Annotated in this window: 228 protein-coding genes, 5 tRNA genes and 1 pseudogene (2 of these 234 cut by a window edge); 120 read left to right on the plus strand and 114 right to left on the minus strand. The window is 65.2% G+C overall.

The genetic code is table 11. From position 1 onward, the window contains the following. The 7 genes from C0V78_RS15220 to C0V78_RS14865 form a co-directional block, all read right to left on the minus strand. Positions 1-2,328: the 5' portion of an autotransporter outer membrane beta-barrel domain-containing protein gene (locus tag C0V78_RS15220; protein WP_158241465.1), read on the minus strand. Its footprint begins 327 nt before the window's first position; only the first 2,328 of its 2,655 coding nucleotides appear in the window; its start codon is at positions 2,326-2,328; the stop codon falls past the left edge of the window. After that, complete coding sequence (locus C0V78_RS15225) at positions 2,325-2,456, minus strand: hypothetical protein (protein ID WP_256385666.1); 132 nt, start codon at positions 2,454-2,456, stop codon at positions 2,325-2,327. The genes C0V78_RS15220 and C0V78_RS15225 overlap by 4 nt, the downstream gene beginning before the upstream one ends. 6 nt (positions 2,457-2,462) lie before the next feature. Then, a complete protein-coding gene (locus C0V78_RS14735; protein WP_216822157.1) occupies positions 2,463-2,741 on the minus strand; it encodes a hypothetical protein in 279 nt (92 codons plus the stop codon). Between the two features lie 285 nt (positions 2,742-3,026). Continuing rightward, entirely contained in the window at positions 3,027-3,410 is a 384-nt protein-coding gene (locus tag C0V78_RS14740) for a hypothetical protein (protein WP_144039836.1), read from the minus strand. A gap of 6 nt (positions 3,411-3,416) precedes the next feature. Then, positions 3,417-3,602 carry a hypothetical protein gene (locus C0V78_RS04990; RefSeq protein ID WP_101796709.1) on the minus strand — a complete coding sequence of 62 codons (186 nt, stop codon included), beginning with the start codon at positions 3,600-3,602 and terminating at the stop codon, positions 3,417-3,419. Between the two features lie 36 nt (positions 3,603-3,638). Continuing rightward, positions 3,639-4,145, minus strand: coding sequence for a hypothetical protein (locus C0V78_RS14860; RefSeq protein ID WP_158241466.1), 507 nt, complete (start codon positions 4,143-4,145; stop codon positions 3,639-3,641). A gap of 255 nt (positions 4,146-4,400) precedes the next feature. Continuing rightward, entirely contained in the window at positions 4,401-4,562 is a 162-nt protein-coding gene (locus tag C0V78_RS14865; RefSeq protein WP_158241467.1) for a hypothetical protein, read from the minus strand. On the opposite strand from C0V78_RS14865, the gene C0V78_RS15230 reads away from it, so the two are divergent. Then, positions 4,549-5,733 (plus strand): hypothetical protein, encoded by a 1,185-nt coding sequence (locus C0V78_RS15230; RefSeq protein ID WP_158241468.1) that lies wholly within the window; start codon positions 4,549-4,551, stop codon positions 5,731-5,733. The two genes, C0V78_RS14865 and C0V78_RS15230, sit on opposite strands and share 14 nt — an antisense overlap. A 295-nt stretch (positions 5,734-6,028) precedes the next feature. On the opposite strand, the gene C0V78_RS05020 is transcribed toward C0V78_RS15230, so the two are convergent. Continuing rightward, the gene (locus C0V78_RS05020) at positions 6,029-6,400 is read right to left on the minus strand and encodes a hypothetical protein (RefSeq protein WP_144039837.1); all 372 of its coding nucleotides are present in this window, start codon (positions 6,398-6,400) and stop codon (positions 6,029-6,031) included. A 62-nt stretch (positions 6,401-6,462) separates the two neighbouring features. Here C0V78_RS05020 and C0V78_RS05025 point away from each other — a divergent pair. From C0V78_RS05025 to C0V78_RS05040, 4 genes and pseudogenes are all read left to right on the plus strand, one after another. Beyond that, positions 6,463-7,184 (plus strand): annotated as a pseudogene (locus tag C0V78_RS05025) (transposase); the annotation flags it as partial. Positions 7,185-7,681: 497 nt separating this feature from the next. After that, a complete protein-coding gene (locus tag C0V78_RS05030) occupies positions 7,682-8,158 on the plus strand; it encodes a YbjN domain-containing protein (protein WP_101796714.1) in 477 nt (158 codons plus the stop codon). A 210-nt stretch (positions 8,159-8,368) separates the two neighbouring features. Then, a complete protein-coding gene (locus C0V78_RS05035; protein ID WP_173843338.1) occupies positions 8,369-9,112 on the plus strand; it encodes a hypothetical protein in 744 nt (247 codons plus the stop codon). A gap of 4 nt (positions 9,113-9,116) precedes the next feature. Beyond that, positions 9,117-9,494: a hypothetical protein gene (locus C0V78_RS05040; RefSeq protein WP_101796716.1), complete on the plus strand. Its 378-nt coding sequence runs from the start codon at positions 9,117-9,119 to the stop codon at positions 9,492-9,494. 275 nt (positions 9,495-9,769) lie between these two features. Here C0V78_RS05040 and C0V78_RS05045 read toward each other — a convergent pair. Further along, positions 9,770-9,859, minus strand: a tRNA-Ser gene (locus tag C0V78_RS05045). 163 nt (positions 9,860-10,022) lie between these two features. Here C0V78_RS05045 and hspQ point away from each other — a divergent pair. Continuing rightward, entirely contained in the window at positions 10,023-10,403 is a 381-nt protein-coding gene (gene hspQ, locus C0V78_RS05050) for a heat shock protein HspQ (protein ID WP_101798206.1), read from the plus strand. 423 nt (positions 10,404-10,826) lie between these two features. Here hspQ and C0V78_RS05055 read toward each other — a convergent pair whose 3' ends face one another. Beyond that, a complete protein-coding gene (locus C0V78_RS05055) occupies positions 10,827-11,696 on the minus strand; it encodes an ABC transporter permease (protein WP_101796717.1) in 870 nt (289 codons plus the stop codon). Positions 11,697-11,775: 79 nt separating this feature from the next. Here C0V78_RS05055 and C0V78_RS05060 point away from each other — a divergent pair, with 79 nt between their 5' ends. From C0V78_RS05060 to C0V78_RS05080, 5 genes are all read left to right on the plus strand, one after another. Further along, on the plus strand, positions 11,776-12,456 hold the full coding sequence (locus tag C0V78_RS05060) for a GcrA family cell cycle regulator (protein WP_101796718.1): 681 nt from the start codon (positions 11,776-11,778) through the stop codon (positions 12,454-12,456). 89 nt (positions 12,457-12,545) lie between these two features. Next, complete coding sequence (locus C0V78_RS05065; protein ID WP_101796719.1) at positions 12,546-14,480, plus strand: TadE/TadG family type IV pilus assembly protein; 1,935 nt, start codon at positions 12,546-12,548, stop codon at positions 14,478-14,480. Further along, complete coding sequence (locus C0V78_RS05070) at positions 14,477-15,055, plus strand: TadE/TadG family type IV pilus assembly protein (protein ID WP_254049826.1); 579 nt, start codon at positions 14,477-14,479, stop codon at positions 15,053-15,055. The genes C0V78_RS05065 and C0V78_RS05070 overlap by 4 nt, the downstream gene beginning before the upstream one ends. 47 nt (positions 15,056-15,102) lie before the next feature. Then, positions 15,103-15,681 (plus strand): TadE/TadG family type IV pilus assembly protein, encoded by a 579-nt coding sequence (locus C0V78_RS05075; RefSeq protein WP_158241469.1) that lies wholly within the window; start codon positions 15,103-15,105, stop codon positions 15,679-15,681. 57 nt (positions 15,682-15,738) lie between these two features. After that, positions 15,739-16,878: a diguanylate cyclase gene (locus tag C0V78_RS05080; protein ID WP_101796721.1), complete on the plus strand. Its 1,140-nt coding sequence runs from the start codon at positions 15,739-15,741 to the stop codon at positions 16,876-16,878. A gap of 62 nt (positions 16,879-16,940) precedes the next feature. Here C0V78_RS05080 and pnp read toward each other — a convergent pair whose 3' ends face one another. The 5 genes from pnp to C0V78_RS05105 all read right to left on the minus strand — a co-directional run bounded on the left by pnp (position 16,941) and on the right by C0V78_RS05105 (position 21,910). Continuing rightward, positions 16,941-19,238 carry a polyribonucleotide nucleotidyltransferase gene (gene pnp, locus C0V78_RS05085; protein WP_101796722.1) on the minus strand — a complete coding sequence of 766 codons (2,298 nt, stop codon included), beginning with the start codon at positions 19,236-19,238 and terminating at the stop codon, positions 16,941-16,943. Between the two features lie 228 nt (positions 19,239-19,466). Beyond that, entirely contained in the window at positions 19,467-19,736 is a 270-nt protein-coding gene (gene rpsO / locus C0V78_RS05090; RefSeq protein WP_101796723.1) for a 30S ribosomal protein S15, read from the minus strand. A gap of 5 nt (positions 19,737-19,741) precedes the next feature. Then, positions 19,742-20,641, minus strand: a complete 900-nt coding sequence (gene truB, locus C0V78_RS05095) for a tRNA pseudouridine(55) synthase TruB (RefSeq protein WP_101796724.1) — start codon at positions 20,639-20,641, stop codon at positions 19,742-19,744. Between the two features lies 1 nt (position 20,642). Beyond that, complete coding sequence (locus tag C0V78_RS05100) at positions 20,643-21,335, minus strand: site-2 protease family protein (protein ID WP_101796725.1); 693 nt, start codon at positions 21,333-21,335, stop codon at positions 20,643-20,645. Continuing rightward, a complete protein-coding gene (locus C0V78_RS05105; RefSeq protein WP_101798208.1) occupies positions 21,332-21,910 on the minus strand; it encodes a thymidine kinase in 579 nt (192 codons plus the stop codon). Before C0V78_RS05105 ends, C0V78_RS05100 begins: the two co-directional genes overlap by 4 nt. A gap of 186 nt (positions 21,911-22,096) precedes the next feature. Between C0V78_RS05105 and C0V78_RS05110 the strand changes: the two genes are divergently transcribed. After that, positions 22,097-22,666 (plus strand): YceI family protein, encoded by a 570-nt coding sequence (locus C0V78_RS05110; protein ID WP_158241470.1) that lies wholly within the window; start codon positions 22,097-22,099, stop codon positions 22,664-22,666. Here the strand turns inward: C0V78_RS05110 and C0V78_RS05115 are convergent. The 7 genes from C0V78_RS05115 to rimP all read right to left on the minus strand — a co-directional run bounded on the left by C0V78_RS05115 (position 22,663) and on the right by rimP (position 29,889). Continuing rightward, positions 22,663-23,397 carry an alpha/beta fold hydrolase gene (locus C0V78_RS05115; RefSeq protein ID WP_101796727.1) on the minus strand — a complete coding sequence of 245 codons (735 nt, stop codon included), beginning with the start codon at positions 23,395-23,397 and terminating at the stop codon, positions 22,663-22,665. The genes C0V78_RS05110 and C0V78_RS05115 overlap by 4 nt on opposite strands. After that, positions 23,390-23,785 carry a 30S ribosome-binding factor RbfA gene (gene rbfA / locus C0V78_RS05120; protein ID WP_101796728.1) on the minus strand — a complete coding sequence of 132 codons (396 nt, stop codon included), beginning with the start codon at positions 23,783-23,785 and terminating at the stop codon, positions 23,390-23,392. Before rbfA ends, C0V78_RS05115 begins: the two co-directional genes overlap by 8 nt. Next, positions 23,785-24,324 (minus strand): DUF1697 domain-containing protein, encoded by a 540-nt coding sequence (locus tag C0V78_RS05125; protein WP_101796729.1) that lies wholly within the window; start codon positions 24,322-24,324, stop codon positions 23,785-23,787. Before C0V78_RS05125 ends, rbfA begins: the two co-directional genes overlap by 1 nt. 128 nt (positions 24,325-24,452) lie before the next feature. Next, positions 24,453-26,993 carry a translation initiation factor IF-2 gene (infB, locus tag C0V78_RS05130; protein WP_101796730.1) on the minus strand — a complete coding sequence of 847 codons (2,541 nt, stop codon included), beginning with the start codon at positions 26,991-26,993 and terminating at the stop codon, positions 24,453-24,455. Positions 26,994-27,002: 9 nt separating this feature from the next. Then, positions 27,003-27,725, minus strand: a complete 723-nt coding sequence (locus C0V78_RS05135; protein ID WP_101796731.1) for a DUF448 domain-containing protein — start codon at positions 27,723-27,725, stop codon at positions 27,003-27,005. Then, positions 27,706-29,325 (minus strand): transcription termination factor NusA, encoded by a 1,620-nt coding sequence (nusA, locus tag C0V78_RS05140; protein WP_101796732.1) that lies wholly within the window; start codon positions 29,323-29,325, stop codon positions 27,706-27,708. Before nusA ends, C0V78_RS05135 begins: the two co-directional genes overlap by 20 nt. 3 nt (positions 29,326-29,328) lie before the next feature. Continuing rightward, positions 29,329-29,889, minus strand: coding sequence for a ribosome maturation protein RimP (gene rimP, locus C0V78_RS05145; protein WP_101796733.1), 561 nt, complete (start codon positions 29,887-29,889; stop codon positions 29,329-29,331). A 250-nt stretch (positions 29,890-30,139) separates the two neighbouring features. Here rimP and C0V78_RS05150 point away from each other — a divergent pair, with 250 nt between their 5' ends. Further along, the gene (locus tag C0V78_RS05150) at positions 30,140-31,246 is read left to right on the plus strand and encodes a polysaccharide deacetylase family protein (protein ID WP_144039838.1); all 1,107 of its coding nucleotides are present in this window, start codon (positions 30,140-30,142) and stop codon (positions 31,244-31,246) included. A 39-nt stretch (positions 31,247-31,285) separates the two neighbouring features. On the opposite strand, the gene C0V78_RS05155 is transcribed toward C0V78_RS05150, so the two are convergent. Both C0V78_RS05155 and pspF read right to left on the minus strand, forming a co-directional pair. Next, positions 31,286-31,594, minus strand: a complete 309-nt coding sequence (locus C0V78_RS05155) for a hypothetical protein (RefSeq protein WP_101796735.1) — start codon at positions 31,592-31,594, stop codon at positions 31,286-31,288. Between the two features lie 55 nt (positions 31,595-31,649). Beyond that, a complete protein-coding gene (gene pspF / locus C0V78_RS05160; RefSeq protein WP_101796736.1) occupies positions 31,650-32,702 on the minus strand; it encodes a phage shock protein operon transcriptional activator in 1,053 nt (350 codons plus the stop codon). 164 nt (positions 32,703-32,866) lie between these two features. On the opposite strand from pspF, the gene C0V78_RS14875 reads away from it, so the two are divergent. The 22 genes from C0V78_RS14875 to C0V78_RS05260 all read left to right on the plus strand — a co-directional run bounded on the left by C0V78_RS14875 (position 32,867) and on the right by C0V78_RS05260 (position 46,995). Then, positions 32,867-33,034 (plus strand): hypothetical protein, encoded by a 168-nt coding sequence (locus tag C0V78_RS14875; protein ID WP_158241471.1) that lies wholly within the window; start codon positions 32,867-32,869, stop codon positions 33,032-33,034. Further along, positions 33,031-33,912, plus strand: coding sequence for a phage shock protein PspA (gene pspA / locus C0V78_RS05165; RefSeq protein ID WP_173843340.1), 882 nt, complete (start codon positions 33,031-33,033; stop codon positions 33,910-33,912). The genes C0V78_RS14875 and pspA overlap by 4 nt, the downstream gene beginning before the upstream one ends. A 1-nt stretch (position 33,913) precedes the next feature. After that, positions 33,914-34,228, plus strand: coding sequence for an envelope stress response membrane protein PspB (gene pspB, locus C0V78_RS05170; RefSeq protein ID WP_101796737.1), 315 nt, complete (start codon positions 33,914-33,916; stop codon positions 34,226-34,228). Then, positions 34,225-34,602, plus strand: a complete 378-nt coding sequence (gene pspC, locus C0V78_RS05175) for an envelope stress response membrane protein PspC (protein WP_101796738.1) — start codon at positions 34,225-34,227, stop codon at positions 34,600-34,602. Before pspB ends, pspC begins: the two co-directional genes overlap by 4 nt. A 25-nt stretch (positions 34,603-34,627) precedes the next feature. Next, positions 34,628-34,909 carry a hypothetical protein gene (locus C0V78_RS05180; protein ID WP_101796739.1) on the plus strand — a complete coding sequence of 94 codons (282 nt, stop codon included), beginning with the start codon at positions 34,628-34,630 and terminating at the stop codon, positions 34,907-34,909. After that, a complete protein-coding gene (locus C0V78_RS05185; protein WP_101796740.1) occupies positions 34,906-35,205 on the plus strand; it encodes a hypothetical protein in 300 nt (99 codons plus the stop codon). The genes C0V78_RS05180 and C0V78_RS05185 overlap by 4 nt, the downstream gene beginning before the upstream one ends. Further along, positions 35,202-35,534: a hypothetical protein gene (locus C0V78_RS05190; protein ID WP_101796741.1), complete on the plus strand. Its 333-nt coding sequence runs from the start codon at positions 35,202-35,204 to the stop codon at positions 35,532-35,534. Before C0V78_RS05185 ends, C0V78_RS05190 begins: the two co-directional genes overlap by 4 nt. A gap of 32 nt (positions 35,535-35,566) precedes the next feature. Next, on the plus strand, positions 35,567-35,842 hold the full coding sequence (locus C0V78_RS05195; protein WP_101796742.1) for a hypothetical protein: 276 nt from the start codon (positions 35,567-35,569) through the stop codon (positions 35,840-35,842). 29 nt (positions 35,843-35,871) lie between these two features. Beyond that, positions 35,872-36,105, plus strand: coding sequence for a hypothetical protein (locus tag C0V78_RS05200; RefSeq protein ID WP_173843410.1), 234 nt, complete (start codon positions 35,872-35,874; stop codon positions 36,103-36,105). Next, positions 36,102-36,278, plus strand: coding sequence for a hypothetical protein (locus tag C0V78_RS15010; protein ID WP_173843342.1), 177 nt, complete (start codon positions 36,102-36,104; stop codon positions 36,276-36,278). Before C0V78_RS05200 ends, C0V78_RS15010 begins: the two co-directional genes overlap by 4 nt. A gap of 69 nt (positions 36,279-36,347) precedes the next feature. After that, positions 36,348-36,758 (plus strand): SufE family protein, encoded by a 411-nt coding sequence (locus C0V78_RS05205; protein WP_101796744.1) that lies wholly within the window; start codon positions 36,348-36,350, stop codon positions 36,756-36,758. Continuing rightward, positions 36,755-37,114, plus strand: coding sequence for a YbaN family protein (locus C0V78_RS05210; protein WP_101796745.1), 360 nt, complete (start codon positions 36,755-36,757; stop codon positions 37,112-37,114). Before C0V78_RS05205 ends, C0V78_RS05210 begins: the two co-directional genes overlap by 4 nt. Before the next feature lie 137 nt (positions 37,115-37,251). Then, on the plus strand, positions 37,252-37,626 hold the full coding sequence (locus C0V78_RS05215) for a hypothetical protein (protein ID WP_101796746.1): 375 nt from the start codon (positions 37,252-37,254) through the stop codon (positions 37,624-37,626). Between the two features lie 85 nt (positions 37,627-37,711). Beyond that, entirely contained in the window at positions 37,712-39,142 is a 1,431-nt protein-coding gene (gene leuC / locus C0V78_RS05220; RefSeq protein WP_101796747.1) for a 3-isopropylmalate dehydratase large subunit, read from the plus strand. 231 nt (positions 39,143-39,373) lie between these two features. Then, on the plus strand, positions 39,374-39,571 hold the full coding sequence (locus tag C0V78_RS05225) for a hypothetical protein (protein WP_254049827.1): 198 nt from the start codon (positions 39,374-39,376) through the stop codon (positions 39,569-39,571). Then, entirely contained in the window at positions 39,571-40,173 is a 603-nt protein-coding gene (leuD, locus tag C0V78_RS05230; RefSeq protein WP_101796748.1) for a 3-isopropylmalate dehydratase small subunit, read from the plus strand. Before C0V78_RS05225 ends, leuD begins: the two co-directional genes overlap by 1 nt. A gap of 81 nt (positions 40,174-40,254) precedes the next feature. Beyond that, on the plus strand, positions 40,255-40,578 hold the full coding sequence (locus C0V78_RS05235; protein WP_101796749.1) for a DUF1476 domain-containing protein: 324 nt from the start codon (positions 40,255-40,257) through the stop codon (positions 40,576-40,578). A 12-nt stretch (positions 40,579-40,590) separates the two neighbouring features. Then, positions 40,591-40,824, plus strand: a complete 234-nt coding sequence (locus tag C0V78_RS05240; RefSeq protein WP_101796750.1) for a BolA family protein — start codon at positions 40,591-40,593, stop codon at positions 40,822-40,824. Positions 40,825-40,862: 38 nt separating this feature from the next. Beyond that, positions 40,863-41,192, plus strand: coding sequence for a Grx4 family monothiol glutaredoxin (gene grxD / locus C0V78_RS05245; RefSeq protein WP_101796751.1), 330 nt, complete (start codon positions 40,863-40,865; stop codon positions 41,190-41,192). A gap of 336 nt (positions 41,193-41,528) precedes the next feature. Further along, positions 41,529-42,299: an NUDIX domain-containing protein gene (locus C0V78_RS05250; RefSeq protein ID WP_101796752.1), complete on the plus strand. Its 771-nt coding sequence runs from the start codon at positions 41,529-41,531 to the stop codon at positions 42,297-42,299. 32 nt (positions 42,300-42,331) lie between these two features. Then, positions 42,332-43,759 carry a D-alanyl-D-alanine carboxypeptidase/D-alanyl-D-alanine-endopeptidase gene (gene dacB, locus C0V78_RS05255; RefSeq protein ID WP_254049828.1) on the plus strand — a complete coding sequence of 476 codons (1,428 nt, stop codon included), beginning with the start codon at positions 42,332-42,334 and terminating at the stop codon, positions 43,757-43,759. Between the two features lie 176 nt (positions 43,760-43,935). Continuing rightward, positions 43,936-46,995, plus strand: a complete 3,060-nt coding sequence (locus C0V78_RS05260) for a TonB-dependent receptor domain-containing protein (protein WP_101796754.1) — start codon at positions 43,936-43,938, stop codon at positions 46,993-46,995. Positions 46,996-47,076: 81 nt separating this feature from the next. Here the strand turns inward: C0V78_RS05260 and C0V78_RS05265 are convergent. Further along, positions 47,077-47,153 (minus strand) — tRNA-Arg (locus C0V78_RS05265). Between the two features lie 58 nt (positions 47,154-47,211). On the opposite strand from C0V78_RS05265, the gene C0V78_RS05270 reads away from it, so the two are divergent. Further along, on the plus strand, positions 47,212-47,934 hold the full coding sequence (locus C0V78_RS05270) for a queuosine precursor transporter (RefSeq protein ID WP_101796755.1): 723 nt from the start codon (positions 47,212-47,214) through the stop codon (positions 47,932-47,934). Positions 47,935-47,977: 43 nt separating this feature from the next. Here the strand turns inward: C0V78_RS05270 and C0V78_RS05275 are convergent, their stop codons facing one another. Both C0V78_RS05275 and C0V78_RS14880 read right to left on the minus strand, forming a co-directional pair. Then, positions 47,978-48,187, minus strand: a complete 210-nt coding sequence (locus C0V78_RS05275) for a PspC domain-containing protein (protein ID WP_101796756.1) — start codon at positions 48,185-48,187, stop codon at positions 47,978-47,980. Beyond that, positions 48,184-48,333 carry a hypothetical protein gene (locus C0V78_RS14880; protein WP_158241472.1) on the minus strand — a complete coding sequence of 50 codons (150 nt, stop codon included), beginning with the start codon at positions 48,331-48,333 and terminating at the stop codon, positions 48,184-48,186. The genes C0V78_RS05275 and C0V78_RS14880 overlap by 4 nt, the downstream gene beginning before the upstream one ends. 223 nt (positions 48,334-48,556) lie before the next feature. Here C0V78_RS14880 and recF point away from each other — a divergent pair, with 223 nt between their 5' ends. Further along, complete coding sequence (gene recF, locus C0V78_RS05280; protein ID WP_101796757.1) at positions 48,557-49,639, plus strand: DNA replication/repair protein RecF; 1,083 nt, start codon at positions 48,557-48,559, stop codon at positions 49,637-49,639. Positions 49,640-49,643: 4 nt separating this feature from the next. On the opposite strand, the gene C0V78_RS05285 is transcribed toward recF, so the two are convergent. After that, entirely contained in the window at positions 49,644-50,240 is a 597-nt protein-coding gene (locus C0V78_RS05285; RefSeq protein ID WP_254049829.1) for an arylesterase, read from the minus strand. 129 nt (positions 50,241-50,369) lie between these two features. Here C0V78_RS05285 and C0V78_RS05290 point away from each other — a divergent pair, with 129 nt between their 5' ends. Both C0V78_RS05290 and C0V78_RS05295 read left to right on the plus strand, forming a co-directional pair. Continuing rightward, positions 50,370-51,050: an ABC transporter ATP-binding protein gene (locus tag C0V78_RS05290; RefSeq protein ID WP_101796759.1), complete on the plus strand. Its 681-nt coding sequence runs from the start codon at positions 50,370-50,372 to the stop codon at positions 51,048-51,050. Continuing rightward, entirely contained in the window at positions 51,047-53,569 is a 2,523-nt protein-coding gene (locus C0V78_RS05295; RefSeq protein WP_101796760.1) for an ABC transporter permease, read from the plus strand. Before C0V78_RS05290 ends, C0V78_RS05295 begins: the two co-directional genes overlap by 4 nt. Positions 53,570-53,629: 60 nt before the next feature. Here the strand turns inward: C0V78_RS05295 and C0V78_RS05300 are convergent, their stop codons facing one another. Next, complete coding sequence (locus C0V78_RS05300) at positions 53,630-54,094, minus strand: DUF805 domain-containing protein (RefSeq protein WP_101796761.1); 465 nt, start codon at positions 54,092-54,094, stop codon at positions 53,630-53,632. A gap of 127 nt (positions 54,095-54,221) precedes the next feature. After that, positions 54,222-56,858, minus strand: a complete 2,637-nt coding sequence (locus C0V78_RS05305; RefSeq protein WP_101796762.1) for a TonB-dependent receptor — start codon at positions 56,856-56,858, stop codon at positions 54,222-54,224. Between the two features lie 255 nt (positions 56,859-57,113). On the opposite strand from C0V78_RS05305, the gene typA reads away from it, so the two are divergent. Continuing rightward, entirely contained in the window at positions 57,114-58,940 is a 1,827-nt protein-coding gene (typA, locus tag C0V78_RS05310; protein ID WP_101796763.1) for a translational GTPase TypA, read from the plus strand. Between the two features lie 10 nt (positions 58,941-58,950). Here the strand turns inward: typA and C0V78_RS05315 are convergent, their stop codons facing one another. Beyond that, positions 58,951-60,906, minus strand: a complete 1,956-nt coding sequence (locus tag C0V78_RS05315) for a hypothetical protein (RefSeq protein WP_101796764.1) — start codon at positions 60,904-60,906, stop codon at positions 58,951-58,953. 147 nt (positions 60,907-61,053) lie between these two features. On the opposite strand from C0V78_RS05315, the gene C0V78_RS05320 reads away from it, so the two are divergent. Then, positions 61,054-61,338 carry an antibiotic biosynthesis monooxygenase gene (locus C0V78_RS05320; RefSeq protein WP_101798211.1) on the plus strand — a complete coding sequence of 95 codons (285 nt, stop codon included), beginning with the start codon at positions 61,054-61,056 and terminating at the stop codon, positions 61,336-61,338. Positions 61,339-61,384: 46 nt separating this feature from the next. Next, the gene (locus C0V78_RS05325; protein WP_101796765.1) at positions 61,385-62,554 is read left to right on the plus strand and encodes a glycosyltransferase family 1 protein; all 1,170 of its coding nucleotides are present in this window, start codon (positions 61,385-61,387) and stop codon (positions 62,552-62,554) included. Here the strand turns inward: C0V78_RS05325 and C0V78_RS05330 are convergent. The 3 genes from C0V78_RS05330 to C0V78_RS05340 all read right to left on the minus strand — a co-directional run bounded on the left by C0V78_RS05330 (position 62,542) and on the right by C0V78_RS05340 (position 64,784). Beyond that, positions 62,542-62,994 (minus strand): hypothetical protein, encoded by a 453-nt coding sequence (locus C0V78_RS05330; protein WP_101796766.1) that lies wholly within the window; start codon positions 62,992-62,994, stop codon positions 62,542-62,544. The two genes, C0V78_RS05325 and C0V78_RS05330, sit on opposite strands and share 13 nt — an antisense overlap. A 142-nt stretch (positions 62,995-63,136) precedes the next feature. Next, positions 63,137-64,066 carry a phosphorylcholine transferase LicD gene (locus C0V78_RS05335; RefSeq protein WP_101796767.1) on the minus strand — a complete coding sequence of 310 codons (930 nt, stop codon included), beginning with the start codon at positions 64,064-64,066 and terminating at the stop codon, positions 63,137-63,139. 7 nt (positions 64,067-64,073) lie between these two features. Next, a complete protein-coding gene (locus tag C0V78_RS05340) occupies positions 64,074-64,784 on the minus strand; it encodes a class I SAM-dependent methyltransferase (RefSeq protein ID WP_144039839.1) in 711 nt (236 codons plus the stop codon). Positions 64,785-64,840: 56 nt separating this feature from the next. Here C0V78_RS05340 and C0V78_RS05345 point away from each other — a divergent pair, with 56 nt between their 5' ends. The 3 genes from C0V78_RS05345 (at position 64,841) to C0V78_RS05355 (ending at position 67,116) form a co-directional block, all read left to right on the plus strand. Further along, entirely contained in the window at positions 64,841-66,160 is a 1,320-nt protein-coding gene (locus C0V78_RS05345; protein WP_101796769.1) for a replication-associated recombination protein A, read from the plus strand. Next, positions 66,121-67,017, plus strand: a complete 897-nt coding sequence (locus tag C0V78_RS05350) for a hypothetical protein (protein WP_101796770.1) — start codon at positions 66,121-66,123, stop codon at positions 67,015-67,017. The genes C0V78_RS05345 and C0V78_RS05350 overlap by 40 nt, the downstream gene beginning before the upstream one ends. A gap of 24 nt (positions 67,018-67,041) precedes the next feature. After that, a tRNA-Thr gene (locus C0V78_RS05355) sits at positions 67,042-67,116 on the plus strand. On the opposite strand, the gene C0V78_RS05360 is transcribed toward C0V78_RS05355, so the two are convergent. Then, on the minus strand, positions 67,104-67,982 hold the full coding sequence (locus C0V78_RS05360; RefSeq protein WP_101796771.1) for a fumarylacetoacetate hydrolase family protein: 879 nt from the start codon (positions 67,980-67,982) through the stop codon (positions 67,104-67,106). The two genes, C0V78_RS05355 and C0V78_RS05360, sit on opposite strands and share 13 nt — an antisense overlap. Positions 67,983-68,158: 176 nt before the next feature. Here C0V78_RS05360 and C0V78_RS05365 point away from each other — a divergent pair, with 176 nt between their 5' ends. The 3 genes from C0V78_RS05365 to C0V78_RS05375 are packed head-to-tail and all read left to right on the plus strand — an operon-like array spanning position 68,159 to position 71,798. Then, positions 68,159-69,856, plus strand: coding sequence for a DUF885 domain-containing protein (locus C0V78_RS05365; protein WP_101796772.1), 1,698 nt, complete (start codon positions 68,159-68,161; stop codon positions 69,854-69,856). 47 nt (positions 69,857-69,903) lie between these two features. After that, positions 69,904-70,701 carry a tryptophan 2,3-dioxygenase gene (locus C0V78_RS05370; RefSeq protein WP_101796773.1) on the plus strand — a complete coding sequence of 266 codons (798 nt, stop codon included), beginning with the start codon at positions 69,904-69,906 and terminating at the stop codon, positions 70,699-70,701. Continuing rightward, on the plus strand, positions 70,698-71,798 hold the full coding sequence (locus C0V78_RS05375; protein ID WP_173843344.1) for a class V aminotransferase: 1,101 nt from the start codon (positions 70,698-70,700) through the stop codon (positions 71,796-71,798). The genes C0V78_RS05370 and C0V78_RS05375 overlap by 4 nt, the downstream gene beginning before the upstream one ends. On the opposite strand, the gene queF is transcribed toward C0V78_RS05375, so the two are convergent. Further along, on the minus strand, positions 71,799-72,260 hold the full coding sequence (queF, locus tag C0V78_RS05380) for a preQ(1) synthase (protein WP_101796774.1): 462 nt from the start codon (positions 72,258-72,260) through the stop codon (positions 71,799-71,801). A 100-nt stretch (positions 72,261-72,360) separates the two neighbouring features. Between queF and C0V78_RS05385 the strand changes: the two genes are divergently transcribed. The 10 genes from C0V78_RS05385 to C0V78_RS05430 all read left to right on the plus strand — a co-directional run bounded on the left by C0V78_RS05385 (position 72,361) and on the right by C0V78_RS05430 (position 82,056). Further along, positions 72,361-73,596, plus strand: a complete 1,236-nt coding sequence (locus C0V78_RS05385; protein ID WP_101796775.1) for a hypothetical protein — start codon at positions 72,361-72,363, stop codon at positions 73,594-73,596. A gap of 120 nt (positions 73,597-73,716) precedes the next feature. Then, positions 73,717-74,568, plus strand: a complete 852-nt coding sequence (locus C0V78_RS05390; RefSeq protein WP_101796776.1) for a sulfurtransferase — start codon at positions 73,717-73,719, stop codon at positions 74,566-74,568. A 1-nt stretch (position 74,569) separates the two neighbouring features. Then, a complete protein-coding gene (gene metC, locus C0V78_RS05395; protein ID WP_101796777.1) occupies positions 74,570-75,793 on the plus strand; it encodes a cystathionine beta-lyase in 1,224 nt (407 codons plus the stop codon). Beyond that, a complete protein-coding gene (locus C0V78_RS05400; protein WP_144039840.1) occupies positions 75,790-76,728 on the plus strand; it encodes a mechanosensitive ion channel family protein in 939 nt (312 codons plus the stop codon). The genes metC and C0V78_RS05400 overlap by 4 nt, the downstream gene beginning before the upstream one ends. A gap of 57 nt (positions 76,729-76,785) precedes the next feature. Then, positions 76,786-77,556: a uroporphyrinogen-III C-methyltransferase gene (cobA, locus tag C0V78_RS05405; protein ID WP_101796779.1), complete on the plus strand. Its 771-nt coding sequence runs from the start codon at positions 76,786-76,788 to the stop codon at positions 77,554-77,556. After that, a complete protein-coding gene (locus tag C0V78_RS05410) occupies positions 77,553-77,849 on the plus strand; it encodes a DUF2849 domain-containing protein (protein ID WP_101796780.1) in 297 nt (98 codons plus the stop codon). Before cobA ends, C0V78_RS05410 begins: the two co-directional genes overlap by 4 nt. Then, positions 77,849-79,477 carry a nitrite/sulfite reductase gene (locus C0V78_RS05415; RefSeq protein WP_101796781.1) on the plus strand — a complete coding sequence of 543 codons (1,629 nt, stop codon included), beginning with the start codon at positions 77,849-77,851 and terminating at the stop codon, positions 79,475-79,477. The genes C0V78_RS05410 and C0V78_RS05415 overlap by 1 nt, the downstream gene beginning before the upstream one ends. Then, positions 79,470-79,898: a DUF934 domain-containing protein gene (locus C0V78_RS05420; RefSeq protein ID WP_101796782.1), complete on the plus strand. Its 429-nt coding sequence runs from the start codon at positions 79,470-79,472 to the stop codon at positions 79,896-79,898. The genes C0V78_RS05415 and C0V78_RS05420 overlap by 8 nt, the downstream gene beginning before the upstream one ends. Next, a complete protein-coding gene (locus tag C0V78_RS05425; RefSeq protein WP_101796783.1) occupies positions 79,891-80,697 on the plus strand; it encodes a phosphoadenylyl-sulfate reductase in 807 nt (268 codons plus the stop codon). The genes C0V78_RS05420 and C0V78_RS05425 overlap by 8 nt, the downstream gene beginning before the upstream one ends. Positions 80,698-80,784: 87 nt before the next feature. Beyond that, entirely contained in the window at positions 80,785-82,056 is a 1,272-nt protein-coding gene (locus C0V78_RS05430) for an O-acetylhomoserine aminocarboxypropyltransferase/cysteine synthase family protein (protein ID WP_101796784.1), read from the plus strand. Between the two features lie 42 nt (positions 82,057-82,098). On the opposite strand, the gene C0V78_RS05435 is transcribed toward C0V78_RS05430, so the two are convergent. The 30 genes from C0V78_RS05435 to C0V78_RS05580 form a co-directional block, all read right to left on the minus strand. Then, positions 82,099-83,379, minus strand: a complete 1,281-nt coding sequence (locus C0V78_RS05435; protein WP_101796785.1) for an amidohydrolase family protein — start codon at positions 83,377-83,379, stop codon at positions 82,099-82,101. Positions 83,380-83,490: 111 nt separating this feature from the next. Next, positions 83,491-84,399 (minus strand): NAD(P)-dependent oxidoreductase, encoded by a 909-nt coding sequence (locus tag C0V78_RS05440; protein ID WP_254049830.1) that lies wholly within the window; start codon positions 84,397-84,399, stop codon positions 83,491-83,493. Beyond that, positions 84,396-85,526, minus strand: coding sequence for a glutamate 5-kinase (gene proB, locus C0V78_RS05445; protein ID WP_101796787.1), 1,131 nt, complete (start codon positions 85,524-85,526; stop codon positions 84,396-84,398). Before proB ends, C0V78_RS05440 begins: the two co-directional genes overlap by 4 nt. Positions 85,527-85,564: 38 nt before the next feature. After that, positions 85,565-86,620 (minus strand): GTPase ObgE, encoded by a 1,056-nt coding sequence (obgE, locus tag C0V78_RS05450; protein WP_101796788.1) that lies wholly within the window; start codon positions 86,618-86,620, stop codon positions 85,565-85,567. A gap of 179 nt (positions 86,621-86,799) precedes the next feature. Next, a tRNA-Ala gene (locus C0V78_RS05455) sits at positions 86,800-86,875 on the minus strand. A 110-nt stretch (positions 86,876-86,985) separates the two neighbouring features. Continuing rightward, the gene (locus C0V78_RS05460; RefSeq protein WP_144039841.1) at positions 86,986-87,705 is read right to left on the minus strand and encodes a hypothetical protein; all 720 of its coding nucleotides are present in this window, start codon (positions 87,703-87,705) and stop codon (positions 86,986-86,988) included. A 133-nt stretch (positions 87,706-87,838) separates the two neighbouring features. After that, positions 87,839-88,585 (minus strand): Bax inhibitor-1/YccA family protein, encoded by a 747-nt coding sequence (locus tag C0V78_RS05465; RefSeq protein ID WP_101796790.1) that lies wholly within the window; start codon positions 88,583-88,585, stop codon positions 87,839-87,841. Between the two features lie 106 nt (positions 88,586-88,691). Then, complete coding sequence (gene proC, locus C0V78_RS05470; protein WP_101796791.1) at positions 88,692-89,486, minus strand: pyrroline-5-carboxylate reductase; 795 nt, start codon at positions 89,484-89,486, stop codon at positions 88,692-88,694. Between the two features lie 45 nt (positions 89,487-89,531). Beyond that, positions 89,532-90,017 carry a YbjN domain-containing protein gene (locus tag C0V78_RS05475; protein WP_101796792.1) on the minus strand — a complete coding sequence of 162 codons (486 nt, stop codon included), beginning with the start codon at positions 90,015-90,017 and terminating at the stop codon, positions 89,532-89,534. Between the two features lie 139 nt (positions 90,018-90,156). After that, positions 90,157-91,821: an SPOR domain-containing protein gene (locus C0V78_RS05480; protein ID WP_158241473.1), complete on the minus strand. Its 1,665-nt coding sequence runs from the start codon at positions 91,819-91,821 to the stop codon at positions 90,157-90,159. 115 nt (positions 91,822-91,936) lie between these two features. Beyond that, on the minus strand, positions 91,937-93,526 hold the full coding sequence (gene ftsZ / locus C0V78_RS05485; RefSeq protein ID WP_101798213.1) for a cell division protein FtsZ: 1,590 nt from the start codon (positions 93,524-93,526) through the stop codon (positions 91,937-91,939). Positions 93,527-93,649: 123 nt separating this feature from the next. Further along, the gene (ftsA, locus tag C0V78_RS05490; protein WP_101796794.1) at positions 93,650-94,930 is read right to left on the minus strand and encodes a cell division protein FtsA; all 1,281 of its coding nucleotides are present in this window, start codon (positions 94,928-94,930) and stop codon (positions 93,650-93,652) included. Then, positions 94,930-96,000 (minus strand): cell division protein FtsQ/DivIB, encoded by a 1,071-nt coding sequence (locus tag C0V78_RS05495; protein ID WP_101796795.1) that lies wholly within the window; start codon positions 95,998-96,000, stop codon positions 94,930-94,932. The genes ftsA and C0V78_RS05495 overlap by 1 nt, the downstream gene beginning before the upstream one ends. Beyond that, entirely contained in the window at positions 95,997-96,947 is a 951-nt protein-coding gene (locus C0V78_RS05500) for a D-alanine--D-alanine ligase (protein ID WP_101796796.1), read from the minus strand. Before C0V78_RS05500 ends, C0V78_RS05495 begins: the two co-directional genes overlap by 4 nt. Beyond that, positions 96,944-97,870, minus strand: coding sequence for a UDP-N-acetylmuramate dehydrogenase (murB, locus tag C0V78_RS05505; protein WP_101796797.1), 927 nt, complete (start codon positions 97,868-97,870; stop codon positions 96,944-96,946). Before murB ends, C0V78_RS05500 begins: the two co-directional genes overlap by 4 nt. After that, a complete protein-coding gene (gene murC / locus C0V78_RS05510) occupies positions 97,867-99,276 on the minus strand; it encodes a UDP-N-acetylmuramate--L-alanine ligase (RefSeq protein WP_101796798.1) in 1,410 nt (469 codons plus the stop codon). The genes murB and murC overlap by 4 nt, the downstream gene beginning before the upstream one ends. Next, positions 99,273-100,457, minus strand: a complete 1,185-nt coding sequence (gene murG, locus C0V78_RS05515; RefSeq protein WP_101796799.1) for an undecaprenyldiphospho-muramoylpentapeptide beta-N-acetylglucosaminyltransferase — start codon at positions 100,455-100,457, stop codon at positions 99,273-99,275. Before murG ends, murC begins: the two co-directional genes overlap by 4 nt. Beyond that, a complete protein-coding gene (locus C0V78_RS05520; protein WP_101796800.1) occupies positions 100,454-101,671 on the minus strand; it encodes a putative peptidoglycan glycosyltransferase FtsW in 1,218 nt (405 codons plus the stop codon). Before C0V78_RS05520 ends, murG begins: the two co-directional genes overlap by 4 nt. Continuing rightward, positions 101,671-103,008, minus strand: coding sequence for a UDP-N-acetylmuramoyl-L-alanine--D-glutamate ligase (gene murD, locus C0V78_RS05525; protein ID WP_101796801.1), 1,338 nt, complete (start codon positions 103,006-103,008; stop codon positions 101,671-101,673). Before murD ends, C0V78_RS05520 begins: the two co-directional genes overlap by 1 nt. Continuing rightward, the gene (gene mraY, locus C0V78_RS05530) at positions 103,005-104,072 is read right to left on the minus strand and encodes a phospho-N-acetylmuramoyl-pentapeptide-transferase (protein WP_101796802.1); all 1,068 of its coding nucleotides are present in this window, start codon (positions 104,070-104,072) and stop codon (positions 103,005-103,007) included. Before mraY ends, murD begins: the two co-directional genes overlap by 4 nt. A gap of 12 nt (positions 104,073-104,084) precedes the next feature. After that, positions 104,085-105,539: a UDP-N-acetylmuramoyl-tripeptide--D-alanyl-D-alanine ligase gene (gene murF, locus C0V78_RS05535; RefSeq protein ID WP_101796803.1), complete on the minus strand. Its 1,455-nt coding sequence runs from the start codon at positions 105,537-105,539 to the stop codon at positions 104,085-104,087. Next, on the minus strand, positions 105,536-106,987 hold the full coding sequence (locus C0V78_RS05540) for a UDP-N-acetylmuramoyl-L-alanyl-D-glutamate--2,6-diaminopimelate ligase (RefSeq protein ID WP_101796804.1): 1,452 nt from the start codon (positions 106,985-106,987) through the stop codon (positions 105,536-105,538). Before C0V78_RS05540 ends, murF begins: the two co-directional genes overlap by 4 nt. Next, a complete protein-coding gene (locus tag C0V78_RS05545) occupies positions 106,984-108,714 on the minus strand; it encodes a penicillin-binding protein 2 (RefSeq protein WP_101796805.1) in 1,731 nt (576 codons plus the stop codon). Before C0V78_RS05545 ends, C0V78_RS05540 begins: the two co-directional genes overlap by 4 nt. Then, on the minus strand, positions 108,711-109,232 hold the full coding sequence (locus C0V78_RS05550) for a hypothetical protein (protein ID WP_101796806.1): 522 nt from the start codon (positions 109,230-109,232) through the stop codon (positions 108,711-108,713). Before C0V78_RS05550 ends, C0V78_RS05545 begins: the two co-directional genes overlap by 4 nt. Then, positions 109,229-110,182 (minus strand): 16S rRNA (cytosine(1402)-N(4))-methyltransferase RsmH, encoded by a 954-nt coding sequence (rsmH, locus tag C0V78_RS05555; protein ID WP_101796807.1) that lies wholly within the window; start codon positions 110,180-110,182, stop codon positions 109,229-109,231. The genes C0V78_RS05550 and rsmH overlap by 4 nt, the downstream gene beginning before the upstream one ends. After that, positions 110,179-110,679 carry a division/cell wall cluster transcriptional repressor MraZ gene (locus C0V78_RS05560; RefSeq protein ID WP_216822160.1) on the minus strand — a complete coding sequence of 167 codons (501 nt, stop codon included), beginning with the start codon at positions 110,677-110,679 and terminating at the stop codon, positions 110,179-110,181. The genes rsmH and C0V78_RS05560 overlap by 4 nt, the downstream gene beginning before the upstream one ends. Before the next feature lie 332 nt (positions 110,680-111,011). Continuing rightward, on the minus strand, positions 111,012-111,710 hold the full coding sequence (locus tag C0V78_RS05565; RefSeq protein WP_101796808.1) for a DUF4350 domain-containing protein: 699 nt from the start codon (positions 111,708-111,710) through the stop codon (positions 111,012-111,014). 14 nt (positions 111,711-111,724) lie between these two features. Then, a complete protein-coding gene (locus C0V78_RS05570) occupies positions 111,725-111,994 on the minus strand; it encodes a hypothetical protein (protein ID WP_254049831.1) in 270 nt (89 codons plus the stop codon). 79 nt (positions 111,995-112,073) lie between these two features. After that, complete coding sequence (locus C0V78_RS05575) at positions 112,074-113,078, minus strand: cysteine synthase A (RefSeq protein ID WP_101796809.1); 1,005 nt, start codon at positions 113,076-113,078, stop codon at positions 112,074-112,076. Between the two features lie 41 nt (positions 113,079-113,119). Continuing rightward, positions 113,120-113,437 carry a 2Fe-2S iron-sulfur cluster-binding protein gene (locus C0V78_RS05580; RefSeq protein WP_101796810.1) on the minus strand — a complete coding sequence of 106 codons (318 nt, stop codon included), beginning with the start codon at positions 113,435-113,437 and terminating at the stop codon, positions 113,120-113,122. 95 nt (positions 113,438-113,532) lie between these two features. On the opposite strand from C0V78_RS05580, the gene C0V78_RS05585 reads away from it, so the two are divergent. From C0V78_RS05585 to C0V78_RS05595, 3 genes are all read left to right on the plus strand, one after another. Continuing rightward, positions 113,533-114,150: a DNA-3-methyladenine glycosylase gene (locus C0V78_RS05585; RefSeq protein ID WP_101796811.1), complete on the plus strand. Its 618-nt coding sequence runs from the start codon at positions 113,533-113,535 to the stop codon at positions 114,148-114,150. Positions 114,151-114,231: 81 nt separating this feature from the next. Further along, entirely contained in the window at positions 114,232-115,044 is an 813-nt protein-coding gene (locus C0V78_RS05590; protein ID WP_101796812.1) for an SDR family oxidoreductase, read from the plus strand. Between the two features lie 102 nt (positions 115,045-115,146). Next, a complete protein-coding gene (locus C0V78_RS05595) occupies positions 115,147-116,430 on the plus strand; it encodes a DUF1214 domain-containing protein (protein WP_144039842.1) in 1,284 nt (427 codons plus the stop codon). Positions 116,431-116,436: 6 nt separating this feature from the next. Here C0V78_RS05595 and C0V78_RS05600 read toward each other — a convergent pair whose 3' ends face one another. Together C0V78_RS05600 and C0V78_RS05605 are read right to left on the minus strand one after the other, a co-directional pair. Then, a complete protein-coding gene (locus C0V78_RS05600) occupies positions 116,437-117,552 on the minus strand; it encodes a hypothetical protein (RefSeq protein ID WP_101796814.1) in 1,116 nt (371 codons plus the stop codon). Continuing rightward, the gene (locus C0V78_RS05605) at positions 117,549-117,839 is read right to left on the minus strand and encodes a 4a-hydroxytetrahydrobiopterin dehydratase (RefSeq protein ID WP_101796815.1); all 291 of its coding nucleotides are present in this window, start codon (positions 117,837-117,839) and stop codon (positions 117,549-117,551) included. The genes C0V78_RS05600 and C0V78_RS05605 overlap by 4 nt, the downstream gene beginning before the upstream one ends. 49 nt (positions 117,840-117,888) lie before the next feature. On the opposite strand from C0V78_RS05605, the gene ccmA reads away from it, so the two are divergent. Together ccmA and C0V78_RS05615 are read left to right on the plus strand one after the other, a co-directional pair. Continuing rightward, positions 117,889-118,467: a heme ABC exporter ATP-binding protein CcmA gene (gene ccmA, locus C0V78_RS05610; RefSeq protein WP_101796816.1), complete on the plus strand. Its 579-nt coding sequence runs from the start codon at positions 117,889-117,891 to the stop codon at positions 118,465-118,467. Continuing rightward, the gene (locus tag C0V78_RS05615; protein WP_101796817.1) at positions 118,464-119,123 is read left to right on the plus strand and encodes a heme exporter protein CcmB; all 660 of its coding nucleotides are present in this window, start codon (positions 118,464-118,466) and stop codon (positions 119,121-119,123) included. Before ccmA ends, C0V78_RS05615 begins: the two co-directional genes overlap by 4 nt. Here the strand turns inward: C0V78_RS05615 and map are convergent. Further along, complete coding sequence (map, locus tag C0V78_RS05620) at positions 119,120-119,944, minus strand: type I methionyl aminopeptidase (RefSeq protein WP_101796818.1); 825 nt, start codon at positions 119,942-119,944, stop codon at positions 119,120-119,122. The genes C0V78_RS05615 and map overlap by 4 nt on opposite strands. A gap of 103 nt (positions 119,945-120,047) precedes the next feature. Between map and C0V78_RS05625 the strand changes: the two genes are divergently transcribed. The 10 genes from C0V78_RS05625 to C0V78_RS05670 all read left to right on the plus strand — a co-directional run bounded on the left by C0V78_RS05625 (position 120,048) and on the right by C0V78_RS05670 (position 127,916). Continuing rightward, a complete protein-coding gene (locus C0V78_RS05625) occupies positions 120,048-121,439 on the plus strand; it encodes a M17 family metallopeptidase (RefSeq protein WP_101796819.1) in 1,392 nt (463 codons plus the stop codon). Beyond that, complete coding sequence (locus C0V78_RS05630; protein WP_101796820.1) at positions 121,436-123,046, plus strand: MBL fold metallo-hydrolase; 1,611 nt, start codon at positions 121,436-121,438, stop codon at positions 123,044-123,046. The genes C0V78_RS05625 and C0V78_RS05630 overlap by 4 nt, the downstream gene beginning before the upstream one ends. A gap of 81 nt (positions 123,047-123,127) precedes the next feature. After that, the gene (locus tag C0V78_RS05635) at positions 123,128-123,475 is read left to right on the plus strand and encodes an SH3 domain-containing protein (protein WP_371514420.1); all 348 of its coding nucleotides are present in this window, start codon (positions 123,128-123,130) and stop codon (positions 123,473-123,475) included. After that, a complete protein-coding gene (argC, locus tag C0V78_RS05640) occupies positions 123,472-124,395 on the plus strand; it encodes an N-acetyl-gamma-glutamyl-phosphate reductase (protein WP_101796821.1) in 924 nt (307 codons plus the stop codon). Before C0V78_RS05635 ends, argC begins: the two co-directional genes overlap by 4 nt. Before the next feature lie 2 nt (positions 124,396-124,397). Then, on the plus strand, positions 124,398-124,886 hold the full coding sequence (locus C0V78_RS05645; protein WP_101796822.1) for a GreA/GreB family elongation factor: 489 nt from the start codon (positions 124,398-124,400) through the stop codon (positions 124,884-124,886). A 2-nt stretch (positions 124,887-124,888) separates the two neighbouring features. After that, complete coding sequence (locus tag C0V78_RS05650; protein ID WP_101796823.1) at positions 124,889-125,068, plus strand: DUF4169 family protein; 180 nt, start codon at positions 124,889-124,891, stop codon at positions 125,066-125,068. Between the two features lie 62 nt (positions 125,069-125,130). Next, positions 125,131-125,625 (plus strand): hypothetical protein, encoded by a 495-nt coding sequence (locus C0V78_RS05655; protein WP_101796824.1) that lies wholly within the window; start codon positions 125,131-125,133, stop codon positions 125,623-125,625. A 50-nt stretch (positions 125,626-125,675) separates the two neighbouring features. Next, the gene (rlmN, locus tag C0V78_RS05660) at positions 125,676-126,935 is read left to right on the plus strand and encodes a 23S rRNA (adenine(2503)-C(2))-methyltransferase RlmN (RefSeq protein WP_101796825.1); all 1,260 of its coding nucleotides are present in this window, start codon (positions 125,676-125,678) and stop codon (positions 126,933-126,935) included. 99 nt (positions 126,936-127,034) lie between these two features. After that, entirely contained in the window at positions 127,035-127,388 is a 354-nt protein-coding gene (locus C0V78_RS05665) for a glycine zipper 2TM domain-containing protein (protein WP_371514421.1), read from the plus strand. Between the two features lie 132 nt (positions 127,389-127,520). Then, the gene (locus tag C0V78_RS05670; protein WP_101796826.1) at positions 127,521-127,916 is read left to right on the plus strand and encodes a glycine zipper 2TM domain-containing protein; all 396 of its coding nucleotides are present in this window, start codon (positions 127,521-127,523) and stop codon (positions 127,914-127,916) included. A gap of 16 nt (positions 127,917-127,932) precedes the next feature. On the opposite strand, the gene C0V78_RS05675 is transcribed toward C0V78_RS05670, so the two are convergent. Then, the gene (locus tag C0V78_RS05675) at positions 127,933-128,775 is read right to left on the minus strand and encodes a PhzF family phenazine biosynthesis protein (RefSeq protein ID WP_101796827.1); all 843 of its coding nucleotides are present in this window, start codon (positions 128,773-128,775) and stop codon (positions 127,933-127,935) included. A 67-nt stretch (positions 128,776-128,842) separates the two neighbouring features. Between C0V78_RS05675 and C0V78_RS05680 the strand changes: the two genes are divergently transcribed. The 7 genes from C0V78_RS05680 to C0V78_RS05710 all read left to right on the plus strand — a co-directional run bounded on the left by C0V78_RS05680 (position 128,843) and on the right by C0V78_RS05710 (position 136,363). Then, on the plus strand, positions 128,843-129,607 hold the full coding sequence (locus C0V78_RS05680; RefSeq protein WP_101796828.1) for an SDR family oxidoreductase: 765 nt from the start codon (positions 128,843-128,845) through the stop codon (positions 129,605-129,607). Between the two features lie 9 nt (positions 129,608-129,616). After that, positions 129,617-130,198 (plus strand): TMEM165/GDT1 family protein, encoded by a 582-nt coding sequence (locus C0V78_RS05685; protein ID WP_101796829.1) that lies wholly within the window; start codon positions 129,617-129,619, stop codon positions 130,196-130,198. A 47-nt stretch (positions 130,199-130,245) separates the two neighbouring features. After that, on the plus strand, positions 130,246-131,517 hold the full coding sequence (locus C0V78_RS05690) for a cyclopropane-fatty-acyl-phospholipid synthase family protein (RefSeq protein WP_101796830.1): 1,272 nt from the start codon (positions 130,246-130,248) through the stop codon (positions 131,515-131,517). A gap of 118 nt (positions 131,518-131,635) precedes the next feature. Further along, positions 131,636-132,058: a hypothetical protein gene (locus tag C0V78_RS05695; RefSeq protein ID WP_101796831.1), complete on the plus strand. Its 423-nt coding sequence runs from the start codon at positions 131,636-131,638 to the stop codon at positions 132,056-132,058. 104 nt (positions 132,059-132,162) lie between these two features. Continuing rightward, positions 132,163-133,743: a hypothetical protein gene (locus tag C0V78_RS05700; protein WP_101796832.1), complete on the plus strand. Its 1,581-nt coding sequence runs from the start codon at positions 132,163-132,165 to the stop codon at positions 133,741-133,743. Between the two features lie 112 nt (positions 133,744-133,855). Continuing rightward, on the plus strand, positions 133,856-135,070 hold the full coding sequence (locus tag C0V78_RS05705) for an argininosuccinate synthase (protein ID WP_101796833.1): 1,215 nt from the start codon (positions 133,856-133,858) through the stop codon (positions 135,068-135,070). Between the two features lie 801 nt (positions 135,071-135,871). Next, positions 135,872-136,363 carry a DUF3617 domain-containing protein gene (locus C0V78_RS05710; protein ID WP_101796834.1) on the plus strand — a complete coding sequence of 164 codons (492 nt, stop codon included), beginning with the start codon at positions 135,872-135,874 and terminating at the stop codon, positions 136,361-136,363. Positions 136,364-136,408: 45 nt separating this feature from the next. Here the strand turns inward: C0V78_RS05710 and C0V78_RS05715 are convergent, their stop codons facing one another. Then, positions 136,409-136,840 carry a CHRD domain-containing protein gene (locus tag C0V78_RS05715; RefSeq protein ID WP_158241474.1) on the minus strand — a complete coding sequence of 144 codons (432 nt, stop codon included), beginning with the start codon at positions 136,838-136,840 and terminating at the stop codon, positions 136,409-136,411. Positions 136,841-137,049: 209 nt separating this feature from the next. On the opposite strand from C0V78_RS05715, the gene C0V78_RS05720 reads away from it, so the two are divergent. Further along, a complete protein-coding gene (locus tag C0V78_RS05720) occupies positions 137,050-137,523 on the plus strand; it encodes a hypothetical protein (RefSeq protein WP_101796836.1) in 474 nt (157 codons plus the stop codon). 9 nt (positions 137,524-137,532) lie between these two features. Here C0V78_RS05720 and C0V78_RS14885 read toward each other — a convergent pair whose 3' ends face one another. From C0V78_RS14885 to C0V78_RS05750, 6 genes are all read right to left on the minus strand, one after another. Further along, positions 137,533-137,883 (minus strand): CHRD domain-containing protein, encoded by a 351-nt coding sequence (locus C0V78_RS14885; protein ID WP_158241475.1) that lies wholly within the window; start codon positions 137,881-137,883, stop codon positions 137,533-137,535. 293 nt (positions 137,884-138,176) lie between these two features. Then, positions 138,177-141,608: a glycosyl hydrolase gene (locus tag C0V78_RS05730; RefSeq protein WP_101796838.1), complete on the minus strand. Its 3,432-nt coding sequence runs from the start codon at positions 141,606-141,608 to the stop codon at positions 138,177-138,179. Positions 141,609-141,632: 24 nt separating this feature from the next. After that, positions 141,633-142,697, minus strand: coding sequence for an alpha/beta hydrolase (locus C0V78_RS05735; protein WP_101796839.1), 1,065 nt, complete (start codon positions 142,695-142,697; stop codon positions 141,633-141,635). 17 nt (positions 142,698-142,714) lie between these two features. After that, positions 142,715-144,007 (minus strand): L-rhamnose catabolism isomerase, encoded by a 1,293-nt coding sequence (gene rhaI / locus C0V78_RS05740; protein ID WP_101796840.1) that lies wholly within the window; start codon positions 144,005-144,007, stop codon positions 142,715-142,717. Between the two features lie 4 nt (positions 144,008-144,011). Further along, the gene (locus C0V78_RS05745; RefSeq protein ID WP_101796841.1) at positions 144,012-144,944 is read right to left on the minus strand and encodes an alpha/beta hydrolase; all 933 of its coding nucleotides are present in this window, start codon (positions 144,942-144,944) and stop codon (positions 144,012-144,014) included. Positions 144,945-144,967: 23 nt separating this feature from the next. Further along, positions 144,968-147,079, minus strand: coding sequence for a bifunctional rhamnulose-1-phosphate aldolase/short-chain dehydrogenase (locus tag C0V78_RS05750; protein WP_101796842.1), 2,112 nt, complete (start codon positions 147,077-147,079; stop codon positions 144,968-144,970). Between the two features lie 141 nt (positions 147,080-147,220). Between C0V78_RS05750 and C0V78_RS05755 the strand changes: the two genes are divergently transcribed. The 11 genes from C0V78_RS05755 to C0V78_RS05805 all read left to right on the plus strand — a co-directional run bounded on the left by C0V78_RS05755 (position 147,221) and on the right by C0V78_RS05805 (position 159,596). After that, the gene (locus C0V78_RS05755; protein WP_254049832.1) at positions 147,221-148,564 is read left to right on the plus strand and encodes an FGGY-family carbohydrate kinase; all 1,344 of its coding nucleotides are present in this window, start codon (positions 147,221-147,223) and stop codon (positions 148,562-148,564) included. Positions 148,565-148,568: 4 nt separating this feature from the next. Continuing rightward, on the plus strand, positions 148,569-149,831 hold the full coding sequence (locus C0V78_RS05760) for an MFS transporter (RefSeq protein ID WP_101796844.1): 1,263 nt from the start codon (positions 148,569-148,571) through the stop codon (positions 149,829-149,831). A 4-nt stretch (positions 149,832-149,835) separates the two neighbouring features. Continuing rightward, positions 149,836-150,609 (plus strand): DeoR/GlpR family DNA-binding transcription regulator, encoded by a 774-nt coding sequence (locus C0V78_RS05765; protein ID WP_101796845.1) that lies wholly within the window; start codon positions 149,836-149,838, stop codon positions 150,607-150,609. Positions 150,610-150,752: 143 nt separating this feature from the next. Beyond that, positions 150,753-151,673, plus strand: coding sequence for a ThuA domain-containing protein (locus C0V78_RS05770; protein WP_158241476.1), 921 nt, complete (start codon positions 150,753-150,755; stop codon positions 151,671-151,673). Further along, on the plus strand, positions 151,670-152,803 hold the full coding sequence (locus C0V78_RS05775) for a Gfo/Idh/MocA family protein (RefSeq protein WP_216822161.1): 1,134 nt from the start codon (positions 151,670-151,672) through the stop codon (positions 152,801-152,803). The genes C0V78_RS05770 and C0V78_RS05775 overlap by 4 nt, the downstream gene beginning before the upstream one ends. Before the next feature lie 15 nt (positions 152,804-152,818). Next, on the plus strand, positions 152,819-153,865 hold the full coding sequence (locus C0V78_RS05780; RefSeq protein WP_101796847.1) for a sugar phosphate isomerase/epimerase: 1,047 nt from the start codon (positions 152,819-152,821) through the stop codon (positions 153,863-153,865). Positions 153,866-153,891: 26 nt separating this feature from the next. After that, positions 153,892-155,190, plus strand: coding sequence for a sugar MFS transporter (locus C0V78_RS05785; RefSeq protein ID WP_101796848.1), 1,299 nt, complete (start codon positions 153,892-153,894; stop codon positions 155,188-155,190). Further along, on the plus strand, positions 155,187-156,044 hold the full coding sequence (locus C0V78_RS05790) for a sugar phosphate isomerase/epimerase (protein WP_101796849.1): 858 nt from the start codon (positions 155,187-155,189) through the stop codon (positions 156,042-156,044). Before C0V78_RS05785 ends, C0V78_RS05790 begins: the two co-directional genes overlap by 4 nt. An 88-nt stretch (positions 156,045-156,132) precedes the next feature. Next, positions 156,133-156,765, plus strand: coding sequence for a gluconate 2-dehydrogenase subunit 3 family protein (locus C0V78_RS05795; protein WP_158241477.1), 633 nt, complete (start codon positions 156,133-156,135; stop codon positions 156,763-156,765). Positions 156,766-156,780: 15 nt separating this feature from the next. Then, positions 156,781-158,475, plus strand: coding sequence for a GMC oxidoreductase (locus C0V78_RS05800; protein WP_101796851.1), 1,695 nt, complete (start codon positions 156,781-156,783; stop codon positions 158,473-158,475). Further along, positions 158,475-159,596, plus strand: a complete 1,122-nt coding sequence (locus C0V78_RS05805) for a ThuA domain-containing protein (protein WP_101796852.1) — start codon at positions 158,475-158,477, stop codon at positions 159,594-159,596. Before C0V78_RS05800 ends, C0V78_RS05805 begins: the two co-directional genes overlap by 1 nt. A gap of 114 nt (positions 159,597-159,710) precedes the next feature. Here the strand turns inward: C0V78_RS05805 and C0V78_RS05810 are convergent, their stop codons facing one another. The 6 genes from C0V78_RS05810 to C0V78_RS05835 all read right to left on the minus strand — a co-directional run bounded on the left by C0V78_RS05810 (position 159,711) and on the right by C0V78_RS05835 (position 165,998). Then, the gene (locus C0V78_RS05810) at positions 159,711-159,941 is read right to left on the minus strand and encodes a biotin/lipoyl-containing protein (protein WP_101796853.1); all 231 of its coding nucleotides are present in this window, start codon (positions 159,939-159,941) and stop codon (positions 159,711-159,713) included. Positions 159,942-159,960: 19 nt separating this feature from the next. After that, positions 159,961-161,988: a thiamine pyrophosphate-dependent enzyme gene (locus tag C0V78_RS05815; RefSeq protein WP_158241478.1), complete on the minus strand. Its 2,028-nt coding sequence runs from the start codon at positions 161,986-161,988 to the stop codon at positions 159,961-159,963. A gap of 153 nt (positions 161,989-162,141) precedes the next feature. After that, positions 162,142-162,387: a MoaD/ThiS family protein gene (locus C0V78_RS05820; protein ID WP_101796855.1), complete on the minus strand. Its 246-nt coding sequence runs from the start codon at positions 162,385-162,387 to the stop codon at positions 162,142-162,144. A 7-nt stretch (positions 162,388-162,394) separates the two neighbouring features. Beyond that, entirely contained in the window at positions 162,395-164,647 is a 2,253-nt protein-coding gene (locus C0V78_RS05825; RefSeq protein WP_101796856.1) for a xanthine dehydrogenase family protein molybdopterin-binding subunit, read from the minus strand. Beyond that, complete coding sequence (locus tag C0V78_RS05830) at positions 164,644-165,132, minus strand: (2Fe-2S)-binding protein (protein ID WP_101796857.1); 489 nt, start codon at positions 165,130-165,132, stop codon at positions 164,644-164,646. The genes C0V78_RS05825 and C0V78_RS05830 overlap by 4 nt, the downstream gene beginning before the upstream one ends. Then, complete coding sequence (locus tag C0V78_RS05835; protein WP_216822162.1) at positions 165,129-165,998, minus strand: xanthine dehydrogenase family protein subunit M; 870 nt, start codon at positions 165,996-165,998, stop codon at positions 165,129-165,131. Before C0V78_RS05835 ends, C0V78_RS05830 begins: the two co-directional genes overlap by 4 nt. 130 nt (positions 165,999-166,128) lie before the next feature. Between C0V78_RS05835 and C0V78_RS05840 the strand changes: the two genes are divergently transcribed. Both C0V78_RS05840 and C0V78_RS05845 read left to right on the plus strand, forming a co-directional pair. Further along, on the plus strand, positions 166,129-166,455 hold the full coding sequence (locus C0V78_RS05840) for a hypothetical protein (protein WP_101796858.1): 327 nt from the start codon (positions 166,129-166,131) through the stop codon (positions 166,453-166,455). A gap of 4 nt (positions 166,456-166,459) precedes the next feature. Then, the gene (locus C0V78_RS05845; protein WP_101796859.1) at positions 166,460-167,785 is read left to right on the plus strand and encodes an SRPBCC family protein; all 1,326 of its coding nucleotides are present in this window, start codon (positions 166,460-166,462) and stop codon (positions 167,783-167,785) included. Here the strand turns inward: C0V78_RS05845 and C0V78_RS05850 are convergent. The 8 genes from C0V78_RS05850 to C0V78_RS05885 all read right to left on the minus strand — a co-directional run bounded on the left by C0V78_RS05850 (position 167,782) and on the right by C0V78_RS05885 (position 175,640). Continuing rightward, on the minus strand, positions 167,782-168,813 hold the full coding sequence (locus C0V78_RS05850; RefSeq protein WP_101796860.1) for a zinc-binding dehydrogenase: 1,032 nt from the start codon (positions 168,811-168,813) through the stop codon (positions 167,782-167,784). The genes C0V78_RS05845 and C0V78_RS05850 overlap by 4 nt on opposite strands. Next, positions 168,810-169,817: an LLM class flavin-dependent oxidoreductase gene (locus C0V78_RS05855; protein ID WP_101796861.1), complete on the minus strand. Its 1,008-nt coding sequence runs from the start codon at positions 169,815-169,817 to the stop codon at positions 168,810-168,812. The genes C0V78_RS05850 and C0V78_RS05855 overlap by 4 nt, the downstream gene beginning before the upstream one ends. A 6-nt stretch (positions 169,818-169,823) precedes the next feature. Beyond that, the gene (locus C0V78_RS05860) at positions 169,824-170,318 is read right to left on the minus strand and encodes a nuclear transport factor 2 family protein (protein WP_101796862.1); all 495 of its coding nucleotides are present in this window, start codon (positions 170,316-170,318) and stop codon (positions 169,824-169,826) included. 3 nt (positions 170,319-170,321) lie between these two features. After that, on the minus strand, positions 170,322-171,125 hold the full coding sequence (locus C0V78_RS05865; protein ID WP_173843346.1) for an SDR family oxidoreductase: 804 nt from the start codon (positions 171,123-171,125) through the stop codon (positions 170,322-170,324). A 118-nt stretch (positions 171,126-171,243) separates the two neighbouring features. Then, positions 171,244-171,708 carry a dUTP diphosphatase gene (dut, locus tag C0V78_RS05870; RefSeq protein ID WP_101796864.1) on the minus strand — a complete coding sequence of 155 codons (465 nt, stop codon included), beginning with the start codon at positions 171,706-171,708 and terminating at the stop codon, positions 171,244-171,246. Beyond that, complete coding sequence (locus C0V78_RS05875) at positions 171,701-173,335, minus strand: phosphopantothenate--cysteine ligase family flavoprotein (RefSeq protein ID WP_101796865.1); 1,635 nt, start codon at positions 173,333-173,335, stop codon at positions 171,701-171,703. The genes dut and C0V78_RS05875 overlap by 8 nt, the downstream gene beginning before the upstream one ends. After that, the gene (locus C0V78_RS05880; RefSeq protein WP_101796866.1) at positions 173,332-174,477 is read right to left on the minus strand and encodes a hypothetical protein; all 1,146 of its coding nucleotides are present in this window, start codon (positions 174,475-174,477) and stop codon (positions 173,332-173,334) included. Before C0V78_RS05880 ends, C0V78_RS05875 begins: the two co-directional genes overlap by 4 nt. After that, a complete protein-coding gene (locus tag C0V78_RS05885) occupies positions 174,474-175,640 on the minus strand; it encodes a hypothetical protein (RefSeq protein ID WP_144039844.1) in 1,167 nt (388 codons plus the stop codon). The genes C0V78_RS05880 and C0V78_RS05885 overlap by 4 nt, the downstream gene beginning before the upstream one ends. A 188-nt stretch (positions 175,641-175,828) precedes the next feature. Here C0V78_RS05885 and C0V78_RS05890 point away from each other — a divergent pair, with 188 nt between their 5' ends. Next, complete coding sequence (locus C0V78_RS05890) at positions 175,829-177,427, plus strand: NAD(P)/FAD-dependent oxidoreductase (protein ID WP_101798220.1); 1,599 nt, start codon at positions 175,829-175,831, stop codon at positions 177,425-177,427. 7 nt (positions 177,428-177,434) lie between these two features. Here C0V78_RS05890 and C0V78_RS05895 read toward each other — a convergent pair whose 3' ends face one another. From C0V78_RS05895 to C0V78_RS05910, 4 genes are read right to left on the minus strand one after another with little or no spacing between them, the layout of a single operon-like run. Further along, positions 177,435-177,902 (minus strand): YbaK/EbsC family protein, encoded by a 468-nt coding sequence (locus C0V78_RS05895; protein WP_101796868.1) that lies wholly within the window; start codon positions 177,900-177,902, stop codon positions 177,435-177,437. Beyond that, on the minus strand, positions 177,899-178,177 hold the full coding sequence (locus C0V78_RS05900; RefSeq protein ID WP_101796869.1) for a hypothetical protein: 279 nt from the start codon (positions 178,175-178,177) through the stop codon (positions 177,899-177,901). The genes C0V78_RS05895 and C0V78_RS05900 overlap by 4 nt, the downstream gene beginning before the upstream one ends. A 4-nt stretch (positions 178,178-178,181) precedes the next feature. After that, on the minus strand, positions 178,182-179,729 hold the full coding sequence (gene ubiB, locus C0V78_RS05905; RefSeq protein WP_101796870.1) for a 2-polyprenylphenol 6-hydroxylase: 1,548 nt from the start codon (positions 179,727-179,729) through the stop codon (positions 178,182-178,184). Between the two features lie 2 nt (positions 179,730-179,731). Further along, a complete protein-coding gene (locus C0V78_RS05910) occupies positions 179,732-180,463 on the minus strand; it encodes a class I SAM-dependent methyltransferase (RefSeq protein WP_101796871.1) in 732 nt (243 codons plus the stop codon). Positions 180,464-180,584: 121 nt separating this feature from the next. Between C0V78_RS05910 and mutM the strand changes: the two genes are divergently transcribed. The 11 genes from mutM (at position 180,585) to C0V78_RS05965 (ending at position 191,408) form a co-directional block, all read left to right on the plus strand. Then, positions 180,585-181,400, plus strand: coding sequence for a bifunctional DNA-formamidopyrimidine glycosylase/DNA-(apurinic or apyrimidinic site) lyase (mutM, locus tag C0V78_RS05915; protein WP_101796872.1), 816 nt, complete (start codon positions 180,585-180,587; stop codon positions 181,398-181,400). Between the two features lie 136 nt (positions 181,401-181,536). Continuing rightward, positions 181,537-181,797 (plus strand): 30S ribosomal protein S20, encoded by a 261-nt coding sequence (gene rpsT / locus C0V78_RS05920; protein ID WP_101796873.1) that lies wholly within the window; start codon positions 181,537-181,539, stop codon positions 181,795-181,797. Between the two features lie 518 nt (positions 181,798-182,315). Then, positions 182,316-183,785: a chromosomal replication initiator protein DnaA gene (dnaA, locus tag C0V78_RS05925; RefSeq protein ID WP_101796874.1), complete on the plus strand. Its 1,470-nt coding sequence runs from the start codon at positions 182,316-182,318 to the stop codon at positions 183,783-183,785. Positions 183,786-183,853: 68 nt separating this feature from the next. Beyond that, entirely contained in the window at positions 183,854-184,846 is a 993-nt protein-coding gene (locus tag C0V78_RS05930; protein ID WP_101796875.1) for a cell wall metabolism sensor histidine kinase WalK, read from the plus strand. Positions 184,847-184,940: 94 nt separating this feature from the next. After that, on the plus strand, positions 184,941-185,975 hold the full coding sequence (locus C0V78_RS05935) for a substrate-binding domain-containing protein (protein WP_101796876.1): 1,035 nt from the start codon (positions 184,941-184,943) through the stop codon (positions 185,973-185,975). 6 nt (positions 185,976-185,981) lie between these two features. Continuing rightward, the gene (gene pstC, locus C0V78_RS05940) at positions 185,982-187,361 is read left to right on the plus strand and encodes a phosphate ABC transporter permease subunit PstC (RefSeq protein WP_101796877.1); all 1,380 of its coding nucleotides are present in this window, start codon (positions 185,982-185,984) and stop codon (positions 187,359-187,361) included. Continuing rightward, the gene (gene pstA / locus C0V78_RS05945) at positions 187,354-188,247 is read left to right on the plus strand and encodes a phosphate ABC transporter permease PstA (protein WP_101796878.1); all 894 of its coding nucleotides are present in this window, start codon (positions 187,354-187,356) and stop codon (positions 188,245-188,247) included. Before pstC ends, pstA begins: the two co-directional genes overlap by 8 nt. 5 nt (positions 188,248-188,252) lie before the next feature. Beyond that, positions 188,253-189,017 (plus strand): phosphate ABC transporter ATP-binding protein PstB, encoded by a 765-nt coding sequence (gene pstB / locus C0V78_RS05950; protein WP_101796879.1) that lies wholly within the window; start codon positions 188,253-188,255, stop codon positions 189,015-189,017. Between the two features lie 11 nt (positions 189,018-189,028). After that, positions 189,029-189,724 (plus strand): phosphate signaling complex protein PhoU, encoded by a 696-nt coding sequence (gene phoU / locus C0V78_RS05955; RefSeq protein ID WP_101796880.1) that lies wholly within the window; start codon positions 189,029-189,031, stop codon positions 189,722-189,724. Next, positions 189,724-190,407, plus strand: coding sequence for a phosphate regulon transcriptional regulator PhoB (gene phoB / locus C0V78_RS05960; protein WP_371514422.1), 684 nt, complete (start codon positions 189,724-189,726; stop codon positions 190,405-190,407). The genes phoU and phoB overlap by 1 nt, the downstream gene beginning before the upstream one ends. A 299-nt stretch (positions 190,408-190,706) precedes the next feature. Then, entirely contained in the window at positions 190,707-191,408 is a 702-nt protein-coding gene (locus C0V78_RS05965; RefSeq protein ID WP_158241479.1) for an outer membrane protein, read from the plus strand. 151 nt (positions 191,409-191,559) lie between these two features. Here the strand turns inward: C0V78_RS05965 and C0V78_RS14890 are convergent. The 6 genes from C0V78_RS14890 to rpsU all read right to left on the minus strand — a co-directional run bounded on the left by C0V78_RS14890 (position 191,560) and on the right by rpsU (position 195,896). Next, a tRNA-Sec gene (locus tag C0V78_RS14890) sits at positions 191,560-191,655 on the minus strand. 59 nt (positions 191,656-191,714) lie between these two features. Then, complete coding sequence (gatB, locus tag C0V78_RS05970; protein WP_101796883.1) at positions 191,715-193,211, minus strand: Asp-tRNA(Asn)/Glu-tRNA(Gln) amidotransferase subunit GatB; 1,497 nt, start codon at positions 193,209-193,211, stop codon at positions 191,715-191,717. A gap of 1 nt (position 193,212) precedes the next feature. After that, entirely contained in the window at positions 193,213-194,697 is a 1,485-nt protein-coding gene (gene gatA / locus C0V78_RS05975; RefSeq protein WP_101796884.1) for an Asp-tRNA(Asn)/Glu-tRNA(Gln) amidotransferase subunit GatA, read from the minus strand. Next, positions 194,697-194,999: an Asp-tRNA(Asn)/Glu-tRNA(Gln) amidotransferase subunit GatC gene (gene gatC / locus C0V78_RS05980; protein ID WP_101796885.1), complete on the minus strand. Its 303-nt coding sequence runs from the start codon at positions 194,997-194,999 to the stop codon at positions 194,697-194,699. Before gatC ends, gatA begins: the two co-directional genes overlap by 1 nt. A 26-nt stretch (positions 195,000-195,025) precedes the next feature. After that, positions 195,026-195,598 (minus strand): FKBP-type peptidyl-prolyl cis-trans isomerase, encoded by a 573-nt coding sequence (locus tag C0V78_RS05985; RefSeq protein WP_101796886.1) that lies wholly within the window; start codon positions 195,596-195,598, stop codon positions 195,026-195,028. A gap of 91 nt (positions 195,599-195,689) precedes the next feature. Then, the gene (gene rpsU / locus C0V78_RS05990) at positions 195,690-195,896 is read right to left on the minus strand and encodes a 30S ribosomal protein S21 (RefSeq protein WP_101798221.1); all 207 of its coding nucleotides are present in this window, start codon (positions 195,894-195,896) and stop codon (positions 195,690-195,692) included. Positions 195,897-196,084: 188 nt separating this feature from the next. On the opposite strand from rpsU, the gene C0V78_RS05995 reads away from it, so the two are divergent. Genes C0V78_RS05995 through C0V78_RS06025 form a run of 7 tightly spaced genes read left to right on the plus strand, consistent with a single transcriptional unit; the run spans position 196,085 to position 201,431 of the window. Next, positions 196,085-197,599: a sodium:solute symporter gene (locus C0V78_RS05995; RefSeq protein WP_101796887.1), complete on the plus strand. Its 1,515-nt coding sequence runs from the start codon at positions 196,085-196,087 to the stop codon at positions 197,597-197,599. A 10-nt stretch (positions 197,600-197,609) separates the two neighbouring features. Then, positions 197,610-198,017, plus strand: a complete 408-nt coding sequence (locus C0V78_RS06000; protein ID WP_101796888.1) for a CrcB family protein — start codon at positions 197,610-197,612, stop codon at positions 198,015-198,017. Then, the gene (locus C0V78_RS06005; protein WP_101796889.1) at positions 198,014-199,261 is read left to right on the plus strand and encodes an RluA family pseudouridine synthase; all 1,248 of its coding nucleotides are present in this window, start codon (positions 198,014-198,016) and stop codon (positions 199,259-199,261) included. The genes C0V78_RS06000 and C0V78_RS06005 overlap by 4 nt, the downstream gene beginning before the upstream one ends. After that, positions 199,261-199,863: an FMN-binding negative transcriptional regulator gene (locus tag C0V78_RS06010; protein WP_101796890.1), complete on the plus strand. Its 603-nt coding sequence runs from the start codon at positions 199,261-199,263 to the stop codon at positions 199,861-199,863. Before C0V78_RS06005 ends, C0V78_RS06010 begins: the two co-directional genes overlap by 1 nt. Beyond that, the gene (locus C0V78_RS06015) at positions 199,860-200,516 is read left to right on the plus strand and encodes an HAD hydrolase-like protein (RefSeq protein ID WP_101796891.1); all 657 of its coding nucleotides are present in this window, start codon (positions 199,860-199,862) and stop codon (positions 200,514-200,516) included. Before C0V78_RS06010 ends, C0V78_RS06015 begins: the two co-directional genes overlap by 4 nt. Then, positions 200,513-200,731, plus strand: a complete 219-nt coding sequence (locus C0V78_RS06020; protein WP_101796892.1) for a hypothetical protein — start codon at positions 200,513-200,515, stop codon at positions 200,729-200,731. The genes C0V78_RS06015 and C0V78_RS06020 overlap by 4 nt, the downstream gene beginning before the upstream one ends. 4 nt (positions 200,732-200,735) lie before the next feature. Then, positions 200,736-201,431: an ATP12 family chaperone protein gene (locus C0V78_RS06025; RefSeq protein WP_101796893.1), complete on the plus strand. Its 696-nt coding sequence runs from the start codon at positions 200,736-200,738 to the stop codon at positions 201,429-201,431. 19 nt (positions 201,432-201,450) lie between these two features. Here C0V78_RS06025 and C0V78_RS06030 read toward each other — a convergent pair whose 3' ends face one another. Genes C0V78_RS06030 through C0V78_RS06045 form a run of 4 tightly spaced genes read right to left on the minus strand, consistent with a single transcriptional unit; the run spans position 201,451 to position 205,014 of the window. Further along, a complete protein-coding gene (locus C0V78_RS06030) occupies positions 201,451-202,062 on the minus strand; it encodes an ABC-type transport auxiliary lipoprotein family protein (RefSeq protein WP_254049833.1) in 612 nt (203 codons plus the stop codon). 11 nt (positions 202,063-202,073) lie between these two features. Then, a complete protein-coding gene (locus C0V78_RS06035) occupies positions 202,074-203,012 on the minus strand; it encodes an MlaD family protein (RefSeq protein WP_101796895.1) in 939 nt (312 codons plus the stop codon). Between the two features lie 8 nt (positions 203,013-203,020). Next, positions 203,021-203,899: an ABC transporter ATP-binding protein gene (locus C0V78_RS06040; RefSeq protein WP_101796896.1), complete on the minus strand. Its 879-nt coding sequence runs from the start codon at positions 203,897-203,899 to the stop codon at positions 203,021-203,023. Beyond that, entirely contained in the window at positions 203,896-205,014 is a 1,119-nt protein-coding gene (locus C0V78_RS06045) for an MlaE family lipid ABC transporter permease subunit (protein WP_371514423.1), read from the minus strand. The genes C0V78_RS06040 and C0V78_RS06045 overlap by 4 nt, the downstream gene beginning before the upstream one ends. A 173-nt stretch (positions 205,015-205,187) precedes the next feature. On the opposite strand from C0V78_RS06045, the gene C0V78_RS06050 reads away from it, so the two are divergent. Genes C0V78_RS06050 through C0V78_RS06060 form a run of 3 tightly spaced genes read left to right on the plus strand, consistent with a single transcriptional unit; the run spans position 205,188 to position 210,172 of the window. After that, a complete protein-coding gene (locus C0V78_RS06050) occupies positions 205,188-208,004 on the plus strand; it encodes a valine--tRNA ligase (RefSeq protein WP_101798222.1) in 2,817 nt (938 codons plus the stop codon). Continuing rightward, positions 208,005-208,739 carry a 7-carboxy-7-deazaguanine synthase QueE gene (locus C0V78_RS06055; RefSeq protein ID WP_101796898.1) on the plus strand — a complete coding sequence of 245 codons (735 nt, stop codon included), beginning with the start codon at positions 208,005-208,007 and terminating at the stop codon, positions 208,737-208,739. Beyond that, positions 208,736-210,172: an MATE family efflux transporter gene (locus tag C0V78_RS06060; RefSeq protein ID WP_101796899.1), complete on the plus strand. Its 1,437-nt coding sequence runs from the start codon at positions 208,736-208,738 to the stop codon at positions 210,170-210,172. The genes C0V78_RS06055 and C0V78_RS06060 overlap by 4 nt, the downstream gene beginning before the upstream one ends. A gap of 26 nt (positions 210,173-210,198) precedes the next feature. On the opposite strand, the gene C0V78_RS06065 is transcribed toward C0V78_RS06060, so the two are convergent. The 5 genes from C0V78_RS06065 to C0V78_RS06085 all read right to left on the minus strand — a co-directional run bounded on the left by C0V78_RS06065 (position 210,199) and on the right by C0V78_RS06085 (position 216,241). Beyond that, complete coding sequence (locus tag C0V78_RS06065) at positions 210,199-211,890, minus strand: ATP-binding protein (protein WP_101798223.1); 1,692 nt, start codon at positions 211,888-211,890, stop codon at positions 210,199-210,201. A 66-nt stretch (positions 211,891-211,956) separates the two neighbouring features. Then, the gene (locus tag C0V78_RS06070) at positions 211,957-212,709 is read right to left on the minus strand and encodes a TIGR02186 family protein (protein WP_101796900.1); all 753 of its coding nucleotides are present in this window, start codon (positions 212,707-212,709) and stop codon (positions 211,957-211,959) included. Beyond that, positions 212,706-213,620 carry a sulfite exporter TauE/SafE family protein gene (locus C0V78_RS06075; protein ID WP_101796901.1) on the minus strand — a complete coding sequence of 305 codons (915 nt, stop codon included), beginning with the start codon at positions 213,618-213,620 and terminating at the stop codon, positions 212,706-212,708. Before C0V78_RS06075 ends, C0V78_RS06070 begins: the two co-directional genes overlap by 4 nt. 51 nt (positions 213,621-213,671) lie before the next feature. After that, entirely contained in the window at positions 213,672-214,817 is a 1,146-nt protein-coding gene (locus tag C0V78_RS06080; RefSeq protein WP_101796902.1) for a hypothetical protein, read from the minus strand. Continuing rightward, positions 214,814-216,241, minus strand: coding sequence for a glycosyl transferase family protein (locus tag C0V78_RS06085; RefSeq protein WP_254049834.1), 1,428 nt, complete (start codon positions 216,239-216,241; stop codon positions 214,814-214,816). The genes C0V78_RS06080 and C0V78_RS06085 overlap by 4 nt, the downstream gene beginning before the upstream one ends. 91 nt (positions 216,242-216,332) lie before the next feature. Between C0V78_RS06085 and nhaA the strand changes: the two genes are divergently transcribed. Then, entirely contained in the window at positions 216,333-217,529 is a 1,197-nt protein-coding gene (gene nhaA, locus C0V78_RS06090) for a Na+/H+ antiporter NhaA (RefSeq protein ID WP_101796904.1), read from the plus strand. Here the strand turns inward: nhaA and C0V78_RS06095 are convergent. The 3 genes from C0V78_RS06095 to C0V78_RS06105 form a co-directional block, all read right to left on the minus strand. Next, complete coding sequence (locus C0V78_RS06095) at positions 217,502-218,008, minus strand: hypothetical protein (RefSeq protein ID WP_101796905.1); 507 nt, start codon at positions 218,006-218,008, stop codon at positions 217,502-217,504. The genes nhaA and C0V78_RS06095 overlap by 28 nt on opposite strands. Positions 218,009-218,115: 107 nt before the next feature. Then, positions 218,116-218,535, minus strand: a complete 420-nt coding sequence (locus tag C0V78_RS06100) for a VOC family protein (RefSeq protein WP_101798224.1) — start codon at positions 218,533-218,535, stop codon at positions 218,116-218,118. A gap of 75 nt (positions 218,536-218,610) precedes the next feature. Then, positions 218,611-219,387: a TorF family putative porin gene (locus C0V78_RS06105; RefSeq protein WP_101796906.1), complete on the minus strand. Its 777-nt coding sequence runs from the start codon at positions 219,385-219,387 to the stop codon at positions 218,611-218,613. A gap of 268 nt (positions 219,388-219,655) precedes the next feature. Here C0V78_RS06105 and C0V78_RS06110 point away from each other — a divergent pair, with 268 nt between their 5' ends. The 3 genes from C0V78_RS06110 (at position 219,656) to C0V78_RS06120 (ending at position 222,921) form a co-directional block, all read left to right on the plus strand. Then, complete coding sequence (locus C0V78_RS06110) at positions 219,656-220,456, plus strand: metallophosphoesterase family protein (RefSeq protein ID WP_101796907.1); 801 nt, start codon at positions 219,656-219,658, stop codon at positions 220,454-220,456. Between the two features lie 22 nt (positions 220,457-220,478). Next, entirely contained in the window at positions 220,479-221,789 is a 1,311-nt protein-coding gene (locus C0V78_RS06115) for a UDP-glucose/GDP-mannose dehydrogenase family protein (RefSeq protein ID WP_101796908.1), read from the plus strand. Between the two features lie 169 nt (positions 221,790-221,958). Continuing rightward, positions 221,959-222,921 carry an AraC family transcriptional regulator gene (locus C0V78_RS06120; RefSeq protein ID WP_158241480.1) on the plus strand — a complete coding sequence of 321 codons (963 nt, stop codon included), beginning with the start codon at positions 221,959-221,961 and terminating at the stop codon, positions 222,919-222,921. A 236-nt stretch (positions 222,922-223,157) separates the two neighbouring features. Here the strand turns inward: C0V78_RS06120 and C0V78_RS06125 are convergent, their stop codons facing one another. After that, positions 223,158-223,301, minus strand: partial view of an amidohydrolase family protein gene (locus C0V78_RS06125; protein ID WP_101796910.1) — the final stretch only. It continues 1,035 nt past the right edge of the window; the window shows 144 of its 1,179 coding nt (coding positions 1,036-1,179); its start codon lies off the right edge, out of view — the gene reads right to left on this strand; the stop codon is at positions 223,158-223,160.

Below are 223,301 nucleotides of genomic sequence, written 5' to 3' on the forward strand. Positions count from 1 at the left end.
ATAGCTAAACTGAGCATCGAGTATACCAGCTTGCTGCGCCCCTTCACTGTAAGCTCGGCGGCTCGCGTTCGAGATGTTAAGGCCCACATAAGGCGTAACAAATGCCGACTGACCAAGCTTGAAGCCCCAGCCAGCATTGACCATCACCCCGAAGGTTTCAAAGCCCCCCTGCGCAGATACAGTCGTTGCACTTCCCAAGATATTGGACCGCGTAAATGTTGCATTTTCGCGCTTGTAGGCTGCAGCAATGCGTGCCTGCAGACCGGTGCCATTCGGCTGTGCTGAGTATCCAACAAAGCCGCCGAACATCGGACGCCGACTTGTCACATCAATCCCAGTGACGTCGTCAGGTCCTGCGCCAAACTCCACAAATGCGCCAATGCGTAATTTGCTTCCGAACCGCTTGGCAACCATCATTGCAACGGCTGTGTTGCTATCATCCCCAACACCAGCAGCCGATTGTCCCAAAGACTGATAACGGACGCTGGACGAGAAGCAGATGCCGCCGTCCGCAAACTGGTTGCAATCATAATTCCTGATCTGGGAACGAAGCACAAAGGCATTGCTGTCCAGAATTGTTTGCTGCGGAACAGCCATATCGACACCGTAATTGAGGATGCGAGCATCCCAGGCTGTCGAAGCAACGTTCTGGTTGTAATCCAACGCAGCTACCACGCCATTCGTGACGTTGAAAACTGTGCGCTCATTCGTGATGTTCGCCGCGGCAACGCCGTTGATCACATTCGCATAACGTCGGGTTGAGAAATCCTGACTGTATTGGGTATCGATGCCAAATGTCATGCTCGTTGCGCTCGCGCTGCTCAGGACATTCAGCTGGCCATATGAAGTCGCACCATTGAGCACGACGGCATAGTTCCTCGCCAGATCGCCGACGTAAGTAAGCGCCGGCGTAGATCCGCCCTGAGCATTTACGAGCCGGTCGATGCTGCCACCGCTATTGCGGATGCCAGAACTGTTGAGGCCAACCCCTCCTCGGATCGTGCCAAGGTTCACCAATTCGGTGATTGTACCACCGGTCTGGAGCTGAATGCCGGCCCCAGCATTGTTGGTTGGGCCACCGGCATTGCCGCCAATGATCTGTCCCTCGTTGAAGACAGTGTTTCCACTGCCAGAGAGCAGAACGCCGGCACCGCCATCAGCCGCTGAGCCGCCAAGTGCACCCAGCCCGCCAGCGCCGCCTAGTCCGCCAACGCCGCCGACGCCGCCAGCTCCGCCCAGACCGTTGCTGCCACCATCGCCACCGTTGCCGCCGTCGCCAGCATAGGCAGCCACGAGGTTAAACGGAGCGAAGAATGCAAATCGCGCGATGCCGGGTGATCCGTCCGTCGCGGTCGAGCCAGAACCGTCGGCTGTTGCCGTTCCGCCATCACCGCCCGAACCATCCGGAAGGCCGCCGTTTCCGCCATCGCCACCAGTTGCAGAACTGCTATTGCCGCTGGAACTTGCATTACCACCGTCGCCGCCAGCGCCGCCGGACGTGGTTCCATCGCCCCCAGCACCGCCATTGCCGCCTGTTGTAACGGAATTGGTGCCAGTTGATGTAGCATTTCCGCCTAAACCACCAGCACCTCCGAAGGTTCCTCCGGTTCCGCCGGCACCACCCACACCTCCAAGAGCCGTCCCGGCGATATTCGCATTGGTAGCCGTACCACCAGCGCCCCCCAAACCACCTGATCCGTTGGTCGAGTCTCCGCCGTCGCCACCACTACCACCAATGGCGATGCCTGCGGAGCCATCTTGAATTGTTGCGTTGCCGCCGCTGCCGCCATTGCCTGCGGAGCCAGTGACGGAATTACCACCATCGCCACCATAGCCACCAACGGCGTAGTCATTAAAGCCAATAATGACGTTCGCGCTGCCCCCGCTGCCGCCATTACCAGCGTTTCCGCTTAGCCCTGTGTTAGCGAAACCACCTGCACCACCTGAACCACCTGCACCACCAAATGCGGAGGCATAATTACCTGATGCGGCACCACCATTCCCGCCGTCGCCGCCGTTGCCGCCGTTGCCATATGCCGCATCGCCGCCAACTCCACCTGAACCACCAGCGCCAGCATTCGCGGAGCCGCGGAAGGAATAAGCATCCCCACCAGCGCCGCCGTTACCGCCATTCCCGGCGTCACCAAAGCCCGCAGCGTCAGCGCCAGCCCCTCCAAAGCCACCAGCACCACCAACGGCTCCATAGCTTCCTGAGGCGGAGTATCCATCACCGCCATCGCCGCCATTACCAGCATTGCCGTCGTTGCCATTCGTGCCAGAAACCGCAGAACCCGCCCCCGAGCCGCCTGCGCCGCCAAGGCCATTCAAGCCACCGGCACCACCGTTCCCACCGTCAGGAGTACCGGCATCACCATCGGCACCGAAGCCGCCGTCGCCGCCATTGCCGCCATTGCCGCCATCGCCGCCGCCACCATCAACACCAGTGAAGCCCGCACCAGGTGCTATGCCTCCGTAACCGCCGCTACCGCCAGCACCGCCATTGCCGGCATCACCGCCGTCGGCACCGTCTGCTCCGGGAGACAAACCAGGTGCCCCAGCTGCGCCGTCTGCACCATTGCCGCCGCTACCGCCAAAGCCGCCGGCACCGCCATTGCCTGAGATGAACCCACCGGCACCGCCGTTACCGCCGCGCCCGCCAGCACTGCCATCGAGGGTAAACTGATCCCCATCAGCACCACTGCCGCCGTTACCGCCAGCTCCGCCATTCCCCGTGGAACCACCGGCACCGCCATCGCCGCCATTGCCTCCGGCTTGACCGGCTACGGTGGCCGAAAAACCATCCCCACCGTTGCCGCCGTTACCACCAGCGCCGATCGTGCCATTAGCACCAGAAATGCTGCCGGACCCACCTAGGCCGCCAACGCCGCCGTCTCCAGCGTCACCACCGTCCTGACCGTCAGGGTTCAGCGCAGTGCCATCGGCACCATCGGCACCATTGCCGCCGGCCCCGCCATTACCGCCATCACCGCCGGCTCCTACGATACCATCAGCACCTGCGGCTGCATTTATGCTCCCGCCAAGTCCTCCAAGACCTGCAGCACCACCGTTGCCTCCGTTGCCACCGGCCTGACCATCGCCGCCGGCCTCGCCCGGCAACACGCCATTATCCCCATCAGCGCCATCGGCACCAAGCCCACCAACACCCCCATTGCCGCCATTGCCGCCAGCGCCATCTCCGCCTGCGGCACCATCACCGGCTCTGACGCTACCGCCCAAGCCGCCAAGACCACCGACACCGCCGTTGCCGCCGTTGCCACCAGCCTGACCGTCAGTGCCAGCTTCGCCAGGCAAGATTCCATCGGCACCAGCAGCACCATCAGCGCCATTGCCACCCGCACCCGCGTTGCCGCCATTACCACCGCGACCATCGCCGCCATCAGATCCGTCACCGGCGTTTATGCTGCCACCAAGACCGCCGCGGCCACCGACACCGCCGTTGCCGCCGTTGCCGCCGTTCTGACCGTCACCACCAGCTTCGCCAGGTAAAATTCCATCGGAACCAGCAGCACCATCGGCGCCATTCCCGCCGACGCCAGCATCGCCACCATTACCACCGCGGCCATCGCCACCTGCGGCACCATTCACTCCGGTGCCAAGTGCAAGACCGCCAGCGCCGCCTACACCGCCGTTGCCGCCATTGCCGCCGTCCTGACCATCACCGCCAGCTTCGCCAGGCAAGCTTCCATCGGCGCCAGCAGCACCATCCGCGCCGTTACCGCCGTTACCAGCATTGCCGCCGAAGCCGCCGCTTGCCGCTCCAAAAGAAACACCACCAGCACCGCCGTTGCCGCCGTTACCACCCGCTTCACCAGGTGTCGTCGGTGAGAAACCGTCCCCACCGTTACCGCCGTTACCACCGTCGCCGTCAAAACCGTCGGAGCCAGCAGGTGCAAATCCGGCACCGGCTCCCCCACGACCAGCCAAACCACCAGCACCACCAGCGCCCCCGTCGCCGCCATCCGGATTAACGGCGTCGCCGTCAGCACCGTCACCGCCATTGCCGCCAGCGCCGCCGAAGCCACCGTCACCGCCAGCCCCGTCGGCTCCCGATGCACCAATGCCAAAGGCAATGCCACCATAACCGCCATTGCCGCCATTGCCGCCATTGCCGCCGGCACCGCCATCAGAGCCGCTATAACCAGCATAGCCGCTGAGGCCATTTACACCGGCAGCACCGTTACCACCTATCCCGCCGAAACCGCCAGCGCCAGCATCGCCGGTACCGCCAGCGCTACCACCGTTGCCACCAGAACCACCATTGCCACCATCTGCGCCCGGTATTGGAGACGAGAAACCATCACCACCATTGCCGCCAGCACCACCGTTGCCGTCAAGGCCACTAGCGCCTGCAGTACCAAATGCGCCGCCAGCTACACCTCCTAGACCACCGCGGCCATTAGAACCGCCGTTACCGCCGTCACCGCCATCAGGATTAAGCACGGTACCGGCAGCGCCGTCAGCACCAGCACCGCCATCGCCGCCATTACCGCCTGCGCCGCCATCGCCATCGATGCCGTCCGCACCTGCTTGACCCAAGGCACCACCGGCAGCGCCGCCAAGGCCGGCTACACCACCGCGACCACCAAGACCGCCAAACCCACCATTGCCGCCATCTTGGCCAGGCAAAACTCCATCGGCGCCAGCGGCACCATCGCCACCAGTGCCGCCGATACCTCCAGCACCGCCATTACCGCCGTCGCCATCGACACCATTGGATCCCGATCCCAGAGCAACACCGCCAGCACCACCGGCGCCGCCGTTGCCGCCCGCGCCGCCAGCGCCACCACTGACACCGTCTTCACCGGGAAACGATCCGCTGTACCCATTAGCCCCGTAGGCGCCGGTACCGCCATTACCGCCAAAGCCGCCGTTACCAGCATTACCGGTGCCGAAGGCAATACCACCGGCGCCGCCAGCACCACCATTGCCGCCAGCATCGCCCGCAATGACACCTGCCGCGCCATTGCCACCATTACCGCCATTACCGGCATTGCCATCGGCACCAAGTCTACCGTCAACGCCGGCAATGCCATTCGTGCCTGCTACGCCCGCGACACCCGCAATACCAGCTGCGCCGCCATTGCCGCCTATGATTGTGCCAGCGTTTCTGAGACTAATGCTGTTACCAGAAATACCGGCACCACCGACACCAGCAGAGCCACCAGCACCGCCATTGGCACCAGCGCCACCGATTCCGCCAAACCCGCCGTTGCCCCCCAAACCACCGTTGCCGCCATTGCCGCCAGCGCCGCCATTCCCGCCGCTGGTGTAGCCATAACCATAGCTGTAGCTCGTGCCATCAGCACCACTGCCGCCGTCACCACCCGATCCCCCGAGCCCACCAGCGCCGCCGTTACCGCCATCCCCGCCGGCTCCACCAGCGCCGCCATTACCACCGTTGCCAGCCGCACCGCCATCACCGCCGCGGACCGTTACTCCAGCACCGACCGCTACCTGAGCATTGCTCGCCGTAACTGCCACCTGACCGGCACCGGCGTTTTGGCCAGCAGCCCCTTCGGCACCATTACCGCCGCTAACGCCATTTCGACCGTTGGCGCCATCAAGACCATCGGCACCATCTGCTCCGTCAGCACCGTTGAAGCCACCGATCGAGCCACCATCTCCAGAAACCCCGGCCTGACCATCCTGACCAGCAACGCCATCTTGGCCATCTTCGCCGGCTTGACCAGCGCCACCATTGCCGCCGTTTAGCCCTGCTGCTCCAGCCTGGCCCTGCGCGTTGCCAGACACCGTGCAGGGCGAGGACGTGCATGAAAAAACTTGGGCCGAGGCGTCACCAGGTGCGGCAAGTGTGCCCGCCAGCAAGGCCGCCGCCAGAGCCGCAGCAGAGGTCGTATTCAAATGGGACTGAGAAGATGGGGCAGATTTCGGAGCCAATACCTTGATTCCACCTGCGTTGTTTGCCACTTTCATAACAGCCCTCATGCAAAATTTTTGCAGGAATAGGGAGACTCTCGAAGCGGCGCAAATAAATTCGATATCGAAATTAGTTTCGCTGACGCAAACGGTAGATTCCAGCTTGTTCGCCCAAAAACGTTGAGATGCGGAAACGTCCCGATAGGGTCAGCAGCCACTTGACCAGCAGGATCATTGCCCAGGTGCCAAGCACGTCGCCCGGAAATATCTCGAGGGCAAAGTTCTCAGCTCTGTGATACGGACCGACCATCGCCACAGCAGCATTGTAGAGCAAGGCATTGCCGGCTGCGCAGCCAAGCGAGAGCCAGAGCAGTTGCATGGCACTCAAGCCCGCGAGCCTTGGGCTAAGCCTCATCGCTCGTGCCGCCAGGTAAATCCCGACAGGGGCTCCAAGCGCAATGGCCGTGGACACAACAATCCGCGCCTCCATGCCGAGCCCCATGATCTGCCCCCTTCTGGGTGGTCCATCGACAATCATAGTCTGGACCACGAAGGAGGAATGGAATGGCGAGGAAGCACAAGCCCGAGGAGATCATTGGCAAGCTGCGTGAGGCGGAGATCGTGCTGGCGCAGGGCGGGACGGTTGCCGATGCGTGCCGCCGGATCGGCGTTACGGAGCAGAGCTACTACCGCTGGCGCAAGGAGTATGGCGGCCTGAAGATGGACCAGGCCCGGCGGATGAAGGATCTGGAGAAAGAGAACCAGCGGTTGCGCCGTGCGGTATCCGACCTGACGCTGGACAAGCTGATCCTGCAGGAGGCGGCAAAGGGAAACTTCTGAGCCCCGCGCGCCGACGGCGCTGTATCGATCATATCAGGGGAATGATGCTGGTGTCCGAGCGGCGGGTGTGCCGCGTGCTCGGGCAACACCGATCGACACAGCGCAAGATACCGCGTGGGGCAGATGACGAAGCCGCCCTGACCGAGGACATCATCGCGCTCGCCAGACAATACGGTCGCTACGGCTATCGCCGGGTGACGGCTTTGCTGCGCGAGGCAGGTTGGCATGTGAGCTTCAAGCGGGTCGAGCGGATCTGGAAGCTCGAGGGGCTCAAGGTGCCACAGAAGCAACCGAAGCGTGGAAGGCTCTGGCTGAACGACGGATCGTGTATCCGTCTGCGACCGGAGTATCCGGGTCACGTGTGGTCCTACGACTTTGTCGAGGGACGCACGCACGATGGTCGCAAGTTCCGCATCCTGGCGATCATCGACGAGGCCAGCAGGGAAAGCCGCCCTACAGAAGAGACGTTCACGATGTTTCTTCGTGCCCTATACGACAACCCTAACTGCGAACCGCCCAAGACTGATGATAGTAAGCTAGGTGTCGCTTATCATGAAATTTGGGACAATTTGTCGCGATATGCTTTCGATAAGCTCGGATGGCATGACGTGACCGTAGATGTGCTTGGGCTCTCAATTGACGGCGAAGACACAAAATTGGCAAAAATGCTTGATATTGGAATGATTGATAACAGGCCTTTTGCCCTACAGCTGACCCGTGACGGGTTTATGTATTGCTACGATTGACGGTCCACTCAAAGGACAGTTGAGGTGACCGGGCTCTATGATCAGGGCCCAGCACCCAAAATGAAGAAGGCGGTCTTTTTTAAAAGAGGCACGCTCGAGGTAGGACACATTATCGAGCAAAAGCGACCGAATTTGTCGCAGAAAGGTCTAAAGAGGGCTACTATTCAGTGCTAAGCTCGAGAAAGGCAAGCCCCTATATGAGCGCAATAATACCAGAATCCGAGGTCTCGTTGGCCACCCTCAGCTCTCTTCTTGAAGACGCCGCCATCGATCACTCCGTCGAAGATGGAGGCTGCATTTACGTCACTGCTTCGCCTTTCAATTTTTGGATATCTATCGACGAAGATCGGAAGTTTTTGCGCTTCTATTCCTATTGGCCGGTGGCAATCGATACTCCGGAGGATAGGCTTCTCCGGTTCGTGAACGAGTGTAATGACAGCATCATCCTACTTCAATTCAGCGTGACGGAAGACCGGCAGCGATTTTACGGTTTCTACATGATGTATTATCGGGATGGTGTAATCCGTTCGCAGCTTCTGCGAATAGCAAGGCTCTTCTCAGAGCTTTTTCATCGAGCTGTGGAGCATGAGGATACCGAAGATCTGCTTGGCGTTGAAACCCTAGACCTTCCCCTATCCAAGGCAGAGCCGTCAGAAGGCCGCGCAATACACTGATGCACGGCGCTCTAACGCGGTCGATTTCGGTTGCCTATCCCCAGTTGTGCTGGAAAAGCTGCTGATCCAGTACGCCGCGCCCGCGATCTCGCTCAAGGAGATGATTATCGCGGCCGACCTACCATGGGCGGAGCAGGCGGCGATGGTGTTTGGCGCTGGGTGATCTGACGCAAGTGACACCCAGCCGCAGGGGTTGGTCTTTATGGCCAAATGCGGCAAACCGCATCAATGATTTCCCTAATCCCCCCGGAAGAAGACCAGCTTGCAATAGATAACTCACCGCTGTTGCGGGCCGCGCTTCTGACCCTCGAATACATGGATACCAGTGGCCCCATTGAACTGACGCCATCTAAGGCTCTAAAGCGCTATTTTGTGGAATGGGCAGCCGAGGCGTTTGCTTGGCCAAAGTACACTGCCGCGGACCTCTATTCCATGAACAAGGTTCTCAACGAGGCCGATTTCCCGCCCTTGGTCGTACTGCACGATCTCCTCGTAGGGCTGAAACTGGCACGCCATTACAAAGGCGCCATGCAGATATCGAAGTGGGGAACCAAGGTCAGGCACCGGCCCGGTGTTGTTCTGGCCGTTCTGGCTGAGCGCTTGCTGCACAACTACGACCACAGCCAGCATACCCGCTTCGGGGACACCGTGTTCGGCAACTGGGATATCTTCTTTAACGTGATCAACGTTGAAGCCCATGGTGGGTGCAGCGACGATCATCTGTGCCAGGTTCTTTATGGCAGCAGCAAAGACCGCGCCGGCATTGCCCATTCCCGGACAAAATCCGCATTCTATATCCACGTCCTACGCCCCTTGGTGTGGCTGGGACTGCTGCAGGAGCATACCGTCGGCGATGGGCTCGAGCGAGAGCGGATCTATACCAAGACGCCGCTGTGGGCTGTGGCGCTCAAGCTTGAGACGGATCGGCACTTGCCGGAATTGGTGGTGAATTGAGCCGATGGCGGGTGACAACTCAACTGATCCAGAGCTGCCTGACGCTGCCGTCGAACATATCAGCCAGATGCTGACGCTCGCCAAGAACAAACATCAAGAAGCGATGGCCATGCTCGGCACACCTGATCCGAGCGCAGTTCCTCGACTGCGGGAGGTGCTTCGGTTGCTTGAGGAGGTCGAGTTGTTGGCCGACGACGCCTCGACCTACATCGAGAGCGACGTAATGAAGGCGGCCCTCAAGGACCTGCACTTTCAGCAGGCCAGCGTTCAGATGGCGATTGCCCAGCTTGAGCAGTTGAAGGTGCGGTCACCCTGGGCAACGCCTTGGCCTTGGATCACCCTGATTGTGCTGGCTTTGCTGATTGTGCAAACCATAACCTGACGGGAGGCCGTACCGCCGTTTTCAGTAATCTCGCCCACCGCAATCCGAAACAAAAGGTACGGTTGCGGTACGGATCAAAAACCTCGCAAATCCGCCATTTTCTGAGACCGTACCTTTTTCAGCGAGGTCCAGGTGAAAAGAGACAAAAGCCCGTCAGAGACCGATTTTGGCGTTTTCAGCAGTCTCTGAGGTACGGTCGAAATCCGCAAAACGGCACAGAAACGTAGGATTCTTGGCCTCGTAGAGAGGCATGATATTGTTTCGCAAGGGGATAATGGCGGAGAGGGTGGGATTCGAACCCACGTTACGGTTGCCCGTAAACCGCATTTCGAGTGCGGCGCATTCGACCACTCTGCCACCTCTCCGCGAGATCGCCTGCGGGCGGCCGCTTGGCCTCCCGGTCGAAGAGTGGCGCGGTTAGCCGAAGGCGTGGCGCTTGCCAAGCCCTTCATTTGCCGAAATTGGGGATGAGGGGGCCGCCGTGCTTGTTTCGCAGGCGCACAACAATATATTGGATGCATGAACCGCATCGAACGCGCCCATTTCTACTCCCCGCAAGCTGGCCGCCTTGTCGACGCTCCCCGCCATTCCCGGGCGCGTTTCGCCATCGGCGATGTCGTGCGGCACAAGCTTTACGATTTTCGCGGCGTGGTGTTCGATATCGATCCGGTCTTCGCAAACAGTGAGGAATGGTACGAATCGATCCCGCAGGAAGTGCGCCCGACGCGGGAACAGCCGTTCTATCACCTGCTCGCCGAAAACGGCGATTCGAGCTACATCGCCTATGTCAGCCAGCAGAACCTTGTGGCTGACAGCGAAGGCGGGCCGGTGGAGCACCCATCGGTTGCCGAACTGTTCGAGGATTTTGCCGAAGGCCGTTACCGCCTGCGCGCGCGGCTGACGCACTGAAACTCAAGGAGGGGCAATGACGGCGCGCATCACGATCCTTGCAACCGCCCTCGCCCTGCTTCCCGAAACGGCTCAGGCATCTTCGTGCAAGCCGGCATCGACGCTCGACGGCACGTTCAAGGCCAACGACCAGGGGACCTATCAGGTCCGCCAGGTGGGGTCGGCGGTCTGGTGGATCGGCAAGAGCGCGGACAACGGCACCAGTTGGACCAACATCTTCCGCGGGACGCGCAAGGGCAGCGTGATTACCGGTTCATGGGCGGACATCGCCAGCCAGGGCGGCTCTGGCACGCTGACGCTGCGGGTTACCCCGACAATCAGCTCCAGCGCATTGATGCCGCCGGATCGGGTTTTGGCGGCACGATCTGGCTTCGGCCCGGATGCAGTTTCTCCAAGGCCGTGCCGATCGACTAGCGCAGCCCCTCAGCTCTTCAGCTTCCACCCGCGCCGCAGCAGCGTGAAGGTGATGCCACCCAGTACCAGGTTGAGGAAGCCCAGCGCGATGGCGCCGTGCAGCACCGCCTCGTTGGTGCTGCCGATATCGCTCTGGCCCAGGAAGCCGAAGCGGAAGCCGGAGATCACGTAGAAGATCGGGTTCGCCCGGCTGATCGCCTGGAAGGCCGGCGCGAGGTTATCGATCACGTAGAACGTGCCCGAAAGCATCGTCAGCGGCATGATGATGAAATTGGTGATCGCCGCGTTGTGATCGAACTTTTCCGCCCACATCGAGGTAAGCAGGCCGACGAAGGACAGCAGCATCGAGCCCATCAGGCCGAACCAGACGATCGCCCAGGGATGCGGCGCGGCCATGTGCACGCCCGGATAGAGCCACATTGCCCCGGCCAGCGCGAGGCCGACCAGCACCGCGCGCGTCACCGCCGCGCCGATCAGCGCGAGCATCAGTTCCACTTCCGAGAGCGGCGGCATCAGGTAATCGACGATCGTTCCCTGCATCTTGCCCGACAGGAAGTTGAAGCTGGAATTGGCGAAGGCATTGTTCATCATGCCCATCACGATCAGGCCCGGCGCAACGAAGGTGGCGAAGGAAACGCCCAGCACTTCGCGCCCTTCCCGCCCCAGCGCCACGGTGAAAATCACCAGTTGCAGCAGGGTGGTGATCGCCGGTGCCCAGATCGTCTGGGTCTGCACCTTGATAAACCGGCGCACTTCCTTGATATAGAGCGTCCAAAGCCCCAACTTGTTGACGCGATGGATGACGGGTTCGCCCTGGGCAGGGAACTGCCTGTGCCGGCTGACGGTGCCATCGGGATGACTTGTGGGTTGATCGGCCATGCCTGGGCGACTATCGGCTGGCCAGCATTTAGGCAAGGGACCGGAATTCCGGCCATCCCGGCCATGAACAGGATTTGCGATGAGCTGGACCGACGAACGCATCGAAAAGCTGACCAAGATGTGGGAAGGCGGCGCAACTGCCAGCCAGATCGCCGATGAACTCGGCGGCGTTTCCCGCAACGCGGTGATCGGCAAGGCCCATCGCCTGGGGCTGAAGGCGCGCCCCTCTCCGGTCAAGGCCGCCGAGGGCGAGGAAGCCGCACCCAAGGCTGCCGCCCCCAAGCAACCCAAGCCCCCCGCCGAACCGAAGGCGGCAAAGCCTGCCGCCGAGCCGGCACCGCGCCCTGCCCCGGCTGCCGCTCCTGCACCGCGCGCTGCGGCCCCGGCACAGCCGGTTCCGGGCGCTGCCCCCGCTGCGAACCAGCCGCGCATCGTTTCGGTCGGCCCCGGCGGCTTCCTGCGCCAGGGCCCGGGCGACCAGCAGGCCCCGATCCCGCCGGCACCGCCGCGCCGCCTGGTGCCTGCCAAGCCCAGCGCGGAAGTGGCGGACAAGACCAGCCTGCTCGATCTCAACGATCGCATCTGCCGCTGGCCGATGGGCCATCCGGGTGAGCCGGACTTCCACTTCTGCGGCGAAAAGGTGAACCCGGGCTTCCCCTATTGCGTGGAACACTGCGGCCGGGCCTATCAGGCACAGCTGCCGCGCGGCCATCGCCGCCCGCCGCCGCCGCTGCCCTTCGGCGGTCCGCGCGTCCGCTGATCTAGGTATTACCGCCTAACACTGCCCTTACCCGACGCTTAAGCGCCGGGCTCTAAAAGTTGCGCGTCGGGTAACCGTTCTGCGCAACCATGAAGACCCTTTCCGCCCTCCAGCGCCTGATGCGCCGCCTGACTGCTTCACGGCGGGGCAACGTGCTCGCCATCGTGGCACTGGGCCTGCCGGCCCTGCTTGTGCTGATCGGCGGCGGGATCGACATGAGCCGCGCCTATATGGCCCGGACCAGCCTGCAGAATGCCTGCGATGCCGGCGTGCTTGCCGGTCGCCGGGCGATGAGCAAGTCCGGCACCTGGAGCACGGCCGAACAGGCGAAGGCGCAGACGATGTTCGCCTTCAACTTCCAGAGCAGCACGGTGCAGGCCAGCAACACGTCCTTCACCATGGCCGCCAATGCTGCCGGCGAAGTGACCGGTTCGGCCAGCACCCGCGTTCCAACCACGCTGATGCGGATGTTCGGCTGGAACGAATACAGCCTCAACCTCACCTGCGGCGCGGAACTGCAGCTGGCGAGCGCCGATGTGATGTTCGTCATCGATACCACCGGATCGATGGCCTGCGAGCCCAGCGGCAGCAACTGCACCTCCGGTTCCACTTCCAAGCTTCAGGGCCTGCGCGATGCCGTGCGCGACTTCTACAAGGTGGTTGCCGCCGCGGTGATCGACAAGAACACCACCCGCATCCGCTTCGGCTTCGTGCCCTATGCGATGACGGTGAACACAAAGGACCTGGTCTCTGCCGGCGACATACCGACCAGCTATTTCGCCGACAGCCACACCTACCAGACCAAGCTCGCCTACTTCGGCACGCCGAGCTATGCGGGGACGGACAGCGCGCCGGAAGAGTCCATCGAGACCTATCCCTACGCCATTACCTCGGGCGATTGCGACTATTACGCGAACAACGACTATCCGAGCTGGGGCAACAACCCGGTGACCAGCGGCACCGCGCCTTCCACGACCATGACAACAACTTACAGCTATTCGTCGTGGACGCGCACTTCGGGCAGCAGCTGGTGGGCAACCGGCACCTGCAAGCGCAAGAAATCCGTCGTCACCACCACCTGGTCGGTCAGCGGCTACCGCTTCTCCAACTATGTCTACCGGCAGGCCAGCGTTCCGACCGCATCCTACAAGGGACTGGGGCCAGTCAGCTATGTCACCTCCATCAGCTCCAGCGCGACCGTGCCGACGCAGGGCACCTACGACATGGTAACGCTCGCGGCGATGGCCGGGACCAGCGGCCTCAGCCGCAGCAGCGACACCTGGGACGGCTGCATCGAGGAACGCGCCACGGTGCAGGACCTGTCGATGAACCCGGTTCCCGCCGGCGCGACAGACCTCGACATCACCTCGGCCCCGTCGAGCGAGTCAAGCCGCTGGAAGCCTTACTGGTCCGCCATGGAGATCTGGCGGGGCAATTCGTCTGCCACGCTCACCACCACGGCCAACTATTCCGGCATGACCGAATACTGCCCCTCGCCGATGAAGAAGTTCACCGAGGTGGACACCAGCAGCCCCGGCACCGTGCCCTCATGGCTCGACACCTATCTCAACAACCTGGTCGCCTGGGGCGGCACCTATCATGATATCGGCATGATCTGGGGCGGCCGGCTGGCCAATCCCGACGGCATCCTTGCCAGCAACGTCAACGAGGGCAACCGCGAGCCCAGCCGCCACATCATCTTCCTGACCGACGGCATCATGGAACCTGCCCGCACGGCCTATTCGGCCTACGGGGTCGAGGCATACGATGCCCGCGTGGCGCCGATGGGAACCGCCCCCGCCGACCTGACGACCTATCACAACGCCCGCTTCCTAGCCGCCTGCAACGCCACCAAGGCCAAGGGCTATACCATCTGGGTCATCGGCTTCGGCGTCTCGCTGACGGACGAAATGCGGGCCTGCTCCAGCGGCGGCCGCGCCTATGCCTCGAACGATACCACCACGCTGAAGAACACCTTCAAGTTCATCGCGGGCGAAGTGGCAGACCTGAGGATCAACCAGTGACCCGCCGCCTGCTGCATGACCGGCAAGGTGCGGCTGCCGTGGAGTTCGCCCTGATCGCGCCTGCCCTGCTGATGCTGGTGCTCGGCACGTTCGAGCTGGGCCTGGCGCAATACCTGCGCGCCGTGCTGGAAGGCGCGATGCAGCAGGCAGGGCGCAATTCCACCCTTCAGAAATCCGCCAGCTCGCAGACCGGGATCGACGATTACGTGCGCACCCAGGTGCGCGCCGTGATGCCGGGGGCCAATGTCACCTTCAGCCGCAGGAATTACTCCACCTTCAGCGACGTGCTGACGCCCGAGGACTTCACCGACCTGAACGCCAACGGCCGTTACGATTCCGGCGAGTGCTTCATCGACGAGAACGACAACCGCACCTGGGACAGCGACGTTGCCAAGTCCGGCCAGGGCGGCGCGAACGACGTGGTGCTCTATACGGCAACAGTCAGCTACAGCTCTACACTGCCGATGTCGGCGCTGGGCCTTTCACCCGTGCGCGAACTGACCGCATCGACCACGCTGCGCAACCAGCCCTATTCCTCGCAGGCAAGCCGCTCGGCGGTGCAGATATGCGGCTGAGCAAGGCCTGGCGGCAGCTCTTCCGGTCCCGTCGCGGTGTCGCCGCCGTGGAATTCGCGGTCGCCATGCCGTTGCTGCTGCTGCTCGGCATGGGGGGGATCGAGCTGGCCAACTATGCCATCGTCAACATGCGGGTGAACCAGATCGCCATTACCGTGGCCGATAACGCCAGCCGCGCTAAGATGACCTCGGTTTCAGGGGCCGCACAGTTTCGCGAATACGACGTATCCGAAACTTTTCGCGCCGCCGACCTTGCCTATCCTGGCATGGACATCTTCGCCAATGGCCGCGTCGTGCTCTCCAGCCTGGAGACCAATGCCAGCGGCGGCCAGTGGATCCACTGGCAGCGCTGCCGCGGGATCAAGGCCGTCGGCTCGCGCTATGGCGCTGAAGGCACCGGCGCCGCCGGCACCGCCTTCGCCGGCATGGGGCCCGCGGGCAGCCTCATCACGGCGGAGAACGGATCGGCGATCATGTTTGCCGAGGTCTACTACGATTACGCGCCGCTGCTGCTCCCCGGCGGACGGGTGACGATCTATCGCAGCGCCGCGATGTACGTGCGCGATGATCGCGACCTCACCCAGATCTACAACCCTCTGCCCACCGTGGCGGTGCTGTCATGCTGAAAATCGGAACCGGTGCGGGCTTAAAATCCCGCCCCGCCGACCGTTAACGGACCCAATATGGAAAACGATCCAATCCTGAACCGGGTTCGCAACTGGTTTGGCCTGGGAGGGCCGCTCCACGCGGAAGAAACAGCCACGCCGCACGAAGCGGCAGCCTTGCCGGCCGATGGCGCGCACCTGATCGCCAGCCGCGCGCTGCTGGACCAGATCGGCACGTTCCTGTTGCAGCACCGCGTGCCGATCGATGCGGAATCGCTGGGCTTTGCCCACGATCTGATCACCGGCACAGACCCGCGCCTTGCCGGGCTGGTCAACCGCCGGCTGCGCGATCGCGAACCCATCGACGCGGAATGGATCGCCGAAGTGCGCGGCATGACGCGTGGTGACGATGCCCGATCGCTGGCGCGGCTGCGCGAACGGCTGGAGAAATCGGTCGGCGATTTCTCGCGGACCACGAGCGAAGCGCGCAGCGCGACGAGCGATTACCAGAGCGCCCTGCAAAGCCACGTCGATGGCCTTCAGGTCTCCACCGGCGCGGGCGAAGTGCTGAACGAGCTCGCCACGGTGGCCAAGGCCATGCTGGAAAGCACCCGCGTGATCGAGGAACGCATGGCCCGGTCCGAGCGCGAAACGCGGCAATTGCAGCGCCGGCTGGACGAGGCGCGGCGCAACGCCGACCTTGATCACCTGACCGGCCTGCCCAACCGGCGCGCCTTCGAGGCATTGCTCGAGCGCGAATTTTCCGAGGCCCGCCGCCTGCACGATGCGTTGTGCGTCGCCTTTTGCGACATCGACAAGTTCAAGGCGATCAACGACCTGCACGGCCACGACGCGGGGGACCGGGTGCTGAAACTCGTTGCCCGGACGCTGGCGGAAATATCCGACGACCGCTGCCACGTCGCCCGCCATGGCGGCGAGGAATTCGTCGTGCTGTTCCGTGGAAAGTCTGCCCGCGAAGCCTTTGCAACGCTTGATGAAACCCGCGAAAGCCTTGCCTCGCGTCGGCTGGTCAACAGGGCGACCGACACGCCGTTCGGGCAGGTCAGCTTTTCTGCCGGACTGGCCGACGTCTTCGCCTTTCCCGATCCCCGCGCCGCGCTAAAGGGCGCGGACGAGGCGCTGTATGCGGCCAAGGAACAGGGGCGCAACCGGATCATCATTGCCGATCCGGCCGGCCTGACGGACCGCGCCGCCTGAAAAGAAAAGGGGCCGCCGAAGCAGCCCCTTCCCTGTTTGCATTCACGCGGGAGCGTGAAGGATCAATCGTCGTCCTTGAGGAACGCCGGCATGTGATCCGGGTTGCCACCTTCGTCGCGGTCGCGGCGCGGGCCACGATCGTCACGATCGCGACGCGGACCACGGTCACGGCCACCACGATCACCGCGGGGGCCACGACGATCGCCGCGGTCACCACGGTCGCCGCGCGGTTCGCGCGGTTCGCGGGGCGGACGGGTGTCTTCCAGTTCCTCGCCGGTTTCCTGGTCAACCACGCGCATCGACAGGCGGACCTTGCCGCGGTTGTCGATCTCGAGGACCTTGACCTTCACTTCCTGGCCTTCCGACACGACGTCGGTCGGCTTTTCGACGCGCTCGTTCCGCATTTCGGAAACGTGGACGAGACCGTCCTTGCCGCCCATGAAGTTCACGAAGGCACCGAAGTCGACGATGTTGACGACCTTGCCGTTGTAGACCTTGCCCACTTCCGGTTCTTCGACGATGCCGAGGATCCAGTTCTTGGCGGCTTCGATCTGGCTGAGGTCCGACGAGGAGATCTTGATCAGGCCTTCATCGTCGATGTCCACCTTCGCGCCGGTTTCGGCGACGATCTCGCGGATCACCTTGCCGCCGGTGCCGATGACTTCGCGGATCTTCGACTTGTCGATCTGCAGCGTCTCGATGCGCGGGGCATGGGCCGAAAGTTCGGTACGGGCCGAACCCAGGGCCTTGGTCATCTCGCCCAGGATGTGCGCACGGCCACCCTTGGCCTGCGCCAGGGCTGCCTCGAAGATCTCGCGGGTGATGCCGGCAACCTTGATGTCCATCTGCATCGTGGTGATGCCTTCGGAAGTGCCGGCCACCTTGAAGTCCATGTCGCCCAGGTGATCTTCGTCACCCAGGATGTCGGACAGCACGGTGAACTCTTCGCCTTCAAGGATCAGGCCCATGGCGATGCCCGAGACCGGACGGGTCAGCGGCACGCCGGCGTCCATCATCGAAAGCGCGCCGCCGCAGACGGTGGCCATCGAAGAGGAACCGTTGGACTCGGTGATGTCCGAGACAACGCGGATCGTGTAGGGGAAGTCTTCCTTGCTCGGCAGAACTGCCTGCAGCGCGCGCCATGCGAGCTTGCCGTGGCCGGTGTCGCGGCGCGAAGGCGCGCCGAAACGGCCAACTTCACCAACCGAATAGGGCGGGAAGTTATAGTGCAGCATGAAGTTCGAGTAGGAGAGACCCTCCAGCCCGTCGATCATCTGCTCGGCATCCTTGGTGCCCAGCGTGGTGGTGCAGATCGCCTGCGTTTCACCGCGGGTGAACAGCGCCGAACCGTGCGTGCGCGGCAGGAAGCCGACCATCGCTTCGATCGGGCGGACCTGATCGACCTTGCGGCCATCGATGCGGGTGCCATCCTTGAGGATGGCGCCACGAACGACATCGGCCTCGACCTTCTTGAGGGTCTTGATCGCGACCATCTGGGTCTGCGCGTCCTGATCGGCGAAGGCAGCCTTGGCCTTGTCGCGGGCGGCGTTGAGCGCGTCCGAGCGGGCCGACTTGCTGGTCAGCTTGTAGGCAGCGGCGATATCGGCACCGACAAGGTCCTTGAGCTGCTTCTTGATCGCCGAGTTATCGCTGATCGCGATATCCCAGGGTTCCTTCGCAGCCTTCTCGGCCAGGTCGATGATCAGGTCGCAGACCTTCTTGCATTCGTCATGCGCGAAGATCACGGCGCCGAGCATGACTTCTTCCGAAAGCTCCTTGGCTTCGGATTCAACCATCATCACGGCATTGCCGGTAGCGGCGACGACGAGATCGAGCTCGCCTTCCTTGATCGCCACGTCCTGCTTCGGGTTCAGCGTGTATTCGCCATCCTTGTAACCGACGCGGCAGGCGCCGATCGGACCCATGAAGGGCACGCCCGAGATCGTCAGCGCGGCCGAGGCGGCGATCATGGCGAGAATGTCGGGCTCGCACTCGCCGTCGAACGACAGCACCTGCGCGATCACGTTGATCTCGTTGTAGAAGCCTTCGGGGAACAGCGGGCGGACCGGACGGTCGATCAGGCGGGAAACCAGCGTTTCCTTTTCCGTCGCGCCGCGTTCACGCTTGAAGAAGCCACCGGGGATACGGCCGGCAGCGAAGAACTTTTCCTGATAGTGGACGGTCAGCGGGAAGAAGTCCTGACCTTCCTTGACGCTCTTGGCGGCAGTGACCGCGCAAAGCACAACAGTTTCGCCATAGGTGGCGAGGACCGCGCCGTCAGCCTGACGGGCAATGCGGCCGGTTTCCAGGGTGAGGGTCTTTCCGCCCCACTCCATTGATACGGTTTTGACGTCGAACATGTGTTTTCCTTGTGAACCCGCGCGGCCCTATTGCGGCGCGGGGCCTCTTGCCGGGGATGCCGTCCCGGTCCGGTGTGGAGCGCTCATGGCCCCTTGGGAGAGGCTTTCGCACCGGATTGTGCGAGAGCCACCTTTTTCTGATCGTATCGCGGAAAGCGAAAACCGGTTCCCACTTTTCGCGCGGTACGCAGAAAGCAAAAGCGGCCCGCTAGGGGCCGCTCCGCTTGATTACTTGCGAAGACCAAGCTTCTGGATCAGCGCGTTGTACCGATCCACGTCCTTCTTCTTCAGGTAGGCCAGCAGGGTGCGGCGCTTGTTGACCATGGTCAGCAGGCCACGACGCGAGTGGTTGTCCTTGTGGTGGTCCTTGAAGTGACCCTGCAGCGTGTTGATGCGGCTGGTCAGGATCGCGACCTGGACTTCCGGCGAGCCGGTGTCATTGGCGGCGCGCGCGTTGTCCTTGATGATTTCCTGCTTCTTTTCGGCGGTAACCGACATGTCATTCACTCCGCGACATCGGGAAGGTTGAAACCCCGGACCACCGTGGCGGATCCACCGGCAAGTTCCACCAGCGCCACGGGAACAGTCCCGCTTCGCGCCCAGTGCAGCCCGTCGGTTTGGGGCAGTCCGGTCAGAACCCGGCCCTGGCGGACCATGCTTGCCTGTTCCGGACCGAGGTCAAGAGCCGGGATGTCGACCAGCCCTGCCTCCAGCGGCAAGAGTACGTTCTCAAGAGGCGCGCCCTTACCGACTTCGTTCAATTTGTCCAGCGAAATCGCCTGTTCACCGGTGAACGGCCCCGCCCGCAGGCGGCGCAGCATGGTGACATGGCCTACCGTGCCGAGCGCCCGGGCAATGTCGCGGGCAAGGCTGCGCATGTAGGTGCCCTTGGAAACGTGAGCGACAAGGGTGATCCCTGCATCCTCCGCGCCTTCGATTTCCAGCGAGTGGATCGTCACCCTGCGGCACTTCAGCTCGAATTGCTCGCCCTTGCGGGCAAGGTCATAGGCGCGCTCGCCATCGACCATCAGCGCCGAATAGGCCGGCGGCATCTGGTCGACCGGCCCGGTGAAGCGCGGCAGCACCGCCGCCACTTGCGCCGGCGTGGGCCGCACATCGCTGGTGGCGATCACCTTGCCTTCAAGGTCGAGCGTGTCGGTCTCCGCGCCGAAAGCGATGGTGAAGGCATAGGTCTTGCTGGCATCGAGCATTCGCCCGCACAGCTTGGTTGCCTCGCCCAGCGCGATCGGCAGGACGCCCGTTGCCAGCGGATCGAGCGTGCCGCCGTGCCCCACCTTCACCTTGCCGAAGCCGGCCTCGCGCAGGTTGCGCTTCACCGCGCCCACGGCCTGCGTCGAGCCGAGTTCGAGCGGCTTGTCGAGAATGATCCAGCCGTGGGGCATGTCAGGCTCCGGCAATGCCCTTCACGACTGCACCGTAAAGGTCCATCATCGCCTTGAAGGGCTTGTCGATGATCGCCCCGACCGGATCGAAGCCGGGAATAAGGTAAGGCAGCACCACGATCACCAGAAGCACCAGCAGCAGGCCATAGCCGCGGATGCTGCCATAGGCCTGCGCCAGCGGACGCGGCAGCAGGCCCTCGACGATATGTGAACCGTCGAAAGGCGGCACCGGGATCAGGTTGAACAGCCCGATGAAGACGTTGATCATCAGCACGTAGCTGAGCATCGTTACCAGGAAGCGCACTCCCTCGCCCGGTTCCTCCACCGAGCCATAGGCCGCGACCAGCAGGCCCAGCAGAACGGCGCCGACCAGCGCCTGGATGAAATTGGACGCCGGCCCCGCCGCTGCCGAAAGCATCATGCCAAGGCGCGGGTTGCGCATCCGCTGCGGCACCACGGGCACCGGCTTTGCCCAGCCGAACACCGGCAGCCCCATCAGCGCCAGCGCGCCCGGCAGCACCACTGTGCCGACCGGATCGACATGGCGGATGGGGTTAAGGCTCAGCCGCCCGCGCTCCTGCGCTGTCGGATCGCCCAGCCACTTGGCGGCAAGGCCGTGGGCGACCTCGTGGAACACGATGGCGAAAACCATCGGCACGATCAGCGCCGCAGCCTTGAGCAGGGTATCGTTCATCGGCCAAGCGCCTCGCTGAAATGCTTGCGGCACAGCGCCACATAGCGATCGTTCCCGCCGATCTCGGTCTGCGCCCCGGCCTTCACCGCCGCGCCGCTTTCATCGACGCGCAGGTTCATCGTCGATTTGCGGCCGCAGTGGCACACCGCCTTCAGTTCGATAAGGGCATCGGCAATGCCCAGCAGGGCGGCGGAACCGGGGAACAACTCGCCCTGGAAATCGGTGCGCAGGCCATAGCAGAGCACGGGCACCCCGCCCTCATCGGCGATGCGCGCCAGTTGCCAGACCTGTTCCCCGGAAAGGAACTGCGCCTCGTCCACCAGCACGCAGGCCAGCGGCTCTACCCGGTGCGCGGCCATGATCCGGTCCCACAGGTCCGTTTCGGCATGGAAGCGATGGGCATCGGCATGCAGGCCGATGCGGCTTTCGATTGCCTTCTCGCCCCCGCGATTGTCCAGCGCGGCGGTCCACAGCATGGTCTGCATGCCGCGTTCGTTATAGTTGAAGTTCGCCTGCAGCAGGTTGGTGCTCTTCCCCGCATTCATGCTGGCATAGTAGAAATACAGCTTGGCCATGCGCGGCATAGATAGGTTGTCCCGCGGCAAAGGCGAGTCCGTTCCTTGGCGCGCCTGTGGACGCACACGCTTTACAATGGTTTGCAGGCTATCAGGGCTGCCCCTTAACCTTATCGAAAGGATGTCTGGTCAACCTGTGGTAACGAAATGCTCCCCCGTCCGGGGATGCCTTGCCGGGTTTTGATCATGCGCCTCCTGCTTGCCCTCGTTCCGCTTCTCGCCACGGCGGCGACCGCCGCTTCGACACCGGCCTATCGCTACCAGATCGACAGCCGCAGCAGCCTGATCGACGCGAAGGTGACCGTGCTGGGCATTGCCAGGAAATCGGCGCAGTTCCCGAAGATGAGCGGCGGTATCGTGCTCTCTCCCGGCCAGCTTGGCGCAATCCGCATGGACGTGGCAGTGGATGCACGCGCCATGGCAACGCGCGACCCCAAGGTGGGCGATCAGCTGAAGGGCCCGGATTTCCTCGATGTTGCCCGCCATCCGATGGTCAGCTTTTCCGGCCAGCGGATGACCATGACCGGCCCGCAGACCGCCCAGATCGCCGGCCAGCTCACTGCGCGTGGCACCAGCCGGCCGACGGTGATGAAGGTTACCTTCGCCACGCCGCCGGCACAGATCACCGGACGCGAGCCGGTGCAGATCACGGCGCAGACGACGATCGACCGCCGCCAGTTCGGCATGAACGGTTATGGCGGGCTGGTGGGCAAGGACGTGACGATCACGATCAAGGCCCGGATGGTGCCGAACTAGGCCGCCTCGCCCAGCGCCTCGCACAGCAGCACCTCCGCCAGGGCATGGGGCCGGGTGTTCATCACCTGATGGCCGGCATCGATCCGCGGGGTGGACCGCGCATGGACCGCACGGGCAAAATATTCCTGCCAGGCCAGCGGCAGGATGGCATCCTCTAGACACAGCACATAGCTGACCGGCAGCTCGGCCAGATGATCGTAGCGCCAGTCCGAATGCGAATAGCAGACCGGCGGCCACTGATCCTCGCCCAGCCTGTCGAGAAAGGCATCGGCTTCGAGCGGGGCCATGTCGTTGCAGAACATCGCGCGGTAACGCTCGCGCACCGGCAGGGTGGAATCGTGGAACGGGTGCCGCTCCTTGTGCACGCGCTCGCCCGTCATCTGCACCACGGTGAGCCCCGGATCGGGGGCGGTGCAGGTAACGAAGATCAGCTGGCGGAAAAGCGCGAGCCGCAGTTCCGCCATGGCGGGCATATGCGCCCCGGCCTGCGAATGGCCAACCAGCACCACGTCGCCAAGGCCGGCGGCCTCGATATCTCCGACGAGTTCGGCGGTTATCTCCTCGAAGGTGATGGCAGAGGTATCACGGCCGCGCTTTGCCCCGCAGCCCGGGGCATCGAGCGCCAGCAGGCGGTGCGTGCCCTCGCCCGCCTGTGCCTGCAGCGCGGCAATCGTTTCGTCCCAGACCCAGCCGCCCTGCCCGCCGCCGTGCAGGAAGACGAAGTCAGTCATGATCCAGATCGCGCAGCACCTTGGGGTCGTTCAGCAGCGCGTCGATGCGGCTTGCCTCGTCAAAGGTCTCGTCCGCCAGGAACTTGATCTTGGCCGCGTATTTCAGCTTGAGCTTGCCGGCCACCGCCTTCTGGAAGAACGCGGTGTTGGTGCGCAGCGCCTTGAGCACCACCTCCTCGTCCGAGCCGAGCAGGGGCTTCACATAGACGTGGGCATGGCGCAGGTCCGGCGACATGCGCACTTCGGTGACCGAGATCGAATGGGCCGAGATCACATCGTCGTGCACTTCCTGCCGCATCAGCAGCTCGGAAATGACGTGGCGCACCTGTTCGCCCACCTTGAGCAGGCGGACGGAGCGCGTTTCGGGGGTGCTTTGCTGGCGGGCCATCAGCTGTCCATCTTCTCGAGTATGCGGCGCAGCGAGCGCAGGTTGCGCGCCGTGCCGGGGCATCCCAGGCGTCGGGCGATGAAATCGCCGGTCAGCCGGGAATTGCCCGCGCCTTCGACGTAGTCAATGTAGAGCGCCCGGTGGCCCAAGGCCATCCTTTCCGGCCCGCGCCCGTTGTATTCGGCAACCAGCAGGTCGAACGCGCTCTCCTTCGGCTGACAGGCAAGGAACTGGGTGTGAACCAGTTTTTCCTCGCCATCGGCGGCAAAGGGGTTGTCCGCAATAGCCGCCGCCAGTTCATCCCGGCTGCGCACGGCGACAAAGCTCTCGATATCGAAGCGGTCCTTCATGATGAAGGCGAACATGTCCTCCAGCCCCTCGGTCGGCCGCTCATCGAAATCGAACAGCACGTTGCCGCTGGCCACCACGGTCTCGACGTTCTCGATATCCTCGCGCTCCAGCGCATGGCGCAGGTCCGCCATTTTCAGGCGGTTGCCGCCGACGTTGATCGAACCGAAAAGGGCGACGAAGCGGGTCATCAGTTACGCGCCAGCAGCAAGAGGAACAGCGGGACCATCATCAGGAAGCCGAACAGGCCAGCCAGCAAGCACCCGGCAAAGATCCTTGGACCTCTGCCGGGTTCATAAGCCATGCTAAGGCGGCCCTATCAGCCAACCGTGCGTTCGCGTTCCTCGACCTCGAAGGTTTCGAGGATATCGCCCGCCTTGATGTCGTTCGTGCCTTCCAGCACCACGCCGCATTCCAGACCGGCGCGGACTTCCGCGACGTCGTCCTTGAAACGGCGCAGCGAGGCGATGGTCGTCTTGGTGATGATGACATCGTCGCGGGTGACGCGGGCGAAGATGCCCTTCTTGATGTAACCATCGGTGACGAGCAGGCCGGCGGCCTTGTCGCGCTTGCCGGCGGGGAAGATCTCCTTGATCTCGGCGCGGCCGACCACGGTTTCGATCCGCTCCGGACCCCAGATGCCGGCCATTTCCTTGGCGACGTCCTCGGTCAGGTGATAGATCACGTCGAAGTACTTCATCCGCGTCTTGTTGCGCTCGATCATCTCGCGCGCCTTGGCGTTCGGACGGACGTTGAAGCCGATGATCGGAGCATTGGCCGCCGATGCAAGGCTGACATCGCTTTCGGTGATCGCGCCGACGCCCGAGGCGAGGACCTTGACCTTGATCTCGTCGTTCGAGAGGCGGTTGAGCGCCTGCACGATCGCTTCGGTCGAACCCTGGACGTCGGACTTCACCACCACCGGATAGTCGATGACGTTCGCCTTGGCAGCAAGCGCCGAGAACATGTTCTCGAGGCTGGCCGGTGCCGAGGTGGTGCGCTTGGCGGTTGCCTGTTCGGTACGGAAGGCGGCAACCTCGCGGGCGCGGGCCTCGCTTTCAACCACGGTGAGCGTATCGCCCGCCATCGGCACGCCGCCGATGCCCAGCACTTCCACCGGAAGCGCCGGCGGAGCAGCCTTCAGCTGGCGGCCCTTGTCATCGAGCATGGCGCGAACACGGCCCGAATGGGTGCCGACAACCAGGATATCGCCGACCTTCAGCGTACCGCGCGTGATCAGCACGGTGGCCAGCGGGCCCTTGCCCTTGTCGAGCTTGGCTTCGATCACCGTGGCTTCGGCGGCACGATCCGGGTTGGCGCGCAGTTCGAGCAGTTCGGCCTGGAGCAGGATCTTGTCGATCAGCTCGTCAAGGCCGGCGCCGGTCTTGGCCGAAACTTCCACGTCCTGGACTTCGCCCGACATGGCCTCGACGATGATTTCATGCTCGAGCAGGCGCTCGCGGATCTTCTGCGGGTTGAACTCCGGCTTGTCGCTCTTGGTGATCGCCACGATCATCGGCACGCCGGCCGCCTTGGTGTGGTTGATCGCCTCGATCGTCTGCGGCATCAGCCCGTCATCGCCGGCGACCACCAGAATGACGATGTCGGTGACGTTCGCACCGCGCATGCGCATTTCGGTGAAGGCCTCGTGGCCCGGCGTATCAAGGAAGGTGATCAGTTCGCCACCCTTGGTCTTGATCTGGTAGGCGCCGATGTGCTGCGTGATGCCGCCGGCTTCGCCCTTCACCACGTCGGTCCCGCGCAGCGCGTCGAGCAGGCTGGTCTTGCCGTGGTCGACATGGCCCATGATCGTCACGACCGGCGGGCGCGGCTTCAGCGTTTCGGGGGCATCGACGTCGGTCGTCGTGTCGATATCGACGTCGCTTTCCGACACGCGCTGGATGTTGTGGCCGAATTCCTCGACCAGCAGTTCGGCGGTGTCCTGGTCGATCGTCTGGTTGACGGTGACCATCATGCCCATCTTGAACAGGGCCTTCACCAGGTCCGCGCCCTTTTCGGCCATGCGGTTGGCGAGTTCCTGGACGGTGATCGCGTCAGGCACGACAACATCGCGCACCTGCTTCTCGCGCGGCTGGCTCTGGCCGGCGAAGTGGGCGCGGCGTTCCTTTTCGCGCGCACGCTTGAGCGCGGCGAGCGAACGGGCGCGTGCACCCTCGTCCTCGTTGAGCGCGCGGGTTACGGTCAGCTTGCCCGACTGGCGGCGGTTGTCCGCCGTCTTGTCGCGCGGGTGGGCGATCTTCTTGGCCGGCTCGGGGCGCTTGGGCGCGGGCGAGGCAACGGGCGTGAAGCGGCGCGGCGCGGGAGCGGCAGCGGCGGTCGGCGCGGCCGGACGGGCAGGCTCTTCCGGCTTGGCGGCGGGCTGCTCGGCAACCGGTGCCGGCTCGGGCGCAGCCGGAGCCGGCGGAGGCGGCGGAGGAGCAGCGGCAGCAGCCGCTTCGGCCTTGCGGTTATCCTCGGCGCGGCGACGCTCTTCCTCAAGCGCGCGCTGGCGCTCTTCGGCTTCGCGGCGGGTCTGCTCTTCCAGCAGGGCAAGGCGCGCTTCCTCGGCCTCGCGCTGCAGGCGGGCAACGCGTTCCTGCGGCGTTTCGCTGGGCAGCGCGGAAGGCTTGGGCGCAGGCTTGGGCGCCTCGGCAACCGGCGGCGGGGGCGGCGGAGGCGGCGGAGGCGCGGCAACGGGTGCCTCGCCCGGCTTGCCGATCACCTTGCGGCGCTTCACCTCGACCACGACCTTGTTGGTGCGACCGTGGCTGAAGGTCTGCTTGACCTCGCCCGCCTGGACCGAAGTCTTGAGCCCCAGCGGCTTGCGGCCAAGGGTCGGTTTGTTTTCGCTGTCGCTCATCGGTCCAAACTATCCTTCAAAATCAATATTCGTCGCATCGGACGAGGCGTTCGTCCGGTCGCTCAATTCGTCTGCCGCAGGTTCGCTGCGGCCCAGGAAACGGAGCAGGCGCTCAAGCAGGGCGGTAAATCGCTGTGCCGCCTTTGCATCTTCAAGCGCCAGATGGACGACGTTGTCGCGGCCCAATGCCACAGACAGCGCCATCCGGTCCAGTGGCAAGCGCGTTCCCGCCATGCCCGAACCTTCAGCTTCCATGCCCACGCGCCAGGCCTGGTCCAGCTTGCGCGCACCATCGTCGCTGGCATCGGCCGCGTGGCCAAGCCAGACCACGCCCCCGGAACGGGCGTGCTCGGCGATCCTGTCTGACCCGAGCAGCAGCTTTCCGGAACGCATTTCGAGACCAAGCCGGTCAGTGACTGCACGCGTCAGCGCCGCTTCGATGCGTTGCGGCAGGTCGGCCGGAATGGTCAGCGCGGCACCCTTGAACGCGCGCGCCAAGGCCCCCTTGAGGTGGCCCTTGCCCATCGCCTTTTCAAGCTCTGCGCGCGAAACGCCGATCCATGCACCGCGGCCGGGGGCCTTGGCGTGGACATCGGGCAGCACATCCCCGTCGGGCGAGATCGCCAGGCGCAGGAATCCGTCCCGAGAGCCGTGCTCCCCGGTCAGGATGCAGCGCCGCTCAGGCGCTCCAGAGGCGTCGGAACCTAGCGGTTCATTGTGAGGAATCCGCATCGGCGGCCTCCTCTTGGGCCGGTTCGTCTTCGAACCAGTGCGCGCGCGCGGCCATGATGATTTCGTTGCCCTGCTCTTCGCTCAGGCCATATTCGCCAAGGACACCGCCCTTGTCCTCGTCGCGCGCGGCACGGCGCGGGGCCGAACCGTCGCGGCGGCGCTGTTCGGTGCGCTTCTTGGCGATGAGTTCATCGGTGGCGAGATCGGCAAGGTCGTCAAGCGTCTTGATGCCGGCCTTGCCGAGCGTGACGAGCATCGCCTCGGTCAGGTGCGGCAGCTCGGCCAGAGCGTCTTCGACGCCCAGCGAGCGGCGCTGTTCGCGGGCAGCTTCCTCGCGGCGGTCGAGCGCTTCCTGCGCGCGGCTCTGCAGTTCTTCTGCCAGTTCCTCGTCGAAGCCCTCGATCGCGGCCAGTTCGGCCAGCTCGATATAGGCAACTTCTTCCAGCTCGCTGAAGCCTTCGGCAACCAGCAGCTGCGACAGGGTTTCGTCGACGTCGAGCTCTTCCTCGAACATCTTCGAACGCTCGGCGAATTCCTTCTGGCGCTTCTCGCTCGATTCCGCCTCGGTCATGATGTCGATCTGCGAGCCGGTGAGCTGGCTGGCGAGACGCACGTTCTGGCCGCGGCGGCCGATGGCGAGCGAAAGCTGGTCATCGGGCACAACCACCTCGATGCGGCTTTCCTCTTCGTCGATGACGACGCGGCTGACCGTGGCCGGCTGCAGCGCGTTGACCACGAAGGTCGCGGTGTCTTCGCTCCAGGGGATGATGTCGATCTTTTCGCCCTGCAGTTCCTGCACGACCGCCTGGACGCGGCTGCCCTTCATGCCGACGCAGGCGCCGACCGGGTCGATCGAGCTGTCGCGGCTGATGACGCCGATCTTGGCGCGCGAACCAGGATCGCGGGCGGCGGCCATGATGGTGATCACGCCGTCGTAGATTTCGGGCACTTCCTGCGCGAACAGCTTCTTCATGAATTCGGGGTGCGCGCGCGAAAGGAAGATCTGCGGGCCGCGGTTGTTGCGCTCCACCTTGGAGATGTAGGCGCGCACGCGCTCGCCCACGCGGGCGACTTCGCGCGGGATCTGCTGGTCGCGGCGGATCACGCCCTCGGCGCGGCCGAGGTTGACGATGACATGGCCGAATTCGACCGACTTGATCGTGCCTACGACGATTTCACCGGCGCGGTCCTTGAATTCCTCGTACTGGCGCTCGCGCTCGGCATCGCGGACCTTCTGGAAGATCACCTGCTTGGCCGACTGTGCGTCGATGCGGCCCAGATCGACCGGCGGCAGCGGATCGACAATGAAGTCGCCCAGCTTGGCATTGGCATCGAGCTTCTGCGCCTGCTTCAGGTCGACCTGCTTGAAGTAGTCCTCGACCTCCTCGACCACTTCCACGACGCGCCACAGGCGCAGGTCGCCGGTGCGCGGGTCAAGCTTGGCGCGAATGTCGTTTTCCGCGCCGTAACGGTTGCGGGCAGACTTCTGGATCGCTTCTTCCATCGCCTCGATGACGATCGACTTGTCGATCATCTTCTCGGTCGCCACGGCGTTGGCGATGGCGAGCAGTTCGGCGCGGTTCGCGGAAATCGCACTCATCGGTCAGTCTTCCTGTTCTTCAAGAATCTCGTCGGCACCGCTGGTGTCGATCGGGCGGGTGGCGGCAATCAGCCGGTCGGTCAAGACCAGCTTCGCGGAATGAACGTTGGCAAGCGGGAACGAGACCGGGCCGGACTTCCTGTCCTCCAGCGTCACGACATCGCCTTCGATGCCCTGGATATCGCCCTGCACCGACTTGCGGTTGCCATCGACCGGCTCGACCAGCTGGACGCGGGCTTCGTGGCCGGTCCACGCGGACCAGTCCTTCGCGCGCGTCAGCGGACGGTCGATGCCCGGCGAGCTGACTTCGAGGCGGTAAGCATCGGCGATCAGCACGTCGCCGGCTTCCTCAAGGTCGTCCAGGCGATCGGAAATGCGGTGAGAAAGCGCGGCGCACTGTTCGATCACCAGCTGCCCGGTGGCCGGATCCTCGGCCATCACCTGCAGGGTAAAGTCCTCATCCCCGATCTCGCCACCCTTGAAGTATTTCACGCGCACGAGATCGAATCCCAGGGCTTTCACCTCGGGCTCGATCACTTCGGTAAGGCGCGCGATATCCGCCATGGGTCACTCCAAAAGGGCCGGCAATGCAGCAAAGCGGTTTCGTGCCGGCCCCTTGCGGCGCCAGCCCCTCCGTTGCTTCACAATGTCGGGATGAAGCACAGATAGGCGCATCGGGCACGAATTGCAACCGCCATTTGCGGCGGGCGGATTCCCCGTCGCAGGCACTGCAACAAAGGGAAACTTAACCGTTTCCACGCTAGGCGCCGGAATAAGCCAGCGCGGCTTGGGCACAAGGGAATACGGCAGCAGCATGAAGCGCGCCCTGATCAGGACGGCTTACCGGATCGGCAAGTTGGCCGGGCTGTTTGCGCTTGCCCGCCGCATCACCCGCCGACGCCTGCGCATCCTGTGCTATCACGGCTTCACCCTGGATGACGAGGCGGCCTTCCGCCCTTCGCTGTTCATTTCCGGCGAGACCTTCGCCCGGCGCATGCGCACCATCGCGCGCAAGGGCTATCCGGTGATCTCGCTCGACGAGGCGAGCCGCCTGCTCGAGCAGGACGCGATCGACCGCGCGCCGGTTGTCATCACCATCGATGACGGTTTCCATTCCACCCACGCCGTCGCCCGCCCGGTGCTGGAAAAGCACGGCTTCCCCGCGACGCTTTACCTGACCAGCTATTACTTCCAGCAAGGCCGGCCCATCTTCCAGCTTGCCATCGCCTATATCTGCTGGAAGAGCCCGCTGACCGAGGCCGACCTTTCCGGCCTTGGCCTGGATGAAGGCGATGCGCTGGGCAGGGTTCTGCTCGATGGCGAAATGCGGGGCGAACTTGCCAAGCAGCTGTTCGTCGCCGCCTGCGCCACTTTCGACAGCCCGGGCCGCATCGCCTTCGCCCGCCGTCTCGCCGAGCGGCTGCAGGTCGATTACGAGGCGATCATCGCCAGCCGCAAGCTGAGCCTGGTGTCGCCCGAGGAACTGCGCGAGCTGGCGGATTCGGGAATGGCGATCGAACTGCACACCCATCGCCACCTGTTGCCGGAAGAGCTCGATGCGGGCCTGCGCGAAATCGCCGACAACCGCGCGGTTATCGAGCCGGTAACCAGCAAGCCTGCGCAGCATTTCTGCTATCCCAGCGGCATCTGGTCTGCCGCGCGGTTTCCCGCGCTGCGGATGTCCGGCGTGAAGACCGCGACCACCTGCGAGCCCGGCCTTGCCCGCCACGGCGCAGACATGCTGGCCCTGCCCCGCGTGCTGGACGATTCGCGGGTCAGCCAGATCGAGTTCGAGGCCGAACTTTCGGGGGTCTCCGATCTCTACCGCGATCTTGTCGGCGCCAGCAAGCGCAAGGCGGCATCGCTCAGCGTCTATGGCAACTGGGTGGCGGAAACGGCGCTGCCGGTGCTGGCCGCCTGAAGCCCGCGCCCGCGCGACAGGCGGGCGCTTCACGTTCGATCAGTCGGAAGCCTTCTTCGCCGCATCGGTGACCGCGGCCCAATTGTCCGTATTGGCCTGCTTCACCTCGCCGATTTCGATGCCGGCATAGTCGCGCGCCACGCCGGAAACGGCAGAGACGGCCTTGTCGGTGAGCGATTCCTTGTCAGACCCGCGATGGACCACCACCGCTTCCGCCGTGCCGCTGGCCCAGGGGTTCTTCGGCTGGTCGTTTTCGGGCTTGTCATTGCCGAAGAAGATGAAGCCGGCAGCGGCCACACCGACAACCAGAACCTTGTGACGGACAATCCATTGCGCAACGCGGTACATCGGCACTTCCCCTTTTGCGGAAGTGCATAAGTAGAAACACGGGGTTACAAGGTCGTTAACCGGCAGCCTTATCCATAAGGCCGTGCTTTTTCATGCAGTGGCGAAGCTGGTCGTAGGTCAGGCCAAGCGCCTTGGCGGTCTGTCGCTGGTTATAGCGATGGCGGGCAAGGTGATGCTCAAGGATGGCGCGTTCATGCGCATCGACCGCGGCGCGCAGGTCGCTCACCTGGTCATGCGCGGATGCTGCGGGAAGCGTGGGCGCATGCCCCACAGCCACAGGCGCGGCAGTGGCAGATGAAGGCGCCGGGCCGCGATGCGCCGCCACCTGCGGCTTCCACGGGCTGTCGAACGGATCGAACACGACGTGGCCGACGGGCCGCGAACCGTCATCCCAGCGATAGACCGCGCGCTCCACCACATTGCGCAATTCGCGCACGTTGCCCGGCCAGAGGTGGTCCTGAAGCGCCTCCATCACCACCGGCTCAAAGCCGGGCCAGGATTCCCAGCCAAGCTCGGCCGCCATGCGCCGCCCGAAATAGTCGCACAGCACCCTGACATCGCCTTCGCGGGCGCGCAGGGGTGGCAAGGTGATCACCTCGAACGAAAGCCGGTCCAGCAGGTCGGCGCGAAAGCGGCCTTCGTCGGCAAGGCGCGGCAGGTCTTCATTGGTGGCGGCAACGATGCGGACATCGACCTGGATCGGCCGCGACGATCCGATCCGCGTCACCTGGCCATATTCGATGGCACGCAGCAGGCGCTCCTGCGCGCCCATTGACAGCGTGGCCAGCTCGTCAAGGAACAGCGTGCCCTTGTCCGCCTCTTCAAAGCGCCCGGCCCGTGCGCGGGTGGCCCCGGTGAAGGCGCCCTGTTCATGGCCGAACAGTTCCGCCTCGATCAGCGTTTCAGGCAGTGCCGCGCAGTTGAGCGTGACCATCGGTTCGGCCCATCGGCGCGAGAGCTGGTGCAGGCGTTCGGCGATCAGTTCCTTGCCCGTGCCGCGCTCGCCAATCACAAGCACCGGCCGGCTGAGCGCAGCGGCGCGACTGGCGCGTTCCACGGCATCGAGGAAGGCGCCTGACTGGCCGACGAACTGGGTTCCGCGCTCCATGCCCAATTGTTAGCATAAATTCCCAAGTTGCCGCAATGCGCGCAGCAAGTCGTTCGTCGAACACCCGCGAAACCCTGGGAAATCAGCCGCTGCGACAATTTGGCACGCTGCTTGCGAAACGATGAACAAGCCCGGCAACGGGTATCGTTCGAAAGGTAACCACCATGTTCCAGCGTCAGTCAGAGCCGGCCCGCAAGCGCCCCTCCCCGCTCGACCGCGCGGTTGTTCTGTCCATCGTCGCGATGACTTCGATGAACGTAGTCGTGCTCGCCCAGCAGCTTTCAGTCCCCCAGCTTGCCGCGAGCACCCTTGGCGGACTTGGTCTTGCATGACCGGGTTCGACCCCCTCGGGCCGGAATCCCCGGAGCCCCCCGCTGATGGCTTGCAGTCCCGCCGTCATGCCGGGGTTCCGGCCCACTTCTCATCGCCGCGCGGCGAAGGCCGTTCCACCCGCTTCGATGCCGAGGTAGAACGCCTTCGCCAGTCGCCCACGCCGACCCAGTCCTATTCAACCGGAGCCACTTTCATGGGCATTTTCAGCCGCACCCGTGACATCATCGCCGCCAACTTTTCCGACCTGCTCGACAAGGCGGACGATCCCGAAAAGATGATCCGCATGATCATCTTCGAGATGGAGGAAACCCTTGTCGAAGTGCGCGCCAGCGCCGCGCGCACCATTGCCGACCAGAAGGAAATGCACCGCCACACCGTGAAGCTGGACAAGCTTCAGGCCGACTGGGCGGAAAAGGCGCAGCTTGCGCTCAGCAAGGATCGCGAAGACCTCGCCCGCGCCGCGCTGGTCGAAAAGAAGAAGGCCGCCGACATGGCCGACCAGCTCAAGGAAGAGATCAAGGTCCTCGACGATGCGCTGCGCGCCTACGAGGTCGATATCGAGAAGCTGCAGACCCGCCTGCGCGAGGCCCGCACCCGCCAGAGCGCGATCGCCGCGCGCCTCGAAAGCGCCGAGAACCGCGTCAAGCTGCGCACCCTGCTGGCAAGCGAGCGCGTGGACGAGGCAATGGCCCGCTTCGACCAGCTTGAACGCCGCGTCGACTATGCCGAAGGCCGCGCCGATGCGCTGAGCCTGGCCGATGGCCGCGCAACCCCCAGCCTCGCCGACGAGATCAACGCGCTGGCCGGGCAGGACAAGGTCGATGAAGAACTCGAAGCGATGAAGGCCGCGCTCGCCGCCCAGAACAAGGACGCCTGACATGGAATTCCTCGAAGCACTGGTGCCGATCACCGCCGTCCTCGGCATCTTCGTCGGCCTGCCCTGGCTGATCCTGCACTACATCACCAAGTGGAAGACGGCGGCCACGCTGACCAGCGGCGATGAGGCCCTGCTCGAGGAGCTTTACCAGGTCGCCAAGCGGCTCGACGCGCGGATGGACACGGTCGAGCGACTGGTCGCCGCCGACAACCCCGATTTCCACCCGGCCCGCGTCACCCATGACCGCGAGACCGACAACCAGCAACTGCGCGAGCTTGAAGGACTGCTCGGCAAGACGGAAAGGATGCCCAAGTGAACAGCCCGCGCACACGCTTTTACCGCGACAAGATCAACGGCAAGATCTTCGGCGTCTGCTCCGGCATCGCCGACTATACCGGGGTCGATGTCCTGTGGGTCCGCATCGGCATGGTGCTGTTCACCCTGTCGACCGGCTTCGGCATCCCGCTTTACGTGATCCTGGCGCTGATCGCCGACAAGAAGCCCGGCTACCTCTATTCGGAAGACCGCGCAGAGCAGAAGTTCTGGCAGGGCGTGCGCCAGTCGCCCGGCCGCACGGCCCGCGAAGTGCGCGCCCAGTTCCGCGATATCGACCGCCGCCTGGCCGACATCGAAAGCTACTACGTTTCGTCCAACCCGCGCCTTTCCGCCGAAATCGAAAAGCTGCGCTGAGCCTTGGCCAACAGGGGAAAATCCCATGGGTGAACTTGCTCTTCTCATTCCGCTGGCCCCCTTCCTGCTGGTGGGCTTCATCTTCTGGACCCGCCACCAGCAGAAAATGGCGCAGTCGCAAGCCGTTCAGTCGCAGGTTGACGAGCGCCAGGCCGCCTACACCCGCGAACTGGAAGACCGCATCCGCGTTCTTGAGCGCATCGTCACCGACAAGGGATTTGACGTTGCCAGCCAGATCGAGGCCCTGCGCGATGCCCGCCAGATCGAAGCCCGGCTCGACGCCAGGGAAAAGGAGCTTGGCCGATGAACTGGGGCAGCCCCGAATTCGTCATCCTGATCGTTGCGATTTCTACCGCCGGCTGGGTGATCAACAACTGGATCCGCGCCCGCCACGGTTATCCGCTCGAAGACGAATGGGGCGGCAAGACAGCCCCGGCCGATGCCAAGGCCAGCAAGGCGCTGATCGAGGAAAACCGCGAGCTGCGCGCCCAGCTCGGCAAGGTGAACGAGCGGTTGCAGGTGCTGGAGCGCATCGCCACCGACCCCAGCCTTGGCGTCGCCGCCCAGATCGAGGCCCTGCGCGACAAGGAGGCGGTGCGATGAGCCCGGAACAGGTTCTCCAGCTTCTCGGCATGGTCATTCCCGGAGCGGCAATCATTGTCGCCATGATCGCCGGCAGCGTGATCTATTCGACCCGCATGAAGATCAAGCACGGCTACCCGCTCAGCGGGGCCTGGGGCCAGGCGGTCTATCCCAAGACCTCAACCGAGGATGGCGAACGGATCAGGCTGCTGAGCCAGGAGAACGCGCAGCTTCGCGCCGAGCTGGGTTCGCTGAAGGACCGGCTCGCCACGGTCGAACGCATCGTCACCGACAGCGGCTATTCGCTGACGCACCAGATCGAGGCGCTGCGCGACCAGTCCAGGAATTGAACATCAAGACAAAGGGATAGGGGAAGAATACGATGAGTGGCAGCCAGATGATGGTGGTGTTGATCGTGCTGATCGTCAGCGTCGCCGGAATTCTCAAGGCGCGGTATCGGGCGCGGCACGGGATCGTGGAAGATCACTGGGGCAACCAGCAACTGGCCCAGCGGCCCGAGGATGCGGGCACCAACCCGGAAATGATGAAAGAGCTGGAGACGCTGCGCGAACGGGTGAAGGTGCTGGAACGCATCGCCACCGACGAACGCCAGACCCGCTCGATCGCCGCCGAGATCGAAGCCCTTCGCGACAAGTGATGAACCCCGGGGGACCAGGGAGAAGCATGATGATCGACACCAACCTGCTCACCGCAACCGCTTCCGTATCGGGGCTGGCCATCGTCTCGCTCGCCGCCCTGCGCGGGTGGAACGGATGGCTCCAGCTCAAGGAACGCGAGCTAGAGCAAAACCGCCCGGATATCGAGGGCGGCGCCTCATCGGGCATGGCCAGGATCGAGATGGCCGACCTGAAGGAACGCATCCGCAAGCTGGAAGCCATCGCGGCGGGAGTGGACCTGTGAGGGAAAAGGCAAGCGGCGCCGCCCGCGCCGGGATCGGCCTCGGCAGCGCGATTGCGGTGGCCATTTCGTGGAGCCTGAACAAGTCGGTGCTCTGGGCAGTGATCCACGGCGTACTCTCGTGGCTCTACGTGCTCTACTACATGTTCACCCGCCCGGGCGGCTTCTTCGGCTGAGGCGGTGCGAGGGCGCAATCGAGCACAGACCCGATTGATCCCGCGCCCGTCACCGCCTAACGCCGATCCATGCGCAGCCTTGATGACATCCTCGAGGAGTACGAATTCCTCGACAGCGACGAACGCTATCGCCTGCTGATCGAACTGGGGCGCGAGCTTGATCCCATGCCCGATGCCCTGAAGACCGATGCCACTCTGGTGCGCGGCTGCTCGGCGAGCGTCTGGGTCTATCCCACCGAAGGCGCGCAGGGGCGGCTGCACTTCCTGGCAGACAGCAACGCGGCAATCACCAAGGGCATCATCGCGCTGGTGCTCTCCGCGGTGCAGGACAAGCCGGCCGGCGAAGTGGCGACAATGGACATTGCCACCGCGCTTGCCCCGTTCGACCTGAAGAACCAGCTTTCATCGAACCGCACCCAGGGCGTGCCCAACATGATCGCCCTGATCCGCGAGACAGCCGCCCGGCTGGCCGCCGCGTGAAGAAGCTGGCCCATCCCTTCTGGCTGGCCGGGGGGATCCTGTCCTTCGCCATGGGCACCATCGGCATTGCCCTGCCGATCCTGCCCACCGTGCCGTTCTATCTACTTGCCGCCTTCTGCTTTGCCCGTTCCAACCAGCGATGGGAGCAATGGCTTCTTGACCACCAGGTATGGGGGCCGCCGATCCGGCGCTGGCGCGAACGACGCGCCATTTCCCTCGCCGCCAAGGCCTCGGCCGTGGGCGCAATGTCGGTCGGCGCGGTCGTCACCTGGGTGCTGCTGGGCTGGCCCTGGGCCGGAATTTCGCTGGCCGTGCTGGTGATTGCGGGCACGTGGATCTGCACCCGGCCCAGCTGAGCCGGGCTGCGACCAGTTGCGACACTTTCTCCCGGCTCTGCGACAGCCGGTTCACTTCCGTTCATGTAAAGCGGCGTAAACCTGAACTCACCGGAACGATCCCCCGTCCGGAATTGAGAAACCAGGAGTACAGGGTCATGCCCAAGTTCACCAAGATCGCCGCCCCCGCCCTGATCGCCGCCATGGCGCTCGGCGTCGCGGTGCCGGCACAGGCGCAGTACAACCAGGGCCGCGACTATGGCCACGGCTATGGCTACGGATACGGCAACAATATCGAGCGGGAAATCGCCCAGCTTGAGCGCGCCGTGAACCGCAGCGACAACCGCGACCGGATTTCCGAGCGCGAAGCTGCCAGCCTGCGCCGCGAAGTTGCCCAGCTGCGCTATACCTACCGGTCCTATGCCCGCAACGGGCTGACCAACCGCGAAGCCCGCATCCTGCAGAACCGGATCCAGAACATCCGCCACCACCTGCAGTACGAGCGTAACGACCGCGATTATCGCCGTCGCTGATGCGAATGGGAAAAGGGCAGCTTTCAAGGAAGCTGCCCTTTCCTGCTTGTCATAAGCGCGCGGTGTTTCTAGGCGCACTGGCATCATGACAGCCAAGCCCCGCACGCTTTACGAGAAGATCTGGGACGCCCACGTCGTCGAACGCCAGGACGACGGCACCTGCCTGATCTATATCGACCGCCACCTCGTCCACGAAGTCACCAGCCCGCAGGCCTTCGAAGCCCTGCGCGTATCGGGCCGCAAGGTACGCCGCCCGGACCTGACGCTGGCCGTGCCGGACCACAACCTGCCCACCACCCCGCGCAAGGACGCAGCCGGCAACCGCCTGCCGATCGCCGATCAGGAAAGCGCCCAGCAGCTGGCCGCGCTTGAGCGCAACGCACCCGATTTCGGCATCCGCTACATCGGCGCGACCGATCTTGAGCAGGGCATCGTCCACGTCGTCGGCCCGGAACAGGGCTTCTCGCTCCCCGGCGCGACGATTGTCTGCGGTGACAGCCACACCAGCTGCCACGGCGGCCTTGGCGCACTGGCTTTCGGCATCGGCACCAGCGAGGTGGAGCACGTGCTCGCCACGCAGACGCTGCTGCTCAAGCAGTCGAAGACCATGGAAGTGCGCGTCGAAGGCCAGCTTGGCCCCGGCGTCACGCCCAAGGACCTGGTGCTGCACATCATCGGCGTGATCGGCACCGCGGGCGGCACCGGCCATGTCATCGAATTCCGCGGCCCGGTGTTCGAACAGATGAGCATCGAAGGCCGCCTGACGGTGTGCAACATGTCGATCGAAGGCGGCGCGCGCGCCGGCCTTGTCGCCCCCGATGACAAGACCTTCGCCTACCTGAAGGGCCGCCCCCTCGCGCCGACCGGCGATGACTGGGACAAGGCGGTGGCCTGGTGGAAGAGCCTTGCCACCGATCCCGGCGCCAGCTTCGACAAGTCGGTGGTGATCAACTCCGCCGATGTGCAGCCCACCGTGACCTGGGGCACCAGCCCGGAAGACACCGTTGCCATCGGCGGCGTGGTCCCCGCGCCGGAAAGCTTTGCCGATCCGTCCAAGCAGGATGCTGCGCGCAAGAGCCTGGAATACATGGGCCTCCAGCCCGGCCAGCGCATGGACGAGGTGGAAGTGCAGAACGTGTTCATCGGTTCGTGCACCAACAGCCGTATCGAAGACCTGCGCGCCGCCGCCGCCGTGGTGAAGGGCCGCAAGAAGGCAGACAACGTGCGCTGGGCGATCGTCGTTCCCGGTTCGGGCCTGGTCAAGCAGCAGGCCGAGGCCGAAGGGCTAGACAAGGTGTTCACCGAAGCCGGCCTCGAATGGCGCGAGCCGGGCTGTTCGGCCTGCCTTGCCATGAACCCCGACAAGGTTCCTGCGGGCGAACGCTGCGCCTCTACCTCCAACCGCAACTTCGTCGGCCGACAGGGTCCGGGTGCCCGCACCCACCTCGTCAGCCCGGCGATGGCAGCGGCAGCGGCGGTAACCGGCAAGCTGACCGACGTACGCCAGCTCGGCTGATCGACAGGTGCTGTCCTACAGGGCAGCATTCTGTCATCCATGGGCAATGAACGAACGGACGGACGGTTTTTTATCTTCCCCGCGACCAATTGCCCGGATTGCGGGTGCAAAGCCGCAGAAATCAGGGGTTCCAGATAGCGAACACGAGGTTTACACCGTGTCAACCTTGTAAACCTCAACTCCGGCCTCTCGGCTCTTGCCAGCCAGCCGTGCCAGCGACATAGAACGGATATGACGGATATGACCGACACACCCGAAAAGCCCGCCAAGGGCAGCGCCAAGATCTCCACCGGGGCAGCGGCCATCGCCGGTGCCGCCATCGGTTCGGCCGCGCTTGCCGCTGCGCTGCTCTATGCCAATTCGCGCCGCAAGACGAAGAAGCCAACCGAAGACCCGATCCGTCCCGAAGACGCGCCGGAGACCGACTGATGGAACCGATCAACCACGTTGAGGGCAAGGCCTATCCCTTCGGGCGCAAGAACGTCGATACCGACGTCGTCATTCCCGCGCACTGGCTGAAGACCATCACCCGCGACGGGCTGGGCAAGGGCTGTTTCGAAACGGTCAAGGCCGAACCCGGCAACGTGTTCGAGGATCCGGCCTACAAGGGCGCGCCGATCCTGATCGCGGGCGACAATTTCGGCTGCGGTTCCAGCCGCGAACACGCCGCCTGGGCCCTCTTGGACATGGGCATCACCGCAGTGATCGCCCCCAGCTTTTCCGACATCTTTTCGGGCAATGCCTTCAAGAACGGTATCCTGACCGTGGTCCTGCCGCAGGAGCAGGTGGACCGCCTGCTGGAAGTGGCGAAGACCGATCCCATCGCCATCGATCTTGAAAGCCAGACGGTGACCACGCCGTTCCAGGATCGCTTCACCTTCGAAATCGACCCGTTCCGCAAGCATTGCCTGCTCAACGGCCTCGATGAAGTGGGCCTCACCCTTACCCGGCAGGATGCCATCGCCGGTTACGAGGCGAAGGCGCGCGAAAGCCTGCCCTTCCTCGCGCGGGGCATCGCGGCAGCGGCCTGACGCGCGGGGGTATTGAATGCAATCGCCATGCGGCCTATCGGCCAAAGGCAAGTCGTCTTAAGCTAAGGACTCCAGTTCACCATGACCGATTTCAATGATCGCGAACGCGCCGAGGAAGCCCATTTCGCGCATGACGAGGAAATGAGCTTCCGCATCGTCGCCCGTCGCAACCGGCTGCTCGGCAACTGGGCGGCAGAGCGCATGGGCCTTTCCGCGGCAGAGACCGAAAGCTACGCCAAGGCAGTCGTCCAGGCCGATTTCGAGGAAGCCGGCGATGAAGACGTCATCCGCAAGCTGCTGGGCGACATGACCGCCGCCGGACTCGACGTGTCCGAGGCCGAAGTGCGCGAAGCTCTTGAAGCCAAGGCTGTCGAAGCCCGCCGCGCCCTGATGGGCGAGGCCTGAGGGAACGCCGCCATGGGCATGGCCGCCGCCGATATCGAAGCGATGATCAAGGCGGCCCTGCCCGATGCGGTGGTCGAAATTACCGACCTTGCCGGTGACAACGATCACTACGCCGCGCGGGTTACCAGCGCGGCATTCGTGGGCAAGACCCGCGTGGCCCAGCACAAGCTGGTTTACGATGCGCTGGGCGGCCGCATGGGCGGCGTGCTCCACGCCTTGCAACTGACCACTGCCGTTCCCAGTTAGGGTCCAGCAGAAAATCCAGCCAAAGGTTCGCCGACCGCATGTCCGATTCCCAGTCCCGCATCGCCGAAATCGTCCAGTCCAACGACGTTGTCCTGTTCATGAAGGGCACGCCGCTGTTCCCGCAGTGCGGCTTTTCCAGCCGCGCCGTGGCGATCCTCGAACACCTTGGCGTCCCTTACGAGAGCGTCGACGTGCTGCAGGACATGGAAATCCGCCAGGGCATCAAGCAGTTTTCCGACTGGCCGACGATCCCCCAGCTCTACCTGAAGGGCGAGTTCCTGGGCGGCAGCGACATCATGATGGAAATGTACGAAGCCGGCGAACTGCAGCAGGCCATGGCCGACGCGGGCCTTTCGCCCAACGCCTGAACCGGGCCGCTTCGCGCTTCACCCGATTGCGCCGCACAGACCGCACAAAAAGGAAGCCCGCGAGGTGGGACTCGCGGGCTATCTTCGGGGACGGGATGCTCGGGGAGGCAAGGGGCCGCGGAGACCGGGGGGTTAGGTGCGGCCCCCGCCTCTTACGAGACTGCTTTGGGGTATCCAACCTAATGCAGACACCGTGCCAAATCCCGATTTCCCTCTGATTTCCGCCATTCCTGATTTTCCCGGACCCCGTCAGACATTGCCGATTGTAAATTTTCCCGACAAATCCGCCGCCCTCCAACCCTTGCCAGCAAGGCCGGATGCGGCAAGGGTTGCAGCATGACCTCCGGCCCCGCCTTCCCCACCGCCATCCCGGCGGCCACTGTCATCGTCTTCCGCCACGGCGCCAATGGCGCCCCGGCAGAGCTGCTGATGCTCGAACGGTCCGGGGAGATGCGCTTTGCCGGCGGGGCGGCCGTGTTTCCCGGCGGGCGTGTCGATGAGGCCGACCGCGAACTCGCTGCAACGCTCGACCATGGGCTGGACCTGCACGATGCGGCAGCGCGCGTCGCAGGCATCCGCGAGACGCTGGAGGAATCGGGCCTTGCCCTCGGCATCAAAGGCCGCATCGGCGCGTCGGAAGCAGCCGATGCGCGGCGCATGCTGCATGATGTGGGCAGCCTCGCCCCCGTGCTGGAGCGGTTCGGCTGGCAGCCGGACCTTGCCGCCCTGCATCCCTGGGCACGCTGGTGCCCCAATTGGGAGCGCGCCTTCGACACCCGCTTCTACCTTGCCGATCTGGGCACCGGTGCAGTCGAAGTGGCGGCGGACGATACCGAACACACCCACCTGTTCTGGGCGAGCGCCGCCGAAGCGCTGGCCATGGCGGCGCGCGGCGAGATCAGCGTGATCTTCCCCACTCGCCGCAACCTTGAGCGGCTGGCCCTGTGCGACACCTTCGATGCGGCGCGCAGCTATGCCGCCCGCTTCCCGATCCGCACGATCTCACCCGCCCGGCGCGAGATCGAAGGCCAGATGCACCTCACGATCCCGGATGACCTTGGCTATCCCGTAACCAGCGAGGCCATGACCACCGTACAGCGGGGCTAGCCAGCGGCGTGGGCCGCGATATGCTCAGGGCCATGCAGCGCATCCTCCTGACCCTCGCCATCGCGGCAATCCCACTCCCCGCCCTTGCCCAGCCCGGCCCGCAAGCGATGGTCGAGCAGGTGCTGGCCGAAGCCGGCCCCGGCACGCGCTGGGGCATGGTGGTGGTGGACGAGCAGGGACGCGAAGTGGTGGCGATCGCGCCAGAGGGCCGCTTCATCCCGGCATCGAACACCAAGCTGTTCACCACGGCGGCGGCGTTCTGGAAGCTGCCCGCGCTCGACCAGCCCGACCAGCCTGGCGGCGCAAGCGTGTGGCTCGTCCCGGGCAAGGGCAAGGTGCCGTCGGTCGAACTCGTCGGGCGCGGCGATGCGCGCCTCTCCTCGGCGGACGACTGCAAGGCCGCCTGCCTGTCGCAGCTGGCAGACGCCATCGCCGCGAAGACCCGCAAGGTGCACGACATCACCGGCGACGACACCCGCCTCGTCGACCAGCGCTGGAGCCCGGGGATGAGCTGGAACAACATCCCGACCCGTTCGGGAACCGCCACTTCGGCCCTGACGCTCGACGATAACGAGGCGAAGGTCGTCGTGACCCCCGGCGCGGAGGGTGCCCCGCCGACCGTCGCCCTGCCCGCCTACCTCACGCCGGACATCCGCGCCCGCACCGTTGCGTCCGGGCCGTCCGCGCTTTCGGTCGACCGCCTGCCCGGCAGTCGGCGAGTGCAGGTCTGGGGCACCATCGCCGCCGGCGCGCCCAGGGTGGTGACGCTCGGCATCGACGATCCGGCGGACTATGCCGCCTGGAAGCTGGGCGAAATGCTCAAGGCTCGCGGTGTGAAAGTAACGGGAACGACCCGCGCCCGCCACCGCATCGATCCGCAGGCAATGGCCATCGAAGACCGGCCGCCGCCGCTGGCAACGGTGCTGCCGCCGCCGCTCTTCGAAGACCTCACCCGCATCAACAAGGAAAGCCAGAACCTGCATACCGAACTGTTGCTGCGTCGCGTCGGCATGGCAGTCAGCGGGTTGCCGCAGGACGCCTCGGTCGAAGGCGGGCAGAAGGTAGTCAGCGCCATGCTGAAGGAAGCGGGCCTCAAGCCGCACCAGTTCACCTTCGCCGATGGCTCGGGCATGTCCACCTACAACCGTGTGGCACCGCGCGGCGTGGTCGGCTTCCTGCGCTGGACCCAGTCGCAGCCTTGGGGCGCGCAGTTCCGCCAGACCTTGCCGATCGGCGGCACCGATGGAACCCTGGTCGCCCGCTTCAAGGCAACGCTGCTGGAGGGCCGCATCTTCGCCAAGACCGGCACGCTCAACGCCACCAACGCCCTTGCCGGGTTCCTCACGACGAAAAGCGGGAAGACCTATACCTTCGCTGCCTATGCCAACGACGTTCCCGAAGGCGTGATGGCCACCCGCACCATGGACAAGGCGCTGATCCTGCTGGCGGAGACACAATAGCCGCATTTACGGGTCGTTTAACGAGGTCGGGGAATTGTTGCGGATTGGCCACGCTTCGCGGCAGCATGAAGCCGGGACGCTGAATTCAAGCCGAAATCCTTGCCTGCGCAAGCTTTCCGTTCTTTATTGCCGCCATGCCCGTCGGGAAGGGCTTTTGATTCCTACAGGGGGACTACATGCGCAAGAATCCGCTCGCCGTGGCGCTCGTCACTGGCACTGCCCTTTTCACCATCGCCGGCCTGCCAACCGCAGCCCTTGCCCAGTCGGGAAGCTCTGCCGAGTCCGCCGATGAAGGGGAAAGCAAGGCGATCATCGTAACCGGATCGCGCATCAAGCAGGACCCGGCGAAAAGCGCGCTGCCGCTGGAAATCGTCACGCCGGACGATCTCAGCCGCGAAAGCATCAGCAGCCCGGAACAGTTCATTTCCTACCTTGCCGCCAACGGCAACGGAGCGGACAACCTTGCTTCGAACTCCGACGTCGTCACCGGCGCCGCACGCGGCACCAATGGCCTTTCATCGGCCAATCTGCGCGGACAGGGCGCATCATCGACGCTCGTCCTGCTCAATGGTCGCCGCGTTGCCGCGCACGGTCTTTCGGGTTCGGCGGTTGACGTAAACCAGATCCCCTTCGCCGCTATCGAGCGTATCGAAGTGCTGAAGGACGGCGCCTCGGCCATCTACGGCACCGATGCCATCGGCGGCGTGATCAACTACATCACCAAGAAGAACTTCACCGGTGTGAGCGCCTCCGGTTTTGTCGACATCACCGAAGCCGGCGATGCCCCGATCTATCGTCTTTCGGGCACGGTCGGATATGGCAAGCTCGACGAGCAGGGCTTCAACATCATGGGGGCCGTCAGCAAGAGCTGGAACGGCGCGCTGTTCGGCAAGGACCGCGACTTCGTGAATGGCAACCAGCCCACTCGCGGCCTGTCGATCGACACGCGCGGCGCTCCGATTGCCACCGTGTTCCCGATCAACCCGACTGCGGCGGGGATCGGCATCACCCAGGGCGGAACCTTGTTTGGTTCGGCCAGCCAGTGCACCACTGGCACGGCACCAAACTGCACCGTCTTCAACCCCGCCTTCTTGGGTAATGCCCCGGGCTTCGTCATCCCCGGCACCACGACGGCGGCCACGGGCGGCGTGAACATCCTTGACCTGCCCGGCGCTGCCGGTTGCGGTTCGATGGACGGTGGCATGCCCTACGATCAGGTGCTGTGGAACACGCCGGGAGCCGCGCTGGCCTGCGCGTGGGACACGGGTCGCGCCGCTACGCTGCAGCAGCCCATCGACACGCTGACCTGGTATGGCCGTGCGACTGCACGCCTTGGCGAACATGAACTCTATGCCGAGGTAACGGGATCGAAGGCCCATTCGAGCAAGATCTTCTCAAACAACCAGTACAGTTCCAACAACACTTCGATGCCGATTGCCTATCCGCTCAATTCGTTGACGGCATCGACCTACAATTCCGTCTACAACCAGCTCGTCGCCGTGCTTCCCGGCATTGCCGTCAATTACGGCAAGCCGATCATGTTCCGCTGGCGCTGCGACGCTTGCGGACCGCGCCAGTACGAAACCGACACCAAGACCTTCCGCGCCGCCATGGGCATCGAAGGCCCGATTGCGGACAAGTGGGAATACCGTGTCGGCGGCTCCTATGCGACCAGCCAGGCGACTTCGGTCCTCGGCTCAGGCTATCATTACCGCGGCGTCTTCGCGAGCAATGCGGCTGCTGTCGCATCGGGCACGGGTGCGACACTCGCCGGCCAGGTCGATACACGCGCACCGACCGCGCCGGGCGCATCGGCCCCCGGCATTGTCGGCCTGTTCAACAGCGGCATCCTGAATCCCTTCTCGATCATCCAGACCCCGCAGGCCATGGCCGCTCTCGACGCAGTCTCGGCAAAGGGCACCAAGCTGTATGGCGGCAAGTACGAAATCTGGCAGGCCGACGCCTCGGTGTCGGGCGACCTGTTCGAACTGCCGGGCGGCACGGTCAAGATCGCCGTGGGTGTCGACTACCGTCGCGAAAGCTACAAGTTCGATGGCTCTGCCGCCGGTGCGCTGAGCTCGCCGGACATCTTCAACGTGGCCTTCGACAACGTGAACCAGCTCAGCAAGGTCACGCGTGAGGTCAAGGCGGCCTATGCCGAAGTGCTGGTGCCCGTCATCGACACGTTCGAACTGACCGGCGCGATCCGCATCGACGATTACAGTGGCTTCGGATCGACGGTGAACCCCAAGTTCACTGCCAAGTTCCAGCCGTTCGACTGGATCATGGCCCGCGCCTCCTATGGCACCGGCTTCCGCGTGCCGACCTTCAACCAGATCTTCAACGGCGTTACCCGCTCGCCCAACCCGGGCAGCTCGCTGACCGATCCCACCACCTGCCCCGCAGGCGGTACGGTCAACGTGACACCGGGCTGTGCCGCGATCACGCCGGAATCGGACAGCGGCGGCAACCTGAACCTCGGGCCGGAAACGTCCGAGCAGTACAGCGCCGGCATCGTGCTTCGCCCGACTTCGCGGATCACGCTTTCGGCAGACTACTGGAACATCGCCGTGGACAACGTGATCGGTTCGATCACCATTCCGCAGCTGTTTGCCAACATCGCCTCGTTCCCGGAACGCATCACCCGCACCAACGGCGTGATCACCCTGATTGACCTGCGCACCGGCAACTTCGGTTCGCGCCGGACCAGCGGCATCGACTTTATGGCCCGTGCCAGCGTCGATGCCCTGCAGGGCACCTTCTCGGCCGGCTTCGATGGAACGCTGCTGCTGACCAAGAAGGAAAAGCTGCTGCCGAACCTGGCCTACACCAACCTGCGCGGGGTGTTCTCGCTGTCGGGCGACCTGGGCCTGAAGTGGAAGCACAATGCCTATATCGGCTACAGCAAGGACGATTTCACGGTCACCTTCTCGCAGATCTACCGCGGCGGTTACCAGAATTTCGGCCTGCCGAACTCGCTCACCGGCCCGAACCTCAGCGCCAACCGGCCTGACTACAACGCGCGGGTGAAGCCGTACCACATCTACAACATGTCGATGTCGCAGATGATTGCGGAACGCTTCAAGATCACCCTTGGCGTGAAGAACATCTTCAACACCGATCCGCCGTTCGCCATCACCTATGACAGCAACACCGGATCGGGCAGCTCGTGGGAGCCGCGCGTTGCCGATCCGCGCGGACGTTCGTTCACGCTGCAGGCAGAAGTGAAGTTCTAATCCGGGGGAAGGATCGGACAGGACAAGGGCCGTCGGGGGAAACCCCGGCGGCCTTTTGCCATGGGATCGATGGTGAACGTTTGGCGCGCCCGGCAGGAGTCGAACCTGCGGCCTCGAGATTAGAAGTCACGTGCTCTATCCAGCTGAGCTACGGGCGCGCGCCGGCTTCCCATAGTCGGGGTTTGACGCGCAGGCAAACCCCGCTAGGCATGCAACATGAGTGAAACCCTCTCCCGCATCGACGGCAACGCCGGCGCGCGCCGCCATTTCCGGTATTTCGACTATGTCATGGCGGCCTTCGTCGCGATCCTGCTGCTGTCGAACCTGATCGGGGCAAGCAAGCTTGCGACCCTGGGAGGATACACGTTCGGCGCAGGGATCCTGTTTTTCCCGCTGTCCTACGTGATCGGCGATGTGCTGACGGAAGTCTATGGCTATGCCAATGCCCGCCGCTGCGTGTGGATGGGCTTTGGCGCGCTGCTGTTCATGGCCTTCATGAGCTATGTCGTCGTCGCCATGCCTGCCGCCGACGGGTGGGACGGACAGGCGGCTTATGAAAGCGTGTTCGGCAGCACCTGGCGCATCGTCGCGGCATCGGTGCTTGCGTTCTGGGCGGGGGAATTCGTCAACAGCTTCGTCCTCGCGCGGATGAAGGTGTGGACCGGCGGCAAGCACCTGTGGAGCCGCACCATCGGATCGACCTTTTTCGGGCAGGCGGTGGACAGCCTGATCTTCTACCCCGTGGCCTTCCTCGGCATCTGGAGCACCGATCGGGTCCTGACCGTGATGGTGACCAACTGGCTGCTGAAGGTGTTGTGGGAAGCGCTGCTGACGCCGGTGACCTATGCGGTAGTCGGCTGGTTCAAGGCGCGCGAGGGCGTGGACGTGTTCGACGAAGGCACCGACTTCTCGCCCTTCGCCAAGGCCGATGCGGTCTAGGCCCCGCTGGGTCTGACCAGACGGGGCCTCACCGCGATCCACCTCAATCGGCGATGAGGCCGATGGCGAGGTAGATCAGGATCAGCGATCCAAAGCCGAGCAGCGTACCGACGACCCAGCCCACCCGGATCAGGGTGACATCCCAGCCGAAATAGTCGGCCATGCCGGCAGAGACGCCCATCAGCTTTCCGCGCGACTTGTTGAGGCGAAAACCGGCGGGACTGCCATTGCGGTTGCGGTCAAGCGAAGTCATGCGAGGGCTCCTACATAGGCGGTGGCAAGGTTCACGTCGCTGCTCGTGGAAGGCAAGCTGACGGTGTTGGTGAACAGCACGAGCGAGAGCATCAGGGCGGTGCCGGCGGCGGCGAAGCGGCTGGTGAGAGAGTTGAACAGGGGCATTTCAGGTTCCTTTGCGAATGTTGGGGTGGGGTTTCCACCGATGCCAGACACTTTGCAGGAGCCGTGCCAAATCGCGAAAACCGCAGAATTGCGCCATTTACGTTTGGTGTTACAATTGGTCACGGATGTGAATTGCCGATGAATGGCAATTTTTCCCACTATTCAGGAACCGTGATTTTCGTGGCGCGCACCTGTTACGAGCGATAGGGCTGCGGCAGCCGCCATGACGCTCGACCGCCTGCTCCTCAACGCCTTTCGCAACCATGCCGAAACCCGGATCGAGGGCACGCGCCATTTCAACCTGCTGGTGGGCGAAAACGGTGCCGGCAAGACCAACGTCCTGGAGGCGATATCGCTCCTCGCCCCGGGCCGCGGGCTGCGACGGGCTGCCCTGCCTGACATGGCCGGGAAAGATTGTGGCGGGGGTTTTGCCATCAGCGCCGATCTTGCGGCAAAGGCAGGCCCGGTGCGGATCGGCACGGGCACCAGTGCGGATCGCCCGACCCGCCGCCTGGTGCAGGTGGAAGGGGCGGATGCCACGGCCAATTCGCTTTCCGAATGGCTCTCCATCGGCTGGCTGACTCCTGCGATGGACCGCCTGTTCGCCGAAGGCCCCTCAGCCCGCCGCCGCTTCCTTGACCGTCTGGTGCTGGCGCTCGAACCCGGTCATGCCCGCAACGCTGCACGGCTCGACAATGCCCTGCGCGAGCGCAACCGGCTGCTGTCTGCCGAGGCGGAGCCCGACCCGGCATGGTTTGCCGCGCTGGAGAGCCAGATCGCCGCCAGCGGTGCGCTCGTCGCCCAGGCCAGGGCGCGGCTGGTCGACCGGCTGGGCAAGGCACTCGCGGCCCTGCCCGATGCGCCCTTTGCCCGGCCTGCCCTCTCTTACCAACCCGGAGGCCCGCTCGAAGAACAGGCCCTTGCTGCCGCCCTGTCGGAAGGCCGCCGTCGCGACCGCGCCGCGCAGCGCACGCTGACCGGGCCGCACCGCGACGAACTGGGCGTCACGATGACGGGCAAGGACCAGCCCGCCGCCGATTGTTCGACCGGAGAGCAGAAGGCGATGCTGATTGCCATCACCCTTGCCCATGCCGGCCTGCTCGATCCCGACAGGCCCGGCGTGCTGCTGCTCGATGAAGTTGCCGCCCACCTCGATCCGCTGCGGCGCGAAGCGCTGTTCGATCGCCTGCGCGCCGGTTCGGCACAGGTCTGGCTGACCGGGACCGAGATTGCACCTTTCGCGGCCATTGCCAGCGAAGCAGCCGTTTGGCGGGTTGCCGGCGGCGCTGTCGAGCGGACGGGCTGATCCGCTACTTCACCGCTTCGCCAACGGTGCCCGCGGTGCGCTTGACGATCTCCTCCACGCCCTTGGCATTGGGGTGGATATTGTCTGCCTGCACCAGCTCCGGTTTGCCAACCAGGCCATCGAGGAAGAAGGGCACCAGCGTGGCGCCGTGCTTCTTTGCCAGTTCGGGATAGATCGGTTCGAACTGCTTGCGGAAATCCGCCCCCAGGTTCGGCGGGGCGAGCATGCCCATAAGCACCACCTTCACCCCCCGCTTCGTCGCTTCGGCCAGCATGGCGTCGATGTTCTTGCGCGTTTCCGCCGGAGAAATGCCGCGCAGGATATCATTCCCGCCGAATTCGACGATCACCAGGTCGGGCTTGGGATTCTGGGCATCGAGCACGAAGGCAAAGCGCTGCGCCCCGGCGGCCGAGGTATCGCCGGACACCCCCGCATTCGTGACCCTTGCGTTGATGCCCTTCGCCCGCAATGCCGCCTCGAGCCGTGTCGGATAGGCTTCGTTGGCGGTCAGGCCATAGCCGGCGAACAGGCTGTCTCCCACGGCAAGGATGCGGCGCTCCGGCCCCATGATCGGCGGCAGGTCTGCCTCTGCCGCAGACATGCGCGTCGGCTCTGGCGCGGGGGCATCGCCTTTGCAGGCGGACAAGAGGATAACAGCTGCGATGCTTGTGACAAACCTGTACATTTTCCCTCCTTGCGGGCCTGCCCATAGCTATGCCATCGCAGCGCCGTGACAAGTCCCCCCCTTGCCGTTTCCGCGCGCGCCCTCACCCTCACCCTCGGATCGGTGGAGATCCTGAAGGGCATCGATCTTGCCGTTCCCCAGGGTGAAACGCTTGCCCTGCTTGGACCATCGGGTTCGGGCAAAAGCTCGCTGATGTCGGTTCTCTCGGGCCTTGAGCGCGCCGGCGGTGGCCAGCTTACCGTCGCCGGACAGGATTTCACCGCGCTTGACGAAGACGGTCTGGCACTCGCCCGGCGGGGACGGATCGGGGTTGTCCTGCAGGCCTTCCACCTTTTGCCGACCATGACCGCGCAGGAAAACGTCGCGACGCCGCTCGAACTGATGAGGGCCAGCGATGCCTGGCAGCGCGCGGCAGAGGAACTGGCGGCGGTCGGCCTCGGCCACCGGCTTGACCATTATCCCGCGCAACTTTCCGGCGGCGAGCAGCAGCGCGTGGCAATTGCCCGCGCCATCGCGCCGCGACCGACTCTGATTTTCGCTGACGAACCGACCGGCAACCTCGATGCCGCGACCGGTGCTTCGATCATCGAACTGCTTTTCAGTCGCCGCGCCGAAACTGGGGCCACGCTGATCATCATCTCTCACGACGAGCACTTGGCCGAGCGCTGTGAACGCGTGGTCACCATCGGCGACGGGCGCATCGTCAACGATACCGGCAAGCGGTGAGCGCAGCCCTTCCCCTCGCGACCGCCTGGCGGATCGCCCGGCGTGACCTTTCCGCCCGGTTCAAGGGACTGCGGCTGCTGCTGGTCTGCCTGTTCCTGGGGGTCGGCGCGCTGGCGGCAATCGGTACGCTGACCAAGGCAATCGAGCGCGAATTGCAAACCCGCGGCCAGCTTATCCTGGGCGGCGATCTGCAGGTCGCCGTGTGGCAACGCGTGCCGGGCGATGCGGAAATGGCCGCCCTGCGCCAGCTTGGCCGGGTCTCGTCCGGCACGCGCCTGCAAGCCATGGTCAGCGCGGGCGACGCTGTTGCGCCGGTCGAACTGAAAGCCATCGACGCCAACTGGCCGCTCTATGGCCGGCTCACCCTGAAGGACGGTCGCAAGGTCGGCCAGCCGGATGCCGGCACGGCATGGATCGGCGAAGGCGTTGCTGCGCGCCTTGGCGTGGACAAGGGCGGCACGATCGCCATCGGCCCGCTGCGCCTGACGGTTGCAGGGATCATCGCGGACGAGCCGGACCGGCTTGGCGAGGGCATGGGCTTTGCCCCGCCTGTCATCGTGCGCGAGGATGTGCCCTATGCCGCCGGGCTGATCCAGCCGGGCGCCATGTATCGCAGCAAGGTGCGCGTGGCCTTTGACCAACCGCGCGAGACCGAACCGGTGGTAGAGAGCCTGCGCCGCCAGTTCCCCTCCGCCGGGTTCGACCTGCGCACCCGAGACCGCGCTTCGCCGGGGACCGAGCGCTTCATTGACCGGCTGGGCGAATTCCTCGTCCTCGTCGGCCTCGCGGCGCTCACCATCGCCGGCATCGGCATCGGCGGCGGCGTCGGCTCGTGGCTCGACAGCAAGCGTGGCTCGATTGCGGCGCTCAAGGTTCTGGGTGCCACAAGCAGCGACATCGCGCGGATCACCCTGATGCAAGTCATGGCCGTTGCCCTGCTAGGCACGCTGGCAGGGCTGGCGGCTGGCGTGATGGTCACGCCGCTGCTCACCAATGCGTTGCGGGGACTGCTGCCGGTGCCGGAGGGCTTCCCGATCGAGCCGCTCGCCCTGCTGCGTGCCGCGCTGTACGGGTTGCTGGTGGCGCTGGTGTTCACCGCCGTTCCGCTCGCCCGGGCACGCGCATTTCCAGCCATGGCCCTGCTGCGCGCGCGCGTATCGCCGCTGGGCCGCGAGTGGCGACGTGCGGCATGGCCCGTGGGCATCGGGCTGGCCCTGATCGTTGCGACTGCCATGCTGAGCGCCGCTCAGCCCATGGTGACTGCCCTGTTCCTTGCCGGTTCGGCGGCACTGCTCGGCCTGCTTGGCCTGCTGGGCTGGGCAGTCCGCCGCCTGGTCGCCCGGCTGCCGCGTCCGGCAAACCCCTTGCTGCGGACAGCCCTTGCCAACCTCCACCGGCCCGGTGCGCAAACCGGCGCGCTGGTGACCGCGCTGGGCTTCGGTCTTTCCGCCTTCGTCCTGCTGGCGGCGATATCGTCCAGCCTTGATGCGAACATTTCTGCCCGCGTACCGCAGCAGGCACCGGACTATTTCGTGCTCGACGTACCGAAGGACCGGCTCGGCCAGTTTACGCAGACCGTCCACCAGTTTGCACCGCAGGCCGAAGTGCGCACCGTGCCGGCGCTGCGCGGTGCCGTGCTTGCCTATGGCCAGCCGGGCAACATGGTCCGCATCGCCGATCTCAAGCAGCTTCCCGAAGGCGCAGGGCCACTGCGCGGCGAACGGGGGCTGACCTATTCGGATACCGTGCCCGAGGGCAACACGCTGGTCAGCGGCGAATGGTGGCCCAAGGACTATGCCGGGCCGCCGCTCGTATCCATCGATGCCGAGATTGCCGAGGCGGCAGGCCTGAAAGTGGGAGACAAGCTGGCGGTCAGCGTGCTGGGCGTCGAACGCGAAGTGACCATCGCCAGCCTGCGGCGGATCGACTGGGCGACGATGGGCTTCAACTATTTCCTCGTCTTCTCGCCCAATGCCCTGCGCGATGCCCCGCACAATTTCGCCGCCACGGTTGACGTTCCGCAAGCATCCCCGCCGGCAGAGCTTCTGCGCCAGCTTGCCCGCGCCTTCCCGTCCAGTTCGGTGATCGAAACCGGCCCGATGCTGCGTCAGGCGCGCGACCTGCTTTCGCAGATGAGCCTGGCGATCCTTGCGGCTGCATCGGTGGCAGTTCTGGCGGGCATTGCCGTGCTGCTGGGCGCAATCGCGGCAGCACGCGCCGCCCGGACCTATGACAGCGTGATCCTGCGCGTCCTGGGTGCAAGCCGCCGGCAATTGCTGCTGGTCCAGCTTGGGGAATACGGGCTGCTGGCGGCCCTGCTTGGCGTGGTTGCCCTGGTCCTTGGCACGGGGGTGAGCTGGCTGGTGATCGTCCAGATGTTCGAGTTCGAGTGGCTGCCGGACTGGCTGGAAGTGCTCGGCGTGCTGGGAGCCGGCCTGCTCCTCGTCCTGGCCTTTGCCCTGGCGGCATCGATGCCGGTGCTGCGCACCCGGCCTTCGCAGGCGCTACGCGAGCTGTGATTCGAAAACCCCTCCCCCCGGCAGCGGGGAGAGGGGTTTCCTGTCATTCGGGAATGAGCGTTATTCGAAAACCGAAGCGCTGCTCGGATCGAGCGGATCGGGGCCGTATTTGTTCGGGCCCTTGGTTCCCGGAAGGCACATGACGACCAGGAAGGCGAGCTGGGCAAGGGTGCCGATCAGCGGGATCAGGCCAAGCAGGACCACCCCGAGATAGATCCAGCCGGTATAGTTCTGGTCATGCAGGCGACGCACAGTCACTGCGATCGAGGGGATGATCGAGCCGAGGCCCCAGACCACGATGATGGCAATGCCGATCCAGCTGAGCGTACCCATTTCAGCGAAGGGATCGGCACCCGTCTGTTCGGCAGTGGCGAGGTTTTCCATGCTGGGCATGCCGCCGAAGATCAGCGCAAGGCAGACCACGCTGACGATGACGCTGAGCAGCGTGAACATCCAGTATTCCATGCGGCGCGAACGGCCCGAGAAGTCGGCGTAGCGCTTGTAAGGCAGAAGCATCCATTCCATCGCAAATACCCCCTATCCAGCGGCTCCAGGCCACGATGGCAGGAAGCCACCACAAAAACAGACGCTTGGCAAACGAAAAGGGGGGCCGTGAAGCCCCCCTTCCCTTGTCCTGTATCGTATTGGCGCGTCAGAAACGGAAGCGCACCGATCCGCCCCAGGTGCGCGGCTCGCTCGGGTAGCCCGAGATCGAACCCGACTGCGCGGGCGAATCGAAGATCTGCAGGATCGAGCGGTTGTCGGTGAGGTTGCGGCCCCACAGCGACAGTTCCAGCCCGTTCTGCATGGCATAGGTGATCGAGGCGTTCACCTGGTTCACGTCCTGCTTGAAGTCGCGGCCGATCTGCAGCGCGGTCGAGACATCGGTGATGACCCCGGCCGAGTTCTTCACGACAAAGCCGGGCAGGCCTTCAACCAGCTTGAACAGCGCCTCATAGTGATAGTCGCCGCGCAGGATCAGGCGATCCCCGTTGCCCAGTTCCTTGTTCCATTCCGCGCCGATCGTCATCGACAGCGGGGAAACGCCGCCGGGACGGGTGCCGGTAAGGTCACCGAAGGCCGAAAGGGCAAAGCTGTCATACTTGGCGTCGAGGTAGGTCATCGCCAGGTTGACGGTGAACTCCGGAGTCGGCTTCACCATGCCTTCGAATTCGATACCGAAGGCCGACTGCTTGCCCGCATTGGCGAGGAAGAAGCCCGTGCCGGTGAAGATGTTCGACTGGAAGCCCGCGATCGACTGCTTGAACACGGCGACGTTGGCCGAGGCGACGCCCCAGTTGCCCTTGAGGCCGAATTCATAGACCGTCGAGCTTTCCGGACCGGCAAAGCGGCTGCCCGAAGACAGGTTGACGACGGCAGCGCCCGCCGTCTTCAGCGCAGCGAGATCAGCCGGGCTCGGGCGGCTGTCGCGCGAGAGGTTGATCGAGCTGGCCTTATAGCCGGTGGCATAGCTGATGTAGGCGTTGAGGTTGTCGTTCAGTTCATAGGCCAGACGTGCCGTCCAGTTCCAGTCGCCGTCCGAATACTTGCCGGTTTCCACGGCGTTCGGCACGTTCATGAAGGGCGGCAGGAACTGCAGCGGCTTCAGGCCATTGAGCGGGTTGAACGCTGCATTGTTCTTCAACGCTTCGGCCTGAGCGGCTGCCGTTACCGGGTTCACGCCCTGCGCAACCAGCCCGCCAAGGATCAGCTGCCGGCGGAATTCCGCATAGACCGGCGAATCGAAGTTCACCGACGAGAAGGCATCGCTGGAAACGACGTTGGTGCTGAAGGTCTTGCTGTCATGCGTGTAGTTCGCACCGCCGGTCAGCGTCAGGCGGTCTGCCAGCTTGAATTCCACCTGCCCGAAGATCGAGTAGCTCTCGTTCTTCATCTTGTAGGCTTCGTTCAGGCCCGTGCCCTGCGCGAAGAAGCGGTTCTGGTACTTCGTGGCCAGTGCCGGGTTGGAAAATGCCACGGCTTCCGATCCGCCGAAGGTGTTTTCCATCAGCGTAACGTTCAGCGCATTGCTGCTCGCGCCGCGAATGAGCTGATCGGCATAGGGCCGTGCCTGGGCGCCCCAGAAGATATCGTTCTTCTGGTCCACCTTCTCGTTGAAGTAGAAACCGCCCAGCATGAGGTTCACCGGGCCGTCCCAATCGGTGTTGAGGCGCAGTTCCTGCGTGAAGGTATCAAGCTTCAGGTCCTGCCAGTTGCGACCGATCAGGTCGGCGCTGGAGAAGTCCGAATCCTGGTTGGTCAGCGAACCGGTACGGCGATAGGCCGTGATCGAGGTGAGCTTGAGGAAGCCCATCGAGTAATCGATCTGGCCCGAAAGGCCCCAGTTCTCGATCTTGTTGGTCGAATCGACGTTGTTGTAGGTGACATCGGCGAAGGGATTGGCCGGATCGCTCAGCTTGCCGCCAAGGCCCAGGATGACCGACGATGCGGCCGAGCGGCGCAGGTTGATGACGGCGCAGCAGGTTTCGTCGATCTTGCCGTAATCACCGATCAGGCGGACGGAGAAATCGTTCGACGGTTCGAACAGCACCTGGCCGCGAACGAACCAGCGGTTGCGCTCGTTGATGTCGGCGCCAGTGGCCCCGTCCTTCACGTAACCGTCGCGGCGGTTGTAGCCGCCGGCCAGGCTGGCGGCGATCGTCTCGCTGATCGGGCCCGTCACCACGCCCTTGACGACGAGCGCGTTGAAGTTGCCGTAGCTGGCTTCAACGTTGCCGCCCAGTTCGAAGCGGGGCTTGCGCGTGGTCATCGAAATGACGCCGGCCGATGCGTTCTTGCCGAACAGGGTCGACTGCGGGCCGCGGAGAACTTCGACGCGCTGGATATCCGGAAGGTCGGCAATCATCGAGGCCGAACGCGAGCGATAGACGCCATCGACGAACAGACCGACCGAAGGTTCGATGCCGGCGTTGTTGGCGCCGTTGCCGAAGCCGCGGATGTAGAAGTTGGTATTGGCCGAGCTCTGCAGCTGGTTGACGCGCAGCGAGGGCACGACGCTGGACAGGTCGCGGATGTCGCGGATCTGGGCGCGTTCGATGGTTTCGGCCGTGGTCACCGAAACGGCGACGGGAACGTCTTGCAGGGTCTGCTCGCGCTTGGTGGCGGTAACGACGATCTCGTTGCCATAACCGGCAGTTTCCTCGGCAGGCGGCGCGGCCTGCGCTTCTTCCTCTGCGACCTGTACCTCGGCGGCGTAAGCCAGCGAGGGCAGCGCCATCGAAGCCGCTGCAACGGTGCCGAGCAGCACGAAGCGAGTCGTGATTTTCATGCAGGATCGTCCTCTCTTATTGGAGCTGACGCTACGGCAAAGCCGCCGAGACGCCCCTTCCCCGGTTATTCTAAACGAAAGCTTAGGATTTCCGGCCTTGCCGCGCAATCACCCATCACACTGGTCGCAAACGAAACCGAACCCTGTTGCAGCAATGGCACAGGCGCGCGCCTTGCCCTGAAGCCTGCCATAGTCTAGGGGGCCGGCCATGTTGCGGCGCAGCAAGCGCCCTGTTCCAGTCCCCGAAAGTCTCTCATGTCCGCAAACCAGCGCAATATCGCGATCATCGCCCACGTCGACCACGGCAAGACCACGCTTGTCGACCAGCTGTTCCGCCAGTCCGGCACCTTCCGCGACAACCAGCGCGTCGAAGAGCGCGCGATGGATTCGAACGACCTCGAAAAGGAGCGCGGCATCACCATCCTGGCGAAGCCGACTTCGATCGAATGGAACGGCATCCGCATCAACATCGTCGACACCCCCGGCCACGCCGACTTCGGCGGCGAAGTGGAGCGCATCCTCAGCATGGTCGACGGCGTGATCCTGCTGGTCGACAGTTCGGAAGGCGCCATGCCGCAGACCAAGTTCGTCACCGGCAAGGCGCTCGCGCTGGGCCTTCGCCCGATCGTCGTGGTCAACAAGGTCGACCGCCCTGACGAGCGCATCCAGGAAGTGCTGGACGAAGTGTTCGACCTGTTCGTCAGCCTCGATGCCACCGACGAACAGCTCGATTTTCCCGTGCTCTACGCTTCGGGCCGCAACGGCTATGCCAGCGAAGACCCCTCGCGCCGCGAAGGCACGCTTGAGCCGATGTTCCAGAAGATCGTCGATCACGTGCCGCCGCCGAACCTCGATCCGGATGCGCCGTTCAGCTTCCTCGTGACGCTGCTCGATCGCGACAACTTCCTCGGCCGCGTGCTGACCGGCCGCGTCCAGTCGGGCACGGTCAAGGTCAATCAGCCGATCCACGCGCTTGATGCCGATGGCAAGGTGATCGAAACCGGCCGCGCTTCCAAGCTGATGGCCTTCCGCGGGCTCGACCGCGTTCCGGTGGACGAAGCCAAGGCCGGTGACATCATCAGCCTTGCCGGCCTGACCGTGGCAACCGTGTCGAACACCATCGCCGACACCTCGGTCAGCGTGCCGATCAAGGCCCAGCCGATCGATCCGCCGACCCTGTCGATGCGCTTTGCCGTGAACGACAGCCCGATGGCGGGCCGCGAAGGCGACAAGGTGACCAGCCGCATGATCCGCGACCGCCTGATGCGCGAGGCGGAATCGAACGTCGCCATCAAGGTCACCGAGAGCGCCGACAAGGACAGCTTCGAAGTGGCGGGCCGCGGCGAACTTCAGCTGGGCGTGCTGATCGAAACGATGCGCCGCGAGGGCTTTGAACTCGGCATCAGCCGCCCGCGCGTGCTGTTCGGCGAAGACGAGGCGGGCAACCGCACCGAGCCTTACGAAACCGTCGTGATCGACGTGGACGATGAATTCTCGGGCACGGTCATTGACAAGATGAACCTGCGCAAGGCGGAAATGACCGACATGCGCCCCTCGGGCGGCGGCAAGACCCGCATCACCTTCTCTGCCCCGTCGCGCGGCCTGATCGGCTATCACGGCGAGTTCCTTTCGGACACCCGCGGCACCGGCATCATGAACCGCCTGTTCGAGAAGTACGGCCCCCACAAGGGCCCGATCGAAGGCCGTAAGAACGGCGTGCTGATCTCCAACGGCACCGGCGAGGCCGTGGCCTATGCGCTTGGCCCGCTTGAAGAACGCGGCATCCTGTTCGTCGGCGTCGGCACTCCGCTGTACGAAGGCATGATCATCGGCGAAAACGCCAAGCCGGAAGACCTTGAGGTCAACCCGATGAAGTCCAAGCAGCTGACGAACTTCCGCTCGTCAGGCAAGGACGATGCGATCCGCCTGACCCCGCCGAAGATCATGACGCTGGAACAGGCCATCGCCTACATCGATGACGATGAAATGGTGGAAGTGACGCCCAAGTCCGTCCGCCTGCGCAAGGCGATCCTCGATCCGCACGAGCGCAAGAAGGCCAGCCGCAAGAAGGAAGCGGCCTGAGCCTTAACCCTTAGAAGTCCGCCGCAAGATTCAGCATCATGCGGCGGTACTCTTCGGGCTGGAGGGTGTTGCTGTTCACCACCTTCCAGCCGGTGCGGTTGAAAACGTTCTGTACCTGCAAACGCACCGAGGCGGGAATGTCTCCCACCTTGAAGCGATGGCGCAGGCCCAGATCCAGCGCGGCATGGGCTGGCAGCATCGCCTGCTTTCCACCCAGCGCCTTGACCGGCGCCGATCCCATTGCACGCTTGCCAGTGGCCGTTACCGTGGCGGTTGGCGTCAACCCGCCCAGGATGTCGGTCCGGTATTGCAGGTCAAGCTTGGCGTAATAGTCCGGAATCCCGGCAGGGCGATGCCCGACCAGTCCGGCAGCCACGGCCGGGCCACTGACGCGCGGTTTCATCGCCACGGCCCCGGCCAGCACCGTCAGGCGGTCGAAACGGCCGGTCAGCGACATTTCCACGCCGCGATACCGCGCCTCGCCCTGTTCGGTGAAGCGCCCGGATGAATCGAAGGTGAAATAGGGCCGCTTGATCTGGAAGGCAGAAAGGACCAACTGGTTGCGTCCCATGAAATAGACCCTCAGCCCGCCTTCGTACTGGGTCGAGCGGGTCGTCGGCAGCTGCTCGTTGCGGTTGAGCGCGTTTTCCGGCGCAGCGCCACTGTCTTCAAGGCCCTTCTCGGTGCCGATGAAGGCCTGCACGCCCCGGGCAAGGTGAACCGCGACCGTGGCATTGTAGAGCCATGCATCATCGGCGCTCGAGGTTATCGAGCCGCTGCGGGCATCGCGGAAGGTGGCGCGATAGCGCGCCCGCTGCAGGCCAAGGTTGAGGTGCCCCAGCTTGGGCATCTTCGCCTGATAGCCCAGCAGCCAGGCTTGCTGGCGCACGCGCCCCTGGTTCACCGGACCATAAGTGAAGGTGGGTTCGGGTTCCGGATCCGTGCCGTAAAGGTCCATGAGGCCGAAATCGCGGAAGTCCGATCCGCCGGATTCAGTGTAGCGGCTGCGACCGCGGAAGCCGCCGATCAGGCGATGCTCCAGCTGCGGGTTGCCGCCAAGCTTCCAGGCGAGCTGCGCCTCGCCGCTCCACGAATAGAGGTCAAGCCGGGGGTCCGAAACCAGACGGTGGCGAACCGTGCTGGAAGCATCGGAAAATACGAAGAATTCCGAATAGTTGCGATAGCGCTCGATTGCCGATCGGAACAGGCCCGCACGCAGTGCCAGCCGCCCCGTCAGCGGCGCGCGGACAGTAATGCCGGCGTTGGTCTGCCAGCTGCGACCTTGCGCCCAGTCCTGCCCCAGATAGTTCCCCTGCCTGGGCTGGGGCGGAATGATGGCATCGCTGGTCAGGAAGAAGGGCTTTGAATGGATCTTGTAGAGCAGCGTACCGGCATAGAACGGGCTGATCTCGATGCCACCGCCGGGCCGTATCACCGGCTTGAACCCGAATGCGGCACTGGGTGTTACCGCGCCGTCACCGGTGACCGTGCGGGCATGACCGATACCGAAATAGGTGCTGAGATGGTCCTTGACGATGGGCACCGTAAGATCGGCTTCCATCAGGTAGCCGGTATATTGCAGCCTGGTCAGGGCAACGCTGCCGACAAAATCGTTCCCTGCGGTGCGCAGCTCGCTGTCGACAATGCCGGTGGGGGCCGGAAACGGATAGTCGTTCGCGGCAATGCCCACGCGAATGCCGTAGGAGGCGCGCACACGCCCCGAAAGCGATGCGACCGGATCGAAGTAAATCCCGTCCAGGCGGGCATTGCCGGCTTTCAGCGGCGAAAGACCGCGAGTGTCGTTCTCGTTGTAGATGCCGGTCGATTCCGTGCCGACCTGCGTGCCAAAGGCATCGCCGCTGCTGGCAACCGCATTTTCGCTCGCCCGTTGCGCCTGTGCGGCATCCGGCGCGGCCGCAAGGCCGAGCGTTGCGCCAAGCACGATGGCGATCTTGCCAGTAGACATCCGTTTCTCCCTGCACCGATCCCTAACCGTGCTTAGCATTGGCGTGCAACCGCAATATCGGCGGGGCTTAGCGCCTCGGCGATGGCGCAGGGCTTGCCTCTGCACCCTCCGGCGGCAAAGCTGGCGGAAATTGCAGAGGACACCCCGATGATCACCGAAATCGCCACCATCACCGTCGCCGCCGGCAGCGAGGAAGCCTTCGAAGTGGCCATGCGCAATGGCGGCATCGCGCACCTCCAGGCCTGCCCCGGCGTTGGCGCCGTCCGCTTCGGCAGGGGAGTAGAGGACCCGTCGAAATTCGCTTTCGTCGTCGAGTGGGAATCGCTCGAAGCCCATGGTGCCGTCCGCGATCTGGAGAGCTTCCGCGCTTTCCGCGCCGCAATGGGAACCATGACGGTGGGCGGCGCGATGGAACATTTCACTCTGTCCTGACCCCGCCCCCTCGCCACAGGGCACGCAAGCGGCTAAGGCGCCGGCCATGGCAGAGCCCGACGCCCCGCTTGCTGACCTGCGCATCGCCCTGTTCAGCGGCAATTACAATTACGTGCGCGATGGCGCGAACCAAGCGCTGAACCGCCTTGTAGGCTACCTGCTGCGGCAGGGCGCGCAGGTGCGCGTCTATTCGCCTGTGGTGGCTGAACCCGCCTTCCCCCCGACGGGAGACCTTGTCGGCGTGCCCTCGCTGGCCTTTCCCGGCCGCGGGGAATATCGCGTGCCGCTGTTCCTTTCACCGCGCGTCCGCGCCGACCTGAAAGCCTTTGCACCCAACGTGGTGCACATCGCCTCGCCCGATTTCGTCGCCCACCGCGCCGTAACCTGGGCCCGCGCGCGGCGGTTGCCGGTGCTCGCATCGGTCCACACGCGGTTCGAAACCTATTTCCGCTATTACAACATGGCCTGGCTGGAACCGGCCGTCGAAGCCCTGCTGCGCCGGCTCTACCGCCGTTGCGACGCGCTGGTGGCACCGTCGGAATCGATGGCACAGGTGCTGCGCGACCAGCGGATGAATTACGACATTTCGATCTGGTCGCGCGGGGTGGACCGCGAACTGTTCAACCCCGGCCTGCGCTCAATGGAGTGGCGGCGAAGCCTGGGCATCGGCGATCAGGAACTGGTCGTGGGCTTCCACAGCCGGCTGGTGATGGAAAAGGGGCTCGACGTGTTCTCCGACACGATCGACGAACTGAAACGTCGCGGCATTGTTCACCGCACGCTGATTGTCGGTGATGGCCCGGCGCGCGACTGGCTGGAGGCCCGCCTTCCCCATGCCGTCTTCGCCGGCTTCATGGCCGGGACGGACCTTGGCAAGGCGGTGGCGTCGATGGACGTGCTGTTCTTCCCTTCCACGACCGAAACCTTCGGCAATGTCACGCTGGAAGCCATGGCCTGCAACCTGCCCGTGGTCGCCGCCGCGGCAACCGGCAGCGAAAGCCTGGTAGCGGACAATCGCTCGGGCCGGCTGATCCCGCCGGGGGCAATCACCCAGTTTGCCGATGCGCTGGCCGCCTATCTTGCCGATGCGGAGCTGCGCGCGGCGCATGGCGCTGCTGGCGAACGACGCGCCCATGACTTTTCATGGGACCGGATCAACCAGGCCGTAGCGGATACCTACGTCCGGCTGATCCGGCAGAAGGCTCAGCGCAGGTAGCCCTTCGCCAGTGCGCGGCGGGAATACCAGATGAAGAAGATCACCCCTGCCCAGATCAGCACCGTCATCAGCAGCATCGGCGGCGCGGTCATCTCTGCCGGCATTCCGCCTGCGGAAAGCTGCCAGGCCTGACTGACGGCAAGGCCGAGCAGCGATACCCAGAACGCCGTGACCGCATGGCGGGAGCGCAGCAGCAACAGCACTGACCCGGCAAAGGATCCCCAGACGCCGAGCGCCCAGAAGATCGTCAACCACGAAGGCATTGCTTCCATATAAGCGAGGGTTTCGGGCGATAGACCCATGGCCGCAAAGTAGGCCGCAGGATCAAGCTTGCTCATGGTGTAATCGTAAGCACCGAAGCTGTTCCACAGCAGGCTCAGCCCCGAGATTGCCCAGTAGTGCCAGGTTACCGGCTGGCGGGCGGCGACAGTTGCGTTCATGGCATGTCTCCCCACAGGGTCGTTTCCCCCCCCAGGGTGAAGGCTATGCCTGTGTAATGGCAAAAGCAATCGGAAGAGCGGCTCGCAGCCGGGCGATGCCGCGCACCGCGGGTGCCGGCGATGGCTTACACGGCGGAGTGGTCTAGGCCGTCAGCCCAAGCACGCCGAAAAGCGGCGCCCGTTTCACCATGAAAGCACCACAGGCCAAGGTGAGGAGTGAAAGCGCCTTGCTGCCGAAGTCCACCTTGGTGATGTGGATCGGCTGGCGTTTGTCTTCAGGCGGGAGCCTCGTGTAATCGCCGAAAAGCCGCCGCAGGTAGCGATCGCACTGCGCCGGAACCGGCATTTCCCCATCGCCGAAACGACAAGGCACGGTGGGGAGAAGCAAGTCGCGTTCAACCCGGGTGCGATCGGCGAAACGGATGCCATACATCTCGAAACTGACGAAAACGTCCGACTTGCGGGCAAAGGGAAGGCGATTGAGCCACTCGCGCAGGCGGATCAGCGCGCCGACGGGGACGACCGGGCGCAGACGGAAGGCAGCCCAGCGAAGCAGCTTGAGCCGTCGCGCCTTTGCCGCGTCGACCATCCTGAGGCTGAACGACATGACGAAGACATTGACCACGACCAGCGCCAACCGCTGCAAGCGTTGCAGGAAGCGCGATCGCGGCAGGGCATCGAAGGGAAAGATATCGACGAAGATGCCCCGGTGAAAACCCGCGTCATTCCAGGGATTTTCCTCGATCACCGTATCGTTCATGCGCAGCTTGGCGAAGGCCAGCGGATATCCGGGTTCGGAACGCCAGCATTGCAGGAACAGGTCCGGCAGGGGATCTTTGCGCAACGATTCGATCAGCACTTCGTATTCTTCGCGCAGCAGGCCGATATCGATATCGTCATCCCACGGGATGATCCCGCCGCCCCGCCAGGCACCAAGCGCCGATCCGGCCGCAAGGAAGGGACTGAGGCCCAGTTCGCGGCCGCGGTCCATCAGCGCGCGCGCGATCTGCATCTCGGCCTGTTGCAGACGCAACAGGTCGGTGCTGGGTTTCCCCTCTGCGAACCAGGTCATTCTGCCATCATTTTTTTGCGATTACCCGTGCGACGCAGGCATCATCCTGCTTATATTTTGCCATCCCCCGCCCTTCGGCCTGCCAGACTGTTTCCAGGCCGGCCCGTGCCAGACGTTCGGAGAACGTTTCCGGGGCGATATAGCGCCGATAGTGGGGCGAAGTAAACTTCTGTAATTTCTCGTCTTCGGTCGTGCGAAACTCTGCTGCCAGCATGCCGCCATGACGGGCGAGCACTTCTGCAATCCGGGCGAAGGTCTGCAACTCCGCCTCTTCGTCGATGGCGTGGAAGAAGAACCGCGAATAGATGAAAACCGGCCCGCCAAGCGCCTCGGCGAGCTCACCAAGGCCATCGCCATGCGATTCGCCAACCCGGCATTGCGGCATCGCAGTGGCAGCGAGCGACGCCTTGGCAAAGCGGCTCTGACAGGCGGAAATGGCGGCGCTGGACCGGTCGAGACAGCCGACATGAAAGCCAAGCTGGGCAAAGAACAGCGAATCGCGACCATTGCCGCAGCCCAGGTCGATCAGCGACCGATGTGCCGGGAGCGCACCCGTGACCAGCTCGTTCGCCACGAAAACGGCGAACTGCGAGGGCAACTCCGGAACCTGCTCATTAGCGTAGTATGCGTTCCAGTATTGCTCAGGATTTTTACTTACGACCATTGCCCGGCCTTCGGCATGATATGCGCCAGAGTCAACCGCTTGGGCAAATTTCACCGGCCGGGTCGTGCAGGTGCGGTGCAATCGGGCGGAAACTGGATTAGACCGGCCCGATGTCCGATCTTTTCGCCGCCGATCCGCATTACGCAGCCCCGGATGAGCCGGCCGGAGATGCCCCGCTGGCCGATCAGTTGCGGCCCCGCGTCCTGCCGGACGTCATCGGGCAGGAGCACCTGACCGGCCCTGAAGGCGCGATCGGGCGGATGGTGGCCGCAGGGCGGCTTTCCTCGATGATCCTGTGGGGGCCGCCGGGCACGGGAAAAACCTCTATCGCCCGTCTGCTGGCCGAGGCGGTCGGCATGCGATACGCCCCGATCAGCGCCGTGTTTTCGGGCGTGGCCGATCTCAAGAAGGCCTTTGCCGAAGCCGAAACCGCCGCCCGAGCGGGGATGCGCACGCTGCTGTTCGTCGACGAGATCCACCGCTTCAATCGCGCGCAGCAGGACGGGTTCCTGCCTTTCGTGGAAAAAGGCACGGTCACGCTTGTCGGCGCGACGACCGAGAACCCCAGCTTTGCGCTAAACGCCGCTCTGCTTTCCCGCGCGCAGGTGCTGATCCTGCACAGGCTTGACGCACGCGCGCTCGACACGCTGCTGGACCGCGCAGAGGAGCTGGAAGGCCCCCTGCCCCTGACGCCAGAGGCGCGCGAGGCGCTGGTCGCCAGTGCCGATGGCGATGGACGTTTCCTGCTCAACCAGGCTGAAACGCTCTATTCCGCGAAAATCCCAGAGCCGCTCGATCCGGCGGGCCTCGGCAAGTTCCTGCAGCGCCGCGTGGCGGTTTACCACAAGGACCGCGACGGCCACTACAACCTGATCTCGGCGCTGCATAAAAGCCTGCGCGGATCAGACCCGCAGGCGGCGCTCTATTACCTCGCTCGGATGCTGACGGCAGGCGAGGAACCGCTCTACGTGCTGCGGCGGCTGGTTCGCTTTGCATCGGAAGACATCGGCCTCGCCGATCCGCAGGCGCTGGTGCAGTGCCTTGCGGCCAAGGACGCCTACGAATTCCTGGGATCGCCCGAAGGCGAACTGGCCGTGGTCCAGGCCTGCCTTTACCTTGCCACCGCGCCCAAATCGAACGCGGCCTATGCGGCGCAGAAGGCGGCATGGAAATCTGCCCGCGAAACCGGCAGCCTTGCGCCACCGGCCAATATCCTGAACGCCCCGACCAAGCTGATGAAGGACATCGGCTATGGCAAGGATTACGCTTACGACCACGACGCGGAAGACGGCTTTTCCGGGGCGAACTACTGGCCCGAGGGCATGAACCCGCAGGCCTATTACCAGCCGGTCGAGCGCGGCTTCGAGCGCGAGGTGCTCAAGCGCCTGGAATGGTGGGACCGCAAGCGCCGGGAGCGCGGCGGGGCGTGAGGTTCCGCAACTTTGCCGCCATCGACTGGTCGGGCGCCGTGGGCGAGCGCCATCGCGGCATTTCCGTTGCCCTGTGCGGCGAAGGCGATGAAGCGCCCCGGCTGGTCCGCCCGGGGGAACGCTGGTCGCGGCAGGAAGTCGCCGACTGGCTGCTGCACGAGATGCCCAAGGACACGCTGGCAGGGCTCGACCTTGGCATATCGCTGCCCTTTGCCGACCGCTCCGGCTTTTTCCCGGAATGGGACCAGAGCCCGCCCGATGCGCGCAGCCTCTGGGCGCGGGTGGAGGAGCTTTGCGCGAACGACCCGCACCTGTCCGTAACCAGCTTCGTCGATCATCCCCAGGCAGCCCATCACTTCCGCCGCCATGGCGGGCGCGAAGGTCGGCATTTCGGCGGCGGGCGCGGGCGCTTTCGGGTGACGGAGCGGGCGCAGGAAGCCATGGGCTGCCGGCCCTACTCGAACTTCAACCTCGTCGGAGCGGCGCAGGTCGGCAAGTCCAGCCTGTCCGGCATGCGGATGCTGCATCGCATCAGCCCGCGCCTGCCGGTCTGGCCGGTCGATCCCCTGCCGGCCAGCGGTTCGGTGGTCGTGGAGATCTACACGACGATTGCCGCCCTTCACGCCGGGCGCGCGCCGGGCCGTTCGAAGATGCGCAGCTACGAAGAGCTCAACGCCGCGCTTGCCGCATTCGGCAGCAGGCCGGTCAGGGCCAGCGGCACGGTGGACGATCACACGAGCGACGCGATCCTCACCGCCGCCTGGCTGCGCCGCGCCGCCTTCCAACCGCATTTGTGGAACCCGCCCGCCCTGCAAGGCGTGGCGCAAACCGAGGGCTGGACCTTTGGTGCTGTCTAGGGCTATGGGCGCAAACGCTCGCGGGCCGGCTTAGCACAGTGGTAGTGCAGCGGTTTTGTAAACCGAAGGTCGGGGGTTCAAATCCCTCAGCCGGCACCAGCAGCAGCAGCGCCCCAAGGAGCCGAACGCGCTTCTGGCGAGACGGACACGCGAGTAACCAGCGTTTCGATGCCGGGAATTTCCAGCCGCATCACGTCTCCCGCAGCCACGGGAGCGACATCCGCCGCGCCGGAGAGGATGACATCACCGGGGTAGAGCGTCATGGCGGTTGAGGCGAAGGCGATCAGTCCCGCAGGGCTTCCTGTCAGGTCGGCAAAGCTTCGCTCTCCGCGAAGCTCATCGTTCACCCAGAAGCGATAACCCAGCGCCGAAGGATCGGCGACCTCGTCCGCCGTCACAAGGCAGGGGCCGAGAACGCCGTAGGTGTCGAAGCTCTTGCAGAAAGCCCAGTCCTCGCGCTCGGGCTTGAGCGTCATGTCGAGCGCGCAGCAATAACCCGCGACATGGGCCAGCGCCGTTTCGATCGGCACGTTGGAGCATACGCGCCCGATGACGATGGCCAGTTCCGGTTCATGCACGGTGGCCCGGTCCGGCCAGCGCAAGGCAACGCCATCCCCCTCACCCGCCAGCGCGGTTACGGCCTTGCCCATGAACCCCATCATGCCCAGCGGCGCGCCGTGGTGCTTCCAGTTGCCCGCCCCGCAAACGAACTTGGCGGGATTGGCGACCGGCGAGAGCAGGCGCACCGCCCGGCGCGACAGGACGGGTGCACCGGCGGCAAGCTCCGCGATCCGCGCGCGGATGGCAGGCAGGTTGGCGATCAGCTGGTCGCCAAAGGGCAGTGGCCAGCGCAGGTCCGGCAGCACATCGGTTGCGGCCGTCACATCGCGCACTGCATCGCCTTCAAGCAGGCCAAGCCGCGGCTGGTCTGGTGTTTCGGGCAGCACGAATCGGCAGATGCGCATGGGATACCCTCTTCTCGATATCCCCATCTTGCCGGCAACGCCGGGGGAGACAAGCGGCCCGGGCTTCCGGCCATGCCATGCGGAGCGGCGGGCAGGAAATGTCGTTCGTCGAGACAACGCTTGCGCTGGGCGGGCTGGCGTTTCAGTTTCACGGGAAACCACTGGGGGATTCCCGAATGCGCCTGTTCCGTCCGCTTGCCGTGCTGCTGATCGGCACTGCCCTTGCCTCGTGCAAGGCCCCGGCCCCAACCGAATCGTGGGGCAGCTATACCCAGATGACCATCGATGGCTGGCTGGCGATCGACCCGGCCTTCGCCGTTTACCAGGGTGCCCACCAATTCGACGGAAAACTGCCGGACTGGAGCGAGGAAGGCCTGAAGAAGCGCATCGCTTTCCTCGAAGGCGTGATCGACGGGGCCGAAGCCTATGACGAGTTGCAGGGCAAGGAACGGTTTGAGCGCGACTACATGATCAAGGTGGCGCAAGGGCAGCTGTTCTTCCTCAAGGACCTCGACCAGCCGCACACCAATCCGCAGTTCTATGTCGGCGGCGGGCTTGATCCGAACGTCTATCTGGCCCGCGAATATGCCGACAAGCCGACGCGGATGAAGGCGCTGATCGCCTTCTTCGACAATGTCCCCGCTGCCGCGCAGAACATCCGCAAGAACCTGAAGACGCCCTTGCCGGCAACTTTCATCAAATATGGTGTCGCCGGGTTCGGCGGCTTTGCCGATGCCTATGTCACCGATGCGCGCGCCGCCTTTGCCGACGTGCAGGATGCCGAGCTGCAGAAGCGGCTGATGGAAAGCTCGGCCAAGGCATCGCAAGCCATGGCGGAACTGCGCGACTGGCTGAAATCGGAAGAACCCAAGGCCACGCAGGATTTCGCCATGGGGGCCGACAAGTTCTCGCGGATGCTGGCGGCTACCGAAGCGGTGGACCTGCCGCTGGACGAGCTGGAGAAGATTGGCCGCGCCGACCTGAAGCGCAACCAGGATGCGCTTAAGGCCGAATGCGCAAAATTCGCACCCGGGGCCACCGTCCCCGAATGCATGGCCAAGATGAACGCCAACAAGGGTGCCGGCGGACCCGTTGCCACGGCGACGCGGCAGATCCCGACGCTCACCGCTTTCGTCAAGGAGAAGGACCTCGTCTCCATCCCCGGCACCGAACAGGCGCTGGTTCGCGAAAGCCCGCCCTATAACCGGCAGAACAGCGCCTATATCGATCCCCCGGGGCCATTCGAGAAGGGCATCCCGTCGATCTACTACATCTCTCCGCCGGACCCTTCATGGCCGATGGAAAAGCAGCAGGCCTACATTCCCGGCGAACGTGACCTGCTGTTCACTTCGGTGCACGAAGTGATGCCCGGCCACTTCCTGAACTTCCTGCACGCAAACCGCAGCCCCTTCATGTTCGGCCGGCTGTTCGTGGGCTATGCCTTCGCCGAAGGCTGGGCCCATTATGCCGAGGAAATGATGTGGGAAGCGGGCCTGGCGAATGGCGATCCGGAAACGCACATCGGGCAGATCTCCAATGCCCTGCTGCGCGATTGCCGCTATCTTTCGGCCATCGGCCTGCATGCGCGCGGCATGACGCTGGAGCAGTCCAAGGCCTTGTTCATCAACGAGTGCTTCCAGGATGAAGGCACGGCCGAACAGCAGGCCGCGCGCGGAACGCGCGATCCGGCCTACCTGAACTACACCCTGGGCAAGCTGATGATCCGCAAGCTGCGCGAAGACTGGACGGCCAGCCGCGGCGGGCGGGAAGCGTGGAAGGCGTTCCACGACGAGTTCCTGTCCTATGGCGGCCCGCCGGTGCCGCTGGTGCGCCAAATGATGATGAAGGAGGACAGCGCCAAAGCAGTGTTCTGACCGGCAAACTGCTTGCAATTGAAACCGGTTGCAAGCAGTCTCGGGCCATGACCTCGCCCGATGCCATGACCTATGCGCGCTACCTTGCGCTCGATACCCTGCTTGAGTGCCAGCATCCCCGGTCACACGAGGATGATGAGATGCTGTTCATCATCATCCACCAGACCAAGGAGCTGTGGCTCAAGCAGATGATCCGCGAATTGCGGCTGGCCATGCGGCAAGTGGCAGCCGATGCGCTGGTTCCTGCTTACAAGGCGCTGGCGCGGGTCAGCCGCATACAGGCCGTGATGACGCTGAGCTGGGACGTCCTCGCGACCATGACGCCCAGTGACTACACGCGTTTTCGCCATGTCCTGGGGCCAAGCTCGGGCTTCCAGTCAGACCAGTTCCGCACGGTGGAATTCCTGCTGGGCCTGAAGGACGCGCGATTCCTCGATTACCAGGCTGATCGCCCGGCGGCGCGCAGTTCAATGGAGGAGGCGCTGCGCGCGCCCGGCCTGTGGGACCTGGCGATTGCCGCAGCGGCCCGCGCCGGCTTTGCGATTCCGCCGCACCTGCTGGAGCGCGACTGGTCGCAGGCCTATGTTCCCGATCCTGCGGTGGAAGCGGCCTTCCTTGAGGTCTATCGCCAGCCCGAACAGCACTGGGAGCTTTACCAGCTGGCCGAAAAGCTGGTCGATCTTGACGATGCCATGGCCACCTGGCGGCACAAGCACGTGCTGACGGTGGAGCGGGTCATCGGCGGCAAGCGCGGCACCGGCGGCACTGCGGGCGCTGCCTATCTCCTCTCCACGCTCGCCAAGCGGGCTTTTCCGGAATTGTGGTCGCTCAGGACGCAATTGTGAGCTGGAAGCACCTGTTCAGCCGCGCGCTGGCGGCCGATCCGCAGCGGCTCCACTTCGCCGCGCACAGCCATCACCTCTGGCCGGATGCGAGCTGGCTCGGCCATCTGGAAGCATGGGAAGATGCCGCCGGGCTGGCGGATCGCAAGTGGGAAAAGGTATTCGGCGAGGTAATTCCCGAAGCCCAGGGCCACATCGCGCGCGAGCTTGGCCTGCCCGATCCGGCAACCTTGGCCTTTGCACCCAACACGCATGACCTGCTGGTCCGCATCGTCTCAGCCCTGCCGATGGAGCGCCCCCGCGTTCTGGCGAGTGATGGCGAATTCCACTCGTTCCGTCGTCAGTCCCTGCGCTGGGCGGAAGCCGGGCGGATCGCGCTGGAAACGGTCCCGCTGCATGCCCTGGCCGAGCGCGCCGCGAGGGGCGAATTCGACCTGCTGTTCGCCAGCCAGGTGCAGTTCAACAGCGGAGAGCCGCTCACCTCGGTTGAAGCACTCGCCGCCCTCGCCCGGCCCGAAGGGCCATGGGTGGTGATCGATGGCTACCACGGCTTCATGGCAAAGCCGACGGACCTTTCCGCCTGTTCGGACCGCCTGTTTTACCTTGGCGGTGGCTACAAGTACGCGATGGCCGGCGAAGGGGCATGTTTCCTTCACGCCCCTCCGGGCTTTGGCCCTCGGCCCGAAGTCACCGGCTGGTTCGCCGCCTTCGACAGCCTTGCAGCGCGGCAGGGCGGCATCGGCTATGCACCGGACGGACGGCGCTTCCTGGGCAGCACGTTCGATCCGTCGGGGCTCTACCGCTTCAACGCGGTGCAGCGGATGCTGCTGGCAGAAGGGCTCGATACAGCGCGGATTTCCGCCCACTGCGGCGCGCTGATGGACCAGTTCCGCGCGTCGGGCGCACTGCCGGACATGGCCCTGATCGATCCGCCCGCCCCCCGCTTCCTTGCCTACAAGGGTAAAGGTGCTGCCCACTGGCAGCAGCACCTTGCGAGCAAGGGCATCGTGATCGACCGGCGCGACGAAGTGCTGCGGATCGGCTTCGGGCTTTACCAGGATGCGGAAGATGTAGAGCGGCTGGCCCGCGCCTGCCGCTGATCAGCCGCGACCGCGATAGCCGGGAACGCCCTGATCCGGCACCCACAAGCCTTCCGGGGGTGCCCCGCTCTGCCAGAAGACGTCGATCGGGATGCCGCCGCGCGGATACCAGTAGCCGCCGATTCGCAGCCAGCGCGGCTTCATCTCGTCGAACAGGCGCTGACCGATGCCCACGGTGACATCCTCGTGGAAGCCGGCATGGTTACGGAACGAACCGAGGAACAGCTTCAGGCTTTTCGATTCGACGATCGTTTCGCCCGGGGCATAGTCGATCACCAGATGGGCGAAATCGGGCTGGCCGGTGACAGGGCAAAGCGAGGTGAATTCGGGCGCCGCGAAACGCGCAAGGTAAAGGCTGCCGGGACGCGGATTGGGAACATAATCCAGCACGGCCTCTTCGGGAGAGGCGGGCAGCGCGCTTGTCTGGCCAAGGTGCAACGGGGCAAGGGGTGTGTCGTTCATGCCGCTCGAATGCCGCCATCTGCGCGATTGCACAAGTGAACGGTTTGCCAGAGGCAGTTCACCCGCTATTCAGCGCGCCCGCGCATGGGCGAAAGACACGATGACCGAGCGATCCGACAGGCTGCGACTGAAGCAAGGTGCCGCGATGGTGGCAGTGGCGCTTGCCGCCTGCCTGCCTGCGGCGGTTGCGCTCGCCCAGCCCGTTACCGATTTCCGCCTCCAGCCGCGCGAAACCGCCACTCCGCGCCCGCAGGGGCCGGTCGATGCCGACGCGCCGGTGGTTCGCACCCCGCCGCGCGAAACGCCCAGTGCCAGCCCGGCACCGCCGCCAGCAAGCGCCACGCCAAGTGCAACCACCAGCGCGCCGCCGCGCCCTGCAGCGAGTGCCAGCGCGCCCCAGCAGCCTCAGGCCCAGCCAAAGGCTGCCCCGTCCGCTTCCGCGCCCGCCTTGCCCCCCGCACCTGCCGCCGCCACGCCGGCCGAGGCTGCGCCCGTTGCGGTTCCCAGCGTGCTGCCCGAATCGCAGGGCCCTGTGGTACTCGAAACCTTCGAGCCAGCGCCGGGCCTCGCGCGGGGGACTGAATTTGCCTGGTGGTGGCTTGCCGCTCCTGCCGCTTTGCTTGTGCTCCTTGCAGGCTGGCTGATCTCCCGCCGCCGCAAGCCGGCTGACGAGGAGCAGGAACAGCCTGAGGATGAGGCGCAGGCCCCGCCTGCCCTCGTCGCAACCCCGCCCTTGTCACGCCAGCCTGCGGCCGTTGCGCCCAAGCCCGCGCCGTCTTCGCCTGCCCCTGCCCCGGCACCGAGCCCTGCCGTTCCAGTTGCCGCGCCCGTGGCAAAGGCATCTGGCGGCAGTCTTTTCATCGATATCGATGTCGGCAGGATGAGCGCCACGCTGATCAATGCCACGCTCACCTGGCAGCTTACGGTCGAGAATCACGGTACGGAGACTTTGGGGCCGGTGATGGTCGCTGGCGACATGATCGCCGCTCACGCCTCGCTGCCGGTCGAACAGCAGCTTGCCACCGATGGCCAGCCGCTCGAACTGCTGGGCGAAATCAACCTTATCGAACCCGGCGATCAGGTAACGCTGAAGGGCGAGTTCCGCGTGCCACTGGCGGCCATCAACCCGATCCGCGCGGGATCGGCGCTGCTGTTCATCCCGCTCATCCGGTTCCGCGTGGAAGCGGCGGGTTCGAGCCGGCTTGCCACCTTCGTCGTCGGCGAAACGCCCCCCGTCGCGGCGGCGGCACTGCTGCCGTTCCGCCTCGATCTCGGTCCCCGCGTGTGGCCTAACATCAGCCACCGCCAGGTCGATCGCGAAGCCGTCGCGGCCTGAGGCGTTGCTGCGATGCAACATCTGCTGATTCGCTGATTTGTCCGCCATTCTCCCCCTCGACGACCGTCGCGCTCCGGGCTAACCCTCAGGTTTGACGCGACGCGGAGGAGGCGTCTGCAGATGGACAGTCTTGTGACGACCGAGTGGCTTGCCAACGAAATGGGGGCGAGCGACCTGAGGATCGTCGATGCAACCAAGCACCTGCCCGAAGCGGGGCGAGATGCGCGGGCCGAATACCTGGCCGAACATATTCCCGGCGCGGTCTTCATGGACCTTGGCGATCTGGTCGATAGCAACGCGCCGATCGAAAACACCCTGCCCCCGGCGGCCAAGTTCGCCAGCCGGATGCAGGCACTGGGGCTGGGCGATGGCAGCCGCATCGTGATTTACGATGACAGCGCGGTGAAGACCTCTGCCCGGGCCTGGTTCATGCTGCGCCTTTTCGGCGCGCAGAACATCGCCCTGCTCGATGGCGGCATCGCCAAGTGGAAGGCAGAAGGCCGGCCGCTTGCCTCGGGCGAGGAAAAGCTGCGCCAGCGCCATTACACCACCTGGTGCGACGATGCCCAGCTGCGCAGCAAGGCGCAGGTGCTCGACAATATCTCCACCAAGGCCGAACAACTGGTCGATGCGCGCGGCAAGCCCCGCTTCACCGGCGCCGAACCGGAAGCGCGACCGGGTCTGGCGAGCGGCCACATCCCCTGCTCGCTCAACGTTCCTTTTGGCACCTTGTTCAACCCCGACGGGACCTGGAAGGACAAGGCCGGGATTACCGAAGCCTTCACCAGCGCCGGGGTCGACCTGTCGCGACCGGTGATCACCAGTTGCGGCAGCGGGGTAACGGCCTGCTGCCTCGCCTTCGGCCTGCACCTTATCGGCAAGGACGACGTGGCACTGTACGACGGGTCGTGGACCGAATGGGGCGCTGACCCGCAAACGCCCAAATCCAGCGGAGAGGCATCGGTTTCCTGACATGGCGGACGACAGCAAGAGCGGAAACTGCACCCGCCTCGCCCATGCCGGGCGCCGACCGGAATGGACCGGGATCGAAGGTCATCCCTCTGCCGTAGTCAATCCGCCGATCTGGCGCGGTTCGACCCATCTCTACCCCGATACCAAGGCTCTGAAGGCGGCAACCTCGTGCAACGAAGATGGCCGGTTCTTCTACGGCCGCCGCGGATCGCCCACCCAATGGGCCCTCGCCGATGCGCTGACCGGGCTGGAGCCGGGCGCGGCCGGAACCATGCTCTACCCCTCGGGCGTGGCGGCTCTGGCCGGTGCCCTGCTTGCCGTATTGCGGCCGGGCGACGTTCTGCTGATGACCGATCATGCCTATGAGCCGACGCGGGCGCTCGCGTCGTCGCTGCTCAAGGACATGGGCGTGGAAACCCGCTGGTTCGATCCGCTCGATCCCGCCGCGCTGGAAGCCGCCTGCTGCGAACGGACCCGCGCCCTGCTGCTGGAATCGCCCGGCAGCCTGTCCATGGAAATGCAGGACATTCCCGCCGCCTGCGCCTTTGCCCGGTCGCGCGGGATCGTCACGATCATGGACAACACCTGGGCCAGTCCGCTTGGCTTTGCCGCCCATTCGCATGGTGTCGACATTTCGGTCATGAGCCTGACCAAGCACGTCGGCGGCCATTCCGACCTGATGATGGGCAGCGCCAGCGCGGGCAAGGAATGGTATCCGAAGCTTCGCCGCATGGCCCAGCTGACGGGACAGGTCGTCTCGCCTGACGATGCGGCGCTGGCCCTGCGCGGCCTGAGGACCATGGCGCTCCGGCTCGAACGAACCGCGGCGACAGCGCTGGAGCTTGCCCGCTGGCTGGAAAACCGCAGCGAGGTTGCGCGGGTCTTCTGCCCGATGCTGCCTGGGTCGCCCGGCCACGACATCTGGCAGCGCGACTTTTCCGGCAGCTGCGGCCTGATCGGCTTTGCTTTCCGCGGCGGCACGGCAGAAGCACGCAGCGCCTTCATCGATGCGCTCTCGCTTTTCGGCATCGGCTATTCCTGGGGCGGTTTCGAAAGCCTGGTCACACCGGCCGATCCCGGCGCAATCCGCACCGCCTCGCCTTGGCCGCCTGCCGGCATGGATGCGGCAGACCGCTTCGCCGTGCGCCTGGCCATCGGGCTTGAGGACGCGGCTGACCTGATTGCCGACCTGTCGCGCGGTTTCGCGGCGTGGAGCGCGGCATGAACCTGCGCCAGCAGATCACCGAGATTGTCCGCCAGCTCGACATGATCGGCTTCGATGTCGGCGATTACCGCGTCTCGGTCTATCGCGCGCTGCTGATGCTGGCCGTTACCTTCGCGGTCATCGTTGCGGGGCGGCTTTCGGCCATGGTGGTGCGCCGGTTCTTCCGCCGCCTCCACCGGCTCGATGCGGCGCAGCAGCTTCTGGGCGAAAAGATCGTCACGATCATCGTGTGGATTGCACTCGCGATGATCGGCGTCGATTTCCTGGGCATCAGCCTTACCGCGCTCACCGTGTTCTCCGGCGCGCTTGGCCTTGCTGTGGGCTTTGGCCTGCAAAAGACGTTCGGCAACCTGATTTCCGGCATCATCCTGCTGATGGACCGCTCGATCAAACCGGGTGACGTGATCGCGGTTGGCACCGGGGCGGACAAGACGGTGGGACAGGTCAACCGCATCGGCATCCGCGCCGTTTCGGTCATCACGCGCGACAAGATCGAATACCTGATCCCGAACGAACTGCTGATGACCAGCCAGGTCGAAAACTGGTCGTTTTCCTCGCGCGATGTGCGGGTGAAGGTGCCGGTCGGCGTTGCCTATGGCAGCGATCTTTCGCTCGTCGAAAAGATCCTGCTCGAAGCCGCGCGCAACCTGCCGCGGGTTCTCGATGTGCGCCCGCCGCAGGTGTGGCTCCATGCCTTCGGGACCAATGCCATCGAGTTCGAGGTCCAGATGTGGATCGACGACCCCGAAGAAGGCCTTGGCAACCTGCGCTCTGACCTGCTGAAGGCGGTCTACCTGGAATTCGCCGCGCACGGCATCGAAGTGCCTTATGCCCAGCACGATGTGCACATCCGCCACTGGCCCAAGGAACTGGAAAAAAAGAAGTCCCGTGTCCAGCCGGGCTCCACGGGCGAAGCCGGCGAAAGTTCAACTTAGCCGCATCAAAGGCATTCTCGCTGGCAATCGCCGGCTGACCGGACCAAGGCGGCTGGCATGATTCACCCTGTCCCTCCTGTCGGCACGGTTTTCCTTGTCGGCGCCGGCCCCGGCGATCCCGACCTGCTGACCCTGCGCGCCGCGCGGCTGATCATGCAGGCAGGGCTGATCGTCCATGACGGACTGGTCGATCCCGCAATCCTGGCGCTCGCCCGTCCCACGGCGCAGCTGGTCTCGGTCGCCAAGAGCCGCTCGCGCCACACCATGCCGCAGGATGAGATCAACGCCCTGCTGGTGCGCGAGGCTCTGGCAGGCAAGGATGTCGTGCGGCTCAAGGGCGGCGATCCCTTCGTCTTCGGGCGCGGCGGCGAAGAGGCAGAAGCCTGCCATGCCGCAGGCGTGCCCGTGCAGGTCGTCCCCGGCATTTCGGCCGCTCTGGGCGCTGCCGCTGCCGCACAGATCCCCCTCACCCACCGCGACCATGCCTCGATCGTCAGCTTCGTTGCCGGCCAGTGCAAGGGCCTTTCGGACCAGGACTGGTCGGGCCTCGCCGGCAAGGGCCGCACGCTGGTGATCTACATGGGCCTCGCCACGGCAGAGGCTATTTCGGAAAAGCTGATGGCCGATGGCCTCGCCCCGGAAGTGCCGGTCGCCGTAATCGAGCGCGCCACCCGGCCGGACATGCGCGTGCTGCGCAGCTCGCTGGCCGGCCTTTCGGCGCTGGTGGCTGACAAGAAGGTCAAGAGCCCTGCGCTGATCGTCATTGGCGAGGTCGCAGGCGAAAGTGAACTGGAATTGCGCGCTCTCGCGCTGGAGGTAGCCAAGTGAAGATCCTGACAGGCAATGACCTGAAAAGCGGCGCAGTGACATGGTGGGATGGCCAGGGCTGGTCGCTCCACGTTGCCGATGCCGTCGACGTCGGCGAGCATGGTGACGAAATCGCCGCGCGCGAGAACGCCGCCCGCCGCGTCGTCGCCCCCTACGTCATCGATGGCGAGCACGGCCCCGAAGGCGTGCGCCCTGCCCACATCAAGGACCGCATCCGTGCGCTCGGCCCGACCGTGCGCCTCGACCTTTCCCTCAAGCCCGCCGACCCTGCCGCCGGCAACTGGGTGATCTGATGTACAAGTACGACCAATACGACCAGGCCCTCGTCGACGCGCGCGTCGCCGATTTCCGCGATCAGGTGCGCCGCCGCCTCGACGGTTCGATGAGCGAGGAGCAGTTCCGCCCCCTGCGCCTGATGAACGGCCTTTACCTGCAGCTGCATGCCTACATGCTGCGCGTTGCCGTGCCCTATGGCACGCTGAGCAGCGCGCAAATGCGGATGCTGGGCGACATCGCCGACAAGTACGACCGCGGCTATGGCCACTTCACCACCCGCCAGAACATCCAGTACAACTGGATCAAGCTGGAAGACGCGCCGGATATCCTGGCCGATCTTGCTTCGGTGGAAATGCACGCCATCCAGACGAGCGGCAACTGCATCCGCAACACCACGTCCGACCAGTACGCCGGTGCCGCCGCCGATGAAATCATCGATCCGCGCCCCTATGCCGAGCTGATCCGCCAGTGGTCCACCTTCCACCCGGAATTCAGCTACCTGCCGCGCAAGTTCAAGATGGCGGTGATCGCCTCGGATATCGACCGCGCGGCGATGAAGCTGCACGACATCGGCATCCAGATCGTTCGCAACGAGGCGGGCGAGCTTGGCGCCGCGTTCTATGTTGGCGGTGGCATGGGCCGCACGCCGATGATCGCGCCCTGCATCAATCCGTTCGTGCCGATCAACCAGATGATCACCTATTCGGAGGCCTGCCTGCGCGTTTACAACCGCCACGGCCGCCGGGACAACAAGTACAAGGCGCGTATCAAGATCCTCGTCCATGAACTTGGAAAGGAAGAATATACCCGCCAGGTCGAGGAGGAGTTCAAGCATCTCCTCACCCTGAACATCGAGCCGCCGGCCGGCGAGCTGGAGCGGATCAAGGCGCAGTTCGTCGATCCGGCATTCGAAGCCGGCGCGAGCGACAGCCTTGACCTGTCGGACCCCGATTTCGCCCTGTGGGTGCAGAACAACTGCGTGTCCCACAAGCAGCCGGGCTACATCGCCGCGACCATCAGCCTGAAGCCCGTCGGCGGCATTCCGGGCGATGCGACCAGCGACCAGATCCGCCTGATGGCCGATCTCGCCAAGGAATATTCCTTCGACGAACTGCGCGTCACCCACGCCCAGAACATCGTCCTGCCGCATGTCCGCAAGGCCGATCTCTACACGCTTTGGCAGAAGCTGGACGAAGCCGGCCTCGGCACCGCGAACCTTGACCTGGTTGGCGATATCATCGCCTGCCCGGGGCTGGACTATTGCAGCCTTGCCAATGCCCGCTCGATCCCGGTGGCGCAGAAGATTTCCGAACGCCTTGCCGCAAAGCAGCAGCAGATCGGCGAGCTGAAGCTCAAGATTTCGGGCTGCATCAATGCCTGCGGCCACCACCACGCCGGCCACATCGGCATCCTCGGCGTCGACCGCAAGGGCGTCGAGAATTACCAGCTCCTGCTTGGTGGCTGCGAAGGCGCGGACACCTCGCTCGGCCAGATCACCGGCCCTGGATTCGATGAGAATGGCATTGTCCAGGCCGTTGAAAAGGCAACTGAATTCTATCTGACCAACAAGCAGGGCGAGGAACGCTTCCTCGATACCTACCGCCGCATCGGCATGGCTCCGTTCAAGGAGGCGATCTATGGTTGAGACGCAATTCCGCTTCCGCACTGACGAGCCTGTTGCCGATCCCGGCGTGACCGTCGATGCCTTTGGCGAGCAGACCAATGCCGCGGCCGTCCGGCTTGAACCGGGCGACGATGCGCGCGACCTGCTGCCCTACCTTGACCGCATCAGGCTCGTGGAAGTGAACTTCCCCGCCTACACCGATGGCCGCGGCTATTCGGCGGCCCGCATCCTGCGCGAAGCAGGCTATCAGGGTGAACTGCGCGCCGTTGGCGACGTGCTGGTGGACCAGCTCGCCTATATGCGTCGCTGCGGGTTCGACAGCTTCGCACCGGAACATCCGCTCAACCAGGCCGACGCCGAAGCCGCAATGGCGCGCTATGCCGAGGTTTATCAGCCGACCGTCGATGGCCGGTCGCCCGTCTGGGCCAAGAGGCATGGCTGAAGGCGTGACCGCTCCCAACCGCAAGATTGACCGGATCGACACCGCTCCGCGTTTCAGCGAGGCGGATGCGGTGCGCCTGAACCGGCTGTTCAAGGGAACCGACACGGCGGACATGCTTGCCACCGTGCTGCGCGAACGCATGGCCGGAGAACTTGCGGTCGTTTCGAGCTTTGGCGCTGAAAGCGCTGTTCTGCTTCATCTTGTTGCACGGGTCGATCCGGCAACGCCGGTCCTGTTCCTCGATACCGGCAAGCACTTTCCCGAAACGCTGGCCTACCGCGACGAACTGGTTGCCCATCTTGGGCTTACGGGCATCGAAGTCCTCTCGCCCGACATGGACCTGCTGAAGGCCCGGGACGAAAACGGCCTGCGCTGGTCCTACGATCCGGACGGATGCTGCGAAATCCGCAAGGTCCAGCCGCTTGCGCGCGCGCTGGAACGCTTCGACGCCTCGATCACCGGACGAAAGGGTTTCCAGTCCGCTACCCGCGCCGGGCTGCCGCGCTTCGAGATCGATAATTCCGACGCCCAGGGCCGCCTGAAGATCAATCCGCTTGCCGACTGGGCGGCCGACGATCTTGCCGCCTATTTCCAGACACACGGCCTGCCGCCGCATCCGCTGGTGGAACAGGGCTATCCCTCGATCGGCTGTTCCCCCTGCACCCACAAGGTGGCCGAGGGCGAGGATCCGCGCTCAGGCCGCTGGAAGGGCTGGGACAAGACCGAATGCGGCATCCACGTGCCCGGCGCACCGAGCACGGACGACGATCTCCCGCCGGGTTACGATCCGGTCTTCTGACGGCGGTGCATCGGGGCGATATTGCCCTGGATCAATTGATCCCGGCGCGCGCTTGGCCAAGAACGCTCTTCTGAAGGAGAGCGTATCATGAAGCTGGAATCGATTGCCCTGCATTCGGGCTATACCCCCGAAGCCACCACCAAGTCGGCCGCGGTGCCGATCTACCAGACGACGTCCTACACCTTCGACGATACGCAGCACGGCGCGGACCTGTTCGACCTGAAGGTTGCCGGCAACATCTATACCCGCATCATGAACCCGACCACTGCGGTTCTCGAGGCCCGCGTTGCAGAGATGGAAGGCGGCATCGGCGCACTGGCGCTCGCATCGGGCATGGCGGCGATCACTTATGCCATCCAGACCATTGCCGGTGCCGGTGACAACATCGTCTCGGTCTCGCAGCTCTATGGCGGCACTTACAACCTGTTCATGCACACCTTCCCGCGCCAGGGGATCGAAGTGCGCCTGTTCGGCTTCGACGATTACGCGGCGCTGGATGCGGCGATCGACAGCAGGACCAAGGCCGTGTTCCTCGAATCCATCGGCAATCCGGCCGGCAACATCGTCGACATCGCGCGCATTGCCGAAGTGGCGCACAAGCGCGGCGTGCCGGTGATCGTCGATAACACCGTGGCGACCCCCTACCTGTGCCGGCCGTTCGAATTCGGCGCGGACATCGTTGTCCATTCGCTGACCAAGTACATCGGCGGACACGGCACGACCATCGGCGGCATCATCGTCGATTCCGGCAAGTTCGACTGGGTGGCCAACAAGGACCGCTTCCCGATCCTCAACGAGCCCGACCCCTCGTACCACGGCGTGGTCTATACCGAAGCGCTCGGTCCGGCAGCCTATATCGGCCGCGCACGCGTTGCCCCCCTGCGCAACACCGGGGCGTCGCTGGCGCCGCACAGCGCCTTCCTCATCATGCAGGGCCTGGAAACGCTGGGGCTGCGCATGGAGCGCCACTGCGAAAACGCACTCAAGGTCGCGCAGCATCTTTCCAGCCATCCCAAGGTCAACTGGGTGCGCTATGGCGGGCTTGAGGACAGCCCCTATCATGCCACCGCGCAAAAGATCACCGGCGGCCGCGCATCGGGCATCCTCAGCTTCGGGATTGCCGGGGGCAAGGATGCAGGAGCGCGCTTCATCGATGCCCTGCAGATGATCCTGCGCCTGGTGAACATCGGCGATGCCAAGTCGCTCGCCTGCCACCCGGCATCTACCACGCACCGCCAACTGAACGCCGAGGAACTGGCCTCTGCCGGCGTGTCGGAAGACATGGTCCGCCTGTCGATCGGTATCGAGCACATCGACGATATCCTCGCCGATATCGACCAGGCACTCGCCGCCGCCTGAACCTCGCCGGCCCGGACCGTGAGCACGGTCCGGGCCGCAGCCTTATCCTTGCAGGTTGTAGAGCGCGAAGGCGTTGTCCTGCAGCACCTGCTTGCGCAGCTCAAAGGGCTGGTGGCCCAGCACCGAGACGAGCTTGTCCTGCACGCCGGGATAGAGCGAGGTCGGGTGCGGATAATCGGTTTCGAACAGCAGGCGATCCGCGCCGATCTCGTCGATCAGCTTGGTCGGCGCGACATGCTCAAACCAGAAGCTCACCCAGAAGTTCTTTCTGAAATACTCCTTGGGCCGCCGCTGCAGCTTGCGGTTCACCAGGGTGCGGAATTCGTCAAGCTGGTGCTCCATGCCCTCGAGCCAGAAGGGAACCCATCCTGCCCCGCTCTCGATCAGGCCGATCTTGAGGTCGGGATATTTGTCGAGCAGGCCCGAGACCATGAAGTTCGACATGGTCGCCGCACAGCCGATATGGTGGATCAGCGCGGAAATCGGCAGGCGCTGGTCAAAGCCCAGATTGTTCCACATCGCGCTTTCGGCATCGAGCGACGAATTGAGGTGGTAGTTGATGGGTATGCCCTGCGAATGGCAGATCTCGAACACCTCCTCCCAGAACGGGGAAATTCCGCCGTCTTCGGCGAGATAGCCTTCTGACAAGCGTTCCGGCCGGTCAGGCAGGACAACGCCCTTGATGCCAAGGTCCGCCACGCGGCGCATCTCGGCGTTCATGAGGCCCTTGTCCCAATAAGGCAGTGTCGCCATGCAGTTCACGCGTCCGCCCGATGCGTCCATGCGGTCCTTGCAGGCATCGTTGTAAATCTGGACAATGGCGATAGCGACCGCCTCGTCACCCAGCGCGACGAGCGATCCGGCCTGCGTGACACCGCCGTTCTGGAAGCAGATGTGCCCCCAGATGCCCATGTCATCCATGTCCTTCAGGCGCTCATTCAGGTCATAGGAGCCCGGCGCGATCTGTTCGTAACGCTGAAAGGCCAGCTTGCCGAGCAGCTTGTTCTTGTCCTTGGCGATGACATTGCCGCCCAGGCTGCCGAAATCGCGGCCCATGCAAACCCATTTGTCCGCCTCGCCGATCCGCTCGACGTGGGGCATCCTGTCCTTCATCCCGACGGGCGCATTATCGACCCACAGGTTGGCCGGCTCGGTGAAATGGGTGTCGCAATCGACGATCTTGATGCCTTCGAACAGCGGATCGAGCCCGCGCGCGTTCGCGGCATAGTCCACCTCGCGGATGAAGCCACCCTTGTCGCCGCGGCCTTCGTCAAGCCAATAGCGCTTGGCATCATCGGCCCCAGCCTTGATCAACGTGCTCATACAGGCCTCCTCAGACTTCGTGAGAGGCATGGTGCACAAGGTCTGAGGACGCTGCCAGCGCAATTGTCCGGGCTGGACGAACCGCAAGGTAATCGGCGGATTGGCGGGGCTTCAGAGCCAGCCCTGCTCGCGATACCATTGAGCGGTATCCTTCAGCCCCTCGCGCGTCGGGATGGCCGGTTTCCACAGCTGGGCCGGAACGCGTCCCTGCGGGCTTACCACCCAGTCAGGATGCGCCATATAGCCGGCGCGGTCCGGCGTAAGCTTGAACTTCCCGCGGGTCAGCTTCTGCCCCCAGCGCGCCACGCGCTTCAGCCAATCGGGCGAAAGGTGGACAATAGCCGGCCTGCGACCCACGGCCCAGCCGATGGCATGGGCGATTTCGCGGTGCCCCCACCCCGCCTCGCGCCCGTCATCGGGCTCGTAGATCCGGCCGTTCAGCCCGGGTGCCGCCGGAGCGATCCGCAGCAGCAGCCGGGCCAGATCGTCGACATGGATATAGCTCGCCCGTCCTTCGCGCTGCGGCATGGGCACAAGGCCCCACTTTGCCGCCTTGAACAGGTCCAGCATTTCCTTGTCGCGCCAGCCGTAGATCGCCGGCGGGCGCACGATCGTCCAGTCGAGGCCGCTGGCCATGACGAGCTTTTCCGCCCGCGCCTTCGACGCACCGTAGAGCGACAGCTCCGGCTCGCGGGCAGAAAGGGACGATACGAAGACGATGCGCGGCACGCCCATGCGCCGGGCCGCCTCGATCACATTGAGCGTGCCGGTCACGTTGCACGCCTCGAACTCCTCGGGCGTACCGTTCACCATTCCCGCAACGTGAACCACGGTTTCCGCGCTATCCATCAACTGGTCCAGCCGGGGAGGATTGAACAGGTCGCCGATTACCCATTCGACCAGCGGTCGCGGGCGCTGCGGCTGGCGGGCAAGGGCCCGCACGACGATTTCACTGTCCTGCGCGCGGTCGAGCAGGGCGCGGCCGACAAAGCCCGTCGCCCCGGTCAGCGCAATGGTCACAAAACCACCATCTGGTCGCGGTGGACGATGGCCGAGCGCGGGGCGTAGCCCAGCAGCGCTTCGTGCTCGCGGCTGTGCCGACCGATCAGGCGCGTGCATTCGCCGGCCTCGTACTCGGCGAGGCCATGCGCCAGCGTGTTACCCAGCTTGTCCCTGATCGCGACTGCATCTCCGCGATGGAACGCGCCCTCGACCGATACGATCCCGGCCGCGAGGAGACTGGACCCGCGCAGGAGTGCCTTCGCCGCACCTTCGTCGACCGTGAGGGTGCCCTTGAGCCTCAGCCGCCCGCCCAGCCAGGCCTTGCGGGCCGCCGCCTTGCGCCGTGGCAGGAACAGCGTGCCGACACCCTGTTCGACCACCCGGGCAATCGGCGAGCGATGCGTACCATTGCCGATGACCAGCGCGATGCCCGCCCGCTCGGCGATTTCGGCGGCCTGCAATTTCGAGGTCATGCCCCCCGAGCCCAGGCCCGATGCCGATCCGCTGTCTGCCATGGCGTGGATTTCCGCCGTAACGCCGTGCACCTCTGGCAGCAGCCGGGCCGCCGGATCCTTGGGGTTGCGGTCGTAAAGGCCATCCACATCGGACAGCAGCAGAACCGCGCTCGATCGCGAAGCCTGTGCGACGCGAGCAGCGAGCCGGTCATTGTCGCCAAAGCGGATTTCCTGAGTGGCAACCGAATCGTTCTCGTTCACCACCGGCACGGCTCCTGCATCGAGCAGGCGGGTCAGCGTGGCGGTGGCATTGAGGTAGCGGCGCCGGTCCTCAAGGTCTTCGAGCGTCAGGAGCAGCTGGGCGGCTGTCAGGCCATGTTTGCCCAGCAGTTCTGCCCACAGCCCGGAAAGCGCGATCTGGCCGACAGCGGCTGCGGCCTGTGCATCGGCCAGGCTGCCACGACCGCCCTTTTCCAGCTTCAGGGTGCGCGCGCCCAGCGCAATCGCTCCCGATGAAACCACGATCACTTCCTGCCCGCGAGCGCGCGCGGCGGCGATTTCCTCGACCAGGGCCTCGATCCAGGCACGGCGCGGTCCGTCGCGGTCGACCAGCAGGGCCGATCCCACTTTCACGACGAGGCGCGGGCATTTGGCCTTGTCGGCAAGGTCGCGGAGCGAGGCGATCATCATGGCCGACCGATTAGGGGAATTGGCGGCGGATGCAAATGTCAGATGGGCGACCAGGGCGTATCATCCGCCTCTTCGCGCTCGCCGGCGGGGCGCTCGGTCACCGTGGCGGCGGGCAGGTAATCGATCACCGCGTCCAGCAGCGCGTCGATCCCGGCACCGGTCGCGCCCGAAATCGGGAACACCTCGTCCGCGCCGGCTTCGCGCAGTTCCTTGCTGAAAGCATCGACCAGCTCGCGGTCGATCAGGTCGATCTTGTTGAGTGCCACGAGGCGCGGCTTTTCATCGAGCCCGGCACCATAGGCCTCAAGCTCTTCCTCGACGATCTGCATGGCCTCGACCGGATCGGTGCCATTGGCGTCGATCAGGTGAATCAGCACACGGCATCGCTCGATATGGCCCAGGAAGCGGTCGCCCACCCCTGCCCCGTCTGCCGCACCAGCGATCAGGCCGGGGATGTCTGCCAGCACGAACTCGCGGCCACGGTGGCGCACAACGCCAAGCTGCGGGCGCAGCGTGGTGAAGGCATAGTCGCCCACCTTGGCCTTGGTGTTGGTGATCTTGTTGATGAAAGTGGACTTGCCGGCATTGGGCAGGCCGACCAGGCCCGCATCGGCCAGCAGCTTCAGGCGCAGCCAGACCCACAGTTCCTCACCCGGAAGGCCGGGCTGGTGCTGGCGCGGGGCGCGGTTGGTGCTGGTCTTGTAGCTGGCATTGCCCCGCCCGCCGAGCCCGCCTTCGAGCAGGACGACGCGCTGGCCAGCCTCGGTCAGATCGGCCAGAACCGTCTCGCGGTCCTCGTCGGAGATGACCTGCGTGCCCACGGGAACCTTGATCACAAGATCCTCGCCACCCGCCCCGTTGCGGTTCTTGCCCGATCCGTGGCCACCGCGCGGTGCCTTGAAATGCTGGGTGTAACGGAAATCGATCAGCGTGTTCAGCCCGGCAACTGCCTCGAACACGATATCTCCGCCCTTGCCGCCGTTGCCGCCATCAGGGCCGCCGTATTCGACGTATTTCTCGCGCCGGAACGAAACCGCCCCCGGGCCGCCTGAGCCGGCACGGACATAGATCTTGGCCTGGTCGAGAAAATGCATGGATCAAGGATAGCCTGAATGGAGGCGGAAGTCGCGGATTGGTTGAGAATTACCCCGGGCCGGACTGAGAAAGGTGGGGTTCGGGAACCGGAGCGGGACGACCTGCTGATCGCGAGCACCGGAAACGCGCAAGCCTGCCGTTCGCTGCCCGGCGTGGGGCAATTATCGACTAACCCGCCTGGTGGAGCCGAGGGGGATCGAACCCCTGACCTCGTCATTGCGAACGACGCGCTCTCCCATCTGAGCTACGGCCCCGTTCCAGTGCGAGTGCGGACAGACAGGACCGGCCTGTGCCCGCAAGAGCGGTCCCCTTAGCGAAAGGGACCGACCGTTGAAAGCGCAAAATGCGGTTCCCCGGCAAGCACTCAGTTGGTGAAGCGAACCGAACTTTCAAGCACGGTCGAGCCGGGAACCGTATCCTTGCCCCACTTGGCTTCCCAAGCCGCCATTTCCACCTTGTAGGCATCGAAGCGCTTGAAGAAATCGTCGAACACGATCTCAAGGCTGGGGAGGCTGCGCGCCGCGAAATCGTTCAGTGCGGCAGACTTCACCAGCTTGCCGTCGCGGCTCATCGCCAGGGCCGCGTCGCAGAAGGCAGGCAGCGTCGGCGGCATGGCGAAGTGGTTGTACACCTCGGTCATGTACTTCTCGCGCGACTTGATGAAACCGGCGCCATACTTGCCCCGCCATTCGGCATCGATCTTGGTGTTGGTCGCGCGCAGCGTCTTGGCATGGGCCTTCAGGAAGGCGCGATAATTGACCACGATCTCGGCGTGCTTGGGATCGCGGCAATTGAGCGCGGCGACGTTATAGCCCGAGCGCAGGTTCCACAGCGTCTGTGCCGGGGTGATGTTGCGGTTCACGCTGACGCGCAGGCCATCGGGGCCGAGCGGCGGCACATAGGTGGTCGGCGCGGCCCATTCGGGCGGGATCGGCTTCCACGGCACGACAACGTACTTCGGCGCGGGCGGCGGCGGCGGTGGCGGCGGAACCGGCTTCTTCTTCTTCGCCTCAGCCGCGCCCGCGATCATGATGCTGGCTGCGGCGAGAACCTGCACGCAGGACTTCAAAGTGAACCTGATCATATCTTACCCTCGCCCGCCCGGGCCTACCCCCAGGCCGCTCTGCAGCCCTACCGAAAAATGCGGGCAAAGAAAATGCCCGGTGCGACAATATGCGCACCGGGCACGTTCAAACATAACCTTCCTGAACCGAAGCTTATTCGCGGTTGCCAAGGAAGCTCAGCAGGAACTGGAACATGTTGATGAAGTCGAGGTAGAGCGTCAGCGCGCCCAGTACCACGGCCTTGCCGGCAAATTCGCTGCCGGCCAGCATGTAGTATTCCTGCTTCAGGCGCTGCGTATCGTAGGCGGTCAGGCCCGCGAAAATCAGCACGCCCAGGACCGAGATCACCAGGTTGAGTCCGCTCGACTGCAGGAACAGGTTCACCAGGCTGGCGATGATGATGCCGAACAGGCCCATGATCATGAACGAACCCATGCCCGACAGGTCCTTCTTGGTGGTGTAACCCACCAGGCTCAGACCCGCGAAGGCACCTGCCGTCGCGAAGAAAGTCGTGGCGATCGACGCACCGGTGAAGACCAGGAAGATCGTCGAAAGCGAAAGACCCATGATCACGCAGAAGCCCCAGAACAGCCCCTGGAGCGTGCTGGTGCGCATGCGGTGGGCACCCAGGCTCATGCCGAAGACGAACCCGAGCGGGGCCAGCATGATCAGCCACTTGAGCGGCGTTGCCATGACGGCTGCAGCCATGCCCGAGCGGGCGAACAGCAGGGCGATGATGCCCGAAAGCAGCACCCCGCTGGCCATGTAGTTGTAGATGGAAAGCATATGACGACGCAGGCCCTGGTCATAGACGAAGGCGCCCTGACCCGTTGCCTGGCCGTTGAAGGAAGACGCGCCCATGCCCGAAAGGTCGGGCCTCTGGTCGTTCCAATTGGCCATTTTTCACTCCTTCCGGCGCCGAGCAACGACAAGCCGGTGCCCGCAATATCGGGATATTGCGAACGAGATTCAAGTAAAACCGGACGAAGCGAGCGATTACGCGCCTTCAGCGCCGCCGCGCTTCGTCGGCCAGTTCGGCACCGCGATCGCGCGCCCGGCGCAGCGTTTCTTCCATCAGGCGGGAAAGCGCCTGCCCCTCGTCCAGAGCGGAAAGTCCGGCGACGGTGGTGCCGCCGGGGCTGGACACCTTGCGTGCCAATTCGCCGGGACTGTCGGGCGAGGCCGCTGCGAGCGATGCGGCGCCTTCGACCATGGCGAGCGCAAGGCGATCCGCCTGCTCCCGCTCAAGCCCGAGCGCCGCAGCTCCCTCCGCAAGGGCATCGATCACGCGATAGACAAAGGCTGGCCCGGAGCCGACCAGCGCCGTCATCAGGTCCATCAGCGCTTCATCGGCAATCCATTCTGACCGGCCAAGCGGCGCCATCAAGGCATCGACCTGCGCCCTTGCCTCTTCTGCCACAGCGCCGGATAGCGCGATGGGCGATTTGCCCAGCGCCGCTGCAAGGTTCGGCATGACCCGCACGATACCCCTGGCTGCGGGAAATGCCCGGCGAAGCGTAGCCAGATCGACCCCGGCCAGAACCGAAAGCAGCGTCGTGCCTTCCCCGGCAAGGGGTGCCATCGCGGGTGCAGCCTCGGCCAGTTGCTGCGGCTTGATGCCCAGCAGCAGCACGTCGAAGGTTCCCTGCGCCGGCACTTCGCGCAACAGGGTGACCCCTTCGGGCGCATCGGCCTTGAAGGGATCGACGATGGTCACCTGCCCGGGCGCAATGCCACCCGCCAGCCAGCCGGCCAGCATGGCGCCGCCCATGTTGCCGCAACCGATGATCAGGATTCGCACGTCGGGAACTCCATCCTTCCCGCTGACGGTGCGGGCGGATCGGCCCTAGGCCTCTCCCGCCGCATCGACAAGCGCGCTGGCAAGCGCTTCTGCGGGGCTCTTGTCGCCCCACAGGATGAACTGGAACGCCGGATAGAACCGGTCGCACTCCTCGATCGCCGCCTCGATGGCGGTCTGCGCCTGCGACAGGCTGAGCAGGCCATCATCGCCCAGCATCATGGCGTGGCGATAAAGCAGGACCATACCGTTCGACCAGACATCGAAGTGGCCCAGCCACATCTGCTCGTTGACCAGCGTCAGCACCTCGAACATCGGCACGCGCTTGTCATCGGGAATGCGGATATCGGGCAGGCAGAGCAGCTGCAGGACATGATCCTCGCTGCGCCAGATCGCCCGGACCTGGTACTTCGCCCAGCTTCCCTGCACTTCCGCAGTCAGTTCGTCTTCGCCGACGAATTCGTAGAACCAGCCACGCGCCTCGCAAAGCGAAGCGATCATGTCGACGGGTGCAGCGTCTTCTTCACGGTCCATGGGGGTGTGCCCGGCTCTCACGCTATGTACTTCCCGTTCATGAGCGGGTGGATGCGTCGGCTGACCGACAAGGACAATCCGGGCGGGAAGAAGGCCTGCGCAAAACTCGACAAGCCTGTTCACACCATGTGGAAAAGCCCTACTTCCCGGTTAACGGGTCGACGACCTGCCCCGCAGGACTCGTCCAGATAAAGGCATCGACCTTCTGCTTCTTCAGCTTGGCGAGCAGCGCCTTCGCCGCGGCCTCGCTCTCGAAGGGACCGGTCAGCAGGCGGTTGGTCTTGCCCCAGTCGGTCATTGCGGCGCTGCGGTTGCGCAGCAATTCCGGCACGTCCTTGACCAGTCCCTTCCAGTCGCCCTGAAGCGCAGCCTTGCCGCGTCCGGTGCCCACCTGGATCCAGATCCGGCTGGGATGCGCGGGCTTGGTTTCCACCTTAGGCCGGGCCGCGGCAATCTTGCGAACGTCCACCGCGCCGGAGGCCGGCGCTGCAACAGCCGTCGGTGCGCCGAGATCGCCGAACACGTCGTCGAAGTCGCGCGGCTTGGGTGCCTCAACCACCGGAGTCGCCGCCGCAACGACCGGCGCGGCCGCAGGGGCGGGATTCGCTGGCGCGACGATCGTCTGCACGGCGGGCTGAACCAGCGGCTTCTGCTGCGCCGGAACCACTGCGGCCACCTGCACCGTCTTTGCCGGCTCTGCCGCAACCTCGACCACCGGCGGCTTGACCAGCGACGGCGTAACGCTCTGCTCCCGCGCTGGCTGGAAGGCGGGCGGGGCCGCGCGCGGAGCAGCCGGGGCCGGTTGCGGCGTGGCAACGGCAACGCGCACGGTCTCCTTGGAGGGTTTGTCCCTGGCCTTGTCCCTGGCCTTGTCCCTGGCCTTGTCCGAGCCAGCCTTGGCCACCTTGCCCAGCGGCTCTCCCTTGGGAACCAGCTTGCTTTCGGCAGTGGCGACATGGACCGGCGGAGCGTAGCGCTCCACCCGCGGATCATCGCGCCCGATCTCCGATGCGCGCGGGAAATGCCCGAAGGTGGCCGCAGAGGCCTGCTGCGCGCGGGTCAACCGGGGCATGTAGCGCAGATAGGGCGCGATCCCGGCGGCAAGGTCCTGCGGCATCGACTGGTAGGCGATCGTAACCGCTTCGTCCGTCTTGCCCAGCGCGGCCAGGGCAAAGGCGCGGGTGCGATAGGCCGGCTTGTCCTGCTTTTGCAGCAAGGGCAGCAGCGTTGCCTCCATCGCCTCGCGGTTGCCGGAAATCGCCTGGCTCAGCGCAAGGCGGCGGGCAACCTCGTCGCTCGGCCCGGCGGCAAGGGCAAGGCGGTAATACTTCTGGGCCGAGGCGTTATCGCCGACCAGGTCATAAGCCAGCCCGCGGTCCGCGTTCAGCCGCGGATCCATGCCGCCCGCAGTCTCCGCTTCGGTGAACAGGGGGATGGCGTCGAAAGGGTTGCCGTTCTGCACCAGCGCGGCGGCAAGGCCAGCGCGAACGCGCGGGCTGTTGGGCTGGATCTGGTCGGCATTGGCGAAAAAGCCGACTGCGGCATCGACATCGCCCAGTGCAAGCGCAGCATTGCCCGCATCGATCAGGGCGTTGACGTCTTTCGGGTTACGCCCCAGCCGGGCGAGTGCGGCGTTGAGCGCCTGCTGCTCAGGTCCCGGAAGCGCCTGGACCACGGCCTGGGACTTCTGCGCCGACTGGACCTGCTGCGCAACGGCGGGAGGCGTAGCCGCGAGCGCCACTGCCAAAGCCAGCGTCAGACTGCGTTTGGAGCCCACCGATTGCCGCACCTTCAATCCACCCATGGACCAGCCCGTGGCACAGTCTCGATCCGGCGACAATGCCGTATCAAGGCTGAACGGCGCACGAACGAAACGGGCCGGCGCTTGTCGCACCGGCCCGTTATTCATTGTTTGGCGATTACTGGTTGTTCTGGCGACCGAGGAAACGCGGAATCGAGATCGACGGGGCATCGTTGCCGCCTTCGTCCTGATCATCGTCCTCATCGGCCGACTGCCCGCCGCGCGAGAGATTGGCCATGCGTTCGAACAGCGTGCTGCCGGCACCCGGCAGGCGCGGCGTGCGCTCCTCACCGCTCTCGGTCGAGCTGGACGAGACCAGCGGCCGCTTGCGGGTAACAAGCGGCGATACGGGTTCGTCTTCCTCGGCCAGGCGGCTGGCGGCCTGCAGCAGGTCGTCGTTCCCGGCACCGGCGGGGGCGCTCGGCGATGCCTCCGGCTGGGCATTGCCCCAGATTTCGGGTTCGTTGCTGTCCGTAGCGGCAGTCGGGGCCTGGGCCTCTTCCGCTTCCTCGAAATCGCTGAGTTCCAGCTCGACCGGCTCGTCCTCGAACACCGGGGCTTCGAGCACCAGCGGTTCTTCCTGCTCGGCTTCCGGCTCGGGCGCGGGCTCGTAAGCCTGCGGCACGGCAGCGGCAGGCTCTGCACGGTTGAACAGCGGCTCAGCCTGTTCGGCCGTCGGGAGGACCGGACCACGCCCGCCGCCGAAGCTGACAGGGCGTTGCGCCTGCTGGGCCATTTCCGCAGTCTGCTCGATGCCGGTGGCGACAACCGATACGCGGATCTTGCCCTGAAGGTCGGGATTGAAGGCCGAACCCCAGATGATGTTGGCATTGGGATCGACGAGTTCGCGGATATGGTTGGCGGCTTCGTCGACTTCCAGCAGCTTCATGTCGTCGCCGCCGATGATCGAGATGATGACGCCCTTGGCACCCTGCATCGAAACGCCATCGAGCAGCGGGTTCGAAATGGCGCGTTCGGCGGCTTCGAGGGCGCGATTTTCGCCCTGGCCCTCGCCGGTACCCATCATCGCCTTGCCCATTTCGCCCATGACCGAGCGGACGTCGGCAAAGTCGAGGTTGATCAGGCCCGGCATGACCATGAGGTCGGTGATCGAACGCACGCCCTGCTGCAGCACTTCATCGGCCAGCGCGAAGGCTTCCTTGAACGTAGTCTCGGCCTTGGCAACCAGGAACAGGTTCTGGTTCGGGATGACGATCAGCGTATCGACGTGCTTCTGCAGTTCCTCGATACCGGCTTCGGCCGAGCGCATGCGGCGCGTGCCTTCGAACAGGAACGGCTTGGTCACCACGCCAACGGTCAGCACGCCCTTGTCGCGCGCGGCCTTGGCAATGACCGGGGCCGCACCCGTGCCCGTGCCGCCGCCCATGCCGGCAGCGATGAAGCACATGTGCACGCCATCAAGCGAACGCTCGATCTCGGCGATGGTTTCTTCCGCGGCGGCCTTGCCAACCTCGGGACGCGAACCGGCGCCAAGGCCCTGGGTGATGTCCGGGCCAAGCTGGATGCGCTGTTCGGCAATCGAATTGTTGAGAGCCTGGGCATCGGTGTTGGCGACGATGAAATCGACGCCTTCGATCTCTGCCTGGATCATGTTGGCGATGGCGTTGCCGCCCGCGCCGCCCACGCCGATCACGGTGATGCGAGGACGCAGTTCCTCAACCGCCGGGGGACCGATGTTGATGCTCATTTCGCTCTCCAGTTCGCCCAATGCCAAGGGTGCATACAGGCAATAGTTACATTGACATGCTTAGACTCGGTTACCCAAGTCGCATTTTACTGTTGTCCACAGGCCATAGCTAAGGAAATCGGCCTAGAAATACTCACGAATCGCCCTCCAGACACGTACGGCAAGCCCCATACCACTGTAACGATGGGTCTGTTGGTGCGACGGGCCGATGGCCCGGATGTCTACCGGATCGGCTGCGGCATAGAGGATCAGGCCGGTCAGCGTCGAAAAGCCCGGCTTGGCATGGGCATCGGCAAGCCCGCGAATTTCGGGCGCCTTGGCCACGCGAACCGACTTGCCAAGCGCGGCCTGGGCAAAGTCTGCCAGCCCGGTAAGCTCTGCGCCGCCGCCGGTGAAGACGACGAGCTGCCCCTTGGCGCCGGTAAAGCCCAGGCCTTTCAGTGCCTTGTTGACCTCTTCCATCAGGCGGCCGAGTTGCTGGGTAATCACCGAGACCAGTTCGGCACGCGGGATGCGATTGGCATCATCGGCATGGCGCGCGGCCGGGCCGGCGTTCTCTTCGCCCGGGGCATTGATGGGGATCATCTCGCGATGGTCCGCCGGGCTGGCTATGGCCGAACCGTTGACGCACTTCAGGCGCTCTGCCTGGAAGCGTCGGATGCCGAAGGCCGAAGCGATGCCGTCGGTAATATCGCCCGAACCCATCGGTATCGAGGCCAGGCCCAGCAGCATTCCGCCGGCATGGACCGAGACATTGGTCACTTCGGCGCCGAATTCGACCAGCGCCACGCCCAGATCGCGCTCTTCGGCGGACAGGCAAGCATAACCGGCCGCAATCGGCGATGCGACGACGGCTTCCACGTCGATATGCGCGTTCTGCACGGCCTCGGTGATGTTGCGCACCGGCGCACCGTCGGCCAGCATGACGTGGATATCCACTCCGAGCCGTTCGGCATGCAGGCCCTTCGGGTTGGCAACGCCATGCGCGCCATCAAGCGTGTAGTGCGCCGGCTGGGCATGCAGCACCATGCGCCCGTCGGGCTGGATCACGTCGCGCCCCGCGACGAGCAGGTGATCGATATCGTCCTGCTCGATGCGCCGGCCGCCGATCTCGATCTCCACCTGTGCGGTCTGGCTGGCGAGCCCTGCCCCGGACGTGCCGATCCACACGGAATTGACCGTCACACCGGCAATCTTCTCGGCCCGTTCCAGCGCATCGCGCACGGCATAGGTCGCGGCCGACATATCGGTGACATAGCCGCGCTTCACCCCCTGTGCCGCGCGGTGGGCGGAGCCGAGCACGACCATCTCGCCCGTCTCCGTGATCCCGGCGATCATGGCGGAAATGCGGAAAGAACCGATGTTGACCGCACCGAACAGGCGGGCAATGCGAGGCTGGGCCATCACTGCTGCTCCTTCTTCTTGGCGGCGGGCTTTGCCTTGTCAGTGTTCGCGCTGGCGACCTTGGTGGCCTTCGGCTTGTCGGCGCTGGCCGTGGCGCTGGTGGCCTTGGCCGGCTTCTCCTCCTCGTCAGTAGAGGCGCTTTCCTTCTTCGCCTCGGCCGCCTTGGCGGCAATCTTGGCGGATTCCTCGTCGCTGGCGCGCTCGGGGACGCGGAAATAGATCCGGCCGGCCGTGCGCATGTCGAAGACCGCGACCTTGCCGCCAAGCAGCCGGTTGACGCCATCGAGGCGAGCAAAGGTCATCAGGGCATTGGAGGCTTCCTGATCGCCTTCCGGCAGGGCCAGCGTCTGGTCAGTCTTGAACTTCACGTTCCAGCGGCGGTTGCCGACCCATTCGGCCTCGATCACCTGCGGCTTCAGCGCCGGTGCGGCCTCAAGCAGCTTGGAAAGCGCGGCGACCTGCTTGCCCGCCCCCGGACCGAATACCACGAGCTTACCCCGCGCACGTTCGGGCGAGATTGGTTCCAGTTCATGTCCGGAGGCATCGATCAGCATCAGCCGGTCGGGCTTGCGCAATACGGCGTGCGGCTTGCGTTCGACGATGTCGATCACCAGCCGGTCAGGCAACTGGCGCGATACGCGCGCATCTTCGATCCAGCTCAGCTGGACGAGTTCGGAACGGATCGCCTCGACATCGACCTCCGGCATCGGCCGCCCCATGGCCGTATCGACCCGCTCATAGACCTTGAGCTCGTTAAGCTGCTTGACGCCGCGAACCTCCACCCGGTTGACCGAAAGGCCGATATCGCCCGCCGCAATCGCCACCTGCCGGCCGATCAGTTCCGGCACGCCCGCCATCCGTGCGATGGCGACAACGGCAATTGCCGCCACGGCCAAGATGCCGAAAAGGAACAGCTTGTGCAGCACCTCCTCGCTTACTGGCAGCCAGTTCATGAAGGAATCGAAGGCAGACCCCGTCTTCGCCCGCGCATTGCGCATGGTGCGGGCCTTGGATTGCTGCGCAGCGACCTTGCGGACGGTGGTTCCCTTGCGGCGGATCGTCTGGCTCATGCGGCTCCCCCGGCTTGCCTGTCGCGCAGGGCCTCGGCAACGATTTCCTCGACGAGGTCTTCATAGGACATGCCGCAATGCCTGGCCTGTTCCGGCACCAGGCTGAGCGGGGTCATCCCGGGCTGCGTGTTCACTTCAAGCAGGAACAGCCCCTCGACGCCGCGCTCGTCATCCCAGCGGAAGTCGCTGCGGCTGGCGCCCTTGCAGCCAAGCAGCTTGTGCGCGCGCAGGGCAATGTCCTTGCAGGCCTCGGCGATATCGTCCGGGATCTCCGCCGGACAGACATGTTCGGTCATGCCATCGGTGTACTTGGCATCGAAATCGTAGAAGCCAGACTTCGGCTTCAATTCGGTGACCATCAGCGCCTTGTCGCCGATGACTGCCGTGGTCAGTTCCTTGCCGCGGATGAAGGGTTCGGCAAGCAGGCGATCGAATTCCTGCCACGGACCGCGTGCATCGCGGTTGATCGGGTTGCCCATGTTCCCGTCCGCAGTGACGATCGCCACGCCGACCGAGGAGCCCTCGTTCACCGGCTTCAGCACATAGGGGCGCGCCAGCGGATCGCGCGCGTACAGTTCCTCGCACTCGACAATCCGCCCACCGGGCATGGGGATGCCGTGCGGCACCAGTGCCTGCTTGGTCAGTTCCTTGTCGATGGCGATTACCGAGGTGGCGAGGCCGGAATGGGTATAGGTCAGCCCCATCAGGTCCATCATGCCCTGAACCGTGCCATCCTCTCCCGGCGTGCCATGCAGCGCGTTGAACACGACATCCGGCTTCGCCTCGGTCAGGCGCAGCGCGACATCGCGGTCCATGTCGATCCGGGTGACCTTGTGCCCGCGCGATTCCAGCGCCTTGGCAACGCCCTCGCCCGACATCAGGCTTACCGGCCGTTCGGAAGACCAGCCGCCCATCAGGACCGCGACATGAAGCTTGGGCAAAGTCACTTCTTACCAACCTGTTCTTTTGGCGCGGCGGCAGGCTTGCCAACGCGCTGAATTTCCCATTCGAGCTCAACGCCCGACGTTTCCCTGACGCGCGCCCGCACTTCCTCGCCCAGCGCCTCGATATCGGCGCTGGTGGCATCGCCGGTGTTGATGAGGAAGTTGGTGTGCTTCTCGCTCACCTGCGCCCCGCCGATCTGGAAGCCGCGGCAACCGGCCTTGTCGACCAGTTCCCACGCCTTCTGCCCGGGCGGATTCTTGAACGTGGAACCGCCGGTCTTGGAGCGCAGCGGCTGGCTGGCCTCGCGGCTGGCGGAAATCCGGTCCATCTCGGCCTGGATCGCTTGCGGCTCGCCGGGCCGTCCCTTGAACCGCGCGGCGACCACGATGGCGCCATCGGGCAGCTCGGAATGGCGGTAGGTGTAATGCAGGTCCGCCACCGGCAGCGTGACGAGCGATCCATCGCGCAGCACCACGTCGCAATCGACGAGGATATCCTTCACCTCGCCGCCATAGGCGCCGCCGTTCATGCGAACGAAGCCGCCGACCGTGCCGGGGATCGAACGCAAAAATTCAAGCCCGGCGATAGCGTTGTCGCGCGCGGTCGAGGAGACGAGGATACCGCTGGCACCGCCGCCGCAGTTCAGCGTCAGGTCAGCCACCTTCTCCACCCTGGCAAAGGCCTTGCCCAGGCGCACCACCACGCCCGGCACGCCGCCATCGCGAACGATCATGTTGGAGCCGAGGCCCAGCGCCATCACCGGCGCTGCCGGATCGAGGCCGCGCAGGAAGTCCTGCAGATCGGCGAGGTCCTTCGGCTCGAACAGCCACTCGGCATTTCCGCCCGACTTGAACCAGACGAGCGGAGCCAGCGGCGCATTGGCCGTGAGTTTTCCGGAAGCCTTGGGGAGGGTTCCAGTCGTCACCCGGCCCTCCGCCTGGCAATGGCATCGGCCAGTCCGGCTGCCCACTTGGTAATGTCACCCGCGCCAAGACAGACAACCATGTCACCCGGCTGCGCGACATCGGCGAGCGCGGCGGCAAGCGCTTCCGGGCCTTCGATCACCTGCGCGGAGCGATGCCCGCGCTCCTTCATGCCGGCGACCATCGCGGCGCTGTCCACGCCTTCGATGGGCTGTTCCCCTGCGGGATAGACCGGCGCGGCATAGACCATGTCGGCATCGTTGAAGGCGGACTGGAAATCATCCATGTGATCGCGCAGGCGCGTGAAGCGGTGGGGTTGCACCACGGCGATGACACGGCCCTTCACGCCTTCGCGCGCAGCGGCCAGAACGGCGCGGATTTCCACCGGGTGATGGCCGTAATCGTCGATCACGGTCACGCCATCGACCTCGCCCACCTTGGTAAAGCGACGCTTGACGCCGCCGAACTTGGCGAACCCGGTCTGGATCACGCTGTCGGCGCAGCCCATTTCGACCGCCACGGCAACGGCGGCAAGCGCATTCTGCACGTTGTGCCGGCCCGGCATGGGCAGTTCGATGCCCTCGATCCGCCGGAACGAACCGTCGCGCTGGCGCAGCACGGCGGTAAAGCGGTTGCCGCCCGGAACCGGCGTCACATCCTCGCCCCGCACGTCGGCCTGGGCGGAAAAGCCATAGGTGACCACGCGCCGGTCGCGCACCTTGGGGATCACCGCCTGGACTTCGGGGTGATCGATGCACAGCACCGCCGCGCCATAGAAGGGCACGTTCTCGATGAATTCGACGAAAGCGTCCTTCACCTTGTCGAACGAACCGTAATGATCGAGGTGTTCGGGATCGATGTTGGTGACGACGGCAATGGTGCCATCGAGCCGCAGGAACGATCCGTCACTCTCGTCAGCCTCCACCACCATCCAGTCGCTGGCGCCAAGCCGCGCGTTGGAGCCGTAGCTGTTGATGATGCCGCCGTTGATCACCGTGGGATCGACCCCGCCCGCATCGAGCAGCGCGGCGATCATCGAAGTGGTGGTCGTCTTGCCATGCGTACCGGCCACGGCGACGGTGTTCTTCAGCCGCATCAGCTCGGCCAGCATTTCCGCACGGCGGACCACCGGAATGCGATGCTCCAGCGCGTGAACAACCTCGGGATTGTCGCGCTTCACCGCGGTGGAAGTAACCACGACAGCGGCATCGGCAGCGTTCTCTGCGGCGTGGCCGATGAACACCTTGATCCCGCGCTTGCGCAGGCCTTCGACGACATAGCCTTCGGCAATGTCGCTGCCCTGCACAGTATAGCCCAGGTTGTTCATCACCTCGGCAATGCCGGACATGCCGATGCCGCCGATGCCGACGAAGTGGATGGTTCCGATATCGGTGCCGACGCCCTTCATTCCGGCGTCTCCATGGCCAGTGCTTCCTTGCCGTTCATTGCCCTTGTTCCACCGCCCACGCGGATCACGTCCATCAGCGGCGCCCCGCCGAAGCTTTCGACCAGGTCGGCAAGGTCCGATGCCGCATTGGGATAGCCGCAATTCCACGCAGCGTGCGCGGCATTGGCGAGCGTACCGGGATGCTGCGCCATGGCCTGAATCTGCTTGGCCAGCTCCACGGCGGTGAACTTTTCCTGCCGGATCGCCCGCGCTCCTCCGGCGGCGACCACATCGCGGCAGTTGGCCGCCTGGTGATCGTCCGTCGCGATTGGCAGCGGCACAAGGATGGCCGGACGCCCCACCGCGGTCAGCTCAGCGACGGTAGAGGCACCGGCACGGCCGATGAACAGGTGCGCGTCTGCCAGGCGCACGGCCATGTCCTCGAAATAGGTGCCGAGTTCGGCAGGAATATCATGCCCGGCATAGCGCGCGCGCACGGCCTCGATGTCTTCGGGGCGGCACTGCTGCGTCACCTGAAGGCGCATGCGCAGGGCCGGTTGCAGCATGGCAAGGCCATCGGGCACCACTTCGGAAAGCACCCGCGCGCCCTGGCTGCCGCCGGTTACCAGAACCCGCAGCAGGCCGTCTTCGGTGAACACGGGATAGGGCTTCTCGCGCAGGGCCAGCACGTCGCTGCGCACCGGATTGCCGACGATATGCACCTTGCCTTCATGCTTGGGCGAAAGCCGGTCGATCTCCGAATAGGCGACGGCAATCGCGTTCACCTTGCCCGCAAGGTAGCGATTGACCCGGCCCAGCACCGCATTCTGTTCATGGATAACGGTGGGAATGCCGGCAGAGGTTGCCGCCAGCAGCGCCGGCAGCGCGGGATAGCCGCCAAAGCCTACCACGCAGCTTGGCTCGAAACTCTCGAACAGGCGCAGCGCCATGCGCCGCCCTTCCATGATCGCCCGGATGCCCTTGATCCAGCTGAGCGGGTTCTTGCCCTGGAGGCGACCGGCCGGCAGGACGTGGGCAGTAAGGCCCGCAGGCTTGCCGGGGATCTGCGCGCCGCGATCGTCCGTGATCAGCGCGACGTGATGGCCGCGCCGTTCAAGCTCTTCGGCGAGGACAAATGCGGGGATCAGGTGCCCGCCCGTGCCCCCGGCGGCCAGCACGAAATGGCGGCTCACGGCGGTCATTTATGGGTCTCCGAGCGAAAGAGGTTGAAGGGTTCCCGGCGCAGGAAGGGATTGCGGCGGGTAATCGCCAGCATCAGCCCGATGCCGAAGCACAGCGCCAGCGTGGATGAACCACCATAGGAAATCAGCGGCAGGGTCATGCCCTTGGACGGGAACAGGCCCAGGTTCACCAGCACGTTGATGAAGGCCTGTCCGCCGATCTGCACGGCAAGGCCCGCCCCTGCGAGCAGCGTGAACAGGTCTTCCTCGTCGATCAGGCGCAGCAGCACCCGCACCACCAGCGTAAGGTAAAGGATGACGATCAGCAGGCAGAACAGCAGGCCGAATTCCTCGCCGATGACCGAGAAGATGTAGTCGGTGTGCGCTTCCGGCAGCGAAAGCTTGCGCATGCCCAGCCACAGGCCGTTGCCCGTCCAGCCACCGGCGGTCAGCGTCTTGTGCGCCAGGTCCACCTGGTCATAGGCCGTGCCGCCGCCAAGGAAGTTGTCGATGCGGTGGCGGGCATTGTCGTAGAGGAAATAGGTAGCGACAATGCCGGCCACGCCGGCCCCGATCAGGACCGAGATCTTCTTCATGTCCATGCCCGAAAGCGTGACAAGCACGAACCACACGCCGACGAACAGCACGGTGGAGCCAAAGTCCGGCTCGGCCATCAGCAGGGCAGACACCAGCAGCATCAGGCCGGCAGTGATCGGAATCACCGGAATCTGCGGATCGCGCAGCTTCCAGCTGAGAATCCAGGCCATCAGGATGGCATAGGCGGGCTTGAGGAATTCCGAGGGCTGAAGCGACCCGACACCCAGGTTCACCCAGCGCCGGGCGCCCTTTACCGAATGGCCGATACCCGGGACCAGCACCAGCACCAGGCCGACGAGCATGGCCGCCCCCAGCACGATGCCAACGCGCCGCGCCCATTCCTTGGACATGAACGAGGCGCCCAGCATCACGAGGATGCCGGCGAACTGCACGCGCAGTTGCAGCCAGAAGAAGTGCAGGTCTTCCAGCTTGACCTGCGCGGTGGAAAGCTTGCGCGCGCTGGCAGGCGATGCCGCCGCCACTGCCGCCGCACCCAGCGCCATCAGCGCCAAGACCAGCACCAGCGTGACGCGATCGATCTCGCGCCACCAGATGGCCACTTCCTGCCACTTGCTGCGGCGGCGCTGCCCGGCAGACGCAAGGCCCGAGCGGGGCACGAAGGGCGGGTTGCTGGCCATCAGCAGGTCGCCCCTTCCAGCAGGGCATCGACGATCTGGCGGAAGGCATCGCCGCGCGCTTCATAGTCGCGGAACTGGTCGAAGCTGGCGCAGGCCGGAGACAGGAGCACGACATCGCCGGGCTTTGCCGCTTCCATCGCCTGACGGATCGCCTCGCACATCATCTCGCTGCGGCGGACCGGCATATAGGGTTCGAGCAGGTCGGCGAACCTGGGTCCGGCCTCGCCGATCGTATAGGCAGCCGCGACATTGGCGAACCACGGCGCGCACTCGTCAAGGTCATCGCCCTTGGGCAGGCCGCCCAGGATCCAGTGAATGCGACGGTCCGGCTTGGGCGGAAAGGCGGCGAGCGCCGGGGCCGTGCTCGCCGGGTTCGTCGCCTTGCTGTCGTTGATGTACAGTACGCCGCCCGCTTCGGCCACGCGCTCCATGCGGTGCGGCAGTCCCTTGAACGTCGCCATCGCCGGGCGCCACTGCGCCTCGGTGATGCCGAGCGCCTCGACTATCTCCACCGCAACCGCGGCATTCTGCAAGTTGTGCGGTCCTTGCAGAGTCGGCCAATCCGGCTGCATCGGCGCGATCCGCGAACCATCGGCATAGTGCACCAGCCCGGGTACGCGGCGGGCCTGCTCATGCGTGGCGATGGCCAGGGTTTCCGCATCGCCGGTGCCGAAAACGGCATGCTGGTCCGCCCGCTGCATCTGCGGCAGGCGCGCCTTCGACGCGGCATAGCCTTCGAACCCGTCATAACGGTCAAGATGATCGGGCGTGATGTTGAGCAGCGCCGTGACTTCGCAGGCCAAGCTGCGGGTCAGGTCGATCTGGTAGCTCGACAGTTCGAGGACATAGACCCCGCCCGCCGGCAGCGGCTCCTGCCCCAGGATGGGCAGGCCGATGTTGCCGCCCATGCGCACCGGCAGGGCAGCGCTTTTGAGCAGGTGGTGCACCAGCGCCGTGGTGGTCGACTTGCCGTTCGTGCCGGTGATCCCGACCACACGGTGCGCGGACAGGTCTGGCCGGGCCAGCGCGAACAGTTCGATGTCGCCAATCACCGGCACGCCGACGGCCGCAGCCTCGCTGGCTATGGGATGGGAGTTGAGCGGTACGCCGGGCGAAACCACGACACCATCGAACCCGGCAAGGTCGGCCCCCACCGGATCGCTCAGTTCCACCTTGTCGCCGAATTCGACAGCGACAGCCTGGCGCGGCTCGTCGCGGCTGTCCCAAGCCATGACATGCGCCCCGCTTTTCACCAGGGTGCGCACGACCGCCATCCCCGAGCGGGCCAGCCCGAGGACGGCATAACGCTTTCCGGCGAAGGCGGAGCTGACGATCATCTGAGCTTCAGCGTCGAAAGACCGATCAGCGCAAGGATGATCGAGACGATCCAGAAGCGGATCACCACGGTCTCCTCTTTCCAGCCCTTCTGCTCGAAGTGGTGATGGATGGGCGCCATCTTGAACACGCGCCTGCCGGTGCGCTTGAACCAGAACACCTGGATAATCACCGACAGCGCCTCCATCACGAAGAGGCCGCCGACGATGGCGAGAACGACCTCATGATGTGCGGCGACGGCGATGGCACCCAGCGCCCCACCCAGGGCAAGGCTGCCAGTATCGCCCATGAATACGGCGGCGGGCGGCGCGTTGAACCACAGGAAGGCAAGGCCCGCCCCCATGATCCCGGCGCACAGGATCGCCAGTTCACCAGCGCGCGGCACGTGCGGAATGCCGAGGTAGGTTGCATAGTCGATACGACCGGCGAGGTAGGCGATGATCGCGAAGGTACCGGCGGCAATGATCACCGGCATCGTCGCCAGGCCATCAAGCCCGTCGGTCAGGTTCACGGCATTGCCCGCGCCGACCATGACCACGGCGGCAAAGACATAATAGAGCGGTCCCAGAGGGATGTAGCGATCGGTAAAGGGCACGTAGAGGTTCGTGCTGATCTGGCTGACGATGATCCAGGCCGCGATACCCGCGACAAGGAATTCCAGCGCCAGTCGCAGCTTGCTGGAAAGCCCGGCGGTGGAGCGCTTCTTCACCTTGTCGTAATCGTCCATGAAGCCGATGGCGCCGAAACCGATCGTCACGGCCATGCAGGCCCAGAGGAACGGGTTGGACAGGTCCATCCACAGGATCATGGAAATCACGAGGGAAATCAGGATCATCAGCCCGCCCATCGTGGGCGTGCCGCGCTTGGCAAGGTGCGTCTGCGGACCGTCCGTGCGGATCGGCTGGCCCTTGCCCTGGCGCACGCGCAGCATGTTGATGAACCGCGGACCGATGATCAGGCCGATAACCAGCGCCGTCATCAGTGCGGCGCCCGCGCGGAATGACTGGTAGCGGATCAGGTTCGCGATACCCGGGAAATGCAGCCATTCGGCGATGAGGTACAGCATTCCGCGGCGATCCTATTCCTTCCCTTCGACGAGCGCGGCGACAACGGCGCCCAGCCCCACCGAATTCGATCCCTTCACAAGCACGGCGTCGCCCTGCTTAAGCCCGAGTTCCGCCAAGGCTGCGAGCGCCTCGGCAGGCGTCCGGCAATGGGCGAAGGGCACGGCATTGCCAAGCGCGGACCCCGCAGATTTCCCCAGTTCGTCGGCCAGCGCGGTCATCTCGTCGCCGACAAGCACGGCAAAGTCCACCAGCGCCCCTGCAAGGGGTTCAGCGAGCGCCGAGTGAAAGCCGGGGCCGAAATCGCCCAGCTCCTTCATCGCCCCCAGAACGGCGATGCGCCGCAGCGCCGGAGTGGCACCCAGCTGCGCCAGTGTGGCCCGCATCGAAGCAGGGTTGGCGTTGTAGCTTTCGTCGATCAGCAGCGCCTCTCCGCCGGCAACCGCGATTTTGTGGCGAGCGCCCCGCCCCTTCATGCCTTCCATCTCGGCAAGCGCCAGACCGGCAGCCCCGAGATCGCCGCCGGCAGCGCGGACAGCGGCAATCACGCCGAGCGAGTTGGATACCCAGTGCTCGCCCGGGGCGGCAACCGTGTAGCACAGGCGGCGATCGCCAAGATCGGCGGTAACCAGCGATCCGCCGCCGGGTGCCTGCACGGCATCGAGCAGCCGGACGCTTGCGTGGGCCGCCGTGCCAAAGGAGACGACCTTCGCGCCCTGACGCTCGGCAGCGGCGCGCAGCCGCCAGTAATGCGGGCTGTCCGCCGGAATGACGGCCGTGCCGCCCGGCTCCAGCCCGAGGAAGATTTCCGCCTTGGCATCGGCGATCGCTTCCTCGCTCCCCAGGTTTTCGATGTGCGCCGGGGCAATCGTTGTGATCACGGCAACGTGCGGGCAGACCTGCGTGGTCAGTGCGGCGATTTCGCCGGCATGGTTCATGCCCATTTCGAATACGCCGAACTTTGCCCGCTCGGGCAGCCGTGCAAGGCTGAGCGGCACGCCGACGTGGTTGTTGTAGCTCTTGACCGAACGGTGCGCCTGTCCGTTGGAACCCCGGTCGAGCGCGGCGAAGATCGCTTCCTTGACGCCGGTCTTGCCGACCGAGCCGGTCACCCCGACGATGCGCGCATGGCTGCGCTCGCGCGCCGCCTTGGCAAGGTGCTGGAGCGCAACGAAGGTATCCTTGACCAAGATATGCGGCCCGCGCACCGGCCGGTCGACAATGGCGGCGGCGGCACCCTTCTCAAAGGCGGATTCGACGAAGCGGTGGCCGTCCATCGCCTCGCCCTTAAGCGCGAAGAACAGGTCGCCCGGAAGCACGTCGCGGCTGTCGATCTCGACGCCCGAAACCTGGAAATGGGCGCTGGCCGTGCCACCGGTGGCCCGCACGATCGCCTCGGATGTCCACAAGGCCAGACCGGCATCGTCGAGCGCCTCGATGGGCCAGTCGATCAGGGCGGCAATGTTCATTGTCCGGCACACTCCCGGGCTACGGTCACATCGTCGAAGGGAAGGACGCGGGCATCTGCGCCCCGCCCGATGATCTGGCCCTGTTCATGGCCCTTGCCCGCGACGAGGACGATATCGTCCTTGCATGCCTCGGCAACGGCGGCGGCAATGGCCTCGCGGCGGTCTGCCACTTCGCGGGCGGCGATTGCCCCGGCCATGATCTGGCGGCGGATCTCGGCAGGATCCTCGCCGCGGGGGTTATCGTCGGTAACGATGGCAAGGTCCGCCTGTTCCACCGCAACCCGGCCCATCTGCGGACGCTTGCCCGCGTCCCGGTCCCCGCCTGCACCGAATACGACGATCAGGCGGCCGGCAACGTGCGGGCGCAGGGCCGCAATCGCGGCTTCCAGCGCATCGGGCGTATGGGCATAGTCGACATAGACCGGCGCCCCCGCCCGCGTGATCGCCGCCCGTTCGAGGCGCCCGCGCACCGGCTGGAGGCGCGACAGGGCATCGAAAACCCGGTCGGGCGCCTCACCCGTGGCAATCGCGAGGCCTGCGGAAACGAGGGCGTTCGCCGCCTGATAGGCGCCGATCAGCGGCAGGTTGATCTTGCGGGCATCGCCTTCGAAAGCGATTTCCAGCACCTGGCCAAGCTGGCCGGGCGTACGGCCCAGCAGGCGGATGCCGTTGCCCTTCTCGCCGACCAGGAAAAGATCGAGACCACGCCCGCGCGCAACGGCGGATGCCTTTGCCGACCATTCGTCGTCCGCCCAGATCACGGCGGTGCCGCCATCCTCAACCACTTCGGAAAACAGCCGCATCTTGGCGGCAAAGTAATCGTCCATGTCCTTGTGGTAATCGAGGTGGTCGCGGGAAAGGTTGGTAAAGGCCCCCGCCTTCACGCGCAGTCCTTCGTTGCGGAACTGCGACAGGCCGTGGCTCGAAGCCTCATAGGCCACGTGGGTCACGCCTTCACGGGCCAGGCCGGTCATATTGGCCAGGAAGGTGACGATATCGGGCGTCGTCAGACCGGTCGAGACGCTCTCGTCGCTGGTGGTGACGCCCAGCGTGCCGATGGAGGCCGCGCGGTGGCCGGCCATCCGCCAGATCTGCCGCGTCATCTCGACGGTGGACGTCTTGCCGTTGGTGCCGGTCACGGCAACCACGGTTTCAGGCACAGGGGTGAAGAAGCGGGCTGCAAGGCGGGCGAAGGTGCGGCGCGGATTGGCGTCGGCGATATGGATCGCCCCTTCCACTTTCGCTTCGGGCCGGGCGACCACGGCAACCGCCCCTGCCTGGATCGCGGCCGGAATGAAGTCCTCACCATTGACGGTAGCGCCCTGGAAGGCGCCGAAGACGCACCCCTGCGCGACCTTGCGATTGTCGATGGCAAAGCCGGTGACCAGCCGGTCTGCGCCACCGGGGAGAGAAATCCCGGCCGCATCGGCGATCTGGCCCAGCTTCATTCCCCTTCTCCGTTGGCGACGAGCGGCGCAAGGTCCGTCAGGTCAACGTCGCGTTCGGCATCGGGCATCACGCCCAGCAGCGGACCGATGCGGGGCACCACCTTGCCCACAACGGGGGCAGCCGTGTAGCCCGCGGTGCGCTGGCCGGACGTGGCAGCGGTACCCTTGGGCTCGACGATGGTGGTCACCACGACATAGCGCGGGCTGTCCATCGGGAAAGCGGCCGCGAAGGTCGAGACGACGCGATCCTTGTGATAACCGAACTGGTCGGCCACTTCTGCCGTGCCGGTCTTGCCGCCGACCCGGTAACCGGCGGCATTGGCCGACTTGCCGGTGCCGATGCTGACGATCAGGCGCAGCAGCTGGCGCATGCGCGCGCTGGTCGATGCCTTGAACACCCGACGGCCAGCGGGGGCCTTGTCGGGATCGATCTTCATCAGCGTTGCCGGGCGCCAGATGCCGCCATTGACCATCGCCGCATAGGCCGAGGCGATGTGCAGCGGCGTAAGCGAAATGCCGTGCCCGAAGGCCACGCGGGTGGTGGTGATGTTGGACCAGTCGCGCGGCAGCTGCGGATTGCGACGGCCGGGGAGCTCAAGATAGGGCTTTTCAAAGAAGCCCAGCGCCTTGAGGCTGCCGCTGACTTTCTCCGGGCCAAGCGCCTCGCCGATCTGGGCCAGCACGATGTTGGACGAGTGGATCAGCGCTTCGGGGACGGTGAGCGAAGCCCCGTAGCTGTGGTGATCGTGCACCGGCCTGCCGGCAATCACCATCTTGTCACCGGCGGGCCAGCGCTTGGCCATGTCGGTCACCAGGCCTTCGTCGATGGCGGCAGCTACGGTGAGCGGCTTGAACACCGAGCCAAGCTCGTAGTTCTGGCCGGTCATCACGTTGTGCATCAGGCCCTGCCCGTTCTCGCCGTAGACGAGCGGACGGTTGGGATCGAACGAGGGGGCAGAGGCAAAGGCAAGGACTTCACCGGTTTCGACATCCAGCACGATGCCGCCACCGCCCTTGGCTTCGCTGGCCGCGATGGCCTTGCCCAGTTCATCCTCCAGCGCGCCCTGCACGCGCGCATCGATGGACAGCGGCACCGGCTGGCCGCGCATGGCAGGATCCTTCAGCCGCTGGTCAAGCACCTGCTCCATGCCGACCATGCCCTTGCCGTCGCGGTCGACATAACCCAGCACGAAGGCAGCCATGGTGCCCTGCGGATAGAAGCGTTCCTCCTCGCGCGGGAACTGCAGCGCTGCCTCACCGAGCGCCTGGACCTTATCGGCTTCTTCGGGGAGCACCCGGTGGCGGATATAGGCGGACTTGCCGGAGGACAGCACAGAGACGAGCCGGTCGTAGTTTTCGTCCGGGAAGATGCGCAGCAGTTCGGTTGCCAGTTCCTGCGGGCTTTTCACCAGCGGCGGCGCGCCATCCATCGGGCGCGCATCGAACCACAGGGCGAAGGTCGGCAGGGCGCGGGCGAGTGGGACGCCATTGCGATCGACGATTTCGGCCCGCGGCGGCTGCAGCGCCTCGTCCAGCGTCAGGCTTTCAGGCGCGTTGCCACCGAAACCCAGCAGCGCCAGCCGCACCGTCGCGGCAAAGGCCAGCGCGCCGAAGCCGCTCGCAACGAAGACAAGCCGCCACTTGGCGACGTGAAGCATGCGCTGGCGCACGTTGACGAGTTGCAGCCGCCCCGATCTGGCTTTGGTCGAGACGGCGATCGCGCTCATTCGCGGACAGTGTCCTTGTCGCGGGAGGCCATGCCGCCAACCTGCGAAAGACGTGCGCCCAGGTTCTTGCTGGTCGTGGCTGAAGCGACGCGGGCGCGCTCAGGCTTGACTTCGGCCGCCTGTGCCTTGCCCGAAAGCGGGTTCACCAGGGTGGGGAAGCCGTCGGTCTCGTTGCGGTCGGCGCTGGCGACCATGATGGGTGCCGGGGCATCGGCCGCGCGCGGCTTGCCCAGCGCGGCAAGCTGGCGCTCGCTTTCAAGATACTGGGCCGGCGTCGGCGCCTTGTAGCCGAATTCGAAATCGTTCAGCGCCGTCAGCTTGCGCTGGCTGGCGCGGGCTTCGAACTCGGTCTTGAGCAGCTCCTTGTGCTGCCGGACCGAAACCAGGCTGCGTTCGACCAGCCGCACCTCGCTCTTCACCGCATTGACCCTGAAGGTCAGCGCCGTGAGCAGGGCGAAACAGATGGTCAGGATCGCGGCCCAGCCAATCTTCTGCAAACGGGAACGGGTGACGATCATGCGGCCCTCCTATCGGGAGCAGGCGGTGCAGCCGTCCGCACGGCGCTGCGGAGCGTCGCGGAACGGGCACGGGGATTACGGACAATTTCCGCCTCGGACGGACGGATGGCTTTTGCGACCTCGGAAAAGGTGGGTGCCGCTGCGGCGCCAACCTGCGGCAGGTGGCGGGATGCTGCGGGAAGTGCGCCGCTGGCCTTGCGCAGGAACTGCTTGACCACGCGGTCTTCAAGGCTGTGGAAGCTGACAACGGCAAGCCGGCCACCCTCGGCCAGCAGGGCTTCGGCGGCAGCGAGCCCTTGGTGCAATTCCTCCAGCTCCGCGTTCACATGAATGCGGATCGCCTGGAAGGAGCGCGTCGCGGGATCCTTGGGCGCACCGGGACGATAGCCCAGCGCCTTGCGCACGACATTGGCCAGCTGGCCGGTCGTTTCGAGCGGGCGGGCGGCCACGATGGCGCGGGCAACGCGGCGCGACTGGCGCTCTTCGCCGTACTGGAAAAGCACGTCGGCGATTTCGGATTCGGCCGCTTCGTTGAGGAAGTCTGCCGCGCTCGGCCCGGACTGCGACATGCGCATGTCAAGCGGACCGTCCGAAGAAAAGGCGAACCCGCGGGCCGACTGGTCGAGCTGCATCGAGGAAACGCCGATGTCCATCACGACGCCGTCAACGCGGGAGATGCCCGCCTCGTTCATCGCCGCGAGCATTTCGGAGAAGCGGCGCGGATGCAGCACCAGCCGCGGCTCTTCGCCCTGGCACTCCGGCCAGGCGCGGCCGGCGGCAATGGCGTCGGGGTCGCGATCGAAGGCGTGCACCGTGGCACCGGCATCGAGCAGGCGGCGGGTATAGCCACCTGCACCGAAAGTGGCATCGACGATCAGCGTCCCGGGCGCAGGGGCGAGCGCATCGATCACTTCGTCAAGCAGGACGGGGATGTGCGGAGCGGCGCTCACTTCGCGGCCTTTCCGGCCTTGAGGCGAGCAAGAGCGCCAGCGCAATTGCGCTTGAGCGTTGCGTGCTCATCGTCGAGCGCATCGATGACTTCCGGGCTGTAGATCAGGAAGTTGGGGCCGGCGCCCTGGAAGTAGAGCCGGTCGGAAATGCCGGCATGCTCGATGAAATCGGCGGGCAGGACAAAGCGGCCGCTGTCATCGAAGGGGAAGGTTTCGAAGGAGAACAGATCGATTTCGCGGTCTTCGCGGTTGAACGCAGTGCCGAGCGCGATGGCGTTCGCCTCTTCCTTGTCGATCTGGGCCTCAAGCTCCGCCTTGCGGGAAAGGCCGAAGCCCATCAGGCACTGGCGATCGGGATGGATCTGAAGGCAAAGCACGCGCTGACCATCGGAGGACTGGCGGACAAGGCGGCGGAATTCGGGCGGCAGGACGAAACGGTCGCCACCGCCTTTCAGCGTGACCTCCCTTCCGTTGTACCTGACCGGTCCTTCGCTCACGTGCCCCAGCCCCGCTCCAGCTGCCCCAATTCACGGAACAGGTTCCCCCTGCCCGACCGCGCGCCCTCGCGATCGGCTGACCCCCTGGAGAGTCGACAAATGGAATCATCCCGATTGGACGTAATTCTTAACGCGGATAGCGCGGGGTGGGAAGGGGTAGAGTCGGTTTTTTTGGGTTTTTCTCGTTAAACTATTGATTTTACGTAATAGCTGCGCGCGAGATCACAACAAAACGCCACGCAGGCGCGTGTTGCAAATCCCTGTTTTTATTGATTTTAGTTTGCGCATCCCAAGCGGGATCCGGGTTCACCCCGATTTTCCCCGACCGTGGTTCAGCGCGAGTTTTCCACAAGGCCCACCAGCCCGGCAAAGGCCTTGGCGGCCGGTTTTGCGCGCTCGCCATCGCGCGGTTCCAGCAGTGCTGCGTCCGCCACGATGATGGCAAGGCCCTTGCCGGGCCGGCAGCGGGCAACAAGTCCCGCGGCAGTGATCGTGCAGCTGCCCTGCCCGGCCTTGAACGCCCCCGGCAGATTGACGGGAATTTCCAGCCCCTCGGCCTCGGCAAGCCGCTCTCCCGGCGGCGTCCGCTCGTCGAAGCGCAGTTCCAGCCCCCAGTGAGCGAGCAGCGGATCGACCATGGCGATGGCCTGGGGCCTGCGACCATCGCCAACGGGAAAGATCGATTCCGCCGTAAGCATCGGATCGGCCAGCAGCAGAAGGCGCCCCCCGCTGCGCACCCAGCGGTCCAGCGCCACCATCTCTTCGGGTGCAAGCGGCCGTGGCTGGGCGAGGACCGCGATGTCCGTTCCGCGCAGGCTCTCGTCACTCACCACGTCGAGCGGGCGCAGCTTGCCGCGCGCTTCAAGCTCGCTCCGCGCCCAGTGCGGTGTTGCATCGGACTGCTGGAGGGTGGCGGATATGTCCGCATGCTCGTCCCACAGGATGGGCAGGCTGGTCATCACGGCAATGCTGCGATTGCCCTGCGCCTTGCCATTGCAGGCACCCAGAGCCGCGAGCAGGGCCGCGGCCATTGCCAGCCGGGCGATCAGCGCCCCTGTGCCGCAGCGCCCTTGGGCGCGGTCTGGCTCGTTTCGGGAGAAGGCACCGCGCCGATATCGGCCAGCGGATCGCTGTTGGACTTGGAAGGCGCCTCTGCCTGCACCTGCGTTCCGGTAACCCCGGCTTCGGCCTGCTTGGCCCGGTCCATGATGATGTTGGCCAGCCCGACAAGCAGCAGCATGGCCGCAAGGCCGAATATGCCGATCTGAAGGCGATGAACGGCCTGCGCGCGAATCTCGCGCGCGCTGGGCGGCATATAATGCTGCGGCCCGGGACCCTTCGGGCTATGGTTCGGCCTTGTTGCCATTGCTGCCGGGTTTACCGCTTCCGCCACCTCAGCGCAACCACGGGAATACGGGAAGTCCCTTGGCCTTCAGCCATTCCGGATTGTACAGCGATGACAGATACCTGAAGCCGGTATCGCAGAGAATTGTCGCGACACGCGCGTCCTCGCGCCCTTCTGCGACCAGCTGTCGGCCAAGCGCAACCGCACCGGCGACGTTGATTCCGCTCGAAAGGCCAAGGCACAGGCCTTCCTCCGACAGCAGCCGGGAGACCCATTCCAGCCCTTCTTCGTCGGAGATGCGGAACTGCGTGTCGATCGGCGCGCCTTCAAGGTTGGCGGTGATCCGCCCCTGCCCGATCCCTTCGGCAACCGAGCTGCCCTCTGCCAGCAGTTCGCCGTGGGCATAGTAGTTGTAAAGCGCCGCTCCGTGCGGGTCGGTCAGCGCAATGCGCACGTTCTCGTCGAATGCCTTGAGGCCAAGCCCCACACCGGCAATCGTCCCGCCGGTCCCCGCCGCGCAGGTAAAGCCATCGATGCGGCCGCTCATCTGCTCCCAGATTTCCGGAGCCGTGCTTTCGATGTGAGCCTTGCGGTTGGCGACATTATCGAACTGGTTGGCCCAGACCGCACCCGGGGTCTCTTCCGCCAGACGGCGCGAGGTATGGACGAAGTGGGCCGGATCGACGAACTTCGTCGGCGGCACCAGCACCAGTTCCGCGCCAAGGGCGCGCAGCGTGTCCATCTTTTCCTTGGACTGGTTGTCCGGCATGACGATCACGGTCTTGTAGCCAAGCGCATTGGCGACAAGCGCGATGCCGATCCCGGTATTGCCCGCCGTGCCTTCCACGACGGTGCCGCCGGGCTTCAGTTCGCCCCGCGCCTCGGCATCGCGGACGATCCACAGCGCCGCCCGGTCCTTCACCGAGGCGCCGGGGTTGGCGAATTCGCACTTGCCCCACACTTCGCAACCCGCCGCCTCGCTCGGCCCCTGAAGGAGCACGAGCGGCGTGTTGCCAATCAGGTCGAGCGACGAGCTTGCGACGATACCGGTCATAGGCCGAGAGCTAGGGCTTCGCAGCCCCGCCCGCAAGGTGCTCAGTCTTCTTCGGCAATCGTTACGCGCAGGCCGTCAAGCGCGTCCGACATCTTGACCTGGCACGAAAGCCGCGAGCCTTCGACGCGATGGTCGGAGCTGTCGAGCAGGTCGTTCTCGTCTTCGCTCATCGGCGGCAGCTTGTCGGCAAAGGCCGGATCGACCACGACATGGCAGGTCGCGCAGGAGCAGCAACCACCGCACAGGGCCAGCAGTTCATCGAAACCGTTGTCGCGGATGGCTTCCATCACGGTGTAGCCGTTCTTCACTTCGACTTCGGTTTCCGCGCCTTCACGGTTGACGATAACAAGCTTGGCCATTGCTGTTTCCTTTGGTTTCGCGGCCCGGTTGCGGGCTTTGGCGGCGCTGCTAATGAAGCACGGTGGCTTTGGCAAGATATGAGAGGGAATAGCGCATGGGCCTGAGCGCCGAAGCGATCCGCACGGGGCTTGAAGCCATTGCTGCCAGCGAACCGGGCTTTGCCCGCGCGCTTGCCATCGCAGGCTATCCCGAACCGAGGAGCCGCCCGCGCGGCTATGCCACCCTGTTGCGCACCATCGTCGGCCAGCAGGTGAGCGTTGCCGCCGCCGCATCGATGTGGCGCAAGCTTGAGGCGCATCTGGGCGAGAATGTCGATCCCGCCAGACTGCTCGCCAGCGACTTCGATGAACTCCGGGCTTGCGGTCTCTCCCGGCAAAAGCAGGGCTACGCCCGTTCGTTGTGCGAACTGGTCCTCTCCGGCGAACTGACCTTCGACGCCCTGCCCGACGACGACGAGGAAGCCATCGCGCTGCTCACCCGCATCAAGGGCATCGGCCGCTGGAGCGCCGAGATCTACCTGCTGTTTGCCGAAGGCCGGCCGGACATCTGGCCGGCAGGCGACCTGGCCGTGCAGGCCGGCCTGCACAAGCTGCTGGCGCTGGACGAGCGACCGACCGAAAAGCGCACCCGCGAACTGGCGGAAAGCTGGAGCCCCCACCGCGGTGCAGCGGCAATCTTCACCTGGCATTGCTACAACAACGCCGCGCTTTAGGCGGGAGAAACCTCCCTTCCGTAGCGGAATCGACAAGCCGCGCTCAATCGGCTTAGTCTTTGCCCAACGGGAGAGACGCACATGGAACGCAAGGCCATTTTCATCACCGGCGGCGGATCGGGCATCGGCCGCGCCGTCGCCATCTGGTTTGCTGCGCGCGGGTGGTTCGTCGGCATTGCCGACATTTCCGAAAGCGGCATGGCAGAAACGGAAAAGCTGCTGCCACCGGGGTCCTGCTCCACCCACAAGCTTGACGTGCGCGACCGCGAGGCATGGGACGAGGCGCTGGCCGCCTTCGCCAAGGCCAGCGGCGGACGGATCGACGTTCTGTTCAACAATGCCGGTATCGGCACCGGCGGAATGCTGGCCGATCTCGACAAGAACGAGATCGATACCCTGATCGCCATCAACGTTACCGGCGTGGTCTATGGCGCGCAGGCTGCCTATCCCTACCTGAAGGCTGCGGCACCGGGCTCTTCGCTGGTCAACACGGCAAGCGCGGCAGGCCTTTACGGATCGGGCGGACTGGCGCTCTATTCCGCCACCAAGTTCGCCGTGCGCGGCCTGACCGAAGCGCTCGACACCGAATGGGGCGAGGATGGCATTCACGTCTGTTCGCTGATGCCCAGCTTTATCGACACCGGTATCCTGGCCGGGCCGGCCAACAAGAAAACCAACATGACCAAGCGCGAAAGCGTGATCCGCGCGGGACTGGAATTCACGCCGGTGGAGGTGGCGGCGGAAACCGTATGGAATGCGGTGAACGGCGGCAAGACGCTGCATAACCTTGTCGGCAAGACGGCCAAGTCGATGGCCTTTGCCGCCAAGTGGATGCCCGGCAAGCTGCGCCAGCGCAGCCGGATGCTGATGAAGACGCGCACCGCGATGGAATGATGGCAGTTGCGCGGGGGCGATGCCCGGTGCCACGCCCTTCCCGCCCGCTGCGCTCCGTGCAAACTTCTCGCCACAAGACAATCGAGCGAGAGGATCCTGCCCATGGCGAAACCGCGTTTCCTGGCCCCATTGGCCGTGCTCGCAGCAGGCGCAGCAGCCATTCTGCCGCTGGTCGCGCGTGCCGAGCCGGCAGCCGCTCCGCCCGCGCCGCATTCGGCGGTGCCCGGATGGAACGAGCTGATCGGCAAGCTGGCGGACCTGCCTGACCGGATGCTTGCCCGCCTGCCCGATGCCATGCGCAACGATCCGCGCGTGCAGCAGGAAGTGGCGCGCCTGGCGCTCGAATCCCTCACCAGCCAGGGGCTGGAAGCGATCGGCGGGGATGCCGATGCACCGGAATTCCTGCCCGCGATCGGCTATGTCTTCAACATCGGCCAACCCAACGCCGATACCATCTACCGTTCCGCCCGGATCGACGGGGCAGGTTCCTACCGCCTGCGTGGCAAGGCCGGCTCACTCAATCAGGCGATCATCGCGCAGGTCGTGCCGCGCAATGCCGAAACCGGCGCGGGCCGCACCCACATCGACCTTGCCAAGGTGAAGACCGACAAGCAGGGCCGGTTCGACGTGCTGCTCAGCCGCGAAAAGCCCAAGGGCTACCGCGGCGAGTGGTGGGAACTGCGCCCGCAGGCATATCGCCTGATGATGCGCATGGTCAGCGCCGACTGGGCAAAGGAGCAGGCGCCGACGATCTCCATCGAACGGCTCGACAAACCTGTCGCCCGCCCACGCCGCACCGCCGCCGATCTGGAAGCCCGGCTGCGTGCCCTGCCCGCCATGGTCGACATGATGGCGCTGATGTTCATCGATCACGTCTCGAAGCTGCGGGCCGATGGCTATGTCAATCGCGTCAAGACCTTCGACATGACCAGCACGGGCGGGCTTGCCGGACAATTCTATTACGAAGGCGCCTATGACCTTGCCGACGACGAAGCCCTAATCGTGGAGAGCGACGTGCCCCGGACGTGCCGCTATCGCTCGCTGATCCTGACCAACGATCTGTACGAGACGACCGACTGGTACAACAACCACTCCAGCCTGAACCAGGCACAGGCCGCGCCGGATAAGGACGGGCGCCTGCGCATCGTCGTCGCCAATCGCGATCCGGGCGTGCCCAACTGGCTGGATACTGCCGGCCACAACCGGGGACTGCTGCAAGGGCGGTGGATGGAGTGCGACAGCCAGCCCGTTCCGACCGTGACCAAGGTCAAGCTGGTGGATCTGCGCCAGCACCTGCCCCCGGAAACCGGCACCGTTTCGCCGGAGCAGCGCCAGGAGATCATCCGCGCCCGCCGCGCCGCGCAGGTGCAGCGACCGATCTGGTAGGCAGTCCTACCAGCCTCCCGCGCGAAGGCGCGCAACCTGCTTGCGGGCCAGCGGGGTGAGGAACCGGGAAACTTCCGCTAACGGCACCTGCGCGTCCTCCGTGCAGGCCGCCATCACGTGCGGGAAGCTGGGGGTGAAGACAAAGCCGGTGCGGGTAAGGCCGATGCCCCACCAGTCCTGCTCGGCAGCCGCTTCGCGGCATTCGGCCTCGGGGGACTTGTAGCCCTTCAGGATCGCCGCCCGTATCGCCGGGGAAAGCTGCGAAACGGTCGATTCCGCCGTTTCTCCACCCGGTTTTACGGCCGAGCCAATGAACCAGCGGGCCAGGTCGACCCGGGTGCCGGTCTGCCGGTCCCACAGTTCGCGGCTATAGCCCCAGTCCGGATGCGCCCCGCCGCAATAGCCGCCAAAGGTCTGCTTGATCGACATGAAGGCCGGGGTCGCCCATTCGGGGTCGATCTGCTGGGTGTAATCGCCGTCCATCCCGTTCATGCTGATCGCGCCCTGCATGCACGAGATATAGTCCCCCCGCGCATCGGGCTGGTCAGGCTCGAGCCGCGCGGCAGCAATGATCGCCTTGTCGCCCGCCTGAACCGGAACAAAGGTGAAGCTGCGCATTGACACGTTCTCGAAATGGGCGGGCACCCGGTATTCCTGCATGGTATAGGCAAGGCCCGGCACCGTGGCGGGCTTTCCCTTCACCACCGGGGCTTGAATGCGAGGCGCGATAAAGGCGCGGCTGCCGCAGGCCTCTTCGCGGTCTTCCGCGCCGCCGACCGGCTTTAGCGACACGGGAAGAACCTTTCCGCTGCCCTTCCATTCGCCCCGGAGGGAGCCGTCTGTGGCAACCGAAACCGTCCACCTGCCACTTTCCGCGCCGCCTTTTCCGGCCTTCTCCACCCAGTCGCCACCATCATCGAACTCGAGCTGGATCAGTCGCTTGCCCGAAAGGTAGAAGTAGGCACCGCGGCTATAGCTGTCGCCGATGCGGGCGAAGCAGGCCTGCACCGGCAGGGTGCCGATGGTTCCCTTCCACACGCCTTGCCAGGCAGGCAGCGGAGCATCCTGGGCCATGGCGGGACTGGAGACGAGCAGGGCAACGGGGGCCAGCGCGCGCTTCACAGCATTTCCTCGATAGCCTTGGCCATGGCCGCATCGCGGGCGGAAAGCCCGCCGGCATCGTGGGTGGTGAGCGTGATGTTCACCCGGTTGTAGACGTTCGACCATTCGGGATGGTGATCCGTCTTTTCCGCATGGAGCGCAACGCGGGTCATGAAGCCGAAGGCCGCATTGAAATCGGCGAAGCGGAACTCGCGCTCTATGCCCTTGCCATCGGCGCTCAGGCTCCAGCCGGGGCATTCGGCAAGCAGGGCATCGCGCTCGGAATCGGTCAGGCGGGCAATCGGCATCAGGCGCACTCCTTGGCAGTGGCCCTGCTTTCCCCTAAGGCGCTGCCCCATGCAAGGGGCCAGTCTGACAGCACACGATCTCGCCTGCCAGCGCGGTGAGCGGCTGCTGTTTCGCGGGCTCTCGTTCGAACTCGCCTCGGGCGAGGCGCTGCGCGTTGCCGGGGCAAACGGCACGGGCAAGTCCAGCCTGCTGCGGATCATCGCCGGCCTGCTGCGCCCGCTGGTCGGCACCTGCGAAAGCCAGGGTCGCGTAGCCCTGCTTGATGAGCGCCCCGCGCTCGACCCGCACCTGCCGCTGGGCAAGGCTCTGGCCTTCTGGCAGCGGATCGACGGATGGCAACACCTGCCGCTTGAGCGGCTGGGCCTCGCCCGGCTGGAGGACGTGCCGGTGCGCTACCTTTCCACCGGCCAGAAAAAGCGTGCGGCCCTCGCCCGGCTGATGGGACAGGCCGCACCGGTCTGGCTGCTCGACGAGCCGCTTAACGGCCTCGATACGGCTGCGGTCGCGATGGTCGAGGCGCTGGTGGCGGAACATTGCGCCGGCGGCGGCATTGCCCTCGCCGCATCGCATCAGCCCATGCGCCTGCCGGGCGAACGCACGCTCGACCTTGCGGAGTTCCGCGCATGAGCCGTCCTCTGCTCGCCATCCTGCGCCGCGACATCGGCCTTCTGCTGCTGGGCGGAAAGCGCGGCGGCACGCTGCTGCCGCTGCTGTTCTTCCTTGCCGTGGCCATGCTGTTTCCCTTTGCCGTCGGGCCTGATCCAACCTTGCTGGCGCGCACTGGCGGCGGGGTAATCTGGGTGGCGGCCCTTCTCGCCGCGATCCTGCCGATCGACCGGCTGGTGGAACCCGACATCGAGCTTGGCCTGTTCGACCAGTGGGCCCTGCGCGGCATTTCGGAAGAGGCGGTGATGGGCGTGCGGATCCTTGCCCACTGGATCAGCTTCGGCCCGCCGCTGATGCTCGCCGCCCTGCCCGCCGCCGCCCTGCTGGGCCTGGACGGCGAAAAGCTGCGGCTGGTGGAACTGGGCCTGCTGGCCGGAACCCCCGGCCTCGCCGCGCTCGGCGTCATGGTTGCGGCCCTTACCGCAGGCCTGCGCGGCGGCGCGGCGCTGGGCGGCCTGCTGGTGGTGCCGCTTTCCGTGCCCCTGCTCGTCTTCGGCGCCGGCAGCCTTGCCATTGGCGGCGAAGGCGGGCTTGCCCTGTGCGGCGCGGCGAGCCTCGTCCTGCTGGCGATCGCCCCGTTTGCCGGTGCGGCTGCAGTGCGCGGCGCGCGCGGTTAGTAAGGCGGCTTGTCCAGCCCCTTCGGGCTCGCGGTAAAGATCTCGCAGCCGGTTTCGGTGATGCCGATCGAATGTTCGAACTGCGCCGAAAGCGAGCGATCGCGCGTTACCGCCGTCCAGCCATCGTCAAGCAGCTTCACCGGCGGCTTGCCAAGGTTGATCATCGGCTCGATCGTGAAGAACATGCCCGGCTTCAGTTCCGGACCGGTTCCTGCGCGGGCGGCATGGACCACCTCGGGCGCATCATGGAACAAGCGGCCAAGGCCATGGCCGCAGAATTCACGCACCACACCATAACGGTGCCCTTCGGCATGACGCTGGATGGCCGCGCCGATATCGCCGAGCCGCGCACCGGGCTTTGCCTGTTCGATGCCGAGCATCAGGCACTCGTAAGTCACCTCGACCAGCCTGCGCGCCTTCAGCGGCACGTCGCCGACAAGGTACATGCGGCTGGAATCGCCGTGCCAGCCATCGAGCAGCGGGGTAACGTCGATGTTGACGATATCGCCGTCCTTCAACGCCTTTTCGCCCGGAATGCCGTGGCAGACGACATGGTTGATCGAAACGCAGCACGAATGGGCATAGCCACGATAGCCCAGCGTCGCCGGCACCGCACCGCCATCCATCGTCAGCTTGCGGACCAGATCGTCGATCGCGCCGGTGGTCACCCCGGGCTTCACGAAAGTGGTCAGTTCATCAAGGATTTCCGCCGCCAGCCGACCGGCCTTGCGCATGCCCTCGAAGTGTTGCGGGCCGTGCAGCTTGATCGTGCCATCGCGCAGCAGGGTCTCATCGTCGGTAACGGTCTGGTACTGTGTCATGCAGCGCACATAGGCGCTTTGCGGCGGAATTGCGAGACACCGGCTGCCAAAGTCTGCGCCGAAAGGGATTCCCAGCCCGGCGATAGCGATCTATGCGTTTTCCATGATCGACAAGAATTCCCTGATCCAGCCCGATCGCGGCCAGAAGGCAACCGACATCCACCTCGTCTCCAAGGAGACTTATGCCGACTGGCTGAAGCGCCGATCACCGGCCCAGCGCGCCGCGCTTGGCGCGCAGAAGTTCGAGGGCGCGGGCTATGAATATGCGATCGTGCCCGACGGGGATGACTGGTTCGTGGTTTCCGGCGTCGCCAATCCCGACAGCCTGTCATCGTGGTGCATGGCCAAGCTGGCAGAGGCGCTGCCCGCAGGAACCTATCGCCGGGCCGGAGGCGATCCGGGCAAGGCCATGTTCGGCTGGGTGACGGGGCAGTACAGCTTTGACCGCTATCGTTCCGAACCCAAGGAAACCGGACCGCGCGTGCTTCTTTCAAAGCAGGTCAAGGATATCGATCCCGTCCTTGCCGAGGCATCGGCGGTGGAACTGGTCCGCGATCTGGTGAACACCCCGGCCGAGGACATGGGGCCGGCAGAGCTTGAAGCCGCCGCCGCATCGCTGGCGAAACAGTACCGCGCCGAACTGCACGTTACCAAGGGCGATACGCTGGAACGCGAATTCCCGATGGTCCACATGGTCGGTCGCGCTGCTGGTCGCGCCCATGCGCCGCGCATGATCGAACTGGAATGGGGCGATCCCAAGCATCCGCGACTGGCGATCATCGGCAAGGGGGTGTGCTTCGATTCCGGCGGTCTCGATATCAAGCCCAGCTCTGCCATGTTGCTGATGAAGAAGGACATGGGCGGCGCGGCCCATGCGCTGGCGCTGGCCGGGCTCGTGATGGGGGCGGGCCTGCCGGTGCGGCTCCACCTGCTTGTCCCGGCGGTGGAGAATGCCGTTTCGGGCAACTCCTTCCGCCCCGGCGACGTGCTTCGCAGCCGGGCGGGCATTTCGGTAGAGATCGGCAATACCGATGCCGAAGGCCGGCTGATCCTGGGCGATGCCCTGACCCGCGCCGGCGAGGCGAAACCCGACTTCATGCTGAATTTCGCGACGCTGACAGGCGCGGCGCGCGCGGCTCTTGGCCCGGACCTGCCGGCGCTGATGGCCCGCGAGGACAAGACCGCCGAGGCCTTGCTGAAGGCCGGGATCGATCATGACGATCCGGTCTGGCGCCTGCCGCTGCACAAGCCCTATGCCGAATGGCTCAAGAGCGACATTGCCGACATCAACAACAGCCATTCCAACGGCTTTGCCGGGGCATCGGTCGCCGGCCTGTTCCTTGACCGCTTCGTGCCGGAAGGGACGGACTGGGCGCACTTCGATACCTTTGCCTGGCGACCGGTAGCCAAGCCGGGCCGCCCCAAGGGCGGCGATGCGCTGGGCCTGCGCGCTGCATGGGCCATGCTCAAGACGCGCTATGGAGCCGATGCATGAGCCTTTCGGTAAAGATCCACGGCGCCGCGCGCACGGTGACCGGATCGTGCCTCGAATTTGCCGGCAGCAAGGGACGCCTGCTGGTCGATTGCGGCCTGTTCCAGGGATCGCGCACGCTTGAGGAGATGAACTTCGATCCCCGCGTGGAAAACGCCGCCGGGCTCGACGGGGTGATCCTGACCCATGCCCATATCGACCACAGCGGGCTGCTGCCCCGGCTGGTCCGCGATGGCTTTGCCGGGCCGATCTGGTGCACGCCCCAGACCGCCGAGCTGCTCGAATACATGCTCGCCGATTCCGGCCGTATCCAGGAGGGCGAGGCCGAGCGCATCAACCGCCGCCGCGACCGCGAGGGCGACAAGGCCATCGAGCCGCTTTACACCGAAGCCGATGCGCTGGAGGCCTGGGGCATGACCCGTCCGGTGGAGCTGGGCGAATGGTTCGAACCTGCTCCCGGCTTCCGGGCCCGCCTGTGGAACGCGGGCCATATCCTTGGCTCTGCCTCTGCCGAGATCGAGGCGAGCGGCGTTCGCGTCATGGTTTCGGGTGATGTCGGGCCTGATAACAAGGCCTTTCACCCCGATCCCGATGGCCCTTGCTGCTTTGACCATGTGTTCTGCGAAAGCACCTATGGCGACCGCGCCCGCGAGAAGCATTCGATTGCCGAGCGGCGTGAAATGCTTGCCGGCATCGTCAATGAATCGCGGGCGCGCGGCGGCAACCTCATCATCCCGTCTTTCGCGCTGGAACGGACGCAGGAACTGCTGCTCGACCTTGCCTGCCTTTCGCGTGACGGGCGGATCGGCAACGCCATGGTCTTTGTCGATTCCCCGCTGGCCAACCGGGCGACGCAGGTCTTCGCCCGCCATGTCGAAAGTCTGGAAGACACCGACGGCCTCAACGTGTTCGAAAGCCCGGCGATCCATTACGTCAACGACGTGTCAGAGTCCGTCCGGCTCAATTCGATCTCGGGTGCGATCATCCTTGCCGCTTCCGGGATGTGCGAGGCCGGGCGCATCCGCCACCACCTGATCCACAACCTGCACCGCCGCGATTCGACCGTGCTGTTCGTCGGCTTTCAGGCCGAAGGGTCACTTGGCCGGGTGATCATGGAAGGGGCAGAGCGGGTTCGCATTTCCGGGCGCGACGTGCTTGTGCGCGCGCAGATCCGCCGGATCGACAGCTATTCCGCCCATGCCGACCAGTCCGAACTGCTGGACTGGATCGCCGCGCGCGCGCCGATTGCCGGCTCGCTGTTCCTCGAACACGGGGAAAGCGGGGCAATCGATGCCCTTGCCGGTCTGGCGAAGGAGCGCGGCCTGGCACCATCGATCGTTGTCCCGGAAATCGGCGAGGCGTGGAAGCTGGAGCCGGCCAGTCCCGCCAGCCGCACCCGCACCGGCGGGCTTGAGGCGCGCAAGGCCGTGGGGCGAGACTGGCAGAACAGCTATGCCGAACTGGCAAGCAGCCTGAAGCAGCGCCTGCTGAAAATCCAGGATGCCGAGGCGCGAGAGCATGCCATCGCCGAAATGCGTGAAGTGCTGGATAGTTACGCGGCATTCCGCGAGACCAAGAAGGCCCGGAACAAGGGGCACCGGGCAAGGTGAAGGGGCGGCAAACTTGCCTCTGTCGCCGCCTTTGTATAAGCGCGCGCATCCACACGGGGAACGCCAGGGGACCTTTGCGAATTGTCCAGCCTAGACGCCAAGCTTGACGGGCGGAGCTTCGCCATGACCGGGCCGATGAAGATCGCCGATCCGGCGCACACGCCTGTGCGCGGAGACCTGGCACACATCCGCCTCGCCGGGCGTTATTTCGTGCCGCACTATGCTGTACCCGCTCTGCACCGGGTTGGTCCGGGCGGCGCGCAGCTGCTCTCTTCCGGGCGCAGCGATGCCGAGACGCTTGCCGAGCTGGCGGAAGGGAGCCTGTTCGAGGTGCTCGACATTGCCGGCGGCACTGCCTGGGGCCAGGCGGGCGGCGAGGACGGACCGGTTGGCTATGTCCCGCTTGAGCAACTGCGGCCCGAGGCATGAGCACGCGGGTTTTCATCGACGGTGCGGCCGGCACCACGGGCCTTGAAATCCTGGAGCGGCTTGCCCCGCGCAACGAGTTCGAGCTGATCGTCCTCGACGATGTCCAGCGCAAGAGCGCCGATGCCCGCCGCGATGCCTATCATGCTGCGGATTTCGCCGTGCTCTGCCTGCCCGACGATGCCGCCAAGGAAGCGGTTGCCCTGGCCGAGGGCAGCAAGGTGCGCATCATCGATGCCAGCTCTGCCCACCGCGTTGCCGATGGCTGGACCTATGGCTTCCCCGAAATCGTGGGGCGTGAGGCGATTGCCGATGCCGTTCGCGTCACCAATCCCGGCTGCTACCCCAGCGGCTTCATCGCGCTGGTCGCCCCGCTGGTCAGGGCGGGCCTGCTTCCGGCTGACTGGCCCTATACCGTCAATGCCGTTTCCGGCTATTCGGGCGGCGGCAAGGCGCTGATCGCCCGGTTCGAGGAAGATCGCGACATCGCATTCCGCGCCTATGGGCTTGGCCTTGGCCACAAGCACGTGCCGGAAATGCAGAAGCTGGTCGGCCTTTCCCATCCGCCGCTGTTCGCACCCGCCGTTGTCCCTGCCCATCGCGGCATGATCGTGGAAGTGCCGGTGCCGCTATCCGCCATGCCGATGGCCGGATCGCCTGAGGTGCTGCGCCTGGCGCTGGTCGATTTCTACACCGGCAGTGCGGTTGTCACCGTGCGTGACGATCGCCCGGACGAGCTGCTTCTGCGCGGATCGATGGCACCGTCGGACAAGCTTGAGCTCTGGGTGTTCGGCGCCGCCGACGGTTCGCAGGCCCGGCTGGTCGCCCGGCTCGACAACCTGGGCAAGGGTGCCAGCGGCGCGGCGGTGCAGAACCTCAACCTGATGGCCGGCCTGCCCGAGACCGCCGGCCTTTCGCTCTAGCCATGGATCCGAAGGCGCCGCCGATTTCCCCGGCTGGCCTTGCCGCCCTGCGCGCCCGCTACGATCACCTGCTTTCCACCGAACGCCCGGCGATTGTCGAGATCGTATCGTGGGCGGCAGGCAATGGCGACCGCAGCGAGAACGGCGATTACCTTTACGGTCGTAAGCGGATGCGCGAGATTGACCGCGAGCTTGCCTTCCTTGCCCGCCGGATGAAGGCGGTGCGCGTGGTCGATCCTGCCCGGCAGGAAGATCGAAACCGCGCCTGGTTTGGCGCAACCGTCACTATCGCCGACGAGGATGACAATCACCGTACCCTGACCCTGGTGGGCGATGACGAGCAGGATGCATCGTCCGGGCTGATCGGCTGGTCCGCCCCGCTGGCGCGCGCCCTGCGGGGTGCGTCGGTGGGAGACCTGCGCAAGGTACGCCTGCCCGGCGGCGAGAAGGAATGGGAAGTGATCGCCGTCACCTATCCCGAAGCGGCCTGACCATGGCAGAGATCGTCAACCTGCGGATGGCCCGAAAGGCACGCAAGCGCAGCGAAGATCAGGCCAAGGCAGACCGCAACCGCCTGCTCAGCGGGCGAACCAAGGCCCAGAAGGCAATCGAGCAGGCCGAGAATGTCCGCGCCCTGCGCGATCTGGAGGGCCATAGGCGCGACCCGGAATGAGCCGCGCCTGCCGGCATTCATCCCTTTCGCACAACAGCATTTCTTGCCATGAGGCGCGCACCATGCTGCGCCGCCTGACTTTCCTGCTCATCCCCGCCGCGCTCATTGCTGCCCCTGCCCTCGCGCGGGACAGCCTGGGGGTCTATGGCGACTGGGCGGCCTTTCGCGATCCGAACGTGCCGCGCTGCTATGCCATAGCCATGGCCCGGCCTTCCCGGCTTGAGCGACAATTCCAGCCCTATGCCGCCATCGGCACCTGGCCGAAAAAAGGTGAGCGCGGGCAGGTCCATTTCCGCCTCTCGCGCAATCTGGCCCCGCAAGCGCGGATCCTGCTGTTCGTCGGCGGCCAGCGTTTCGACCTTACGGGCGGCGGCGGCGATGCATGGTCGGTGGACAAGCGGATGGACGCCGCCATTGTCGCCGCCATGCGGTCTGCCGGCGAGATGACGGTCAGCACCCGCGATGCTGCGGGCCGCGCCTTTTCCAACAGCTACAGCCTTGCCGGCGCAGCCACCGCGATGGACGCGGCGCAGATCGGTTGCGCCGGAATTCGCTGAGGCAACCCGCGCACTGGCCAAAAGGCCCGGCAATCCCTATGTGCGCGCCTATGGCCGATACTGCATTCATGTCGATTCCGGGAATGATCGATCCCGTCCCCACCCCGCGCGAGGTTACCCCGCGCGAGGACGGTCGTGTTGATCTGCTCGGCCTGCCAAGGAAGGCGATCGCCGCCTTGTTCGAAGCGGCAGGGCTTGATGCCAAGGCGGCAAAGCTGCGCGCCAAGCAGGTCTATCACTGGCTCTATCACCGCGGCGTGACCGATTTCGAGGCGATGACCGACATCGCCAAGACCATGCGCCCCTGGCTGGCGGAGCGCTTTGTCGTCGGTCGTCCCGAGGTCGTGCTCGCCCAGCATTCGAGCGACGGCACCCGCAAGTGGCTGCTGCGCACGGCGGACGGGCATGAGTTCGAGATGGTCTTCATCCCCGATGCGGACCGGGGCACGCTTTGCGTGTCCTCGCAGGTGGGCTGCACGCTCAACTGCCGGTTCTGCCACACGGGCACCATGCGCCTTGTCCGCAACCTGACCCCCGGGGAAATCGTCGGGCAAGTGATGCTGGCGCGCGATGAGCTGGGCGAATGGCCGCGCGGCGGCGGCACCATGGCCGGGCTGGACGAGGTAGAGGACGAGGATGGCGGCGGCTACTCGCCCGATGGCCGCCTGCTGACCAACATCGTGATGATGGGCATGGGCGAGCCGCTGTATAACTTCGACCATGTCCGCGATGCGCTGAAGATCGTCATGGACGGTGATGGCCTTGCCCTGTCCAAGCGCCGCATCACGCTGTCCACTTCGGGTGTCGTGCCGATGATGGCGAAATGCGGCGAGGAGATCGGCGTCAATCTTGCCGTCTCGCTCCACGCCGTCTCGAAGGAAGTGCGTGACGAGATCGTGCCGATCAACCGCAAGTACGGCCTTGAAGAACTGCTCCAGGCCTGTGCCGACTATCCCGGCGCATCGAACGCCCGCCGCATCACCTTCGAATATGTGATGCTGAAGGACAAGAACGACAGCGACGAGGACGCGCGCGAACTGGTGCGGCTGATCAAGAAGTACAAGTTGCCCGCCAAGGTGAACCTGATCCCGTTCAACCCATGGCCCGGTGCGATCTACGAATGCTCCACGCCCGAGCGCATCCGCCGTTTCAGCGAGATCGTGTTCGAAGCGGGCATCAGCGCCCCGGTCCGCACTCCGCGCGGGCGTGACATCGATGCCGCCTGCGGCCAGCTCAAGACCGCAGCCCAGAAGATGAGCCGCGCCGAACTGGACCGGCTGGCAGAGGAAAAGCAGGCCGCGCTCGGCTGATCGCGTTTGCCGGGCGCCCTGTCCCCGACGGCAATCGGACGTTCAGCAAGCCTGGCAAATGTGGTTCGCCTGATCGCATTCAAGACAGGAGGACTGCCCGTGCTGCGCCATTCGATCTGCGCCTTGTCACTCGCCACCCTTGCCCTTCCCACGGCAAGCGCCCTTGCCCGTCCGCCATCATGGGCACCGGCCCACGGCTATCGCGCCAAGAGCGGGGCCATCGCCTATCGCACAACCGACAACGGCATCCGTTACTGGCAGGGATCGGACGGCCGCTATTACTGCAAGCGCGGCAATGGCACGACCGGCCTGCTGATTGGCGCGGCGCTGGGTGCGCTTGTCGGGCGCGCCATCGACACGCGCGGAGAACGCGTTACCGGCACGGTCCTGGGCGGCGTGGCCGGTGCGGTGATCGGGCGCGAGATCGATCGCGGCCCCACCCGCTGCCGCTGACAGGCCAATCGTTTCACCATGTTGCGCCCGCACGGCTTGTCGCGCGGGCGGCACGGCCTGACTCTTAGGAGGCGGCAGGCGGCACGATTTGCCTTAGATTCCCTTCGCTTCGTCCATGCGAAAGGATCGCCCATGCGCAAGTCGCTTCTCGCCCTCTCCCTCGCCGCTTCCGCCTCGCTGTCGAGCCCGCTCGCCGCAGCCGAACCGCCGCTGTACAATTTCGGCACCAACAGCAGCCAGAGCCAGGCGACGACCAGCAGCAACCAGATCGCCTATGACGAGAACGGCAACTATGTGACGCCGCAGACGCTGGGCAAGTCTGACAAGATCTGGCTGGACGAGGACGGACAGTACCGCTGCAAGCGCAAGAACGGCACGACCGGCCTTGTCATTGGCGCCGCCCTTGGCGGGTTCCTGGGCAACCGGATCGCCGGACGGGGCAACCGCACGCTGGGCACGATCGTCGGCGCGGTGGGTGGCGGCCTGCTCGGCCGCTCGCTCGATCGCGGCGAGGTGAAGTGCCAGTAAGCCGCTAAGCCGGACATCAGGCGGGGGGCGTCAGGTCCCCGCCGGCCGAAACCATCCGCACCCGGCCACCGATCCACACGCCCTCGTCGTCCTGGCTGGCATGGACCAGCCCGTCGGCGCCCGTCTTGCGGCCTTGTGCAGCAAGATAACTGCCCCGCGCGAGCCCGGTGGCGAACAGGTGCATGGCCACCCCGGCGTTGAAGCTGCCGGTAACGGGATCTTCCGCCATCTGTCCGGTGCCCTTGGCAAAGAAGGCGCGCAATTCCCAATCGGCCGCGCTGCCCGCCGGACAAGGCCCGGCCAGCCCGACATCGGTTCCCGGCGCCGCCTTTGCAGCCGGTTCGGCGGCAAGCACGGCCTCGGCACTGTCCAGCCGCAGCAGCACCCAATTGGGACCATTGGCAACATGCACTGCTTCCACCACTCGCGCCGGGTCCGCGCCAGAGACGCGCAGCGCTTCGCCAAGTTCCGCTTCGGACAGCGGTCCGCTTCGCACGAGCGGCGGTGCGCGGAAGCCCAGCCTGTCTCCATCCTGCCGCACCTCGACCAGGCCGACACCGCATTCCTGCACGATCCGGCCGGGCCGTTTTGGCGTACCGCCCGCCGCGAGCCAGGCATGGGCGCTGCCGAGCGTGGGATGACCGGCAAACGGCAGTTCACCGGCCGGGTAGAAAATGCGCACCCGGTAATCGGCCGCCGGATCGCTTGGCGGCAAAAGGAACGTAACTTCCGAAAAGCCGAGCCAGCGGGTGATCGCCAGCATCTGCTCCGGGCTCAGTTCGCCGCCGCCATGCACCACGCCCAGCGGATTGCCGCTGAGCGGGCCGGAGGCGAACACGTCCACGAGATCGAGTTTCACGGCATTATCCCTTCAAAACCGCTGCGGCGCTCTTCCTTGGGCCGCAGGCTTATGCTCCAAGGCCCGCATGGCCAAGGATAAACCCGCCGTCCTGATCACCGGAGCCGCGCGCCGCATTGGCGCGACGCTGGCACGCGCCTTCGCCGCACAGGGCTGGCACGTGGTGATCCACCATGGTTTCTCGCACAAGGCCGCCGAAGCGCTGGCCGCCGAACTGCCTTCGGCCGAAGTGGTGCAGTGCGACCTTGCCGATGGCGATGCGGCAGAGGCCATGGTCGAGGCCATCGCTGCCCGCCTGCCGGACTGGCGCGTGCTGGTAAACAACGCCGCCGTATTCAACGAGGATGGCGCGGAACGCATCGATCCCGCCGTCTTTGCCGAAGCCATGGCTGTCAATGCCGCAGCCCCAGCCCGCATGGCACAGGCTTTCCTGCGCTCGGCGAGGTCCGCGGGCGGACGCCGGGTGATCCAGTTCACCGACATGAAGGTGGAAAATCCCAACCCGGATTTCTTTTCCTATACCATGGCCAAGAATGCGCTGGCCGCATCGGTGCGCACCCTTGCCATGGCGCAGGCGAGCCCCGCCGATCGCGTCTATGGCCTGGCCCCGGGCGCCATGTTGCCCAGCCACGACCAGGTGGACGAGGAGCATGAGCTTTCCGGGCGGATGAACCTGCTCCGTCGCCTTACCGATCCGCAGGAGCTGGCCGATGCCGCCCTGTTCCTTGCCGAAGGATGGCTGGCCAGCGGGGAGAGCCTGTTCATCGATTCCGGGCAGCACCTGCTATCCCAGCCGCGCGACGTGCTTTACCTGGCGCGCGGGCTTTCCTAAGGGCCGCCGATGCTTGAAGCCCTGCTGACCTCCACCGCCGTCGTCGCGCTCGCCGAGATCGGCGACAAGACCATGCTGCTCGCCATCGTGCTTGCCGCCCGTCTGCGCGCGCCCTGGCAGATCGTGGCGGGCATCTTCGTGGCGACGATCCTGAACCACGCACTTGCCGCGCTGGTCGGGCGCGAAGTGGCGGGGCTGGTTGAATCGCAAGGCTTCCGCATTGCCGTGGCGCTGGGTTTCATCGCTATGGCCGCCTGGACACTGGTGCCCGACAAGCTTGATGATGACGAGGATGCCGCCGTCCGCCAGCGCGGCGGTGCCTTCCTCACCACGCTCGTCTCGTTCTTCTTCGTCGAGATCGGCGACAAGACGCAGGTGGCCACCATTGCCCTTGCTGCCCATTACCGCGATGTCCTGACAGTCGCGGCGGGCACCACGCTGGGCATGATGATCGCCAATGTCCCCGCCGTCTTCCTGGGCGAGGAACTGGTGAAGCGCGTGTCGCTGAAGGGAGCGCGCATTGCAGCCGCGGCGCTTTTCCTCGTCCTCGGCCTCTGGCAACTCGCCTCGGCGCTCGGGTGGACCGGTTGAACCGCAGCCCCTTGCCATGACGGGCAATCGGCATAGGATTTATCCCTATGTGGCTGCTCGACAAGATGCTCCGCGCGCTGGTCCGCAAGGGTCGGCTGGTCCTTACCGATCATGACGGCAGGGAATACGCTTACGGTGAGCCCGATGCGCCGGCGCTGCGCATCCGCCTGACGGACAAGGGTGCGGCCCTCCACATCGCCCGGGATCCCCGCGTCGGCACCGGCGAGGCCTATATGGACGGCCGGCTGGTGATCGAGCCGCCACACGACGTGCGCGACTTCATCCTGTTCATCATGAGCCAGGGTTCCGCCGATTCCGTCGCCCCGCGCAATCCGCTGCGCCGTCTGGCCGACCGGATCGGATCGAAGCTCGACCAGAACAACTACCGTGCCCGCGCCCGCCAGAATGTCGAGCATCATTATGATCTTACGCGGCGGTTTTATGAGCTGTTCCTCGATTCCGACCGCCAGTACACCATGGCCTACTGGCGCGATGCCCAGGGCACGCTTGAGCAGGCGCAACTGGCCAAGAAGGCGCTGATCGCCGCAAAGCTGCGGATCGAGCCGGGCCAGGGTTCCGGAATGCGGGTGCTGGACATCGGTTCCGGCTGGGGCGGCTTCGGGCTGTTCCTCAACCGGCATTATGGCTGCGAAGTGCTCGGCGTCAGCCTTGCGCCAGACCAGGTGCGCTTTGCCAATGAACGGGCGCAAGCCGCGGGCGTGGCCGACGAGGTGAAGTTCGAACTGATCGACTATCGCGACGTCAACACCCGGTTCGACCGGATCGCCAGCGTCGGCATGTTCGAGCATGTCGGGCTGAAGAACTACGACGAGTATTTCGCCAAGACCTGGGACCTGCTGGAGCCGGACGGGGTGATGCTCACTCACACCATCGGGCGCACGAAGCAGGCGGGCGCGACGGACAAGTGGAACCGCAAATACATCTTCCCCGGGCACTACCTGCCGGCAGCCAGCGAAATGTCTGCCGCGATCGAGCGTACCGGCTGGGAAATCTCCGACCTTGAGGTGATGCGCTATCACTACGCCCTGACCCTCGCCGAATGGTACCGCCGCACCACGATGCACCGCGAGGAGATCGAAAAGCTCTACGACGCGCGCTTCTTCCGCATGTGGCAGTTCTACCTCGCGGGGGCGGAACAGGGTTTCCGCCATGGCAACCTGGTCAATTTCCAGTTCCAGACCGTGAAGCGGCGCGACGCCGTGCCCATGACGCGGGACTATATTGAGGCAGAGATGCTGCGCCTGCTTTCGCTGGAAGAAGCTCCCGAATGGCATCTGGAACGACAGGCCGCCGAATAGCTGCAGGTTTCGCTGTGCCGTTCCGGGAATCTCGGTCTTTGGCGCGTTTACAGTAGTTGACATCTTCTTAACACAGGCAGAGGTTCTGCCCAACCGACCGCCAGAGTCGGTTTGAATAATGGTCGCCTCCGAATTCGATATTCATTTCGAGAGGAACGTCCCCATAAAAAGATTTGTATCCGCCGTCGCCGCGCTTGCGCTCGTTGCCCCGCTTTCGGTTGCCTATGCTGCGCCCGACAAGCCGCTTAACGCTGCAACCCCCTTGAACGGCACGGAGTGCATCGTCCGCGCCGGCGAAGACTCCCCCTACCGCTTTGACGCGGCCTGCGAGTGGCACCGTGTCGTGAAGCGCGACAAGAATGGCGCGCTGGTTTTCTTCCACTATCAGGACAAGGGCACCCTCCAGCCCGGCCAGACCGCACCCGACCGCGCAGTGAAGATCGAGCTGGTTGACCAGACCTGGGGCGGCCTGCCCTGCACGGGCAGCGAAGTCATCACGCCTGATGGCAACTATGCCTCCAACCTGAAGTGCAGCAACTGACGCTTCGCTTGATCCGGGAGCCATAGCTCCCCGCAAGGGCCCGGTCCGGTGGTTTGCGCTGCCGGACCCGCCATTGCGGCGTCGCCGATCGAGGCATCCTGCCGATGAACGTCACGCGTCACATCGCCGTACGCAGAGCAGTGGTGGCCACCCTTTCCGCCACCTGCCTGACCGCGAGCGGGAATGCAGCCCTGGCGCAGACGGCGATTCAATCGGACGCGCCGGTGCCGACAGCGTCGATGCCTGCGGGGGACCTCTTCTTCGAGCCCGCCTTCAATGCCGGACAGGAATGCGGCAGCCTTGGCGCCGGCATTTCGACTGCCGCGATCGGGCCGGGATGCCCTTGGGCGAACACCTCGCTAGGCCTCAACATCGGCCGCCGCATCGCCCTGCCCGAGGGCGAAATCACCGTGAAGATCGGCTTTGCCCGCAGCAACGACGCGGCCCTTTCGCTCGATCGGCAGTTGCGGCAATCGAGCCCGGCGCGGATAGCCGAAAACACCCTGATGGCTCTCGGCAGCGAAGCCCGGCTGTTCGATGGCCGGCTGCGGCTGACCAGTGACCTTGGCTGGAGCCAATCCTGGGAAAGCGACATTGCACCTTCGCCCCAATGGCGCGGGCGCTATGCGCGGGAAAGCGGCTTTTCCCAGCGGCACGGGTTTGAATGGACCGTGATTGAACGCCCCCGCCTGCGCTGGAAAATCGATGGCTCGATCGCGCGTGCGAGCGAGGATTACCGCACCGGCAGCATTTATGGCGTTGGCGGCCTGCTGATGGGCGACGGCGACATGGACCGGCTCGCCACCCGGCTCGATATCGGCCGCTGGAAGCTGCGCGCCTCGCTGGCGGACATGCGAACCATCGCCTCACAGAACGCCACGCGAAAGGCCTCGCTGGGCTTCGGCGGGGTGACTCTTGCCTTTACCGGCCGCGAGGGCCGCACCCTGCCGTTGCGGCAATTTTCCGTGACGCCCACCCGGACAAACGGCACCAGCCTCGCGCTCGAATTCGATCTCTTCTCGCTCGCCCCGACGCTGGCCATGCAGGACAAGGGGCTGGCAGTGCTGTTGCCGCGCCAGCTTTCCGTGACGCGCAGCCACCGCGAGCTGTCGCGGCCAACCAGCCGGTCACGCCCGCTGACGCATCGCTCCGCCCTGGGCCTGTTCGGCATGTGGACCACCCCGCTTGGCGATACATTGGTCGATTTCGAGCGGGACCGGTTGAGCGACCCGGCCGGCAACCGGCTGGAAACGGCGAGCCAGCTGCTGGTTACGCACAGCGTCCGCATCGGGGGATGGAGCGTCAATGTCGACCTGCTCTCGCTCCGCACCCGCGCTACGGGCGGCGATGATGACGCAACGCTCTATTACAGCGCCGGTATTGCCCGCACTTTCGCAAACGGTGCCCGGCTGAAATTCGAACTGGGCCGCGACACGCAAAGCTTCGGCGGCGCGGACAGCGAATTCACCCTGCGCGACAAGAGCCACCGGGCCAAACTGGAACTCGATCTCTCCACACCCTTGCAAAAGCGGCTGGCCAATCCCTCCGTTCGCTTGACGATCGGCACCCAGATCCGCCTCAACCGATCGCGCTATCAGCTGCGCTTCCTTGACGAAGTGGTGGATGAAAACAGCGAAGGCTATGCCCGGCAGGGGCTGCTCGCTTCGTTCGGCTACCGTTTCTGACACTTGACGGCGGTCCGGCAGGGCAAGTCTCAGCCGAAACAATTGCGCACCCGCCCCGCCCCTGTTACCGGCGCGCAACCTTTTTGGGCGCGATTCCCTGGAGCCTTTGACCATGTCCGACATCAAGCGCGTCGTCCTTGCCTACAGCGGCGGCCTCGACACTTCTGTGATCCTCAAGTGGCTGCAGGTCACCTATAACTGCGAAGTGGTGACCTTCACCGCCGATCTCGGCCAGGGTGAAGAGCTGGAGCCGGCGCGCGCCAAGGCCAAGCTGATGGGCGTTCCCGACCACCACATCTACATCGACGACCTGCGCGAGGAATTCGTCCGCGATTTCGTCTTCCCGATGATGCGCGCCAATGCCCGCTACGAAGGCGATTACCTGCTGGGCACCTCGATCGCCCGCCCGCTGATCTCCAAGCGCCTTGTCGAAATCGCGCACGAAACCGGTGCCGATGCGGTTGCCCACGGTGCCACCGGCAAGGGTAATGACCAGGTGCGTTTCGAACTGTCGGCCTATGCGCTCGATCCCTCGATCAAGGTCATCGCGCCGTGGCGCGAATGGGACCTGACCAGCCGCACCGCGCTGATCGACTGGGCCGAAAAGCACCAGATCCCGGTCCCCAAGGACAAGCGCGGCGAAAGCCCCTTCTCCACCGACGCGAACCTGCTGCACACCTCTTCGGAGGGCAAGGTGCTGGAAGATCCGTGGGAAGAAACCCCGGACTATGTCTATTCGCGCACGGTGAACCCCGAGGACGCGCCCGATGCGCCGGAATACATCACCATTGACTTCGAAAAGGGCGATGGCGTCGCACTGAACGGCGTCGCCATGTCGCCGGCAGCCCTGCTGACCGCACTGAACGACCTTGGCCGCAAGCATGGCATCGGCCGGCTCGACCTCGTCGAGAACCGCTTCGTCGGCATGAAGAGCCGCGGCATGTACGAAACCCCGGGCGGCGAGATCTACGCCCGCGCTCACCGAGGCATCGAGAGCATCACGCTGGACCGCGGTGCTGCCCACCTCAAGGACGAGCTCATGCCCAAGTATGCCGAGCTCATCTACAACGGCTTCTGGTTCGCGCCCGAGCGCGAGATGCTGCAGGCGGCGATCGACCTCAGCCAGGAAAAGGTTTCGGGCACGGTCCGCGTCAAGCTGTACAAGGGCCAGGCTTCGGTTGTCGGCCGCAAGAGCCCCAACAGCCTCTATTCGGAACGCCACGTCACTTTCGAGGATGACGCAGGCGCTTACGACCAGAAGGACGCTGCGGGCTTCATCAAGCTGAACGCGCTGCGCCTGCGGCTGCTCGCCCAGCGCGACCGCTGAAGGCGTCAGCGCCGCTCCGGCGCTGCCTGACGGACCCGAATCGCAGCCTCGCTGCACTGCAACCAAAGATGTCCACCGCAAGGGCGGACTTATCCACTGCCGTCTGTCGCGGCTGTGGATAAGTTCGCCGAATCCCGCTTGTGCGACTCGGTCATCGGGCGCAGCCTCAAGTCATCGGAAGGGTGCTTCTGGAGGACGGGATCAGGAATAAACCCCTGAAAACGAACGAAAGAAAGCAACCTGAAGATACGGCGGCGATGCCCGCAGCAGTATCGGAAAACACGCCTCGCAAGTTCCCCCCGGAATAAGCTGGCGAACCGCAGATGCAGCGAATGGCGCGCCGACGGACTGACCGGTTTCGCGAGGAGCGAGGCGGCGGAGAAAGACAGGTCTTCGGACCAGCCAAGTAACCGCAGGCCGAGCACCAGAAGCCAGTCACGGAACCGCCAGGCGGGCTGGCGACGGTCGGCAGACTTTGCCTCAGGGCAAGCTATGCATGATCCGAGCCGCCCCCTGACGGGACCAGCACCGCCTCGGCGGAGCGGAAGTACGGCGACCGGTCGTGATGGATGAAAGTCCATGGCACCGCTGGCGGAGTCAGGCAAAGTCGACCAGATGCCGCAAGGCAAGGCAGGTGAGCAGGGGCCGGCAGCAATGCTGGCCCCTTTCCTTTGCGCGACAGCCCAGCGACTGCGCCCGCCCCCCCTTTGCGATTGCACTTGTCTGCCACTGCGCTAGGCTTCCGGCTTCCCGGCGACTGGCGGAGAATACCGCTGCGTCCTTGCAAGCAAAGGAATTTCCATGATCCGCAAATTGCTCCCCATCGCCGCGCTGGCTGCGCTTTCGGCCTGCGGCAAGGCCGATGGCGAACTCAATGCCGGCAACTGGAAGACGACGATGAAGATCACCAGCTTCGAGATTCCCGGCGCTCCTGCGGAAATGCAGGCCGCGATGCATGAGCGGATGAAGCTGATGATGACGCAGGGGCAGTCGATGGAAATGTGCATGACCGAGGCCCAGGCCAAGGCCGGCGTGCGGGACTTCTCGAAGAACGCCCAGCAGGGCGACTGCACGCTCGATCCCTATGAGCAGGGCGGCGGCAAGATGAGCGGTACGCTCAAGTGCAAGGCCGGCATGTTCGGCGCTGACGGCATGAAGATGGACGGCACCTATACCGCCGACAAGGTGGACATGAACATGGCGGCCGATATCCAGCAGCCTTCGCTTCCCGGCGGCAAGGCGACGATCAAGATGAACGTCGTTTCCGAACGCACCGGCGATTGCGCCAAGTAAGCGGAGCCAAGCCCTGATCCCGTGCCCCTCCCTCTGCGAGAGGGGCTATTTGCCGAGCTGTCCGCGCACCGCGCCCTTCGGGAACTCGGCGGTATGGACATTGACATACCAGCCTTCCGGCTTGGCAATGATCGGCTCCAGCTTGGCGGCGTCGACCGCCACGCACATGTCGCTGTCCTTGCCGGTGACTTGCAGGGTCACCAATGGTGCGCCGTCCGATCCCGCCTCGCCCTTGTGCACGTGCGCGGCAGTGAACTTGCCCAGTTTCTCGGTCCACAGGGTGTAGCAGAAGTCATTGCTCTCGGCGTCGATCTCGACGGAGAAACCCCCGCTGCCGTCAGGATCGCCGCCGGCCGTCTCGTTCGCGCCTGAAAGCGTTGCGGTCAGCTTCACCGGTGCAGCCAGCGTGGGGTTCGGCCCCAGCACCATTCCGGCCAGCGCCAGTGCAGCGGCAGCTCTTGTCTTCGTTCGGTCCATGTCCAGTCCCCTTGGCTGACAGGCTGGAGCCGACTCGGCGACCCCGCGCCCGTGCAATGGCATGAGACTACACCATTTCGCCGCGCTCGACATGATCCCGATCAAGCATCTCTTGCGGACCGGATTGTCTCCGGAACGGATGCTTTCCCGCCCCTTTATACGTAGTTCCACCGATTCCCGGCCCGGCAGCGCGCCAGCAGGCTCGGGCAATGTCGATCCTCTCGCTTCTTGCTGCAGTGACGACGCCAACGCTGCCCCCGTCGCACCTTGCCATCGCGCTTGCTGTCGCCGGCCAGGGCCAGCCCGGCTGCACCGCTTATCACCCGGACGGCAGCACCGGCCCTTGCCTGCCGCGCTTTGCGATACGCGGCGGCGGCGGCGTGAACGGGCAAAGCCTGGGAATGCAGATAACCTTCACGCGAGGAGCGACGACCCGGCTGACGCGCGACGAATTCGCCCTGCTCGCCGCGCACGAGGTTGCCCATAGCTACTTGGGCCACAACGGCTCCAGCCGCGAAGCGGAGCTGGCCGCAGACCGGCTGGGCGCGCAACTGGCCTGCCAGGCGGGCTTCGACCCGCAAGCCGGCACCGGCCTGTTCCGTTTCCTGCGGAGCGGATCGAAGCATCCCAAGGCCGAGCAGCGCCGCGCGGCAGTCCTCTCGGTCCCCTGCCCGCAGCGCTGAACCGGCGGCTTAGCGCGTCAGCTGGCCGCGCACCGCGCCGTTCGGGAACTCTGCATTGTGGACGTTGACGTAAAAGCCCGCGGGCGAACGCGCGATGGCGTGGGCAAGGTCCGTGGCGATCGTCGTGCAGGTTTCCGCCGTACCGTCACCAACCGTCAGCGGCGCTGCGACAGGGCCTGCCTCGGTGGCTGCACCGGTGTGGATGTGCGCGCCGGTGGCAGTGGCAATGCCGGAGACGACCAGCTTGTAGCAAAGCTCACCCTTCCCGGGGATCAGCCGCGCCGTGAAGCTGCCGGTGCCATCGGCGTCGCCGGGTCCCGGCACTTCCGCCCCGCCAGAGAGCGTGGCGGTCAGCTTCATGCCTGCGGCCCCATCCGGCTTGGCGTCCTCCGCGGCGAGTGGGGCGGCAAGCAGAAGCGCTGCTGCGGCAAGGGCGGCGTGCGAAACAGGGGTGGTTCTGGCAAACGAAATCATCGGCAGTTCTCCGAAAAGGCGGGCGCGCCGGATAGGCAGCGCCGGCCCGAGAACCGCGGATGGAGGCTGCTGTTCCGCCATTGAGGCGGGCTGGTCCACCGGGACGGCGGGCGGTGGAACCTGCCGCCCGGTGCACGGGGCGATTGCCCCGGTTCAGTGGACCGGGGCGCTTCGTCTGCTTACTCTTCCGGCTTGCCCGGCACTTCCAGCTGGAGGCTGACCGGCCCCATCAGGCCCGAAGGCCGCAACGGCGCATCGGCGCGATAACCGCCCTGCGAGGTCCATGTGATCTTCTTCGCCCCCGGCTGGGCATCGCCGATCAGGCGATTGACCCACAGGTTGGCAACCTTGATCTCCAGGCGGTTCGTGCCTGCCTTCGCCACCTTGCCGATATCGAGGCGATAGGGCGCGCGCCACAGGTAACCGGCGGACTTGCCGTTCACCATGACCTCGGCCACTTCACGCGCCTCGCCAAGATCAAGCCATAGCGGCTGACCGGCCTTCCATCCCTTGGGAGCGGCAAAGTCCTTGCTGTAGGTGGCGATACCCGAGAAGTACTTCACCGCCGGATCGGCATTCTTCTCCAGCGGGGCAAGCGCCGGCATGGTGATCGAGGCCGGTGCACCGCGACCGGGCTGGAAGGCAACGGTCCACGGCCCGGCAAGGGCCGCAGCAGCCTTCGCCTGGGGTACAGCTACCGCCGCTTCGGCTGCGCTGGCGGGCTTGCGGAACACGACGTGGACCGAATCGTCGACATGCAGCGTCAGCGGCACGTGCGTCTCTGCCCCAACGACCTTGTAGCTGACTGCGCTCGTCTTGCCGGTAACCGGATCGAACAGTTCAGGCGCCTTGCCGGTAACCCGGAAGCGAGCGACGACGTTCTCCGTCCGGTCAAGCTGGTTGACGATGAAGTAGCTGTCGCCATCGGGCAGCTTGCGATGGACGAAGGGCAGCTTGGCCCCCTCACCCGCGCCGCTGAACGTCAGGTCGGGCGCGACGCCGGCAGAGCGCATGGCAGCTTCGATGTCGTTCGAGGCAATGACCCGCCCCTTGCCGACGCGTGCATCGCCGCTGCCCGGCCACAGCTTGGCCGTCAGCGCCGAATATTCCGCCGCGTCCGTGCCGAAGCCCGGATCGCCCTGCGGCTTCTGGCCGATCACGGTTGCCCCGCCATCGACCAAGGCGGCCAGCTTCTTCAGCGTGCCGAGCGTCATCTTGTGCGAAGAACCGCCAAGGTAGATGGCGCGATAGCGGGCACCACCCGGGCTGACGACTTCCTGCCCGTCATTGGCAAGCACCGTGGTCAGCGCCTCGGCATTGACGAAGTCATAGGCATAGGACTTGGGTGCATCGGGAACCGGCTTGTCGACATAAAGCGCGGTCAGCGGCGCGTCCTCGCCATAGAAATAGCCGACATCCGCCACGTTGCGGCCCTGCTGCAGCATCAGCGAATTGCGCGACATGTAATCGACCCAGGGCTTCGCCAGTTCGGCCCAGCTTTCGTGCCGGTTGAAGTACTGGCCGAAGATGAACAGCGTGAAGCCGGGCAACTTGTCATCGAGCGGCTGGTGAACCGAGGTGTGCACGACCGGCCGGTTCACGCCGTTGACGAATTCAAGGTCGATGATGCGCTTCAGGTACCGCGGCGCGTGGTCCCACGGCTGCATGGCCGAAGTCATCGATTCCGCGGCGACGTATTTCTGGCCGAAGATATGCGCGACCGAGGCCGCGCCCTTCATGTCGGCAACGTGCGCCCAGCGAGGGCCTTCCGTGCGGGTGTGGGTCCACATCGCCGACATCGGGATATCGGCATAGCGGCGCATCGACATGTCATCGCCCAGCGAGGGACGACCGTTCTCCAGCGCTTCGCCATAGACCTTGAGGCCGTTTTCATGCGCCACCTTGGCGACCGTGCCATAGTGCTCGCTGCTCATCAGGTCAGCCAGCGTGCGGCGGTAATCGTAAAGGAACTTGTCGCTCTCGGCGCGCGATCCGATGATCGTGCCGGTCAGTGCCGGGAGCCAGGGCGTCGGATCGTAACCGCGCAGCTTCCTGAACTGATCGACCATCGCGGGCGTCCAGTTGGCCGCACCGACCTCGATCGAGTCCGTCAGGATCGCATCGACCCCGCCGCCTTTGCCGATCTTGCCGCCCGAGGCTTCGCGGTACATGCCGATGTAGTGTTCAAGGTAGCGGCGCACGGCCGGGCCGTCGAACTTGTCGACTTCAAGGCCGGTAGCTTCCGGCGGTGCCGGGTGGTTGGTCGTGCCGAGCAGCGAGTAGCCGAGCCGCAGCACCTTCCACTCCTGCCCCTTGGGCAGCTTCGGCGGTGTCCAGTCCAGCGTGCCGTCGGGTTTCATCCGGCCGGTCAGGTTGACCACCGATCCCGGCGCGATGCCCGCCATGTCGGGAACGTCCTTGCTGAGGATGTGGTAATCGGGTTCCAGTTCGAACCCGGCCTTGGCCTCGAACCGGTCGACGCGGGCCTCGGCGTTGAGGCGCAGGTCGCCAATCTTCACCGGCATGACCGGGAAGCCGCCTGCGAGACCCCCATAAGGCCCGGCATCGACACCTTCGGCCGATGATCCCATGCCTGCAAGCGCCAGCTTTGCTGGGTTCAACACCACGCGAAAGTAGCTGGCAGTCACGGCGTCAAAGCTTATCGTGGTCGGCACCGGCATCAGCGGTATGTCCGCCACCTTGCGCCAGGTTTTGCCGTCATCGCTGGTCTCAAGCACCGGCTTGGCGAGTGCGCCCAGGAACATGGCAGACCCGCCCGGCGCATAGAGCGAGGCCGAGCGCACCGTTACCGGCGAAGGATAGGTCAGAAGCAGCGAATTGGGGCCATCCTTCAGCGGTGCCAGGCTGATATTGGAGGCAAGGTCGCCATCGCTGATCTTCGCCCAATCGTGCGCCTTGCCATCCGCGGCCGACAGAGCGGGCGCGGGCAATGCAGCCGCAACCGGCGCCGGATAGGCGAGCACGGCGACATCGGCGTAGTACTTGGGCTTTTGCGGCTTGGGACCGCCCACACCGAGCAGGGATTCAATCGATCCGCCCGGCTCAAGGGCCTGGAAAGGTCCGGTCACGTTCGGCGGGGCGACGAGGCTGCCCTTGAACTTCTTGCCGGGGGCCAGTGCAGTTTCGGCCCAGACCAGCTTCTTGAGGCCATCTTCCGGCTTCACCCAGGGGCCACCGGTTTCCGACCAGCCCGGCGATGCCGCGATGGTCAGCTCAAGGCCGAGACGGTCGCTCTCGTCAGCGGTGAAGCGGAAGGCGTCCTTCCAGCCATCATCCATGTAAACCAGCCGCTTTGCGACTGCCTGCGGGGTCTGCATTGCGGCGTCGAAATTCTGCAGGCCGCCGATGCCGACGCGCTTCATCCAGGCGAGGTCCTTGGCAATGCCATCCTTGGTCACGTTGCCGTTCATCCAGTGCCACCAGACGCGCGGGCGCGCCTCGCTGGGCGGATTCTGGAACGCCTCTTCCAGCGAGGGCGCAGCCCCGGCCGTCGTGGCAGGCTCGGCGGCCTGCTGGGCAAGTGCTGGAACAGCAGTCAGCGCGCTGGCGGCGATCAGGCCAAGGCGCAGGGTGGCAAGCTTGTGGTTCATCTCGTTTCTCTCCCGTTATTCCGTCTATTCGGCTGCCATGCCGAACGCGCGCCGCAGCGCATTGAGTTTCGTCTGTTCGAACCAGGTGCCGAGCCTGGCCTTGGCAATCAGCGCAAGGCCATCGAAACCGTGGAAGGCGCCGGGCACCACGATAAGTTCAGTGCCGACGCCCGAGGCAGTCAGGCGGCGCGCGTATTCGATGTTTTCATCGCAGAAGAGATCGAGGGTGCCGACGCCGATGAAGGCTGGCGGCAATCCCTTCAGATCTGGCATCCGCGCAGGAACGGCGTACTTCGGGGCACTTGCCCTTCCCGGTTTTGCTCCCAGGAAGCTCTCCCACCCGAAGTGGTTATCTTCCGGAGTCCAGGCAAGCTTGCCTGCCCAGGGCGGCATCTTGCGGGTAGTACCGGTCCGGTCATCGAGCATGGGGTAGATCAGGCATTGGAAACAGACCGGCACTTCGCCGCGATCGCGCGCCACCAGCGCCAGCATGGCGGCATGGCCGCCGCCTGCGCTCTCGCCCAGAAGAGCAATCCTGGCCGGGTCCACGCCGAGTTCGGTCGCATTGGCATGAAGCCACTTGAGACCTGCGTAATTGTCCTCGATCGAACCCGCATAGGTCGTCTCGGGTGCCAGCCGGTATTCCACCGAAACAGCAACGCAATCGAGCCGCGCGCAGAGTTGCTGCAACTGGCGGACGGAGCTTTCGGCAGACCCGGTAACATAGCCGCCGCCGTGAGTGTGCAGGATCGCCGGACGGCTGGTGCCCGCACGGGCATTGATCACAAAGACAACCACATCGGGCTGCGACTTGCCGCCAGGAATTAGACGTTTCTCAAGGGGCACGCTATCCAGCGGCGGCTGGTTGGAGAAGGGATTCGGCGCACGCAGTTGCGGCAGGTTCGCACGATTGAAACCCGGCCGGTTTGCCGTCATCTTCTGGAAGCGCCTGGTGATGTCGCGCAGTTCCGGATGGATCATATGTTCCGGCAGTCCGCCCAAGGCCTCTGCCTGCGCGTATGAAGGCACTGCTGCCAGCCCTGCCAAAGCAACACTGCCGGCGAGCCATTCCCTGCGATTGAATTCCATCCTCTCCCTTTCCCCTGTCAGACGATGCCCGCGCCAAGCCCGACGCTTTTGCGTTCCTGGGCCTTGCGGTTGCGCCACTGGCTGGCGCGATAGGTGCCCAGCACATCGATGGCCCCGCCCGCTTCCGCGCGTGCCTTTGCAAGGATCGGACTGACATCGATGGTGTAGGCGCGGCGGAGCGCCTGGAAGGCCATCATCGTGTCGTTCGCCTCTTGCGCGGCGTGAAGGGCCTCGCGATCGACGAGGCTGGCCTTGGCGAAGCACTGGGCGATTGCTTCCGCGCTCGACAGCATCGATTCGATCGGGTCGGTCACGTTGTGCGACTGGTCGATCATGTAGCTGGGGTTGAAGCCGTCGCGCGGGTTGAGCTCGGCTTCCGCCAGTTCGTTGAACACCAGGAACAGCTGGTGCGGGTTGATCGAGCCGGAATCGAGATCGTCGTCGCCGTACTTGCTGTCGTTGAAGTGGAAGCCGCCCAGCTTTCCGAAGCGGTGCAGGCGGGCAACGATCTGTTCGATGTTCACGTTAGGCGCGTGATGGCCCAGATCGACGAGGCATTTGGCCTTGGGGCCAAGCTCCTGCGCCGCGAGGATAGAGGAGCCCCAGTCCGAAATGACCGTCGAATAGAACGCAGGCTCGAACATCTTGTGTTCCAGCAGCATCCGCCAGTCGTCCGGCAGGGCGGCATAGATCTGGCTTGCCGCGTCGAGATAGCGGTCAAGGCTGCGGGCGAAGTCCTGCTGGCCGGGGAAATTGGTGCCATCGCCGACCCAGACGGTCAGGTCGCTCGAGCCGAGCTGCTTGCCGATTTCGATGCATTCGATGTTGTGTTCCACCGCCTGCGCCCGCGCACCGGCATCCTGCGAGGAGAGCGAGCCGTTGGCATAGGTGTGCGCCTGCCCCGGCTGGTCCTGGAAGGTGTTGGAATTGACCGCATCGAAGCCGAGGCCAAGGCTGGCCGCCTCTTCGCGCAGGGCACCAAAATCGCTGACCTTGTCCCAGGGGAAGTGCGGCGACACGCGCGGCGTCACGCGGGAGAGCTGGTTGATGACTGCGCAGTCCTCCAGCTTCTCGTGGATGTTCGTCGGCTCGCCGGGGATGGGGAACTTGGCAAAGCGCGTACCGCCCCGTCCCGCACCCCAGCTCGGCACGGCAACCGAGAAGCGGGCCACCCGGTCCTTGATCGCGTCGATGGCGATCCCGGACCGTTCAAGCTTGCGACCGAGCGCAGCATAGTCCTCCTCCAGCGCAACCGCATCGCGGGCATTGGCTTCGGCAATCAGGTCGGCGGAAATGGCAAGGTTGGTCATTCTGTCACTTCTTGGTTTCGAGCTTCAGCAGCCCACGCGATTCCATCCAGCCAAGGAACTGGCCGATCATGCCGGTGGATGTGGTTCCCGGCTGGCCAAGGCCGAAGCCATGACCGCCACGCTCGTAAACGTGCAGCTCGACCGTACGCCTCGCCGCCTTCCACGCGCTGACAATGCCGAAATCGCCATTGCCGAACAGCATATCGTCCATGGCGAGCGCGGCGAACATCGGCGGAGCGTCGGCGGGCACGTCGATCTTCGCCATGGGTCCGTAGATATAGCCGAAGAAGTCAGGCCGTTCGGCGGGAGTGGGGGCCGAAAGCACGGCACGCAGCGCAGTAATGGCGCCGGCAGAAAAGCCGATGATCCCGACACGGTTGGGGTTCACATGCCATTCTTCGGCGCGCGCGCGGATCAGCTTCAGCGCGGCAAGTGCATCCTTATCGGAACCGGGGTTGACGATTTCGGGCAGCTTGCCGTCACCCTTGCCCGCGTTCGCGAAGAGCTTGGACATCTCGGCGAGGAAGGCGTTGTCGTCCTTCGGCGAGGGATTGAGCCGGTACTTGAGGACGAAGGCAGTATAGCCCTTCTCTGCGAGTGCGTTGGCTGTGCGCCAGCCCTCGTTCTGGAGCGAGAGCATCGAAAACCCGCCGCCCGGTGCAACGATGACCGCAGTGCCGTTGGCCTTGCCCTTGGGCGGGAACACCGGGGTCAGCGTCGGGTAGGTGATGTTGCGGATCACCGTTTCGCGGCCCATGAACCGGGTTACCACCTCATCCGACGGGCTGCCCGGATTGTCCTTCCCGTGCACGGGGATGAACTCGCTGCCCGGCACGGGTCCGTCAGGCGCCTTTGCGATGTCGAACACCGGCTGGGCCAGCAGGGGCGAAGGCAGCATCAGTGCGGCGGCCAGCACGGCCTTGCGGATTGTCTTCATCGTTCCCTCTCCCTTTCCCCGGCTTAGCGGGTGAAAGCCTGGGCATTGCCCGCATCGACATTGATCATGTTGCCGGTGGACTTTGCCGACATGTCACTGGCGAGCCAATAGGCCGCTTCGGCAATGTCTTCGGGCAGCACGTCACGCTTCAGCATCGACCTGTTACGGTAATGCTCCTCCAGCTCTGCGCCGGGGTCGATCTTGTTGTTGGCGGCGCGTTCCTTGCGCCAGTCGCCGTCCCAGATCTTGCTGCCCTTGATGACAGCATCGGGGTTGACCACGTTGACGCGGATACCCTCGGGCGCGCCTTCCAGCGCCAGGCAGCGCGCTAGATGGTTCGCCGCCGCCTTGGCAGAAGCATAAGCCGAGGCGCCGCTTGCTGCAGCAACCGCGTTCTTCGAACCGATGAACACCACCGAAGTGCCACCTTGCGCCTTCATCGCCTTCAGCAGCGGCCAGGCATGCTTGGAGGTGAGGAAATAGCCCTGGGCCAGCACATCGAAATTGCGGTCCCACAGCTCGACCGTCGTCTGCTCGATGGGCGCGGAGCTGGCGATGCCGGCATTGGCCACCAGCACGTCAAGCCCGCCGAATTCGCGGGAGCAGGCCTCGAACGCGGCCTTGACCTGTGCCTCGTCAGTAACGTCGCAGGTGACCGCGCGAACCACGTCCTTGCCGAACTGCGCAGCAAAGCCGGCGCGCACTTCCTCGGCCGCAGCCCCGTCGCGATCGGCGAGCATGACGCAGGCCCCTTCGCGCAGCAGGCGGACCGCAGTTGCAGCGCCGATCCCGCCGGCACCGCCGGTGACCAGGGCAATGCGCCCGACCATGGGCTTGGGCGCGGGCATCCGCTGAAGCTTTGCTTCCTCAAGCAGCCAGTATTCGATGTCGAAGGCTTCCTGCTCGTCGAGGGCAATGTACTCGCCGATCGCTTCGGCCCCGCGCATCACGTTGATGGCATTGCCATAGAACTCACCGGCCAGCCGCGCGGTCGTCTTGTCGGTGGCGAAGGTGATGCGGCCCACGCCCGGGACCAGCACGACAACCGGATTGGCATCGCGCATGGCAGGCGAATTGGGCCGCTTGCAGCGCTCGTAATAGGCGGCATAAAGATCGCGGTAATCGCTGATCTGCCTTGCGAGGTAGTCCTCATCTTCCAGCCGCGCAGGATCGAGCGTCAGCGGCGCGATCTTGGTGCGCAGGAAGTGGTCGGGGCAAGAGGTGCCGAGCGCCGCCAGCCGGGCAAAGTCTGCCGAGCCGGTGAATTCCACAGCTTCCGCATCGTCGGAAAAATGGCCAAGCTTGCGCCGCGCACCGGTCATCAGCCCGCGCAGGCGCGGCATGAGGCCAGCGGCGATGGCCGCGCGATCGGGGTTCGGCGCAACGATCTGGCCACCGAAGGCCGGCTTTCCGGCCATCTTCGCATTGAGGTAGTTGGCCGCGTCAGCGATCAGCGAGACGGTGTGTTCGTAGCAGGATTTGGCGCTGTCAGCCCAACAGATGATGCCATGCCCGGCAAGCATAACGCCTTCGACCTGCGGGTTCGCCTTGACGAAATCGCGCAGCATCACGCCCAGCGTATAACCAGGACGCTTCCAGCCCAGCCAGCCGATGCGCCCGCCCCAGATCTCGCGCGTCGCCGCCTCGCCGCCGGAACTGGCGGCAAGCGCGATCACCGCGTCAGGGTGGACATGATCGACATGGGCGAACGGCAGCAGCGAATGCAGCGGCGTATCGATCGAGGCCGCCCGCGCATTGAGGTTGAATGTGCAGTGCGGCAGGTAGCCGACCATCTTGTCGTCATCGTCAGGCCCGGAATAGTGCGCTTCCAGTGCGAGCAGCCTGTCCTGGTAAAGCGTGGCAAAACCATCGAGCTTCATCGAGCCGATGTCACCGCCCGAGCCCTTCACCCACAGCACTTCCACCGATTCGCCGGTGAGCGGATCGGTCTCGACAATCTTTGCAGAGGTGTTGCCGCCACCGAAATTGGTGATGGTAAGGTCGCTCCCCAGCAGGTTGGAGCGGTAAAGCAGCAGTTCCGCCGGCCCCAGGCTGGCAGCGTGGGCATCATCCCAACGGCTGACCGGAACGGCGAAGGGAATCGCGGCGGACGTTATCGATGCGTGTGCGTTCATGGGGGTATCGTAACAATGGCCCTTCCCTTTATCAATCGCATTCGATAGAAAACGATCATAAGCAATCAAAACGCCGCTTAATGGCTCGGAGAGAAGGCACTGGAACAAGGTTCCGTCATCGTAATCGACATGGGCAAGACGGTGACCAAGGCCAGCGTCTGGTCGCGCGATGGCCGCTGCCTGGAAAAGCTGACGCGCCCCACCTGCCCCGCGACCGGCGAAGGATATGGTGCGCTCGATACCGCGGCGACGGCCGACTGGCTGATCGAGGCGCTGGCAAGCCTGGCGCATCACCCGGTCGAGGCCATCGTTCCGGTGGCCCACGGCGCGGCAATTGCTGCGATCCGCGATGGCACCCTTGCCTTCGCCCCGGTCGATTACGAGTGGACAATTCCCGGCGACATCGCGGCGGCCTACGCAAGGGAACGCGATCCCTTCGCCGTGACGGGCTCCCCCGCCCTGCCGGGCGGCCTCAATATCGGCAGCCAGCTTGCGTGGCTCGATTTGCAAGGCATGCTCGATGGGGTCACGCTGATGCCTTATGCCCAGTACTGGGCATGGCTGTTTTGCGGCGTGGCGGCCAGCGAGGTGACCAGCCTTGGCTGTCATAGTGACCTATGGGCCCCGGCCGAGGGCGGCTTTTCCCCGATGGCAAGGCAGCGCGGCTGGGCTGAAAGGTTCGCGCCGCTTGTCCGTGCCGGCGACTTTCTGGGAACCATCCGGCCCGAACTGGCGAAGCGTACCGGCCTTTCGCCGGAAGTCCGCGTGCTGGCGGGCCTGCATGATTCCAACGCCGCACTTCTCGCTGCCCGATCCTTTCCTGAGCTGTCGGGCAGCGAAGCGACGGTGCTTTCCACCGGAACCTGGTTCATCGCCATGCGCAGCCCGCAGGAACCCGTCGACCTTTCCGCGCTGCCGGAAGACCGCGATTGTCTGGTCAATGTCGATGCCTTTGGCCAGCCGGTGCCCTCTGCGCGCTTCATGGGCGGGCGCGAGGTGGAACTGCTGGGTGAGCGGATCGACTGCGCCGGAACCGATGGCGTGGGAACCGTCCTGGCCGCGCAAGCCATGGTCCTGCCCTCGCAGGTGCCGGGCTGTGGCCCCTTCCCCGATGCACCGGCCCGCTGGATTGCCGAACCCGCCCCCGGCCCAGCCCGAACCGCAGCCGTGGCGCTTTATGCGGCGCTGATGGCCGACGCAGCGCTGGACCTGATCGGCACGCGGGCACGCCTGCTCATCGAAGGCCGCTTTGCCGCGTCGGAGATATTCGTCCGCGCCCTCGCCGCGCTGCGCCCCGACACCGACGTCTATACCGCAGGCAGCGAAGCCGACGTCTCATTCGGCGCACTGACGCTTGCCGTGCCGGGACTTGCCGCACGCGGCACGCTGGCACGGGCCGAACCGCTCGATTGCGACATGGCCGCCTATCGCGCCGCCTGGCGCATGCAAAATGCAGACAGAACCGGAAATGCCGAGGGAGCCTGAGCCAATGACCACCACCACCGATCATGCCGCACGACCGCCCGGCCAGTGGCGCGACACGGTGCTTGCCGGGCTCGCCAACTATATCGATTCGGGCTCCATCGTCGCCGGGTCGGTGGCGCTGGCGCTGTGGAAGGACCTCTACAATCTTTCCGATACCTTCATCGGCCTGATCGCCGCCTTCAGCGCCAACGCCATATCGGCCGGGGTCGGCGCCTTCATCGGCGGCTGGCTGTGCGACAAGGTGGGCCGCAAGAAGATCTACCAGTACGATATGCTGTTCTACGCGTTCGGAATGATGTTCCTGATCTTTGCCAGCGCGGCGTGGATGATCATCGCCGGCTTCCTGCTTGTCGGCCTCGCGGTGGGCGCGGACATTCCCGCATCGTGGTCGCTGATCGCCGAGCAAGCCCCCGATGACAAGCGCGGCGCTCATTCCGGCGTTGCCCAGGCCTTGTGGAACCTGGGGCCGGTCGTCGTGCTGGTGGCAGGCTATTTCCTGACGCCCTTCGGCATCGACGGGGTGCGCTGGCTGTTCATCCACCTTGCCGTCATTGCGCTCGGCCTCACCTTCCTGCGTTCGCGCATGAGCGAATCGCAGCGTTGGGTCGAAGTGCAGGTAGCCCGCGGGGAAAAGGCCGGGACGGTGCCGTGGCGCGAACTGTTCAGCCCGCGCTACATCGCCGCCATGTTCTACCTCGTGGCCATGTACGGCCTGTGGAACCTGTGGGCCGGCTACAACGGCTTCTTCACACCTTACCTGATCGAGCAGAACAACCTGCCTGAATGGGCGGCAACCGTGCTGCCCGCCAGCTACTTCCTGCTTTGCATCCTCTCGGTCATCTTCATCTTCATGCCGCTGGCCGACAAGGTGAGCCAGCGGCTGCTGTTCGGCATCTCCGCCGTGTTGCAGGTGGCGGGCATGGCCATGCTGGCACTGTTCGGGTTCACGCTGGAAACGGTCATCGCCCATATCGTCATCATGGGCTTGGCCGGTGGTTTCGGCGCGCAGAGCTTTTTCCAGCTGTGGAGTGCGGAACTGTTCCCCACCGAAATCCGGTCCACCGCGCAGGGCATGACCTTTGCCATGGTCCGCATCGGCCTTGGCATCTGGAGCCTGGCTGTCCCGGCACTGGCATCGAATGACTTTACCACCCTGGCGTGGATCCTTACCGGGTTCCTCGTGGCCAGCGGCGTGATCGGGCTCATCTGGGCGCCGAGCAACCAGGGCAAGTCGCTCGAGGCAATCGCGGCCGAACGACGGGGATAAGGGCATGCACGCTGCGCAAAGGGAACAACTGATCCTGACGGCCATGGAGCCGACCGGCTTCGTTTCCTATCGCCAGCTCGAAGACCTGCTCGACGCCTCCCCCGCGACCATCCGCCGCGACCTGACCCGGCTCGAGGCGATGGGCAAGATCGCCCGGCTTCATGGCGGCGCGCGGCTGGCGGGGGAAGAGGCCGCGCCGGGAAGCCGGCTTACCGGTACGCCCTTCGACCTGTCGATCACGCAGAACCTCGAAGCGAAGCGCGCGATCGGCGCGGCGGCGGCGGCGATGTGCGAACCCGGCGAGGCGATCATGATGGACGGTGGCTCGACCACCTTCCAGATGTGCCCGCACTTGCAGGGGCTCGGCCTTCAGGTGCTCACCAACTCGCTGCACATCGTCAACGCCCTGCTGCCGCAGCCGGGAACCCAGATCATCGTCCCATCGGGCACGGTGTTCCGCGAACAGAACATCATCCTTGCCCCATCGGGCGAGGATTCGATGCCGCGCTTTCATGCGCCAAAGCTGTTCATGGGCGCCGCCGCGGTCGGGCCGCAGGGCGTTATGCAGGCCGACGTGATCCTCGTGGCGGCAGAGCGGCGGCTGATGGACCACGCCGAACAGGTGATCCTGCTGGTGGACAGCTCGAAGTTCCGCTCGTCATCCGGGGCAATCGTCTGCGGGCTCGACGAGATCGACGTGCTCGTGACCGACGCAGGCATTACCGAGGCAATGCGCGCCGCGGCGACAGCGGCAGGCGTGCGCCTGGTGATATGCTGATTTTGCCGGATCGCAGCTTTTGCCGGCGCGATCCGTGTTGACGCTAACATGAAGTCCTATAAAAGCGGGACAGCGTGGGAGAATCTCTGGGCCGCCCCGGGCTTGCCCCTGTCTCTCGCGACATGACCGGGAGTGGACCTGAAATGCTGAGGAAGATCCTGCGTGTAGTGCTGTGGCTGCTGCTCGCCTTCGTGCTGTTCATCGCCGTTCAGGCTTTCCGCCACTGGAACACGATCCAGCGCGTTTTCCTGGGCGGCACACACGATCATGAAACCGTGCCGCCGCAGCTGCCGGCAAACCTGCCCCGCCCCGCCGTGCTGGTATTCTCCAAGACCAACGCCTTCCGGCACGAGGAATCGATTCCGCCCGGCAACGCCTTTTTCGCTCAGCTCGCCAGGGAAAAGGGCTGGGGTTATTTCCAGACCGAAAACGGCGCGGCCTTCTCTCCCGAAATTCTCAGCCGGTTCGATGCCGTGGTGTTCAACAATGTCAGCGGCGACGTGTTTTCGCCCGCGCAGCAGGCCGCCTTCAAGGAATGGCTGGAAAAGGGTGGCGGCTATGTCGGCATCCATGCCGCCGGGGACAATTCGCACAAGGACTGGGGTTGGTACATCAACGACCTGATCGGCGCGCTGTTCACCCAGCATACGATGGACCCGCAATTCCAGCAGGCGACCGTCAATGTCGAGGACAAGGCCCATCGCGCCGTGCAGGGCCTGCCCGCATCGTGGCAGCGGGTGGAGGAATGGTATTCCTTCGACAAGTCCCCGCGGACCACAGGCGCGCAGGTACTCATCACGGTTGACGAGAAGACCTACAATCCGGTCGGCATGTTCGGGAAGGACCTGCGCATGGGCGACCACCCGATGGTCTGGGCCCGCTGCGTGGGCAAGGGCCGGTTCCTTTATTCCGCCTTTGGCCACCGCGCAGAAAGCTGGGCCGAACCCGAGAACCGCCAACTCCTCGCCAATTCGCTTGGCTGGGCACTGAAACTGAATGGCAACGAATGCGGCACCGGCTCATCCCCTGCCGCAACCAAGGAAGCTGGGAGCAAGGACAAGTGAAACCGATCCGTTACGGCATGATCGGCGGCGGACAGGGCGCCTTCATCGGCGGCGTTCACCGCATCGCGGCGCGCATTGCCGGCAACTGGGATCTCGTTGCCGGGGCCTTTTCCTCGACACCGGAAAAGTCGCGCGCAAGCGGTATCGAGATCGGCGTCGATCCGGCCCGCGCCTATGGCTCCTATGCCGAGATGATCGAGAAGGAACTGGCCCTCCCCGCTGACCAGCGGATCGAGGCGGTGTCGATCGTCACCCCCAATCACATGCATGCCGCCCCGGCCATCGCCGCGATGGAAGCGGGTTTTGACGTGATCATCGACAAGCCGCTGGCGGACTCGATGGAAAACGCCAAGGCCATCGCCGACGCTGCGGCGCGTACGGGCCGCCGCATTGCCGTGACCCACACCTACACCGGCTATCCGCTGGTCAAACAGGCGCGCGAGCTGATCGCCGGCGGCAAGTTCGGCAAGGTTCGCCGCGTGGCGGTGAAGTACACGCAGGACTGGCTGAGCCGGGCATCCGACCTTGAAAACAACAAGCAGGCCGCATGGCGCGTCGATCCCAAGCAGTCGGGCGATGCGGGTGCCTTCGGCGATATCGGCACCCACGCTGCCAACCTGGCCGAATTCATCACCGGTGAGCGCATCACCAGGATCTGCGCCGAGCTGACCATGCTCGAGGGCCGCTTCATCGACGATGACGGCGCGGCGCTGTTCCACCTTTCCGGCGGCGGCAAGGGCACGCTGACCGCGTCTCAGGTTCTCGTCGGCGACATCAACGATCTCGCCATCTCGGTCTATTGCGACGAGGCCGGGCTGCACTGGCGGCAGGAAGAGCCGAACACCATGCGGATCGGCTATCGCGACCGGCCGACCGAGATCTGGCACGCCGGGGCCAACCGCGCCTACCTTTCGGAAGATGTCCTTTCGATCCAGCGCACGCCGGGCGGGCACCCGGAAGGCTACCTCGAAGCCTTCGCCAACATCTACCAGGCTTTCGGCAACGAACTGCGCGGCGCCAGCGGCGCAGAGCCGGGCTATGCCACCATGGAAGACACGCTGGCGGGCATGAAGTTCCTTGCCGCCAGCCTTGAATCCAGCCGCCGCGGCGCGGTCTGGGTCGATCTGTAAGAGAGGTTTGTACGCATGAAGGGTCCCGCCATCTTCCTCGCCCAGTTCGCTGGTGACGAAGCGCCGTTCAACTCGCTTGACGCGATCACCAAGTACATGGGCAACCTGGGCTACAAGGGCGTGCAGATCCCCACCTGGGATGGCCGCCTGTTCGATCTCGACAAGGCTGCCGAGAGCCAGGACTATTGCGACGAAGTGGCCGGCATCTGCCATGCCAACGGTGTCGAAGTGACCGAGCTTTCCACCCACCTGCAGGGCCAGCTCGTCGCCAGCCACCCGGCCTATGACGCACTGTTCGATGGCTTTGCCCCTGCTGCCGTCCACGGCAACGTCAAGGCGCGCACGGAATGGGCCGTGGACCAGATGAAGAAGGCGGCAAAGGCCAGCCAGCGCCTCGGCTGCACCAGCCATGCCACTTTCTCGGGCGCGCTGCTGTGGCACACGGTCTATCCCTGGCCGCAGCGCCCTGCCGGCCTCGTCGAGGAAGGCTTTGCCGAGCTCGCCCGCCGCTGGAAGCCGATCCTCGACGTGTTCGACGAAAACGGCGTCAACGCCTGTTACGAACTGCACCCGGGCGAGGACCTGCACGATGGCGTGACCTTCGAGCGCTTCCTTGAGGCCGTGGGCAACCACCCGCGCGCCAACATCCTCTACGATCCGTCGCACTTCGTGCTGCAGCAGCTTGATTACCTGCAGTTCATCGATTTCTACCACGACCGGATCAAGGCCTTCCACGTCAAGGACGCGGAGTTTCGCCCCAATGGCAAGGCCGGGGTCTATGGCTCGTACTCGGGCTGGACGGAGCGTCCAGGCCGCTTCCGCAGCCTTGGCGACGGGCAGGTGGACTTCACCCAGATCTTCACCAAGCTGGGCCACTACGGCTACGATGGCTGGGCCGTGCTCGAATGGGAATGCGCCTACAAGCACCCGGAACAGGGCGCGGCCGAAGGCGCACCGTTCATCGCGCGCCACATGATCCGCAAAGCGGACAAGGCATTCGACGACTTCGCCGGAACCGGCACGGACCTGGGCTTCGTGCGCCAGGTCCTCGGGCTCGACTGAAACAACGACAATAGGGGAGAGGGACAGTGAACGATCAGGCAGGGCCTCCGGCCAACCACAAGTCGATCTTCTGGATCAGCGTGCTGGCGCTGTTCACCGCGGCGCTGGCCAATTCGGTGCGCGCCGGTGCAGCGGGCGCGCTGAAGACCTCGCTGCTCGATCCGATCGACGCGCAGCATTCGGGCGAGATGATCGGCACGGTGCTGGGGAACAGCTTCCTCGGCTTCGCGCTGAGCCTGCTGGTAATCAGCCCCCTGCTTGACCGTTTCGGTGCGAAGAAGGTGATCCTGTTCGCCGCCGCCTGCTTCATCGTCGGCCCGGCGCTGGTGCTGTTTTCGGCCGGGGCCGGCGGCTCGACCTATACCCTGCTGAATATCGCCATGATCATCTGGGGCTTTGGCTGGGGCGCTACCGAAGCCTCGATCAACCCGATCACGGCGACGATCTATCCCAATGACAAGACCGGCAAGCTCAACGTCCTGCACGCCTGGTGGCCGGCCGGCATCGTTGCGGGCGGGCTGCTTTCGGTGTTGTTCTTCAAGCAGCTGAACCTTGACTGGCAGGTGCTCGTCGGCCTGACCATCGTTCCCGGCGTCGTTCTCGCGCTCTGGGCCATGCGGCACGAATTCCCGCAAACCGAAAGCACCGCACAGGGCGTGACCTTCAATGAAATGATGGCAGAACCCTTCAAGCGGCCAAGCTTCTGGGTGTTCTTCGCCATCATGTTCCTGACCGCTTCGGCCGAACTGGCGCCGGGCGCCTGGGTTGACGTGACGTTGACCGAGACGGTCGGTTTCTCGGGCATTCTCGTGCTGGTCTATGTCTCGGCGATCATGTTCGTCATGCGGCATTTTGCCGGTGCGCTCGATCACAAGTTCTCCGACATGGGCCTGCTGTGGTTCAGCACCGTCCCGGCGGCCATCGGGCTTTACCTGCTGAGCACCGCCAATTCGGCAACGACCGCCCTCGTCGCGGCGACGTTCTGGGCCTTCGGTGTCTGCTTCATGTGGCCGACGATGCTGGCCGCCGTGTCGCGCCGCTTCCCGCGCAGCGGCCCTTGGGGAATCGGCCTGATCGGCTTTGCCGGCGCACTGGCCATCCGTTTCGTCCTGCCCAAGCTGGGCGAAATCTATGACAACGCCAAACTGGCCAAGGCCGGCGGCAAGGAAGCGCTGGAAGCTGTGCAGCCCGGCACGCCCGAAATGCACGGCGTGCTCGCCTATGCGGCGGAAACTTCGTTCCAGACCATCGCCATCATCCCGGCCGTGCTGTTCGTGATCTTCGGCCTGGTCTGGTTCTTCGAACGCGGAAAGAACACGAAATGAAAATCGGCATGAACCTGCTGCTGTGGACCGGACACGTGACGGAATATCACGTGCCAGTCCTGCAGGCCCTGAAGGATACGGGTTTCGATGGCGTCGAGGTTCCCGTGTTCGATCCCTCCGACGTTTCGCACTATGCGAAGCTGGCAAGCATCTGTGATGATATCGGGCTTCAACGCACTGCGGTCGCGCTGATCCCTGACGAAGCGCACTCGCCGGTTTCGGCCGATGCCGCCGCCCGCCAGGGCGGCGTCGATCACCTCAACCGGGTGATCGACTGCTGCGAGGCTCTCGGCGCCCAGGCGCTGGTCGGGCCGTGGTTCCAGCCGCTGGGCGTGTTCACGGGCACCGGACCTACCGACGAGGAACTGGAGCGCTGTGCCGGCGTCCACCGGCAGGTCGCGCAGAAGGCGCGCGACGCGAAGCTTGCCTGCGCGCTCGAGCCGCTCAACCGCTTCGAATGCTACCTGCTCAACACCTGCGAGCAGTCTTCCGCCTACCTTGAGCGGCTGGGCGAAGGCGGGTTCGGCATCCTTTACGATACGTTCCACGCGAACATCGAGGAGAAGGATCCCCTCGCCGCGCTGCGCACTGCCTATGGCAAGGGCCACGTCAACCACGTCCACATCAGCGAGAACGATCGCGGCACGCCGGGGCGCGGCCACGCCGCAATCCGCGAGACGATCAGCGAGCTGACAGGCCTCGGCTACGATGGCTGGCTGACGATCGAAGCCTTCGGCAAGGCGCTGCCCGAACTCGCGGCCGCAACCCGCGTATGGCGCGATTTCTTCGCCAGCCCCGAAGAGGTCTACACCGAGGGTTACGCATACATTCAGGATTGCTGGAACAAAGCCTGATTGCAATCTGGCCTAACCAATAGTAATTAAATTTTTGAACTAAGCGGGCCTGCCCCGAGAGACGAGGATATCTGAAATGGATCAAGGCATGAACCTCGACCGCCGCGACCTTATGGGGCACTTCGCCCTGCTGCTGGGTGTCGCCGCGCTTCCGGCAGAGGCCTTCGCCGCGCCGAAGGGCAAGGCGAAGGGCAAGGCGGCGCCGAAGAAGTTCTTCACCCCTTCGCAGACCGCGCTGGTGACCGCACTGGCAGATACCTTCATCCCGAAGACCGACACTCCCGGTGCGGTCGAGGCCGGTGTCGTACCGCGGTTCGATGCGATGATGGGCCGCTGGGCTTCGGCGAAGACAAAGGCCGAAGTCGTCGCCGCGCTCGCCGCAGTCGACAAGATGGCGCTGGAAACCGACAGGAAGACCTTTGCCGCGCTGGCCCCTGCGCGCCGCAAGGAGCTGCTCATCCCTTACGACAAAGCCGCGCTGAAGCCGGTCCCGCCCCCGAAGCGCCTGTCCGGCCTCGCAGCCCTGATGGGTGGCGCGTCGTTCGTCGTCGATCCCGGTTACAGCCGCGTCAAAGACCTGATCATCGGCCTCCACTATTCCTCGGAAGCGTCGATGACCAAGGACATCATCTACGAGCATATTCCGGGGCCCTACGTCGCCTCGCTGAAGCTGACCAAGGACAGCCGGCCCTTCTCCGGCCTTGGCACCATCATGGGTTAATCGGAGTCTATTCCAATGGCATTTGACGCAATCGTAATCGGCTCCGGCATGTCGGGCGGCATCGCCGCCAAGGAACTGTGCGAGCAGGGACTGAAGGTCCTCGTGCTCGAGCGGGGCTACGACATCGATCCCGCCAAGGACTACACGGACATGAAGATGCCGTGGGAGTTCCCCGACATGAACATGGTTCCGCAAGAGGAAGTCGAGCGCGACTATCCGGTGCAGAGCCAGTGCTACGCCTTCAACGTGGCCAACAAGCACATGTGGGTGAAGGACAGCGATCACCCCTACACCACGCCGGAAGGCAAGCCGTTCACCTGGATTCGCGGCTATCACACCGGTGGCCGTTCGATCATGTGGGGTCGCCAGACCTACCGCTGGTCCGACATCGACTTCGAGGCGAACAAGAAGGACGGCTACGGCGTAGACTGGCCGATCCGCTATGCCGACATCGCCCCCTGGTACGACAAGGTCGAGGAGTTCATCGGCGTCGCCGGCACCTATGAAAGCCTGCCGCAGCTTCCCGACGGCAAGTTCCTGCCCGGCTGGGAGCTCAATGACGGCGAGAAGTTCCTGAAGGCAGCCGTCGAGGCGAAGTTCCCGGGTCGCAAGATCATTATCGGACGCAACGCCAACCTCTCGGAAGCACGGCCGCATCACGAGGAACTGGGCCGCGGGCCGTGCCAGAACCGGTCGATCTGCGACCGCGGCTGCTCGTTCGGCGCGATGCATTCGTCGCTGACCTCGTCGCTGCCCGCCGCGCGCAAGACCGGGAACCTGACGCTGGTTACCAACGCCATCGTCCATGCGATCATCCAGGACCCGGCGACCGGCAAGGCAACGGGCGTTCGCGTGATCGACCGCGTCACCAAGGTCGGCAAGACCTATGAGGCGAAGGTGATCTTCCTCAATGCCTCGACCATTCCGACCGCGACGATCCTGCTGCAGTCGGCCAACGAGGCCAATCCGCGCGGTCTCGCCAACGGGTCGGACCAGGTCGGTCGCAACCTGATGGACCATATGTACGCGCTGTCGACCGCCGGCATCCTGCCCGGTGCGCCGATGGATTCGTACTACAAGGGCCGCCGCCCGACCGGCATCTACATCCCGCGCTATCGCAACGTGACGGAGGATTCGGACGGTTACGTGCGCGGTTATGGCTACCAGGGCGGCGCCATGCGCATGACTGGCAAGGGCATGGCCGGCGGGCCGGGCACGATCGGCGCGGAATTCAAGGAAGGCATGCACAAGTTCGGCCCGTGGATGACCTTCATCTCCGGCTTCGGCGAGATGCTGCCCAACCCGGAAAACCGCGTCACGCTCAACCCCACGAAGAAAGACCAGTGGGGTATGCCGCTGCCGCACGTCGACTGCGCCATGGGGCCGAACGAGCACAAGATGGTCAAGCAGATCATGGCGGACGGCAAGGCCATGATCGAGGCTGCCGGTGGCAAGGTTATTGCCCAGGCCAGCGAGCCCGGCCCCCTGGGCCTTGGCATCCACGAAATGGGCACGGCGCGCATGGGCCACGACCCGAAGACCTCGGTGCTCAACAAGTACAACCAGGCGCACGAGGTGCCCAACCTGTTCATCACCGACGGCGCGGCGATGACTTCGTCGGCCTGCGTCAACCCCTCGCTCACCTACATGGCACTGGCCGCCCGCGCGGCGCATCATGCGGTGCAGTTCCTCAAGGAAGGCAAGATCTGATGAAGAAGCTGTTGTCCATGACGACGGTACTGGCAGGGGTGGCATTTGCCGCCCCTGCTTTTGCCGGCACCGTCACAGATTGCCCCAACCGCGACGCGCCGTTCTCGGCCGCCAGCCCGTTGATCGACGTGCTGCTGAGCCCGGCCGCCAAGGCCGTGATCGACAAGCACGCCCCGGGACGGCTGGACAAGATGCCGCCGAACTTCGCCGGCACCAGACCGCCGACCTTTGCCGCGATCCTGACAGCCGAAACAGCGACCCGCTTCACTGGCATGACGGCGGACAAGGTGGCGGAGATCGACCGGGAATTGCGCGCCATTCCGGTTACGGACGCCGACAAGGCGGCCCGCTGCGCCCGCTATGACAATGACGTTCCCAGCTTCAACCTGCCCAAGGGCAAGGTCCGCCTGCTGGTCATGGAAAAGATCAACGGTTTCAAGGACGAGCCCTCGGTCAACGCCGCCCATGCCGCGCTTGTTGCCATGGCAGAGCGCAGAGGCTGGGCGATTGCCTTCACCGAGAAGGCCGGCGCGATCAATCCGAAGACGCTCGCCCAGTTCGACGCCGTGGTGTGGAACAACGTCAGCGGCGATATCCTGACGCTGTCGCAGCGCAAGGCGTTCAAGGACTACATGGCCCGCGGAGGGGCCTTTGCAGCCATGCACGGCAGCGCCGGCGATCCGGCCTATTTCTGGGACTGGTATCCCGATACGCTGATCGGCGCGCGCTTTGCCGGTCACCCCATGGCGCCGCAGTTCCAGGAAGCCCGCGTTGTCGTCAGCACCGATCATCCGGTGGCGAAGGCAGCCAAGCTGCCGCGCGAATGGCGCATGACGGACGAGTGGTATTCGTTCAAGACCAGCCCCCGCGCTGTCGGGGCGCAGGTCATCGCCTCGCTCGACGAGACGACCTATTCCCGCAAGGGCATGATGGGCGCGAGCCTCGACATGGGTGCAGACCACCCGATCGCCTGGACCAACTGCATCGGCCGCGGGCGCATGTTCTACACGGCCATCGGCCACATGCCGCAGACCTACAGCCAGCCGCAGGCTCTCGCCCTGCTGGAAGCTGGCATCGATTGGGCTGCGACCAGCAAGAAGGCCTGCCCTGCCCGCCGCTGAGGGCAATCAAGCCGGCACAAAAAGAAAGCGCCCCGCCAGAAACGGGGCGCTTTTCTTTTGCAGGGCCTGCCGTGGCAGGAGCAGCCGGCGGATTACCCACCGGCCGCCACGCAATCAGACGATTTCGCCGATTTCCGTGCCGCATTCATAGGTTTCACCGGCCGGAACCTTCTGCACCAGCTTGCCGCTGGCCGGCGCTTCGATGTCGCGCGCGGTCTTGTCGGTTTCCAGCACGTAGATCACCTGGCCTTCGGTGACATCGCTGCCATCGGGCACGGACCATTCGGCCAGCGTGCCTTCGCTCATCGACATTTCAAGCTTGGGAAGGGTGAGGATCGTGGACATGTTTCGGTTTCCTTGAAGATCAGGATTTCATGGTTTCGCGGACGCGGGCCGCAATCGCCTGGGCGCCGGGTACCTGGCTGAACTCGATGGCGTTCGAATAGGCGATCGGAGCATAGGCGGCACCAAGACGGATGGCGGGCGCCTTGAGCTTGCCCCACAGCTCTTCGTTGATCGTGGCGCAGATTTCCGAGCCGAGGCCGCAGAATTCGACCGCCGCGTGGACGACAACCGCACGGCCCGTCTTCTTCACCGATTCCAGGATGCGGTGATAGTCGATCGGCATCAGCGAACGCAGGTCGATCACTTCGGCGCTGATGCCTTCCTTGGCCAGTTCCTCGGCGGCGGCCATGCAGTTCAGCATTTCCCAGCCATAGCTGATCAGGGTGACATCGGTGCCTTCGCGCTTCACCTTGGCGACGCCCAGCGGGATGCGATAATCGCCCACCGGCACTTCATCCTTCTGCGTGAACAGCAGCATCATCGATTCGAACATCACGCAGGGATCGGGATCGGCGATGCACGATGCCAGCAGGCCCTTGGCGTCCGCCGGGTTCGACGGATAGACAACCTTGATGCCCGGCGAGTGAAGCAGCCAGGCTTCCATCGACTGCGAGTGCTGCGCGCCGAAGCCGCCCATGCCGCCACCGGCCTGGACGCGGATGGTCATCGGTGCGTGGGTGGTGGAGCCCGACATGTAGCGCTGCTTGGCGGCGTGGTTGTAGACCTGGTCCATGCAGACGCCGAAGAAGTCGGAGAACATGATTTCGGCGATCGGGCTCATGCCGGCAATCGACGAACCCAGGGCCGCACCGATGATCGCCTGTTCGGCAATCGGGGTCGGGCGGACGCGGTTCTTGCCGAATTCGGTCTGCAGGCCCTTGTTGGTACCGAAGACGCCGCCTTGCGGGTCGCCCACGTCCTCGCCCAGGATGAAGACTTCCTTGTTGGCGGTCATCGCGATGTGCTGGGCATCGCGGATCGCCTCGACCATCGACATGGTCTTGGTTTCGGCCGGGAGCGGGCCTTCATCGGCGCGGACCGGGTAGGAGCCGCGCTGCGGCACGCAGGTGACATCCTCGAACACGTCGGTCACGGTTTCGCTGGCCGGGGTAACCGGGCTTTCCAGCGCGCGTGCGATAGCATCGTCGACTTCCGCCTTGATTGCGGACTCGAGAGCGGAAAGCTCTTCCTCGGAGCTGATGCCGGCCTCGATCAGCAGGGCGCGGGTCTTTTCGACCGGGGCGCGCTCCTTGGCGGCGGCAAGCACGTCCTTGGCGGCGTTGTAGTTTTCACCCACGCCAGCGTGCGGCCCCATGCGATAGGTCAGCGCCTCGACAAAGACGGGGCCCTTGCCGGCGCGGACATGGTCGATCACGTCCTTCATGCCGTTGTAGAAGGCCGCCGGATCGTTGCCGTCGAGCTGCACGCCGCGGAAGCCCAGGGCTTCGGCGCGGCCGAAGAAGTTGGGGCTGGCGGTGTAGTCAGGGATCGGGGTGTATTCGCCCCACTGGTTGTTCTGGCACATGAAGATCACCGGCAGCTGCCATGCGCCGGCAAGGTTCATGGCTTCGTGCACCGCGCCGATCGAGGTGGCGCCATCGCCGAAGTTGACGATGGTCACGCGGTCCTCGCCGCGTTCCTTGGCCGAGATGGCAAGGCCGTTGGCGATGGGCGCACCGGCGCCGACGATGGCGGTGGTGACCATCGATCCCGAGGACGGATCGGAGATGTGCGGGCTGCCGCCCTTGCCCTTGTTGACGCCGTCCTGGCGGCCCAGGGCTTCGGCGAACATGCCGTAAAGATCGACGCCCTTGGCGACCTGGTCATGGATGCCGCGATAGGTGGTGATCATATAGTCGCGCTCGGTGACGAGCTGCGACACGGTTGCCGGGATGCATTCCTGACCGGTCATCGGCCAGTAGGTGAACATGAACTTGCCCGCCGAAAGCCCGGCCTGGATCGCCTTGTCCACTGCGCGGATCCGGGCCATCTGGCCATAGATCGCCTTCAGGACTTCGGGTTCGATCCCGAGGTTGCTCTGGCTCATGCTTCGATCCTTTTCACCTGGCGCGACAAAGCCCTCTGCCTGTCGCCGCGCATTCGGCGCAGGGGATGGAGGATTGGGAGCGATTCTGGCAAGGGGCAAAGGCCGGAATCGCATCGGCGATGCCGCGTCTTTGCCTGTCAGGACAGGGACTTTTCACCCTCCGGCAACCTTTGGCACGAACAGCACCTCGTCCGACGGCTCCAGCCGCGTCGTCCAGTCGCCCACGACCTGCCCGTTTACGGCAATCGCCGCGCGCGCCTCGGCAGCCTCGGCGAAGCCGGGCGCCATGCCGTCCAGCGCGCGGACAAGCGCGAATATCGTGGCTCCCGGCGCCTCCACCAGCTCCCGTCCAGCAAAGAATTCGACACTGAACGGTGGCAGCAGGATGGCGCGGGGCATGACCCCCTTACCCGTGCAGTCGGGCGTGGACCCGGTCCGGCGTCAGCGGCAGCTCGGTAAAGCGAACCCCGGTGGCATCGCGCAGGGCATTGGCTACGGCGCCGAGCGGCGGCACGATGGGGCTCTCCCCCACGCCCTTCACGCCATAGGGATGCGCCGGGTTGGGCACCTCGACCAGCACCGTATCGATCATCGGCAGGTCCGAACAGACCGGCATCCGGTAATCGAGGAAGCCATCGTTCGCCATGCGACCGTCAGGTCCGAAGACATAGGCCTCGTTCAGGGCCCAGCCGATGCCTTGCACCGCCCCGCCCTGAAGCTGGCCCTCGACATAGTCGGGATGGATCGCCGTGCCGACATCCTGGATCGCGGTATAGCGGACCACGCCCACCTGCCCGCTTTCCGGATCGACTTCCACATCGCAGATATGCAGCGCAAAGCCGGGAAGGTAATCGAGCGCGTTGACCGTCGCTTCTGCCGAAACCGGGCCGGAGAACTGGCCGGATCGGGCGGCAATCGCCGCGATGGACAGGCTCTGCCCATCGGGGCCATGCGCCGCGCCATCGCGCCATTCCACCTTGTCCGGCTCGGTGCCCATCAGGCTCGCCGCGCGCTCTACCAGGGTAGCGATGACCTTGCGGGTGGCCTCCACCACCGCCTTGCCCGTGGCGAAGGTGACGCGGCTGCCGCCGGTGAGCATCGAATAGCCCAGCGATCCGGTATCGGCGATGGCCACGCGCACGCTATCATAGGCAACGCCAAGCGTTTCCGCGGCCATGATCGCCATCGAGGCGCGGCTGCCGCCGATGTCCGGGCTGCCGGTGGTGACCATGACCGAGCCATCCGAAGCAAGCGCCACGGCAGCGGTCGAAGGGCCGCCGTAATTGCCCCAGAAGGCACCGGCGATGCCGCGCCCCTGGTTGGGGCCCAGCGGTGCGGACCAGTGCGGGTGGGCCTTTGCCGCTTCAAGGCATTCGACATAGCCGATGCGCCCGTGCGGGATCCGCATCGGCCCCGGATCGCCCTCGCGGCAGGCGTTCTTCAGGCGGATGTCTATCGCATCCATGCCCAGCTGGCGGGCGACATCGTCCACCGCACCTTCGAGCGCAAAGGCGATGGGCGGCGCGCCGGGAGCACGATAGGCGTGCGTGCTCGGCATGTTGGAGCAGACATCCCAGCCGCGCACCCAGGCATCGGCGATATTGTAGGCTCCCAGGGCGGTCATCGCGCTGGAATGGGTGGCCGAACCGGGAAACGCGCCGGCATGGCTCCAGAACTCAAGCTCGAGCGCCACGAAGCGGCCTTCGGCATCGGCACCCAGCCTTACTTCCATCAGCGACCCCGGCGCCGGACCGGAAGCGTTGAATACTTCCTGCCGGTTCATTGCCATGCGCACCGGTCGTCCGGCCTTCTTCGACAGCAGCATGGCAACCGGTTCGAGGTAGATCGTGGTCTTGCCGCCGAAGCCTCCGCCGATCTCCAGCGGGAAGACGCGCAGGTCGGCAATCGGCATCTTGAGGATGCCAGCGGTGAAATTGCGGACCTCGTAATGGCCCTGGCTGGAACACCAGATTTGCGCCTGACCATCCGCGCCCCATGAAGCAACGCAGGCATGCGGCTCGAGATACCCCTGGTGCACCGGCGGCGTGTAATAGCGGCCCGATGCGACAACCGCCGCCCGCTCCATGGCCGCCTTCGCGTCTCCACGGGCAAGGGTGAAACAGGCCGCCGCATTCGAAGGGGCTTCAGGTGCCGGCTCCAAGCCCTTGGTAATCATGCCTTCGTGCAGGATCGGAGCATCGGGCGCGAGTGCCTCTTCGATGCCGATCACATGCGGCAGAACTTCATAGTTCACCTGAACCAGCCGCGCTGCCTGTTCAGCGATGGACGGGCTTGTCGCGGCGACGGCGCAGACGGCGTGGCCGGCGTAAAGCACCTTGTCCTGCGCCATGCAGCCCAGCGACATGTTCTTCAGATCGCCGGAGGTTTCACCGCCCTGCACCTCGACCGAGCTTTGCGCCGGGAAGTCTGCCGCGGTGACGACGGCCTTCACGCCCGGCAGGGCAAGCGCCTTGCTGGCGTCGATCGAGACGATGCGCGCATGCGGATGAGGGCTGCGGACCATGGCCCCGTGCAACATTCCGGCGGCAGCGAAATCGGGGCCGTAGATGGCCTTGCCGGTAACCTTGTCCACCCCGTCAGGGCGGACAGGTCGCGTGCCGACGAGGCGGAAAGCCTTGGGATTTTCCGGCGCGTTCATGCGGCGGCTCCTTCCTGGCGCATCTGCGCGGCCGCGGCCTGCACAGCGCGCACGATCTTGTCATAGCCGGTGCAGCGGCACAGGTTGCCGGCCAACCAATAGCGGATCTCGCTCTCGCTCGGGTCGGGATTGCGATCCAGCAGCTCCTTGGCCGCGACGATGAAGCCCGGCGTGCAGAAACCGCACTGGAGCGCGCCCAGTTCCAGGAACTTTTCCTGCACCGGATGCAGCCGGCCACCTTCGGCAACGCCTTCGATCGTGGTGATCGAACGCCCCTCTGCCTCGACTGCAAGGACCAGGCAGGAACAGACCATCTGTCCGTCCATGACCACGGTGCAGGCCCCGCAATCGCCCGATCCGCAGCCTTCCTTCGAGCCGGTCAGGTCAAGCTTCCAGCGCAGGGCATCGAGCAGGCTTTCGCCGGCATCGCAGAGGAATTCGGCGCTGTCGCCGTTAACCCTCGTGCTGACTGCGATCTTGCTCATGCCTGTTCTCCCTTCGCCCGCGCGAGGGCAATGCTGGCGGCCCGGCGCGCGAGGACGCCGGCCATGTGAGTGCGGTAGGCGGCAGTGCCGCGCTTGTCGTCGATAGGCCGACAAACGGCGCGCACGGCGGCGGCCATGGCTTCCATTGCGGCATCGTCCACCTTCGTGCCCAGCAAGGCCGCACCTGCTTCGGGCACGAGGATCGCGGTCGGCGCAACGGCACCCAGCGCCACCCGCGCCGCTGTGCAGGTGCCGCTGGCGTCGATCACCAGGGCAACTCCCGCGCCGACGATGGCAATGTCCATTTCCGTGCGCGGGGTTGCACGCAGGTAGGCATCCCCGCCGCCCGCAGGCCGCGGCGGCAGGCGCAGTTCGGCGATGAATTCGCCCGGTTGCAGGTTGGTCTTTCCCGGTCCTGCCGGAATGGACTCGACCGGTACCAGCCGCTCGCCCTGCGGCCCGACGACCAGCGCGCTCGCCCCGGCGGCGATCAACGCGGGAACGGCATCGGCGGCGGGCGAGGCGTTGCACAGGTTGCCCGCCATCGTCGCGCGGTTGCGCACCTGGACCGAGCCGATGAGGTTCGCCGCCTCGACAACGCCGGGCCAGGCAGCGCACAGATCCGCCGAAAGCTTGAGCCCGGTGCAAGGCATCGCCGCGCCGATGGTGAAGCCCTGGTCCCCGCCCTGCACCGCCTGCATGGCCGAAATGCGCTTGATATCGACGATGGCGCCGGGGGCCGCCCGGCCGCTGCGCATCTGCACGATCAGGTCAGTTCCGCCTGCCAGCACGCGGGCAGAGGGATCGGCGGCAAGCAGCGCGACAGCCTCTTCGCGGCTGCGGGGCTGGTGATAGGTCATGGTCATGCCCCTATTGTGCCGGGCGCCCTTTCCCGCCGCAAGACGGCTGTCGGCAATTTCCGGTGCCGCTGCGGGCAAGTCATGGCTGGACGAGCCGCGCACTGGCAGCATAGGCTGGGCGCAAGTGGAGGGACTGATGGGCAAGTATGTGATGGTCGTCCAGTCGGCAGCCGTGCCGGGCAAGGAGGCCGAATACCGCGACTGGTACGATGCGGTGCATTTTCACGAGATCTGCGCGATACCCGGCATCACTGGCGGCAGGCGGCTGGAACCCACCGGCGTAGCCATGGGCGGCGATGGCCCGCAAAGCCTGGTGCTTTACGAGATCGAGGCCGACGATCCCGGCGCGGTGATGGCCGAAATGGCGGCGCGATCGGCCGACGGGCGCATCACCCGCAGCGAGTTCATGGACCGGTCGCAGTCCAAGCTCTGGATCTATGCCGATCGCGAAATGGAAGGATAAGCCGATGAACGCCGAAACCGAAGTGCAGGCCCAGGCCTGGTCGATCCCCACCGAGGCCTATCTTTCCCCCGAATATGCCCGGGCCGAACGCGATGCCTTGTGGCGCAAGGTCTGGCAGGTGGCCTGCCGCGAGGAAGAGATCGAGAAGCCGGGCGATTATATCACCTATGACATCCTCGACGATTCGATCATCGTCACCCGGCAGGACGATGGCTCGATCCGGGCGTTCCACAACGTCTGCCCGCACCGGGGGCGCAAGCTCACCGAAGGCTGCGGCCACGCGCGCGGCTTCAAGTGCGGGTTTCATGGCTGGAGCTGGGCGCTCGACGGGCGCAACCTCGGCGTCACGCGCAAGAGCGGCTATGGTGACAGCCTGAACGCCGAAGATATCCGCCTCAAGACCGTCAAGGCGGACACCTGGGGCGGCTGGGTGTTCATCACCATGGACCCGGACGCCGTTCCCCTGCACGAATACCTGGGCGAAGTCGTGCCGCTGCTCGATCCCTTCGAAATGCAGAACATGCGCTATCGCTGGCGGCAGTGGCTGCACTTCCCCTGCAACTGGAAGGTTGCTGTCGAAGCCTTCAACGAAGGCTACCACGTGATCGGCACGCACCCGCAGCTTGCCGTATATTCCGACAAGCCGACCTGGAGCCGTTCGCTGGGCATCCACGGCAATTTCGGCGCCCTGCAACGCGAGGGCGTCGGCGGCGGAACGGCAGGTGCCGCGGGCGCTGCCGACATGCGCGTGGGCCTCGCCACCAGCCTCAACCAGGTGTGGGAGGAAGTCTGGGCGACGACGACGCAGACCATGGTCGATGTCGCCAACAAGCTGGTCGACGAACTGCCCGAGGGCACGCCTACCCACGAAGTGCACATGCACTTCATGCGCCGCGTGATCGAGGAAGATGCCAAGCGCGGCGTCACCTGGCCTCCGCTTGACCCGAAGCACGCGGCCGAAGCCGGCAGCGATGTCCACGTGTTTCCCAACACCGTGCTGATCTACGGGCCGACCTTTGCCCTGTGCTATCGCGCCCGGCCCAATGGCTATGATCCCGACAGCTGCATTTTCGAGGTCTATACGCTCGAGAAATTCCCCGAAGGCCAGGAACCGAAGCCGGAGAACCTATACAAGCCCGAACAGACGCTGGACCACTGGCCGGTCGTGCTGTTGCAGGACTTCTCCAACATGGGCGCGGTGCAGCAGGGGATGAAATCGATGGCCTTCGGCGCGGCCCGCCCGCACCCGACCGAGGAAGAAGCCGTGGTCAACTTCCACCGAACCCTGGCGAGCTACTTGGGAACCGGCGGACCGGAGATGGTGGGCTAATCCAGCCGCGGATCGACGACCACGCGTACCGGCGCATCGGGTCCGCTCATTGCGGCCATGGCCGCGGCCACACCGCTGCGGCCGATCCGCGCGCCGATCCACGGCGTGATGTCGATCCGGCCATCGCCAATCGCGCGCATGGCAAGGTCCATATCCTGCGGTTCCTCGCCGCCCGCGAACTGGACGTTGAGGCGCTTGTTCTGCGCGGCGAAGACGAAGAGGCTTTCCTCTTCCATGCAATAGCCGCCCATGACGATCCGGCCGTCGAACGGCGCCGCCTCGATCAGGCTTTGCAGCAGGCCGGGCCTGCCGACGCATTCGTAGATCAGGTTGGGCACCCGGCCCACGTCGGGCAAAGGCGCATGAGGCGACGCTTCCCGGGGATCGACCGCCACGTGCGCGCCCATGCGCAGCGCTTCCTCGCGCCGGGCGGGGTGGAAATCGGCCGCGACGATGGGCGCGATGCCCATCAGGCGAAGACCGGCGACAACCCCCAGCCCGATCGCCCCGCAGCCGAGCACGAGGGCAACATCGCCCTTTTCCGGACGCCCGCGCCGCGCATGTTCAAGGCCGACGGCCAGCGGCTCGATCATCGCGCCGTGATCATCGTCGAAACTGTCCGGCAGGGCGAACATGATATCTTCGTCCAGCAGCATCAGCTCGCCGTAGCCGCCGGGGCAGACGTGGCTGAAGCCCACGACCGCATGGGCCCCGCCCTGCCGCATGATCGGTACCGAGGTGACCTTGCTGCCAACCGGCACCTTGCGGGCCGAGCCCGGACCGTAGTCCAGCACCTCACCGACGAATTCGTGGCCGGGAACAAAGGGACGGTCCCACTCCAGCGCGGCATAAGGCCCGCCCAGCCGGCGCGACAGGTCGATGATGTTGCGCCCGGCATGGAGGAAATGCTGCTCGCTCGCGCACATTCCGCACGAATGGGTGCGAACCAGCGCCTGCCCCTTGCCCGGAACGGGATCGGGCAGTTCGCCGGTCAGCACCTGGCCGTTGCGGATGTAAGCGGCTTTCACCGGGCGAAGGCCGCGCGCAGATCGGGCATGGCCTGTTCGAGCAGGCGCAGCGATTTCCAGCCTTCTTCCGGGTCGAGACCACCCAGCAGGGGCTGCAGGCCCAGCGAGGTCTTGTCCTCCATCTGCGCTGCCTGCGCGATCAGCTGCTCCGGCGTCCAGCAGGCGAACAGGCCCGCCTGCTTGAGCACCGCCGGGTTATCCAGCCCCTTGAACGGCGAACTGGAGGCATCGCCTTCCTGCTCGGCCCACTTGGCATATTCGGTGATGACGTGAACGGCATGGCGCTCGATGGCCTTCCAGCCCGCTTCGGGATCCTCGCAGAGGTGGATGGCAAGCGGCATGCCGGCCTTGGGGCGGCTGTAGAAGCCGGGCTTGCGCCCCAGCTTCGCGCATTCTTCCTCATAAAGCGGGATCAGCTCTGCCTTCATCGGGCCGAAGCCGACGCCGAACCGGGCGGCGCGGCGGGCAGAGGCAGGCACGCCGCCGCCCACCAGCACGATTTCTTCCGGGCGCTGCACCGGCAGCGGGCGGACGAAGACCGGCTTGTCGTTCATCTCGAACCGCTCACCATTCAGGGCGCGCAGGATCAGTTCGATATGCGAATCAAGCAGCTTGCCGCGATCCTTCAGGCTCTTGCCGAACATCGCGAATTCGAACGGAACATAGCCTGCGCCGAAGATTACGTTGAGGCGGCCCTTCGAAATGAGGTCCACCAGTGCAATCTTTTCGGCGATCATCACCGGATCGTGCAGCGGCAGGATAACCGCCCCCAGCATGAAGCGCGCCCGCTCCGTCACCGCAGCCATGGCAGAAGCCAGGACAAAGGGCTGCGGCAGATAGCCGTCATCCGATCCGTGATGCTCCATCAGGCCGATACGGTCCACACCGATGCCATCGCCGAAGGCGGCCATGTCGATCGCCGTGCGGTAAAGGTCTGCCGTTGGCGCGCCCCATTCGGGTGAACGCATGTCGAAGGAAAGCGTGATTGCAACGTCACGGGCCATGGAAATTCAACCTTTCAGGACTTCATAGGAGGGGTCGGAGCGGTCACGCGACCAGCCGGTATGCGCCTTCATCGGCGTAACCTCGCGGATCTCGTCCATCTCCATCACGGCGCGGCGGTGATCGAGCGCCCAGCGCCCGTCCCGCTTCGACCAGCGATCGACATAGCGGCTCAGCACGGTCATCTGCATCAACCGGCCTTCGCGTTCCATGCGCAAGGTTGCGGTGACATAGCTTTCGCTGCCGGCGCGGTCGCCATCGAGTTCGATGACGATGTTGGACATCTGGTGCGAATGTTGCAGCAAGTGGCTGTGCTGCCTGCAGACGTGATCGACGAAAGCGCGGCCCGTGCCCTGGAAGTTGTGTTCGTAATCGGCTGTGCCATCCGGGTGCCAGATCGAATAGCCCAGTTCATGGTCGATACGGTCCATGGCGCGGCAATAGCGGTAGATCTGGTCGGCGATGGCCAGCTTGTCGGCCACTTCGGTCAGCGCGTCAGCCATGGATCATCCCTTCTTGGCATAGCTGGATGCCCCGGCGATCGCCTCGATCCGGCGGCGGCGGTCTGCGGCGGAAATGGTTGCCCAGCCGGCCTCGTCATCGGCAAGGCCCCAGTTCTGGATCGGGCCGTGCGGCAGGCGCTCCAGCCCCAGCCGCGCGACATCGGCGGCACTGGCCATGGTTTCAGGCTCCCAATCCCTCCCCTGTTCAAGCGTCAGCTTGCGGTGGGCGGGCGTATCGGTCCGCCCCATCACCAGATAGAGCACGTCGATGCCATTGGGCTTCAGCTCGGCCCACAGGCTTTCCATCAGGTTGAGGTCGAAAGCCTTGGTCGCACCATAGACGCCGATGCCGGGAATGCCTCCATAGCAGACACCCGAGCCGCAGACGAGCAGCCCGCCCCTGCCCCGCGCCCGCATCAGGCGGCCGAAGTGATGACAGGCGGCCATCACGGTCAGGCAATTGCGCGTGGCCAGTTCGGTCCATGCGGCAAGATCGCCGTCAAGGAAGCCCACGCCGTTGGGATCGGCCCCGGCGTTGAACACCAGCAGCCCCACTTCGAAGGGCGCGGCAACCTCGGCAAGGCGCGCAACCGCATCCTTGCCCGCCAGGTCCACGGTGGCGGTAACGACCTTCACGCCACTGCCGGCAAGTTCCGCCGCCAGGGCATCCAGCGGCCCTTCGCGGCGGGCGACAAGGATCAGGTTAAGCCCCTCTTCGGCAAGCTGCCGCGCGAACTCCGCGCCGGTTCCTTCGGATGCCCCGGCAATCAGCGCCCAGGGGCCATAGCGTTCGGCAAGGCCGCTCATTGTCATCGTCTCCCGTTTCGCAGCAGCATGGCACGGCAAGGCGGCGCTTGCACAGGGGCAGGCCGCGCGCTCCGGCGATTTCACGGATGTGGTGGACTGTCAGGCTTGCGCCTGCGCCTCAGGCACCCAGTGCGACGACGCCCCCGGTCGATCCGAAGCCGCCCTCGCCACGCGCCGTTTCGTCCAGATGCTCAACCTCGACCCAGCCTGCCTGGACCACCGGGGCGAGCACAAGCTGCGCCACGCGATCGCCGCGACGGATGGCGAAGGGTTCGCTGCCGTGATTGATCAGGATGATCTTCAGCTCGCCGCGATAGTCGGAATCGATGGTTCCCGGCGTGTTCGGCACGGTAATGCCGTGCTTGAGCGCAAGGCCCGAGCGCGGGCGGACCTGCACCTCGTAGCCCGGCGGGATGGCGAGTGCGAGGCCGGTGGCAACCGCATGGCGCGCGCCGGGGGCCAGCGTTACGTCCTCTGCCGAAACCACATCCATGCCGGCGGCGCCCGCCGTGGCATAGGCCGGCAGATCGAGCCCCTGCCCGTGTTCGAGCCGCTTTACGAGCACCGGAACCGCATCAGGCATCGGTTGCCTCCAGCGCGATGGCGATGCGTTCCATGATCGCATTTGCGACCTGATCCTTGGGCATTTCGGGCAAGTGTTCGACCCCGTCCTTGGAGATGATGGCAATCTGGTTGGCCGAGCCGCCCATGACATCGCCGGATACGTCATTGGCGATGATCCAGTCCGCCCCCTTGCGCGCGCGCTTTTCGGTGGCGTGCTGCAACACGTTATCGGTCTCGGCCGCAAAGCCGACCAGCAGCCGGGGCTTCCTGCCGCCGGCGGCCACCGAGGCGAGGATGTCCGGGTTTTCGGTGAGCATCAGCACCGGCGGGGCGGAACCGCGCTTCTTGATCTTGCCCTGGGCCACGTCCTTGGTGCGCCAATCGGCCACGGCGGCGACCATGATGGCGCAGTCCGCCGGCAGCGAATCCTTGACCGCCGCCGCCATCTGCTGCGCCGTTTCCACATCGATGCGATCGACACCGCGCGGCGTCGGCAGGGTGACCGGCCCCGAAACCAGCGTGACCCGCGCACCCAGCCGGGCGGCAGCGGCGGCAATGGCATAGCCCTGCTTGCCGGAGCTGCGATTGGCGATGTAGCGCACCGGATCGATCGGCTCATGCGTCGGCCCGGCGGTGATGAGGATATGCTTGCCGCTCAATGGCCCTTCAGCAGATTCGCGCGAATCGAAATCGGGCTGGCCGGCCAACGGGTCGAAGGCCAGCGGATCATCCACCCGCACGCCGTGATCGTCGCCGGGGATCGGCTCGGGCGCGGACTGGTTGGCGTTGACCATGTGGTTGATGGCCTGCGGATCGGTCGGCGGGGCCGCGCGGGCCTTGCCCTTTTTCGCCAGGGGTCCGCCAGCTGCCACAACGGGCGTATCGCCGGTTGCCGGAATCGGCAGTTCGACCGGATCGCCCATGTCGGGCACGAATTCGTCCTCGATGGAGCGGGCGCGGCCCTTGGTGATGCGCTGGATCAGCTTGGAAGCCAGCCCGCCAAGGCCGATGTCGGCGCCGCCTTCATCCTCTTCGTCGGGCTCCACCGCCTCAAGGATAGAGCCGGCTGCCGGGGCGCTGCCGCCTTGGATGGGCAGGGCATCGGGCCCTTCGAACAGGCTGGCGATGCGGGCCCAGATGGCTTCGGGTTCGGGCAGGCGGCCGGGGCCATATTCGCCGCAGGCCATGTCGCCTTCGGCCGGCTCGACGACAAGGCATCCCGCCTCGGTCAGGGTCCGCACGTTGCGCTGGGTGGCCGGGTGCAGCCACATCCGCACGTTCATCGCGGGAACGGCGACGACCGGCTTGTCGGTGGCGAGCAGCAGGGTCGTGGCCAGATCATCGGCAATGCCGGCCGCCATGCGGGCCAGCAGGTCGGCCGTTGCCGGGCAGACAACCACCAGGTCCGCCTCGCGGCTGAGGCGGATGTGGCCCATCTCTGCTTCGTTGCGCAGGTCCCACAGGGTGGTGTGCACCGGATTTTCCGAAAGTGCGGCAAGGCTCATGGCCGTGACGAACTGCGATCCGCCCTCGGTCAGCACGCAGGTGACCGATCCGCCATGCTTGCGGATCAGGCGCACCAGCTCGCACGACTTGTAAGCCGCGATGCCGCCGCCGACGACGAGGAGAATCCGGGGTCCGCTCATGCCGTTCCGGCACTAGCCGCAGACGAAGCCGAGGGGAAGGCCGCACGCACCAGACCGGCCAGCGCCATCGGCACGAAGGCCAGCCCCACCCACATCGTCGCCTGGATCGTCATGCCCCAGTACCAGTTGTCGGCCCGCCCCGCGATCATGAAGGCCAGGCCATAGCCAAGGAACAGCAGCGTCGCGAAAGTGCCGATCCGCGTGCGCCAGCCGGTCCAGCCGAAAACCATCAGCACCATCAGCGGACCGGCGATCACGGCGGGAAGCAGCCGCAGGTTGCTGGACAGCACGACCATCGACATCCAGCCGGAAAGCCCGCGCAGCGTCATCCAGGAAGGCCCCATCGCATCATCGGGCCGGACCAGCCCTGCCACGACATGCAGGTGCCAGGCCATCCCGGCAAGGAACAGGGCGACAAGCAGCGCCCATGCGGCCAGCTCGCGCCAGCGGCGGTGCCACAGCGCGAAGGCGCCCAGCAGCAGGACGAAGGGCAGCGCGTGCTCGCGTATGGCAAGCGCGGCCGCCGCAGCGATCCATGCGCCGATCCACTTGTCCTTTTCCGGGCGGTAGAGCCCCATCGAGAGGGCAATAAGCGATCCCGCCCACAATTCGTGCAGCACGAAGAAATAGCCCGTTGTGCCGATCTGCACGCCAAGGAACAGCAGGACCATGGCCCAGATCCGCAGGTGCTCCGCACCGGGATCCTCGCCCAGTCGGCGCCACCAGACGATCAGCACGGCAGCAACGAGCAACAAGGCGATCAGCGCCTCAACCTTGCCACCTTCGTTGACCTTGGCCGGCGGTGGCAGCTGCGCCTCGATCCATGCGAGCGTCGGCAGGCGCACGGCAAAGCCCGGTTGCAGCGGATAGCGGCTGGCGCGATGTTCGATGGCGACCGCCTCGTAATAGTTCTCGCCCCGGCGCAGGCGCTCGATCACCCGGTCATAGAGCGCAAGGTCATCGTCGCGGGTTTTCTCGCCGGCCGCGATCGTCTTGCCGTCGAGCACCGAAGTGTGCACCCCCTCGCCCGAGCGCATCGGCGTCAGCGCCGCAAGCGCCAGCATGGCAAGCAGCAGGGCCAGCGCAAGCCGCGCCGGCCAGCGCGGCCAGTGGGCAAAACGATTCCATTCGGGCGCGTTCATGTCGCGGTTCCCACCCCGGAGCGCATTGCCGCAGCGATCAGGCTGCGCAGCGCGAACGGCATCCAGGCTAGCCCCATGAACAGGAACGGCACGGCAATCACCCCCCAGTAGAAATTGTTCTGCCGCCCGGCGATCATGAAGGCAACGGCATAGCCGATGGACAACAGCGCGGCGAAAGTGCCGGCATGGCCCTTCCAACCCGTCCAGCCGAACACCGCCAGCACCGCCAGCGGCCCGGCAATCACCTGGGGCAGCAGGTTGAGAACGCTTGAATGTTCGACCTTGTAAAGCCAGCCGCCGATCCCTTCGAGCGCAAGCCACGAGGGCGACACCGGATCGCCCGCTCGGATCTGCGCCTGCGCGAAGGACAGGTGCATTGCCAGCGCGGCGGCGAAGATCGCCACGAGCGCAAGCCAGGCCAGCCCCTCGCGCCGGTTGCCGCGCCACAGGGCCATTGCCGCCATCAGCAGCCCGAAGGGCAGCGCCAGTTCGCGCACCGCCAGGGCCGCAGCAGCAGCAAACCAGGCAGCGATCCACTTGCCCCTGTCAGGCCGGTGCAGGGCAAAGGAAAGCACCATCAGTTCGGCCGCCCAGATTTCGTGCAGCACAAGGAATTGCGCCGAAAGGCCTGTCGCCAGCCCGACCAGCAACAGGGCCGTGCCGACAAGCTTCACCGGCTCGCCGCCCGGTTCCTCGGCAAACCGCCGGAAAGTGAAGAACAGCACCGCGAGCACAAGTGCATAGTTCAGCGCAACCAGTCCGCCCTGCCCCAGCCATGCGGTGAGATAAGCCAGAGTCGGCAGGCGCACGGTAAGTCCCGGAGCCACGGGATAGCCGTTCTCGCGCTGCAACCGGGTGGCGGCGGCGTAGTAATCTTCTCCCTTTGCCACCCGATCGGCGATCAGGCGGTAGAGCCGCAGGTCATTGTCCTTTTCGCCATCGGCAGCGGTCGCCTGTTCTGGCGTCGCTGCGGCAGTTGGCGGGGCCGTGCTGGCCAGGTCCGGCGCGTCGGCCAGTTCGCGCGGCATCCCCGGCGCCCATGCCGCCAGTGCGGCAAGCAGCAGCAGCACCGCCAAGGCCAGCCGTGCCGGACCTTTGCGCCAGTGCGCGTAGCGATCGAAGGCCGCAGCGGCCTGCCTCGCCTGCACTTCCTCCACGACCATGCGCCCCTTTCGCCCCGTTTTCGGCGCGATGCTGGCACAGGCTTCGGCAAGTCGCAAAGCCGCCAGTCCGCCGATCAGGGGAAAATCCCTAGGGTGCGATGGTTTCGATTTCCTTTCCGCATCCTGCGCCGTGCGCCGTTCCCGGCAGAGGCTTGACCGGCGGGGGCCAAACCGAACAGACAGGCAGCGTGACACGGCATTACGACGCAATCATCATCGGCGGCGGGCACAACGGCCTGACCTGCGCCTTCTACCTCGCCCGGGCAGGGATGCGTGTGCGCGTGCTGGAACGGCGCCACGTGGTGGGCGGCGCGGCGGTGACCGAGGAGTTCCACCCCGGCTTCCGCAATTCCACCGCCAGCTACACCGTCAGCCTGCTGCGGCCGAAGGTGATTGCCGACATGAAACTGCACGATCACGGCTATCGCGTGGTCGAACGGCAGGTATCGAACTTCTTTCCGTTCGAGAACGATTACCTGAAGCTCGGCGGCGCGCCGGGACGGACCGAGACCGAATTTGCCCGCTTTTCCCCCCGCGATGCCGAAGCCTACCCACGTTACGACGCAGCGCTGGAAAAGGTGGCGAACGTGCTGCGCGGCCTGTCCTTGCAAGCCCCGCCCAACGTCGGCGGCGGGCTTTCCGCAATTGTGGCGGCGGCACGCCAGGGCTGGCCGATGGCGCAGATGGACATCGCCACCCAGCGCGACTTGCTGGCCATGTTCACCAAGAGCGCGCGCGACTTCCTGGATGGCTGGTTCGAGCATGACGTGGTCAAGACGGCCTTCGCTTTCGATGCCGTGGTGGGCAACTACGCCGGCGTTTCCACGCCTGGTTCGGCCTATGTCCTGCTGCATCATGTGTTCGGCGAAGTGAACGGCAAGCCGGGCGCATGGGGCCATGCCGTGGGCGGCATGGGTGCGATCACGCAGGCCATGGCAAGGGCCTGCGAAGCGCAGGGCGTGGAGATCAGCCTTGAAGCTCCGGTCGCGCGGGTGCTGGTATCGGGCGGCAAGGCGCGCGGGGTGCAACTGGAAAGCGGCGAGGAAATCGTCGCCCCCATCGTCGCTGCCAATGTCGGCCCGGCTCTGCTTTTCCGCCAGATGGTGGACGAGGCCGATCTCGACGCCGATTTCCGGGCACGGATGAAGACCTACAAGACCGGTTCGGGCACCTTCCGCATGAACGTGGCCTTGTCCGAATTGCCTGACTTCACCGTCCTGCCCGGCAAGGCGCAGGCAGAGCACCATACCGCCGGGATCATCATCGCCCCCGGCATGGATTACATGGACCGCGCCTTCATCGATGCGCAGCAGCACGGCTGGTCAAGCAAGCCGATTGTCGAGATCACCATTCCCAGCACGCTGGACGACAGCCTTGCGCCGCCGGGTTGCCATGTCGCCAGCCTGTTCTGCCAGCAGTTCGATCCGGCGGCGGACTGGGACGCCCACCGCGAGCAGGTGGCCGACCTGATCATCGCCACCGTCACCGAACATGCGCCCAATTTCGCGCGCAGCGTCATTGCCCGCCAGATCCATTCACCACTCGACCTTGAGCGCAAGTTCGGGCTGGTCGGAGGCGATATCTTCCACGGCACCATGGGGCTGGACCAGCTCTGGGCAGCGCGGCCGGTACTGGGCCACGGCGATTATCGCGCGCCGATCCGGGGCCTGTACATGTGCGGATCGGGCACCCATCCGGGCGGCGGCGTGACTGGTGCGCCGGGCCATAATGCGGCGCAGGCCATCCTTGCCGACCGGCCGCTTATCCGCAAGCTGCTGCGGTCCTGACCGCGGCCTATTCCGGCAGGCGGCAGATATCCACCCATTGCCCGCCGACCAGACCGGCCAGCCGCTCGGGCTCAAGCTCGATGGAACTGGTGCGCGATCCGGCGGCGGGAAACACCGTGGCATAGGCCAGCAGCGACCGGTCGCAGAGCACCGGCACGGGGTTGGCAAGGCCGAAGGGACATACCCCGCCGACAGCATGGCCCGTCAGCTCCAGCGTCGCCTCGGCATCAAGCATCCTTGGCCGCCCGCCCAGCGCAGCCTTGCACTTCGCGTTATCTAGCCGCGCATCCCCGCGCGCCACCAGCAGCATCGGCTGGTCTCCCACGCGAAAGGCCAGCGTCTTGGCAATGCGTCCCGGCTCCACGCCCAACGCATCGGCAGCCTCGGCCACCGTAGCGGTGCTCACGCCCTGATCGATCAGGCGAAGGTCCGGTGCATGGGCCGCCAGCCACAGGCGGACCGATTCCTCGCTCATGCCTCGGGCTCGCCGAAGCGCTCAAGCCGGAAGGCGGCCTTCAGGTAATCCTCTGCCGCTGCCTTCAGCGCCGGTTCCTCGGCAAAGGCCTCCGCCGGCAGCGGAGCCTCGCCAAGCCCCTCCAGCAAGGTCCACAGCGCAAAGCGGCGGCCGGGTTCGCGTTCGACACCGAAGCCGATCTTCAGCCGCTCAACGCCCTGCGCGAAGTCGGCAACCGTCAGCTTGCCGGGATCGTCGGTGCCGAAGAAGTGCAGCAGCAGCGCTTCAAGGTCCATGGCGTTACAGCCAGCCCAGCGCCGTAGCGCCCCAGACCGCCGCGCCGCCGGCCAGCAGCGCCAGCAGATAGCCCGGCCAGCGCCGCTCGCTCTTGCGCTCCCACATCAGCGCCACTTCCGGCAGCGGGCGCTGCAGGGGGGCGCCGCCCTTGGCCGGGAAGCGTTCTTCGATGCGGCGCAGCAGTTCCGGCAGGCGCAGCAGCGTTTCGGCATCGCTGCGCAAGCGATCGGCCAAAGCCGCTTCGGGGCCCAGCTCGTCGCGGATCCAGCCCTTCACATAGGGGCCGGACGTGTCCCACATGTTGATTTCCGGGTGCAGCGTCGTCGCCAGCCCTTCGACCATGACCATGGTTTTCTGCAGCAGCAGCAGGTGCGGCTGGGTCTGCATGTCGAAATCGCGGGTAATGGCGAACAGGCCATCGAGCATCTGGCCGACCGAAAGCTCGCTCACCGGCTTGCCGCGCATCGGCTCGCCCACGGCGCGCAGGGCAGAGGCGAACTCGTCCACCGAATGGTGCGAAGGCACGTACTGCGCCTCGAAATGGATTTCGGCGACGCGGCGGTAATTGCCCGTTGTCAGGCCATAGAGAATTTCCGCCAGCCACAGCCGGGCGCGCCGGTCGATCCGGCCCATGATGCCGAAATCGATGGCAACGATGGTGCCGTCCCGCTCAACGAACAGGTTGCCCTGGTGCATGTCGGCATGGAAAAACCCGGCGCTGATCGCCTGCGTCAGGAAGGCGATGACCAGCCGGTGCGCCAGCTTGGGCAGGTCATGCCCCGCGGCCTTCAGCGCATCGAGATCGGAAAGCTTGGTGCCGTCGATCCACTCGATGGTCATCACGTTGCCGCAGGTGCGATCCCAGTCGATCGCCGGCACGCGATAGCCATCGTGGCCTTTCATCGCCTCGGCCAGTTCGGAGGCCGAAGCCGCCTCGCGTCGCAGGTCAAGTTCGCGGGCGGTCCAGCGCTTGAAATTGTCGATCACCGCGCGCGGTCGCAGGCGCGCCGCCTCGCCGCCCAGCGCCTCAAGGTGGGCGGCGGCCCATTCATAGGTCTCGATATCGCGGGCGAACTTCTCGCGAATGCCCGGGCGCAGGACCTTGACCGCAACGTGGCGGCCGTCGGTCGTGATGGCACGGTGCACCTGCGCGACCGACGCCGCTCCCACGGGATCGGTATCGATCGAAAGGAACAGTTCGGAAACCGGCTTGCGGAAGCCCGCCTCGATCTCTGCCTCTATCGCTGCGAAAGGCACGGGCGGCAGGCTGTCCTGCAATGTCAGCAGGTTGCGCGCCGCATCTTCGCCGACGATGTCGGGCCGGGTGGCAAGGCTTTGCCCCAGCTTGATCGCGGCAGGCCCGATGTCCTGGAACGCCCCGGCATAGTCCGGAACCCTGGGCTGGAAAGTGCCCAGCCGTGCCAGCCGCACCAGCCGCTTGACCGGAGCCGGTGCATTGCGGTCGTTCTCGATCCCGCGCAGCGCCCCATGGCGGGCCAGCACCCGGCCCCAGCGCAGCAGGCGCAGGATATGCGTGGCAGGTGTCGTCACGCCTAGATCTTCCACCCCGAATGGATCGCCACCAGGCCGCCCAGGATCGGTTCCACCCGCGTACGGGCAAAGCCGGCCTGGCGGATCATGGCTTCGAATTCGCGCATCGGCGGGAAGCGGCGGATCGATTCGATGAGGTAGCGATAGCTGTCGGCATCGCCGGCGATCTTCTCGCCGATCCACGGCACCAGCTTGTGCGAGTAAAGGTCATAGACTTCGCGGAAGCCCGGCCATTCGGTGGTCGAGAACTCCAGGCAGAAGAACCGCCCGCCATGCTTCAGCACGCGGTGCGCCTCGGCCAGCGCCTTGTCGATGTGGGTCACGTTCCGGATGCCGAAGGCGATGGTATAGGCATCGAAGAAACGATCGGGAAAGCTCAGCTCTTCGGCATTCTGGCGCGACCAGACAAGGCCATCCAGCCCGCGATCCATGGCGCGCTCGATGCCCACGTCGAGCATGTCCTGGTTGATGTCGGATACCGTAACGGTCGCGCCGCGTGCGGCCAGCCGGAAGGCGATGTCGCCCGTGCCGCCCGCCATGTCGAGGATCTGCTCGCCCGGCTGCGGCTTTACCCGGCGGACGAACTGATCCTTCCACAGCCGGTGCATCCCGCCCGACATGGCATCGTTCATCACGTCGTATTTCTTGGCCACCGAGGAAAACACCTCGCCGACGCGGGTGGTCTTTTCCTCGGGGGAGACCTCTTCGTAACCGAAGGATACCTGTTCGCTCATGCGCCCGCCCTTAGGGGAGTTTCGGCGGGCCGCAAAGCTTGTTAGGAGAGTCTTTATCCGCCTTCGGGTGGAATCCGGCACCGGCCCGGCCAGATGCCGCCCCATCCGCGAAGAGAGCCCGATGCCGGAACTTCCCGAAGTAGAAACCACCGTGCGCGGCCTTGCCCGCTACCTCGAGGGCGAACGGATAGCCCGCGTCGCGGTCAACCGGCCCGATCTGCGCCGCCCCTTCCCGCCCGATCTGGTCCAGGTGCTCACCGGCGCACGGGTCACCGCACTGGGACGGCGGGCGAAATACGGACTCGTCCATACCGACCGCGGGCAGACCATGGTGTTCCACCTCGGCATGAGCGGTCGCTGGCGGATCGAACCGGATGCGGCGGACAAGCACGATCACCTGGTGCTGGAAACCGGCGCCGGCCATGTCCTCGCGCTCAACGATGCGCGGCGCTTCGGATCGGTGGACCTGGTCGATACCGACGGGCTCGAACAATGGCCGGCCTTCGCCGCGCTTGGCCCGGAGCCGCTTGGCGACGAGCTGACCCCGGCCCACCTTGCCGCCGCCTTCAAGGGCCGTGCGGCGCCGGTAAAGCCATTGCTGCTGGATCAGCGGATCGTCGCCGGGCTCGGCAACATCTACGTCTGCGAAGCCCTGCTGCGCGCCGGCATCCGGCCCGACCGGGCGGCGGGCTCGATCAGCCGCAAAGGGCTGGAACGCCTGGTGCCCGAGATCAAGGCCGTGCTTAGCGAATCGATCGAAGCCGGCGGCTCCACCATCCGCGACTATGCCCAGCCCAACGGCGAGCTTGGCTATTTCGCCGCAAGCTGGCGAGTCTATGGCCGCGAGGGCGAGGATTGCCACCACTGCGGCAAGCCGGTGCGCCGCATGGTCCAGGGCGGACGCAGCACTTTCTGGTGCGGGACCTGCCAGAAGTGAGGACGAAGGCTTGACGATTCGGGGACCGATGGCTAAGGGCCGCGCTTTCCCGGCGTACTCCGGTTCGCCTTTTCGCAGATTTCCAACGGATTTCCGGCCACGCTGGTGGCCCGACAGAGGATAGAGTCAGGACGTTATGGCCAATACGCCGCAAGCCAAGAAGCGCATCCGCCGCAATGAACGCCGCGCCGAAATCAACGGTGCCCGCATCGGTCGCATCCGCACCTTCGTGAAGAAGGTCGAATCGGCGATCGCCGGTGGCGACAAGACGGCCGCAGCCGAAGCGCTCAAGGCGGCACAGCCGGAACTGGCTCGCGGCGTTGCCCGCGGCGTGCTTCACAAGAACACTGCCAGCCGCAAGCTGTCGCGTCTCAGCAAGGCCGTCGCCGGCCTCTGATTCGCCACGGCAGACTGTGCGTCAGCCAGTCGCGCATGGTACGAAAAACGAACAAGGCCGGGGGGCGATCCTCCGGCTTTTTTCGTGTGTGCTGACGCCTTTCTGAGGTCCGCCGCCAAAGTCGTTGAAATCCCGCGATTCGGCTGCGACGAACCGTTGATTGCACGCAAATTCAACGACTTATACGATTACCTCACGGGTTTCCGAGCACCCCGTGGAGTCAAGCGGATTATTTCAGTTTTTTTAAGGTTCGGACGCTTGCCCTCGGGCCCTTCCCGCTCTTTAATCCCTCTCAGCCGAGGGGGGAGATTCTCTCCCTGCCAAGGTTCAACAGTAGGGATCGCGGCATAACTGCGCCAGGCGGGGGTTTGGCGGATGCCGCTGTGCGTCCGGAACAGTTCTGGGGGGCTGTCCGGTCAGCATCTGGGGATGGAGCGGGCACCTGTGCAGGTTCTAAAGGTGGGGCAACGTGCGCGGTTCACGCGCCGGTCCGGTAATGTAGCAACGGAGACCAGGCGGTGAAGAGCAAGGCAAACGGTTCGCGCATCGAAGATCAGGAAGCGCTCGATCTTGCCGCCGACTGGGCGGACATCAGCCAGGGCCTGCGCAAGGACCTTGGGCATCAGCTGCACAGCCAGTGGATCAAGCCGATCCAGGTGGGCACCTTCTGCAAGGAAACCGGCACGCTGGACCTGTTCCTGCCGACCGAGTTTTCCGCGAACTGGGTGTCGGACCGTTTTGCCGACCGGCTTTCGCTCGCATGGAAGATCGCCCGCCCCGACGTACGCCACGTGCGCGTTGCCGTGCACCCCGGCCGTCGCGGCATGCCCGACCTGCGCCTTGGCGATTCGCGCCGCCCGGCCAACGATGGCGCGCCCGCCGTTTCGGCCCCGCAGCCCGGCCAGCTCTCCATGGCGAGCGGTGACTTCGGCGGCATCGCCAACGATGCGCTGGGCCTTGGCACCATGGGTCTCGATCCTTCGCTGACTTTCGCCAGCTTCGTCACCGGCGCGTCGAACGTGCTGGCCTGCAATGCCGCGCAGCGCATGGCCGCGGTGGAAACGCCGCAGTTCTCGCCGCTCTACCTCAAGGCCGCCACCGGCCAGGGCAAGACGCACCTGCTGCATGCCATCGGCCACGCCTTCCTGGCCAACCACAGCCGCGCGCGCATCTTCTACTGCTCGGCAGAGCGCTTCATGGTCGAATTCGTCCAGGCACTGCGCCAGGGCCAGATGATCGAGTTCAAGGCCCGCCTGCGCGGCTTCGACCTGCTGATGGTCGATGACATCCAGTTCATCATCGGCAAGGCCTCGGCGCAGGAAGAGCTGCTCTACACGATCGACGCGCTGCTGGCTGAAGGCAAGCGGCTGGTCTTTGCCGCCGACCGCGCCCCGCAGGCGCTCGACGGCGTCGAACAGCGCCTGCTCAGCCGGCTGTCGATGGGCCTTGTCGCCGATATCCAGCCGGCCGACATCGAGCTGCGCCGCGCGATCCTCGAACATCGCCTCGCCCGCTTCTCCTCGCCCACCGAGGTGCCCTCGGACGTTATCGAGTTCCTTGCCCGCACCATCAACCGCAACGTGCGCGAGCTGGTCGGCGGCCTCAACAAGCTGATCGCCTATGCCCAGCTGACCGGCCAGGCCGTGTCGCTCCAGCTGGCCGAAGAACAGCTGACCGATATCCTTTCGGCCAACCGCCGCCGCATCACGATTGACGAGATCCAGCGCACGGTCTGCCAGTTCTACCGCGTCGATCGCACGGAAATGGCCAGCAAGCGCCGCGCCCGCGCCGTGGTGCGCCCGCGCCAGGTGGCCATGTACCTCGCCAAGGTGCTGACGCCCCGCAGCTATCCGGAGATTGGCCGCAAGTTCGGCGGACGCGATCATTCCACCGTGATCCACGCGGTGCGCCTGATCGAAGACCTGCGCACCCGCGATGCCGACATGGACGGTGATGTGCGCAGCCTGCTTCGCCAGCTGGAAAGCTGATCCCCAGGCCGATGACGCCCTGAATTCCCGGCGCTGGCAATCGCCGGGAAGCGCGTTATGCTCGGACCATGCCTTTTGCTGACGCACCCATGCTCGAACACGTTACCCAGCCGGTACTGCTGGTCGAAAACGGCATGGTCCGCTTTGCCAATGCTGCCGCGCGCTCGATCCTGGGCAGCCATGTCGTCGGGCAGGACGTGCGGATCGCCATCCGCATACCCGAGGCGATAGCCGCGATCACTGCGCCCGAGGGCGGCACAGTCCGCATTTCGGGCCTCTCGGTTCCGGGCAGCCAATGGGATCTCGCCTGCCACTCGCTTGGCAATGATCGCAAGATGATCGTGCTGGAAGACCTCTCGGTGCGGGTCGGCGTTGCCCGCGCCCACGCCGATTTTGTCGCCAATGCCAGCCACGAGCTGCGCACGCCGCTGGCGGCCGTGCTCGGCTATGTCGAGACGCTGGAGGACGACAAGGCCGGCGGCGATCCCGATACCCGCAAGCGCTTCCTGGGCATCATCCGGCACGAGGCGCAGCGCATGCAGGCGCTGGTCGAAGACCTGATGTCGCTTTCGCGCATCGAGGCAGTCAAGCACGATACGCCGACCGAGCCGGTGGACATCGTGGCCTTGGCGCGTGAGGCAGCCGGAGAGGTCCAGAACCGTGCCGAGGTGCGGCTGAGCACCAATTGCGACAGCGCCATGGTGGCGGGAGACCGGGGCCAGCTTGCCCAGGTGCTGCGCAACCTGGTCGACAATGCGATCAAATACGGCAAGCCGGGCAATCCGGTGCACATCGACGTTGAAACCAGCACGGCCGGACGGGTGGCCATTTCGATCCGCGACGAAGGCGAAGGCATTGCGCCCGAGCACCTGCCCCGCCTGACCGAGCGGTTCTATCGCGTCGATACCGGGCGCAGCCGCGCGGCGGGTGGAACGGGCCTGGGGCTGGCCATCGTCAAGCACATTGCCGAGCGCCATCGCGGCTGGTTCGACATCTCCAGCCGTTCGGGCCAGGGCACCACGGCAACGGTGATTCTGCCGCTGCTACTTCGGGACGAGTGAAAAAATCGGCTCAAATCCGCCAGTCTTGTGGCTGTCACAGGACTGTCATGGAAGCGCAATAGGTCTGCGGCGAATCGCAAGACAGGGGTTTCCCATGATCCGCTTCAAGACGTTTGCCATCGCCGCCCTTTCGACCGCCGCCCTGGCGGGTTGCGGCGGCGGCTCCACCGCCAGCCGCGATGCGGCATGGGCAGTCGGCTCCTCGACGCTTTATCCTTTCGCCGCGGCCGTGGCCGAAGAGACCGCCAAGTCCGGTGTGAAAGCACCGAAGATCGAACAGAACGGTTCGGGTGCCGGCATCAAGCTGTTCTGCGCCGGCATCGGCGCGGCCCATCCCGACATCGCCAATGCCTCGCGCCGCATCAAGAAGTCCGAATTCGAGGAGTGCGTGAAGAACGGCGTAAAGGACGTTGCCGAGATCCAGGTCGGCCTTGACGGCATTGCCTTTGCCGAGGCCAAGGAAGGCCCGGGCATGAAGCTGACGGTCGAGGACGTGTACAAGGCACTGGCCAAGAACCCCTATGGCAAGCCCAACACGGCCAAAAACTGGAACGACGTGAACCCGGCCCTGCCGGCCATGCCCATCCTGGTCTATGGCCCGCCCTCCACCTCGGGCACCCGCGATGCGCTGGCCGAACTGATCCTGACCAAGGGCTGCGATGCCGATCCGGCGATGAAGGCGCTGAAGGACAAGGACAAGGACGCGCACAAGAAGGTCTGCACCGAAGTGCGCGAGGACGGCGCCTATGTCGACTCGGGCGAGGCCGACAACCTGATTGTCCAGAAGATCGCCGCCAATTCGCAGGCGATCGGCGTGTTCGGCTTCTCGTTCCTTGAAGAGAACATGGACAAGCTGAAAGGCATCACCATGGGCGGCGTCGAGCCGACCTATGCCTCGATCTCCGACTTCTCCTATCCCGGCGCCCGCCCGCTCTACATCTACGTGAAGCTGGCGCACCTGAACGCCGTTCCCGGTCTCAAGGAATTCGTCGCGACCTGGGCCAAGTCCTGGGGTCCGGACGGCCTGCTCAAGAAGAAGGGCATGGTGATCTCGACCGACGACGTGCGCGCCCGGAATGCGGACATCGCCGCCAAGTTCACCGCCATGGACACCTCGGACCTCAAGTAACCGACGATGCAACCTGCAATAGTCCTGTTTGTCATCCTTGCGCTCGGGGGCGTGTCCTGGTGGACCGTGCGCGCCCGGGCGCAGGGCCTTTACACGGGCCGCGGCTCGCTCAAGGCCATGCCGAATTACCACGGCTGGCACATGGCGCTGTGGGTGCTGATCCCGGCCCTGATCGGCTGGTTCGTGTGGAACGGCGTGTCCCCCGGCCTTGTCCGCTCGGCCCTGCTGGCCGATCCGGCCGCCGCGCTGCTGCCGGCCATGGACATGGAGCGCGATGCCATCGTCAACGAGGCGCTGGGCGCTGCGCGCAACAACGGCTTCGGTGCCTTCAATCCGCTTGCTGCCCAGCTCGTCGGGCCGGCGCAGGCGATCCTCACCCGGTTCGACCTGATCGGTGCGGCGCTGGTTGCCGTGCTGGCGCTTGCCGGTGGCGGTTTCGGCTATACCCGCGTGCGGGCAGACTTCCCCGCCCGCACCCGCGTGGAGCGCGGCGTGCTGCTGCTGCTGCTTGCCGCCAGCTTCGTGGCCATCCTTACCACGATCGGCATCATCGGCTCGCTGGTGTTCGAGGCGGGACTGTTCTTCTCCTTCGTCAGCCCGGTCGACTTCCTGTTCGGCACCAACTGGAACCCCGATCCCTTCGCGCCGATAACGCCGGAACTGGGTGAAAAGCTGGGTGCTCTGCCGCTGTTCTGGGGCACGCTGTTCATCGGCGCGATCATCGCAATGATCGTGGCCGTGCCGCTTGGCCTGATGAGCGCCATCTACCTTACGCAATATGCCAGCGCCCGCTTCCGCCGCTGGGTGAAGCCCAGCCTGGAAATCCTCGCCGGCGTGCCGACCGTGGTCTACGGCTATTTCGCGGCGCTTACCGTCGCGCCGATGATCCGCGATTTCGGCGGTGCCATCGGCATCGCCAACCCGACGACGGAAAGCGCGCTTGCCGCCGGCCTTGTCATGGGCGTGATGATCATCCCCTTCGTCTCCTCGATGGCCGACGATGCGATTGCCGCCGTGCCGCAGGCCATGCGCGATGGCAGCCTGGCCATGGGGGCGACACGTTCCGAAACGATCAAGCGGGTAATGATCCCGGCCGCCCTGCCCGGCATCGTGGCCGGCGTGATGCTGGCGATCAGCCGCGCCATCGGCGAAACGATGATCGTCTACATGGCCGCCGGCGCGGCTGCGAACCTGTCCGCCAATCCCTTCGAGGCGATGACGACGGTGACGTACCAGATCGCCCGCCTGCTGACCGGCGACGGCGATTTCAGCCACCCCTCGACGCTTTCGGCCTTCGCCCTCGGGCTGGTCCTGTTCGTCGTCACCCTCGCGCTCAACATCATTGCCCTGCGCGTCGTGAAGCGCTTCCGGGAGGCTTATGAGTAACCCCGCATCCACCTGGTCGAGCCCGGAAATGGCTCGCCGCCTGCAGAAGCGCTATGCTGCCGAGCGCCGCTTCAAGGCGATGGGCATGATCGCCATCGCGCTCAGCCTGGCCTTCCTTGCCTTCCTGCTGTTCACCATGCTGCGCGATGGCATCGCCGGCCTTGACTGGGCCTTCCTGACGGGCTCGGATTCCACCGATGCGGCGAATGCCGGCATCTGGGGCGCCTTCAAGGGATCGCTGCTGACCATGGCGGTGACGCTGACGCTGTCGTTCCCGCTGGGCGTGCTGGCGGCGGTCTACCTTGAGGAATTCGCCCCGCGCAGCCGCTGGGTGGACTGGGTCGAGGTTTCGATCAACAACCTTGCCGCCGTGCCTTCGATCATCTTCGGCCTGCTGGGCCTTGCCATCTTCATCCAGGTGATGGGCATGCCCCGCTCGTCCCCGCTGGTCGGCGGCATGACGCTCTCGCTGATGACCATGCCGGTCATCGTCATCTCCGCGCGCAATGCGATCAAGGCGGTGCCGCCGTCGATCCGCGATGCCGCGCTGGCTGTGGGGGCCAGCCCGGTACAGGCAGTGTTCCACCACGTGCTGCCGCTCGCCCTGCCGGGCATCCTCACCGGCACGATCATCGGCATGGCCCGCGCCCTGGGCGAAACCGCACCGCTGCTGATCATCGGCATGCGCGTGTTTGCCGCGACGCCGCCCGAAGGCATCACCGATACGGCCACGATCCTGCCCATGCAGATCTTCCTGTGGTCGGACGAGATCGACCAGGCCTTCGTCCAGAACACCTCTGCCGCCATCATCGTGCTGCTGGCCTTCCTGCTCGCGATGAACGGCCTCGCCATCTATCTTCGCAACCGCTTCGAGACACGCTGGTAAACCACATGACCGAAACCAATCGCATTTCCGCGCGCAACGTCAGCGTGTTCTATGGCGAAAAGCAGGCGATCAACGATGTCTCCATCGATATCGCCAGCGAGCACGTCACCGCCTTCATCGGCCCTTCGGGCTGCGGCAAGAGCACCTTCCTGCGCGTGCTGAACCGCATGAACGACACCATCGCCAATTGCCGGGTGACGGGCGAGATCAAGCTGGACGGCGAAGACATCTACGGCCCCTCGATGGACGTGGTGCAGCTGCGCGCGCGCGTGGGCATGGTGTTCCAGAAGCCCAACCCCTTCCCCAAGTCGATCTACGAGAACGTCGCCTATGGCCCGCGCATCCACGGCCTGGCCAACGGCAAGTCCGAGATGGACGCCATCGTCGAAAAGTCGCTGCGCCGCGCCGGCCTGTGGGACGAGGTGAAGGACCGTCTTTCCGACCCCGGCACCGCGCTTTCGGGCGGCCAGCAGCAGCGCCTGTGCATCGCGCGCGCCATCGCCGTCAGCCCCGAGGTGATCCTGATGGACGAGCCCTGCTCGGCGCTCGACCCCATCGCCACTGCCCGCATCGAGGAGCTGATCGACGAACTGAAGGGCCGCTATGCCATCGTCATCGTCACCCATTCGATGCAGCAGGCCGCGCGCGTTTCGCAGCGCACCGCCTTCTTCCACCTCGGCACGCTGGTCGAATACGGCCCGACCGAGCAGATCTTCACCAATCCGCGCGAAGTGCGCACCAAGGATTACATTACCGGACGGTACGGGTAAGGAATTCGGATATGGCCGAACATACAGTCAAGGCTTTCGACATCGAGATCGGACAGCTGCGCGGGCTGATCGCGGAAATGGGCGGCATTGCCGAAGCGATGATCCGCGATGCGGTCGATGCCCTCGCCCGGCTCGATGAGGTCAAGGCGCGCGAGGTGATCGCCACCGACGCCAGGCTCGACGCGCTTGAGGCAGAGGTCGATCGCCAGGCCATCCGGATCATCGCCCTGCGCGCGCCGATGGCGGACGACCTGCGCGACGTGATTGCCGCTCTCAAGATTTCGGGCGTGGTCGAACGCATCGGCGACTATGCCAAGAACATCGCCAAGCGCGTGGGCGACGTTGAGGAAGGGCGCAAGAAGATCGGCCCGCTGACGCTGGTTCCCGCCATGGCCGAGATCGCCCAGGGCATGGTCCGCGACGTGCTCAATGCCTATGGCGCGCGCGATTCCGAACTCGCCATCGAAGTGATCAAGCGCGACGAAAAGCTGGACAACTTCTACGACAGCCTGTTCCGCAACCTCGTCAGTCACATGATGGAAAGCCCGTCCACCATCTCCAGCGTCGCGCAGCTGCTGTTTGTTGCCCGCAACCTTGAGCGGATCGGCGACCATGCCACCAACGTCGCCGAAATGGTCTACTTCGCCGCGACGGGCCTCTATTATTCCGACCGCGAACAGCCGGGCGGCGGGGAAAAGGTGATCTGATGCAAGCCTCGGTCCTCATCGTCGAGGATGATGCCGCCCTCTCCGAGCTGCTGGTCTGGCACTTCGCCAACGAAGGCTGCAAGGTTCGCCAGACCGCCGATGGCGAGGAAGCGCTGGACCTTGTCCGCGAGGAACTGCCCGACCTCATCGTGCTTGACTGGATGATCGAGAACGTGCCGGGGATCGAAGTCTGCCGCCAGCTTCGCAAGGCGAAGGAAAGCGCGCAGGTTCCCGTGATCATGCTCACCGCGCGCGGGCAGGAGGAGGACCGCATCCGCGGCCTCAAGACCGGTGCCGACGATTACGTGACCAAGCCCTTCTCCCCCCGCGAGCTGCTCGCCCGGGCCGAGGCGCTGCTGCGCCGCAGCCGACCGGCGCTGACCGGCGCGGTTCTGGTTCACGACGATCTCGAGCTTGATCCCGTGGCCCACCGCGTCCGCCGCGGCGGGGAATCGCTGCACCTTGGCCCCACGGAATTCCGCCTGCTGCGCCACTTCATGGAGCGCCCGGGCCGCGTCCATTCGCGCGCCCAACTGCTCGACGCCGTCTGGGGCCAGGATGCCGAGATCGACGAGCGCACGGTGGACGTCCACATCCGCCGCCTGCGGCTTGCCATCACCAAGGACGGGCAGAGCGACCCGATCCGCACCATACGCTCGGCCGGATACGCGCTGGGCGACTGACACAGGGTTTGCAGGGTTTGGCGGAAGAGGCACCCATCAAGCTTCCCTTGCGCGACTGCGACATGATGCGCGGAGTGATCGCTGCTACCTTCCGCCGATAAGCGAGCGCCACCAATTGAAGGCGCACCTTGGCTTTTTGACGGATACCTGAACCTCAGGGCTTTTTCGGCTCGATGCCTTCCGCCTATTGAACCCCAACCCGACGCAAGTGCGGCAGAACCATTTCGGTAGCAATGGACGTTGACCTCTTCAGCGCGCGAATGGAATCGAAAGGTGAACGATACGCAACAGGACCACACATGAAAATTGCACTTACTCTGGCCGCATGCTGCGCACTTACGGCAAATTCGCCTGCGTTTGCGAAGAACGAATGGTATGTCGAACAAGGCGTTTCCGGAATCTCATTCCAAAGCAGCTCAGATACGACCGATGGCGGTGCGGCCTTTGGGGGCGGCGGAACTGTCGTTGATCCGAAAGTTAACGCCAAGCCCTTGGTGTCGATCGGCTTCGGTCGTGAGTTTGGCAGGCATCTCTCCGTAGGAATTAGCTACGAGACTGTCGACAGTGCGGCCTCCTACCGTGCTAACTATAAAAACGTAAGTAATCCGTCTTACTTTGGGGGCAGGACGAACACTGACGCCTTCATGCTGACTGCTCGTTATAGCTTGCCGATTGGCGGTGATCGGTCTGCTTGGGATGCTTCTGTCGCGACAGGAGCCGGACTTGCCCATAACACTTTCAAGAACATCACCGAGGGGAATGCCCCCGGTAAAGCGACCTTCCTTCTTGATCCCGGTAGCAAGGACAACTTTGCTTGGCACGTTTCTGGTCGTCTGAGCTACCGGGTACGCCCGAACGTCGCAATTTTTGGGGAAGCCCGTTATGTTGACCTCGGGACCTTCACCACTGGCACATCAAGAACCCCGGGCGGTACCATTGGTGCCTACCAGTTCAACGCACACGGTATTACGTATGGAGCCGGTCTACGCTTGAAGCTGTGACAACCCGGTTCACTTAACTCGGAGTTGTACAGGAGCATGCAGCGCGGGACTCGTCCCGCGCCTTGTCTGGCCTATGTTTTGCGTGACCCGTACCGCGTTGCGCAACATTTCATAGGATACAGGTCGAGAAAGGAACCGTGAAACCGGTGTTTGGCGGAAGAGGCAGGAGTCGAACCTGCCGGAGACGCTCTCAGCGCCTCCCAACGGATTTGAAGTCCGCGCACCCCACCGGGGACGTTTCTCTTCCGCGCCGGGGAATGGCGCGGGGCAGAGCGAATGTCCAGCGGGTTGCGCGGCTCGGCCGGCTTACGCCAGCGCCTTCTTCAGCAGTTCGTTGACCACCTGCGGGTTGCCCTTGCCCTGCATGGCCTTCATCGTCTGGCCGACGAAGAAGCCGAACAGTGCTTCCTTGCCGCCCTTGTACTGCTCCACCTTGTCGGCATTGTCGGCAAGGACCTTGGCGACGACCGCTTCGATGGCGCCGGTATCGCTTTCCTGCTTCAGCCCTTCGCGCTCGACGATGACCTTCGCGCCATCACCGGTTTCAAGCATCTTCTCGAGCACCTGCTTGGCGATCGAACCGGAAATCGTGCCATCTGCGATGAGCGCCAGCAGCTCTGCGGCGGCTTCGTGGCTCACGGGGCTGTCCTCTAGGCTCTTGCCCAGCTTGTTGAGCGCACCGAAGAATTCCGAGATCAGCCAGTTGGCCGCCTGCTTGGCAACATCGGCCTCGCTCTTGCCGGCTGCCTTGGCAGTTTCGGCAAGCAGTGCCTCGAACCAGCGCGCGGTTTCCACCTCGGCGGTCAGGACACCGGCGTTGTAGGGCGAGAGGCCCAGCGCATTCTCATAACGATGGCGCTTGGCGTCGGGCAGTTCCGGCAGGCTGGCGCGGCATTCCTCGAGGAAGGCATCGTCCAGTTCCAGCGGCAGCAGGTCGGGATCGGGGAAATAGCGGTAATCGTGCGCGTCTTCCTTCGACCGCATGGAGCGGGTGGTGCCGCTGTCGGGATCGAACAGGCGGGTTTCCTGCACCACGGTGCCGCCGCCCTCGATCACGTCGACCTGGCGGTTCGCCTCGTACTCGATGGCCTGCATGACAAAGCGCACTGAATTGACGTTCTTGGTCTCGGTACGCGTGCCGAATTCATCGCCCGGCTTGCGCACCGAAACGTTGACGTCGGCGCGCATCGAGCCCTGGTCCATGTTGCCGTCGCACGATCCGACATAGCGCAGGATCGTCCGCAGCTTGGAAAGGTAGGCCCCCGCCTCTGCCGGCGAGCGCATGTCGGGCCGGCTGACGATTTCCATCAGCGCCACGCCCGAACGGTTGAGATCGACGTAGGACATGGTCGGGTGCTGATCGTGCATCAGCTTGCCCGCGTCCTGTTCGACGTGGATGCGCTCGATGCCGATGGTCTTGACCTCGGCCTCGGGATTCTTGTCATCCAGGCTGATCTCGATGTGCCCCTCGCCCACCAGCGGGTGGTAAAGCTGGCTGATCTGGTAGCCCTGCGGCAGATCGGCATAGAAGTAGTTCTTGCGGTCGAACCGCGACCACTTGTTGATCTGCGCCTCGATCGCCATGCCGGTGCGCACCGCCTGGCGGATGCACTCGCGGTTGGGCACGGGCAGCATGCCGGGCATGGCGGCATCGACAAGGGAAACCTGGCTGTTCGGCTCGGCCCCGAAAGCGGTCGCCGCGCCCGAAAACAGCTTGGAATTCGACGTAACCTGCGCGTGGACTTCAAGGCCGATCACGACCTCCCATTCGCCCGTTGCGCCCTGGATGCGATAGGTGCTCATATTACCACCACTTCTCCGGCTTAGCCGAGAACTGCGCCCGCTGCTCGATGGCGAGGCCGGCGTTCAGCACGCCCTGCTCGTCGAAGGCCTTGCCGACGATCTGCAGGCCGAGGGGCAGCCCCTCGCGGTTGAGACCGGCAGGAACGCTCATTGCGGGCAAGCCGGCAAGGCTGGCCGGCACGGCGAAAACGTCGTTCAGGTACATCGACAGCGGATCGCTCGTCTTCTCGCCAAGGCCGAAGGCGGCGGTCGGCGCGGTCGGGGCGAGGATCACGTCGCACTGGGTGAAGGCCTGCGCGAAATCGCGGGCGATCAGGGTGCGGACCTTCTGCGCCTGGGTGTAATAGGCATCGTAGTAGCCGGCCGAGAGCACATAGGTGCCGATCAGAATGCGGCGCTTCACCTCCGGCCCGAAACCGGCGGCGCGGGTGGCGGCATACATGTCGTGCAGGCCGGCACCATCAGGCAGGTCGCGCAGGCCGTACCGCACGCCATCATAGCGGGCGAGGTTTGACGAGGCTTCGGCCGGGGCGACGATGTAGTAGGCAGGCAGGGCATACTTGGTATGCGGCAGCGAGACATCGACGATCTCGGCCCCGGCATCCTTCAGCCAGGCGATGCCCTGGTCCCAGCTGGCGGCAACGTCGGCGTCCATGCCATCCATGCGGTATTCGCGCGGCACGCCCACCTTCTTGCCGCGCAGGTCGGCGGAAAGGCCCGCTTCCCATTCGGGAACCGGCAGGTTGAGGCTGGTGGAATCCTTCGGATCGAAGCCGGCCATCGCTTCCAGCATGATCGCGCAGTCGCGCACGTCGCGCGCCATCGGGCCGGCCTGGTCAAGCGAGCTGGCGAAGGCGACGATGCCCCAGCGCGAGCAGCGGCCGTAAGTCGGCTTGATGCCGGAAATGCCGGTGAAGGCGGCGGGCTGGCGGATCGAGCCGCCGGTATCGGTGCCGGTTGCCGCCGGGCAGAGGCGGGCCGAAACCGCGGCGGAGGAACCGCCCGAGCTGCCGCCCGGGGCCATCGCCGCATTGCCGCCATCGTTGCGCCGCCAGGGCGAGATGACATTGCCGAAATAGCTCGTCTCGTTGGATGAGCCCATGGCGAACTGGTCAAGGTTCAGCTTGCCCAGCATCCCCGCGCCGGCATCCCACAGCTTCTGGCTGACGCTGCTTTCGTATTCGGGGGTGAACCCTTCGAGGATGTGGCTGGCCGCGGTGGTCTGCACGCCCTTCGTGGCGAACAGGTCCTTCATGCCGATCGGCACGCCGCCCATCTTGCCGAGCGGCTGGCCGGCAGCGCGGCGCGCGTCGGTAGCCTTCGCGGCTTCGACCGCGAGTTCCGGCGTGGCGACGATGAAGGCGTTGAGCGCCCCTGCGGCGGCAACGTTGGCGTTGAACGCCTCGGCCACTTCGACGGCGGTGAAATCGCCGGCGGCCACGCCATCACGGATCGCGGCGACGCCAAGTTCGGTAAGGTCAGTCATTATTCGATCACCTTGGGCACGCCGAAGAACCCGTGTTCGGCTGCCGGGGCATTGGCCAGCACCGCATCGCGCACGCCGCCGCCGGTCAGCGGATCGGCGTTCACCACGTCATCGCGCAAGCGCAGCGTGTTGGGGATCACCGCCGTCATCGGCTCGACCCCGGAAACATCGACTTCACCGAGCTGTTCGACCCAGGCCAGGATGCCGTTAAGCTCGGGCACCATGGCCTCAAGCTCTGCTTCGGAAACCTTCAGGCGGGCCAAAGCGGCGATCTTGGCCACCGTGGCAGTATCGACCGACATGGACGCGTACTCCGTTCAGGAAAGGATCAGCGCGGCTCTGCGCCGGGGGCGCCTTCTGGCAGCGGCGCGCCCTGCGAGCCGCCCTTGCCGCCGCGCTGCTGCTGCATCTGCTGCTGGCGCATCTGCATCATCGCCTGCTGCATCTGGAACTGCTGGAAATCCATGAAGCCAAGCAGCTCAACCTCGAAGATCAGGTCGCTGTTGGGCGGGATCGGGCCGGTGGAATTCTCGCCATAGCCCTGTTCGGCCGGAATCTCGATCTTGTACTTGCCGCCCTTCTGCATGGCGGAAAGCGCGGTGGTGAAACCGGGGATCACGCCCTGCAGCGGCAGCGGGGCCTGCTTGCCCTCGTCGAACACGGTGCCGTCCTTGAGCATGCCCTTGTAATTGATCAGGGCCACGTCGCTGGTCTTGGGCGAATCGCCTTCGCCGGCCTTGACGGTGATGATCTGCACGCCGCCTTCCAGCGTGTCATAGCCGCGGGTCGTCGCCCAGGCGAGGCCGCCACCAAGCGCCACGGCGGCAGCGACACCAAGCCACATCTTGCCGAGCGCACCCTTGGCGATGGGCTGGAGCGGAACGCGGGTAATTTCGGTCATGGGCAGATCCTGTGTGCAGATAGCAAAAAGGGCGCGGTTGAATGCCGCGCCCTATTGGCCCAACGCATGGTTGGGAGCAAGCCTTGGAAGCTTACTTTACGCCGTCGCGTTCCAGGCGCTTGCGCTCCATCTTGCGGGCGCGGCGCACGGCAGCGGCCTTTTCGCGGGCGCGCTTTTCCGAGGGCTTTTCATAGTGACGGCGCAGCTTCATCTCGCGGTAGACGCCTTCACGCTGCAGCTTCTTCTTGAGCGCACGAAGGGCCTGGTCGACGTTATTGTCGCGAACGAGAATCTGCATAAAAAGCCACACCTCACAAACGGCGGCGAGAGCCCGCGACCTGCGGGAATCACCCGAACCTGAAAAATACGAAAACGCGCCGAATCCCTTGGGATCGGCTCGAACCGGCGGGCGGCTAGCAAAGAGTCGCGCGATTGGCAAGTGTTTGGTCGGTTGCACGCGCTTCAGCATTGTGGTGTCTGCGCCACATGCACACCAGTTTCACCGGGGCCGACTGGGCCGTTCTTGGCGGCTACGTCACCCTCCTTGCCCTTGCAGGCTGGCTGACGACGCGCCGGGGCATGGACAGCGATGGCTATTTCCTTGCCGGGCATCATGCCCCCACCTGGCTGGTGGCGATCTCGGTTCTCTCCACCGTGCAGAGCGCCGCAACCTTCCTTGGCGTGCCGGACAATTCCTATCGCGGCGACTATACCTACATCGGCGGGGTATTCGCCTCGCTCATCGCCGCATGGATCGCCGGAAACCTGCTGATCCCACGTTTCTACGCGCTGCGCGTGACCACGGTTTACGAGCTGCTCGAAGCCCGTTTCGATGCCACCGCCCGGCGCGCGGCGGGGGTGATGTACCTGCTGGGCCGGGTGCTGGCGAGCGGAGCGCGGCTCTATCTGGCGGCGATTGCCGTCTCGATGATCCTGTTCCTCGACATTGCGCCGCAGCACATCGTCATTTCCTCGGCCCTGCTGCTTGCCTTCGGCCTTGCCTTCACCTTCATGGGCGGGCTCCATTCGATCATCTGGTCGGACCTGGTGCAGGTAACGCTCTATGTCGGCGCGGCGCTGGTCGTGGCGCTGACGCTGTGGGCCAGCCTGCCGATGAGCAGCGCAGAGGCGATTGCTGCCCTTGCCAATGCACCGGCGGGCAACAAGCTGGCGCTGGTCAACCCCTCGGCCGATCTTTCCGCCCCCTTCGGCCTGTTTGCGGTGCTGACCGGCGTTGTCCTGCTGAACCTTGCCAGCTCGGGGCTTGACCAGGACATCACCCAGCGCCTGCTGGCCTGCGAGAATGCGGCCAAGGGGCGGCGCGCGCTTTATGCCTCGGTCATCGTGTCGCTGCCGGTGATCCTGCTGTTCCTGCTGATCGGATCGCTGCTCTGGCTGCATTACGAAGGCAGCGCCCAATCCAGCTTCAATGGCGAGAAGGTGACGGTGTTCATGCATTACATCCTCACCGAAATCCCGCCGGGACTGCGCGGGCTGGTGACTGTCGGAGTGATCGCGGCGGCGGCGATCAATTCCGGCCTGATCTCGATGGCCAACGTGCTGGTGAACGATCTCTACCGCCCCTTCGCCGGCCAGCGCAGCGAGGCGCATTTCGTCCGCGCCGGGCGGGCGGCGAGCGTGGTGCTGGGCCTCGCGCTCTTCGCCATGTCGATCCTGTCATACTACTGGCAGCGTTATTCCGATGCCGCCCTGCTCGATTTCGTGCTGGGGGTGATGAGCTTTGCCTATTCCGGCCTCCTTGGCGTCTATGGCGTGGCCCTGTTCACGCAGCGCGGCAATTCGGCCAGCGTCATCGCCGCCTTCCTTGCCGGGTTCCTCACCGTGCTGGCCTTCCAGCCCTATGTGATAGACAGCCTGTCGCTGCCGGCCGCGATGAAGGCCATCGCCTTTCCCTGGCAGCTTTGCGCCGGCACGCTGGTGGCGGCGGCCGTCTGCGCCATGGGCAAGGCGAAAGTGGCAATCCTGCCCGAGCCCGGCTAAGGGGCCGGTAATGACCCCGCCTTCCTTCCTTTCCGCATCCGCTCTTGTCGCCCTTGGCGGCGGGCTGGGGGCTTGGTTGCGCTTTGCCACCAGCGCTCTGTGGAGCCGCGCCATCGGCCCTGTTGCCGCCAGCGCCTTTCCCTGGGCCACCCTGAGCGCGAACGTGATCGGCAGCCTGCTGATGGGCCTGCTCGCCGGCTGGCTGGCGCGGCACGGCAGCGGCGGCGAACAATGGCGCCTGCTGCTGGGCGTCGGCGTGCTGGGCGGCTATACCACCTTTTCCGCCTTCAGCCTTGAGTTCGCCCTGTTCGTCGAACGCGGGGCCATTGGCCTTGCGGCGGGCTATGTCGCAATTTCGCTGGTCGCCGGGTTTGCCGCGCTGTTTGCCGGCCTGTTCATCATGAGGGCCGTAGCATGACCGATACCGTTCGCCAGTTCACCGTCGAAGCCGATGACGATGGCGTGCGCCTTGACCGCTGGTTCAAGCGCCACCTGCCGCAGGTCAGCTTCGCCATGGTCAGCCGCTGGGCGCGCACCGGCCAGATCCGCGTCGACGGCAAGCGCGCCGGTGTCGAGGATCGGCTGGCCAAGGGCCAGGTCCTGCGCGTGCCCCCCGGCGGCGCCAGCGCAGAGCGCACGCCCCGCGCCCGCAAGCCGCTGACCGAGGAACAGCTTGCCATGGCCGATGCCATGCTGATCCACCGCGACCGCGCGGCCCTCGTTCTGAACAAACCGCCCGGCCTTGCCACCCAGGGCGGTTCGGGAACCTACGAGCATGTCGACGGGCTGCTGGATGCCTTTGCCGGCGAAGGCACGCGCCCGCGCCTTGTCCACCGGCTCGACAAGGATACGTCGGGCGTGCTGCTGGTTGCGGCAACGCCGGGCAGCGCGGCCTATTTCTCGAAGCGCTTTTCCACCCGATCGGCGCGCAAGATCTATTGGGCGCTGGTGGCGGGGGTCCCATCCATCGACGAAGGCCTGATCGACCTGCCGCTGGCCAAGCAGCCCGGCACCGGCGGCGAGAAGATGATGGTCGACAAGAGCGAGCACGGCCAGCCCTCCAAAAGCCGCTACCGCGTGATCGACCGGGCCGGCAACCGCTGCGCTTGGGTGGAACTGCAGCCGCTGACCGGGCGTACCCACCAGCTGCGCGTCCACATGGCAGCCATCGGCCATCCGATCATTGGCGATGGCAAGTATGGCGGGCCGGAAGCGTTCCTCTCCGGCTCGATCAGCCGCAAGATGCACCTCCACGCCCGCCGCCTGATCATCGATCACCCCGATGGCGCGCCGCTGGATGTCACCGCTGAACTGCCGCCGCACTTCGCCGCCAGCCTTGCCCAGCTCGGGTTCGAGGAGGCCGATGGCGAAGCCGTGATCGAGGCTCCGGTCCGCGCGCCCAAGGACGAGGAAAAGGCCGCCGCCAAGGCCCATGCCAAGCAGTACCGCAAGGAACGCCGCGGCGAGCGCAAGGGCCGCAAGAGCGGCGAGCGCGCGCCTGCCGGCCGGGCGGGATCGCGTGACGAAGCACCGAAGAAGCGCGGCCCGAAGAAGGGCAAGGGTTCTCCGGTCCCCGCCGCCAAGGCTCCGGCCAGGCGCACCGCCCCAGCCCGTCCCAAGGGACCGGCCAAGCCCGGTGGCGCTCCCAGAAAGCCGCGCTGATGCACCCCAACCCCGCCTTCCGTTCCGAAGACCGTGCGCTGATGGAAACGCTGATCGACGAGATCGGCTTCGGCATGGTGTTCGCCCAGACGCCGGACGGGCCGCGCGTGGCGCATACGCCGCTGCTGTCCACCGGCGATGGTGCGGTGCAGTTCCATCTGGCGCGCGGCAACGCCTTGTCGCGCCACCTGCCGGGAATGACGGCGCTAACCGTGGTCAACGGGCCGGACAGCTATGTCTCGCCCCGCTGGTACGATGATGCCGAACAGGTGCCGACATGGAACTATGTCGCGCTCGAGCTGGAAGGTCCGGTGCGGCGGATGGACACCGACGGGCTGATGGGCCTGCTTGAATCGCTCTCCGACCGGCAGGAAGCCCGCGTTGCGGGCGGCACGCCGTGGACCATGGACAAGGTGCCGCAAGACAAGCTGCGGCAGATGGCTGGCGCGATCGTCGGCTTCGAGATGGAAGTGCGCGGCTGGCGGCCGACGCTGAAGCTCAGCCAGAACAAGGACGCCGCCGACCGCGCGCGCGTGGCCGATGCGCTGGAGGCACAGGGCGCGCTGGCCGTGGCGCAACTGATGCGGACGCTTGCGCCATGAGCCCGCGCCTTGCCGTGTTCGATTGCGATGGCACGCTGGTCGATGGCCAGGCCTCGATCTGCGAAGCGATGGAAGCCGCCTTTACCGAGGCTGGCTTGCCCGCCCCCGACCGTCATTCCGTGCGGCGCATCGTCGGCCTATCGCTGCCGCAGGCGGTGCGCCGGCTGGCTCCCGAAGCCGATGGCCGCGTGCAGGCGCTGGCCGTCGATGCCTACAAGCGCGCCTATCGCACCGCGCGCGAACAGGGGCGCATTGCCGAGCCGCTGTTCGATGGCATCGCCCCCCTGCTGGACGACCTGCGCCAGGCCGGCTGGCTGCTGGGCGTGGCAACGGGCAAGAGCGACCGCGGCCTGAACCACTGCCTTGCCACTCACGGCCTCACCGGGCACTTCGCCACGCTGCAAACCGCCGACCGACACCCGTCGAAGCCGCATCCCTCGATGATGGAGGCTGCTCTCGCCGAAACGCTGGCCGATCCGGCGCAGGCCGTGATGATCGGCGATACCGCCTTCGACATGGCGCTGGCGGTCAATTGCGGCGTGCGCGCTATCGGGGTCGACTGGGGCTATCACGACCGCGCAGAGCTGGTCGCCGCGGGCGCCGAATGGGTCGCCGAAACACCGGACCAACTTGGGGAGTACCTGTTGTCATGAGCACACCCGAAGAAGACGCACTCGCGAAGAAGCGCTTCCTGGCGATGAACCTTGTCCGCCTGTCAGGCGTGGTGATGATCCTGCTGGGCCTGCTCTGCGCGCTCGACAAGATCGACATCCCCGGCGCGCGGATCATCGGCGTGATCTTCATCCTGATCGGCATGATCGACACCTTCCTCGTGCCGCTGATGCTGGCCAAGCGGTGGAGAAGCTGATCCCGTGAAGCGGTTCTACAAGCAGACCGAGGTTTCGCCGGCAGAGGGCGGCTGGCAGGTTACGCTCGACGGGCGCGGGGTGAAGACGCAGGGCAAGCGGGCGCAGGTTGTGCCGGGCGAGGCGCTCGCCCGTGCCATGGCGGCGGAATGGCAGGACCAGGGCGAGGAAATCGACCCCGCCCGCTTCGTGCTGCGCGACATGGCGGACTATGCGATCGACGTGATCGCCGCAGACCGGGCCGACGCGATCCGCGCGCTGGTGCCCTATGCCGAAACCGACACGCTGTGCTACCGCGCCGAACCGGGCGAGGCGCTCGCCCGCCGGCAGGCGGAAGTGTGGGAGCAATTGCTGACCGCCGCCGAAAGCCGCTGGAACCTGCGTTTCGAGCGCGTCAGCGGCATCATGCACCGCCCCCAGCCCGAAGCGACGATTGCCGCCCTGCGCAGCGTGCTGGAAGGCAAGGACGAATTCACCCTCGCCGCGCTGCGATCGCTGGCAGGCATCTCCGCCTCGCTGACCATCGCGCTGCTGGCGGCAGAAGGCGCCTACCCCGCGGAAACGCTATGGCAGGCAAGCGAGCTGGAAGAGCTTTACCAGGCCGAACTCTGGGGCCGCGACGCCGAAGCCGAAGCCCGGCAGGCCAAGCGGTTCCGCGATTTCGAAGCAGCCATGCGTTTCGCGGCAATGGTCCGAGGCTGAAGAGGCCCCCTTTCGGGACTTAGCCCACCCAGTCCGCGACCTGCCCTGCCACGTCATTCGCCGCCTTGTTGAGCGCCGGGCCGACCTGTTCGGGCTTTGCCGCCACGCCCGGCACGCGGGCTTCGAAGCGGCGACTGGAAAGGGCACCGCCTGCGCCGGACTTCACGGCATCGAAACGCACGACGACGGCCTGTTCGCGCGCGTCATAGCCGAAGGCGAGCAGGCGCCCGCCAAGGCGGTTCTTCGTGGTCGGCGCGGCCTCGTCGTCGGTGAAGACCATGTGCTTGCCACCGGCCCGGATCGTCTCGGCCAGCAGGGTGCCGAACAGGCGCGCGGGGCGCTCCACCCATTGCGCCTTGGCAAGATAGGCGACGTTGCTTTCATCCACCTGCACGGCAATGCGGTTCACCGCGAGGCTGCGATCGGTTTCCGGGTCGAGCACCAGCAGCGCATCCTCGGCCTTGCCCGAAAGCGAAGCACCGGCCTCAAGGCTGCGCGAGGGGGTCAGGCTGAACAGCGTGGGCGGAGCCTTGGTGCCGCCGCCCAGCCCCAGGCAGCCCGACAGGCCGCCGAGCAGCGCCAGCGAAAGGCCAAGCCGCATACCCCGTTGCACCATTGCCTGCCCTTTCATGGCCGAAATCCTCATGGCTTGTACTCGGGCAGCTTGGGCCCGCCGAGCAGGGCACCGGCACCCTGTTCGTCGATCTTTTCTGTAACGCCGCGCAGCGCCCGGGTCGTGGCGCGCAGGTCGCGGATCGCGGCTTCGGCCTGCGGCAGGGTGCTGTCGTTCAGCTGGCGCAGGCCGGGCTTGGCCTCGCCCAGCGCGCCCTGCAATTCGTCCGCCGCGCGCTTGGCCGAACCCAGCGTTTCGCGCAGCTGGCGAGCCAGGGCCTGCCCATCGCTGCCAAGGATGTTGTTGGCCGAACCTGCCACCTGTTCGAACCCGGCCAGCGTTGCCGTTGCCTGCTTCAGCGTCACCTGCAGTTCGGCCATGGTCCGCTTCACCTCGGGCGAGGCATTGGCCAGTTCGCCGGTCAGGCGGTCGGTATTGGCAAGGATGTTGCGCACCGCCCTCTGGTTGTCATCGCCAAGCAGTTCGTTCAGCCGTTCGGTCAGCGTTGCCAGCCGGTCCAGCAACAGCGGCGCGTTCGACAGCAGTTCGCCCAGACCGCCGCGCTTGGTGGGGATCACCGGCTTGCCTGCCGGGCCCGGCTCGGTAATCGGATCGGCGCCCTGGACGCCGCCGATCAGCTGGATCGTCGAAACGCCGGTAAACCCGCTCTGAATCGTGGCCGTGGTGCCCTGCAGGATGGGAATCTTCTTGTCCACGGCAATGCGCACGCGCACGAAGCTGGGGTCCTTCGGCCACAGTTCGATATCGGTGATCTCGCCCGCCGGAACGCCCGCGTAATTCACCGGCGTGCCCTTCGACAGGCCGCTGACCGATTGCTTGAAGAACACGTCGTAGGAATCGCGGCTGCCCTTGCCCAGCTGCGTCACCCACAGCACGAAGGCGGCAACCAGCGCCAGCAGCACCAGCGTGACCGTCCCGACGAAGACATGGTTGGCGCGCGTTTCCATGGCCTTGCTTATGCCTTTCCTTTTTGCGCGTTGTCCATGCTCTTGGCACGCGAGACACTGGCCTGCGCGGCGCGGCCGCGTGGTCCGTTGAAGTATTCCTGGATCCACGGATGGTCGGTGGCGAGCAATTCGGGGATCGTTCCCACCGCGATCACCTGCTTGTCCGCCAGCACGGCCACGCGGTCGCAGATCTCGTAAAGCGTATCGAGATCGTGGGTGATGAGGAACACGGTGAGGCCCAGCGTTTCCTTCAGTTCGCGCGTCAGGCGGTCGAATGCGGCGGCACCGATGGGATCGAGCCCGGCGGTCGGCTCGTCGAGGAACAGCAGTTCGGGATCGAGCGCAAGCGCGCGGGCAAGGCCGGCACGCTTCTTCATGCCGCCCGAAAGCTCGGCCGGATACTTGTCCGCCGCATTGGCTGGCAGGCCGGAAAGCATGACCTTGTAGAGCGCGATTTCGCGCCGCAGCTCGTCATCGATTTCGGGGTAGAACTGCTTGAGCGGCACTTCCACGTTCTCGGCAACGGTCAGGGTGGAAAACAGCGCACCGCCCTGGAACAGCACGCCCCAGCGGCTGCGGATGTCGATATCGTCATCGTCGCGCGCGTCGGTGATCGACTGGCCCAGCACCTCGATCTCGCCCTCCGACGGGATCTGCAGCCCGATGATGGAGCGCATCAGCACCGACTTGCCCGTGCCCGACCCGCCGACCACGCCCAGGATCTCGCCCTTGTTCACCGTCAGCGCAAGGTCCTGATGGATCACCTGTTCACCAAAGGCATTCTTGACGCCGCTGATGACGATCGGGTGCTCGCCCGTGAACCGCCCGGCCACGCGGCGACGGGCAAGATCCCGCACGTCATCAAGGATTTCGTCGTCGGCGCTCATCCCCAGCCCACCTTGGAGAAGAACACCGCGAAGAAGGCGTCCATGACGATCACCATGAAGATCGCCTGGACCACGGCCATGGTGGTGCGCAGGCCCACTTCCTCGGAATCGGCCTTCACCTGCAGGCCCTGGAAACAGCCGGTCAGCGCGATCACCAGGCCGAAGAACGGGGCCTTGATCAGGCAGACCCACAGGTCCTTGGTGGGGACCACGTCCTTGATATCGCCCAGAAAGCCCAGGAACGTGGAATTGAGCGTGAGCGAGGCGATGAAGGCGCCGCCGATGATCGACATGCTGGCGGCGAAGAAGCCCAGCAGCGGCATCAGCAGCACGCCGGCCATCACGCGCGGCAGGATCAGTGCCTCGATCGGCGAGACGCCGATGGTGCGCATGGCGTCCACCTCTTCGGTCAGCTTCATCGTGCCCAGCTGCGCGGCGAAGGACGATCCGGACCGGCCCGCAACCATGATCGCCGCCATCAGCGGCCCCAGTTCGCGCATCGAGATGCGGCCGGTGAGGTTCACGGTGAACCCGTCGAGGCCATAGTCGCGCAATTGTTCGGAACCGAGCTGGGTGATGACGATGCCGACAAGGAAGCACATCAGGCCGATGATCGGCAGCGCGGTTACGCCCACCAGCTCGAACTGGCGGATCACCGCCTTGCCGCGCAGGCGCGAGGGGTGGCGGATGGTCTGCCCGGCGGTGACGAGCACCGAGCCGAGGAAACCGATGATGGAAACGGTGCCCTTGCCCGTCGCCTCGACGAATTCGCCGGTATAGGCCAGGCTGCGCTTCACCAGGCCGCCCTCGTCCGGCGCTTCGGGATGCGGTCGGTCGGAATCGGCAAGCGCGGCGATCAGGCGCTTGGCGCGATCATCGGTGCCGACGATGCGCGCCTTGTGCTCGCGCGCCACGCGCAGCGCCATCCAGGCGCCGACCGTGTCGATATCGGAGATCTGCGAGAGGTCGACTTCGGCAACCCTGTCCTCGCAGGCGCGCAGCCGGCGATCGACCACGCCGATCGAGGATACCACCAGCGGCCCCGAAAACACGATGCGAACCGCACCGCCTTCGGCTTCCTCGGTGCTGAAATCGGCCCATTCGCGCATAGACATACGTGTCTGCCGGTAAAATGCGGCGTGAGCAAGATGGGCATGCGCATTCGCGCAAGGCGGGTAGCAAGATGGCCTGCGCATTCGCGCAAGGCGGGGAGCAAGATGGCCTGCGCATTCCCGGCGTCCGGGCAACATGGGTTGCGCGCTCGCCCCCCCGCTGGCAAAGGCCCGCCATGGCTCTCGACAAGACTTTCGATCCCGCCGCCATCGAGGCGAAATGGTATTCCCACTGGGAAGATAACGGCCTGTTCCGTCCCGAACGGCCAGAGGCGCAGCCCTATACCATCGTCAACCCGCCGCCGAACGTAACCGGCAGCCTGCATATCGGCCACGCGCTCGACAATACGCTGCAGGACGTGGTGATCCGCTATGAACGCCTGCGCGGCAAGGATGCCCTGTGGGTGGTCGGCACCGACCATGCCGGCATCGCCACGCAAATGGTGGTCGAACGGCAGATGGAAGCGGCCGGGGACAAGCGCACCAACTATTCGCGCGAGGCCTTTGTCGACAAGGTCTGGGAATGGAAGGCGGAAAGCGGCGGCACGATCACCCGCCAGCTGCGCCGCCTCGGCTGCTCGATGGACTGGAGCCGCGAGCAGTTCACCATGGACCCGCACTTCACCCGCGCGGTCGTCAAGGTCTTCGTCGACCTCTACAACCAGGGACTGCTCTATCGCGACAAGCGGCTGGTCAACTGGGATCCCAAGCTGAAGACCGCGATCTCGGACCTCGAGGTGGAAACCCGCGAGGTCCAGGGCGGTTTCTGGCACTTCCGATATCCGCTGGCAGACGGCGTGAAGCGCGATGACGGGCTCGACTATATCGAGGTCGCCACCACCCGCCCGGAAACCATGCTGGCAGACATGGCCGTGGCCGTTCACCCTGACGACGCGCGCTACCAGTCGGTCATCGGCAAGGAGATCCTCCAGCCGCTCACCGGCCGCCGCTTCAAGGTGGTGGCGGATGAGCACGCCGATCCCGAGCTTGGCTCGGGCGCGGTGAAGATCACCCCGGGGCACGATTTCAACGACTTCGAAGTGGGCAAAAGAGCGGGCATCAAGCCCTCGGAAATGCTCAACATGTTCGATGCCGAAGCCCGCGTGGTGCAGACTTCGGACGGGCTTGTGCCGGAGGAATTCGTCGGGCTGGACCGCTTCGATGCGCGCGCGCTCGTGGTCCAGCGGATGAAGGAGCAGGGCTTCCTCATCCCGCACGTCACCAAGGACAAGGAAGGCAACGAGGTTCAGCACGATGCCGAACCGCGCACCATCCAGACCCCCTATGGCGATCGGGGCGGCGTGGTGATCGAGCCGTGGCTGACCGACCAGTGGTACGTCAACGCCGCCGAACTGGCCAAGGCACCGCTGGAAGCCGTCCGCTCGGGCGCGATCGAGATCGTGCCGAAGACCTGGGAAAAGACCTTCTTCAACTGGATGGAGAACATCCAGCCCTGGTGCGTTTCCCGCCAGCTGTGGTGGGGCCACCGGATTCCGGCTTGGTATGGGCCGGACGGTCAGGTTTTTGTCGCCGAAGACGAGGCCGCTGCCACCCAATTGGCGACTGAGTATTATAGAAAGCAGGGGTTGGCCGATCCCATAATCGACATTCAAAACGTGACATTCCATCGCGTCGGAAACGAGGTCGTCGGCTGGGTGGGCGAGGTTCGAGACACCGGCGAACTCGTTAATGCACACTCGACAGTAACCCTAGTCCGCGACGAGGACGTCCTGGACACCTGGTTCTCCTCGGCACTGTGGCCCTTCGCCACGCTCGGCTGGCCGGATGACAGTGCGCTTGTCGAGCGGCATTACCCCAATGACCTGCTGATCTCCGGCTTCGACATCCTGTTCTTCTGGGATGCGAGGATGGCCATGCAAGGCCTTCATTTCATGAAAGAAGTGCCGTGGAAACGGCTTTACCTGCACGGCCTTGTCCGCGCCGCCGACGGCCAGAAGATGTCGAAGTCCAAGGGCAACGTGGTCGATCCGCTGGGCCTGATCGACAAGTATGGCGCGGACGCACTGCGCTTCTTCATGGCCGCCATGGAAAGCCAGGGCCGCGACGTGAAGATGGATGAAAAGCGCTTCGAAGGGTATCGCAACTTCGCCACCAAGCTGTGGAACGCCGCCCGCTTCTGCGAGAGCAACGGCATCGGCGCCAGCACCGCGATCGCCGCGCCCACGGCCACATCGGCGGTCAACAAGTGGATCATCGGCGAAGTCGTCGAAACGCTGGCCGAGCTGGACAAGGCGATGGCCGACCTGCGCTTCGATGCGGCGGCGAACACCATCTACCACTTCGTCTGGGACCAGTTCTGCGACTGGTACATCGAGCTGATCAAGGGCAATTTCGACGAAGAGACCAAGGCCGTCGCCGGCTGGGTGCTCGACCAGATCCTCGTCATGCTGCACCCCTTCATGCCCTTCGTCACCGAAGAATTGTGGGCCGCGCTGGGCGACCGGGCGAACTACCCGCTGATCACCGCCGCCTGGCCGCAGCCGGGCGCGGCAGTCGATGCCGAAGCCAAGGCAGAGGTTGACTGGCTGATCGCGCTGATCGGCAACCTGCGCACCGCCAAGAACGAGCTTGGCATCGCGCCGGGCGCGAAGCTCGATGCCTACCTGCCCGATCCCTCGCCCGCGACGCGCGGGATCATCGAGCGCAACCCGGCCGCCATCGAGCGCCTTGCGCGGCTCAACGGCATCCGCTTCGATGCGGCACCGGCGGGCGCGGCCATGCAGGTGGGCGCGGGCGATGCCAACATCGTCGTGCCGCTTGAAGGCGTGATCGACATTGCCGCCGAAAAGGCCCGCCTGACCAAGGCGCTGGAGGTTTCGACCAAGGAAGCCAAGTCGCTCGAAGGCCGCCTGTCGAACCCCTCCTTCGTCGAAAAGGCGAAGCCCGAGGCGGTCGAGAAGGCCCGCGCCGACCATGCCATGCACAAGGCCGAGGCCGAGCGGCTGGCGGCGGCGCTGGCGCGGCTGGGGTAAATGGCGCTCGTCCTCGCCACGACGACCCCCGGCGAGCCCGAGATCTTTGCCTCGGTACAGGGCGAAGGCGCGAGTGCGGGGCGCGCCTGCGCCTTCGTGCGCCTGTCGCGCTGCAACCTTGCCTGCGAATGGTGCGACACGGCCTATACCTGGCGCTTTAGCGGCGATAACCGCCCGCACCGCGATGGCATGGACTTCGAGCGGTCCGCCAACCAGCTCACGCTCGACGAGGCAGACGTCGCCGCGCGCATCGCCGCGCTCGGGCGGCTGCGGCTGGTGGTTACCGGCGGCGAACCCCTGCTCCAGGCCCCTGCCCTTGCCCGCCTGCTGCCGCTGCTGCCGGGTATCCATGTCGAGGTTGAGACCAACGGCACCGTCGCCCCGCCCCCGGCGCTCGACGGGCTGGTGCACCAGTGGAATGTCAGTCCCAAGCTTTCCCACAGCGGCAATCCGCGCGACCCTGCCCTGCGGCCCGAGGCGCTGCGCGCCTTTGCCGCCGATCCGCGCGCGACGTTCAAGTTCGTCATCGCCGAGGAAGCCGACATCGCAGAGGTCCGCGCGCTTGCCGATGCCCATGGCATCCCCGGCCAGCGCATCTGGCTCATGCCCGAAGGCCGCGACAGCGAGACGATCCGCGCGCGCGGGCGATGGCTTGCCGATTACTGTTCAAAACATGAACTGAATTTCTCCGACCGCTTGCACATCCACCTGTTCGGCGACACCAGAGGGACATGAGCGAGGCCGTCCCACCCGAAGCTGCTAGCGAAACCCCTGCGCGCCTTGAGCACATGCCCGGCGACCTGACTGAAGGCCCGGTTACCCGCACCCTGCTGATGTTCGCCCTACCGACGCTGGGATCGAACGTGCTGCAATCGCTCAACGGCTCGATCAGCGCGGTCTATGTCGGCAAGTTCCTGGGCGAGAACGCCTTTGCCGCCACCGGCATCGCCACCATGGTCATGTTCCTGATCTTCTCAGGCACGTTCGGGCTCTCGATGGCGGCCACGATCATGATCGGTCAGGCCATGGGCCGGCGCGATTTCGACGAGGTGCGCCGCGTCAACGGCGCCACCACGGGGGCCTTCATCGTCATCAGCCTGGCGATCGCGCTGCTCGGCGGCCTGCTTGCCCCGCCGCTGCTGCACCTGCTTTCTACCCCGGCAGAGGCCTTCGACTACGCGGTGGAGTTCCTCCATGTGGTGTTCATCGGCATTCCGCTGGTCTTCGTCTCGATGCTGCTGCAATCGGCGCTGCGCGGGGTCGGCGATGCGGTGACCCCGCTGTGGACGACCGTGCTGAACCTGGTGTTCTCGGTACTGCTCAACCCGCTGTTCATCCTCGGCTGGGGACCGATACCGGCGATGGGCCTGGCCGGCGCGGCATGGGCCGGGGTGGTCACCAACGGGCTGTGCCTGATCTTCCTTGTGCTGCGCACCTACATGCTCGATTCCCCGCTGTGCCTGCGCGGTTCGCAGTGGCGGCTGCTGCGCCCCGACTGGGGCCGCCTGAAGCCGGTGCTGGCAATGGGCGTGCCGATGAGCCTGTCGATGGTCATCATGTCGATCTCGTCGGTGATCATGATGGGCCTGATCAACCGCGAAGGCGTGGATACGGTGGCCGGATACAATGCCGCCAACCAGCTGTGGAACTACATCCAGATGCCAGCCTTCGCGGTGAGCAGCGCGGTGAGCGCCATGGCTGCGCAGAACATCGGCGCCGGCCGGTGGGACCGGATCAGCGCCATCGCCCGCACCGGCCTGCTGGTGAACCTTGCGATGACCGGCCTGCTCGTGCTCGCCAGCCTGCCGACCGACCATTTCCTGCTTTCGCTGTTCCTGCCTGCCACCAGCCCGGCGCTGGACATCGGCGAGCACATCAACCTGATGATCGGCTGGACCTTCATTCCGATGACGGTCTCGATGGTGCTTACCTCGATCGTGCGGGCCAACGGCGCGGTTGTCGCCCCGTTCGTCATCCTCTTCGTCTCGGTGATCCTGGTGCGACTGACGCTGGGCTTCGGCCTGTACGACTGGCTGGGGGCAGAGGCGATCTGGTTCGCCTTCATGGCCAGCAGCTCGTCATCCGCGCTGATGGCGGCGGCCTATTACCTGAAAGGCGGCTGGCGCAAGCCACGGGCCATGGCAGGTCGCCGGGCCGCGCTGGGCTGAGCTCAATCGCCACCCGGCGGGGTGGCTTACCTTCCCTGCGCGCGCCAGCGCATGACGGTGCGCTGCACAGCTGCTTCCTCGCCGCCGGTCACGCGCCACAGGTCGGTGATCGAGGGATCGGCCGAGGCCGGGCGCTTGATTTCCTCAAGCTCGTCGAAGGTCACGCGCATCGGGATGGCAACGCCTTCGCCGCACATGATCGCCTCGCGGTTGCGCAGCGCGGGAATGGAATCGAGGAACCCGCGCGAGCCTTCGGGCATGGCCGCCTTGACGAAGGCCTGGTCGCGATCGTTGTTCAGGCGCATCGAAATGATCGTGCCGCACTGCGAAAGCACGCCTTCGGCAAGGTCGGACGGGCGCTGGGTGATTAGGCCCAGGGCAACGCCGTACTTTCGGCCTTCCTTGGCGATACGGCTGAGGATGCGGCCCACTGATGAGCCATCGGCATTGCGCTCGTTCGGCACGTAGCGGTGCGCTTCTTCGCAGACCAGCAGCACCGGGCGCTGCTTTTCGTCGCGGCTCCAGATGGCATGGTCGAACACCAGTCGCGCCAGCACGGCGACCACGGTGGAGGTGATTTCCGATGGTACGCCCGAAACGTCGATGATCGAGATCGGCTTGCCGTCTGCGGGCAGGCGGAAGATCTTGCCGATGAAGTCCGCCATGGTGTCAGTCACCAGCATGCCTGAGAACATGAACTGATAGCGCGGATCGTTGCGCAGCTCGTCGATCTTGTTCTTGATGCGCATGTAGGGCGCAGAGGTGGTCGCCTTGTCGAGCTTGCCGGCCTCGTTCTGGATGATCGTCGTCAGGTCGGACAGGACGTAGGGGATCGGGCTATCGACGGTGATGCGCCCCATCTGCTCGGCCAGCCGGTTCTTCATCCGCGCCTGCAACAGGCAGCGGGCAAGGATATCGGCATCTTCCTGGCGCTGTTCCCCGGTGGACGTGAGCATGGCCTCGCAATGCTCTTCGAAGTTCATCAGCCAGTAGGGCATGGCGAGGTTCGAAACGTCGAAGACCATGCCGGTAGTGCGGAAGGCGGCGGCATATTCGCCGTGCGGGTCGACCATGACGACATGGCCCTGCGGCGCCGCTTCACAGATGCGGTGCAGGATCAGCGCGGCGCTGGTCGACTTGCCGGTGCCGGTCGAGCCGAGCAGGGCGAAATGCTTGCCAAGGAAGGCGTCGATATAGATGCCCGCGCGGATATCGCGCGTGGGGAATACGGCGCCGACCTGGATGGTCGAGCGGCCATCGCTGGCATAGATCTGGCGCAGGTCGTTCGTGGTTGCCGGATAGACCAGCGCGCCGGGGATCGGATAGCAGGTAACACCGCGACGGAAGCCGTGGATGCGGCCGGTCAGCTTTTCCTCGTCACCTTCGCCCAGGAAGTCGATCTGCGCCTGGATGCCGCCGGGGGTCCGGGAATCCTGCTTTTGCGTGCGAACCGAAGCGAGCAGCCAACCCCGCCCGACGCGGATCTTGATCTGGCTGCCAACCTGCCCGGCCAGCGCGATCGAGGGATCGAGATCCTGCGAGCATTCGTGCAGGCGCTGCAGGTCGAGCGCGATAGCCGAGCTGGAGCCGGCGATTTCCTGGATGATGCCGATCGGCTCAAGCGCATTGTCGATCTGCGGATGGGCGGCATGGCCCGCCAGATCGTGCGGACTGGCCGGACTGGCCGTTTCAAAACCCCGCGAACTCATGTCCGACATCATGCGACGCCCCACTCAAACCCTTGAACTTGTTGAGCGGGTTAAGGTTAACCTGTTAAGATAGGCCTAAAATCGGCTGAAAAGACGCCCTGCCGCCAGCCCCATGCCCACCGCGACAAAGACCGCGAGCACACCGTAGAGCAGGCCGTAGTTCTGCGCGAAATCGGCGATGCCCTGTTCGAAGCCGCGCTTGGAGACGTTGACATGCGCCGTGGCCGAAGCGACGACGCGGCCCTTGCTGATGGCCAGCGTTTCGGCGGTATAGCGCCCGGTGGGCACCATCGATGGCAAGCGGATGCGCGCCTGGTAGAGCACCTGTTCGCTGATCGTCACCGCGCCATCGTTCTGCTGGTAAAGCCCGTCCTGCGCGCGCTCGGCAACCAGTCCATCGGCAAAGCGGCGCTGCTTGGCCGGATCGATCGAGCCGATCGGCGAAAGCTGCAAGGATGGCAGCCCCATCTCGTAAATCGCGGCGGTGCGGGCATCGACGATCTTTTCGATCGGGCGGGACGATGCCACCGCGTAATAGCCCGGCGCGGAGCGGTATTCGCTGCTCGATCCGTTGACCCAGATGCCGGCGAAGCGCTGCTTTTCGCGCACGACGATCGATTCCGTCGGGCCCTTGAGGATCACCACGATATCGTAGTCGCGCCCGGCGCGGCTGCCGCTGGGATCGAGGATCGCGCCGTAAAGCAGCAGTTCGGTGCCGGTGAAGCCCTGCCGCACCTGGATTTCGTGCTGCGACACTTCGGGCACCAGGATGGGGTCCACCGCGCCGGTCAGCAGCCACAGCGAAAGCAGGGCGAACAGCCGCTTCATAACGGCGCCACCGTGTAGATCGCCTCCGGCCGGTACGTCAGCCCCAGCGCCATCCGCAAGGCGACCAGCAGCACCAGCGCAGCCAGCACCAGCCGCAGCCGGTCCGCCGGAATCTTCAGCGCCAACCGCGCGCCGAACTGGGCGCCCGTCACCGATCCGATCAGCAGCGCGGCGGCAAGGACGATATCGACCGCGTGCGTTGTCACCGAATGCATCAGGGTGGTGGCGATGGTGGTGAACAGGATCTGGAACAGCGAGGTGCCGACCACCACGTTGGCACTCATCCCCAGGATGTAGAGCATGGCCGGGACCAGCACGAAGCCGCCACCGATACCCATCAGCATGGTCAGGATGCCGGTGATCACGCCCAGCGCCAGCGGCGCCAGTGGCGAGATGTAGAGCCCCGAGCGATAGAACCGCCAGCGCAGCGGCAGGTTGGCTACGAGCGGGTGGTGCCGCCGCTTCTTGGCGGGGCGAGGAATGCCGGTGCGCTGCGCCTTCAGCGCCGCCCAGGCATCGCGCGCCATGACCGTGCCGATCCCGCCGAGCAGGACGACATAGAGGATGTTGATCAGGGTATCGATCTGGCCGAGCGAGGAAAACAGGTTGAACAGCAGCGCGCCCAGCCCGGTGCCAATGATGCCGCCGACCACCATCACCGCACCCATGTGGTAATCGACCCCGCCGCGCCGCGAATGGGCGATCACGCCGGAAACGCTGGCGCCGGTAACCTGGCTGGCGGCAGAGGCTGCGGCAACCGTGGGCGGCACGCCATAGAAGATCAGCAGCGGTGTTGTCAGGAAGCCGCCGCCAACGCCGAACATGCCCGAAAGCAGCCCCGTCAGCACCCCCAGCCCGACAATCACGAGCAGGTTCACCGCAAGGTTGGCAATGGGCAGGTAAACGTCCATGGGATCGCCGCCCGCACTAGCCGGAATGGCGTGCGCTGTTAAGGCTGTACCCTAGAATCCTGCGGACAAGGTGATCGCCGGGCCGGACTGCGGCGCGGCAGAGCCGGCCACCCGGAAACGCCAGTCTGCCGCCACCCGCACGGTCGAGGATTGCGTCGGGTGCAGGGTGATCCGGGCGGTCGGCCCGACATCAAGCCGCGATGCCCCTTTCTGCGCCCCGCCCCAGGTTCCCGCACCAGCGGCGAGCTCTGCCCCGGCAAGGCGGGCGAGCGGGCGTTCGATGCGCAGCTGGCCATCGACAAAGGCCGTCGATCCCGCGCCGCCGACCCAGCCCGCCTGGCCATAGGCTTCGGCCTTCAGGCGCAGCGGCAGGTCCAGCGGGGCAAGCTGGGTAACGAGCGCCGCTGCCGGGCGCAGGCGGGTGCCGGTGGCCGTGCGGGTGGCGCGCGCCTCTGCCATGGCGGCAACAGGGATGGCCGCCAGTGGCCGCAGCGAAAGCCCCACTGCCGCTTCCTGTTCGCGCAGGCCGTTCAGCGCGGCGCTGGCGCGCAGGTAAGCCGCCGGGCGCAGCGCAGATGACGTGTCGAGCCGGTAGCGCAGCACCATTCCGGCCTGGCTGGCCCCATAGGAACCGCCGATCGCCGCGAGAGCCGGAGCCCCGCCGCCGCGCCGCAACAGCAGCCAGCCATCGCCCGACCAGCGCGATTGCCGGGGCCCGGCCTCGCGGGTCGGAAGGGGGGCGGGGACCAGCCCGGCGGGTAGCGGCACCTGGCTGAGCGCCGACAGGAACAGCAACTGGTGCCCACCCGCCAGCATGGGGTTGGGCCTGGCCTGCATGGCCGGGGCCATCATGTCAGGGTGTGTGACCGGCTGGCCCGTGGTGAAGGCTGGCGGTATGGGCCCGGAGACCACGGCTACGCCTGGCAGGGCGAGCGGTGCCCGCTCCACTCCTGCCGGTGCGGCCGGAGCCGGCTGCGGCATCCGCCAGTCCGGCGCAGTATCCGCCAAGGGGCTGTGATGCTGCACCTTGGCCGGAACCTCGCGGAAAAGTTGCGCGCCGTCGGTCCGGTTGTGAGCGCCATCGGCTGGCGACCCCGGAAGGGCAGTCGCCACGACACGCAGGGCCAGCCAGAAGCCCATCAGCCCGCAAAAGGCGATGACCGGCTGGCCGCGCCGGCGGAGGGAGCGCGGCTTCATGCCCGCGCCTCGGCAACCAGGGCGGGGTGCGCGTGATGGGCGGTCTTCTCCCATACGGGCACGCTGCCCCGCAGGCTGCGCAGGTAGGCCATGAGCGCCCGGCGCGAGGCCATGATGGCGATGATGTTGGCCACCGGGATGCGCAGCACGGCAAGGCAGCCTTCGGCCAGGCCATATTCCCGCGCCGTGAAGGCAAAACGCATGACGGCGCGCCAGCCCATGCCGGCGATGCATATCCACACCATGCCTTCCAGCAGGGGCGAGGCCGCGCGCGGACCGGCAAGGCCCGCCATCTCGGCCAGCGCCAGCGTCGGCGTGAGCAGCAGCAGCACATAGGCGATGAACAGCAGCAGCGCGGCCAGCGGCCCGCGCCGGTCACGCAGGGCCATCCACAGGTCCACCGGCCGGCCCCACCAGCCAAGCCGTTCCCAGCCCTGGAAGGCGATGCCGTGGACCCAGCGGGTCTTCTGCCGCACCGCCTCGCCCAGCCGGGCCGGGAAATAGCTGCGCGTCGCCACCAGCTGGCCCGCCGCATCGCGCAGGCGCAGGAAGCGGGTATGCCCGCCATTGCGCGCGATCAGCAGGCCCAGTTCGTAATCCTCGGTAAGGCAGTCTTCCTCGAACGGGCCGCCAAATCCGGTTCCGCGCAGTGCGTGAAGCTGCGCCAGCACCTCGCGCCGCAAGGCACAGCCGACGCCTGCCGAGGGCAGGCCAGCCCCGAGTGCGTCGCGCACCACCATGGCCTTGCCGTGTGCTTCCGCGAATTCATCGATGTAGTGCCCGGCGATCCAGCGCGATCGGGGCTGCGGCTCGGGCCGGACGGGGATCTGCACGAAGTCCGAATCGGTCAGCGCCGTATCGAGCAGGGTGAGCGCGGCCGGGTGCACCATGTCTTCCGCATCGTGCAAAACGACCGAGCGGAAGGCGATGCCGCTTCGCGCCTCGTCATCGCAGAGCGCCCGGTACAGCCGGTTGAGGCAATCGGCCTTGGTCGTCGGGCCATCATGGTCCTGCACCACCAGCCGAACGCGCGGGTCCGTGCCGGTGGCAGCCATGGCGGCGAGCAGGGTCGGCATGTCGTTACGATAACAGCCGACATAAAGCCGCAGCTGTCCGTGCGGCCATGCCTCGAGCATGTGGCGGATCGTCGTGCCGATCACGGCGGATTCCTGCCATGCGGGGATGAACACCGCAGCCATGCCCTGCAGGGGGCGCTTGTCGACATCGGCGGCCAGGCGATGGGTGCGCTTGCGCCGGAACAGGCGCTGCCACAGCCAGACGCCATCGACCGCGGTTTCATCGAGGATGCCGAGCAGGAACCAGAAGGCGGCGAACAGCATGAGTTCGTGTTCGATCGACCGGAGCAGCCCGAACAGGCCGGCAAGGTCCGGTGCCATCCCGACAATGGTCGTCAAATCAGGCACGACTCCCCCCCGGGCGATTCCCTTACGGAATTATCCATATGGGCGTCCGGATTTGCTTGCAATGCGACTTTTGTCGCGAAATGACTGGAATATGGCACGAACCAGACACCTTGCCGGCCGCATTGCCCGCGCGCTTTCACGATTGGCGCATGGCGATGCAGGGGCGGGACTGATCCTGCTGGCCTGCGCGGCGCTGGCACTGATCCTTGCCAATTCACCCGCCGCGCCGGCGTGGTACCATGTGCTGCATGGCGAACTGCCGGTGATCGGGCATGATATCCATCACTGGATCAACGATGGCCTGATGGCGATCTTCTTCTTCGTCGTCGGGCTCGAGATCAAGCGCGAGGTGCTGGATGGCGAATTGGCCAGCCCTGCCCGGCGGCGCCTGCCGGTGATTGCCGCAATTGCGGGCATGGCCATGCCGGCGCTGGTCTACCTGTTCGTGGCCCGGGGGGCACCCGGCATGGCTTCGGGCTGGGCGATCCCGGCGGCAACCGACATCGCCTTTGCCGTGGGCGTGCTGGCCCTGGCCGGAAAGGGCCTGCCATCCAGCCTCAGGCTGTTCCTGCTGACCGTGGCCATTGTCGATGACCTGGGCGCCGTTGCGATCATCGCGCTGTTCTACACCGCGGGGATCGACCTTGCCTGGGGCGGCGCGGCGCTGGCGGTTCTGGGGGCAATGGCGCTGTGCAATCGCATGGGCGTGCGAAAAGGCGCGGTCTATGTGCCGCTCGCCGTGATTGCATGGTACTGCACGCTGCATTCGGGCGTCCATGCGACGATCGCCGGGGTCCTGGCCGCCATGACCATTCCGATGAAGCTGAACGGCGTTGGCGACAGCCTGCTGCTGCGCATGGAACACGCGCTGGCGCCGTGGAGCGCCTACCTGATCGTGCCGCTGTTCGGCCTTGCCAATGCCGGGGTGGCGCTGGGCGGCGGGGCGCAGGCGCTCGGCACGCTGCCGCTGGCCGTGGCGCTCGGCCTGTTCATCGGCAAGCAGGCCGGCATCCTGGGCGCGGTATTGCTGGCGGAGAAGACCGGCATCGCCGCCCGGCCCGCTGGCGCGACGACGCTTCAGCTCTGGGGTGTGGCCGCGCTGTGCGGCATCGGCTTTACCATGAGCCTGTTCATCGGCGCCCTCGCCTTTCCCGCCTCGCCCGCGCTGGTGGACGAGGCGAAGGTCGGCGTGCTCGCCGGTTCGGCGCTATCGGGCGCCCTGGGCTTCGTGCTGCTGCGCCTTGCTGCGCGTAGCCCCGCTCAGGGCGCGGGCGGCGAACAGGCGTAGCGATCATCCCACCGCATGGTGCCTGGCGCCTTGCCCGGAGGGGGCGTCTTGGGCACGCAGGTGGATATCGGCGGCGATACGGGCATGATGCCAAGGCTGGTGTTCACACCGCCCTTTTCACCAGGCACGTTCGAAACCGACAGGAAATTCTGGTGGTGCTGGTGGCTGTAGAAGTCCTTGTAGACGCTGTTCACCTTGGCAGCCATCGAGAAGTGCTGTGTCGCCAGTGACTTGCGGGCATTTTCCTGCGCGGCGATATCGTTTTTGATGCGGGCGATCTCTGCCTTCAGGGCGGCAATTTCTGCCCGCAGCGCCGAGAGGGCGGGATCGGCCGGGGCATAGGCCGGCGCTGCCGATGTGGCAGCCGGCTGGCCGAGCCTTATCGGCTGGTTCTGCGCCCCGGCCGGGGTGGCAAGCGGGATCAGGACGGAAAGGGCAACGGCGGGCATCGCCAGCCGGGCGAGCAAGGAATTGGGCATCGGGAATCTCCGGAAAGAAGGAACCTGCGCGCCCGTTCTATTTTTCCTGAAATTCCCGCCTAAACCCCTGCAAGTCAAGACTTATGCCCGATGCCGTGCAGCGGGTATCACCAGGACCCGGTGTTTTCCATGCTTGCCCAGGGTTCCTGCGGCGGCAGGTGGCCGTCTTGCAGCAGTTCGACCGAGATGCCGTCCGGCGTCTTGACGAAGGCCATGTGGCCATCGCGCGGCGGGCGGTGAATGGTGTGGCCCGCCGCCATCAGGGCGGCGCAGGTTGCGTAGATATCGTCCACCCGGAAGGCCAGGTGGCCCATGTTGCGGCCGCCGGTATAACCCGTCTCGCCCCAGTTGTGGGTCAGCTCCACCTCGGCAATGCCTTCCTGCCCCGGTGCGGAAAGGAAGATCAGGGTAAAGCGCCCGCCTTCGTTATCGATGCGGCGTGTTTCCTTCAGGCCGATCAGTTCGAAGAAAGCGATGGTCGCCTCCGGATCGGAGACGCGGATCATGGTGTGAAGGTACTTCGTCATGCCGGGCAGCATAGACGGAAACGGCCCGCCCCGTAAACCGGAGCGGGCCGCCATTCCGTCCTGCGGAAAACCGGATCAGAAGCTCAGCTTCACCGTGCCGACGACGGCATCGTTGGAGTAGCTGTTCACCGAGCGACCTTCCACGCCGACGTAGGACACGCCGAGCGAGAGGTTCTTGGTGACATTCGCGGTCACGCCGACCGAGTAGTCAAAGCCACCATCGGTGTCGGGCGTCGGATCACCAACCGCCAGGTCCGAAAGCAGCTTGGGCGAAAGCGCGCCGCTGGTGTAGCCAAGGTGGCCGTTCAGCGTCACCGGCGTGTTGGGGATGCCAACGCCCAGGTCGGTGTAGACATAGAGGTTGTCGTCACCGCCGAGCGAATCCTGCTTCCAGGCATAGGCCATGCCGACCTTGGCCGTTGCCGGGCCGAAGGTGGTGGAAAGCGAGGCATAGGGCTCGAACACGTTGCCGTCACCCACGCTGCCCGAGGGGTAGACGTAGTAGAGCAGACCGACGTCGGCCGTCACGCCCGAGGCGACTTCGCCGGTCCAGCCGCCGTAGACGTCAAGCTCCATGTTGCCATAGATGTCGAAGGCGTCCTGTTCGAGGTTCGAACCCCAGGCGCCGACGTAGAAGCCGCTCGAGTGGTTGAGGTTGATCGCGCCCTGCACGGCCATGTCCCCGCCCGAGAGCGAGATGCCGCGGAAGCGATAGTCGGTCACGAAGGCAACATTGCCGGTGACGGTGAATTCCTTGGGCGGATCCGCTTCGTCGGCAAGAGCCGGGGTCGCAGCAAGGAGAGCGCCCGAAAGGGCCGTTGCGGCGAGAACACCGCGGATGGACGTAAGCATGACAAATCCCTCAGATTGTTAAGGTCGCTTCGTCCCACCTGCACCGCAACCGGGGGCCTCTTTGCCGGGCCCCGCTGAACTGCGGTAAAACGTGATAAGCACACTTATGTTGCACCGCACAAGAAAAAATCCGCCATCCTGCATCGCTTGGGCGGCATCTGTGCCATTTGGGCAACGCCTGCCGGGGGCCAACTCCCTGCCCCTCCTGCGAATAAGTTGCCTAGGGTAAGCACAGCGCCTATAGGGCCGCCCCTACGTATTTGCTGCCATGTTCAAAGCCCTCCGCTCCCTCTTCGCCTCCCGCCCCGAACCGGTGAAGGCTGCCATTCCGGCAGGCCAGCGCGTCTATGCCGTGGGCGATATCCACGGCCGGCTGGACCTGATGGTCACGCTGGCCGAAGCGATCGAGGCCGATGACCGCAAGCGCGGCCCGGCCGATACCACGGTGATCCTGCTGGGCGACCTTGTCGACCGCGGGCCCGACAGCGCCGGGGTCATCACCGCCGCCCGGATGTGGGCCGAGCAGCGCCGCGTGCGGTTCATCGCCGGCAATCACGAGGAAATGTTCCTCGATTCCTTCGACAGCATCGAAACGCTGCGCCACTTCATCAAGTACGGCGGCAAGGAAACGCTGCTGTCCTACCCCATCGATCCGCAGGCCTATACCGCTGCCGAGATCGAAGAGTTGCAGGCGCTGATGCGCCAGGCCGTGCCAAAGGAAGACCTGGATTTCCTCAACGGCTTCGAGGACACGATCCGCATCGGCGACTATGTCTTCGTCCATGCCGGCATCCATCCCGACCTGCCGCTGGAGGAACAGCGCACCAGCCAGCTGCGCTGGATCCGCGAGCCGTTCCTCTCGCATCCGGGCGACCATGGCTTTGTCGTCGTCCACGGCCATACCATCACCGATGAAGCCCAGGTCCTTGCCAACCGCATCGGCATCGATACCGGCGCCTACCAGTCCGGCCGCTTGACCGCGCTCGGGCTTGAGGGCAGCAACCGCTGGCTGATCGAAACCCACGGCGAAGGCACCGAGATTGCCGCCCGGGTCCGTCCAGCCGAATAGCGCCTAACAGGGGAATGCACCCATGAAGATTGCCATGGTCGGGTCGGGTTACGTCGGCCTCGTTTCAGGCGCGTGCTTTGCCGATTTCGGCCACGAAGTGGTCTGCATCGACAAGGACCCGGCCAAGATCGACAGCCTGAACAAGGGGATCATGCCGATCTTCGAACCGGGCCTGGCCGAACTGGTCGCCAGCAACGTCAAGGCCGGTCGCCTGTCCTTCACCACCGACCTGCCGCAGGGCATCCGCGATGCCAGCGCGATCTTCATCGCCGTCGGCACGCCCAGCCGGCGCGGCGATGGCCATGCCGACCTGTCCTATGTCCATGCCGTGGCCGAGGAAGTGGGCCGCCACCTGGCCAATGATGCGGTGATCGTCACCAAGTCCACCGTCCCTGTCGGCACGGGCGACGAGGTGGAGCGCATCCTTGCCGCCGCCAATCCGCCGGTGCGCTTTGCCGTTGCCTCAAATCCCGAATTCCTGCGCGAAGGCGCGGCCATCGGCGATTTCAAGCACCCGGACCGGATCGTCATCGGCACAGACAGCGACTGGGCCCGCGAAGTGATGAGCGAGGTCTATCGCCCGCTGTTCCTCAACCGCTCGCCGATCCTGTTCACCAGCCGCCGTTCGTCCGAACTGATCAAGTATGCGGCCAACGCCTTCCTTGCGGTGAAGATCACCTTCATCAACGAAATGGCCGACCTGTGCGAAAAGGTGGGCGCGGACGTGCAGGACGTATCGCGTGGCATCGGCATGGACGGGCGGATCGGGCCGAAATTCCTCCACGCCGGACCCGGCTATGGCGGCTCGTGCTTCCCCAAGGATACGCTGGCCCTGCTCAAGACCAGCGAGGATTACGACAGCCCGCTGCGGATCGTCGAAGCAGTGGTTAAGGTCAACGACAGCCGCAAGCGCGCGATGGGCCGCAAGGTGGTCGAAGCGCTGGGCGGCGCCGATGCGGCGCGCGGCAAGAAGGTTGCCTTGCTGGGCCTGACCTTCAAGCCCAACACCGATGACATGCGCGATGCCCCCTCGATCGCCATTGCCCAGACGCTGGCCGATGCCGGCGTGGAAGTGACCGCCCATGACCCCGAAGGCATGGAGCTGGCCCGCCCGCTGATGCCCGGAGTGGCGATGAAGGCCAGCGCCTACGAAGCGGCGGAAGGCACCGATGCGGTGGTGATCGTTACCGAATGGGACGCGTTCCGCGCACTGGACTTCAAGCGGATCAAGGGACTGGCGCGCCAGCCGGTGCTGGTGGACCTGCGCAATGTCTACGAACCCGAAGAGGTTCGCGCCCAGGGCTTCACCTACGTCAGCGTCGGGCGGCAATAGGGCAGGATCGTCCGGGCTTTCCCGGACGGACAGCATCGAAACCGGGCATTTCTTTTGCAGATCGTCCAGCGCGCTGGACGCTTGGCTTGTCCCGAGCCCCCCTTCGGCATAGTCTCCGGCCCAATCCGCAACCTTGCAGACGGAGCCGGCCATGCTTGCCGAACGGGAGATGCCTATCCTGCAGCCCGGTGCTGCCCAGCCCGAGCGAAGCCGCACCGATGGCTGGTCGTTGTCCGATTTCCTCAATCTGCTCGACCTGCGCGGGCAGACCTGGTGCATCGTCGAACTGCGGGGTTCGGCGGGGTTCAACCTGCCGGGCGACGATGGCGTTACCTTTTATGGCGTTATCAAGGGCAAGGCCCGCATCGCCGGCGTCACCGGCGGCACGATCGAACTGCATCAGGGCCAGGTCCAGGTCATCCTTTCGGGAGAGGCCCATGCGGTGCGATCGGAAACGGGCAGCCCTACGGTCGTGCTCGATTTCCTGCGCCATGAACAGGCGGTTGACACTCCCCCCACCTTCACCATCGGCACCGGTCCGCTTGCGGCGCGGGCGCTTTGCGCGCGGCTTAAGGTGAACTGGCCTGCCGGCCTCAGGCGCACGGCCATGCCGGCATCGGTGCTTATCGAAGAACAGGTGCTGGGCAACGAGATCAACGTCGTGCGCACCGAAACGCTGCAACGCTTCTCGGTCGGCGCAGGATCGACCGCGCTGCTCACGCGGCTCGCCGCGCTGTGGCTGGCAATTACCCTGCGCAACCATCCGCAATGCCCGCTGCTGTTTCGCATGTCGGCATCGGCGGACCCGATCGCCCATGCCCTGCAACTGATCGACGCCGACATCGCCTCCGACTGGTCGGTTGAACGGATGGCGCGCAAGGTGGGGATGAGCCGGTCCAGCTTTGCCGCGCGCTTTACTGCCGAGGTCGGGCAGACGCCGATGGAACTGCTCACCGAAAAGCGCATGCACGCCGCGGCCGACCTGCTGCAGCACAGCCGCACCAAGATCGCCGAGATCAGTGCCCGTGTCGGCTACCAGTCCGAAGCCGCCTTCAGCCGTCGCTTCGCCCGGTTCTTCGGCATGTCGCCGGGGCAGATGCGGCACGGCACGGCTGCAGCGGAAAGCACCTGAGCCTTTCCTACATCGCGCCGCTGCGGCATGGTTGCCGCGCTCTTTGACATCGTGATGTCTCGGTGGACCAGGTGCCCGCATCCATTACCGCACGGCGCAAAGGTTTTTTTATTTTTTTCCTGTAAACCTCACCCGCGAAAACGGCGATTTGTCCCCATTTTTCAGGACTTGCGCTTTCGCCGCGAGGTTTACACCGTGTCAACCTTGTCAACCTCACGCCCCCTGCCGGGCCGCTCTCACAGCGCGATATTGTAAAGCTTCGCGGCATTCAGGCTGAGCACCTTGGCGCGCTCTTCCGCCGTCAGGTCAGCGGTGCGTTCCTCAAGATTGTCGACCGGCCACAGGCTGGTGGGATGGGGGAAGTCGGTTTCGAACAGGCA

It is taken from the genome of Novosphingobium sp. TH158 (genome assembly GCF_002855555.1).
Classification (GTDB): domain Bacteria; phylum Pseudomonadota; class Alphaproteobacteria; order Sphingomonadales; family Sphingomonadaceae; genus Novosphingobium.

Coding starts and splice junctions, on each gene's coding strand:
- C0V78_RS04990 (WP_101796709.1), bottom strand. CDS start 3,602: ATGGTGCCGCAGGTGGCGATGGCCGCGGTGGTAATGGTGGCGATGCTG.
- C0V78_RS14860 (WP_158241466.1), bottom strand. CDS start 4,145: ATGGCGGTGCCGGCGGCAATGGCGGCAATGGCGGCAATGGCGGTTATG.
- C0V78_RS05020 (WP_144039837.1), bottom strand. CDS start 6,400: ATGGGGCTCGGCATGGAGGCGCGGATTGTTGTGTCCACGGCCATTGCG.
- C0V78_RS05030 (WP_101796714.1), top strand. CDS start 7,682: ATGAGCGCAATAATACCAGAATCCGAGGTCTCGTTGGCCACCCTCAGC.
- C0V78_RS05035 (WP_173843338.1), top strand. CDS start 8,369: ATGCGGCAAACCGCATCAATGATTTCCCTAATCCCCCCGGAAGAAGAC.
- C0V78_RS05040 (WP_101796716.1), top strand. CDS start 9,117: ATGGCGGGTGACAACTCAACTGATCCAGAGCTGCCTGACGCTGCCGTC.
- C0V78_RS05055 (WP_101796717.1), bottom strand. CDS start 11,696: ATGGCCGATCAACCCACAAGTCATCCCGATGGCACCGTCAGCCGGCAC.
- C0V78_RS05060 (WP_101796718.1), top strand. CDS start 11,776: ATGAGCTGGACCGACGAACGCATCGAAAAGCTGACCAAGATGTGGGAA.
- C0V78_RS05065 (WP_101796719.1), top strand. CDS start 12,546: ATGAAGACCCTTTCCGCCCTCCAGCGCCTGATGCGCCGCCTGACTGCT.
- C0V78_RS05080 (WP_101796721.1), top strand. CDS start 15,739: ATGGAAAACGATCCAATCCTGAACCGGGTTCGCAACTGGTTTGGCCTG.
- pnp (WP_101796722.1), bottom strand. CDS start 19,238: ATGTTCGACGTCAAAACCGTATCAATGGAGTGGGGCGGAAAGACCCTC.
- rpsO (WP_101796723.1), bottom strand. CDS start 19,736: ATGTCGGTTACCGCCGAAAAGAAGCAGGAAATCATCAAGGACAACGCG.
- truB (WP_101796724.1), bottom strand. CDS start 20,641: ATGCCCCACGGCTGGATCATTCTCGACAAGCCGCTCGAACTCGGCTCG.
- C0V78_RS05100 (WP_101796725.1), bottom strand. CDS start 21,335: ATGAACGATACCCTGCTCAAGGCTGCGGCGCTGATCGTGCCGATGGTT.
- C0V78_RS05105 (WP_101798208.1), bottom strand. CDS start 21,910: ATGGCCAAGCTGTATTTCTACTATGCCAGCATGAATGCGGGGAAGAGC.
- C0V78_RS05110 (WP_158241470.1), top strand. CDS start 22,097: ATGCGCCTCCTGCTTGCCCTCGTTCCGCTTCTCGCCACGGCGGCGACC.
- C0V78_RS05115 (WP_101796727.1), bottom strand. CDS start 23,397: ATGACTGACTTCGTCTTCCTGCACGGCGGCGGGCAGGGCGGCTGGGTC.
- rbfA (WP_101796728.1), bottom strand. CDS start 23,785: ATGGCCCGCCAGCAAAGCACCCCCGAAACGCGCTCCGTCCGCCTGCTC.
- C0V78_RS05125 (WP_101796729.1), bottom strand. CDS start 24,324: ATGACCCGCTTCGTCGCCCTTTTCGGTTCGATCAACGTCGGCGGCAAC.
- infB (WP_101796730.1), bottom strand. CDS start 26,993: ATGAGCGACAGCGAAAACAAACCGACCCTTGGCCGCAAGCCGCTGGGG.
- C0V78_RS05135 (WP_101796731.1), bottom strand. CDS start 27,725: ATGCGGATTCCTCACAATGAACCGCTAGGTTCCGACGCCTCTGGAGCG.
- nusA (WP_101796732.1), bottom strand. CDS start 29,325: ATGAGTGCGATTTCCGCGAACCGCGCCGAACTGCTCGCCATCGCCAAC.
- rimP (WP_101796733.1), bottom strand. CDS start 29,889: ATGGCGGATATCGCGCGCCTTACCGAAGTGATCGAGCCCGAGGTGAAA.
- C0V78_RS05150 (WP_144039838.1), top strand. CDS start 30,140: ATGAAGCGCGCCCTGATCAGGACGGCTTACCGGATCGGCAAGTTGGCC.
- C0V78_RS05155 (WP_101796735.1), bottom strand. CDS start 31,594: ATGTACCGCGTTGCGCAATGGATTGTCCGTCACAAGGTTCTGGTTGTC.
- pspF (WP_101796736.1), bottom strand. CDS start 32,702: ATGGAGCGCGGAACCCAGTTCGTCGGCCAGTCAGGCGCCTTCCTCGAT.
- C0V78_RS14875 (WP_158241471.1), top strand. CDS start 32,867: ATGTTCCAGCGTCAGTCAGAGCCGGCCCGCAAGCGCCCCTCCCCGCTC.
- pspA (WP_173843340.1), top strand. CDS start 33,031: ATGACCGGGTTCGACCCCCTCGGGCCGGAATCCCCGGAGCCCCCCGCT.
- pspB (WP_101796737.1), top strand. CDS start 33,914: ATGGAATTCCTCGAAGCACTGGTGCCGATCACCGCCGTCCTCGGCATC.
- C0V78_RS05180 (WP_101796739.1), top strand. CDS start 34,628: ATGGGTGAACTTGCTCTTCTCATTCCGCTGGCCCCCTTCCTGCTGGTG.
- C0V78_RS05185 (WP_101796740.1), top strand. CDS start 34,906: ATGAACTGGGGCAGCCCCGAATTCGTCATCCTGATCGTTGCGATTTCT.
- C0V78_RS05190 (WP_101796741.1), top strand. CDS start 35,202: ATGAGCCCGGAACAGGTTCTCCAGCTTCTCGGCATGGTCATTCCCGGA.
- C0V78_RS05195 (WP_101796742.1), top strand. CDS start 35,567: ATGAGTGGCAGCCAGATGATGGTGGTGTTGATCGTGCTGATCGTCAGC.
- C0V78_RS05200 (WP_173843410.1), top strand. CDS start 35,872: ATGATCGACACCAACCTGCTCACCGCAACCGCTTCCGTATCGGGGCTG.
- C0V78_RS05205 (WP_101796744.1), top strand. CDS start 36,348: ATGCGCAGCCTTGATGACATCCTCGAGGAGTACGAATTCCTCGACAGC.
- C0V78_RS05215 (WP_101796746.1), top strand. CDS start 37,252: ATGCCCAAGTTCACCAAGATCGCCGCCCCCGCCCTGATCGCCGCCATG.
- leuC (WP_101796747.1), top strand. CDS start 37,712: ATGACAGCCAAGCCCCGCACGCTTTACGAGAAGATCTGGGACGCCCAC.
- C0V78_RS05225 (WP_254049827.1), top strand. CDS start 39,374: ATGACGGATATGACCGACACACCCGAAAAGCCCGCCAAGGGCAGCGCC.
- leuD (WP_101796748.1), top strand. CDS start 39,571: ATGGAACCGATCAACCACGTTGAGGGCAAGGCCTATCCCTTCGGGCGC.
- C0V78_RS05235 (WP_101796749.1), top strand. CDS start 40,255: ATGACCGATTTCAATGATCGCGAACGCGCCGAGGAAGCCCATTTCGCG.
- C0V78_RS05240 (WP_101796750.1), top strand. CDS start 40,591: ATGGGCATGGCCGCCGCCGATATCGAAGCGATGATCAAGGCGGCCCTG.
- grxD (WP_101796751.1), top strand. CDS start 40,863: ATGTCCGATTCCCAGTCCCGCATCGCCGAAATCGTCCAGTCCAACGAC.
- C0V78_RS05250 (WP_101796752.1), top strand. CDS start 41,529: ATGACCTCCGGCCCCGCCTTCCCCACCGCCATCCCGGCGGCCACTGTC.
- dacB (WP_254049828.1), top strand. CDS start 42,332: ATGCAGCGCATCCTCCTGACCCTCGCCATCGCGGCAATCCCACTCCCC.
- C0V78_RS05260 (WP_101796754.1), top strand. CDS start 43,936: ATGCGCAAGAATCCGCTCGCCGTGGCGCTCGTCACTGGCACTGCCCTT.
- C0V78_RS05270 (WP_101796755.1), top strand. CDS start 47,212: ATGAGTGAAACCCTCTCCCGCATCGACGGCAACGCCGGCGCGCGCCGC.
- C0V78_RS05275 (WP_101796756.1), bottom strand. CDS start 48,187: ATGACTTCGCTTGACCGCAACCGCAATGGCAGTCCCGCCGGTTTTCGC.
- C0V78_RS14880 (WP_158241472.1), bottom strand. CDS start 48,333: ATGCCCCTGTTCAACTCTCTCACCAGCCGCTTCGCCGCCGCCGGCACC.
- recF (WP_101796757.1), top strand. CDS start 48,557: ATGACGCTCGACCGCCTGCTCCTCAACGCCTTTCGCAACCATGCCGAA.
- C0V78_RS05285 (WP_254049829.1), bottom strand. CDS start 50,240: ATGTCTGCGGCAGAGGCAGACCTGCCGCCGATCATGGGGCCGGAGCGC.
- C0V78_RS05300 (WP_101796761.1), bottom strand. CDS start 54,094: ATGGAATGGATGCTTCTGCCTTACAAGCGCTACGCCGACTTCTCGGGC.
- C0V78_RS05305 (WP_101796762.1), bottom strand. CDS start 56,858: ATGAAAATCACGACTCGCTTCGTGCTGCTCGGCACCGTTGCAGCGGCT.
- typA (WP_101796763.1), top strand. CDS start 57,114: ATGTCCGCAAACCAGCGCAATATCGCGATCATCGCCCACGTCGACCAC.
- C0V78_RS05315 (WP_101796764.1), bottom strand. CDS start 60,906: ATGTCTACTGGCAAGATCGCCATCGTGCTTGGCGCAACGCTCGGCCTT.
- C0V78_RS05320 (WP_101798211.1), top strand. CDS start 61,054: ATGATCACCGAAATCGCCACCATCACCGTCGCCGCCGGCAGCGAGGAA.
- C0V78_RS05325 (WP_101796765.1), top strand. CDS start 61,385: ATGGCAGAGCCCGACGCCCCGCTTGCTGACCTGCGCATCGCCCTGTTC.
- C0V78_RS05330 (WP_101796766.1), bottom strand. CDS start 62,994: ATGAACGCAACTGTCGCCGCCCGCCAGCCGGTAACCTGGCACTACTGG.
- C0V78_RS05335 (WP_101796767.1), bottom strand. CDS start 64,066: ATGACCTGGTTCGCAGAGGGGAAACCCAGCACCGACCTGTTGCGTCTG.
- C0V78_RS05345 (WP_101796769.1), top strand. CDS start 64,841: ATGTCCGATCTTTTCGCCGCCGATCCGCATTACGCAGCCCCGGATGAG.
- C0V78_RS05350 (WP_101796770.1), top strand. CDS start 66,121: ATGGTGGGACCGCAAGCGCCGGGAGCGCGGCGGGGCGTGAGGTTCCGC.
- C0V78_RS05360 (WP_101796771.1), bottom strand. CDS start 67,982: ATGCGCATCTGCCGATTCGTGCTGCCCGAAACACCAGACCAGCCGCGG.
- C0V78_RS05365 (WP_101796772.1), top strand. CDS start 68,159: ATGCGCCTGTTCCGTCCGCTTGCCGTGCTGCTGATCGGCACTGCCCTT.
- C0V78_RS05370 (WP_101796773.1), top strand. CDS start 69,904: ATGACCTCGCCCGATGCCATGACCTATGCGCGCTACCTTGCGCTCGAT.
- queF (WP_101796774.1), bottom strand. CDS start 72,260: ATGAACGACACACCCCTTGCCCCGTTGCACCTTGGCCAGACAAGCGCG.
- C0V78_RS05385 (WP_101796775.1), top strand. CDS start 72,361: ATGACCGAGCGATCCGACAGGCTGCGACTGAAGCAAGGTGCCGCGATG.
- C0V78_RS05390 (WP_101796776.1), top strand. CDS start 73,717: ATGGACAGTCTTGTGACGACCGAGTGGCTTGCCAACGAAATGGGGGCG.
- metC (WP_101796777.1), top strand. CDS start 74,570: ATGGCGGACGACAGCAAGAGCGGAAACTGCACCCGCCTCGCCCATGCC.
- C0V78_RS05400 (WP_144039840.1), top strand. CDS start 75,790: ATGAACCTGCGCCAGCAGATCACCGAGATTGTCCGCCAGCTCGACATG.
- cobA (WP_101796779.1), top strand. CDS start 76,786: ATGATTCACCCTGTCCCTCCTGTCGGCACGGTTTTCCTTGTCGGCGCC.
- C0V78_RS05415 (WP_101796781.1), top strand. CDS start 77,849: ATGTACAAGTACGACCAATACGACCAGGCCCTCGTCGACGCGCGCGTC.
- C0V78_RS05420 (WP_101796782.1), top strand. CDS start 79,470: ATGGTTGAGACGCAATTCCGCTTCCGCACTGACGAGCCTGTTGCCGAT.
- C0V78_RS05425 (WP_101796783.1), top strand. CDS start 79,891: ATGGCTGAAGGCGTGACCGCTCCCAACCGCAAGATTGACCGGATCGAC.
- C0V78_RS05430 (WP_101796784.1), top strand. CDS start 80,785: ATGAAGCTGGAATCGATTGCCCTGCATTCGGGCTATACCCCCGAAGCC.
- C0V78_RS05435 (WP_101796785.1), bottom strand. CDS start 83,379: ATGAGCACGTTGATCAAGGCTGGGGCCGATGATGCCAAGCGCTATTGG.
- proB (WP_101796787.1), bottom strand. CDS start 85,526: ATGATGATCGCCTCGCTCCGCGACCTTGCCGACAAGGCCAAATGCCCG.
- obgE (WP_101796788.1), bottom strand. CDS start 86,620: ATGCATTTTCTCGACCAGGCCAAGATCTATGTCCGTGCCGGCTCAGGC.
- C0V78_RS05460 (WP_144039841.1), bottom strand. CDS start 87,705: ATGATCAGGTTCACTTTGAAGTCCTGCGTGCAGGTTCTCGCCGCAGCC.
- C0V78_RS05465 (WP_101796790.1), bottom strand. CDS start 88,585: ATGGCCAATTGGAACGACCAGAGGCCCGACCTTTCGGGCATGGGCGCG.
- C0V78_RS05475 (WP_101796792.1), bottom strand. CDS start 90,017: ATGGACCGTGAAGAAGACGCTGCACCCGTCGACATGATCGCTTCGCTT.
- C0V78_RS05480 (WP_158241473.1), bottom strand. CDS start 91,821: ATGGGTGGATTGAAGGTGCGGCAATCGGTGGGCTCCAAACGCAGTCTG.
- ftsZ (WP_101798213.1), bottom strand. CDS start 93,526: ATGAGCATCAACATCGGTCCCCCGGCGGTTGAGGAACTGCGTCCTCGC.
- ftsA (WP_101796794.1), bottom strand. CDS start 94,930: ATGGCCCAGCCTCGCATTGCCCGCCTGTTCGGTGCGGTCAACATCGGT.
- C0V78_RS05495 (WP_101796795.1), bottom strand. CDS start 96,000: ATGAGCCAGACGATCCGCCGCAAGGGAACCACCGTCCGCAAGGTCGCT.
- murC (WP_101796798.1), bottom strand. CDS start 99,276: ATGAAGGGCGTCGGCACCGATATCGGAACCATCCACTTCGTCGGCATC.
- murG (WP_101796799.1), bottom strand. CDS start 100,457: ATGACCGCCGTGAGCCGCCATTTCGTGCTGGCCGCCGGGGGCACGGGC.
- C0V78_RS05520 (WP_101796800.1), bottom strand. CDS start 101,671: ATGGCCAGCAACCCGCCCTTCGTGCCCCGCTCGGGCCTTGCGTCTGCC.
- murD (WP_101796801.1), bottom strand. CDS start 103,008: ATGATCGTCAGCTCCGCCTTCGCCGGAAAGCGTTATGCCGTCCTCGGG.
- mraY (WP_101796802.1), bottom strand. CDS start 104,072: ATGCTGTACCTCATCGCCGAATGGCTGCATTTCCCGGGTATCGCGAAC.
- murF (WP_101796803.1), bottom strand. CDS start 105,539: ATGAACATTGCCGCCCTGATCGACTGGCCCATCGAGGCGCTCGACGAT.
- C0V78_RS05540 (WP_101796804.1), bottom strand. CDS start 106,987: ATGAAGCTGGGCCAGATCGCCGATGCGGCCGGGATTTCTCTCCCCGGT.
- C0V78_RS05545 (WP_101796805.1), bottom strand. CDS start 108,714: ATGAGCGCGATCGCCGTCTCGACCAAAGCCAGATCGGGGCGGCTGCAA.
- C0V78_RS05550 (WP_101796806.1), bottom strand. CDS start 109,232: ATGATCGTCACCCGTTCCCGTTTGCAGAAGATTGGCTGGGCCGCGATC.
- C0V78_RS05565 (WP_101796808.1), bottom strand. CDS start 111,710: ATGGCCGCGGCCCTGCTCGCGGCTCTGGGTGCCTGCAATGGCAAGGCG.
- C0V78_RS05570 (WP_254049831.1), bottom strand. CDS start 111,994: ATGCCGCCCAGCGCGCGCGAGATTCGCGCGCAGGCCGTTCATCGCCTT.
- C0V78_RS05575 (WP_101796809.1), bottom strand. CDS start 113,078: ATGACCGGTATCGTCGCAAGCTCGTCGCTCGACCTGATTGGCAACACG.
- C0V78_RS05580 (WP_101796810.1), bottom strand. CDS start 113,437: ATGGCCAAGCTTGTTATCGTCAACCGTGAAGGCGCGGAAACCGAAGTC.
- C0V78_RS05585 (WP_101796811.1), top strand. CDS start 113,533: ATGGGCCTGAGCGCCGAAGCGATCCGCACGGGGCTTGAAGCCATTGCT.
- C0V78_RS05590 (WP_101796812.1), top strand. CDS start 114,232: ATGGAACGCAAGGCCATTTTCATCACCGGCGGCGGATCGGGCATCGGC.
- C0V78_RS05595 (WP_144039842.1), top strand. CDS start 115,147: ATGGCGAAACCGCGTTTCCTGGCCCCATTGGCCGTGCTCGCAGCAGGC.
- C0V78_RS05605 (WP_101796815.1), bottom strand. CDS start 117,839: ATGCCGATTGCCCGCCTGACCGATTCCGAGCGCGATGCCCTGCTTGCC.
- ccmA (WP_101796816.1), top strand. CDS start 117,889: ATGCAAGGGGCCAGTCTGACAGCACACGATCTCGCCTGCCAGCGCGGT.
- C0V78_RS05615 (WP_101796817.1), top strand. CDS start 118,464: ATGAGCCGTCCTCTGCTCGCCATCCTGCGCCGCGACATCGGCCTTCTG.
- map (WP_101796818.1), bottom strand. CDS start 119,944: ATGACACAGTACCAGACCGTTACCGACGATGAGACCCTGCTGCGCGAT.
- C0V78_RS05625 (WP_101796819.1), top strand. CDS start 120,048: ATGATCGACAAGAATTCCCTGATCCAGCCCGATCGCGGCCAGAAGGCA.
- C0V78_RS05630 (WP_101796820.1), top strand. CDS start 121,436: ATGAGCCTTTCGGTAAAGATCCACGGCGCCGCGCGCACGGTGACCGGA.
- argC (WP_101796821.1), top strand. CDS start 123,472: ATGAGCACGCGGGTTTTCATCGACGGTGCGGCCGGCACCACGGGCCTT.
- C0V78_RS05645 (WP_101796822.1), top strand. CDS start 124,398: ATGGATCCGAAGGCGCCGCCGATTTCCCCGGCTGGCCTTGCCGCCCTG.
- C0V78_RS05650 (WP_101796823.1), top strand. CDS start 124,889: ATGGCAGAGATCGTCAACCTGCGGATGGCCCGAAAGGCACGCAAGCGC.
- C0V78_RS05655 (WP_101796824.1), top strand. CDS start 125,131: ATGCTGCGCCGCCTGACTTTCCTGCTCATCCCCGCCGCGCTCATTGCT.
- rlmN (WP_101796825.1), top strand. CDS start 125,676: ATGGCCGATACTGCATTCATGTCGATTCCGGGAATGATCGATCCCGTC.
- C0V78_RS05670 (WP_101796826.1), top strand. CDS start 127,521: ATGCGCAAGTCGCTTCTCGCCCTCTCCCTCGCCGCTTCCGCCTCGCTG.
- C0V78_RS05680 (WP_101796828.1), top strand. CDS start 128,843: ATGGCCAAGGATAAACCCGCCGTCCTGATCACCGGAGCCGCGCGCCGC.
- C0V78_RS05685 (WP_101796829.1), top strand. CDS start 129,617: ATGCTTGAAGCCCTGCTGACCTCCACCGCCGTCGTCGCGCTCGCCGAG.
- C0V78_RS05690 (WP_101796830.1), top strand. CDS start 130,246: ATGTGGCTGCTCGACAAGATGCTCCGCGCGCTGGTCCGCAAGGGTCGG.
- C0V78_RS05695 (WP_101796831.1), top strand. CDS start 131,636: ATGGTCGCCTCCGAATTCGATATTCATTTCGAGAGGAACGTCCCCATA.
- C0V78_RS05700 (WP_101796832.1), top strand. CDS start 132,163: ATGAACGTCACGCGTCACATCGCCGTACGCAGAGCAGTGGTGGCCACC.
- C0V78_RS05705 (WP_101796833.1), top strand. CDS start 133,856: ATGTCCGACATCAAGCGCGTCGTCCTTGCCTACAGCGGCGGCCTCGAC.
- C0V78_RS05710 (WP_101796834.1), top strand. CDS start 135,872: ATGATCCGCAAATTGCTCCCCATCGCCGCGCTGGCTGCGCTTTCGGCC.
- C0V78_RS05715 (WP_158241474.1), bottom strand. CDS start 136,840: ATGGACCGAACGAAGACAAGAGCTGCCGCTGCACTGGCGCTGGCCGGA.
- C0V78_RS05720 (WP_101796836.1), top strand. CDS start 137,050: ATGTCGATCCTCTCGCTTCTTGCTGCAGTGACGACGCCAACGCTGCCC.
- C0V78_RS14885 (WP_158241475.1), bottom strand. CDS start 137,883: ATGAAGCTGACCGCCACGCTCTCTGGCGGGGCGGAAGTGCCGGGACCC.
- C0V78_RS05730 (WP_101796838.1), bottom strand. CDS start 141,608: ATGAACCACAAGCTTGCCACCCTGCGCCTTGGCCTGATCGCCGCCAGC.
- C0V78_RS05735 (WP_101796839.1), bottom strand. CDS start 142,697: ATGGAATTCAATCGCAGGGAATGGCTCGCCGGCAGTGTTGCTTTGGCA.
- rhaI (WP_101796840.1), bottom strand. CDS start 144,007: ATGACCAACCTTGCCATTTCCGCCGACCTGATTGCCGAAGCCAATGCC.
- C0V78_RS05745 (WP_101796841.1), bottom strand. CDS start 144,944: ATGAAGACAATCCGCAAGGCCGTGCTGGCCGCCGCACTGATGCTGCCT.
- C0V78_RS05750 (WP_101796842.1), bottom strand. CDS start 147,079: ATGAACGCACACGCATCGATAACGTCCGCCGCGATTCCCTTCGCCGTT.
- C0V78_RS05760 (WP_101796844.1), top strand. CDS start 148,569: ATGACCACCACCACCGATCATGCCGCACGACCGCCCGGCCAGTGGCGC.
- C0V78_RS05765 (WP_101796845.1), top strand. CDS start 149,836: ATGCACGCTGCGCAAAGGGAACAACTGATCCTGACGGCCATGGAGCCG.
- C0V78_RS05770 (WP_158241476.1), top strand. CDS start 150,753: ATGCTGAGGAAGATCCTGCGTGTAGTGCTGTGGCTGCTGCTCGCCTTC.
- C0V78_RS05780 (WP_101796847.1), top strand. CDS start 152,819: ATGAAGGGTCCCGCCATCTTCCTCGCCCAGTTCGCTGGTGACGAAGCG.
- C0V78_RS05790 (WP_101796849.1), top strand. CDS start 155,187: ATGAAAATCGGCATGAACCTGCTGCTGTGGACCGGACACGTGACGGAA.
- C0V78_RS05795 (WP_158241477.1), top strand. CDS start 156,133: ATGAACCTCGACCGCCGCGACCTTATGGGGCACTTCGCCCTGCTGCTG.
- C0V78_RS05800 (WP_101796851.1), top strand. CDS start 156,781: ATGGCATTTGACGCAATCGTAATCGGCTCCGGCATGTCGGGCGGCATC.
- C0V78_RS05805 (WP_101796852.1), top strand. CDS start 158,475: ATGAAGAAGCTGTTGTCCATGACGACGGTACTGGCAGGGGTGGCATTT.
- C0V78_RS05810 (WP_101796853.1), bottom strand. CDS start 159,941: ATGTCCACGATCCTCACCCTTCCCAAGCTTGAAATGTCGATGAGCGAA.
- C0V78_RS05815 (WP_158241478.1), bottom strand. CDS start 161,988: ATGAGCCAGAGCAACCTCGGGATCGAACCCGAAGTCCTGAAGGCGATC.
- C0V78_RS05820 (WP_101796855.1), bottom strand. CDS start 162,387: ATGCCCCGCGCCATCCTGCTGCCACCGTTCAGTGTCGAATTCTTTGCT.
- C0V78_RS05825 (WP_101796856.1), bottom strand. CDS start 164,647: ATGAACGCGCCGGAAAATCCCAAGGCTTTCCGCCTCGTCGGCACGCGA.
- C0V78_RS05830 (WP_101796857.1), bottom strand. CDS start 165,132: ATGAGCAAGATCGCAGTCAGCACGAGGGTTAACGGCGACAGCGCCGAA.
- C0V78_RS05835 (WP_216822162.1), bottom strand. CDS start 165,998: ATGACCATGACCTATCACCAGCCCCGCAGCCGCGAAGAGGCTGTCGCG.
- C0V78_RS05840 (WP_101796858.1), top strand. CDS start 166,129: ATGGGCAAGTATGTGATGGTCGTCCAGTCGGCAGCCGTGCCGGGCAAG.
- C0V78_RS05845 (WP_101796859.1), top strand. CDS start 166,460: ATGAACGCCGAAACCGAAGTGCAGGCCCAGGCCTGGTCGATCCCCACC.
- C0V78_RS05855 (WP_101796861.1), bottom strand. CDS start 169,817: ATGGCCCGTGACGTTGCAATCACGCTTTCCTTCGACATGCGTTCACCC.
- C0V78_RS05860 (WP_101796862.1), bottom strand. CDS start 170,318: ATGGCTGACGCGCTGACCGAAGTGGCCGACAAGCTGGCCATCGCCGAC.
- C0V78_RS05865 (WP_173843346.1), bottom strand. CDS start 171,125: ATGAGCGGCCTTGCCGAACGCTATGGCCCCTGGGCGCTGATTGCCGGG.
- dut (WP_101796864.1), bottom strand. CDS start 171,708: ATGCCTGATGCGGTTCCGGTGCTCGTAAAGCGGCTCGAACACGGGCAG.
- C0V78_RS05875 (WP_101796865.1), bottom strand. CDS start 173,335: ATGAGCGGACCCCGGATTCTCCTCGTCGTCGGCGGCGGCATCGCGGCT.
- C0V78_RS05880 (WP_101796866.1), bottom strand. CDS start 174,477: ATGAACGCGCCCGAATGGAATCGTTTTGCCCACTGGCCGCGCTGGCCG.
- C0V78_RS05885 (WP_144039844.1), bottom strand. CDS start 175,640: ATGGTCGTGGAGGAAGTGCAGGCGAGGCAGGCCGCTGCGGCCTTCGAT.
- C0V78_RS05895 (WP_101796868.1), bottom strand. CDS start 177,902: ATGAGCGAGGAATCGGTCCGCCTGTGGCTGGCGGCCCATGCACCGGAC.
- C0V78_RS05900 (WP_101796869.1), bottom strand. CDS start 178,177: ATGGACCTTGAAGCGCTGCTGCTGCACTTCTTCGGCACCGACGATCCC.
- C0V78_RS05910 (WP_101796871.1), bottom strand. CDS start 180,463: ATGAGCGAACAGGTATCCTTCGGTTACGAAGAGGTCTCCCCCGAGGAA.
- mutM (WP_101796872.1), top strand. CDS start 180,585: ATGCCGGAACTTCCCGAAGTAGAAACCACCGTGCGCGGCCTTGCCCGC.
- rpsT (WP_101796873.1), top strand. CDS start 181,537: ATGGCCAATACGCCGCAAGCCAAGAAGCGCATCCGCCGCAATGAACGC.
- C0V78_RS05930 (WP_101796875.1), top strand. CDS start 183,854: ATGCCTTTTGCTGACGCACCCATGCTCGAACACGTTACCCAGCCGGTA.
- C0V78_RS05935 (WP_101796876.1), top strand. CDS start 184,941: ATGATCCGCTTCAAGACGTTTGCCATCGCCGCCCTTTCGACCGCCGCC.
- pstC (WP_101796877.1), top strand. CDS start 185,982: ATGCAACCTGCAATAGTCCTGTTTGTCATCCTTGCGCTCGGGGGCGTG.
- pstA (WP_101796878.1), top strand. CDS start 187,354: ATGAGTAACCCCGCATCCACCTGGTCGAGCCCGGAAATGGCTCGCCGC.
- pstB (WP_101796879.1), top strand. CDS start 188,253: ATGACCGAAACCAATCGCATTTCCGCGCGCAACGTCAGCGTGTTCTAT.
- phoU (WP_101796880.1), top strand. CDS start 189,029: ATGGCCGAACATACAGTCAAGGCTTTCGACATCGAGATCGGACAGCTG.
- phoB (WP_371514422.1), top strand. CDS start 189,724: ATGCAAGCCTCGGTCCTCATCGTCGAGGATGATGCCGCCCTCTCCGAG.
- C0V78_RS05965 (WP_158241479.1), top strand. CDS start 190,707: ATGAAAATTGCACTTACTCTGGCCGCATGCTGCGCACTTACGGCAAAT.
- gatB (WP_101796883.1), bottom strand. CDS start 193,211: ATGAGCACCTATCGCATCCAGGGCGCAACGGGCGAATGGGAGGTCGTG.
- gatA (WP_101796884.1), bottom strand. CDS start 194,697: ATGACTGACCTTACCGAACTTGGCGTCGCCGCGATCCGTGATGGCGTG.
- gatC (WP_101796885.1), bottom strand. CDS start 194,999: ATGTCGGTCGATACTGCCACGGTGGCCAAGATCGCCGCTTTGGCCCGC.
- C0V78_RS05985 (WP_101796886.1), bottom strand. CDS start 195,598: ATGACCGAAATTACCCGCGTTCCGCTCCAGCCCATCGCCAAGGGTGCG.
- rpsU (WP_101798221.1), bottom strand. CDS start 195,896: ATGCAGATTCTCGTTCGCGACAATAACGTCGACCAGGCCCTTCGTGCG.
- C0V78_RS05995 (WP_101796887.1), top strand. CDS start 196,085: ATGCACACCAGTTTCACCGGGGCCGACTGGGCCGTTCTTGGCGGCTAC.
- C0V78_RS06000 (WP_101796888.1), top strand. CDS start 197,610: ATGACCCCGCCTTCCTTCCTTTCCGCATCCGCTCTTGTCGCCCTTGGC.
- C0V78_RS06005 (WP_101796889.1), top strand. CDS start 198,014: ATGACCGATACCGTTCGCCAGTTCACCGTCGAAGCCGATGACGATGGC.
- C0V78_RS06010 (WP_101796890.1), top strand. CDS start 199,261: ATGCACCCCAACCCCGCCTTCCGTTCCGAAGACCGTGCGCTGATGGAA.
- C0V78_RS06015 (WP_101796891.1), top strand. CDS start 199,860: ATGAGCCCGCGCCTTGCCGTGTTCGATTGCGATGGCACGCTGGTCGAT.
- C0V78_RS06020 (WP_101796892.1), top strand. CDS start 200,513: ATGAGCACACCCGAAGAAGACGCACTCGCGAAGAAGCGCTTCCTGGCG.
- C0V78_RS06030 (WP_254049833.1), bottom strand. CDS start 202,062: ATGAAAGGGCAGGCAATGGTGCAACGGGGTATGCGGCTTGGCCTTTCG.
- C0V78_RS06035 (WP_101796895.1), bottom strand. CDS start 203,012: ATGGAAACGCGCGCCAACCATGTCTTCGTCGGGACGGTCACGCTGGTG.
- C0V78_RS06040 (WP_101796896.1), bottom strand. CDS start 203,899: ATGAGCGCCGACGACGAAATCCTTGATGACGTGCGGGATCTTGCCCGT.
- C0V78_RS06045 (WP_371514423.1), bottom strand. CDS start 205,014: ATGTCTATGCGCGAATGGGCCGATTTCAGCACCGAGGAAGCCGAAGGC.
- C0V78_RS06050 (WP_101798222.1), top strand. CDS start 205,188: ATGGCTCTCGACAAGACTTTCGATCCCGCCGCCATCGAGGCGAAATGG.
- C0V78_RS06055 (WP_101796898.1), top strand. CDS start 208,005: ATGGCGCTCGTCCTCGCCACGACGACCCCCGGCGAGCCCGAGATCTTT.
- C0V78_RS06060 (WP_101796899.1), top strand. CDS start 208,736: ATGAGCGAGGCCGTCCCACCCGAAGCTGCTAGCGAAACCCCTGCGCGC.
- C0V78_RS06065 (WP_101798223.1), bottom strand. CDS start 211,890: ATGTCGGACATGAGTTCGCGGGGTTTTGAAACGGCCAGTCCGGCCAGT.
- C0V78_RS06070 (WP_101796900.1), bottom strand. CDS start 212,709: ATGAAGCGGCTGTTCGCCCTGCTTTCGCTGTGGCTGCTGACCGGCGCG.
- C0V78_RS06075 (WP_101796901.1), bottom strand. CDS start 213,620: ATGGACGTTTACCTGCCCATTGCCAACCTTGCGGTGAACCTGCTCGTG.
- C0V78_RS06080 (WP_101796902.1), bottom strand. CDS start 214,817: ATGAAGCCGCGCTCCCTCCGCCGGCGCGGCCAGCCGGTCATCGCCTTT.
- nhaA (WP_101796904.1), top strand. CDS start 216,333: ATGGCACGAACCAGACACCTTGCCGGCCGCATTGCCCGCGCGCTTTCA.
- C0V78_RS06095 (WP_101796905.1), bottom strand. CDS start 218,008: ATGCCCAATTCCTTGCTCGCCCGGCTGGCGATGCCCGCCGTTGCCCTT.
- C0V78_RS06100 (WP_101798224.1), bottom strand. CDS start 218,535: ATGACGAAGTACCTTCACACCATGATCCGCGTCTCCGATCCGGAGGCG.
- C0V78_RS06105 (WP_101796906.1), bottom strand. CDS start 219,387: ATGCTTACGTCCATCCGCGGTGTTCTCGCCGCAACGGCCCTTTCGGGC.
- C0V78_RS06110 (WP_101796907.1), top strand. CDS start 219,656: ATGTTCAAAGCCCTCCGCTCCCTCTTCGCCTCCCGCCCCGAACCGGTG.
- C0V78_RS06115 (WP_101796908.1), top strand. CDS start 220,479: ATGAAGATTGCCATGGTCGGGTCGGGTTACGTCGGCCTCGTTTCAGGC.
- C0V78_RS06120 (WP_158241480.1), top strand. CDS start 221,959: ATGCCTATCCTGCAGCCCGGTGCTGCCCAGCCCGAGCGAAGCCGCACC.